General features: G+C 71.1%; 184 protein-coding genes and 1 pseudogene (2 of these 185 cut by a window edge). 115 read left to right on the forward strand and 70 right to left on the reverse strand.

Translation table 11 applies throughout. The annotated features are described in order from the left end of the window. Window positions 1-874, forward strand: partial view of a zinc-binding dehydrogenase gene (locus ABH926_RS17920; protein WP_370366785.1) — the 3' portion only. It extends 179 nt beyond the left edge of the window; the window shows 874 of its 1053 coding nt (coding positions 180-1053); its start codon lies off the left edge, out of view; its stop codon occupies window positions 872-874. Here the strand turns inward: ABH926_RS17920 and ABH926_RS17925 are convergent. From ABH926_RS17925 to ABH926_RS17935, 3 genes are all read right to left on the reverse strand, one after another. Continuing rightward, a complete protein-coding gene (locus ABH926_RS17925) occupies window positions 849-1469 on the reverse strand; it encodes a histidine phosphatase family protein (RefSeq protein WP_370366786.1) in 621 nt (206 codons plus the stop codon). The genes ABH926_RS17920 and ABH926_RS17925 overlap by 26 nt on opposite strands. 82 nt (window positions 1470-1551) lie before the next feature. Further along, window positions 1552-2535, reverse strand: coding sequence for a Gfo/Idh/MocA family protein (locus tag ABH926_RS17930; RefSeq protein WP_370366787.1), 984 nt, complete (start codon window positions 2533-2535; stop codon window positions 1552-1554). A 107-nt stretch (window positions 2536-2642) separates the two neighbouring features. Then, a complete protein-coding gene (locus ABH926_RS17935) occupies window positions 2643-4907 on the reverse strand; it encodes a discoidin domain-containing protein (protein WP_370366788.1) in 2265 nt (754 codons plus the stop codon). 243 nt (window positions 4908-5150) lie between these two features. On the opposite strand from ABH926_RS17935, the gene ABH926_RS17940 reads away from it, so the two are divergent. Then, window positions 5151-8165, forward strand: coding sequence for a discoidin domain-containing protein (locus ABH926_RS17940; protein WP_370366789.1), 3015 nt, complete (start codon window positions 5151-5153; stop codon window positions 8163-8165). A 79-nt stretch (window positions 8166-8244) separates the two neighbouring features. On the opposite strand, the gene ABH926_RS17945 is transcribed toward ABH926_RS17940, so the two are convergent. The 3 genes from ABH926_RS17945 to ABH926_RS17955 all read right to left on the reverse strand — a co-directional run bounded on the left by ABH926_RS17945 (window position 8245) and on the right by ABH926_RS17955 (window position 11506). Next, window positions 8245-9267: a CapA family protein gene (locus tag ABH926_RS17945; RefSeq protein ID WP_370366790.1), complete on the reverse strand. Its 1023-nt coding sequence runs from the start codon at window positions 9265-9267 to the stop codon at window positions 8245-8247. A 92-nt stretch (window positions 9268-9359) separates the two neighbouring features. Then, window positions 9360-9884, reverse strand: coding sequence for a TrmH family RNA methyltransferase (locus tag ABH926_RS17950; protein ID WP_370366791.1), 525 nt, complete (start codon window positions 9882-9884; stop codon window positions 9360-9362). A gap of 161 nt (window positions 9885-10045) precedes the next feature. After that, window positions 10046-11506, reverse strand: a complete 1461-nt coding sequence (locus ABH926_RS17955; protein ID WP_370366792.1) for a glycosyl hydrolase family 79 C-terminal domain-containing protein — start codon at window positions 11504-11506, stop codon at window positions 10046-10048. 167 nt (window positions 11507-11673) lie between these two features. On the opposite strand from ABH926_RS17955, the gene ABH926_RS17960 reads away from it, so the two are divergent. Continuing rightward, the gene (locus tag ABH926_RS17960; protein ID WP_370366793.1) at window positions 11674-12831 is read left to right on the forward strand and encodes a serine hydrolase domain-containing protein; all 1158 of its coding nucleotides are present in this window, start codon (window positions 11674-11676) and stop codon (window positions 12829-12831) included. An 80-nt stretch (window positions 12832-12911) separates the two neighbouring features. Here the strand turns inward: ABH926_RS17960 and ABH926_RS17965 are convergent, their stop codons facing one another. The 5 genes from ABH926_RS17965 to ABH926_RS17985 are packed head-to-tail and all read right to left on the reverse strand — an operon-like array spanning window position 12912 to window position 20400. Next, window positions 12912-15677 (reverse strand): arabinofuranosidase catalytic domain-containing protein, encoded by a 2766-nt coding sequence (locus tag ABH926_RS17965; RefSeq protein ID WP_370366794.1) that lies wholly within the window; start codon window positions 15675-15677, stop codon window positions 12912-12914. Window positions 15678-15729: 52 nt separating this feature from the next. Continuing rightward, window positions 15730-17244 (reverse strand): alpha-N-arabinofuranosidase, encoded by a 1515-nt coding sequence (locus ABH926_RS17970; RefSeq protein ID WP_370366795.1) that lies wholly within the window; start codon window positions 17242-17244, stop codon window positions 15730-15732. A 13-nt stretch (window positions 17245-17257) separates the two neighbouring features. Continuing rightward, window positions 17258-18151, reverse strand: a complete 894-nt coding sequence (locus ABH926_RS17975) for a carbohydrate ABC transporter permease (RefSeq protein ID WP_370366796.1) — start codon at window positions 18149-18151, stop codon at window positions 17258-17260. After that, window positions 18141-19079 (reverse strand): carbohydrate ABC transporter permease, encoded by a 939-nt coding sequence (locus ABH926_RS17980; protein WP_370366797.1) that lies wholly within the window; start codon window positions 19077-19079, stop codon window positions 18141-18143. Before ABH926_RS17980 ends, ABH926_RS17975 begins: the two co-directional genes overlap by 11 nt. 52 nt (window positions 19080-19131) lie before the next feature. Then, complete coding sequence (locus ABH926_RS17985) at window positions 19132-20400, reverse strand: ABC transporter substrate-binding protein (protein ID WP_370366798.1); 1269 nt, start codon at window positions 20398-20400, stop codon at window positions 19132-19134. Window positions 20401-20603: 203 nt separating this feature from the next. On the opposite strand from ABH926_RS17985, the gene ABH926_RS17990 reads away from it, so the two are divergent. Further along, complete coding sequence (locus tag ABH926_RS17990; RefSeq protein ID WP_370366799.1) at window positions 20604-21638, forward strand: LacI family DNA-binding transcriptional regulator; 1035 nt, start codon at window positions 20604-20606, stop codon at window positions 21636-21638. A 1-nt stretch (window position 21639) separates the two neighbouring features. Here the strand turns inward: ABH926_RS17990 and ABH926_RS17995 are convergent, their stop codons facing one another. After that, window positions 21640-22479 carry a M55 family metallopeptidase gene (locus tag ABH926_RS17995; protein ID WP_370366800.1) on the reverse strand — a complete coding sequence of 280 codons (840 nt, stop codon included), beginning with the start codon at window positions 22477-22479 and terminating at the stop codon, window positions 21640-21642. Beyond that, window positions 22476-23213 carry an alpha/beta fold hydrolase gene (locus ABH926_RS18000; protein WP_370366801.1) on the reverse strand — a complete coding sequence of 246 codons (738 nt, stop codon included), beginning with the start codon at window positions 23211-23213 and terminating at the stop codon, window positions 22476-22478. Before ABH926_RS18000 ends, ABH926_RS17995 begins: the two co-directional genes overlap by 4 nt. Before the next feature lie 221 nt (window positions 23214-23434). Here ABH926_RS18000 and ABH926_RS18005 point away from each other — a divergent pair, with 221 nt between their 5' ends. The 4 genes from ABH926_RS18005 to ABH926_RS18020 all read left to right on the forward strand — a co-directional run bounded on the left by ABH926_RS18005 (window position 23435) and on the right by ABH926_RS18020 (window position 30532). Then, window positions 23435-27472: a glycoside hydrolase family 3 C-terminal domain-containing protein gene (locus ABH926_RS18005; protein WP_370366802.1), complete on the forward strand. Its 4038-nt coding sequence runs from the start codon at window positions 23435-23437 to the stop codon at window positions 27470-27472. Continuing rightward, complete coding sequence (locus tag ABH926_RS18010; RefSeq protein ID WP_370366803.1) at window positions 27394-28656, forward strand: Gfo/Idh/MocA family protein; 1263 nt, start codon at window positions 27394-27396, stop codon at window positions 28654-28656. Before ABH926_RS18005 ends, ABH926_RS18010 begins: the two co-directional genes overlap by 79 nt. Beyond that, window positions 28653-29666, forward strand: coding sequence for a sugar phosphate isomerase/epimerase family protein (locus ABH926_RS18015; protein WP_370366804.1), 1014 nt, complete (start codon window positions 28653-28655; stop codon window positions 29664-29666). Before ABH926_RS18010 ends, ABH926_RS18015 begins: the two co-directional genes overlap by 4 nt. 128 nt (window positions 29667-29794) lie before the next feature. Next, a complete protein-coding gene (locus ABH926_RS18020) occupies window positions 29795-30532 on the forward strand; it encodes a hypothetical protein (protein ID WP_370366805.1) in 738 nt (245 codons plus the stop codon). 106 nt (window positions 30533-30638) lie between these two features. Here the strand turns inward: ABH926_RS18020 and ABH926_RS18025 are convergent, their stop codons facing one another. Together ABH926_RS18025 and ABH926_RS18030 are read right to left on the reverse strand one after the other, a co-directional pair. After that, a complete protein-coding gene (locus tag ABH926_RS18025) occupies window positions 30639-31412 on the reverse strand; it encodes a maleylpyruvate isomerase family mycothiol-dependent enzyme (protein WP_370366806.1) in 774 nt (257 codons plus the stop codon). 90 nt (window positions 31413-31502) lie between these two features. After that, window positions 31503-31958, reverse strand: coding sequence for a DUF948 domain-containing protein (locus ABH926_RS18030; RefSeq protein WP_370366807.1), 456 nt, complete (start codon window positions 31956-31958; stop codon window positions 31503-31505). A gap of 350 nt (window positions 31959-32308) precedes the next feature. Between ABH926_RS18030 and ABH926_RS18035 the strand changes: the two genes are divergently transcribed. Next, the gene (locus ABH926_RS18035) at window positions 32309-33331 is read left to right on the forward strand and encodes an ABC transporter ATP-binding protein (RefSeq protein ID WP_370366808.1); all 1023 of its coding nucleotides are present in this window, start codon (window positions 32309-32311) and stop codon (window positions 33329-33331) included. Here ABH926_RS18035 and ABH926_RS18040 read toward each other — a convergent pair. Next, entirely contained in the window at window positions 33228-33515 is a 288-nt protein-coding gene (locus tag ABH926_RS18040; RefSeq protein WP_370367064.1) for a PT domain-containing protein, read from the reverse strand. The two genes, ABH926_RS18035 and ABH926_RS18040, sit on opposite strands and share 104 nt — an antisense overlap. On the opposite strand from ABH926_RS18040, the gene ABH926_RS18045 reads away from it, so the two are divergent. Both ABH926_RS18045 and ABH926_RS18050 read left to right on the forward strand, forming a co-directional pair. Next, window positions 33403-34692, forward strand: a complete 1290-nt coding sequence (locus ABH926_RS18045; protein WP_370367065.1) for an ABC transporter permease — start codon at window positions 33403-33405, stop codon at window positions 34690-34692. The genes ABH926_RS18040 and ABH926_RS18045 overlap by 113 nt on opposite strands. Window positions 34693-34704: 12 nt before the next feature. Then, window positions 34705-37470 carry an alkaline phosphatase family protein gene (locus tag ABH926_RS18050; protein ID WP_370366809.1) on the forward strand — a complete coding sequence of 922 codons (2766 nt, stop codon included), beginning with the start codon at window positions 34705-34707 and terminating at the stop codon, window positions 37468-37470. Window positions 37471-37534: 64 nt separating this feature from the next. Here ABH926_RS18050 and ABH926_RS18055 read toward each other — a convergent pair whose 3' ends face one another. After that, entirely contained in the window at window positions 37535-38800 is a 1266-nt protein-coding gene (locus ABH926_RS18055; RefSeq protein ID WP_370366810.1) for an MFS transporter, read from the reverse strand. A 103-nt stretch (window positions 38801-38903) separates the two neighbouring features. Between ABH926_RS18055 and ABH926_RS18060 the strand changes: the two genes are divergently transcribed. From ABH926_RS18060 to ABH926_RS18075, 4 genes are read left to right on the forward strand one after another with little or no spacing between them, the layout of a single operon-like run. After that, the gene (locus tag ABH926_RS18060) at window positions 38904-41693 is read left to right on the forward strand and encodes a discoidin domain-containing protein (RefSeq protein ID WP_370366811.1); all 2790 of its coding nucleotides are present in this window, start codon (window positions 38904-38906) and stop codon (window positions 41691-41693) included. Window positions 41694-41702: 9 nt separating this feature from the next. Then, window positions 41703-42404 (forward strand): 3-oxoacid CoA-transferase subunit A, encoded by a 702-nt coding sequence (locus ABH926_RS18065; protein WP_370366812.1) that lies wholly within the window; start codon window positions 41703-41705, stop codon window positions 42402-42404. 50 nt (window positions 42405-42454) lie between these two features. Then, window positions 42455-43060 carry a 3-oxoacid CoA-transferase subunit B gene (locus ABH926_RS18070; RefSeq protein WP_370367066.1) on the forward strand — a complete coding sequence of 202 codons (606 nt, stop codon included), beginning with the start codon at window positions 42455-42457 and terminating at the stop codon, window positions 43058-43060. Further along, window positions 43057-43923 (forward strand): intradiol ring-cleavage dioxygenase, encoded by an 867-nt coding sequence (locus ABH926_RS18075; RefSeq protein WP_370366813.1) that lies wholly within the window; start codon window positions 43057-43059, stop codon window positions 43921-43923. Before ABH926_RS18070 ends, ABH926_RS18075 begins: the two co-directional genes overlap by 4 nt. Window positions 43924-43950: 27 nt before the next feature. Here ABH926_RS18075 and ABH926_RS18080 read toward each other — a convergent pair whose 3' ends face one another. Further along, a complete protein-coding gene (locus tag ABH926_RS18080; protein WP_370366814.1) occupies window positions 43951-44616 on the reverse strand; it encodes a GntR family transcriptional regulator in 666 nt (221 codons plus the stop codon). A gap of 223 nt (window positions 44617-44839) precedes the next feature. Here ABH926_RS18080 and ABH926_RS18085 point away from each other — a divergent pair, with 223 nt between their 5' ends. The 4 genes from ABH926_RS18085 to ABH926_RS18100 all read left to right on the forward strand — a co-directional run bounded on the left by ABH926_RS18085 (window position 44840) and on the right by ABH926_RS18100 (window position 49368). Further along, window positions 44840-46372 (forward strand): multicopper oxidase family protein, encoded by a 1533-nt coding sequence (locus tag ABH926_RS18085; RefSeq protein WP_370366815.1) that lies wholly within the window; start codon window positions 44840-44842, stop codon window positions 46370-46372. Between the two features lie 274 nt (window positions 46373-46646). Then, window positions 46647-47024, forward strand: coding sequence for a YciI family protein (locus ABH926_RS18090; protein WP_370366816.1), 378 nt, complete (start codon window positions 46647-46649; stop codon window positions 47022-47024). A gap of 174 nt (window positions 47025-47198) precedes the next feature. Then, window positions 47199-48359, forward strand: a complete 1161-nt coding sequence (locus ABH926_RS18095; RefSeq protein WP_370366817.1) for an epoxide hydrolase family protein — start codon at window positions 47199-47201, stop codon at window positions 48357-48359. Between the two features lie 13 nt (window positions 48360-48372). Then, entirely contained in the window at window positions 48373-49368 is a 996-nt protein-coding gene (locus ABH926_RS18100; RefSeq protein ID WP_370366818.1) for a cyclase family protein, read from the forward strand. Window positions 49369-49464: 96 nt separating this feature from the next. Here ABH926_RS18100 and ABH926_RS18105 read toward each other — a convergent pair whose 3' ends face one another. Further along, window positions 49465-50223: a DUF2306 domain-containing protein gene (locus ABH926_RS18105; protein ID WP_370366819.1), complete on the reverse strand. Its 759-nt coding sequence runs from the start codon at window positions 50221-50223 to the stop codon at window positions 49465-49467. 248 nt (window positions 50224-50471) lie between these two features. Between ABH926_RS18105 and ABH926_RS18110 the strand changes: the two genes are divergently transcribed. The 7 genes from ABH926_RS18110 to ABH926_RS18140 all read left to right on the forward strand — a co-directional run bounded on the left by ABH926_RS18110 (window position 50472) and on the right by ABH926_RS18140 (window position 61043). Then, window positions 50472-51986, forward strand: a complete 1515-nt coding sequence (locus ABH926_RS18110) for an MFS transporter (protein ID WP_370366820.1) — start codon at window positions 50472-50474, stop codon at window positions 51984-51986. A gap of 198 nt (window positions 51987-52184) precedes the next feature. Next, the gene (locus ABH926_RS18115; RefSeq protein WP_370366821.1) at window positions 52185-52598 is read left to right on the forward strand and encodes an SgcJ/EcaC family oxidoreductase; all 414 of its coding nucleotides are present in this window, start codon (window positions 52185-52187) and stop codon (window positions 52596-52598) included. A 271-nt stretch (window positions 52599-52869) separates the two neighbouring features. Next, on the forward strand, window positions 52870-55902 hold the full coding sequence (locus ABH926_RS18120; protein WP_370366822.1) for an AMP-binding protein: 3033 nt from the start codon (window positions 52870-52872) through the stop codon (window positions 55900-55902). 11 nt (window positions 55903-55913) lie between these two features. Further along, window positions 55914-57545, forward strand: a complete 1632-nt coding sequence (cmdF, locus tag ABH926_RS18125) for a tyrosine 2,3-aminomutase (protein WP_370366823.1) — start codon at window positions 55914-55916, stop codon at window positions 57543-57545. Window positions 57546-57626: 81 nt separating this feature from the next. After that, window positions 57627-59156: a 4-hydroxyphenylacetate 3-hydroxylase family protein gene (locus ABH926_RS18130; protein WP_370366824.1), complete on the forward strand. Its 1530-nt coding sequence runs from the start codon at window positions 57627-57629 to the stop codon at window positions 59154-59156. A gap of 30 nt (window positions 59157-59186) precedes the next feature. Then, entirely contained in the window at window positions 59187-60368 is a 1182-nt protein-coding gene (locus ABH926_RS18135) for an acyl-CoA dehydrogenase family protein (protein ID WP_370366825.1), read from the forward strand. Between the two features lie 93 nt (window positions 60369-60461). Further along, window positions 60462-61043, forward strand: coding sequence for a hypothetical protein (locus ABH926_RS18140; RefSeq protein WP_370366826.1), 582 nt, complete (start codon window positions 60462-60464; stop codon window positions 61041-61043). Between the two features lie 18 nt (window positions 61044-61061). Here ABH926_RS18140 and ABH926_RS18145 read toward each other — a convergent pair whose 3' ends face one another. The 3 genes from ABH926_RS18145 to ABH926_RS18155 form a co-directional block, all read right to left on the reverse strand. Further along, the gene (locus ABH926_RS18145) at window positions 61062-61868 is read right to left on the reverse strand and encodes a helix-turn-helix transcriptional regulator (protein ID WP_370366827.1); all 807 of its coding nucleotides are present in this window, start codon (window positions 61866-61868) and stop codon (window positions 61062-61064) included. A gap of 175 nt (window positions 61869-62043) precedes the next feature. Next, window positions 62044-63714, reverse strand: coding sequence for a GMC family oxidoreductase N-terminal domain-containing protein (locus tag ABH926_RS18150; RefSeq protein ID WP_370366828.1), 1671 nt, complete (start codon window positions 63712-63714; stop codon window positions 62044-62046). After that, window positions 63711-64265 carry a DUF5987 family protein gene (locus ABH926_RS18155; RefSeq protein WP_370366829.1) on the reverse strand — a complete coding sequence of 185 codons (555 nt, stop codon included), beginning with the start codon at window positions 64263-64265 and terminating at the stop codon, window positions 63711-63713. Before ABH926_RS18155 ends, ABH926_RS18150 begins: the two co-directional genes overlap by 4 nt. 316 nt (window positions 64266-64581) lie before the next feature. Here ABH926_RS18155 and ABH926_RS18160 point away from each other — a divergent pair, with 316 nt between their 5' ends. Further along, a complete protein-coding gene (locus ABH926_RS18160; protein ID WP_370366830.1) occupies window positions 64582-65409 on the forward strand; it encodes a helix-turn-helix domain-containing protein in 828 nt (275 codons plus the stop codon). A gap of 62 nt (window positions 65410-65471) precedes the next feature. On the opposite strand, the gene ABH926_RS18165 is transcribed toward ABH926_RS18160, so the two are convergent. After that, the gene (locus ABH926_RS18165; protein ID WP_370366831.1) at window positions 65472-67139 is read right to left on the reverse strand and encodes an MFS transporter; all 1668 of its coding nucleotides are present in this window, start codon (window positions 67137-67139) and stop codon (window positions 65472-65474) included. 211 nt (window positions 67140-67350) lie between these two features. On the opposite strand from ABH926_RS18165, the gene ABH926_RS18170 reads away from it, so the two are divergent. Continuing rightward, the gene (locus tag ABH926_RS18170) at window positions 67351-68661 is read left to right on the forward strand and encodes an extracellular solute-binding protein (RefSeq protein WP_370366832.1); all 1311 of its coding nucleotides are present in this window, start codon (window positions 67351-67353) and stop codon (window positions 68659-68661) included. A 147-nt stretch (window positions 68662-68808) separates the two neighbouring features. On the opposite strand, the gene ABH926_RS18175 is transcribed toward ABH926_RS18170, so the two are convergent. Continuing rightward, the gene (locus tag ABH926_RS18175; RefSeq protein ID WP_370366833.1) at window positions 68809-70347 is read right to left on the reverse strand and encodes an FAD-binding protein; all 1539 of its coding nucleotides are present in this window, start codon (window positions 70345-70347) and stop codon (window positions 68809-68811) included. 176 nt (window positions 70348-70523) lie between these two features. Here ABH926_RS18175 and ABH926_RS18180 point away from each other — a divergent pair, with 176 nt between their 5' ends. Genes ABH926_RS18180 through ABH926_RS18200 form a run of 5 tightly spaced genes read left to right on the forward strand, consistent with a single transcriptional unit; the run spans window position 70524 to window position 75489 of the window. Beyond that, a complete protein-coding gene (locus ABH926_RS18180) occupies window positions 70524-71792 on the forward strand; it encodes an RNA polymerase sigma factor (RefSeq protein WP_370366834.1) in 1269 nt (422 codons plus the stop codon). Window positions 71793-71812: 20 nt separating this feature from the next. Next, window positions 71813-72538: a hypothetical protein gene (locus ABH926_RS18185; RefSeq protein WP_370366835.1), complete on the forward strand. Its 726-nt coding sequence runs from the start codon at window positions 71813-71815 to the stop codon at window positions 72536-72538. A gap of 55 nt (window positions 72539-72593) precedes the next feature. Further along, on the forward strand, window positions 72594-74060 hold the full coding sequence (locus tag ABH926_RS18190) for an FAD-dependent oxidoreductase (RefSeq protein ID WP_370366836.1): 1467 nt from the start codon (window positions 72594-72596) through the stop codon (window positions 74058-74060). Then, entirely contained in the window at window positions 74057-74686 is a 630-nt protein-coding gene (locus tag ABH926_RS18195; RefSeq protein WP_370366837.1) for a dihydrofolate reductase family protein, read from the forward strand. The genes ABH926_RS18190 and ABH926_RS18195 overlap by 4 nt, the downstream gene beginning before the upstream one ends. Window positions 74687-74715: 29 nt before the next feature. Further along, complete coding sequence (locus ABH926_RS18200) at window positions 74716-75489, forward strand: SDR family oxidoreductase (protein WP_370367067.1); 774 nt, start codon at window positions 74716-74718, stop codon at window positions 75487-75489. A 3-nt stretch (window positions 75490-75492) separates the two neighbouring features. On the opposite strand, the gene ABH926_RS18205 is transcribed toward ABH926_RS18200, so the two are convergent. Next, window positions 75493-75702, reverse strand: a complete 210-nt coding sequence (locus tag ABH926_RS18205) for a hypothetical protein (RefSeq protein WP_370366838.1) — start codon at window positions 75700-75702, stop codon at window positions 75493-75495. Between the two features lie 99 nt (window positions 75703-75801). Next, window positions 75802-76128: an FAD-dependent oxidoreductase gene (locus ABH926_RS18210; RefSeq protein ID WP_370366839.1), complete on the reverse strand. Its 327-nt coding sequence runs from the start codon at window positions 76126-76128 to the stop codon at window positions 75802-75804. A 107-nt stretch (window positions 76129-76235) separates the two neighbouring features. Here ABH926_RS18210 and ABH926_RS18215 point away from each other — a divergent pair, with 107 nt between their 5' ends. From ABH926_RS18215 to ABH926_RS18225, 3 genes are all read left to right on the forward strand, one after another. Next, window positions 76236-77510, forward strand: coding sequence for an NAD(P)/FAD-dependent oxidoreductase (locus ABH926_RS18215; protein ID WP_370366840.1), 1275 nt, complete (start codon window positions 76236-76238; stop codon window positions 77508-77510). A gap of 179 nt (window positions 77511-77689) precedes the next feature. Continuing rightward, on the forward strand, window positions 77690-78793 hold the full coding sequence (locus ABH926_RS18220) for a Glu/Leu/Phe/Val dehydrogenase dimerization domain-containing protein (RefSeq protein WP_370366841.1): 1104 nt from the start codon (window positions 77690-77692) through the stop codon (window positions 78791-78793). 32 nt (window positions 78794-78825) lie between these two features. Beyond that, window positions 78826-79284, forward strand: a complete 459-nt coding sequence (locus ABH926_RS18225; RefSeq protein WP_370366842.1) for an Lrp/AsnC family transcriptional regulator — start codon at window positions 78826-78828, stop codon at window positions 79282-79284. Window positions 79285-79315: 31 nt separating this feature from the next. Here the strand turns inward: ABH926_RS18225 and ABH926_RS18230 are convergent, their stop codons facing one another. Beyond that, on the reverse strand, window positions 79316-79447 hold the full coding sequence (locus tag ABH926_RS18230) for a hypothetical protein (protein WP_370366843.1): 132 nt from the start codon (window positions 79445-79447) through the stop codon (window positions 79316-79318). A 96-nt stretch (window positions 79448-79543) separates the two neighbouring features. Further along, a complete protein-coding gene (locus tag ABH926_RS18235; RefSeq protein WP_370366844.1) occupies window positions 79544-79924 on the reverse strand; it encodes a cupin domain-containing protein in 381 nt (126 codons plus the stop codon). A 40-nt stretch (window positions 79925-79964) separates the two neighbouring features. Between ABH926_RS18235 and ABH926_RS18240 the strand changes: the two genes are divergently transcribed. Next, window positions 79965-80183, forward strand: coding sequence for a hypothetical protein (locus tag ABH926_RS18240; RefSeq protein ID WP_370366845.1), 219 nt, complete (start codon window positions 79965-79967; stop codon window positions 80181-80183). 209 nt (window positions 80184-80392) lie between these two features. Next, window positions 80393-81658, forward strand: a complete 1266-nt coding sequence (locus ABH926_RS18245; protein ID WP_370366846.1) for a flavin-dependent oxidoreductase — start codon at window positions 80393-80395, stop codon at window positions 81656-81658. Window positions 81659-81713: 55 nt separating this feature from the next. Here the strand turns inward: ABH926_RS18245 and ABH926_RS18250 are convergent, their stop codons facing one another. Next, window positions 81714-82970, reverse strand: a complete 1257-nt coding sequence (locus ABH926_RS18250; RefSeq protein ID WP_370367068.1) for an MFS transporter — start codon at window positions 82968-82970, stop codon at window positions 81714-81716. A 146-nt stretch (window positions 82971-83116) separates the two neighbouring features. Next, a complete protein-coding gene (locus tag ABH926_RS18255; protein ID WP_370366847.1) occupies window positions 83117-83641 on the reverse strand; it encodes a MarR family winged helix-turn-helix transcriptional regulator in 525 nt (174 codons plus the stop codon). Window positions 83642-83761: 120 nt separating this feature from the next. On the opposite strand from ABH926_RS18255, the gene ABH926_RS18260 reads away from it, so the two are divergent. Beyond that, window positions 83762-85483, forward strand: a complete 1722-nt coding sequence (locus ABH926_RS18260; RefSeq protein WP_370366848.1) for an MFS transporter — start codon at window positions 83762-83764, stop codon at window positions 85481-85483. A gap of 9 nt (window positions 85484-85492) precedes the next feature. On the opposite strand, the gene ABH926_RS18265 is transcribed toward ABH926_RS18260, so the two are convergent. After that, a complete protein-coding gene (locus tag ABH926_RS18265) occupies window positions 85493-86089 on the reverse strand; it encodes a TetR/AcrR family transcriptional regulator C-terminal ligand-binding domain-containing protein (RefSeq protein ID WP_370366849.1) in 597 nt (198 codons plus the stop codon). Window positions 86090-86188: 99 nt separating this feature from the next. Between ABH926_RS18265 and ABH926_RS18270 the strand changes: the two genes are divergently transcribed. Then, window positions 86189-86866 carry an O-methyltransferase gene (locus tag ABH926_RS18270; RefSeq protein WP_370366850.1) on the forward strand — a complete coding sequence of 226 codons (678 nt, stop codon included), beginning with the start codon at window positions 86189-86191 and terminating at the stop codon, window positions 86864-86866. Here ABH926_RS18270 and ABH926_RS18275 read toward each other — a convergent pair whose 3' ends face one another. Beyond that, complete coding sequence (locus tag ABH926_RS18275) at window positions 86867-87664, reverse strand: helix-turn-helix domain-containing protein (protein ID WP_370366851.1); 798 nt, start codon at window positions 87662-87664, stop codon at window positions 86867-86869. Between the two features lie 62 nt (window positions 87665-87726). On the opposite strand from ABH926_RS18275, the gene ABH926_RS18280 reads away from it, so the two are divergent. Beyond that, a complete protein-coding gene (locus ABH926_RS18280; protein WP_370366852.1) occupies window positions 87727-88539 on the forward strand; it encodes an SDR family oxidoreductase in 813 nt (270 codons plus the stop codon). Window positions 88540-88552: 13 nt separating this feature from the next. Here ABH926_RS18280 and ABH926_RS18285 read toward each other — a convergent pair whose 3' ends face one another. Next, window positions 88553-91429 (reverse strand): RICIN domain-containing protein, encoded by a 2877-nt coding sequence (locus ABH926_RS18285; RefSeq protein WP_370366853.1) that lies wholly within the window; start codon window positions 91427-91429, stop codon window positions 88553-88555. 337 nt (window positions 91430-91766) lie between these two features. On the opposite strand from ABH926_RS18285, the gene ABH926_RS18290 reads away from it, so the two are divergent. The 4 genes from ABH926_RS18290 to ABH926_RS18305 all read left to right on the forward strand — a co-directional run bounded on the left by ABH926_RS18290 (window position 91767) and on the right by ABH926_RS18305 (window position 96728). Then, complete coding sequence (locus tag ABH926_RS18290) at window positions 91767-92873, forward strand: ABC transporter substrate-binding protein (RefSeq protein WP_370366854.1); 1107 nt, start codon at window positions 91767-91769, stop codon at window positions 92871-92873. 104 nt (window positions 92874-92977) lie between these two features. Next, entirely contained in the window at window positions 92978-94735 is a 1758-nt protein-coding gene (locus ABH926_RS18295) for a sugar ABC transporter ATP-binding protein (protein ID WP_370367069.1), read from the forward strand. Next, window positions 94732-95709 carry an ABC transporter permease gene (locus ABH926_RS18300; RefSeq protein WP_370366855.1) on the forward strand — a complete coding sequence of 326 codons (978 nt, stop codon included), beginning with the start codon at window positions 94732-94734 and terminating at the stop codon, window positions 95707-95709. The genes ABH926_RS18295 and ABH926_RS18300 overlap by 4 nt, the downstream gene beginning before the upstream one ends. Then, window positions 95706-96728: an ABC transporter permease gene (locus ABH926_RS18305; protein WP_370366856.1), complete on the forward strand. Its 1023-nt coding sequence runs from the start codon at window positions 95706-95708 to the stop codon at window positions 96726-96728. Before ABH926_RS18300 ends, ABH926_RS18305 begins: the two co-directional genes overlap by 4 nt. A gap of 185 nt (window positions 96729-96913) precedes the next feature. On the opposite strand, the gene ABH926_RS18310 is transcribed toward ABH926_RS18305, so the two are convergent. Further along, window positions 96914-97966 carry a LacI family DNA-binding transcriptional regulator gene (locus tag ABH926_RS18310; RefSeq protein WP_370366857.1) on the reverse strand — a complete coding sequence of 351 codons (1053 nt, stop codon included), beginning with the start codon at window positions 97964-97966 and terminating at the stop codon, window positions 96914-96916. Window positions 97967-98091: 125 nt separating this feature from the next. Here ABH926_RS18310 and ABH926_RS18315 point away from each other — a divergent pair, with 125 nt between their 5' ends. The 5 genes from ABH926_RS18315 to ABH926_RS18335 all read left to right on the forward strand — a co-directional run bounded on the left by ABH926_RS18315 (window position 98092) and on the right by ABH926_RS18335 (window position 102333). Beyond that, window positions 98092-99207 carry an aldose epimerase family protein gene (locus tag ABH926_RS18315; protein WP_370366858.1) on the forward strand — a complete coding sequence of 372 codons (1116 nt, stop codon included), beginning with the start codon at window positions 98092-98094 and terminating at the stop codon, window positions 99205-99207. A gap of 82 nt (window positions 99208-99289) precedes the next feature. Continuing rightward, entirely contained in the window at window positions 99290-99547 is a 258-nt protein-coding gene (locus tag ABH926_RS18320; RefSeq protein ID WP_370366859.1) for a type B 50S ribosomal protein L31, read from the forward strand. A 137-nt stretch (window positions 99548-99684) separates the two neighbouring features. Further along, on the forward strand, window positions 99685-100452 hold the full coding sequence (locus ABH926_RS18325) for a hypothetical protein (protein ID WP_370366860.1): 768 nt from the start codon (window positions 99685-99687) through the stop codon (window positions 100450-100452). 73 nt (window positions 100453-100525) lie between these two features. Further along, window positions 100526-101152, forward strand: a complete 627-nt coding sequence (locus tag ABH926_RS18330) for a GNAT family N-acetyltransferase (protein ID WP_370366861.1) — start codon at window positions 100526-100528, stop codon at window positions 101150-101152. Window positions 101153-101250: 98 nt separating this feature from the next. After that, on the forward strand, window positions 101251-102333 hold the full coding sequence (locus ABH926_RS18335) for a cation diffusion facilitator family transporter (protein WP_370366862.1): 1083 nt from the start codon (window positions 101251-101253) through the stop codon (window positions 102331-102333). 35 nt (window positions 102334-102368) lie between these two features. On the opposite strand, the gene ABH926_RS18340 is transcribed toward ABH926_RS18335, so the two are convergent. Next, on the reverse strand, window positions 102369-102815 hold the full coding sequence (locus ABH926_RS18340) for a thioredoxin family protein (protein ID WP_370366863.1): 447 nt from the start codon (window positions 102813-102815) through the stop codon (window positions 102369-102371). 97 nt (window positions 102816-102912) lie between these two features. Between ABH926_RS18340 and ABH926_RS18345 the strand changes: the two genes are divergently transcribed. Together ABH926_RS18345 and ABH926_RS18350 are read left to right on the forward strand one after the other, a co-directional pair. After that, window positions 102913-103359 carry a DUF4395 domain-containing protein gene (locus tag ABH926_RS18345; RefSeq protein ID WP_370366864.1) on the forward strand — a complete coding sequence of 149 codons (447 nt, stop codon included), beginning with the start codon at window positions 102913-102915 and terminating at the stop codon, window positions 103357-103359. 145 nt (window positions 103360-103504) lie between these two features. Beyond that, window positions 103505-103960: a hypothetical protein gene (locus tag ABH926_RS18350; protein ID WP_370366865.1), complete on the forward strand. Its 456-nt coding sequence runs from the start codon at window positions 103505-103507 to the stop codon at window positions 103958-103960. A gap of 226 nt (window positions 103961-104186) precedes the next feature. Here ABH926_RS18350 and ABH926_RS18355 read toward each other — a convergent pair whose 3' ends face one another. Further along, on the reverse strand, window positions 104187-104789 hold the full coding sequence (locus tag ABH926_RS18355; RefSeq protein WP_370366866.1) for a TetR/AcrR family transcriptional regulator: 603 nt from the start codon (window positions 104787-104789) through the stop codon (window positions 104187-104189). A gap of 112 nt (window positions 104790-104901) precedes the next feature. On the opposite strand from ABH926_RS18355, the gene ABH926_RS18360 reads away from it, so the two are divergent. Together ABH926_RS18360 and ABH926_RS18365 are read left to right on the forward strand one after the other, a co-directional pair. Next, window positions 104902-106422: a long-chain fatty acid--CoA ligase gene (locus ABH926_RS18360; protein ID WP_370366867.1), complete on the forward strand. Its 1521-nt coding sequence runs from the start codon at window positions 104902-104904 to the stop codon at window positions 106420-106422. Continuing rightward, window positions 106419-108098 (forward strand): MFS transporter, encoded by a 1680-nt coding sequence (locus ABH926_RS18365; protein ID WP_370366868.1) that lies wholly within the window; start codon window positions 106419-106421, stop codon window positions 108096-108098. Before ABH926_RS18360 ends, ABH926_RS18365 begins: the two co-directional genes overlap by 4 nt. A 76-nt stretch (window positions 108099-108174) precedes the next feature. On the opposite strand, the gene ABH926_RS18370 is transcribed toward ABH926_RS18365, so the two are convergent. Further along, window positions 108175-109611 (reverse strand): hypothetical protein, encoded by a 1437-nt coding sequence (locus tag ABH926_RS18370; RefSeq protein ID WP_370366869.1) that lies wholly within the window; start codon window positions 109609-109611, stop codon window positions 108175-108177. A 280-nt stretch (window positions 109612-109891) separates the two neighbouring features. Between ABH926_RS18370 and ABH926_RS18375 the strand changes: the two genes are divergently transcribed. The 18 genes from ABH926_RS18375 to ABH926_RS18460 all read left to right on the forward strand — a co-directional run bounded on the left by ABH926_RS18375 (window position 109892) and on the right by ABH926_RS18460 (window position 130642). After that, window positions 109892-111526, forward strand: a complete 1635-nt coding sequence (locus ABH926_RS18375) for a phage tail sheath family protein (RefSeq protein WP_370366870.1) — start codon at window positions 109892-109894, stop codon at window positions 111524-111526. 117 nt (window positions 111527-111643) lie between these two features. Beyond that, window positions 111644-112087, forward strand: coding sequence for a phage tail protein (locus ABH926_RS18380; RefSeq protein ID WP_370366871.1), 444 nt, complete (start codon window positions 111644-111646; stop codon window positions 112085-112087). After that, window positions 112087-112626, forward strand: a complete 540-nt coding sequence (locus ABH926_RS18385) for a hypothetical protein (RefSeq protein ID WP_370366872.1) — start codon at window positions 112087-112089, stop codon at window positions 112624-112626. Before ABH926_RS18380 ends, ABH926_RS18385 begins: the two co-directional genes overlap by 1 nt. Beyond that, a complete protein-coding gene (locus ABH926_RS18390; RefSeq protein WP_370334800.1) occupies window positions 112623-112778 on the forward strand; it encodes a DUF6760 family protein in 156 nt (51 codons plus the stop codon). The genes ABH926_RS18385 and ABH926_RS18390 overlap by 4 nt, the downstream gene beginning before the upstream one ends. Before the next feature lie 2661 nt (window positions 112779-115439). Continuing rightward, window positions 115440-116252 (forward strand): hypothetical protein, encoded by an 813-nt coding sequence (locus ABH926_RS18395; RefSeq protein ID WP_370366873.1) that lies wholly within the window; start codon window positions 115440-115442, stop codon window positions 116250-116252. Between the two features lie 63 nt (window positions 116253-116315). Then, a complete protein-coding gene (locus ABH926_RS18400) occupies window positions 116316-116753 on the forward strand; it encodes a phage tail protein (RefSeq protein ID WP_370366874.1) in 438 nt (145 codons plus the stop codon). Between the two features lie 6 nt (window positions 116754-116759). Then, window positions 116760-117473: a LysM peptidoglycan-binding domain-containing protein gene (locus tag ABH926_RS18405; protein ID WP_370366875.1), complete on the forward strand. Its 714-nt coding sequence runs from the start codon at window positions 116760-116762 to the stop codon at window positions 117471-117473. 5 nt (window positions 117474-117478) lie between these two features. After that, a complete protein-coding gene (locus tag ABH926_RS18410) occupies window positions 117479-119428 on the forward strand; it encodes a VgrG-related protein (protein ID WP_370366876.1) in 1950 nt (649 codons plus the stop codon). A 20-nt stretch (window positions 119429-119448) separates the two neighbouring features. Continuing rightward, complete coding sequence (locus tag ABH926_RS18415) at window positions 119449-119886, forward strand: GPW/gp25 family protein (RefSeq protein WP_370366877.1); 438 nt, start codon at window positions 119449-119451, stop codon at window positions 119884-119886. Between the two features lies 1 nt (window position 119887). Next, window positions 119888-121858 carry a putative baseplate assembly protein gene (locus ABH926_RS18420; protein ID WP_370366878.1) on the forward strand — a complete coding sequence of 657 codons (1971 nt, stop codon included), beginning with the start codon at window positions 119888-119890 and terminating at the stop codon, window positions 121856-121858. After that, a complete protein-coding gene (locus tag ABH926_RS18425) occupies window positions 121855-122394 on the forward strand; it encodes a phage tail protein (protein ID WP_370366879.1) in 540 nt (179 codons plus the stop codon). The genes ABH926_RS18420 and ABH926_RS18425 overlap by 4 nt, the downstream gene beginning before the upstream one ends. Before the next feature lie 19 nt (window positions 122395-122413). Further along, complete coding sequence (locus tag ABH926_RS18430) at window positions 122414-123790, forward strand: hypothetical protein (protein ID WP_370366880.1); 1377 nt, start codon at window positions 122414-122416, stop codon at window positions 123788-123790. A 328-nt stretch (window positions 123791-124118) separates the two neighbouring features. Continuing rightward, window positions 124119-124745 (forward strand): LuxR C-terminal-related transcriptional regulator, encoded by a 627-nt coding sequence (locus ABH926_RS18435; RefSeq protein WP_370366881.1) that lies wholly within the window; start codon window positions 124119-124121, stop codon window positions 124743-124745. Between the two features lie 138 nt (window positions 124746-124883). Continuing rightward, window positions 124884-125510: a DUF4255 domain-containing protein gene (locus tag ABH926_RS18440; RefSeq protein WP_370366882.1), complete on the forward strand. Its 627-nt coding sequence runs from the start codon at window positions 124884-124886 to the stop codon at window positions 125508-125510. After that, window positions 125507-127579 carry an ATP-binding protein gene (locus ABH926_RS18445; RefSeq protein ID WP_370366883.1) on the forward strand — a complete coding sequence of 691 codons (2073 nt, stop codon included), beginning with the start codon at window positions 125507-125509 and terminating at the stop codon, window positions 127577-127579. Before ABH926_RS18440 ends, ABH926_RS18445 begins: the two co-directional genes overlap by 4 nt. Window positions 127580-128115: 536 nt before the next feature. Beyond that, window positions 128116-129660 (forward strand): FAD-dependent oxidoreductase, encoded by a 1545-nt coding sequence (locus tag ABH926_RS18450; RefSeq protein ID WP_370366884.1) that lies wholly within the window; start codon window positions 128116-128118, stop codon window positions 129658-129660. A gap of 85 nt (window positions 129661-129745) precedes the next feature. Beyond that, window positions 129746-130075: an adhesin gene (locus ABH926_RS18455; RefSeq protein ID WP_370366885.1), complete on the forward strand. Its 330-nt coding sequence runs from the start codon at window positions 129746-129748 to the stop codon at window positions 130073-130075. 21 nt (window positions 130076-130096) lie between these two features. Then, a complete protein-coding gene (locus ABH926_RS18460; protein ID WP_370366886.1) occupies window positions 130097-130642 on the forward strand; it encodes a CGNR zinc finger domain-containing protein in 546 nt (181 codons plus the stop codon). A gap of 11 nt (window positions 130643-130653) precedes the next feature. Here the strand turns inward: ABH926_RS18460 and ABH926_RS18465 are convergent, their stop codons facing one another. Continuing rightward, complete coding sequence (locus ABH926_RS18465; RefSeq protein WP_370366887.1) at window positions 130654-132147, reverse strand: NAD-dependent succinate-semialdehyde dehydrogenase; 1494 nt, start codon at window positions 132145-132147, stop codon at window positions 130654-130656. Window positions 132148-132249: 102 nt separating this feature from the next. Between ABH926_RS18465 and ABH926_RS18470 the strand changes: the two genes are divergently transcribed. Further along, on the forward strand, window positions 132250-133944 hold the full coding sequence (locus ABH926_RS18470; protein WP_370366888.1) for an NAD-dependent malic enzyme: 1695 nt from the start codon (window positions 132250-132252) through the stop codon (window positions 133942-133944). 7 nt (window positions 133945-133951) lie between these two features. Here ABH926_RS18470 and ABH926_RS18475 read toward each other — a convergent pair whose 3' ends face one another. Then, on the reverse strand, window positions 133952-135067 hold the full coding sequence (locus ABH926_RS18475; RefSeq protein WP_370366889.1) for an AI-2E family transporter: 1116 nt from the start codon (window positions 135065-135067) through the stop codon (window positions 133952-133954). Between the two features lie 49 nt (window positions 135068-135116). Between ABH926_RS18475 and ABH926_RS18480 the strand changes: the two genes are divergently transcribed. Continuing rightward, window positions 135117-135638: a hypothetical protein gene (locus tag ABH926_RS18480; protein ID WP_370366890.1), complete on the forward strand. Its 522-nt coding sequence runs from the start codon at window positions 135117-135119 to the stop codon at window positions 135636-135638. 11 nt (window positions 135639-135649) lie between these two features. Then, the gene (locus ABH926_RS18485) at window positions 135650-136048 is read left to right on the forward strand and encodes a VOC family protein (RefSeq protein ID WP_370366891.1); all 399 of its coding nucleotides are present in this window, start codon (window positions 135650-135652) and stop codon (window positions 136046-136048) included. 68 nt (window positions 136049-136116) lie between these two features. Here ABH926_RS18485 and ABH926_RS18490 read toward each other — a convergent pair whose 3' ends face one another. After that, window positions 136117-136377 carry a hypothetical protein gene (locus tag ABH926_RS18490; RefSeq protein ID WP_370366892.1) on the reverse strand — a complete coding sequence of 87 codons (261 nt, stop codon included), beginning with the start codon at window positions 136375-136377 and terminating at the stop codon, window positions 136117-136119. A gap of 343 nt (window positions 136378-136720) precedes the next feature. Beyond that, window positions 136721-137467, reverse strand: a complete 747-nt coding sequence (locus tag ABH926_RS18495; RefSeq protein WP_370366893.1) for a helix-turn-helix domain-containing protein — start codon at window positions 137465-137467, stop codon at window positions 136721-136723. Window positions 137468-137616: 149 nt separating this feature from the next. Between ABH926_RS18495 and ABH926_RS18500 the strand changes: the two genes are divergently transcribed. From ABH926_RS18500 to ABH926_RS18510, 3 genes are all read left to right on the forward strand, one after another. After that, window positions 137617-138579, forward strand: coding sequence for an ATP-binding cassette domain-containing protein (locus ABH926_RS18500; protein WP_370366894.1), 963 nt, complete (start codon window positions 137617-137619; stop codon window positions 138577-138579). Next, window positions 138576-139343: an ABC transporter permease gene (locus tag ABH926_RS18505; protein WP_370366895.1), complete on the forward strand. Its 768-nt coding sequence runs from the start codon at window positions 138576-138578 to the stop codon at window positions 139341-139343. Before ABH926_RS18500 ends, ABH926_RS18505 begins: the two co-directional genes overlap by 4 nt. A gap of 66 nt (window positions 139344-139409) precedes the next feature. Beyond that, window positions 139410-139658, forward strand: coding sequence for a hypothetical protein (locus ABH926_RS18510; RefSeq protein WP_370366896.1), 249 nt, complete (start codon window positions 139410-139412; stop codon window positions 139656-139658). Between the two features lie 291 nt (window positions 139659-139949). On the opposite strand, the gene ABH926_RS18515 is transcribed toward ABH926_RS18510, so the two are convergent. Further along, on the reverse strand, window positions 139950-141026 hold the full coding sequence (locus ABH926_RS18515) for a LuxR C-terminal-related transcriptional regulator (RefSeq protein ID WP_370366897.1): 1077 nt from the start codon (window positions 141024-141026) through the stop codon (window positions 139950-139952). Window positions 141027-141327: 301 nt separating this feature from the next. On the opposite strand from ABH926_RS18515, the gene ABH926_RS18520 reads away from it, so the two are divergent. Genes ABH926_RS18520 through ABH926_RS18535 form a run of 4 tightly spaced genes read left to right on the forward strand, consistent with a single transcriptional unit; the run spans window position 141328 to window position 146706 of the window. Further along, window positions 141328-142698, forward strand: coding sequence for a hypothetical protein (locus tag ABH926_RS18520; RefSeq protein ID WP_370366898.1), 1371 nt, complete (start codon window positions 141328-141330; stop codon window positions 142696-142698). After that, window positions 142695-144059: a hypothetical protein gene (locus ABH926_RS18525; protein ID WP_370366899.1), complete on the forward strand. Its 1365-nt coding sequence runs from the start codon at window positions 142695-142697 to the stop codon at window positions 144057-144059. Before ABH926_RS18520 ends, ABH926_RS18525 begins: the two co-directional genes overlap by 4 nt. Next, window positions 144056-145417, forward strand: coding sequence for a hypothetical protein (locus ABH926_RS18530; RefSeq protein ID WP_370366900.1), 1362 nt, complete (start codon window positions 144056-144058; stop codon window positions 145415-145417). The genes ABH926_RS18525 and ABH926_RS18530 overlap by 4 nt, the downstream gene beginning before the upstream one ends. After that, window positions 145417-146706, forward strand: coding sequence for an MFS transporter (locus tag ABH926_RS18535; protein ID WP_370366901.1), 1290 nt, complete (start codon window positions 145417-145419; stop codon window positions 146704-146706). Before ABH926_RS18530 ends, ABH926_RS18535 begins: the two co-directional genes overlap by 1 nt. Here ABH926_RS18535 and ABH926_RS18540 read toward each other — a convergent pair. After that, on the reverse strand, window positions 146685-147356 hold the full coding sequence (locus ABH926_RS18540) for a TetR/AcrR family transcriptional regulator (RefSeq protein WP_370366902.1): 672 nt from the start codon (window positions 147354-147356) through the stop codon (window positions 146685-146687). The genes ABH926_RS18535 and ABH926_RS18540 overlap by 22 nt on opposite strands. A 106-nt stretch (window positions 147357-147462) precedes the next feature. Here ABH926_RS18540 and ABH926_RS18545 point away from each other — a divergent pair, with 106 nt between their 5' ends. The 3 genes from ABH926_RS18545 (at window position 147463) to ABH926_RS18555 (ending at window position 150485) form a co-directional block, all read left to right on the forward strand. Beyond that, window positions 147463-148395, forward strand: coding sequence for an SDR family NAD(P)-dependent oxidoreductase (locus ABH926_RS18545; RefSeq protein WP_370366903.1), 933 nt, complete (start codon window positions 147463-147465; stop codon window positions 148393-148395). Window positions 148396-148417: 22 nt separating this feature from the next. Continuing rightward, window positions 148418-149197 (forward strand): SDR family NAD(P)-dependent oxidoreductase, encoded by a 780-nt coding sequence (locus ABH926_RS18550; protein ID WP_370366904.1) that lies wholly within the window; start codon window positions 148418-148420, stop codon window positions 149195-149197. A gap of 121 nt (window positions 149198-149318) precedes the next feature. Beyond that, complete coding sequence (locus ABH926_RS18555) at window positions 149319-150485, forward strand: alpha-hydroxy-acid oxidizing protein (RefSeq protein WP_370366905.1); 1167 nt, start codon at window positions 149319-149321, stop codon at window positions 150483-150485. A 20-nt stretch (window positions 150486-150505) separates the two neighbouring features. Here ABH926_RS18555 and ABH926_RS18560 read toward each other — a convergent pair whose 3' ends face one another. Both ABH926_RS18560 and ABH926_RS18565 read right to left on the reverse strand, forming a co-directional pair. Then, entirely contained in the window at window positions 150506-151171 is a 666-nt protein-coding gene (locus tag ABH926_RS18560; protein ID WP_370366906.1) for a response regulator, read from the reverse strand. Between the two features lie 8 nt (window positions 151172-151179). Further along, window positions 151180-152682: a sensor histidine kinase gene (locus ABH926_RS18565; RefSeq protein WP_370366907.1), complete on the reverse strand. Its 1503-nt coding sequence runs from the start codon at window positions 152680-152682 to the stop codon at window positions 151180-151182. A 261-nt stretch (window positions 152683-152943) separates the two neighbouring features. Here ABH926_RS18565 and ABH926_RS18570 point away from each other — a divergent pair, with 261 nt between their 5' ends. After that, complete coding sequence (locus tag ABH926_RS18570) at window positions 152944-155154, forward strand: MMPL family transporter (RefSeq protein ID WP_370366908.1); 2211 nt, start codon at window positions 152944-152946, stop codon at window positions 155152-155154. A gap of 317 nt (window positions 155155-155471) precedes the next feature. Here the strand turns inward: ABH926_RS18570 and ABH926_RS18575 are convergent, their stop codons facing one another. Then, the gene (locus tag ABH926_RS18575; protein WP_370366909.1) at window positions 155472-156488 is read right to left on the reverse strand and encodes a LacI family DNA-binding transcriptional regulator; all 1017 of its coding nucleotides are present in this window, start codon (window positions 156486-156488) and stop codon (window positions 155472-155474) included. A 118-nt stretch (window positions 156489-156606) separates the two neighbouring features. On the opposite strand from ABH926_RS18575, the gene ABH926_RS18580 reads away from it, so the two are divergent. From ABH926_RS18580 to polX, 3 genes are read left to right on the forward strand one after another with little or no spacing between them, the layout of a single operon-like run. Further along, window positions 156607-157896 (forward strand): enolase C-terminal domain-like protein, encoded by a 1290-nt coding sequence (locus ABH926_RS18580; protein ID WP_370366910.1) that lies wholly within the window; start codon window positions 156607-156609, stop codon window positions 157894-157896. Next, on the forward strand, window positions 157893-158849 hold the full coding sequence (locus tag ABH926_RS18585; RefSeq protein ID WP_370366911.1) for an NAD-dependent epimerase/dehydratase family protein: 957 nt from the start codon (window positions 157893-157895) through the stop codon (window positions 158847-158849). The genes ABH926_RS18580 and ABH926_RS18585 overlap by 4 nt, the downstream gene beginning before the upstream one ends. Window positions 158850-158898: 49 nt before the next feature. Further along, window positions 158899-160656 (forward strand): DNA polymerase/3'-5' exonuclease PolX, encoded by a 1758-nt coding sequence (gene polX / locus ABH926_RS18590; protein WP_370366912.1) that lies wholly within the window; start codon window positions 158899-158901, stop codon window positions 160654-160656. Window positions 160657-160816: 160 nt separating this feature from the next. Here polX and ABH926_RS18595 read toward each other — a convergent pair whose 3' ends face one another. After that, window positions 160817-163750 carry a DUF4132 domain-containing protein gene (locus tag ABH926_RS18595; RefSeq protein WP_370366913.1) on the reverse strand — a complete coding sequence of 978 codons (2934 nt, stop codon included), beginning with the start codon at window positions 163748-163750 and terminating at the stop codon, window positions 160817-160819. A 28-nt stretch (window positions 163751-163778) separates the two neighbouring features. Continuing rightward, complete coding sequence (locus ABH926_RS18600) at window positions 163779-165254, reverse strand: endo-1,4-beta-xylanase (protein WP_370366914.1); 1476 nt, start codon at window positions 165252-165254, stop codon at window positions 163779-163781. Window positions 165255-165411: 157 nt separating this feature from the next. Here ABH926_RS18600 and ABH926_RS18605 point away from each other — a divergent pair, with 157 nt between their 5' ends. From ABH926_RS18605 to ABH926_RS18630, 6 genes are all read left to right on the forward strand, one after another. Further along, on the forward strand, window positions 165412-166434 hold the full coding sequence (locus ABH926_RS18605) for a LacI family DNA-binding transcriptional regulator (protein ID WP_370366915.1): 1023 nt from the start codon (window positions 165412-165414) through the stop codon (window positions 166432-166434). A gap of 157 nt (window positions 166435-166591) precedes the next feature. Continuing rightward, window positions 166592-167782 carry an ROK family protein gene (locus tag ABH926_RS18610; protein ID WP_370366916.1) on the forward strand — a complete coding sequence of 397 codons (1191 nt, stop codon included), beginning with the start codon at window positions 166592-166594 and terminating at the stop codon, window positions 167780-167782. 68 nt (window positions 167783-167850) lie between these two features. Next, window positions 167851-168768 (forward strand): carbohydrate ABC transporter permease, encoded by a 918-nt coding sequence (locus ABH926_RS18615; RefSeq protein WP_370366917.1) that lies wholly within the window; start codon window positions 167851-167853, stop codon window positions 168766-168768. 3 nt (window positions 168769-168771) lie between these two features. Beyond that, entirely contained in the window at window positions 168772-169710 is a 939-nt protein-coding gene (locus ABH926_RS18620) for a carbohydrate ABC transporter permease (RefSeq protein ID WP_370366918.1), read from the forward strand. A gap of 55 nt (window positions 169711-169765) precedes the next feature. Further along, the gene (locus ABH926_RS18625) at window positions 169766-171136 is read left to right on the forward strand and encodes a sugar ABC transporter substrate-binding protein (RefSeq protein ID WP_370366919.1); all 1371 of its coding nucleotides are present in this window, start codon (window positions 169766-169768) and stop codon (window positions 171134-171136) included. A gap of 120 nt (window positions 171137-171256) precedes the next feature. Next, on the forward strand, window positions 171257-173011 hold the full coding sequence (locus ABH926_RS18630; RefSeq protein WP_370366920.1) for a beta-galactosidase family protein: 1755 nt from the start codon (window positions 171257-171259) through the stop codon (window positions 173009-173011). A gap of 293 nt (window positions 173012-173304) precedes the next feature. On the opposite strand, the gene ABH926_RS18635 is transcribed toward ABH926_RS18630, so the two are convergent. Next, window positions 173305-174444 carry a TPM domain-containing protein gene (locus ABH926_RS18635; RefSeq protein WP_370366921.1) on the reverse strand — a complete coding sequence of 380 codons (1140 nt, stop codon included), beginning with the start codon at window positions 174442-174444 and terminating at the stop codon, window positions 173305-173307. A gap of 193 nt (window positions 174445-174637) precedes the next feature. On the opposite strand from ABH926_RS18635, the gene ABH926_RS18640 reads away from it, so the two are divergent. Next, window positions 174638-175174 (forward strand): hypothetical protein, encoded by a 537-nt coding sequence (locus tag ABH926_RS18640; protein ID WP_370366922.1) that lies wholly within the window; start codon window positions 174638-174640, stop codon window positions 175172-175174. 99 nt (window positions 175175-175273) lie between these two features. Here the strand turns inward: ABH926_RS18640 and ABH926_RS18645 are convergent, their stop codons facing one another. Then, window positions 175274-176077 carry an SPFH domain-containing protein gene (locus ABH926_RS18645; RefSeq protein WP_370366923.1) on the reverse strand — a complete coding sequence of 268 codons (804 nt, stop codon included), beginning with the start codon at window positions 176075-176077 and terminating at the stop codon, window positions 175274-175276. 246 nt (window positions 176078-176323) lie between these two features. Here ABH926_RS18645 and ABH926_RS18650 point away from each other — a divergent pair, with 246 nt between their 5' ends. Next, complete coding sequence (locus ABH926_RS18650; protein ID WP_370366924.1) at window positions 176324-177250, forward strand: endo-beta-N-acetylglucosaminidase H; 927 nt, start codon at window positions 176324-176326, stop codon at window positions 177248-177250. Window positions 177251-177322: 72 nt separating this feature from the next. On the opposite strand, the gene ABH926_RS18655 is transcribed toward ABH926_RS18650, so the two are convergent. Beyond that, window positions 177323-178027 (reverse strand): TetR/AcrR family transcriptional regulator, encoded by a 705-nt coding sequence (locus tag ABH926_RS18655; protein WP_370366925.1) that lies wholly within the window; start codon window positions 178025-178027, stop codon window positions 177323-177325. 110 nt (window positions 178028-178137) lie between these two features. On the opposite strand from ABH926_RS18655, the gene ABH926_RS18660 reads away from it, so the two are divergent. Then, the gene (locus ABH926_RS18660) at window positions 178138-179583 is read left to right on the forward strand and encodes an MFS transporter (RefSeq protein ID WP_370366926.1); all 1446 of its coding nucleotides are present in this window, start codon (window positions 178138-178140) and stop codon (window positions 179581-179583) included. Beyond that, window positions 179580-179948 carry a VOC family protein gene (locus ABH926_RS18665; RefSeq protein WP_370366927.1) on the forward strand — a complete coding sequence of 123 codons (369 nt, stop codon included), beginning with the start codon at window positions 179580-179582 and terminating at the stop codon, window positions 179946-179948. Before ABH926_RS18660 ends, ABH926_RS18665 begins: the two co-directional genes overlap by 4 nt. 13 nt (window positions 179949-179961) lie before the next feature. Here ABH926_RS18665 and ABH926_RS18670 read toward each other — a convergent pair whose 3' ends face one another. From ABH926_RS18670 to ABH926_RS18680, 3 genes and pseudogenes are all read right to left on the reverse strand, one after another. Next, the gene (locus ABH926_RS18670) at window positions 179962-180726 is read right to left on the reverse strand and encodes a putative hydro-lyase (protein ID WP_370366928.1); all 765 of its coding nucleotides are present in this window, start codon (window positions 180724-180726) and stop codon (window positions 179962-179964) included. A 303-nt stretch (window positions 180727-181029) separates the two neighbouring features. Beyond that, window positions 181030-181905, reverse strand: a complete 876-nt coding sequence (locus ABH926_RS18675; protein WP_370367070.1) for a collagen binding domain-containing protein — start codon at window positions 181903-181905, stop codon at window positions 181030-181032. Between the two features lie 108 nt (window positions 181906-182013). Continuing rightward, window positions 182014-183528, reverse strand: a pseudogene (locus ABH926_RS18680) (MFS transporter); the annotation flags it as partial. A gap of 867 nt (window positions 183529-184395) precedes the next feature. Here ABH926_RS18680 and ABH926_RS18685 point away from each other — a divergent pair. Together ABH926_RS18685 and ABH926_RS18690 are read left to right on the forward strand one after the other, a co-directional pair. Then, window positions 184396-187878 (forward strand): phosphodiester glycosidase family protein, encoded by a 3483-nt coding sequence (locus ABH926_RS18685; RefSeq protein WP_370366929.1) that lies wholly within the window; start codon window positions 184396-184398, stop codon window positions 187876-187878. Between the two features lie 58 nt (window positions 187879-187936). Beyond that, the gene (locus tag ABH926_RS18690; RefSeq protein ID WP_370366930.1) at window positions 187937-189559 is read left to right on the forward strand and encodes a glycoside hydrolase family 10 protein; all 1623 of its coding nucleotides are present in this window, start codon (window positions 187937-187939) and stop codon (window positions 189557-189559) included. Between the two features lie 50 nt (window positions 189560-189609). On the opposite strand, the gene ABH926_RS18695 is transcribed toward ABH926_RS18690, so the two are convergent. From ABH926_RS18695 to ABH926_RS18705, 3 genes are all read right to left on the reverse strand, one after another. After that, on the reverse strand, window positions 189610-189960 hold the full coding sequence (locus ABH926_RS18695) for a hypothetical protein (protein WP_370366931.1): 351 nt from the start codon (window positions 189958-189960) through the stop codon (window positions 189610-189612). Between the two features lie 105 nt (window positions 189961-190065). After that, window positions 190066-193764 (reverse strand): AAA domain-containing protein, encoded by a 3699-nt coding sequence (locus ABH926_RS18700; RefSeq protein ID WP_370366932.1) that lies wholly within the window; start codon window positions 193762-193764, stop codon window positions 190066-190068. Continuing rightward, window positions 193761-194132: a hypothetical protein gene (locus tag ABH926_RS18705; protein ID WP_370366933.1), complete on the reverse strand. Its 372-nt coding sequence runs from the start codon at window positions 194130-194132 to the stop codon at window positions 193761-193763. The genes ABH926_RS18700 and ABH926_RS18705 overlap by 4 nt, the downstream gene beginning before the upstream one ends. Before the next feature lie 114 nt (window positions 194133-194246). On the opposite strand from ABH926_RS18705, the gene ABH926_RS18710 reads away from it, so the two are divergent. Beyond that, on the forward strand, window positions 194247-194588 hold the full coding sequence (locus ABH926_RS18710; RefSeq protein ID WP_370366934.1) for a metallopeptidase family protein: 342 nt from the start codon (window positions 194247-194249) through the stop codon (window positions 194586-194588). Between the two features lie 10 nt (window positions 194589-194598). On the opposite strand, the gene ABH926_RS18715 is transcribed toward ABH926_RS18710, so the two are convergent. Next, window positions 194599-195738 carry a serine hydrolase domain-containing protein gene (locus ABH926_RS18715; protein ID WP_370366935.1) on the reverse strand — a complete coding sequence of 380 codons (1140 nt, stop codon included), beginning with the start codon at window positions 195736-195738 and terminating at the stop codon, window positions 194599-194601. A gap of 129 nt (window positions 195739-195867) precedes the next feature. On the opposite strand from ABH926_RS18715, the gene ABH926_RS18720 reads away from it, so the two are divergent. From ABH926_RS18720 to ABH926_RS18755, 8 genes are read left to right on the forward strand one after another with little or no spacing between them, the layout of a single operon-like run. Then, complete coding sequence (locus tag ABH926_RS18720; RefSeq protein WP_370366936.1) at window positions 195868-196662, forward strand: TIGR03084 family metal-binding protein; 795 nt, start codon at window positions 195868-195870, stop codon at window positions 196660-196662. Further along, window positions 196659-198407, forward strand: coding sequence for an acyclic terpene utilization AtuA family protein (locus tag ABH926_RS18725; protein WP_370366937.1), 1749 nt, complete (start codon window positions 196659-196661; stop codon window positions 198405-198407). Before ABH926_RS18720 ends, ABH926_RS18725 begins: the two co-directional genes overlap by 4 nt. Then, complete coding sequence (locus ABH926_RS18730; RefSeq protein WP_370366938.1) at window positions 198404-199567, forward strand: acyl-CoA dehydrogenase family protein; 1164 nt, start codon at window positions 198404-198406, stop codon at window positions 199565-199567. The genes ABH926_RS18725 and ABH926_RS18730 overlap by 4 nt, the downstream gene beginning before the upstream one ends. Further along, window positions 199564-201162, forward strand: coding sequence for an acyl-CoA carboxylase subunit beta (locus ABH926_RS18735; protein WP_370366939.1), 1599 nt, complete (start codon window positions 199564-199566; stop codon window positions 201160-201162). The genes ABH926_RS18730 and ABH926_RS18735 overlap by 4 nt, the downstream gene beginning before the upstream one ends. 21 nt (window positions 201163-201183) lie before the next feature. Further along, window positions 201184-203220 carry a biotin carboxylase N-terminal domain-containing protein gene (locus tag ABH926_RS18740; RefSeq protein ID WP_370366940.1) on the forward strand — a complete coding sequence of 679 codons (2037 nt, stop codon included), beginning with the start codon at window positions 201184-201186 and terminating at the stop codon, window positions 203218-203220. Next, window positions 203217-204017: an enoyl-CoA hydratase family protein gene (locus tag ABH926_RS18745; RefSeq protein WP_370366941.1), complete on the forward strand. Its 801-nt coding sequence runs from the start codon at window positions 203217-203219 to the stop codon at window positions 204015-204017. The genes ABH926_RS18740 and ABH926_RS18745 overlap by 4 nt, the downstream gene beginning before the upstream one ends. A 57-nt stretch (window positions 204018-204074) precedes the next feature. Continuing rightward, window positions 204075-204680, forward strand: a complete 606-nt coding sequence (locus ABH926_RS18750; RefSeq protein WP_370367071.1) for a TetR/AcrR family transcriptional regulator — start codon at window positions 204075-204077, stop codon at window positions 204678-204680. 59 nt (window positions 204681-204739) lie between these two features. After that, window positions 204740-206113: a DUF4190 domain-containing protein gene (locus tag ABH926_RS18755; RefSeq protein WP_370366942.1), complete on the forward strand. Its 1374-nt coding sequence runs from the start codon at window positions 204740-204742 to the stop codon at window positions 206111-206113. 13 nt (window positions 206114-206126) lie between these two features. On the opposite strand, the gene ABH926_RS18760 is transcribed toward ABH926_RS18755, so the two are convergent. From ABH926_RS18760 to ABH926_RS18775, 4 genes are all read right to left on the reverse strand, one after another. Continuing rightward, the gene (locus ABH926_RS18760; RefSeq protein WP_370366943.1) at window positions 206127-206843 is read right to left on the reverse strand and encodes an HAD family hydrolase; all 717 of its coding nucleotides are present in this window, start codon (window positions 206841-206843) and stop codon (window positions 206127-206129) included. Window positions 206844-206872: 29 nt separating this feature from the next. Next, complete coding sequence (locus ABH926_RS18765) at window positions 206873-207952, reverse strand: LacI family DNA-binding transcriptional regulator (protein ID WP_370366944.1); 1080 nt, start codon at window positions 207950-207952, stop codon at window positions 206873-206875. Window positions 207953-208057: 105 nt separating this feature from the next. Beyond that, complete coding sequence (locus ABH926_RS18770) at window positions 208058-208822, reverse strand: heparin lyase I family protein (RefSeq protein ID WP_370366945.1); 765 nt, start codon at window positions 208820-208822, stop codon at window positions 208058-208060. 108 nt (window positions 208823-208930) lie between these two features. After that, window positions 208931-211117 (reverse strand): NEW3 domain-containing protein, encoded by a 2187-nt coding sequence (locus ABH926_RS18775; RefSeq protein WP_370366946.1) that lies wholly within the window; start codon window positions 211115-211117, stop codon window positions 208931-208933. Between the two features lie 142 nt (window positions 211118-211259). Here ABH926_RS18775 and ABH926_RS18780 point away from each other — a divergent pair, with 142 nt between their 5' ends. Continuing rightward, window positions 211260-213359, forward strand: coding sequence for an ABC transporter ATP-binding protein (locus tag ABH926_RS18780; protein ID WP_370366947.1), 2100 nt, complete (start codon window positions 211260-211262; stop codon window positions 213357-213359). On the opposite strand, the gene ABH926_RS18785 is transcribed toward ABH926_RS18780, so the two are convergent. Together ABH926_RS18785 and ABH926_RS18790 are read right to left on the reverse strand one after the other, a co-directional pair. Next, a complete protein-coding gene (locus tag ABH926_RS18785) occupies window positions 213293-216172 on the reverse strand; it encodes a type 2 lanthipeptide synthetase LanM family protein (RefSeq protein WP_370366948.1) in 2880 nt (959 codons plus the stop codon). The two genes, ABH926_RS18780 and ABH926_RS18785, sit on opposite strands and share 67 nt — an antisense overlap. Before the next feature lie 7 nt (window positions 216173-216179). Then, window positions 216180-216374 (reverse strand): DUF6229 family protein, encoded by a 195-nt coding sequence (locus tag ABH926_RS18790; RefSeq protein ID WP_370366949.1) that lies wholly within the window; start codon window positions 216372-216374, stop codon window positions 216180-216182. Between the two features lie 183 nt (window positions 216375-216557). On the opposite strand from ABH926_RS18790, the gene ABH926_RS18795 reads away from it, so the two are divergent. Next, window positions 216558-217451: a hypothetical protein gene (locus tag ABH926_RS18795; RefSeq protein ID WP_370366950.1), complete on the forward strand. Its 894-nt coding sequence runs from the start codon at window positions 216558-216560 to the stop codon at window positions 217449-217451. A 61-nt stretch (window positions 217452-217512) separates the two neighbouring features. After that, window positions 217513-219873, forward strand: coding sequence for an SGNH/GDSL hydrolase family protein (locus tag ABH926_RS18800; protein ID WP_370366951.1), 2361 nt, complete (start codon window positions 217513-217515; stop codon window positions 219871-219873). Window positions 219874-219882: 9 nt separating this feature from the next. On the opposite strand, the gene ABH926_RS18805 is transcribed toward ABH926_RS18800, so the two are convergent. The 3 genes from ABH926_RS18805 to ABH926_RS18815 form a co-directional block, all read right to left on the reverse strand. After that, window positions 219883-220656: an alpha/beta hydrolase family protein gene (locus tag ABH926_RS18805; protein ID WP_370366952.1), complete on the reverse strand. Its 774-nt coding sequence runs from the start codon at window positions 220654-220656 to the stop codon at window positions 219883-219885. After that, complete coding sequence (locus tag ABH926_RS18810) at window positions 220653-221744, reverse strand: phosphotransferase family protein (protein ID WP_370366953.1); 1092 nt, start codon at window positions 221742-221744, stop codon at window positions 220653-220655. The genes ABH926_RS18805 and ABH926_RS18810 overlap by 4 nt, the downstream gene beginning before the upstream one ends. Before the next feature lie 89 nt (window positions 221745-221833). Then, window positions 221834-227350 (reverse strand): carboxyl transferase domain-containing protein, encoded by a 5517-nt coding sequence (locus tag ABH926_RS18815; RefSeq protein ID WP_370366954.1) that lies wholly within the window; start codon window positions 227348-227350, stop codon window positions 221834-221836. 502 nt (window positions 227351-227852) lie between these two features. Between ABH926_RS18815 and ABH926_RS18820 the strand changes: the two genes are divergently transcribed. After that, window positions 227853-228755 (forward strand): GNAT family N-acetyltransferase, encoded by a 903-nt coding sequence (locus tag ABH926_RS18820; RefSeq protein ID WP_370366955.1) that lies wholly within the window; start codon window positions 227853-227855, stop codon window positions 228753-228755. A gap of 10 nt (window positions 228756-228765) precedes the next feature. Here ABH926_RS18820 and ABH926_RS18825 read toward each other — a convergent pair whose 3' ends face one another. The 3 genes from ABH926_RS18825 to ABH926_RS18835 form a co-directional block, all read right to left on the reverse strand. Next, a complete protein-coding gene (locus ABH926_RS18825) occupies window positions 228766-229041 on the reverse strand; it encodes an Ada metal-binding domain-containing protein (RefSeq protein WP_370366956.1) in 276 nt (91 codons plus the stop codon). Beyond that, window positions 229038-229781: a 2OG-Fe(II) oxygenase gene (locus tag ABH926_RS18830; RefSeq protein ID WP_370366957.1), complete on the reverse strand. Its 744-nt coding sequence runs from the start codon at window positions 229779-229781 to the stop codon at window positions 229038-229040. Before ABH926_RS18830 ends, ABH926_RS18825 begins: the two co-directional genes overlap by 4 nt. Before the next feature lie 90 nt (window positions 229782-229871). Then, window positions 229872-230378, reverse strand: coding sequence for a methylated-DNA--[protein]-cysteine S-methyltransferase (locus tag ABH926_RS18835; RefSeq protein WP_370367072.1), 507 nt, complete (start codon window positions 230376-230378; stop codon window positions 229872-229874). A gap of 126 nt (window positions 230379-230504) precedes the next feature. Here ABH926_RS18835 and ABH926_RS18840 point away from each other — a divergent pair, with 126 nt between their 5' ends. Beyond that, window positions 230505-230686: the beginning of an NAD-dependent epimerase/dehydratase family protein gene (locus tag ABH926_RS18840; RefSeq protein WP_370366958.1), read on the forward strand. Its footprint extends 565 nt past the window's final position; 182 of the gene's 747 nt are visible here — the first part of the coding sequence; it begins with the start codon at window positions 230505-230507; the stop codon falls past the right edge of the window.

Raw genomic sequence — 230686 nt, forward strand, 5'->3', positions numbered from 1 at the left:
GGCCTGCATCGGGCGGGTCATCGACGTCGCGCCCGACGTCTTCCACCTCGCGCCGGGCGACATCGTGGTGGACACGGCGCTGCTCGACGCGGGCGACGGCGACGAGATCCTGGTGGGCTGGGTCGGCCTCGGCGGCTCCGGGGCCGGCAGCGGGCGCACCGACCGGATGCGGGAGGTGTGGCACGACGGCGTCTTCGCCGAGCAGGCGCTGTGCGCCAAGGAGACGCTGGTCAAGCTGCCCGGGGCGCAGGATCATCCGGACCCGGCCCGCCTGTCCTTCCTGCCGTGGCTGAGCATCGCCGCCGGCGGACTGCGCGCCGCGGGCCCGCTGACCGGCCGCGACGTCGCGGTGGTCGGCGCCACCGGCCAACTCGGCGGCGCGGCGGTGCTGGTGGCGCTGGCTCAGGGCGCGGCGACGGTGACGGCAGTGGGCCGCAACCAGGAGGCGCTGGAGCGGCTGGCCGGGCTCGGTCCGCGGGTGCGCGTCCACCGGCTGACCGGCGACCGGGCGAAGGACGCGGCGGGGATCGGTCCGGTGGACGTGGCCCTGGACGCCCTTGGCGCCACGCCGACGGCGGATGCGACCATGGCGGCCTATGACAGCCTGCGCGTGCGCGGCACCATGGTGTTGATCGGCGGGGTGCGCCAGAACCTCACCATCCCGTACGGGGACCTGATGCATCGCCGGATCACGCTGCGCGGCTCGTGGATGGCCGACGACGAGACGGTGGCCACGGTCTGGAACCTGATCCGCTCCGGGCTGCTGGACCTGTCCGTGCTCGAGCCGTTGACGGTCGGCCTGGACGATCCGGCAGCGGCCCTGGACCTGGCCGAGCGCACGTCAGGGCTCAGCTTTGTGACGCTGGTCCCGTAGGAACGACGCCAGTCAGGTGCTCGACCGACGCCACTGACTCGGCCGTCGTGCCGTTGAGCGTGGTGATCGCGCAGGACGGTACTCCCGTCGTGAGAAGGCTGCCGCTGATCGCCGCGTCGCCCAGCAGGGTGCGCAGCAGGTCCACGGTCACGCCGCCATGGGTGACGATGGCGGCGGGGCCGTCGGCGCCGAGGCTCTCGGCGGGGGCGCCGGCCTCGCCGACCTCGCCGACCTCGCGGACCAGCGCGAGCAACCGGTCGGCTGCGGCGTGCGAGGAGTCGCCGATGGAGGGGACGTATGCGCGGTCCTCGACCGTCCTGGCCCATTCGGCGCCGAAGTCCGCGAACGGCATCGTGCCGTCCCAGTTCATGCGTTCGATGGCGCGTCGGTCCTGGATCGGCTGAACGGCGACGGCGTCGGCGATGAGCTGTGCGGTCTGGCGCGAGCGTCGCAGCGGGCTGCAATAGACCCGGCGTATGCCGGTCCGCCGCGCCCACACTCCGGTGAGCGCGGCATGGGCACGTCCGAGCTCTGTGATTCCGGGGTCGCCCGGCTCCCGTAGCTTCTCGGCGTGCTGGATGAGGTAGACGTACATGCCGGCGACTGTTCCGCGTACGAGCAGCGCTCGTCCACGGCTTTTCCGGCCACGTACGACAACTGGAGCACTAACCGGCGCACTAGGCCGGGTAGCTGACGCCGATCTGAGCCCGCACCGCGTCCATCGTCCGCATCACCGCGAGCGTCTCCGACCACGGGGCCAGCGGGCTCTCCCGGAGCCCGGCGCGCAGGCAGCGCTGGGCTTCGATCGCCTCATGGACCATGCCCCGAGCTAGATACGGCTCCTGGATCCGTTGTGAGAGCTCGTTTCCGCGGTACACCGAGAACCCGGTCGGGGAGGTGAACCCGCGTCCGAACTCGATGCGGCCCTCGGTGCCGGCGATGGTCGCGCTCCAGGTGCCGTCGGCCGAGATCGAGCAGGTCAGGGCCGCGATGCCGCCGCCGGGGTGGACCAGCGTGACGGCGGTCGTGTCGTCGACGCCCTCCGGGGTCAGCGTGCCGACGGCCTGCACGGCGCTCGGGGCGCCGAAGACCAGCTGGGCGATCGCCAGCGGGTAGACGCCGAGGTCCAGCAGCGCGCCGCCGCCGAGTTCGGGGTTGCGCATGCGGTGCTCGGGGCCGCCGGTGAAGCTGACCGAGAAGTCGGAGGTGACCAGGCGCGGCTCGCCGATGGCGCCGGCGCGGACCATCTCGACCATGCGCAGGACGGCCGGGACGGTGCGCGTCCACATCGCCTCCATGAAGAAGACGCCCGCGGCCTCGGCGCGGCGGCACAGGTCCTCGGCCTGCGCGGCGTCCAGGGTGAGCGGCTTCTCGCACAGCACGGCCTTGCCGGCGTCCAGGCACAGGGCGGCCGCCGCGTGGTGCGCCGAGTGCGGGGTGGCGACGTAGACGATGTCGACCTCGGGGTCCGCGGCCAGCTCGGCCCAGGAGCCGTGGGCGCGGGGGATGCCGTGGCGGTCGGCGAAGGCTTGCGCCGCGCCAAGCGTCCGCGACCCGACTGCCACGACTTCGGCGTCGTCGAGAGTCTGCAGGTCGGCGGTGAAGGTGGCGGCGATACCGCCGGTCGCCAGGATGCCCCAACGGATCTTGTTCTGCGTCACCGCGTCAGCATAGCCGCGTGCCGGAGCCGGCCCCCGAGACGATCAGATCTCGGAAAGCCGGCTCCGGACTCACTGCCCGTCGAAGGACGTCACGGACGTCACGGACGTCACGGGTAGCTGACGATGTCCGAAGGGCCGCCGAACGCCGAGCTCACCGCCTTCCCGGTCCCGTTGACGACCGAGTCGATGCCGCCGGAGCCGTTCAGGAACACGCTCAGCAGGTCGTGCAGCTGCACCCCGGAGGTCTGCGGCACCTGGAACGCCATCGCGTTGTGGATGTCCACCCCCTGGTCGAAGTAGCTGTAGCTGCCCAAGCCGTAGCCCTGGAAGGAGGACACCGAGTTCGGGATGTACAGCGCCGGGTACCCCTTCTGCGACGCGGAGGCCATCCACGAGGCCTGGTTGGGCACCTCGTAGGGGTTCTCGTTCTGGAAGAAGATCACGGTGCCGTTCTGGCCGTTCCAGTCGACCTCGTTCTGCTGGAAGTGCTCGACCGCCAGGCCGTAGGACGTGACGTTGTTCCCGTTCACGATCAGGCCGGTCGGGCTCTGGTCGCCGGTCCACGTGCCGGCACCCGCGCCGTGGTCCGCGCGCCAGATCCAGACGTCGTCCAGCAGCGAGTCGTTGCTGTCGTCGATCAACGGTGTGGTGACCGAGCCCGCGGTCGCCCCGCCGACGCGGAAGAACACGTCGTCCAGGGTCACCGGGTCGGTGTTGTGGCGCGTCGTGGAGCCCGCGGTGCCGACCTGCAGGAGCGCCGGCGAGGTGGTCGTCCCGGCGTCGAAGATCAGGCCGCTGACGGTCACGCCGCTCACGTCCGCGATGCTCAGCGTCGTGTTACCTCCGGACGGGACCAGCGTGGCGAAGCCCAGGCCGACGATCTGGGTGTCCGGGTGGGTCACGGTGATGGTCGACGGGATGCTGTAGACACCCGGCGTGAACAGCAGGTTGTCGCCGGCGCCCAGGGCCGCGTTGATCTGGGCCGCGGTGGCCGAGGGCTGCACTACGAAGAACGTGTTCAGTGACAGCGACTTGCCCGGGGTCTGGCCGCTGGTCCAGGTGGGGCCGTTGGAGTTCGTCGCCAGCGAGGGCACGAACACGTTGTAGTTCCCGCCGGAGTCCTGGTACAAGTACGGCGCCTCGCGCGTGACCGGGCAGGACCCGAGCGTGGTGTACGGGTTCGGACCGCCGGACAGGCCGGAGTTGGACGCGAAGCTCTGCGCCGGCGCGCCCGGGTCGCCGCAGAACACCTGGTTCCAGACCCCGTTGCTCCAGCCGTCCAGGGCGGAGTTCCGGGTGATGTACTGCTGCTGGGAGCCGTTGGTGACGGTGCCGCCGGTGAACTGCGAGTCGGCGATGAAGCCGCCGCTGGCGTAGCCGGGGCCGCCCACGCAGTAGTCCATCAGGCTCACGTTGCCGTTGATGTGCACCCGGCGCATCGGAGCGGCCTGCGACACCGCCCAGAAGTCGTCACCGTTCTGGCACCCGGACATGCCCATGACGTTGATCGTCAGGTTGGTCAGCGACCGCCAGAAGTTCGTGGTGGCGTTGCAGGTGCTGCCGGAGCACTGGTTGTAGGAGTCGACGGTGCCGTTGATGACGACGTCGCCGGGGTTCTGCCCGAGCCCGGCGACGGCCTCGTAGAAGCCGACCGTGAAGATCAGCGGGCTGGCCGCCGAACCGTACGTCCCGGGCTGGAACAGCAGTTCGTACCGGCCGGTCCCGAACTCGCTGGGGACCTGCTGGTTGGAGATCGCGTTCAGCTGGGACTGGATCGAGGACTGGGACATCGACGGGTTGAACACGATCACGTTGGAGCCCAGGGAGCCGCCGGTCGGGGGCGGGGGAGTGCCGCCTCCTCCGTTGCTACCACCGTAGACGTCGAACTCCCACAGGGAGTAGCCGTAGCCCGTGTTACGTGCGGTGCCGTACATCCGGATGTAACGACCGGAGCCGGACACGGTGAGCGTTTCGTTACCGCCCGGACCCGACGTCGTGGAGTAGATCGTGGTCCAGTTCGTCGCGTCGTTCGAGGTCTGGATCTGGTAGGCCTTGCCCGAGGCGGTCTCCCAGTTCAGGACGACTTCACAGATGTTCTGGGTGCCGCCCAGGTCCACCTGGAGCCACTGGGGGTCGGAGAACTGCGACGACCAGCGCGTGCCGGTGTTGCCGTCCACGGCGGCGGAAGTGGGGAAGGCCCCACTTTCCACCGACGACGCTGTCGCGGTCTTGTTCAAGGCCAGATTCGTGCCGGTGTCGCAACTGGACGCCGCCGCCGGCCGTGCGCCGAACGACGGCACGGACAACGCCGCCAGCAGCAGCGCGAGTACAACGAACAATGCGGCCCGTGGCCGGGCCTGAGTGCTACTCAATGTGCTCTCCAAGGCGTGGGGTTTGCGAACCGAAGAGAGCGCCCTCGGGTCCTAAAAGTGGCGCACGCGTTACCTACTGTCAATACGGAGCCGGTTCCGGAACTGGTTTCGGAACCGCTACCGAAACCAGTTCCGGAACCGGTTCCCCCTTGACACCCACCAGCAGAGGGCTGACGATTCAGGACCGAAGGGGCGCCCTCCCCGCACGGTTCACCGCACCGCAGCCACCCGCGTAGGAGGGTCATGATCCCCGCACGAAGATTTTCACGGAGATACAGATCGTCGGCATTATTGCTGGTCCTGGCCATGATGCTGGCCGTCCTGTCCGTACCGTCGCTGGGGGCGGGGCGGGCCCGGGCGGCCGGCTGCGACACCGGCACGAATCTGGCCTTGAACAAGACCGCGACAGCGTCGTCGGTGGAAAGTGGGGCCTTCCCCACTTCCGCCGCCGTGGACGGCAACACCGGCACGCGCTGGTCGTCGCAGTTCTCCGACCCCCAGTGGCTCCAGGTGGACCTGGGCGGCACCCAGAACATCTGTGAAGTCGTCCTGAACTGGGAGACCGCCTCGGGCAAGGCCTACCAGATCCAGACCTCGAACGACGCCACGAACTGGACCACGATCTACTCCACGACCACCGGCCCCGGCGGCACCGAGACGTTGAACGTGTCCGGCTCTGGTCGTTACATCCGTATGTACGGCACGGCGCGCAATACCGGCTACGGCTACTCGCTGTGGGAGTTCAGCGTCTACGGCGGTGGTGGCGGCACCCCGCCGCCGCCGAACTGGAACCTGGTCTGGCAGGACACCTTCGGTGGTACCTCCGGCACGGCCCCTTCCTCGGCCAACTGGATCGAGGACACCGGCCACAACTCCGCGGGCGGTCCGGCGGACTGGGGCACCGGTGAGGTGGAGTCGGCGTCGTCGTCGACCGCAAACGTTTCCGTGGACGGCAACGGCCACCTGAACATCACCGCCCTCGAAGACGGCTCCGGGAACTGGACCTCGGGACGCATCGAGACCCAGCGCTCGGACTTCGCCGCACCGGCCGGCGGCATGTTGGAGGTCACCGCGAGCATCAAGCAGCCGAACGTCGCCAACCCGGCCGGCTACTGGCCCGCGTTCTGGGCACTGGGCAGCGGTTCGCGGACCGGGGCGGGCACGTGGCCGGCCATCGGCGAGACCGACATCATGGAGAACGTCAACGGCCATGCGACCACGTCCTCGGGCCTGCACTGCGGCGTCGCGCCGAACGGTCCGTGCAACGAGTACAGCGGCCGTGGCAGTGGTCTGCGCACCTGCACCGGCTGCCTGAGCGGGTACCACACCTACACCGAGGTCATCGACCGGACGCAGTCCGACGAGCAGATCCGCTTCTCGGTGGACGGCCAGGTCACCTGGACCGTCAGCGAAAGCCAGGTGGGTGTCACGACGTGGCAGAACGCGGTGGACCACGGTTTCTTCCTGATCCTGGACCTGGCGATCGGCGGCTCCTGGCCGAACGCCGACTGCGGCTGCACGTCCCCGACCGCGGCGACCACCTCCGGCGGCCAGCTGAGCGTCGGACCGGTCGCCGTCTACACCACCACCGGCCCGGCCCCGACTCCGCTGCAGCCGCCACCCGCAGCGACCGGGTCCAACGTCGTGAAGGTCACCGGCAGCCAGGGGAACTGGGCTCTGACCGTGAACGGTGCGCCGTACCAGGTCAAGGGTGTGACCTGGGGCCCGGGCAACCAGGCCGGCGACGGCTACCTCGCCGACGCTGCCTCGATGGGTGTCAACACCATCCGGACCTGGGGCACGGACGCCACCTCCCAACCGCTGCTGGACGCGGCGGCGGCCCGGGGCATCAGGGTCGTCAACGGCTTCTGGTTGAATCAGGGAGCTGACTATCTCAACGACACGACCTACAAGACCAACACCCTGAACACCATCAAACAGTTCGTCACACAGTACAAGGACCATCCAGCCACGCTGATGTGGGACGTGGGGAACGAGGTCATCCTCACCTCGCAGAACTACACCTATCCCAACGGCGCCACGGTCGAACAGGAGCGCGTCGCCTACGCGCAGTACGTGGAGCAGGTCACCGAGGCGATCCACGCCATCGACCCCAACCACCCGGTCACCTCGACGGACGCCTGGACCGGCGCCTGGCCGTACTACAAGCAGTACACGCCGAGCCTGGACCTGCTGGCCGTGAACTCCTACGGCTCGGTGTGCAACGTGAACACCGACTGGGTCAACGGCGGGTACACGAAGCCGTACATCGTCACCGAGTCCGGCGACCCCGGCGAGTGGGAGGTGCCCAACGACGCCAACGGTGTGCCGAACGAGCCCACCGACCAGCAGCAGCGCGACGGCTACACCAGCGCGTGGAACTGCATCGCCGGGCATCCCGGGGTCTCCTTCGGCGGCACGCTGTTCAACTACGGCGTGGAGAACGACTTCGGCGGCGTCTGGTTCAACCTGCTCACCGGCGGCTGGCGGCGGCTGTCGTACTACGCGGTCAAACAAGCGTTCACCGGACAGGCGCAGACGAACACGCCGCCCGAGATCACGTCGATGACGCTGAGCAACACCGCGAGCGTGCCGGCCGGCGGCCAGTTCACCGTGAACGTCGCGGCGAACAACCCGACCGGGGACGCCCTGAGCTACAACGTGGCGCTGTCGAGCAAGTACGTGAACAGCGCCACTGCGTTGCAGTCCCCGTCCAGCTACACCCAGACCGGTCCCGGCGCGTTCACCATCACCGCCCCGCAGACGCTCGGTGTGTGGAAGGTGTACGTGTACGTCTACGACCAGCACGGCGGGGTCGGCATCCAGTCCGAGTCGTTCCGCGTGGTCGCGCCACCGGTGGCCGGCACCAACGTGGCGCTCGGCAAGCCGACCACGGCGTCCTCGTTCCAGGCCGCGGCCAATGGCCAGACCTACGTCGCGGGCAACGCCACCGACGGCAACTGGACCACGCGCTGGGCCAGTGACTGGAGCGATCCGCAGTGGATCCAGGTCGACCTCGGCCAGAGCACCGCGATCAAGCACATCCAGCTGGGGTGGGAGTCGGCGTACGCCAAGGCCTACCAGATCCAGGTGTCGAACGACGGGACGAACTGGACCACGGTCTACAGCACCACGACCGGCGCGGGCGGCGTCGAGACGTTCGACGTCTCGGGGACCGGCCGCTACGTGCGCATGTACGGCACGGCGCGCGGGACTACGTACGGCTATTCGCTCTACGAGTTCGGCGTCTACGCCTGATCTAGTCCGCCATGGATTCACGGAGTATGAGGTGCCTGGCCGCGGGTGGTTGCCTGCGGCCAGGCACTTGTCGTCTGTCTCAGCCGATGGTCACGAGTCCGTCGGCGAGTGCGGAGGAGCCGAACGGCGCCGACAGCGCGGCGACTCGAGCCAGGACGGCTGTGGCCTCGTCACCGGTGAGCGGCCGCACGTCGTTGTCCTGGCCGCGGCGGACCGGATGGAGCTCGACGCCTCGCAGACGGCGGTCATCGACATGGCAGCGCAGGACGAGGCCGTCGAGATGGCGGCCGGCCATCGCGGGCCAGTCGAAGACGAAGTTCCCGAGGCTGTAGAAGATCGGCCGGCCGCGGTACAGCTCGACGCCCTGAAGGGTGTGAGGACCGTGGCCCATGACCAGGTCCGCACCCGCGTCGACGGCAGCGCGGCCGATCGCCTGCTGATAGTCGCACACGGCGTCGCCGGCCACGCCCCAGTGGCAGGACAGGACCAGGACGTCGCATCGAGCCCGCAGCGCCTCCACGTCCCGCACCATGGTGGCCAGCTCGTGGGGGATCGGTTCGGTCAGGACGCGGGGCGCCCGGCCGGGAACCTCGGCCGACCGCAGGTCGGGCACGTAGGACGTCGAGGCGCGCAGGCTCGCCACGCCGGCGGTGTGGATCCCGGCGGCCATCCCGAACGGCCAGCAGATGGAGGTGTAGGCCAGGAACCCGAACCGGGTGCCGTCGCGTTCGAGCACGACGGGCTTGTGCGCGTCGTGGAGGTCGGTGCCGGCACCGCAGTGCGCGATGCCGGCGCTGTCGAGCGTGGCGAGGCCTTCCAGCATCGCCGGCGGCGGGAAGGTGACGTTGTTGGCCACGCTGACCGCGTCGATACCGGCTGCGACCAGACCTTTGACCATCTCCGGCGCGGAGTGGCGCCAGTTCGGCTTGTGCGCGATGTCAGGGGCCTGCGGGTCGCTTCCGGGGCCGCACAACACGCCTTCGAGGTTGACGAACCGCACATCGGCGGGTGCCAACAGGTCCAGCACGTGTGTGAAGGCGGACGCGGGATCGGCGCGTTCCTGCAGGTTGACGTCACCGGCCAGCATCAAGATCTGCGACATGACATGACGCTATCGCAGGGGTGCTCGGCCAGCTCTCGAACTCGTGATCGGCGATTCCTCGGACGAACCGCGCCGACCAGGGCCGCCTCACGTCACAGCAGCCCCGCCAGCCGATACAGCACCAGCGAACCGGCCACCGCGACGTTGAGGCTGGCCCCGGTCCCGATCATCGGGATCTCGACCGCCACGTCCAGCAGCTCCACGGCCTCCGGCGGGATGCCGTCGCGCTCGTGCCCGAGTACAAGGACGGTGCGGTTGCGTGCGGCCGGCAGGTCGGCGAGGCGGACCGCCTCGTCGGCGAGTTCGGCGCCGACGACGCTGGTGTCCTCGCGCGCCTGCTGCCGGGTCAGCCAGGTGAGCTGGTCGCCGGTCCAGTGCACGCACGCGGGTTTTCGCAGGGTGTTGCCGCGCGCCAGGGCCTCGGGCACCCACCGCAGCCTCGGCACGGCCAGGCACGCCCCGACCGCGTCGCAGGTGCGCAGCAGGGTGCCGAGGTTGGCCTCGTGCATGGGCCACAGGGGTGCGGCGATGAGGTGGTCCCAGCAGCTGTGGGAGCGGCGGCGGCGTTCGGTGCGCAGATCGCGGGGGGACTTCACCCGCACGGCGGACGCGGTCACCAGGTGGGCTTCTGCGGCTCCGGCAGAGAGATCATCGGGGTCATCGAGGTCTTCATTTCGCTGGTGGCGCTTCGCGGCGCGCCCGGGCCATCGACGGGGAATGACGCCACCCCGCCTGGCGGGGCGGCGTTCGTGTCGCATCCAGGATAGCGCGGCGGAGCTCAGCTGAACCGGATGATCACCGCGCTCCCGGCCTGCACCGTCACGCTCGTGCTCCCGTGGTGCACCGTGACCGGCGTGTGCTGCGGTGCCGGGAAGGCCCCGTGCGCTCCGACCTGCTGTCCGCCCAGGGTGATGGCGGTGGTGGCCGCGAGGCCGGCCGGCGAGGTGGTGGCCAGCGTCGTGGCGCTGCCGTGGTTCAGGCCCGGCAGGCCCAGGGCCAGGTTCACGGTCGTCGCCGCGTGGCTCGCCGGGTCCTGCACATCGTCGAGCACGACCGTCAGGTGCCCGCCTTCCCGCACCGCGTAGGCGCGCACGTCGGCGGCATCCGGGTTGTCCAGCGTCACGAACTCGCCGCCGCCGACCAGCGAGGTCGCGAGCATGCCGTAGTACAACGGGCGCGGGGTCAGGTCGCCGGTCGTCGGGCACAGCGGGGTGTACGGGTCGCAGCCCGCTGCGTTGGTGCCGTCCATGAACTCGGCGCTGGTGATGCCGTCCTGGGCGAGCAGCAGGTTGTAGTCCAGGGCCCACAGCGCCGAGGCGAAGGTGTCGCTGACCCCTGTCGTGCCCGCGCAGACGGTCGAGTTGGTCTCGGTCATCGCCGCCGGGACGTGCAGTTGGTGCGCCGCGCTCAGCGCCGCCTGCGCGTTCGCGTTCTCGTACTGCGTCGAGGCCGTGCTCAGCAGCTGCGCGATGGTGGCGACCTGACCGCCGCAGGCGCTCGTCGGATACGTGTGGTCGGTGACCAGCGAGACGTCCGGGTGCGCGGCGTCGGCGGCGGCGAAGCCGGCGAGCCAGGAGCTGTGGTTCGTCTCGGCGTCCGGACCGGTCAGGCGGATGCCCGGGACGGCGGCGCGGATAGCCGAGGCGTACGTCTCGAAGTCGGCGTAATAGGCCGCCGCGTCGGTCTCGTAGAAGTTGGGCTCGTTGCCCACCTCGATCGCCAGCAGCGAGCGCCCGAAGATCCGCTGCGCGTACGTCGCCTCGTCGGCGGCGCGCGCCGGGTCGCGGTGCTTGAGGTTCACCGCCAGGATCACCTTCCAGCCGGTCGCGTGCGCGATCGCGGCCAGCGGCGCCAGCTTGTCCGGCGTGATGGTGCCGGACGTCGCCCAGCTCGGGGCGGTCTCGCCGGTGGAGGTCCAGAACGTGCCGTCGCCGGAGTTGCCCCCGACCCGGATGACGCCGCCGGGACCGAGGGTCCTGAGAAACCCGGCGAGATCGGTGCTGGAGTAGTCGTCGGCGGCGATCGTCGCGGCGCCGAATGAGAGCCCGACGAAGCCGGGACGAAGCTGGCGGCCGGTCTGGTCGGGGTGGACGGTGATGGCCAGGCCGCCTGCCGGTGCGGGCTGCGCCTGGGCTTGGGCCTGGGCTTGGGCCTGGGCTTGGGCTGTCCCGGCGGCACAGAGTGCGGCGGCGGCGAGTGCGGCGGCGGCCGTGACGGCGCGCGCGGAAGCAAAGCTCATGGTTGCTGGCTCCTGCATCGGGGTGGGGACTCACAATTTCGTACGCGTATACGGGCCCGCACAAGGAGTTGGCGAGTAAAACTTCAGATAAGTGATTGGTGTTCACGCATGTGAACATCCTCAGAACTTTAGTGACCACTGGTCGCAAAATTGGTTACCCTGGCTGTATGAAGCATCAGAACCAGATCCACGGCACGGTCGCGGACGGCTTCGAGCCGGTCCGCGAGGAGTTCGGCGCGGTCGCCGCCGGACAGGGCGACGACTACGCCGCGCAGGTCGCGGTGTACCGGCACGGGCAGCAGGTCGTCGACCTGTGGACCGGCCCGGAGATCGACGGCGACGCGCTGTTCGGCGCGTACTCGGCCTCCAAGGGCGCCACACACCTGGTCGTCGCCTCGCTCGTGCAGGACGGCGTGCTGGACTACGAGCAGAAGGTCAGTCACTACTGGCCGGAGTTCGCGGTCGCCGGTAAGGGGGAGCTGACGCTGCGCGAACTGACCGCGCACCGGTCCGGGCTGGTCGGTGCCGACGGCGGGTTCAGCCTGGAGGAACTCGCCGACGACCGGGTGGTGGCCGAGCGGTTGGGCGCGCAGCGTCCGTACTGGCGGCCGGGCACTGCGTTCGGCTACCACGCGCTGGTCGCCGGTGCGCTCAGCGCCGAGGTAGTACGGAGGGCGACCGGGCGCAGTGTGCAGGAGTGGTTCGCCGAGCGGGTCACCAAGGCCCACGCGGTCGATTTCCATCTCGGTCTGCCCGCCGACCTCGAACCGCGCTACCGCCCGACGCTGCCGATGCTGGAGACGCCCGAGCGTCTGGCCGAACTCGCCCGCGACGCCGCGGCACCGAACAGCCTCAACGGCATAGCCTTCAACCGACACCGGCCGGGAGGCCCGCAAGTGTGGGAGCTGCCGAACCATCAGGTGGTGCGCACGCTGGGAACCGCGTCCTTCGGCGGCGTCGCCTCGGCGCGCGGCCTGGCGCGGATGTACACCGCCGCGATCAGCGGCGTCGATGGCGTCGCGCCGCTGCTGACACCCGACACTCTCGGCGTGGTCGGGCAGATCCAGTCCATCGGGACCGATGTGGTGCTCGGCATGCCGAAGGCCTTTACTGTCGGATTCCACGCGGTCGCCGAGTACTACCCGCAGCTCGGCCAGGGTTCGTTCGGGCACAGCGGTGCCGGCGGCCAGCAGGCGTTCGCCGATCCGCGCAACGGCATCGCCTATGGGTACACGCGGCGGCGGATGCCGTTCCCCGCGGCGCCGGGGCCGGAGAACGATCGGCTCATCGCGGCGGTCTACAGGGCTTCCGGTTCCCTCCGGTGAGTCGAGACAGAAGCGCCGGTCCTGGAAACATAAGCGTTTCCAGGACCGGCGCTCGCTAACAGGGCCGAGCTACCGCTGCATCACGGCGCCCAAGCCACTGTCGGGATAAAGCTGCTGTCATCAGCCCACGACGTCGTGGCGTCCCAAGAATCAGGACCGCCATTGCTCGCGATGTACACCTGCCCGTTGTAGTGCCGCAGGAACAGCGACGGGTTCGCCACCGAGTACAGCGACACCCCCTGATCGTTGTGCCCGGGGGTCGGGCAGAACGTGGCGTCCGAGGCGAACTGTGAGCTGCCGTCGTTCTGCTGCTGGTACACCGCGCCGCTGTTCTGGCGCAGGTAGCCGTTGGGGAAGTCCTTCGACTCGAAGGACAGGCACGAGCTGTTGCTCAGGCCCTGGTGGACGATCCAGGTGGCGTCCTGCTTGTCCAGGGTCGGGTTGCCTCCGTTGATCGCGGAGATCTTCGCCACTCCGTTCTGGTGGCGGATGTAGTCCGAGGTGCAGCACGGGGTCGTGGCGCGGAAGGAGACCTCCGTGCCGGGGGTGAGTGCCGACGTGCTCTGGTAGGTGAACACCTGGTTCGCCGCTCCGACGCAGGCCTCGATGTCCAGGACCGTGCCGTTCGTCGTGTTGGCACCGGGGTCGGTCAGGCACAGGCCGGACTGCGGGTTCAGCAGCGTCCCGTCAGCCTGCTGGACCCACTGCTGGCCGCCGATGCCGTTGCAGTTCCACAGTTCCACCTTGGCGCCGACGGCTGTGGAGTCGCCGTCGATGTCCAGGCAGCGGGTCAGCGTCTCCAGCGTGTTCGACGCGGTGTGGACCCAGTGCTGGTCCACCGCCGTCGGGATGCAGTCCCACATCTGGACCGCGAAGCCGAAGCCGCCGTAGGGGTCGTTGCCCGCGACGTCCATGCACTTGCCGCCGGGTGCGTTGACGGCCGCGCCGCCGGCGACGGCGAACTTCTGCGTGGCGGCGCCGGTGCAGGCCTCGATGTCCAGCACGGTGCCGTTCGTCGAGTTGCCACCGGGGTCGGTCAGGCACAGGCCGGACTGCGGGTTCAGCAGCGACCCGTCGGCCTGCTGCACCCACTTCTGGCCGCCGACCTGGTTGCAGTCCCACAGCTCGACCTGCGTGCCGGGGGTGGTGACGTTGCCCTTGATGTCCAGGCACAGGCCGAGCGTGGTGATCGACCCGTCAGAGTTCTTCCACCAGGCCTGGCCGTTCGCCTCGCGGGCACAGCCGGTGATGACGACGTTCGAGCCGTCCGCGCCGGAGGTCCCGTTTGAGTTGTCGACGCACTTGCCGGCCGGGGCGTTGATCGGCGTGCTCTCGAACACCGGTCCCGGGGAGATGAGGAAGCGCTGGCCGGCGCTGCCGGCGCAGGCCTCGATGTCGAGCACGACGCCGTTGGCGGTGCTGCCGCCCGGGCTGGTGAGACAGAGTCCTGATTGCGGGTTCAGCAGGGTGCCGTTCGATTGCGGGACCCACTGTTGTCCGCCGACGCCGTTGCAGTCCCACAGTTCGACCTGGGTTCCGGACGCCGTGCCGTTGCCCTTGATGTCCAGGCAGCGGCCCAGGGTCTTCAGGTCGTACTGGTATTCGGGAGTGCCGCCTGTGATGTAGACCAGCGGTGTGTTGCGCATGTACTCCCAGTGCTGGTCGACCGCGTCGTGCTTGCAGTCCCACAGGTCGACGTTGGTGCCGTCGCCGCCGTTGTCATCGCCGTAGACGTCCAGGCACTTGCCGCCGGGGCCGGTGACCCCGACGCCGGGGCCGCCGCCGGAGGTGCCGGTGTAGGACGCCGAGGAGATGTTGGTCTGCAGCGAGGCGACGGTCGCGTTCGAGGCGTAGCCCGAGGTGATCGCGCCCTCGAAGAAGGCGCCCGGCGCGGCGTTGCTGTTGTCGCCGCCGGTGCCCAGGGCGATGCCGCCCTCCTTCTTCATCGGCGAGTACCCCGATGGCAGGCCGCCGCTGTACAGCGATGGCACCGTTGGCTGCGTCGCATCACCTCCGTCCAAGGCGAAGTTCGACGTCCCGTCGTTGCGTAGGACGGCGGTGACGAAAGGACTGTGCAGCGTCGTGTTGGAGGGGTTGCTGGACCCGTTGCCCATGAACACGCCGTTCTCCAGGTCGGCCTGGATCCACGGCCCCGGCCCCGAACACGGCGAGGCGCTGCAGTAGGACGAGATGATCAGCGCGTCCATGTGCGCCGCGCCGGTGTCCTTCGAGGCGTTCTCGACGTTGCCGAAGTCCGAGCAGCAGCCGTTGGTGGCGTTGGTGCCGCTGGCGACCTCGTAGACCGACTCCGGCTGGCTGCCGGTGGCGACGCCCGTCCCCACCGAGCGCCGGTAGCCGGTGCGGGGGAACGTGGCGATGCCGTAGGCCTTGTGGCCGCCGACGGTGACCGGCAGCGCGTCGGCGCGTGCTCCGACGTCGCTGGACCCGGCGTCGCCGACCGGGGCGACGGTCAGGTCGTTGTGGTTCGGCGACTGGTCGTAGATCTTCGTGATGGTGCAGACCGTGCCGGCGCAGAACGCGTCCTGCGCGGCGGCGTCGGCATAGTCGCCGGCCGCCAGCAGGCCGATGTCGGACGCCGCGCCGTCGGAGGCGCGCGTCACCTGGTAGAGCGGGCCGTTGTAGGTCGCGTACATCGCACGGACCGAGCTGTACGCGGCGACGCACGGGGTGCCGCCGTTGCCGAAGGTGTCGCAGGGCAGGGTCGAGGAGCCGGCGGCCGCGGCCCTCGACGGGGGACTGAGGACCAGCATGGCGGCCACTGCGAGCAGCGCGCCCAGTACGGAGAGCAATCGGCGTGGAGCAGCCGAGATGGAGCGATTGAACATCTGGTTCCAATCACTTGCTCGATGGTGTGTTGGCAGGAGCGCCGAGCGGCGCTTACCGGCTTGAGGGAACGAGCCGGATCATGTTCCAGGACACGGGCGGCAGCGGTGCCGTGAGTCGGCGCCCTTCGGTGCTCGTGCCCTCGACGCCGGTCGGCGCGATCGCCCTCGGCGTCTCGATCGAGTTGACGGCATTGAGATCTTGTTCGCCGCCGAGGTGCAGGTGTTCGGCCACCACCAGGTCACCGAATGCCCGCAGGTCGATCTCCAGGCGGGCCGGTTCCTCGGTGTGCCGGTTCACCGCGAACACCGTGACCTGCCCGCTTTCGCGGTCGTGCGTGGCCACCACGTCGACCAGCGGCACGTCGCCGTGCTCGGCCGTGTCGTACTGGTCGGTTGCCGTAGGAACCCGTAGCACGTCGCCGGCCGCGTGGCGGGCGGTGAGCGCGAAGGGGTGGAAGATGGTCTGCGCCCAGGCCGGGCGGTCCGGCTCGGCGCGGATCGGGCCGATCACGTTCACCAGCTGGGCCAGGCACGCGATGGTGACCCGGTCGGCGTGGCGCAGCAGGGACATCAGCAGGCTGCCGAAGACGACCGCGTCCTGCACGGTGTAGGTGTCCTCGATCAGCCGCGGCGCCTGCTCCCAGTCCAGGTTGGTGTGGCCGGCGAAACGGCTCTCCTGCCACAGGTTCCACTCGTCGAAGGACAGGTTCAGCTTCTTGCGGGACTTCTTCTTGGCCGAGACGTGGTCCGCGGTGGCCACCACGCCGTCGATGAAGCGGTCCATCCCGACCGCGGCGCCCAGGAAGCTGGCGCTGTCCTGGCCGTGCTGCTCGTAGTAGGCGTGCAGGGAGATGTAGTCCACGTAGTCGAAGGTGTGCTCCAGGACCGTGGACTCCCAGGAGCCGAAGGTCGGCATCTGCGCGTTGGAGCTGCCGCAGGCCACCAGCTCGATGCTCGGGTCCACCTGGCGCATCGCCTTGGCGGTCTCGGCGGCCAGCCGGCCGTACTCCTCGGCGGTCTTGTGGCCGGTCTGCCAGGGGCCGTCCATCTCGTTGCCCAGGCACCACAGCCTGATGTCGTGCGGCTGCTCGACGCCGTGCTTGCGGCGCAGGTCGGAGAAGTGGGTGCCGCCCGGGTGGTTGGCGTACTCCAGCAGGTCGCAGGCCTCCTGGAGGCCGCGGGTACCCAGGTTCACCGCCATCATCGGCTCGACGTTCGCCAGCTTGGTCCAGGCCATGAACTCGTTCAGGCCGAACTCGTTGGTCTCGATGGAGCGCCAGGCCTGGTCCAGGCGCCGGGGCCGCTCGGAGACCGGGCCGACGCCGTCCTCCCAGCGGTATCCGGACACGAAGTTCCCGCCGGGGTAGCGGATGACGCTGATCCCGAGCTCGCGGGTCAGCTCCAGGACGTCGCGGCGGTTGCCGTCGGCGTCGGACTCGGCGTGTCCGGGCTCGTAGATGCCGCCGTAGACGCAGCGGCCCATGTGTTCCACAAAGGAGCCGAACAGGCGGCGGTCGACCGGCGCGATCCGGAAAGCCGGGTCGAGGGTGGCTTGTGCAGTGAGCAAGGGAGGTTCCTTTTTACTTGATACCTGTTGCGGCGATGCCCTCGGTGAAGAACCGCTGGGCGAGCAGGAAGGCGATGGCCAGCGGCGCCAGGGAGATCGCGGCGCCGGCCATGAGCGCGGCGTGGTCCACGCCGGAGGTGCTGGAGAACAAAGTCAGGGCCGACGGCAGGGTCCGCATGTCGGTGTCGCTGCTGATGACCAGCGGCCACAGGAAGTCGTTCCACAGCGCCATGAACTGGATGACGAACAGCGAGGCCAGGGCCGGCCGGGCCAGCGGCAGGATGATCTGCCAGTAGATGCGCAGCGGCCCGGCTCCGTCCATCTTCGCGGCCTCGTCCAGCTCCCGCGGGATCTTGATGAAGAACTGGCGGAGCATGAAGATGCCCAGCGCGCTCACCGAACGCGGGATGATCAGGCCCTGGAAGGTGTTCAGCCAGCCCAGGTGGAACACGGTGAGGAACAGCGGGATCAGCATCACCTGGAAGGGCACCATCAGGGTGAGCAGGATGACCCAGAACACGAAGTTCTGCCCGCGGAACCGCAGCCGGGCCAGCGCGTAGGCGCACAGCGAGTCGATGAGCAGTAGCAGCACCGTGGTGCCGCCGGCGAACACGACGCTGTTCACGGCCAGCCGGAAGAACGGCAGCTGGGTGAACACGGCGTGGAACCCGGAGACCGACCAGTGGTCCGGCCACAGCCGGGACGGATCGGCGTACAGGTCCGCCGGGGTGCGGAAGGCCACCCCGAGCATCCACAGGAACGGCACGATCGTGGCCAGCGCCGCGATCGAGAGGACCGCCCAGGCCAGAACCCTGGCGGAGGATCTGGCCGTGCGCAGCACCGGGACGGCCCAGGCCGGGGTGCCGGCCGGCAGCGACGAGGCCTGCGTGGTGAGCTCAGTCGTCATCGCGGTACCTCAGCATTCGGAGTTGCACGACGGACACGGCGATGATGATCAGGAACAGCACCCAGGCGATCGCACTGGCGTAGCCGAGCCGGAAGTCGACGAATCCGCGCTGGTAGAGGTACATGACGATGGACTCGGTGTGGAACAGCGGCCCGCCGTCGGTCATCACGTACGTCAGGTCGAACAGCTGCAGCGCGTTGACCGTGCCGATCACGACCGTGAACAGGATCGCCGGGCGCAGCGCCGGCAGCGTGACGTGCCGGAACCGGGCGATCGGCCCGGCGCCGTCCAGGGTCGCGGCCTCCAGGAGCTCCTTGCGGACCCCCTGGACCCCGGCGAGCAGGACGATCATCGAGAACCCGAAGTTCTTCCAGATCCCGACCGCGATCAGCGCCGGCAGTGCCAGATGCGTGTCCTGCAGCCAGGCCTGCGAGGAGACCCCGATCTTGCCAAGCAAGCCGTCGACCAGGCCGACCTGCGGGTCCAGCAGGAACTTGAAGATGATGCCGGTGACGGCCAGCGAGGCGATCGTCGGGAAGAAGAACGCCGAGCGCAGCAGCATCGTGTACCAGGTGGTACGGCGCAGCCACTGGGCCAGTGCCAGGCCGATCGCCACCTGGCCGATGACGACGAAGACGGCGTACACGAGCGTGACCTTCAGCGCGTTCCAGAACCGCGAGTCGTGGAAGAGCTCGGTGTAGTTGCCGAAGCCCAGCCACTTGTGGGAGTCCTCGCCGATGGTCCAGTCGTGCAGGCTCATCCAGCCCGACTGGACGATCGGCCAGATGATGAACACCGCGGCCAGCAGGAACGCGGGCGCCACGAACAGGTACGCGGGGTTGACCCGGGCCAGCCGGCTCCTGCCTCGGCGCTCCGGTCCGGGCGGCCGTGCCGGGGCGTCGGCCGCTGGTTCAGCGAGATGTGCCATCGATTGCCTTCTTCGTCGTCTCCGTCGTCTCCGTCGTCGCCTCGCGGCGCCGTCAGCTCTTGCAGCCGGTGAGCTGGTTGATGGACTTGGCCGCGGCGTCCGCCGACTTCTGGGCGTCCGCGCCCCGGGTCAGCTGGCCGATCATCGGGGTGTAGACGTCGCTGTCGATCTGCGAGGACGTCGGGAGCCCGGCCAGGTACAGCCGCGCGTTGGGCAGCCCCTGCGCGAACACCGCGACGTTGGGGTCGTCGACGGTGACGTCGCTGCGCGCCGGCGGGTACCCGGATCCCTTGGAGAACGAGGCCTGGGCGGTCTTGCCGGTCCACCAGCTCAGGAACTCCAAAGCCTGTTCCTTGTGCTTGGTGTTCTTGGCGATCATCATCGGCACCGTCGAGGCCAGGGTGACCGGGCCCGCCGAGCCCACCGGGACCGGCGCGATGCCCAGGTCGATGCCGGCCTTGCGGAAGCCGTCGGCGGCCCAGGGGCCGTTGAGCTCCATCGCCGCCTTCTTCGCCGAGAACAGCGTGTCGGCGTCGGCACCGGTCTGGCCGACCGGGCTGACGTGGTCGTTCTGGACCAGGCCGGCCCAGGTCCGCAGGGCCTGGACGCTGGCCGCGGAGTTGATCGTGGCGCAGCCGTCGGGGCCGACGATGTCGCCGCCGTTCATCCACTGCAGGATCGGCCACATCTCGATGGTCTGGTGGTCGGCCAGGGAGATGCCGTACTGGCTCGGGCCGGCCCCGCCGAGCGTCAGCTTCTTGACGTCCGCGACGAACTCGTCGGAGGTCTTCGGCGGGTCGGTGATGCCGGCCGCGGTGAACATCGTCTTGTTGTAGTAGAGCGCGACGGTGGCCAGGTTCGCCGGGACCGCGTACAGGTGCCCGTTGACCGTGAACGCCTTGGTCACCGCGGACGGGAACGCCGCGGAGTCGATCTGGCTGTCGCCGGTGCCGACCGAGGAGTCCAGCGGCAGCACCGAGTTCGTCTTGATGTAGTTGAAGATCACGCCCGGGTCGAAGTTCGGCGTGGCCAGGTCCGGACCCTGCCCGGTCGCCCACTCCGCGGGGAGCTTCTGTCCTATGGCGTCCCACGGCTGGATGTCCATGGTGACCTTGATGTTCGGGTGCGAGGCGTTGAACTGCGAGACCAGAGCTTGGTAGGAGGGTCCGTCCGGGCCGGTGAAGCCGGTCAGCACGGACAGCTTCACCACGCCGCCGCCGCCGGACCCGGAGCCGGCCGAGGAGGAGCTGCTGCAACCCGCGGCGGCGAGCAAGCCGGCGGCGGCCACGGCCGCTGCGGCGATTTTCGCGTGCGTCTTCATGGGTCCTCGATGTCTGTGAGGGATGTCTCGTTCTTGACTTGATCTTGTCTATGACGTGTCCGCGAGGTACCGGAACGCCCCCGGCGTGTGACTCCGGTCACGCGGCTGAAATCGGGGTGGGGTCTGTTCTACATCGTTGTCTACAACGTTGTAAAGGCGTAGGCTGAGCCGCACGGAACTCACGGGAAGGGCGGACCCGACAGGTGCCCCCAACACTGAAGGACGTGGCCGAACGGGCCGGCGTCTCGATCAAGACGGTCTCGAACGTGGTGAACGGCTACGCCTTCATCACGCCGGCCACGCGCGAACGGGTGGAGCGCGCGATCGCCGAGACCGGCTACCGCCCCAACCTCGGCGCACGGAGCCTGCGCAAGGGCCGGACCGGCTTCATCGTGCTGGCCGTCCCCGAGCTGGACAACCCGTACTTCGCCGAGCTCACCGGGCTGGTGATCACCGCCGCGCACCGACGGCAGTGGACGGTGCTGGTCGAGCAGACGCAGGGCTCCCGCGAGCGCGAGCAGGCGGTGATCACCTCCATGGGCCCGCAGCGCATCGACGCCGCGATCCTGAGCCCGCTGGCGATGGAGCCCGCCGACCTGTTGAGCGCCGACCCCGCGACCCCGCTGGTGCTGCTGGGGGAACGGGACATCCCGGGCCCGGCCGACCACGTCGCGATCGACAACGTCGCCGCCGCGCGGACCGTCGTCGAGCACCTCATCGGCATCGGCCGCCGCCGCATCGCGGTCATCGGCGACCAGCCGGGCAAGAACGGCGGCACCTCCGCGCTGCGCACCGCCGGCCACCGCCAGGCCCTGGACGCCGCGGGCCTGCCGTACGACCCGGGCCTGGTCATCCCGGTCGAGAACTACCAGCGCGCCGACGGCGCCGCGGCCATGGCGCACCTGCTCGCGCTGCCCGAACCGCCCGATGCCGTCTTCTGCTGCAACGACCTGCTGGCCATCGGCGCGATGCGGGCCGGTGCCGAGCGTGGCGTCTCGGTGCCGGACCAGGTCGCCATCGCCGGCTTCGACGACATCGCCGAGGGCAGCTACAGCCTGCCGTCGCTGACCACCATCGCCCCGGACAAGGCGGCGATCGCCGAGGCCGCCGTGAACCTGGCCGACCGGCGGGTGGACCCGATCCGCGGCGGGCGCGGCGAGAAGGGCGCCGAGCCGCAGGACGTGCGGGCGCCGTTCGCGTTGAAGGTGCGGGAGAGCACGGCGGGGATCGGGCGCTGACCTACTCGGCGATGCCCCGGGTGAGGATGACCAGGGTGATGAAGGTGCGGTAGAGCCGGATGAGGTCGTCGTCGTGCAGGTGCACGACGGTGGGATCGGCGCGGTCCGGCTCGACGCGCTCCAGCCAGGTGGCCATCTCGGCCAGATCCGGATTGCGCAGGCGCACGGTGAGGGTGACGGGTCGGTCGATGAACGATCGTGGAGCTCTGCCGGCGCGCATGCTCTCGATCGCTTCCTGCGCCTTTTCGGAGATCAGCCGGTTGGCGCGCGCCGGATGCAGGCTCTCGGCGGCGAACCGGGAGATCGACTGCTTGACGACGGCGGCGCGCGCCTCGGGCCAGAACGGCTTCAGCTCGCGCGCCGTGGTCTGGTCGCCGGTGACCAGCACGACCGGCACGCCGAGGGCGATCGCGACCAACGAGTTGATCCCGGACTCCCCGGCGATCTCGCCGTTGAGCCTGACCTCGGCGATCGCCGCCGGGTTGTAGGTGTGCGACAGCGTCGCCGGTCCGGCCGAGGCCGAGCCGTGGTAGGACACGAAGAAGACGGCATCGAAGGACTCGTCCAGGCCCTGCATCATGTACAGCGGCTTGTGACGGCCCGACAAGGAGGAGGCTTCCCCGCTCAGCTGCTCCGGCCGCAGGTTCGCCATCCGGCCGTGCGAGTCGTTGACGAGGAACTCGTGCGGCCCGCCGGCCCGGTTCGCACCGTCGATCGCGGCGTTCACCTCGGCCTGGAGCAGGGCGCGGTAGTGCTCGTAGTCGTGCTGGCCGGGGCGGCACTGGTCCCAGTCGACCACTCCGGCGGTGCCCTCCATGTCGGAGGAGATGAAGATCTTCATGAGCCGCTGATCCGCCCCAGCAGCACCGCCAGATCCTCCGGCCGCGAGAACTGTGGCCAGTGCCCGGTCGGCAGGTGGTGCAGCTCGAGCTTCGTCATCAGTGCGAAGACCGGGCTCATGCCGGCCAGCTGCGCGACCTGGTCGGGGCTGAAGGTGCAGCAGACGGCCGAGGCCGGGACGGGCATCGGGTCGCCGGGGCGGTCCAGGGCGTCGGTCACGGTGCGGAACGGTTGCGGGCTGCCGAGGGTGCGCATCCGCTCCAGGTCCGCGTCGCTGATGCCGGCCAGGTTCACCGGGTCCTCGGCCGCGTCGAAGGCGGGGACCGGCAGCAGCCAGCCGTCGCCCTGCTCGGCGACCTGCTCGCGCTGGGCTTCCTGGGCGTCCGGCGGGTTGAAGTCGATGACGCCCAGGCCGGAGGGCATCGGGCCGGAGTCGACGTAGACGACCCGCGCGATCAGCTCCGGCACTTCGTCCACGACGCCGGTGACCGGCATGTTCGCGCCGCTGTGGCCGACCAGGACCACATCGCGCAGGTCGTGGCCGCGCAGATAGCCGACGATGTCCGCGATCTCGGTCCGCAGGCCGGTGTCCGGCTTGGCCTCCGCGGCGCGCTCGGCGATGCCGGGCATGGTCAGCGCGTGCACCTCGTGGCCGTCGGACCGCAGGCGGTCAGCGACCGCGTCCCAGGCCCAGGCGCCGAGCCAGAAGCCTGGGACCAGTACGAACGTTGCCATGTTCCACACACCTTTCGGACCTGCCGTCGATGCCGTTCTGGTTCCGACGATAACCCGGGGCACTGACAGGCGTCGTGGCGAACGGGTAAGCCATTTAATTGACAGTCTGCGCGATCATATGCTTTATCCATCGGTGTATCGGGTGGCGTTCCAGCAGATCAGCGGCCTGCGAAGGAAATGTTCACCGGCAGCCTTGCCGCCCATAACATCTCGGGTTTTATATGCATCCCATGATGCGCCCCGTCCGCACGCTGCTCTGTACCGCCATCGCCCTCACCCTCGCGCCGGCCGCCGCGTACGCGAGTTCGCCGACCGCCGCGCCGCCGGGCGTCGCACAGTTCGCGGGGCCGGCGGGGTCCGCGCAGCCGATCTACCTCGACACGCACTACTCGTTCGCCGAGCGTGCGGCGGATCTGGTGTCGCGGATGACGCTGCCGGAGAAGGTCGCGCAGTTGCAGACGAACAGCGCGCCGGCGATCCCGCGCCTGGGCGTGCAGGAGTACACGTACTGGAGCGAGGGCCAGCACGGGGTCAACACCCTGGGCGCCGACTCCAACCGCGGCGGCGTCACCGGCGGAGTGCACGCGACCAGCTTCCCGGTGAACTTCGCCGCGACGATGAGCTGGGACCCGGCGCTGACCTACCAGGAGACCACCGCGATATCCGACGAGGTGCGCGGGTTCCTGGACAAGTCGCTGTGGGGGACCGGGCAGAACAACCTGGGTCCCTCCGCGAGTGACTACGGCGCGCTGACGTTCTGGGCGCCGAACGTCAACATGGACCGCGATCCGTTGTGGGGACGCACGAACGAGTCGTTCGGCGAGGACCCCTACCTCACCTCCACAATGGCCGGCGCCTTCGTCGACGGCTATCAGGGCGAGAGCATGACCGGGCAGCAGCAGACCCCTTATCTCAAGGTCGCCGCCACCGCGAAGCACTACGCGCTGAACAACGTCGAGGACAGCCGGCACACCGGCAGCTCGGACACCACCGACGCCAACATCCGGGACTACTACACCAAGCAGTTCGCCAGCCTGGTGCAGAACGCCCACGTGTCCGGCATCATGACCTCCTACAACGCGGTGAACGGCACGCCGTCCCCGGCCGACACCTACACCGTCGACGAGCTCCTGCAGGCCACCTACGGCTTCGCCGGCTACACCACCTCCGACTGCGGCGCGATCGGCGACGTCTACGGCGCGGCCTCCCACGGCTGGGCTCCGCCGGGCTGGACCAGCAACGGCACCAGCTGGACGAACACCGCGACCGGCCAGCAGATCTCGGCCGCGGCCGGTGGCCAGGCCTTCGCGATCCGTGCCGGCACCCAGCTGAACTGCGCCGGCGGGGAGATGACCGCGCAGAACATCAGCGCGGCCATCGACCTCGGCCTGCTCTCGACCGGGGTCGTCGACGCCACGCTGACCCGGTTGTTCACCGTGCGGATGGAGACCGGCGAGTTCGACCCGGCGAGCAAGGTGGCCTATACGAAGATCACCAAAACGCAGGTCGAGTCCCCGGCGCACCAGGCGCTGGCCGAACAGGTCGCGGCCAACGACATCGTGCTGTTGCAGAACCGTGCGCTGGCCGGGACCTCAGCCAAGCTGCTACCGGTGGACCCGGCCAAGACCGACAACATCGTGATCGTCGGCGACCTGGCGAACAAGGTGACGCTCGGTGGTTACTCCGGCGAGCCGACGCTCCAGGTGAACGCCGTGCAGGGGATCACCGCGGCGGTCAAGGCGGCGAACCCGTCGGCCACCGTCACGTTCGACGCCTGCGGAACCGGCACCCAGGTCACCACGCCGGCCGCGTGCTCGGCGGCGACGCAGGCCGCGATCAAGAGCGCCGACCTGGTGCTGGTGGTCGCCGGCTCGGACCTGAGCGTGGCCGACGAGGCCAACGACCGCAGCACCCTGGCGCTGCCGGGGAACGACGACTCGCTGATCAGCCAGGTCGCGGCCATCGGCAACCCGCGTACCGCGCTGGTGATGCAGGCCGACGGCCCATACGACATCCAGGACGCGCAGAAGGACTTCCCGGCGATCGTCTTCAGCGGCTACAACGGCGAAAGCCAGGGCACCGCGCTGGCCCAGGTGCTGTTCGGGCAGCAGAACCCGGCCGGGCACCTGGACTTCACGTGGTACGCCGGCGACTCGCAGCTCGCGCCGATGGACAACTACGGCCTGACCCCGTCGCAGACCGGCGGCCTCGGCCGGACCTACCAGTACTTCACCGGCACGCCGACCTACCCGTTCGGCTACGGCCTGTCCTACAGCGACTTCACGTACTCCCACGTGCAGGTCGGACCGCAAAGCACTGACGCCGACGGGACCGTGCACGTCGGCTTCGACGTCACCAACACCGGATCCGTCGCCGGCACCACCGTCGCCCAGCTCTACGCGGCGCCTCCCGGTGCCGGTTCCGGGGACACCTCCCGCGAGCAGCTCGCCGGATTCCAGAAGACGAAGACGCTCCAGCCGGGCCAGAGCCAGCACATCACCTTGGCGGTGAAGGTCTCCAGCCTCAGTACGTGGGACGAGAGCAGCCTGAAGCAGGTCGTCGCCGACGGCGCCTGGCAGTTCCGGGTCGGCCCGGACTCCGCGACCATGGCCGGCTCGGGCACCGTGACCGTGCACGGCACGACGACCGCGCACGTGCAGACCGTCGCCGTCCAGCCCGACCAGGTGGTCTTCACCGCCGGCCAGACCCTGGACCTCACCGGCGCCAACCCCTGGATCGCGCCCGACACGAACGCGGCGCTGGAGCAGAACCACGCCCCGGCGGCGAACATCGTCGAGGCCTCGAACGACGACCAGTCCTTCGTCGACCTGACCCACGCCCACGTCCGGTACGCCACCAGCGACCCGCGGGTGGCCACGGTCAGCGACTTCGGCGTGGTCACCATGCACGCGCCGGGCGCGGCGACGATCAAGGTGACGGTGAACGGTGTGACCGGCACCGCCCCGATCGTGGTGCGGGACGCGTTCGCGGTGCAGGCCCCGGCGATCGTGAAGCCGGCCACCACGATCACCGCGACCGAGACCTTCACCAACAGCGGCGACAAGGCCGTGCGGGACGTGAAGTTCGCGCTGACCACGCCGTCCGGCTGGACCGCGATTGCCACCTCGCCGGTGTCGGTGAAGAGTGTGGCCCCCGGCCAGAAGGTGACGGCCAGTTGGAACGTCGCGATCCCGGCGACCGCCAGTCCCGGCACGCAGACCGAACTGGACGCCAGTACAACGCTGACCGGCGCGGCAGGGCCCTACAAGGAGGACTCGGTCAGTGCGGTCACCGTGACCTCCGGAGCCACCCCGCAGCAGGCCACACCGGTCATTACCGGCACCAGCCCGGCGGCCGGCGCGCTCCAGGTGGTGCTCAACAACCCCTCGGACACCCCCACCGCGGTGACGGCGGTCAAATGGCAGCTCGGCAGCCTCTCCGGCACCGCTCCGGTCAGTGCGACCATCGCCGCCGGATCGTCGACCACGGTCACGGTGCCGGTGACCGGCATCAGCTTCGCCACGATCTACCCCCTGACCGTCAGCAGCGTCATCTCCGGCGGCCTGTCCTCGGAGGCACTTGGCGGGCATGTCACCTTCCTGCCCGTGGTCAATAAGAGCCTGGGCAGCTCCTGGACCGTCGCCGACGTCCAGGACGGTCCTTCCGTGAACTTCTCGACCAGTGCGGATGGCACCTGGGGGTCGCTGGACGGCTCCCTGCCCTACGGCGGCGACTCCTACCTGTCGGGCAAGATGTGGTTCGACTGGGACGCTCAGAACCTTTACGTCACCGCGGACATGACCGAAGCCGCGTTCTCCCAGACCAGCACCGGCGGGGACATCTGGAAGGGCGACAGCCTCCAGGTGTCGGCGACCTCCGGGGTGCCGGGCTCGTCGACCACGACGAGCGAGGCGTCCTCGGAAGGCCACTACGAATACGGAGCCGCACTCACCCCGGCCGGCTCGCAGCTCTACCGCTGGATCAGCCCGTCGCAGGGCGCCGGACTGGTGACCGACGCGACGGTCCACGTCACCCGGGACGACGCGGCGCACACCACGCTGTACGAGCTCGCGATCCCCTGGAGCGACCTGACCTCGGTGCAGCCGACCGCGAACAGCGTGTTCTCCATCTCGGCGATGTTCAACAACGTCGACACCGGGGTCCGCAACGGTTACCTGCAATGGGGCGGCGGCATCGGCGACAACAAGAACGTCGCCGAGTTCAACATGGCGCAGCTGATGCCGGCGGCCGGATCGTGAGCGGCGCGCCTGCCACCCTGCGGATCGGCCTGGTCGGACCCGGCTTCATGGGCCGGATGCACTCGCTGGCCTGGCAGACCGTCGGACGCGCCGTCGAGGTGCCGCTGGTCCCGGAGCTGACCGCGATCGCCGGCCGGGACGCCGGATCGGTCGCGCGCGCGGCGCGCGCCTGGGGCTGGCAGTCCTGGACCGACGACTGGCGCACCCTGGTCGACCGGGACGACATCGACGTCGTCGACATCACCACGCCCGGCGCGCTGCACGCCGAGATCGCGCTGGCGGCGCTGGCCGCGGGCAAGCACGTGCTGTGCGAGAAGCCGTTGGCGAACACGCTGGCCGAGGCGCGACAGATGACGGCGGCGGCCGAGGAGGCGGCCACGCGCGGCGTGCTGTCCATGGTCGGGTTCAACTACCGGCGCACGCCGGCGCTCGCGCTGGCGCGCGATCTGGTGGCGCAGGGGCGGCTCGGCGAGCTCCGGCACGTGCGGGCCGTCTACTTGCAGGACTGGATCAACGATCCGGAGTTCCCGCTGGTGTGGCGGCTGCGCAAGGAGGAGGCCGGATCCGGGGCGCTCGGCGACCTCGGCGCGCATCTGGTGGACCTCGCCTATTTCCTGACCGGCCGCCGGCTGACCGGAGTCAGCGCCCTGACCCGCACCTTCGTGGAGGAGCGGCCGCTGGCCGCGTCCGCGTCGGGGCTGAGCGGGGCGGCGGGTTCCGAGCGGGGCCGGGTCACGGTCGACGACGCGGCGGTGTTCTTCGCCGACTGCGAGGGCGGGGCGGTGGCCACGTTCGAGGCCACGCGCTTCGCCCCGGGGCGCAAGAACGCGATGCGGATCGAGCTGAACGGCTCGCAGGGCAGCGTCGAGTTCGACTTCGAGGCGATGAACGAGCTGCGGTTCCACGACGCGTCGCGGGACGCCGCGCAGGGCGGCTTCACCCGCATTCTGGCCACCGAACCGCAGCACCCTTATCTGGACGCGTGGTGGCCGCCGGGCCACGGGCTGGGCTACGACCACACGTTCGTCAACCAGAAGCGCGACCTGATCGAGGCGATCGCCGCCGGGAAGCTGCCGGTACCGTCGTTCGGCGATGGGCTGTACGTGCAAAGCGTGCTCAGCGCCGTCCAGGACAGTGCCCGCAACAGGTCCGCATGGACTGCCGTAACCCAGGAGGCGCTATGACGCGGCCCATCACCTTGTTCACCGGCCAGTGGGCCGACCTGCCTTTCGAGGAGGTCTGCCGGCTGGCCTCGGAGTGGGGCTACGACGGCTTGGAGATCGCCTGCTGGGGCGACCACTTCGAGGTGGACCGGGCGTTGAAGGAACCCGGCTATGTCGCCGGCCGCAAGGAACTGCTGGCCGAGTACGGCCTCCAGGTGCACGCGATCTCCACGCACCTGGTCGGGCAGGCGGTGTGCGACGCGATCATCGACGGCCGGCATCAGGACATCCTCCCGGCCCGGATCTGGGGCGACGGCGACGCCGAGGGCGTGCGGACGCGCGCCGCCGCCGAGCTGGCCGACACCGCGCGGGCCGCGGCCGAGCTCGGGGTGCGCACCGTCATCGGGTTCACCGGGTCGCCGATCTGGCACCTGCTGGCGATGTTCCCGCCGGTCTCCGCCGACGTCGTCGAGGCCGGATACGCCGAGTTCGCGCGGCGCTTCCACCCGGTCCTGGACGTGTTCGACTCGGTCGGGGTGCGGTTCGCGCACGAGGTACATCCCAGCGAGATCGCGTACGACTACTGGTCGACGGCGGGCGCGCTGGAGGCGGTCGACCACCGGCCGGCGTTCGGGCTGAACTTCGATCCGAGTCACTTCGTATGGCAGGACCTTGACGCGCCCGGGTTCCTGTACGACTTCCGGGAGCGGATCTACCACGTGGACTGCAAGGACGCGGTCCGGCGGCTGAACGGCCGCAACGGCCGGCTCGGGTCGCACCTGCCGTGGGGCGATCCGCGGCGCGGGTGGGACTTCGTGTCGACGGGGCACGGGGACGTGCCGTGGGAGGCCGTGTTCCGGATGCTCAACGCGATCGGCTACGAGGGGCCGATCAGCGTCGAGTGGGAGGACGCGGGGATGGACCGGCTGGTCGGGGCGCCCGAGGCGCTGGGGTTCGTGCGCGCGCTGGCCGCGATCGAGCCGCCGCGGGCCTCCTTCGACGCGGCGTTCAGTCAGGGGGCGGCGGGCTGAGGCGGCCGCGGTGACCTGGCCGACACGTCGGCGGTGACCGGCACGGCATGACACCGTGGGGTGGCGAACGCGGCGTGCTGGCCGTGTGGGCCACCCCGCCCCAGGACGCTGGGCTATGGTCGCGTGCTGTGTCGCAGCAAACGAGGAACAGCGGAGCAGGGCCTTACGGCGCCGGGGTCACACCGCGCCTGACGATCGCGACGACGCCGAGCCCGGCGCCGATCACCACCCCGGACACCAAGCTCGGCGGCCAGCCGGTCTGGCTCGCCGAGCCGGCCTGGCCGCTGGACCGCGAGTCCGGCGAGCCGATGCGCTTCATCGGCCAGTTCCGCATCCCCGGCGACACGGTGCGCCTGGCGTACCTGTTCATCACCGACGAGGACGGCGACGCCGCCACCGCCGAGCCCTTCGGCGGCCACAACGCCCTGCTCGTCCAGCCGGGCGGACGCCTGCCGGCCGGGCTGAAGGTGACGGCGGCCGCGACCGGCCCGAGCCTGTGCACCCGCGGCCGGAGCTGGGACGAGTACGTGCCGGTCGAGCTGGCCGGGGAGCAGGCCGCGATCGTGCCGGCGCAGGAGGCCGCGCTGGACGCGGACATCGCCTACGACGACGCGTTCCGCCGCGGCGAGCCCGGGCAGCTGCCGGAGAGCAGCCGGTACCCGTGCAGCTTCGTCGGGGGCCGCGCGCGCTATCCGCAGGCGCACCTGCCGCTGCCGCTGGACGGGAGCTGGGACTTCTTCGTGCAGCTCGAGGACGGCGAGGGGTGGGACGGCGAGCCGTACGCGCTGAACTTCGGCGGCGGGTACGGGTTCTTGTTCCTGTCGGCCGACGATCTCGAGGGCGCGTTCTTCTGGGATTGCAGTTGAGTGCGGCTGCGATCCGCGCGCGATCTCCGCGACCCCGGTCCCGGTGGCGCCCGCAGAAGCGCGGGCACCACCGGCAGTTGAGTCACAAGTACGCGTTCTACTCGTTTTACGCGGTCGGGTCCCACTCTGCGAGCTGCTCCATCGGCTCGGAGGTGCCGGTGATCTCCAGGCTGTCGAGCGGGGTGCGGTCGTTGAGGTAGAGGACCAGTTCGTTCGCCGTGCCTCGCACCACCATGTCGCCGGGCTCCGCGTCGGCGGCGAGGCCGTCGGCGCGGACGCCGTCGGCGTTCAGGGTCAGGCGCCAGGAGCCGCCCTCGGCCGCGTGCAGGTCGATCGTCGCCGGCTTGAACGGCCAGGGGACGGAGGTCGCCGCGACGGTCACCAGGAACTCGTCGACGCCCTCGACCGCGACGTCCGTCGGCAGCGGCTGTGCGGCGCCCTGGGTGAGCTGGGCGTCGTAGGTGTGGACGGCGATCTCCTGGATCTGGTGCCGGGCGATGGCCCCGCTGGTCTGCGGGGCCTGCGACTGGCCCCACCAGGTCCAGCAGCCGCGGTCCGGGCCGGCCTGGCGCAGCGCGTCGAGCATGAGCTCGGTCGCCTCGGCGAGCCAGGCGTCCAGGGCTTCGCGGTCGCGCGGCGCGGTCGGGGCGCCCTTCGGGTCCGTCTTGGCCGGGGGCTCGGCGCCCGGGCCCGCCGTGACGATGGCGGCCTGGCGGCGGCGGCCGTCGCCGAGGTGCTGCGCCAGGTCGCGCAGCGTCCAGTCCGGACAGGTCGGGACTTGGACGTCGAGGTCGTCGGCGGACGCGATCGCGGCGCGGAACGCGGCCGAGCGGTCTTCGATCAGCCGCAGGACCTCGGGGAATTCCAAGATATTTTGCACGTCGGATTGTTTATCACGGCGCTTCGGGCGCTGGGTAGCGAGTATGTCGGACGAACGCGCCGAGGGCCCGGGCGGCTCAGTCCCTGCCGATCAGCCCTTGTCGCCCCGGGCCGCTGAGTTCTTGTCGCCCCGGGCGCCCCGGCGCAGCTCCCGGCGTTCCGCGGCCAGGTCGGCCCGGAGCCGCTTGGCGAGGTCGGTGTGGCGGCGCGAGGTGATGACGCGCCGGACGGCCAGGCTGTAGGAGGCGGTCTTCACCACCGGGCTGCCGGCCGCCGCGCTCGCGGTGGCGGTGACGGCCGAGACGTTGTCGGTCACCGCCTGGATGTTCTCGGAGATGGCCGCGACCTTCGCCATGCCGGCGTTGCCGGTCTTCGTGGCCTGCTCGGCCTCCTCGAGCAGGGGGAGCGCGGCCGAGGCGAGGGTGGCCATGGTGCTCTTCACCGTGAGCAGGAGCTCCGTGACGTGCATCAGCATGTACCCCAGGAAGCAGGCGCCGAGCACCACGAAGATGGCGAAGATCAGGCCGACGACCTGGAGGCCGGTCATCTCGAAACTCCCGTCGCCGGATGCGGCCGCAAGGCTTGGTTGCGGCGGCTTGGTTGCAGCGTAGACGTTAGCGGGCCCCGGGGCGGCGGGCGTGCCAATCGCGGGGCGGTCGGCGTGTCGGGCGCGCGCTGATCGTCGTACGAATGCTGCGGCGGTCCGGGCTTGAGGCGTGTGCTGCGAGCTCGGGGGTGTCGAAGTATGGTCGAGAACGTGACTCAGGGTGCGAACACCGTTACGTGGTCCGCCGGTCCTCTTCCGTTCTTCAGCCATTCAACCGTTCCCGGACTGGGCGTCATGCGGCGGGCCTAGTTTCCTGAGCGCCGGCTGAGTGCCGGCTGAAAGAGGAGCGTATGGAAAACACCGTCGCGGTACGAGGTCTGGGGATCACCAAGGTCTTCGGCGACGTCGTCGCACTCGATCATGTCGATCTCAACGTGGCGCGGGGGCAGATCCACGGTCTGGTCGGGCCGAACGGGGCCGGCAAGACGACGCTGCTCGGGCTGTTGCTGGGCCTGGCCGTCGCCGACGAGGGGCGGCTGGAGATTCTCGGGGCCGCAGTGGGACGGTCCCTGGCGGCGCCCGGCACCGTGTCCGGGTTCGTGGACGGACCGGGCCTGTATCCGACGCTCACGGCGAAGCAGAACCTTGCGGTGCTCGCCAAGCTGCGGCACCGGGACGCGCCGGGTGCCGGGATCGGCGAGGTGCTGGAGCAGGTCGGCTTGAGCGCGGTCGCCGACGACAAGGTGCGCGGCTTTTCGTTGGGAATGCGGCAGCGGCTCGGTCTGGCCGCCGCGTTGCTGACCAAGCCGCGGCTGCTGGTGTTGGACGAGCCGGCCAACGGGCTGGACCCGGCGGGCAAGAGGCATGTGCACGGGGTGCTGAACCGACTTGTGGCCGACGGCGCCACGGTCATCCTGTCCAGCCACCGCATGGACGACCTGGAAGCCCTGTGCTCCGAGGTCACGATCCTGTCCACCGGACGCGTGGTGTTCTCCGGTCCGCTGCACAAGCTCTCCGATGAGAACCGGGAGCTGGAATACCGGCTGCGTACCTCTGATCCGTCGATCGCGCGCACAGTCGCGCAGGAGACGCCGGGTGTCGCCGTCGTGGAAGGTTCCGACGCCGTGCCGCGCGGCGACACCGACGTGATCGTGCTGCGGGCGCGGACGGCGGCGCTGGACGAGTTCGTGGCCCGGATCGTGGGTGCGGACGTCGCCTTGCGGGAGCTGGCCCCGGTCGTTTCGCCGCTGGAGGCTGCGTTCCTGGCGCTTACTGAGCAGTCGGTCGAGCAGTCGGCTGAGCAGTCGGCTGAGCAGTCGGTCGAGCAGTCGGTCGAGCAGTCGGTCGAGCAGGAGCAAGAGGCCGGCCGATGACCGCGACCCTCCTCGACGTCTCGCCGGCCGAGGCGGACGTGCCGGTCGCGCGGCCGGTTCCGCTGGTCCGCGTGCTCCGGATGGAACTGACCAAGCAGTTCTCGGCCTGGCGTATCCGTCTGCTGATTCTGGTGTGCTGGCTGGGCCCGGGCTTGTTGGTCTTCGCGATCGACCAGCAGAGCACCCTGCCCTCCGACACCCTGTTCGGCCGCTGGATGCACGCCACCGGCTGGGCCGGCTCCCTCGTAGCCCTGGGCTTCTGCGGAACGTGGGGACTGCCGCTGATCACCTCCGTGGTCGCCGGTGACGTCTTCGCCTGCGAGGACCGCCTGGGCACCTGGCGCCACTTGCTCATCGCCATCCGCTCCCACCGCCGCATCTTCGCGGCCAAAGCCGTCGCCAGCCTCGCCGTGATCGTGGTGCTCCTGCTGGGTTTGGTCGCCTCCAGTTCGATCGGCGGCCTGATCGCGGTCGGGAACAAGGCTCTGGTCGGCCTCGACGGCCATTCGCTCAGCCCTGGTGAGGCCGCGGGCAAGGTCTTGCTGGCGTGGGCTTGTGTCCTGGCCCCGACCCTCGCGCTGGCCGCGATCGGCCTGCTCGGCTCGATCGCGCTGGGCCGCTCGCCGATGGGCCTGCTGCTGCCGATGATCGTCGCCCTGGGCATGCAGGCCGCGCAGATGCTGCCGCTGCCGGTCGCCGTCCGCCTGGCCCTGCCCGGCTACGCCTTCATCTCCTGGAACGGCCTGTTCACCGATCCGGAGCAACTCAAGCCCCTGATGATCGGCGTAGCCGTCAGCCTGGTCTGGGCCGTCGTCGCCACCGTCCTGGCCTACCTGCTCTTCCTGCGCCGCGACTTCACCAACCTCACCAACGACGGCGCCGGACGCAGGGCCCTGACTCTCGGCGTCATCCCGCTGGCCGGCGTCCTGGCGGCGTCGGTCGGCGTGGTGGCCGCCGCCACCGGCGCCGGCGGTTCGGGCATCAACCAGGACAAGGTCCAGAAGTCGGTCGCCACCGCCTTCGGGCACCTCTACGTGCTGCAGGAGGCCGAGATGCACCGGCCGCCGCTCACCGAGGTGCAATTGCAAGCTTCCGCGATCTGTGCCAAGAGCGAGGGCCACGGCGCTCAGGAGGGGTCGGGGAACGACTGGCGGTGCACGGTCTCCTGGCATGTGCCCGGGTCCGCGCTCACCGGCCAGTCGATCTATCAGCTCGATGTCACCGCGAACGGCAGGTACATCGCCGACGGTGACGGTCCCCAGGAAGTGAACGGCTACTTCCTGGTCCGCACCGCCGACGGCGATGTGCCGAACCCGCTGTGGCAGTTCGACGGCAATGTCGACCTGCTTCCTACTCACTGAAGGAATCATCCGATGCAAGTGACGCGCCGCAAGGTGCAGAAGGGGAGCGCCTTCCAGCGCTCCGCCGCCGGTCTGAGCCGGCACCGCCTGTCCAAGGCGGCCGTGGTGGCCGTCGGCCTGGTCGTGACCGGCGCCGGCGTCGGTGCGGCCTCGACGCAGCAGCTGGGCCACCAGCAGGTCGGCCAGCTGACCAACAAGGGCGAGGTCATCGCCAGCGACCAGTACATCAACCCGATCGGCACCCGCCTGGTGATCAACCAGGGCAAGATCATGGGCGCCACCGTCAGCCCGGACGGCACGCACGTGGCCGCCACCGTCGCCGACGGCACCGGCTCGATGGTCATCGTCGACCTGCGCAGCTACCAGGTCGAGCAGGTGATCGGCAAGGCCGGCACCGGCGTCAACCTGGCGATCAGCGGCAACGACGTGGGCCAGACCTCGCCGACGTACTCGCCCGACGGCAAGTCGCTGTGGCTGGGCCGGGCCAACGGCTACACCAAGTTCACGGTGAACCCCGACGGCACCCTGGCCAACCCGGTCGACGTCGCCATCCCGGCGGCGGGCTCGCAGCAGGCGCTGTCGGCCAAGGCGGTCTTCTCCGCCGACGGCTCGACCGTGTACGCGGCGGTCAACGGCCAGAACAAGGTCGTGGCGATCAACGCCGCCACCGGCGCCATCACGCAGAGCTGGAACACCGGCATCGCCCCGCGCGGCATGGTGCTGGTCGGCGGGAAGCTGTACGTGAGCAACGAGGGCGGCCGCACCGCCGTCGCCGGCGACACCACGATCAACTCCTACGGCACCCAGGTCCCGGCGAACCCGAAGACCGGCGCCTCGTCCACCGGCACGGTCAGCGTCATCGACACCGCGAACGCCTCGGCGGCCGTGGGCAGCATCGACGTCGGCACGCACCCGACCGCCGTGTACGCCTCCGGCACCACGGTCTTCGTGGCGAACACCACCGCGAACACGGTCTCGGTCATCGACGCCAAGAAGAACAAGGTCGTGCAGACGATCGCCACCCAGCCGTGGCCCGAGGCCTCGGTCGGCTACGAGCCGGACGCGATCTCCCTGACCCCCGACGGCCACCTGCTGGTGAGCCTGGGCCGGGCCAACGCGGTCGCGGTCTACCACTTCAAGTCCGCCGACCAGCCGGCCAGCTACGTCGGCCTGCTGCCGACCGACTACTTCCCGGCCGAGGTGGCCACGGTCGGCAACCAGATCGTGGTGGCCAACACCCGCGGCATCGACTCCCTGCGCCCGACCGTCGCGGCCGGCCACAACACCCACGACACCACCAGCAGCCTGACCCGCTTCAAGCTGCCCAGCGACCAGCAGATCCGGTCCTACACCGGCAAGGTCTTCCAGTACAACGGCTGGACCCCCGGCTCGGTGAAGACCGCGGCGAAGGACGACAGCAAGAAGACCCCGGTCCCGGTCCCGGCGAAGATCGGCGACCCCTCGACGATCAAGCACGTGTTCCTCATCGTCAAGGAGAACCGGACCTACGACCAGGTCTTCGGCGACCTGCCGCAGGGCAACGGGGACTCCACCCTGACCCAGTACGGCGAGACTGTCACGCCGAACGAGCACGCGCTGGCCCAGCAGTTCGGCCTGTACGACAACTTCTACGACGTCGGCACGAACTCCGCCGAGGGTCACAACTGGCTGATGCAGTCGGACGACCCGGAGTACACCGAGTCCTCGGCCGGCGAGTACACCCGCAGCTACGACACCGAGGACGACGTCCTGGGCCACCAGGAGTCGGGCTTCATCTGGAGCGGCGCCCAGGCGGCGGGCAAGTCCGTGAAGGACTACGGCGAGTTCCAGGCGACCGACCCCAAGCCGGCCGGCGCGACGTGGCAGGACTACTACTGCGACACCCAGAACATGGCCGCCACCGGTGCCCCGAGCCAGTACCCGATCCAGACCGGCTCGCCGATCCCGTCCCTGAACCAGGTGGCCGTCCCCGGCTACCCGCGGTTCGACCTGGACGTGCCGGACGTGTACCGGGCCCAGATCTGGAAGCAGGACTTCGAGAAGAACGGCCCGGCCAACCTGAACATGTTCTGGCTGTCCAGCGACCACACCGGCGGCCCGGTCAGCCCGGCCGCCGGCGTGGCCGACAACGACCTGGCGGTCGGCCAGATCGTGGACACCATCACGCACAGCCAGTACTGGAAGGACTCGGCCATCTTCGTGGTCGAGGACGACTCCCAGGCCGGCCTGGACCACGTGGACGGGCACCGCGCCCCGGTCGAGGTCATCAGCCCCTACGCCAACCACGGCACCGTGGACAGCCACTACTACTCGCAGATCACGATGGTCCGCACCATCGAGCAGATCCTCGGCATCCAGCCGATGAACCAGCTCGACTCCGCGGCCACCCCGATGACCACGGCGTTCACCGCGAAGCCGAACTTCACACCGTACACCGCGGTGCCGAACCAGACCTCGCTGACGCTGGGCCTGAAGACCCCGCCGGCGTGCGGCGCGAACGTGCCGTCCGGGCAGACCACGGCCTCGGTCGCCAAGGCCGGCGACGCCTCCACGGCGGTCCCGGCCGCCCAGAGCGCCGTGGCCGCGCAGTGGAAGTCCTGGGCTTCGCTGCAGCACCTGACCGGCCCGGGTTCGATGCCGGACTTCGCGAACCCGGAGCAGATGAACCGGTACACGTACTACCAGAGCACCGGGTGGACCAAGCCCTACCCGGGCGACAGCAAGATCCTCGCGCCGAACGACGTGCCCGGGGCCTTCATGCCGGGTTCGGACGACTGACCTGTTCGATGGATCGACTGTTCGATCTGTGAGGCGCCCGGCCGGTTCTTCCGGCCGGGCGCCTTCATCGTTCGCGAACGCGGGCCGCATCCATGCCACGCCATGCCGGATGGGCGGCGGGCACGAGCGTCACCAGCAGGTAGAGCGCGCCGACGGCCAGCAGCGTCGCATCGAGCCCGGCGGCGCCGACGGCATAACCGGTGGCGAGCCCGCCGAGCGGGGTGACCAGCAACGCCGCCGAGGTCATGGCCCCGAGGGCGCGGCTGCGCAGGCGCGGCGGGACGGTGTCGTAGACCGTCGCGCTGACGATCGGATTGAGGCAGCCGCAGGCCAAGCCCTCGACCGCCATCATGAGCGCCAGCGGCAGCAGGCTGTGCGTGGTGGCGGCGATGAGGAAGCGCGGCGCGCCGACGACGAGGAACGAGACGGCGTAGAGCCGTCGCCTTCTGACACGGTGACCGTAGGCGCTGAACAGCAACGCGCCGACGAAGGCGAACAGCCCGAAGAGGGTTTCCAGCAGGCCGAGCGCGAGAGCCGAGCCGAGCTTGGTCCGCACGTCATCCGGCAGCAGGACAGTGCTCCACCCCTGGTCGAGGCCCTGCGCCGCCAGGCTCGTGGTGCATATGCCGATGAGCAGCGGTGTGCGCAGGACTATGCGGATCCCCTCGGCGAGATCGGCGCGGTAGGTGCGGTACGTGTGGTGGGCGCGGTAGACGCCCGGCGGTGCCTGCGTTTCCGGGCTGCCGCAGGTTTCTGCGATGCCGCGCAGTCCGAGCGCGATCGCGCCGGCCGAGACGGCGAACGTACCGGCGTCGACGAACAGGACCCGGCTCGGCCCGAACGACGTGATCAGCACACCGCCGAGCGCCGCCCCGAGCATGCCCGCACAGCGCGCGGCGCCGTCGTAGAGCCCGGCCGCGCGGCCGAGCGGCATCACCGATCGGGCCGCCAGATCCGGGACGAGCGCGGCGCGCGCGGTGTCACCGGGGGCGTGACAGAAGCCTGCGAGCCCCATGAGCAGGCACAGCGTCCAGAACCGCAGCTCGCCCGCGGCTTGGAGCAGCGGGACCGCGCAGGTGAACGCCCCGCTGGAGAGATCGGAGACCACGGCGACACGGCGCCGGCCGGCCCGGTCGACCACCGGCCCGAGCAGCGCGGACGAGGCGACCACCGGCGCCATCGCGCAGAAGGCGACGGTTCCGGCCCGCGCCGCGCTCCCGGTCGTCACCAGCACGAACCACGGCACGCCCAGCTCGGTCAGCGCGTTCCCCGTGGTCGAGACGATGGTCGCGGCCAGCAGGGCGGCGAAGGGCCGCCTGGTGGTGGGCATCCATTTTTGCGGACCGCGTATCAGTTTTTTGCGCAACTTCATCTGAGTATTGCGACACCTTCTCGAAATCTATACGGTGACCCACGCATGGAGAGGAGTTGCGATGAGACCACATCGCCCCACCGTGCGCGGCCTGCTGCCGCGCCTGCTCCCGCTCGCCCTCGTGGCGGCCCCGCTGACCGTGCTCGCGGTGCCCCACGATGTCACGCTCACCCCCGTCAAAGCCGCCGCGGCGGTCGGTGCGAGCCAGGGCTTCACGAGCCTGGAGGCCGAGACCGGCACGCTGGTCGGCGGGGCCTCGACCGTCAGCCTGACCGCACCGCCGACCACCGAGTACTCCAGCGCTGCGCTGGAGGCGTCCGGGCACGCCTACGTGCACCTGGCCTCCACCGGGCAGGGGGTGCAGTGGACGAACACCACGGGCCAGCCGATCAGCTTCCTGAACGTCCGGGCCTCGATCCCCGATGCGCCCTCCGGCGGCGGCATCACCTCGACGCTCGACCTGTACGTGAACGGCGTCTTCCGGCAGGCGCTGAACCTGAACTCCAAGCAGACGTACATCTACGAGGGCACCAACTACAACAACAGCGACGACAAGAACCCCGCCGACGGGGATCCCCGGGTGTTCTGGGACGAGTCGCACACCTTCCTCACCGGCGCCGCGATCGCGCCGGGCAGCACCTTCTCGCTGGTGAAGGACTCCGCGAACAGCGCCTGGTACTACGACGTGGACGTCGTGGACGCCGAGAACCCGCCGGCGCCGATCGCGCAGCCGGCGAACTCGATCTCCATCACCGACTGCGGTGCCGTGGCGGACAACGCCCCGACCAACGGCAGCGCGGACCCGGCGGCTCAGGACAGCACCGCGGCCATCCAGAACTGCGTCAACCAGGCCCAGTCGCAGAACAAGACCCTGTGGATCCCGCAGGGCACGTTCTACCTCAAGGGTACGACCGGCCTGCAGGCCACCGGGATCACGATCGCCGGCGCCGGGATGTGGTACAGCACGATCTACCGCGACGTTCCGCTGCCCAACAGCCAGCCGCTGGCCGCGGTGTTCTCCGTGACCTCCTGCACGGTGCAGGACTTCCACATCGACTCCGACGCCACCAGCCGGGGCACCGTCGGCGGCGACGGCGGCGCGATGGACACCACCGGCACGAACTGGGTCGCCGACGGGATGTGGAACCAGCACACCGAATCAGGGTTCTGGGCCTCGGGGACCGGTGGGACGGTGAAGAACAGCCGGGTCACCAGCGAGTGGGCCGACGGGATCAACCTGAACAACGTCTCGCTGACCGGGACCGTCGGGAACAACCTGACCGCGACCGACAACTTCGTCCGGGGCACCGGCGACGACGCGATGGCGATCAACTCCGTCGCCTATAACGGCTCGACCACCTACACCCCGATGTCGAACGTGACCCTGACCAACAACACTCTGACAGCGCCGTGGGGCGGCAAGGGCATCGGCATCTACGGCGGCAGCGGCCACCACGTCCAGAACAACTACATCAGCGACACGGCTCGCTACATCGGCCTGGGCGCCGGGCGGTTCGGCGTCAACGGCAGCGACCTGCACGGCGCGACGGTGTCCGGCAACGTGGTCGTCCGCTCCGGCGGCGACGCCTACAACCAGGGCCAGCCGGCGTTCCACATCGGCAACGGCGGGGACGGGCAGAACACCGGCGTGGTGGACGGCGTCGACGCCACCGGCAACACGATCACCAACTCGTTGTACGACGGGGTCGGGTTCTCGCAGTCCACGAACAGCACCTTCGCGAACAACACCGTCACCTCGCCGTGGCGCAACGGCATCGTGGTGCAGCCGCCGTTCTATCCGGCGCCGTCCGGTTCGGCGTCGATCACCGGCAACACGGTGACCGGGCTCGGCAGCGGGTTCCAGCCCTACATCAACAACTCCAGCGGCTTCACCGCGACCGTCAGCGGCAACAGCTGGCAGAGCGGCGGCGGCACGCCGGAGGGGCCGTACGGGGGCAGCCCGGCTGCCGTCCCGGGCGCCGTCCAGGCCGAGAACTACGACACCGGCGGCGAGGGCGCCGGCTACCACGTGACCTCGACCAACGGGACCGGGAACTCCTACCGGTCCGACGGGGTGGACCTGGAGGCGACCTCGGACAGCGGCGGCGGCTCAGACTTGGGCTGGACGTCCGGCGGCCAGTGGTTCCGGTACACGGTCAGCGTTGCCACGGCAGGTACATACACGGCGAGTTTCCGTGTAGCCGCACCGTCCTCGGTCACCGGCGCCCTGCATCTGTCGGATGCCTCCGGCGCCAACCTGTCCGGCGCGGTGAACATCCCGCAGACCGGCGGCTGGCAGACCTGGACCACGGTGACGGCGAACGTCACGCTGCCGGCCGGGCAGCAGGTGCTGACACTGAACGAGGACACCGGCGGGTGGAACCTCAACTACCTCACGCTGGCGGCGGCCGGCGGCGGGAACCCTCCGCCGAACCCGAACCTGGCGCTGAACCAGCCGGCCACGGCCAGCGGCTCCACCCAGGGCTACGTGCCGGCGAACGCGGTGGACGGGAACACCTCGACGTACTGGGAGAGCACGGACAACGCCTTCCCGCAGTGGTTCCAGGTGGATCTGGGCTCGGCGCACAGCGTCGGGCGGGTGGTCATGGACCTGCCGCCGTCCTCGGCGTGGGGCGCGCGGACGCAGACGATCCTGATCCAGGGCAGTACGGACGGGAGCAACTACACGACGCTGGCGCCGTCGCAGGGCTACACCTTCGACCCCGCTTCGGGGAACACGGTGACGGCGACGTTCTCGGCCGCGAGCGTCCGGTATGTGAAGCTCACGGTCACGGCGAACACCGGCTGGCCTGCGGGGCAGCTCTCGGAATTGGAGGTTTTCGCGAGCTAGGGTGAGGGGGTGACTGTACACCTGTGTACCGATCCCGATGAAGCAGTCGCCGGGATCGCCGACGGTTCCACCATCCTCGTCGGCGGTTTCGGCCTGGCCGGGATGCCGGTCACCCTGATCGACGCGCTGATCAGGCAGGGCGCGGCGGACCTGACAGTCGTCTCGAACAACGCCGGCAACGGGGACACCGGGCTCGCGGCGCTGCTGGCGAAGCGCCGGGTCCGGAAGGTGATCTGCTCCTTCCCCCGCCAGCCCGACTCCTACGTCTTCGACGAGTTGTACCGGGCCGGCCGGATCGAGCTGGAACTGGTGCCGCAGGGGACGCTGGCCGAGCGGATGCGCGCGGCCGGGGCCGGGATCGGCGCCTTCTTCTGCCCGACGGGCGCCGGCACGCTGCTGGCCGAGGGCAAGGAGACCCGGGTCATCGACGGCCGCGAACACGTGCTCGAATACCCGATCCGCGGCGACGTGGCGCTGATCGGCGCACACCGCGCCGACCGCATGGGCAACCTGGTGTACCGCAAGACGGCGCGGAACTTCGGCCCGGTCATGGCCACGGCCGCGACGCTGGTGGTCGCGCAGGTCGGGGAGGTCGTGGAGACCGGGGCGATCGATCCCGAGACGGTGGTGACGCCGAGCATTTATGTCGACCGGGTGTTGGTTGATACTGCGTCGGCGCCGGCGCCGGCGCTGGGCGGGGCGGGCGCGTGACCGGCGGCGGCGTTGGCGGACGCGAGCGCGGCCCGCTCTCCGCCCCCGAAATGGCGGCCCTGGTGGCGCGCGACATCCCCGCCGGCGCCTTCGTGAACCTCGGCATCGGGCTGCCGACCCTGGTCGCCGACCACCTGGCCGCCGACTCCGGCGTCGTGCTGCACACCGAGAACGGCATGCTCAACATGGGCCCGGCGGCCCGCGGCGCGGCCGTCGACCCCGACCTCACCAATGCCGGCAAGGCGCCGGTGACCGAGCTGCCGGGCGCGTCCTACTTCCACCACGCCGACTCCTTCGCGATGATGCGCGGCGGTCATCTGGACATCTGCGTGCTCGGCGGCTTCCAGGTCTCGGCATCCGGCGACCTCGCCAACTGGCACACCGGTGAGCCCGACGCGATTCCGGCCGTCGGCGGGGCGATGGATCTGGCGATCGGCGCGCGGCGGGTGTTCGTCATGATGACGCTGCTCACCAAGGGCGGCGAGCCCAAGGTGGTGCCGCGGTGTACGTATCCGTTGACCGGCTTGGGGTGTGTCGACCGTGTCTACACCGACCGCGCGGTCCTGGACATCACCGAGTCCGGTGTCGTCGTCCGCGAGCTGTTCGGCGTCACCTTCGACGAACTGGCGGATCTTCTGGAGGTGCCGATCCGATGAGCGAGCGGGAGCAGGCCGTCACCGACGAGGTGCTGGCGAGCTTCGCCGGGACCGCCGATCCGCGGCTGCGCGAGATCATGCTGGCCCTGGTGCGCCACCTGCACGGGTTCGCCCGCGAGGTGCGGCTCGGCCAGGGGGAGTGGGAGGCGGCGATCGACTTCCTCACCCGGGCCGGGCACATCACCGACGAGCGGCGGCAGGAGTTCATCCTGCTCTCCGACGTGCTCGGGCTGTCGATGCTGACCGTCGCCGTCAACGAGCCGGACACGCCGGGCGCGACCGAGGCGACGGTGTTCGGGCCCTTCTTCGTCGACGGGGCGCCTGAGGTGCCGCCGGGCGGGGACCTGGCGCGCGGCGCGGTCGGGACGCCGTGCCACGTGTCAGGGCACGTACGCTCCGCCGACGGCGGCCCGCTGGCCGGCGTGCGGGTGGACGTCTGGGGCGCCGACGAGGACGGCTTCTACGACGTCCAGTACCCCGGCGAGCGCTCGGCCGGGCGCGGATGGCAGCGCACGGACTCCGGCGGCGGCTTCCGCTTCTGGACCGTCCTGCCGACGCCCTACCCGATCCCGCACGACGGGCCCGTCGGCGAGCTGCTCGCCGCCGCCGGCCGCGGCCCGATGCGGCCCGCGCACCTGCACTTCAAGGTCACCGCGCCCGGCCACCGCACCCTGATCACGCACATCTTCGTCGCCGGCGACCCGTATCTGGGATCCGACGCGGTCTTCGGGGTGAAGGACAGTTTGATCGTGCGGGCCGAGCATCATCGGGGCGGCGAGGCGCCGGACGGGTCCCGCCGCGCGGGGGAGTGGACGAGCATGGCCTATGACCTGGTGCTGGTCCCGGAGGCCGACGAGGATTGAGCAGGTTGAGCAGGTTGAGCGGATCGATCAGACGTCCTCCGGGAACGTGCGCGCCACGAAGGAGCTGATGTGGCTGCGCATCAGATCCCTGACCTCCTCGGTGTCCCCGCGTTCGGCCGCGGTCAGGATCGCCCGGTGCTCGGCCGCCTCCCGCTCCCACGACGGCCGCTGCGCCCAGGCCGCCGCGGACACCAGCGCGGTCTGGTCGCGCAGGTCGTCCAGGGTGCGGACGAGCAGCGGGTTCCCGCAGGCCAGGTACATGTGGCGGTGGAACGCGCGGTTGGCCAGCGAGCGCCCGGCGGCGTCCTCGGACCGGTCGGCCGCCTCCAGGGCGGCGCGCGCCGGGGCCCAGTCGCGGTGGCCGGCGACGCTGCGTCCGGCGGCGGTCGGCTCCAGCAGCAGGCGCATGTCGTAGATGGCGCGCGCGTGGGCCCGGTCGATCTCGCGGACGGTGGCGCCCTTGTACGGGCTCATGGTCACCAGGCCGGTGCCGGCCAGGGTCTTCAGGGCTTCGCGGACCGGGGTCTTGGACACCCCGAGTTCGGCGGCCAGGTCGGTCTCGACCAGCGGCCGGCCCGGTTTGAGCTCGCCGGTCAGGATCGCGTGCTTGATCGCCTCCAGGACGGCCTCGGTGCGCGATGGCAGGGCGCCGGGGCTGGACGACCCGGCGGGGGAGAAGAGAGCTTCCGGCATGCTGGCTCCTACTGGCTCCTGGGACGCGCCGCAGCGCCGGTGCACGACAATCAGATATCGGATATTAGATATGATCCGAGGGTAGGGGTGGCGCCGGGGCCGCGTCAATGACAGCGCAATCTGAGAGATGCCCGCGAACCCCGGATGCCGCTTGCATCGCAGTTGTCATGCGTTCGCCGGCGGGAAACGGGTGTCCGCCTCGTGCTGTGAGGAAGTTCGGGCTTTGAAGAGACGCAACGTGCTGAAGATGGCCGCCGCCGCGAGCACCTCCGCCGGCGCGGGACTGCTGGTCGTGGGCCGGGGCGCTGGGGCATCAGGGGCATCGGGGGCTGCCGGTGCCACCACTGCCGGCGCCGCCGTCGGCCCCGCGGCGGCCGGCGAGGGACCGGACTCCGGCGACCTGATGCCGGGCATGAAGGGCATGGCCAAACCCGGTGACGCGCCGGCCCCGGCCCAGCTGACCCCCTTCGTCGACGCGATGCCGCGCCTGGTCGACGCCGTCCCGGTCTCCGCGACCGCCGACACCGACTACTACGCCACGAGCATCAAGAGCGGCTACGCGCAGCTCGCGCCCGGCAAGCCGACCGCCGTCATCGGCTACGGCGGGTCCTTCATCGGCCCGCTGATCCGGGCCCAGCGGGGTCGGCAGGTCGCGATCACCTACACCAACGACACGACCGCGGGCGCCGTGGTGCACCTGCACGGCGGGCACGTCCCCTCGCCCAGCGACGGCTTCCCGACCGACGAGCTCGCCGCCGGGGCCACGCGCACCTACACGTACCCGAACCAGCAACGCGGCGCGACCCTGTGGTACCACGACCACCTGCACATGATGGAGTCGGTCAACGTCTACAACGGCATGCACGCCATGTACATCCTGCACGACCCGGCCGAGGACTGGCTGAACCTGCCCAGCGGCCGCTACGACGTCCCGGTCCTGCTGCGTGACGCGTATCTGGACGCGGACAACGCGCTCTACTACGACCCGACGCTGGACTGGACGGTCCTGCTGGCCAACGGCAAGAACCGCCCCTACTTCCCGGTCGGGCGGCGCAAGTACCGGTTCCGCTTCCTCAACGCCTCCAACCACCGGTTCCTCACCCTGTCGCTGAGCGACGGCTCGTCGTTGGTACAGATCGCCGGCGACGGCGGGCTGCTGCCGGCGCCGGCGGTGTCGCCGACGCTGGCGCTGAGCTCGGCCGAACGCGGCGAGGTCATCATGGACTTCTCCAAGTACCCGATGGGGACCCAGCTGTACCTGCTGGACTCGGTGCTGGGACAGATCCTGCGCTTCGACGTGACCGAGACGTGCGCGCCCGAGCCCCACCCGGGGCCCCAGCCGGCCGCCCTGAGCACTCTGCCCACGCTGAAGCAGGCCACGAACACACGCGACATCACCCTGTCGCTGTCGGCGGACGGCAACTACTTCTACATCAACGGCCAGACCTTCGACCCGAACGTGGTCATGGCCTCGATCCCGGTCGGCACGACCGAGATCTGGCAGGTCACGGACGTCTCCGGCTGGGAGCACAACTTCCACATCCACCTGGTGCAGTTCCGGGTCCTGGACATCAACGGCGCCGCGCCGGGGCCGTCGATGCAGGGGCTCAAGGACACCGTGCCGATCCCGGCCAACGGGTCGGTGCGGCTGCAGGCGACGTTCGCGGACTACCCGGGCAAGTACGTGTTCCACTGCCACCTGCTGGAGCACGCCTCCTACACCGGGATGATGGCGCGGATGGACATCACGGCTTAAGCCTGTCCGGAGTTGTGTTCGGCCGTCACCCGGTAGCTGTGAGGACGTCCAGGAACCGCGCCTGGTCGACCGAGACCGAGAGCGCGCCCCCGGATGGGTCGCGAGGGCGCACAAGGAACGTACCCAACGGAATATCGGCGAGACCGGCACGCTCGGGTCGCCCCAGGCTGCCGGCGCGGGTGAACCCTTGGCGTGTGTACCGTGCGTCGGCCTGGAGATCTCGTAGAGTTGCCTTCTGTAAGGTACGCGAGACCCGAGGAGGCCGACGGCTGCCATGAAGTACCTGCTCCTGATCTACGGCAACGAGGAGAAGTGGGCTTCGATCCCGGAAGAGGTCCTGGAGGTGGAGCGCGCCAAGCAGGACGCGTGGAATTCCCACTACCGGGACACCGGCGAGCTGCTCGCGGCCTACGGCCTCGGCGGCGAGAGCGAGGCCTCGCTGGTGCGGAACAAGGACGGTGATCCGTTCACCACCGACGGCCCCTACCTGGAGGCCAAGGAGTTCGTCTGCAGCCTGTACCTGCTGGACGTGCCGTCGGCCGAGCGGGCCCGCGAGATCGCGGCGTCGATGCCGTGGGCGAGCGAGAACCCGGTCGAGATGTGGCCGGTCCTGCACGACGGCTTCGCGCCGAAGCCTGACGGTGGCGCCTGAGAGTAGTGCTCCGCGCCCCGGCTCCCACACCAGGGATCCGGGGCGCTGTGCTGTCGCTGGTCCGCACAGCGCTGTCGCTGGTCCGCACAGCCGGAGATGCCCGTTTTGGGCACCGGCGCGGACGATATCCGGTGGCGCCGTGTGGCGCCCGCAGCATGTGGACGGGAGCCGGATATGCAGCCTTTCCGTGTCGAGATACCCCAGGCGGACCTGGACGACCTGCAGCGGCGGCTGGCCGCTGTGCGCTGGCCGGCCGGGCTGCCGGAAGCCGGCTGGGACCGCGGTGTCCCGCCGGACTACCTCCAGGACCTGGTCCGCTACTGGCAGAGCGAATTCGACTGGCGCGCCGCCGAGGAGCGGATGAACCGGTTCCCGCAGTTCCTGGACGAGATCGACGGTGTCGGCGTGCACTTCCTGCACGTCCGCTCGCCCGAGCCGGACGCCACCCCGATGATCGTCACCCACGGCTGGCCCGGGGCGTTCCTGGAGTTCGAGCAGATCATCGGCCCGCTGACCGATCCGCGCGCCCACGGCGGCGACCCGGCCGATGCCTTCCACCTGGTCATCCCCGCCATCCCGGGCTTCGCGTTCTCCGGTCCGCACGGCCTGCCGGGCTGGAGCGTGCCGCGCACCGCCGCGGTGTGGGCCGAGCTGATGGCGCGCCTGGGGTACGACGAGTACGTGGTGCAGGGCGCCGACTTCGGGGCGGCGGTCTCGATGGTGCTCGCCTACACCCACCCCGAGCAGGCCCGCGCGCTGCATCTCAACATGCTGGTGATGCGGCCCAGCGGCGAGCCGGGGGAGCTGGACGGGCTCTCCGAGGAGGACCGGTACCGGATGACGATGGTGGACCGGTTCGTCGCCGAGTTCTCCGGCTCGATGAAGATCCAGTCGACCCGGCCGCACACCGTGGCCTACCCGCTGGCCGACTCCCCGGTGGGGCAGCTGGCGTGGGTGGTGGAGAAGTTCAAGGACTGGGCCCAGGCGCCGAACGTCCCCGAGGACGCGGTCGACCGGGACGTCCTGCTGACCATCGCGTCGATCTACTGGTTCACCAATACCGCCGGCTCCTCGGCGCAGTTCTACTACGACAACCTGGACTACCTGCCCAGGGCCGACGCGATCGGGCGCTTCGCACCGCTGTCCCAGCCGCTGGGCATCGCCGTCTACCCCGGCGCGCTGTTCAAGCCGGTGCGCCGCCTGGTCGAGCGCGACTTCCCCACGCTCGTGCAGTGGAACGAGTACGACCGCGGCGGTCACTTCGCGGCCCTGGAGGAGCCCGACCTGTTCGTCGAGGACCTGCAGGCGTTCGGCCGGCTGCTGAGGAAGCAGTGAGGGGGCCGGGGCGATGACGACGACCACCGAGGCCTCCGAGGCCGCTGAGGGCTCCAAGGCCACTGAGGCCCCTAAAGCCTCTGAGAACCACCAGCGGGAGACCTTCCGCGAACTCGGCGCGCGCCTGAGCAACTGGGGCCGCTGGGGCGTGGAGGACGAGCGGGGGACCGCCAACCTGATCACCGCCGAGCGGCTGGTCGCCGCCGGACGCCTGATCCGCCGGGGCAAGGTGTTCGACCTGGGCATCCCGGTCGGCGCGGACGGCCCGCAGGGCACCTTCCGGCAGAACCCGCTGCACGTGATGGTCGAGACCGGCCAGGGCCAGCAGATCCCGTGCGGGACGCGCTACTCCGACGACTACATCGTCATGCCGCTGCAGAGCTCGACGCAGTGGGACGCGCTGGCCCACGTGTACTACGACGACCGGTTGTACAACGGCTTCGCCGCATCCTCGATCACGGTCAAGGGTGCGGGACGGTGCTCGATCGACAAGCAGGCCAAGGGCATCGCCGGCCGGGGTGTGCTGCTGGACGTGGCGGCGCTGCACGGCGTCGAGTGGCTGCCGGCCGGCACGGTGATCACGCCGGAGGACCTGGAGGCGGCCGCCGAGCGCCAGGGCGGGGTGCCGGTCGGGCCCGGCGACATCCTGCTGGTGCGCACCGGGTGGCGGCGCAAGTTCCTGACCGAGCACGACCCCGCGGCGTTCCTGGCCGGCGAGCCGGGCCTGGGCCTGGCGTGCTGCGCGTGGCTGAAGGAACGCGACGTCGCCGCCGTCGCCTGTGACAACTGGGCGGTCGAGGTGCTGCCCGGGGAGGTCCCGGGGGAGTTCCTGACCGTGCACCTGGTCCTCATCCGCGACATGGGCATGACCCTCGGGGAGCTGCTGGACCTGGAGGAGCTGGCCGCGGACTGCGAAGCAGACGGGGTGTGGGAGTTCTTCTTCACCGCGCCGCCGCTGAAGGTCACCGGCGGGGTGGGGACGCCGATCAATCCGTTGGCGCTCAAGTGAATCCGTGACCGTGACCGTGACCAGCTCCGGCCGCCGGTCCCTTCAAGGGACCGGCGGCCGGAACTGTGTGGCGCGGCGGCGGCGCCGGCAGGGTCCTTACTGGCGGATGGCCCCGGTCGCCGGGTTGAACCGGCCGGCGGGCAGGTTCTTGCCGCGCCGGCGGGCCGAGAACTCCAGATACCACTGCGCGGCCAGCAGGTTGACGATCCACGCGCCCCAGCTGGTGCCCTCGACGAGGATCTCGGTGTTCACCCGCAGGCCCCAGTGCAGGATCATCATGAAGACGATGCGGCCGTAGGTCGTGAACAGCGCGAGCGAGAAGCTGTAGATCATCCAGCGGCGGTGCTCGGCGTAGCGGCGCAGGCGGGCCTTGCGCCAGGCGTACAGCGTCGTGCCCAGCCACAGCACCGCGCCGCAGCCCAGGCCGGTGCTGCCCTCGTTGGCCCGGTGCGGGATCAGCACGAACAGCACGATGAGCGTCGTCGGGATCACCGCGCCGAACACGTACACCCGGCCGACCCAGCGGTGGACCCGGGGGTGGGTGCGCCGCAGGTGCGGCCAGACCTGGAGCATCATCGTCACCAGCGCCAGGTTGCCGGTGACCACGTGCGCGATCAGGAACGCCAGGTGCGGGTGGAAGCCCGGGTCGAGCTGGACGCGGGCGTCGTTGGGGTTCGTCGTGAAGTAGTGCGGAAACGCATACAGCAGGTTGAACAGCACCGTCCCACCCAGGACGGCGTACCAGGGGTAGTACTTCTTCCACCAAGGTCGTTCCCCGCGTGCCGCGGGCTGGTCGGCGTCAGGGTCCTCCGGGGGGATCATCTGGAGGCCGGTTTGTTGCGTGTTCTGAGACATGCCTGTCCTCGGCTCTCTCACGGCTGGGGTGAAAACGCAGGTTGAGCATCGGGCTTGGGAGCCTGGACGGGCATCTTCGTATGTGCCGTGTGGCGGGCCCGGCGGCGTGGCGGTCCGTATACGTCAGCGCCGAGGCGAATGCGGGCCCTGATGTTCTTTCAGAATGCTCATCCTGGGCAAGAAACCGGCCTTCGCAAGCAAGTGCTGGTTGACTCTCCCCCGCCTGTCGACGACGGAAGGTGGGATCCATGTCCTCAACCCCAAGGCGCGGCCCCGGTCTGTGCATGGTGAGTCTCGGCACGGTGACCACGTTCCTGGCGGCGTGGAACAGCTTGGCCGTGCTGGTGGTCCTCGGGCCGCGGCCGCACGTCTCGGTGGCGGTGCTGGTCGGGATCGCCGCCGCGTTCGACGCCGCCGCCGCGGTGGCCGTGGGCGCCGGAACCGTGTGGAGCGGGCGCGTCGGCAGCCGGACGGCGCTCGCGTCCGGATCCGCGGTGTTCGCCCTGGCCTGCGCCGGCTGCGCACTGGCCTCCGGTCCGCTGCTGGTGGCGGCCCGGACGGTGCAGGGGATCGCGGCGGCGCTGATGGTGGCCGCGGCCCTGGAGGCGCTGTCCGGTCCGACCGGGCGCGGCGAGCCCTGTGGCGGCGACGGGTTCCAGACCGCGGGCGTGGGCGCGACGCTGGTGTGCGGGCCGTTGGTGGCCGGAGCCGTCGCGGCCGTCCACGGCTGGCGCTGGGTGTTCTGGGCGGAGGCGATCGTGGGGGCCGGGATCTGCTGCGTGGTCCTGGTCCTGGTCCGGGGCGGTCGCGGTGCGTCGGCCGCGGCGGCGCGTGACGACGACGGCGGCGCTGCTATCACCGCCGCCGTCTCCGTCTCCGTCTCCGCCGCCGATCGGACGCCCCGGCCCCGGGACCGTTTCGACCTGCCCGCGCTGGCCTTCGCCACGGTCGCCGTCGCGGGGCCGATCGGGGCGCTGACCGAAGCGGCGGCCTCGGGCTGGGGGGATGTCAGGACCCTGGCATTATTGGCGGCCGGGCTGGTGGCGCTGGTACCGATCCTGGTCTGGCATACGCCGCCAGGCGCCTTGTACAGCCGGGCGTTCGTCGCGGCGCAGGTCGCCGATCTGTGCCTGTTCGCGGCCACCGCGGGCACCTTGTTCCTGCTCGCCCAGTACTTCCATGCGGTCGCCGGCTCCGGGTCGTTGGGGGTGGGGCTGCGTATCGTGCCGTGGTCGGCGGCCGTGGCGGTGGCGCTGTCGGCCTCGGCGTCGGCGCAGGCCCGGGCGCGCGGTATGCGCAGGCTGATGGCCGCGGGGCTCGCGCTGGACGCGGTTGGGCTGCTCGGGCTGGCCGCCGCCGTGCGCGGGCGCCAGACCGGGTGGTGGCTGGCGGTGTCGCTGGTGCTCAGCGGCGCCGGGGTGGGGCTGGCGATGCCGGCCGCGCGGCGGGCCGCGGTCACCGTGGCCGGGCTGCGGCAGCCCGAGGGGGCCGTCGGCGGCCTCGGGGCGGTGCGCTGGGCCGGTGCGGGCCTGGGGATCGCGCTGCTCGGCGCGGTGCTGGCCGCGCGCGGCGGGATCGGGTCGGCGGCGGCCGATCGCGGCGCGGGCCCGGCGGTCGCGGCGGCGGCGCTGGTGGCGGCGCTGGTGGCGGCGGCCGGGGCGGCTGCGGCGCTGACGCTGCCGACCCGGGAACGGCCGCCGATGGTGCCGGTGTTCTCCCGGACTCAGCACGACGGCCCCGGGCCTTCGAGCCGGCGGACGTGACGCGGGCGGCGCCGGGCGGGTGTGCTGTATGCGAACACTGATTTTATCGTCGTGGCCTGATTCCGTGTGCGCATATCCGAGATTGCGGCGCGGACCGGCCCGGACCGGCCGCCGGCACATTCGAAGATGCCGCCCCCGCGGGCTCGGCGTGAGGCTGGGCGCCGACCCGTGAACGCGGCCGCTTCCCAGGAGGACACCATGACCACCCAGACTCTCACCGAGCAGGACCGGGCCGCCGCGGCCGCGGTGCCGGCCCGCATCATCGAAGCCTGGTCCCGCAACGACGCCGGGGCCTTCGCCGAGATCTTCACCGAGGACGGGACGATGATCCTGCCCGGCGTGTTCCGGCAGGGGCGCGAGGAGATCAGCGCGTTCATGGGCCAGGCCTTCACCACCTTCCTGAAGGGCACCCGGGTGACCGGCGCGCCGATCGCGATCAAGCCGCTCGGCGCGGACACCGTGCTGCTGATCACCGCCGGCGGCGTGCTGCACCCGGGGGAGAAGGAGGTGGCCGCCGAGCGGGCCATCCGCGCGTCGTGGCTGCTGGCCCGGCAGGACGGCGAGTGGCTGCTGACGGCCTATCAGAACAGCCCGGCGAACCAGGCCGGCTGACCGGATCGGCGGGGACGGCCCGCGGTCGCCGGCGCTGAATCGGGCGCCGGTGACAGCGGGCTGTTTCGCATGCGCCAAGGCTCTGTTCCGCATGGGCCGAGGCTCTGTTCCGCATGTGCTGAGGCCGCCCTGAGGCCGCCCTGAGGCCGCCCCGATCGCCGCCGCACTCCAAGAGATGCCGGGTCCCGGCCCGCGCCGTCATTGTGCAGGTAGGGCACCGCGCTCGCCGTGTCCGATCCCCGTGAATCGCGCCGCCTGATGGAGGCTGTTCATGACCGATCCCGCCTACCGGGACGCGCCGGCGACCGAGGTACAGCAAGGGCTGTGGCTGTTGCGTGCGCTCGGACAGGAGCCGGCACCGCGCCGGCGCTCCTACCGGGTGGTCGGCGGCCTGGACGCGGGGGCGCTGGCGGCGGCGTGGCGCACGCTCGTGGACCGGTATGAGGCCCTGCGGTCGACGCTGGTGCTCAGGGACGGGGTCCCGGTCCGCAGCGTCTGGGCGCCCGGCGGCCAGCCGGATCCGGCGTGCGCGCAGCTGACGGTCATCCGGCGCGGCCCCGAGGAGTACCACGTCCGGGTCACGGTCCCCGTGGCCTTCGCCGACGAGAACTTCCTGGACAGGCTGGTCGAAGAGCTGTCCGAGCTGTGCGCCGGTCGCGAGCCGAGGGGCGTCATCGGCGCGGCCGGTACCGCTGTCCAGGACACCGAAGATCCCGAGGCTCTGGCCTGGTGGGTCAATGCCCTGACCCCGCTGCCGAGCGAACTCCCGCTGCCCGCGGACCGCCCGCGCCCGGAACGGGCCTCGGGACGCTGGGGATCGGTCAGCGTCCCGGCCGACCCGGACCTCGGCCGCACCATCGCGCACTGTGCCGAAGCCGGCCGCAGCAGCCCGTCTGTCGTGATGCTCACCGCGTTCCAGGTGCTCCTGCACCGCTACACCGGCGGCGACCGCGTCGCCGTCGCGATGCCGGTATCGCAGGGCGGCGCGGGCACGCCGGCGAACGTCCTGGTCCTGCCCGCCGACATCGCCCCCGGGCAGAGCTTCAAAGACGTCCTCGAACGCGGCACGACGCTGGCCGCCGAGGCCATGGCCCGGCGCTCCGTCCCGCTGGCCCGGGTGCTCGGGGCCCTTCCGGTGGCGCGCGAGCTGCGGCGGGTCCCGTTGGGCGACGTCGTGTTCGACTACCGGGGGCGGCCGCAGTCGGTACTCGCGGTTCCCGGCGCGGTCGTCGAGCCCTCCCCGCAGCACAGCGGGCCGGCGCCGGCGGACCTGGTGCTGCGGGTCGACGACGGCCCGAGCGGCCCGGCCGTCACCGTGCTCTACGACGCCGACCAGTTCGAACCCGCCACCGCGGCGATGATGCTGCGGCAGTTCCGCATGCTGCTGCGGCACGCCGGCCGGGCCCCGGACACCGCCGTCGGCGAGCTCGTGCTCGACGGCCCGGCCGAGGCGGCGCGCGCCGCCGTCGAGGCGGATCGGCGGGCCGAGGACGGCGCGCCCGGATTCACCCTCGTGGAGGCGGTGCGCAGGCGAGCGGAGCAGGATCCGGACGCGGTCGCTATCGACGGCCACGACGGGACGCTGACCTACCGTGCGCTGCACGCCGCGGCGATCCGGGTCGCCGAGGACCTGTACGCGGTCGGGGTGCGGGCCGGCGACGCGGTCGTGGTGCGGCTGAAGGTGGGGGTGCGTCAGTATGCCGCGCTGCTCGGCGTCCTGTCCGCCGGCGCGCATCTGAGCTGGTTCGGGGTCGCCGACAGCGGGGAGCGCGGCCGGGCCGTCGTCGAGGCGCTGAAGCCCGCGGCGATGCTGGTGGCCTCCGCGGATGGCTCCGATGGGTTCGTCGACTGGTATCGCGAGAGCATCGGCGGCCGGGTCGTCGCGGTGGAGGTGCTCGAACCGGCACCGGAAGTAAGCGCCCTGCCATCACCACTTCCTGAACCGGGCCTCGCCGACCGCGCCTATGTCGCCTTCACCTCCGGCACCACCGGTGTCCCGAAGGGCATCGCCCACAGCCACGCCGCCCTCGCGCAGTTCGCCGCCTGGATGGCCGCCGAGTTCGAGATCGGGCCGGGGGTGCGCGTCGCGCAGTGGGTGGCCGCCGAACACGACCCCGCGTTGGCCGAGACGTTCGCCGCGCTCGGATCGGGCGCCACGCTGTGCCCGGTGCCGGAGAAGATCCGCGCCAACCCCGAGCGCCTCTTGGACTGGCTGGCCGCCGAGCGGATCGGCGTGCTCCAGACGGTGCCGAGCTTCGGGCGCGAACTGCTGCGCGTCCTCACCGAGCGCCGTCGCGCCGAACGCCTGGGCGCGCTCAGGGTCCTGCTTCTCATGGGCGAAGCGCTGCCCGGGGAGCTCGCCGGCGGGCTGCTGACCGCGCTGCCGCTGGTCCGGGTGGCCAATCTCTACGGCCCGACCGAGACCGTCGCGGCGACCTGGCACCCGGTTCAGGGGCGGGCCGCCGGCCCTGTCCCGATCGGCCGCCCCATCCCCGGCCGCGGTGTGCTCGTGGTCGACGAGGCAGACCGGGTCTGCCCGGCCGGCGTCACCGGGGAGCTGGTGGTCACCGGCCCCTACGTCGCCGACGGCTACCTCGCGGCCGCCTACGACCTCCAGACAGCCCACGCCGCCTTCAGGCCCCTGTCCGGCGTCGACGCCCCCTGCTACCGCACCGGCGACCTCGCCCGCCGCCGTCCCGACGGCGCGCTGGAATACCGCGGCCGCAAGGACAGCCAGGTCAAGCTCTACGGCAACCGCCTGGAGCTCACCGATGTCGAGGCGGCCCTGGCCGCGCACCCCACCGTCGCCGAGTGCGCGGTGGTCGCCGGCGCCGACCGCGACGGCCTGGCCGTCCGCCTGGTGGTCTGCGTCGTCCCGCGCCGCGGACCCGACGGCGAGCCGTTGGGTGCCCCGGACCAGTGGCGCACCCACCTGCGGCGCCGCTTCGGCCGAGCGCTGCTGCCCGCGCTCTACCGCGCCCTGGACCAGCTGCCGCGCACCGTCACCGGCAAGGTGGACCGGCCGCGGCTGGCGCGCACCCTGGCCGCCGCCGAACGCGACGCCGCGGCCCGGCGGCCGGCGGCCGGCACCGAGGCCGAGCTCGCCGCCGTCTGGGCCGCGTTGCTCGGCGCGCCGCCGGAGCACGCCGACCAGAGCTTCTTCGCCCTCGGCGGCACCTCCCTGCTGGTCCCGCGGCTGCTGCACGAGGTGCGGCAGCGGCTGGCCGCCGAGGTGACCGCCGCCCAGTTCTACGCCCACCAGACCCTGGCCGCGCTGGCGGCTCTGGTCGACCGAAGCAGATGAGATCGAACCAGATGAAGGAGAACGCCGTGTCTTCGCCCATCAGCGCCCCAGCCGTCGCCACCCCCGTGGTCCTGGACGGCGAGAGCCTGGACATCCCGGCCGTGCGGCGCGTGGCCGAGCAGCGGGCCGAGGTCTCGCTGAGCCCGCAGTCGCTGGCCAAGGCCGGCAAGAGCCGGGCCGTCTTCGAGGACGTGGTCCGGGCCGGGATCCCGGTCTACGGGGTCACCACCGGCTACGGCGAGATGATCTACATGCTCGTCGACCCCTCGCGCGAGACCGAGCTGCAGACCAACCTGGTGCGCAGCCACAGCGCCGGGGTGGGCCCGCACTTCCCCGAGGACCAGGCCCGCGCGATCGTCGCCACCCGGCTCAACGCCCTGGCCAAGGGCTACTCGGCGGTGCGTCCGGAGATCCTGGAGCGCCTGGCCCTGTACCTGAACACCGGCCTGATCCCGGCCATCCCGGAGATCGGCTCGCTCGGCGCCAGCGGCGACCTGGCTCCGCTGTCGCACGTGGCCGCCACGGTCATCGGCGAGGGCTACTTCCTGGGCCCGGACGGCCCCCGGCCGGTCGCTCCGGTGCTGCGCTCGCTGGGGATCACGCCGCTGGAGCTGAAGTTCAAGGAGGGCCTGGCGCTGATCAACGGCACCTCGGCGATGACCGGGCTCGGCGCGCTGGTCGCCGGTCGGGCGCTGGAGCAGGTGCGCAACGCCGAGATCGTCTCGGCGCTGCTGGTGGAGGCGGTGCGCGGGTCGATGGGGCCGTTCCAGCCCGAGGGCCACGACATCGCCCGGCCGCACCCCGGCCAGATCGACACCGCGGCGAACATGCGGGCCCTGCTGCGCGGCAGCGGGCTCACCGTGGAGCACGCGGACCTGCGCCGCCAGGTGGCCGCGGCCAAGGGTTCCGGGGACGTCACCCGCACTGAGATCTACCTGCAGAAGGCGTACTCGCTGCGGGCTATGCCGCAGGTGCTCGGCAGCGTCCGGGACACCCTGGCGCACGTCACGGCCAGGGTGCAGACCGAACTGAACTCCGCGAACGACAACCCGCTGTTCTTCGAGGACCACGAGGTCTTCCACGGCGCGAACTTCCACGGCCAGCCCGTGGCCTTCGTCATGGACTTCACCACCATCGCCCTGACCCAGCTCGGCGTGCTGGCCGAGCGGCAGCTCAACCGGGTGCTGAACCGGCACCTGAGCTACGGCCTGCCGGAGTTCCTGGTGGCCGGCGACCCGGGCCTGAGCAGCGGCTACGCCGGCGCGCAGTACCCGGCCACGGCGCTGGTCGCCGAGAACCGGACGATCGGCCCGGCCAGCACCCAGAGCGTGCCGTCCAACGGCGACAACCAGGACATCGTCAGCATGGGCCTGATCGCGGCCCGCAACGCGCGGCGGGTGCTGGCCAACAACCAGTACATCCTGGCCGTGGAGTTCCTGGCCGCGGCCTCGGCGGTGGACGTCTCCGGGCGCTACGACGGACTGGGCCCGGCCGGCCGCGCCGCCTACGACGCGGTGCGCTCGCTGGTGCCGCCGCTGAACCAGGACCGGTACATGGCCGACGACATCGAGACCGTCGCCGCCGCCCTGACCCGCGGGGAGTTCATCGCCGCCGTCGAGAACTGCGGCGTCGAGCTGCGCTGACACCCGAGCTGCGCTGACACCCGAGCTGGCGCCGACACCCGAACCGCGCTGAGAGGCGCCGAGCAGGAGGGCAGGAGAGCAATGGCCACTCGGCCGATGACCGGCGAGGAGTACGTGGACAGCCTGCGCGACGGTCGCGAGGTCTACGTCTACGGCGAGCGCGTCAAGGACGTCACCGCGCACCCGGCGTTCCACAACCCGGTGCGCATGACCGCCCGGCTCTACGACGCGCTGCACGACGAGCGCCACCGCGACGTCCTGACCTGTCCGGTCGACGGCGGCGGCGAGGGCTACACCCACCGCTTCTTCACCACGCCGCGCAGCGCCGAGGACCTGGTCGCGGCCCAGGGCGCGATCGCGGCGTGGGCCCGCCTGAGCTACGGCTGGATGGGCCGCAGCCCGGACTACAAGGCCTCCTTCCTCGGCACGCTCGGCGCGAACGCCGACTTCTACGCCCCCTTCGCCGACAACGCGCGGCGCTGGTACCGGGAGTCGCAGGAGAAGGTCCTGTACTGGAACCACGCGATCGTGCACCCGCCGGTGGACCGCGACCGGCCGCCGGACGAGGTCGCCGACGTGTTCGTGCACGCCGAGAAGGAGACCGACGCCGGGCTGGTGGTCAGCGGCGCCAAGGTGGTGGCCACCGGCTCGGCGCTGACGCACTACAACTTCATCGCGCACTACGGGCTGCCGATCCGCAAGCGCCAGTACGCGCTGGTGGCCACGGTGCCGATGGACGCCCCCGGCCTGAAGCTCATCTGCCGGCCGTCCTACAGCGCCACCGCGGCCGTGGCCGGCAGCCCCTTCGACTATCCGCTGTCCTCGCGCCTGGACGAGAACGACACCATCCTGGTCATGGACAAGGTGTTGATCCCCTGGGAGAACGTGTTCATCTACGGGGACCTGGGCAAGGTGCAGATGTTCACGGCCCGCTCCGGCTTCCCGGAGCGGTTCACCTTCCACGGCTGCATCCGCCTGGCGGTGAAGCTGGAGTTCCTGGCCGGGCTGCTGTCCAAGGCGCTGGCGGTCACCGGGACCCGGGACTTCCGGGGCGTGCAGAGCCGGATGGGGGAGGTGCTGGCCTGGCGGAACCTGTTCTGGGGCCTGGCCGACGCCGCGGCGCGCAACCCGGTGCCGTGGAAGGACGGCGCGGTGCTGCCGAACCAGGACTACGGGATGGCGTACCGGTGGTTCATGCAGGTGGGCTATCCGCGGATCCGCGAGATCATCCTGCAGGACGTGGCCAGCGGGCTGATCTACGTGCCCTCCAGCGCCGAGGACTTCCGCAACCCGCAGACCCGGCCGTACCTGGACAAGTACGTTCGCGGCTCCGGCGGGGCCACGGCGGTGGAGCGGGTCAAGCTCATGAAGCTGCTGTGGGACGCGGTCGGCAGCGAGTTCGGCGGCCGGCACGAGCTGTACGAGCGCAACTACTCGGGGAACCACGAGAACACCCGGGTCGAGCTGTACACGGCGCAGCTGGCATCCGGCCAGCTGCGCGGCTACGAGGCGTTCGTGGAGCAGTGCCTGGCCGAGTACGACCTGGACGGGTGGACGGTGCCGGACCTGGAGTCCTTCTCCGATCTCAGATCCCTGATCAACCGACCCTGATTCGCTTTCTCACGAGAGGTGGGCCCTTTCATGCCCGAAACGAACGCCCCGTCGCGGCAGGAGCTGCTCGGCCGCGCCACCGACCTGGTACCGCTGCTGGCCAAGAACGCGCCGTGGATCGAGGAGAACCGCCGGCTGCCCGAGGACGTGGTGGGCGCGCTCACCGACTCCGGGCTGCTGAGGATGCGGGTGCCCAAGCACTTCGGCGGCTACGAGTCGCCGATGCGCACCGTCGCCGACGTCGTCTCCGAGCTGTCCCGCGGCGACGGCTCCACCGGCTGGACCGCCGCGGTGTGGGCGATCAGCGCCTGGATGGCCGGGATGTTCCCCGACGAGGTCCAGGAGGAGGTGTTCGCCGACCCCGAGGTGCGCATCAGCGGCATCCTGAGCCCCAGCGCGGTCGGCGTCCCGGTGGACGGCGGCATCGTGCTCAACGGCAAGTGGGCCTTCAACACCGGCAGCCGCCAGAGCGCGTGGAACACCAACGCGGCCGTCCGGGCGCACCCGGACGGCTCGTACGAGCCCATCATGGTCCTGATCCCGCTGGCGGACCTGACGGTCGTCGACGACTGGCACACCGCCGGCATGCGCGGCTCGGGCAGCGTGAGCACGGTGGCCCAGGACCTGTTCGTGCCCGAGGCGCGGATCCTGTCGATGCCCCCGATCCTGGCCGGCGTGCACCAACCGGGCCGCAACGCCGCCAGCCCGGTGTACCAGGCCCCGTTCATGCCCACCGCGTGCACCACGGTCGCCTCCGTCGCCCTGGGCCTGGCCCGCGCCGCCCGCGAGGCGTTCTTCGAACGCCTGCCCGGCCGCAAGATCACCTACACCGCCTACGAGAACCAGGCCGAGGCCCCCATCACCCACCTGACCACCGCCGACGCCGTGACCCGCATCGACGAGGCGGAGTTCCACGTCATGCGCGCCGCCGGCATGCTCGACGACAAGGCGGCCGCCGGCCAGACCTGGACGCTGGAAGAGCGCGCGAAGGCCCGCCTGGACCTGGGCGCGGCGACGCAGCGCTCGAAGGAGGCGGTGGACCTGCTGAACTCCGAGAGCGGCGGGTCGTCGGTGTACTCCACGGTGCCGATCCAGCGGATCCAGCGCGATGTGCAGACGCTGTCGCTGCACGCGATCATGCACCCGGCGACGAACCTGGAGTTGTACGGGCGGGTGTTGTGCGGGCTGGAGCCGAATACGCACTACATCTGAGGTGAGCGGGAGTGCCGCCGCACCGGCTGGGGAGCTGGTGCGGCGGCCTTCGCGTGGCTTCTAATCAGGGTTCTGTGACGGTTTACTGGCGAGATGACGTTCAACGATGCGATCTCCGTGGTCAGTGCCGTCGCCGCTGTCGGGGCCGTGATCTACGCCGCACGTCAAGCGCGGGTGCAGCATCGCCGTGAGGACTTCGAGCTCGCGCGATCGCTTCATGCCGATCTGACCAGCGGCCTCGTCGCTGAGGCGCGCAACATCCTGAGCGCGGTGCCGGAGAAGCGGAGGGGCTTCGATCGGCAGCTTGACATCGTTCAGATAGCCAATGCCTACTTCACCCTCTTGTGGTGCTTCGAGCGGGTCTACAGCGGGCGACAGAGCATCGCCCGGCGTGATCGTACGCCCGATGCCGTGGTGTTCCTCGACAGCCTGGTCACGTGGCATGTCGCACGCTGGTGGGGGGCGTTCGCGGACGTGCGCCGTGAGATCGGCGACCAGACAAAGGGCGCGATCAACGACCAGTACGCGCGCGTCGGCTATGAGCGGCTCTTCCTCGTGTTGTTCTCCGACGACGCCGAAAGCAAGTTCAAGCGCCTCGACTTGACGCCGCCGGAGCCGGACGAGGTTCAAGGCCTGCGTGAGAAGTATGCGGATCTAACCGGCCCAGGGGTGTGAGGGCGCGCACTTGCTCCCTCAGGCCGTCCAAACCCCCGCCGGCCCCGGCTGGAAACCCAACCCCAACCGCGGCACCGGATGCGCCCCGCCCCGGTCGAACTCCGGCAGGGCCAGCAGGATCGGCAGGTCCATCACCTCGGCGGGCCGCATCTCGATGTCCACGTCGGCGCAGTCCCCGCTGCGGCGCACCACGGCGCGCGCCGTGCCCACCGCCAGGCGTTGGGGGGCGAGCGGGACCGCGGCGGCGCGGATGTGCCAGTCGCCGGCGGGGATCGCGGTGAGGCGGTAGCGGCCGGGGGCGTCCAGGACGTCGCGGGCGACCGGGCCGCCGCGGACCACGGGGCCGGTGAAGGCTCCCACGTAGATGCGCATGCCGGGGGTCTCGACCGGGACTCGGACCAGCCCCTGCATCCCTCCGGGACGGGCTGCGGGGCGCTGGGTGTGGTTCGGGGATCGGGGTGCGCCGTGCAGGGCTAGGCGCCGGTAGCGTTCCGGTGGCGCGCCCACGCGGGCGGTGAAGCGGCGGCTGAAGGTGCGCGGGCTGCGATGGCCGGTCTCGAAGGCCACGTCCGCCACGCTCATCGAGGTCTCCGACAGCAGTCGCTTGGCCTGGTACATCCGGATCGCGGCCAGGAAGCGGAACGGCGAGGTGCCGGTCTGGGCCCGGAACGCCCGGGACAGGCGCAGCGGGCTCAGGTCCGCGGATTGTGCGACCCCTGACAGGGAAAGCGGTTCACGGTGGTGTTCCCACAGTGTCACGATCGCGCGTTCGACGGCTGCCCGGACGGCGGGGTCGGAGGGAAAAGTGGTCTCGGCGCTGTGCATCCCGTCTCCGGTCGATGGTGCCGACGGTGCTGCGTGCACGGTGTCCGCGCCCGGGCGCCGACTGGTTCCCCCAGATCCTCAGCCGGCGCCGGAGTCGCGCTTTATCGGGGCAAATCACATGAGGTGGAGCGTAGTCACCTGACACATCTTTGGCAACGTGTCGCCCCCGGGCATATCAGGCCCCTGCGGCACCTGCCAGCCGTACCGCCTGCTTCCAGGACGCCTCGCGCGCCGCCGTCGCCCCGTCGGGGCTCGGCGCCCCGTAGCGCACGTCGACGCCCCGCTCGCGCGCCGCGCGCACGATGCCGGGCATCGCCCGCTCGGCCAGCGCCGCGATCGTGAACGCCGGGTTGACCAGCAGTGCGCCGGGGACCGCGGAGCCGTCGGTGACGAAGATGCCCGGATGCCCGCGCAGTTCGTGCGTGTCGTCCAGGGCCGAGGTGGCCGGGTCGTCGCCGATCCGGCAGGAGGCCAGCGGGTGCACGGTGTAGGCGCCGACCACGTCGTTGGTCCAGGGCCGCACCTTCGCCAGGCCGTCCTTCTCCAGCACCCGCTTGATCTCCGCGTCCGAGAGCTCCCAGCCGTGCAGCGTGTTCGCCGTCGGCCGGTAGGTCAGCGGGCCGAAGCCGAGCATCTGCTGGGAGAAGCGGGTGGCGTTGCCGGTCGGCGGCGGCGGGCCGAAGACGCCCTCGTTGTCGTCCTCGCTGGTGGTGAAGATGGTCAGCCAGGACTGCCAGCGCTCGACGATCTCCTTCTTGCGCGGTCCGAACCAGGCCGGCACGGCCGCGTCCGCGTCAGGGGTCTGAGCCAGGATGGTGCCGAGACCCGGCGGGAAGTACAGCTGCTCCAGGGAGAAGCGCTCGAACTCCGGCTTGTCCGGGTCCAGGTCGTCCCAGGAGGCCACGGTGGGCCCCTTGCCGATCTGGTTGGCCGCGTACGCCCGGCCGTTGCCGCGGTCCAGCCCCAGCACCTCGCGGGCCTTGTCCTCGTCGATGATCGCGGTGTTCAGCCGCTCGCCGTTGCCGGAGAAGTAGCGCCCCACCGCGTAGGGCATCGGGCCCAGCGCGGGCTCCGAGCGCTGCAGGATCACCGGTGTCGCCCCGGCCCCGGCGGCCAGCACCACGATCTTGGCCTGGATGGTCCCGCTGCCGGTGACCACGCGGTAGTCCACGTCGTGCACGGTGTTGTACGCGACCTGGTACGAGCCGTCGCCGGTCCGCGAGATCTGCTGCACCTCGTGCAGCGGCCGGATCTGCGCGCCGTGCGACACCGCCGCCGGCAGGTAGTTCAGCAGCATGGACCGCTTGGCGTCGAACCGGCAGCCGGCCAGCATCCAGTTGCAGTTGGTGCACAGCTCCCGGTCGATCGCCGCCGGCACCGGGTTGGCGGTACGGCCGGCGTGCGCGCACGCCGCGGCCCACAGCCCGCCGGAGTAGGTGGCGTCGTTCCAGCCCAGCTGGCTGATCGGCAGCGCCTCGGCGACCCGGTCGTACCACGGCTCCAGCGTGTCCCGGCTCAGCGCCGCCGGCCACATCCGCCGCCCGATCGACCCGCGCCGCTCGAAGACGAAGCGCGGCGCGCGCGGCATCGCGGCGAAGTACACGACGCTGCCCCCGCCGACGCAGTTGCCGCCCAGCAGGCTCATCCCGTTGCCGATGACGAAGTCGAAGATCCGGGTCCCGGAGGCGCCGAACCGGAAGTCCTGGTCGAAGTCCTCGCCGGTGAGCCACGGACCGCGCTCCAGCACCATCACCCGCGCCCCGCCGGCGGCCAGGTGGTAGGCGGCGATGGCGCCGCCGAAGCCGCTGCCGACGACCAGGACGTCGGTCTGCTCCACGGTGCTCATGCCGGGCTCCCGGTGGCGGTGGTGTGCGGATGCAGCGGGGCCAGCGGCCGCCGGTAGGAGAAGTCCGGGAAGCGCCACAGCCCGTCGGCGTCGGGGCGGCTGTAGCCCAGCGCCGTCAGGCCGGGGTGGCCGTCGGCCAGGGCCTGCACGGTGCTCAGGTGCGCCCCGGTGTCGAAGGCCATGTTGCTGAAGATCGCCAGGCCCACCCACAGGAACCGCTCCGGGTTCCCGGGCCGCACCAGGTCGGCGACCAGCATCGCGCGGTGCCCGGCCGGCAGCGCCACGAACGCCGGGACGTCGGGGTCGGCCGGCAGGCGCAGCTGCTCGCGGTAGGCCTCGGCGTGCTTGTTGAGCTCCCGGACCAGGTCCGGCAGCGCCTCGGCCAGCCCGCCGGCGTCGGTGCGCATGAGGTCCACGGCGCCGGCCGCCACGGCCCCGCCGCCGCCGGCGCTCCCGGCGATCGCCCGGTCCCCGGGGAATCGCTTCTCACCAGGCACGATCGTGTCGGCGAACGCCTCCAGGGTCATCGTCTGGCCCGGTTCGTCTGCCATCGGTGGTTTCACGGGGAATCCTCCTCCTCGTCACGGTCGTGTTCATTGTCGAAGGGCGTGTTCGCACCCGGCCTCTTCGCCCGTGCGCACAGCCGGGCCCACCGGGGCGCACCGGACGAATACCGCACGGACCGAGAAGGCGGGCAAATCAGATGTCGAGCATGCTGGAACACGTGCCACGGCAGCGCGGGGGCGCCCGGTGCGGGGCATGGTTGGGCGCGCGCCGGGGATGACAAATAGATATCAGAGCTCAGATTCACTGTCCGCCGTGCGTGGACGCCGTCGAACACCACCGGTCTACCTATTGGGGCACGCGATGAACGACGCCATCACCCGGGCCGCCGAGCGGGCCATCACCACGATGCACGAACGACTCAGCGAGCCGGTCACCGTCGATGACATGGCCCGCGCCGCGATGTTCAGCAAGTTCCACTTCACCCGCATGTTCCAGCGCGCCACCGGGGTCTCCCCGGCCCGGTTCCTGTCGGCGCTGCGGCTCCAGCGGGCCAAACACCTGCTCACCTCCACCACCATGACAGTGGTCGATATCAGCGTCCTGGTGGGCTACAACAGCGTGGGCACCTTCAGTTCCCGCTTCAGCCGCAGCGTCGGGCTCTCCCCGACCGAGTACCGGCGCCTGGGCGGGCACACTGACCGCATCCGGGTCTCGGAGCCGCGCGGCACCAACCCCGACGTCGCCACGGTCAGCGGCGTGATCGAGGGGCACGACGAGCGCGGCGGGCGGGTGTTCGCCGGCCTGTTCCCGGAGTGTGTGCCCGAGGGCCGTCCGGTCTGCTGCACGATCCTGGACGGACCGGGCCCGTACCGCTTCGACAACGTCCCCACGGGCCGCTGGTACCTGCTGGCGCAGTCCGCGATGGAGGACGACGGCGCGGTCCGCGCGGGCCGGGCACGCCTGGGCACGGAGCCGCCGCGCGCCGGGGACGCGCCGGTGTGGGTCGGCACCCTCGGCCCCATCGTCATCCGCCGCGGCGTCGAGCAGCACGTTGTCGACCTGCCGCTGAAGCCGGCCGGCATGCTCGACCCGCCGGTGCTGCTGGCGCTGCAGGCGGCACGGCAGGAGGCCGTCGAGCGGGTCGCGGAGCGGGTCGCGGAGCGGGTCGCGGCGGGCGTGGGCAGCTAGCAGGGCGCGGGATTGCGGCCGGGTGTCCGAGTCTTCGGGCGCCCGGCCGTTTTCGCTGCCACTCAGCCCGATGCGACGTCTTTGCTCAACGGCACGGCGGCGGCCGGAGAGTCCTGCTCCGAATTCACCGAATTCACCGAATTCACCGGAGCCGCCGAATTCTCCGGAGCCTCTGGAACCGCCGGAACCGGCCCGAGGTCGCGGATCAGGAGCTTGACGATCAGGGCCGCGCCGACGCAGACCACCGCGCAGGCCAGCGCGACCACCGTCATCGCCGTGGTGAACGCCGTCCCGGCCGTGTGCCGCAGCGCCTCGGCCGCGTCGTGCGGCAGGCCGGCGGCGATGCCGTCGGCCACGGCCACGTTCTTGCGCGCCCGGCCGGCGTCCACGCCGGGGATCGCGTGCAGCGCCGCGGCGGAGACCCGGTGCCGGTACACCGCCGCGCCGAGGCTGCCCAGCAGCGCCAGGCCCAGGGTCGAGCCGAAGACCGTCGAGGTCTCCGACAGCGATGCCGCCGAGCCGGCCTTCTCCGGCGGCACCGATCCGACGACGATGCCGGTGCCCTGCGCATAGGTCGGGCCGACGCCGAGTGCGGCGAGCGTGTAGCACAGGACCACCGCGGCCAGCCAGCCGGTCGCCGTGGCCTGCGTGATCACCAGGTAGGCGGCCGCCGACAGCGAGGCGCCGATGATCATCGTGGTCCTCGGGCGGAACCACTTCAACAGCACGGCCGACAGCGCGGTGCCGACCGCGAACCCGAATCCGGTCGGCGCCTGGAGCAGGCCCGCGGCGCCCGGCGAGACGTCCGCGACGCTCTGGATCCACTGGCTGCTCATGATGCCCATGCCGGCCAGCGCCAGCGAGCCCAGGGACATCACCAGCAGGACGCCGGTGAACTCCCGCCGCCGGAACAAGCCCACGTCGATCATCGGATGATCCAGCGCGCCCTGCCGGCGGACGAAGAGCACCCCCGGCGCCAGGCCCGCCACGATCGCCGCGACGGCCGGCACCGGGTCCGCCGCGCCGCCGGCGGCGAACTCCTTGACGCCCCACACGACCGGCAGGACGGCGCCCAGTGACAGCAGGACGCTGAGGTAGTCGAGCCGGCCGGCCTCGGGGTTGCGGAACTCCGGCAGCGCCTTCGGGCCCACCGCCAGCAGCAGCACCATCACCGGCACGCCGAGCAGGAACACCGAGCCCCACCAGAAGTACTCCAGCATGACGCCGCCGATGACCGGGCCCAGCGCGGTCCCGCCGAACAGGCACGTCGACCAGATCCCGATGGCCTGCTTCTGCTGTTTGGGGTCCTGGAACATGGTGCTGATCAGCGCCAGCGTCGACGGCGACAGCGAAGCGCCGGCCACGCCCAGCAGGGCCCGCGCCACGATCAGCTCGGCACCGCTGGTGGAGTAGGCGGCGAGCAGGGACGTGAGGGTGAAGAAGGTCGCGCCGATCAGCAGCAGCCGGCGCCGCCCGACCCGGTCCCCGAGCGTCCCCATCGTGGGCAGGAACCCGGCGAGCATGAACCCGTAGATGTCGGTCACCCACAGCTGCTGGGCGCCGGTGATCCCCAAGTCCGCACTCAGATGCGGCAGGGCCAGGAACAAGGCGCCGATGTCCATGGCGACCAGCAGCGCGGGCAGCGCCAGGACCGCCAGGCCCACCCACTCCTTGCGTCCGGCCCGTGTGACGGCTGCCTGTGCCGGGGCTCCCGAAGTCGCGTCTTGCATGAGTCGTCCTCTCTCGGGCGCCGGGGCTGCGTGCTTGGCAGCACCCGCATGAGCATCGTCGGTCCGCGGTGGGCGGCGGCCTTCTCCGAAGGTGCGGATCCCGGCCGGTCCGGCAATCGAGGAGGTGCCGGCCTGCGGGCCCGATGGCGAGGCTGGGGCTGCGAGGCTGGGGCAGCGAGGCTGGGGACAGCAGACCTGTGAGGAGTGCGGCATGACGAGGACCGCTCGGGCGGCCGATGTGGCGGTCGAGGTGTGGCTGCCGCGCCATTCCTCGGTCCCGTCCTACGCCGACGGGATCCGGAAGCTCGCGGCGTCGTTCCACGAGCTGCACCCGGAGTACGTGATCGACGTCCGGGAGCCCGCTTCCGGCAGAGGCCGCACGCCCGCGTTGGTCCAGTATTCGCACTCTGCGACCCAAACGGCACTGGACATGCGTTCGAAGTCCGGCGCCCCGCTCTTCGTCTCCCCGCACGATGCGATCGCGGGCCGCCGGGAGATCCTGGGGCATCCCGTGGTCATCGGCGATGTCCTGGCTGCCGCGCGTGCCTCGTACTCCTACGACGGGGTGCTGCTGGCCGTCCCGTCGCTGATCTCGACGACGCTGCTCTACGCCAACACCGGGCTTCTGGAGGCTGCCGGGGTGACGCGGCTGCCGCAGACCTGGAACGAGGTCGAGGGCGCGTGCGAGGCGGTGCGCGGCCTGCCCGGCGTCGGCCACGCCATCACCTGGCCGAACCAGGGCTGGATTTTTCAGCAGGCGGTCTCACAAGCCGGCGGTCTGCTCGCCGACCACGGGAACGGGCGCCGGGGCCGCGCGGAGAAGATGCTTCTGGACTCCCCGGAGATGCTGGCCTTCGTCGGCTGGTGGCGCCGCATGCACCGTCAGGGGCGCTACCTGTACCCCGGTCGCTCGACGCATGGCGAGGACACCATCGCAGCCTTCGCCGAGCAGAAGGTCGCCTTCATCCTCGCCTCCTCGGCCGAGTCCGACCGCCTGTCGCGGGCCGGACGCGAGCACGGCTTCGAGGTCACGGCCGGCCGCATGCCGTACAGCGGGAGATTCCCCTTCGCCGGCAACAGCGCCGGCGGGGAGGCGATCTGGCTGACGGCCGGTCTGGAGCCGGCCGTCCGTGACGGCGCGCTGGCGTTCCTGCAGTACCTGATGGCGCCCGAGCACGCGGCGCAGCGTCATCTCGACACCGGATTCCTGCCGGCCACCGGGGCGGCGGTGAAGCTGCTGACCGCCCAGGGCCGGTTCGAGCACCGGCGCACGCCGCCGGCGGTCGCCTTGGACCAGCTGGCCGTCTCCGACCGGTCCCCGGCCGCGCTCGGGGCGCTGATCGGGGAGTCCGCCCGGATCCAGGCCGCCATGACGCACGCCATGCACGATGTGCTGCTCGGCGAGGAGGACCCGGCCTGGCGCTTCGCGGCGGCGAACGTCGAGGCCCAGCGGCTGTTGGACGAGTACAACGCCCGGTGCCGCCGGGACGTGCTGGAGGCGCGGAGGGCCGGACTGCGGTGAACGACCCCCCGCTCGACTAGTGGTCGGAGCCGGGGACGGGATAGCGACACGCGTCGGCGTAGGGGGATGCCCTATGTCTTGCGTCGAGGCGGGTGGTTGCCGTTCGGGAGGCGGCGAGGACCCGCTGAATATCGGCCTGACCCACCGTCAGGGCAGGCGGACCGACAGCCCGTGCCGGAAAACATCCAGCGGGTCATAAGCCTGCTTCGCGCGCTGCAACCGCGGATAGTTGTCCTTGAAATACAGCGCCGACCAGTCCGACCCGGAGTGGTTCCACTCCGGGTCGGCCAGGTCGGTGTCGGGGTAGCCGATGTAGGAGCCGTCGTTGATCGCGTCCGGCACCGGCACGCCGCCGGAGTGCGCGTAGACGTCGCGGTAGTACGCGCGGACCCAGGCCAGGTGGCGCTCGTCGTCGGCCGGGTCGGTCCAGCAGCCGGTGCTGTAGGAGGCCTTGAGGATGCAGTCGCGCTGCGCCACCGCGGTGGCGTCCGGGGCCACGGCGCCCACCTGGCCGCCGAATCCGGTCACGACCAGGCAGCCCATCGGGTTGTCGTAGTCCGTGGAGGACAGGTGCCGGTAGATGGCGGCGATCTGCGCGTCGGAGAAGCCGCGGCGCAAATAGCCCGCCTTGTTCTTGTAGCGGCCGGCCGGGTCGCTGGGCCAGCTGTAGGACGGCAGCCAGGTGTCCAGCCACGGCACGGTCTCGGCGGTCTCGGCGTTCTCAGCGGTCTCGGTTGTCTCGGTTGTCGCCGACATCGGCGCGGCCTGAATACCGCTGGTGACGGCCTCGGTGTGGGCCCGCAGGATCTCGGCGGCGTCCGGGGCGTCGTCGGGGATCACCGAGGTCAGGATGAACATCGTGCCCGAGCGGTGGGTGATGATCAGGTTGCTCCACAGCGCGGTCGCCGGCGCGCCGGGCTTGCTGTTCTCCTCATACCAGGTGCAGTAGTTGCGCAGCAGGGTGCGGAAGTCGGCCTCGGAGACCGCGTCCCAGGACCACATGGTGTCGCGGCGCAGCACGGCGCGCGGCGCGCGGGGGAGCTGGCGGGCCGGGTCCGCGTCCGGCGTCCCCGGGGTGCGCAGCCAGTACTTGGTGACGACGCCGAAGCTGCCGCCTCCGCCGCCGGTGTGCGCCCACCACAGGTCGTGGTGCGGATCGTCGGGGTCGCGGGTGCCCACCACGACGCGCGCCTGGCCGTCCGCGCCGACCACGACCGCCTCGACGGCCGCGAGGTGGTCCACGACCAGGCCGTCGCGGCGGGACAGCGGGCCGTAGCCGCCCGCGGCGATGTGCCCGCCGGCCGCGACCTCGAAGCAGGTGCCGGCCGGGATGGTCACGCCCCAGCCGTCGTGCAGGGTGCGGTAGACGTGGTCCAGCTGGGCGCCGGGCTCCACCACGAACGCGTCGCGGCCGGGGTCGTGGCCGACGTGGTCCAGCGCCGACAGGTCGATGAGGACCCTGACGTCCGGGTGCGCGGTGAAGTCCTCGAAGCAGTGGCCGCCGCTGCGCACGGCGACCCGCCGGCCGGAGTCCACCGCCTCCTGGACCGCGGCCCGGACGTCGGCGGCGTCCCGGGCCAGCCGGATCTGCTCGGGGCGGCCGACGAAACGGTGGTTGTAGCCCTCGACGAGGGCGGGGTAGCGGGGGTCGTCGCGGGTGACGACGGCGGCGCTCGTGTCCGTCATGGCGGCCTTCCTCAGCGGTTCGCAACGGCTCGCGGTCCGGTCCCGCGGTCCGGTCCGCGGTCCCTGCCCCGACCGTGCCACCGGCGCGCGGCCGGCGGCATCTCGCCGTGTGCGCTGCCGCGGACGTCCCGGGTGTCCCGGCGGCCCGTGCGGTCCCGCGCATATACAATGAGCTGGTGCGTTCCGACCAACGCCTGGAAAGTCTGCTCGCGGAGCTCAGGCCCTCGGTCCTCGGCGCGCTGGTCCGGCGCCACGGGCAGTTCGACGGCTGTGAGGACGCGGTGCAGGAGGCGCTCGTCTCGGCCGCCACGCAGTGGCCCGCCGACGGCGTCCCGGACAACCCGCGGGCCTGGCTGCTCACCGTGGCCGGCCGCCGGCTCACCGACTACTGGCGCAGCGACCAGGCGCGCCGCACCCGCGAGGTGACGGTCGCGACGATGGCGCCGGCGGAGTCCGCGCTGGCCCCGGCCCCGGACGACGACGAGCGGGTCTCCGCCGACGACGACACCCTGATGCTGCTGTTCCTGTGCTGCCACCCGGCGCTGACCCCGTCCTCGCAGGTGGCGCTGACCCTGCGCGCGGTGGGCGGCCTGACCACCGAGGAGATCGCCCAGGCCTTCCTGGTCCCGCAGACCTCGATGACCCGCCGGATCTCCCGCGCCAAGCAGCAGATCAAGGACGCGGGCATGACGTTCCGCATGCCGCCGGAGGACGAGCGCGCCGAGCGCACCCGCGCGGTCCTGCACGTCCTGTACCTCATCTTCAACGAGGGCTACGCCGCCACCGCGGGAGAGGACCTGCTGCGCCCGGACCTCACCGCCGAGGCCATCCGCCTGACCCGCCAGGCGCACCGCGTCCTGCCGGGCAACGGCGAGGTCGCCGGGCTGCTGGCGCTGATGCTGCTCACCGAGGCCCGCCGCCCGGCCCGCACCCTGGCCGACGGCACCCTGGTCCCGATCGCCGAGCAGGACCGCTCCCAGTGGAACGCCGACCTGGCCGAGGAGGGCCTGGCCCTGGTGGTCGAGGCACTGGCCCGCCCGGGCGTGGGGCCCTACCGGCTGCAGGCCGCCATCGCCGCGGTGCACGTCGAGACCCCCGAGGGCGGCCAGACCGACTGGCCGCAGATTCTGGCCCTGTACGACCTGCTCGAGCAGATGGCCCCGAACTCGGTGGTGCGCCTGAACCGCGCGGTGGCGATGGCCATGGTCAAGGGCCCGCGCGAAGGGCTCGGCCTGCTGGAGCCGCTGGAGCAGGACCGCTGGATGGCCGGCAGCCACCGCCTCAGCGCGGTGCGCGCGTACCTGCTGGAGATGGACGGCGACCTGCCCGGCGCGCAGGAGGCGTACCGGACCGCGTCGAGCCAGGCGGCCAGCGGGCCCGAGCGGCGGTATCTGGCCGAGCAGGCGGAGCGGGTGGCCGCCGCGTTGGAAGACGGATTGGGGTAGGGGGCTGACATCATGGCGGCGTGTTCACCGACCATGCTTTACTCAGCGACCTGAATCGCCTGCTGATGGTGAAGGGTGCCTCGGCCGAGGACGCCGATCGCATCGTGAAAACCGTTGCCGCGACCAGGAATCCCGGTGCTGTACGTACCCTGCTTCTGGCCAGCGCACGCGGGCGCGCGTGGGTCGCGGCCGGCGACGGGTACGCCCACTACTGGAAGAAAGGCGTGCTGCTGACCGAGGATCCGGCCCAGCCCAGGTGGTTCCGGGCCGAATTCTTGAGGCAGGACCTCGGCGGTGCGCAGTACGTCTCGATCCACACCTACAGATACACACGGCCCGGTGGACGCACGGTGCTCGTCGCCGACGGCGCGCCGGTGAAGGTCGGGGACGTTTTGACCAGCGGCCCGTTCTACCTCGGCGACACATTGTGGATCTGGGGCAAGACGGCCGCCATCACCGCCGCCACCGGTCGTCTGATGCAGGCGACCAGCCTGGACACGTCCGAGGCGGAGCAGGTGGTGCGGCCGTTGTTCGACGGCGTCGAGGTCATCGAGGCCGGTCCCGACCTGCCGCCCGGGGCCCGACTGACAGCGGGGGCCGTTGTCGCGTACGAGACCTTCATGGATGAAAACCGTGCCGCCTACGAGCGGGGCAAGCGTGACGGCGGGAACTACATATCCATGGGCCGGCGCGTCTTCCTCAGTGTTGCGAAGGCGCTTGCTGTAGCCGAGCACGTTCGCGGATGATTCGGCCGGTCCCGACCCCCACCCTGACAAGTGAGCAGGAAGGGGCCGAGCCATCATGTCAGAAGCCGTACACGCATCCGCGCCGGCGACAGCACTGCCGGCGACAGCGCCGCCGCCCGCGACCGTCGCCTTCCCCGGCGACCCCGCCTACGACGAGGCGACCCGCGTCTACAACCTCGCCGGACCGGCCCGCCCGGCCGCGGCGGTCACCGCCACCAGCGCCGCCGAGGTGCAGGCCGCGATCGGCTACGCGGCGGCGCGGGGGCAGGGGGTGCGCGTGCACACCACCGGCCATTCGGCCGGTGCCGCGCCCGAGATGACCGGTGCCGTGCTGATCCGGCCGGTTCTGCGCGGCGGGGTGGAGATCGACGTCGGGCGGCGCCGGGCCCACATTCCCGCCGGCACGCCGTGGAACGAGGTCGTCCACGCCGCCGCGCCGCACGGCCTCGCGGCCCCGCACGGGACCTCCGGCACCGTCGGCGCCGTGGGCTACCTGCTGCACGGCGGCGTCAGTCTCTACGGCCGCAAGGTCGGCCTGGCCGCCAACCACGTCACGGCGATCGAGCTGGTCACCGCGGAGGGCCGGCTGCGGCGGGTCAGCCTGACGCAGGACCCTGAGCTGTTCTGGGCCCTGCGCGGCGGGGGCGGCGGGCTCGGTGTCGTGACCGCCGTCGAGCTCGCGCTGTTCCCGGCCGCGGATCTGGTCACCGGTGCCGCCTTCTGGTCGTGGACGCACGCCGCGGCCGTCGTCGAGGCCTGGTACGACTGGACGCTGCGCGCCCCTGAGGAGGTCTCGACCTCCCTGCGCGTGATGAACCTCCCGGACCTGCCGATGATCCCGCCGATGCTCAAGGGCGGGCCGGTGGTGTGCGTCGCGGGCGTCGCGCTCGGCGCCGCGCACGCCCGGGAACTTCTGGCCCCGCTGCGGGCGGTCGGCGAACCGGTCCTGGACACCTGGCAGGACGCCGGCCCGGAAACCGTCCCCGAGGTCCACATGGACCCCGACGAGCCCGGCACCTTCATCGGCGACCACTTCCTGCTCTCCGAGTTGGGCCGCGACGGCATCGCCGCCTTCCTGCGCACGACCGGCACCGGCTCTGGCACTGGCACCAGCACTGGCACCGGCACCGGCACCGGCTCTGACTCCCCGCTGATCGTCGCGGAGCTGCGGCAGCTCGGCGGCCGGATGGCCGTCGCGGACCCCTCCGGCGGGGCGCTGAACCACTTCGAGGAGCGCTTCGCCTACATGGGTGCCGGCGTCCCGGAACTGCGCGGCACCCCTGCCGAGATCATCGAGCACTGCGACCGGATGCGCGCCGCCCTGGCTCCCTGGGACACCGGCCGGACCGCGCCGGGCTTCGTCAAAGGCCTCGACCGGCCGCGCGGCCACCTGTCCGAGGCCGACATCCTCGCGGTCGAGCGTGTCCGGGCCCGCGTCGACCCCGAGGGCCTGTTCCGTGGCGACGCCATGCCGGAGACCGTGGCCTCGGCGCTCGCGGCTCACTCCCAGGAGCAGTCATGACCCAGGTGATAGCGGACATCTCGGTGTCCCTCGACGGCTTCGTCGCCGGCCCCGACGACGGGCCCGACCGCCACCCGCTGGGCATCGGCGGCGAGCGTCTGCACCGCTGGCTCTTCGACCTCGAATCCTGGCGGGCCCAGGCCGACCGTGTGAGCGGCGAACACGTGGAGCACCGCACCCCCGCCGACATCATGGGCGAGTTCTTCGCCCGCACCGGCGCCGCGGTGATCGGCCGCCGCATGTTCGACCACGGCGAGAAGGCCTGGGGCGACGAGCCCCCGTTCCACATCCCGGTGTTCGTCGTGACGCACCGGCCGCTGCCGCCGCGCCGGATGTCCGGCGGCACCGACTTCGAGTTCGTCGACGAGGGCGTCGCCGTGGCCGTCCGCCGGGCGGTCGCCGCGGCGGGCTCGAAAGACGTGGCGGTCATGGGCGGCGGACGCGTGATCTCCTCGTGCCTGGCCGCCGGGCTGCTGGACGAGCTGCGCCTGCACATCGTGCCGGTGCTCCTCGGCGGCGGCGTCCCGTTGTTCGCCCGGCCCACGGATCCCTCGACCATGCTCGCCACGGCGCGGGTGGAGCTGTCGTCCGGCGTGACCCATGTCTTCCATCGCGTCATCAAGTGAAGAAGAGGACGAAGATGCTCCAGGACAAGATGCTCCACGACACAGTGATGCTGGTCTCCGGGGTCGGCCCGGGCCTGGGCCGGGAGATCGCGGTCCGCGGCGCCGCGGCCGGAGCCGACGTCGTGCTGGCCGCCCGCACCGAGCCGGTCCTGAAGGCGGTGGCCGCCGAGGTCGAGGCACACGGCCGGCGCGCGCTGACGGTCCCCACCGACATCCTCGACCCCGACTCCTGCCGGGCCCTGACCGACCGCGCGCTGGACGCCTTCGGCCGCGTCGACGTGTTCGTCAGCAACGCCTTCGCGCCCCCGACGATGGGCGACCTGGCCACGATGGACCTGGACGCCGTGCGGGCCTCCCTGGAGACCGACGCGCTGGCCGCACTGCGCCTGGTGCAGCTGCTGGGCCCGACCCTGGCCGCGCACGCGGGCTCGATCGTGCTGGTCAGCTCGGCGGTCGTGCACCACTCCCGCCCGAACTTCGGCGCGTACAAGGCGTCCAAGTCGGCGCTGCGCTCCCTGGGCAGCAGCCTGGCCACCGAACTCGGGCCCTCCGGCGTCCGGGTCAACACCGTGGTGCCGAACTACATCTGGACCGAGGGCCTGAAGAGCTGGTTCGCGTATCAGGCCGCTGAGCGCGGAGTGAGCGTGGAGGACGTCTACGCCGAGACGGCCGCCGCGTTCGACCTGCGGCGGCTGCCCGACCCCGGCGACGTGGCCAACGCGGTGCTGTTCCTGGCTTCGGATCTGGCCAGGGCGATCACCGGGCAGAGCCTGAACGTGGATGCGGGGGAGTTCCACTCCTAGCCGCTACTCGTTCTCCTCACGGGGGAAGAACGGTAGATCGATGTAGACGTTGTCGGCGGCGGCGAGGATCTTCCCGGCGTCGTCGACCGGCGGGTGGATGGCGGCGTTGATCTGCCGCTTGATGTCCGCGCCCTGTGCACCGACCGCCAGCACCCTGCGATCCCAGCCCCGGGTGAAGATCCCGCCGGCCGCACCCAGATCCAGGCACGTCACATACGGACCCGGTGCGAATTCGCGAAGCGGCAGGCCGAGCAGATCGGCCGCGGCGTTGTGGCCGGCGGTCTTGCCCAGCGGGGTCGCGTGCTGGCAGGCCTACATGACGGTGTGCTCGGCGTCGAACGCGGCGGCGGCCTCCAGGCCGGTGAAGCCGGCGCCGACCACGACCGCGTGGAAGCCGTCGCGGCCACGCAGGTGCTCGGTGAGGCGGCGTGCGCCGTCCAGGCTTTCGATGTCGAAGAGACGTTCGGCGCCGGGCAGGTCGCGCGGCCGGGGCAGGCTGCTGCCGGCGGCGAGGACCAGGCGGTCGTAGCCGATCTCGCGGCCGTCGGCGACGGAGCCGAGGATCCGGTAGGCGGCGCCGAAGACTGCGGGGCGGTGCGTCTGCCAGACGGTGTCCGGGAGTGCGCCCGTGGCCGTCATGGTGCCCACGATAGAGCGGAGGGCCGGACTGGGGATCAGTCGCCGAAGCAGCGGGCCGGCGACCAGCTGCGATGCGTCCTGCGGCAACCCGTTCTACTGTCGATGGCATGCCTGCTGCGGAGGACGAGGCACGGCCGGCCGTGACCCTCGTCGGCGATCAGTGGTCGCCGGAATGCTCGGTGCTGCGGACCTTCCTGACGCGCAGCGAGGTCCCCTACACCTGGCTGCGGCCAGGCGACCCGCGTGGCGCACAGGTGCTGGCCGACCATGGCGTGGCCGCCGCCGACACCCCGGTGCTGATCGACGAGGCGGGGCGGGTGCTGCACGTGTCGCGGCCGCGCGGGCTCGAACCGGTCGCCGAGTGGCTGGGCCTGCACACCGATCCCGGCGGCGGCGCGTACGACCTGGTGGTCGTCGGCGCCGGCCCGGCCGGGATGGCGGCGGCCGTCTACGGGGCCTCGGAGGGGCTGCGCACCGTGGTGGTGGAACGGTGGGCGATCGGCGGGCAGTCGGGGCTCACTTCGCGGATCGAGAACTACCTCGGCTTCCCCGACGGCATCTCCGGCGCGGACCTCGCCGATCGCGCGCGCCGGCAGGCGACCAAGTTCGGGGCCGAGCTCGTCCTGACGCGGCAGGCCAGCGCTCTTGCCGCGCGGGACGGCGGCGGCTTCACTGTCGGCTTCGCCGACGGCGGCAGCGTCGCGGGCCGCGCGGTGCTCGTGGCGACCGGCGCGAACACCCGCACGCTGCACGCTCCCGGCGTGGCCGACTTCGTCGGACGCGGCGTCTACTACTTCTCCGCGCTCACCGAAGCGCCACTGTGCACCGGCCAGGACGTGTACATCGTCGGCGGCGCCAACTCGGCGGGCCAGGCCGCGATCTACTTCTCCCAGTGCGCCCGCAAGGTGGTCCTGCTGGTCCGCGGGGACTCCCTGGAACGCGAGATGTCGACCTACCTGATCAAGCAGATCGAGGCCATCCCCACCATCGAGGTCCGCACCCGCACCGAGGTCGCCGGCGCCTCCGGCGACACCCACTTGGAGCGCCTGACGCTGCGCGACACCCGCACCGGCGCCACCGAGAACGCCAACGCCACCTGGCTGTTCGCCTTCATCGGCGCCGCCCCCGACACCGCCTGGCTGGGCCCGCGCTTCCTGCGCGACGCCGACGGCTGCCTGGTCACCGGCAACGACATCGCGGCCGCCGGCGCCGCCGAACCGGCCTGGCCCCTGCCGCGCGCGCCGTACCACCTGGAGACCACGGTGCCCGGGGTCTTCGCCGCCGGCGATGTGCGCGCGTGGTCCGCACGGCGGGTCGCCGGCGCGGTGGGGGAGGGGTCGATGGCGGTGATGTTGGTGCACGCGTATTTGGCGGACCGCTAGACAAGCCGGTCGCGCCCGCCCGTTTGACCGGCCGCCACCCCGCCCCGCCGAACCACGTTCGCTCCCGGACGGCCGCCGACAGCTATTCCGGCCATCTGTTCGGCCGGCGACCGCGGAGGCTCACGGATGCCCGATCGTGGGTCGTCGAAGCGGTCGTTCGTCCGAGAGGCGGTAGTCCCATGCCCGGTTTCCCTCAGTGGCCTGATCACGAGTCGGTGCTCATCCGTACCGGAGTGCGGTCCGGGTTGCCGATCGTCGTGGCGATGCATTCCTCGGCGCTCGGGCCCGCTGCTGGCGGGTGCCGGATCTGGCGGTATCCGCGCTGGCAGGACGGGTTGGAGGACGCGCTGCGGCTGTCGGCGGCGATGACCGCCAAGTTCGCGGCGGCCGGGTTGGCCCGCGGTGGTGGCAAGACGGTGGTGGCGATGCCCGAGGGGTACGTGCTCACGCCGGCCGGCAAGCGCGACATCCTGTACGACGTCGCCGACGCCATCGAGGCGCTGGACGGCCGGTACGCGACCGGGCCGGATGTCGGCACCTCGCCGCAGGACATGGTGGTGATCGGGGAGCTGACGCGGCACGTGTTCTGCAAGCCGGCCGAGGACGGCGGCAGCGGGGATTCCTCACCGGCGACGGCGGCCGGGACCGTCGCGGCGCTGCGGGCGGTCGGGGCGCGGCTTGGCGGCGGTAACCGGCCCGGCGGCGACAGCCAGCCCGCCAGCGCCGCCAACCCCCTTCGCGGCCTGCGCCTCGCCGTCGTCGGCCTGGGCAGCGTCGGCGCGCGCATCGCGGCGCTGCTGTCCGAGGCCGGCGCCGACCTCGTGCTCAGCGATATCGACCCGGCCAAGAAGGAGCTCGCCGATCGCCTCGGCGCGACCTGGTGCGCCGATCCGCACCGGGCGCTGACCGCCGACGTCGACATCGTCGTCCCGGCCGCGCTCGGCGGGGTGCTGACCGAGGAGATCGTGCCGGGGCTGCGGTGTCGGGCCGTCGTCGGGCCGGCCAACAACCAGCTCGCGGTCCCGCATGTCGCCGATGCGCTGCACGAGCGCGGGATCGCCTGGGTCCCGGACTACGTCGCCAGTGCCGGGGGCGTGATCAACGCGATCACCATCGAGTTGGACAAGGGCTCCGAAGACCAGGCGCGGCAACGGGTTCTCGCCATCCAGGACACCGTGGCCGGGTTGCTGGAGAGTGCTGTAAGCCGGGGCGTGACACTCGCGGCCGTCGCCGAGGAGCTGGTGCGTGCCCGGCTCGGCGGGGCCGAATCCGGGACAGCCTGAGCCGGAACGAGAGCGGATGCCAGGATCGGAGAATGGATCACCTCGACGCGGAGATCGTCCGCCTCCTGCAAGCCGACGCCCGGCAGTCGAACCGCGAGCTCGCCCGCACCCTCGGCGTCGCGCCCTCGACGTGCCTGGAGCGGGTCAGGTCCCTGACCCGGCGCGGCGTGATCCGCGGCTACCACGCCGAGATCGACACCGCGGCCCTCAACCGCGGGGTGCAGGCGCTGGTCGCGGTGCAGATCAGGCCGCTGAGCCGGAGCGTGATCGACGCGTTCTCGGACTTCGCCTCGGGGCTGCCGGAGGTGCTCAGCACGTTCGTGCTCTCCGGCGGCGACGACTTCGTGCTGCACGTCGGCGTGCCCGACCTGGACCGGCTGCACGTGTTCCTCACCGACCGGATCGCCAAGCGGCGGGAGGTCACCGGGTTCCGGACCTCGGTGATCTTCAAGCAGGTGCACCAGGCGGCGCCGGAGCGGCTGCCGGACTGAGCCGGCCGGCGAACCCGGCGCGCGTCGGTTCTCAGCCCAGCAGTGCGACGCTCGCCGCGGTACCGGCCAGCACGATCATCGCCAGGACGATCAGGAAGATCTCCTTGCCGCTGACGGTGCTGATGTTGACGCTCTGCTGAGCCGGACGCTTCTGGGCCGCCATTTGCCGAATGCCTTTCGCAGGTCGATATCGCGGCAACAGTAGCCTGGAAAGTTATGGGGCTCGCAGTCGGGGGCGGCCCGCGGCCTCGGCCCGGGCTCAGCGCTTCCCGCGAGTCCGCGCCCGCTCCCGCTCCCAAACCCCGCTGTCGACAAAGAACGTGTCGAACCGCTCCTGCGTCCCGCGCAGCGTCTCCGGCGGCTCCAGCCCGGAGCGCGTCCGCTCGACCAGGCGGAAGTACTCGAAGCGCCGCACCCCCGGTGTGATCACGATCAGCGCCTCGGCCGTCGAGCCCGCGTGGGCGCCGAAGGCGTGGTTCAGGCCCGGCGGGACGATCAGCAGGTCGCCGGCGTCCGCGGTCCGCACCTCCGCTCCGACCAGGACGTCCAGCCGGCCGTCCAGGACGTAGAACAGCTCCGAGGATCCGCGGTGGTAGTGCGGGACCGCGCTGTCCGCGCCGGTGGCGAGAAGCGAATACATCTGTTGGACTGATGATGCGGGCCGGATCGAGGCTGGAGACATGACGAACCACGAACCCGGCCTCTACCCGCCGGTCCTGATCCGCGCCGACGAGGCCGAGCACATCCAGCAGGAACGGGAGCCAGCCGCTGATGTTCCAGGCGGCGCGCTCGGTGATCGGTGGCGCGGCGGCGGCCAGGCCCGGGACTTCGGGCGCAGGCGCAGGCGCAGGCGCGGGCGCGGTCGGTGGCTGTGGCTGCGGCTGCGGCTGCGGCTGTGACGGTGGCTGTGGTCGCGACGGCGGTGTGACGGGATTGCTGGACATGGCGGCGTCTCCTCGGGCCCTGTGCCTCGCCTCGGTGTTCTGAAGAAAACTCTAGCAAAGTGATATCACTTTATGCGCTCGCCCAAAGCAGCCTCGATCCGGTGTCTGACGCCGTAGACAGCAGTGGTCTGCGATGATCGTCAGTCGCGACGGAGGGAGCAATTGTGAGGGTACTGATCGTCGGCGCCGGGATCGGCGGGCTCAGCGCGGCGCTGAGCCTGCACGCGGCGTGGGTGGGCACCGAGATCCGGGTGATCGACTCGGTGTCCGAGCTGCGACCGCTCGGCGTCGGTATCAACCTGCTGCCGCACGCCACGCGCGAGCTGATCGAGCTGGGCCTGGGGCCGGAGCTGGCGGCGCTGGCGGTGCCGACGGCCGAGGTGGTCGTGATGGACAGGTTCGGGAACCGGATCTGGTCCGAGGCGCGCGGCGAGGCGGCCGGCTACAACTGGCCGCAGTACTCGGTGCACCGCGGCGAGTTGCAGGCGATCCTGCTGGCGGCGGTGCGCGACCGGCTCGGGCCGGACAGCGTGCAGACCTCCACGGCGCTGGCCGAGGTGCGGCAGGAGGGCGACAGGGTGCTGAGCCGGCTGGTCGGGCGGGCCGGGGAGGACCTGGGGACCGTCGAGTCCGATCTGGTCATCGGCGCCGATGGGCTGCACTCCACGGTGCGTGCGCAGCTGCATCCGGACGAGGGCGCGCCGCGATGGAGCGGTATCAAGATGTGGCGCGGCTGCGCGGAGGGGGAGGCGTTCCTCACCGGCCGGAGCATGATGTGGGCGGGGAGCAACCGGGCGGCGAAGTTCGTCGTGTATCCCATCTCCGCGCCGCGTGGCGAGGATGGACGGGTCCTGATCAACTGGGTCGCCGAGGTGCGTGTCGACTCCGACGCCGCGCAGGTGCCGGACTGGGACCGGGCCGGCGATCTGGCCGAGGCGCTGCCGCATTATCAGGGGTGGACGATGGCGGGCGTCGACATCTGCGAGCTGATGGCGTCGAGTCCGAAGGTGTTGGAGTACCCGATGGTGGACCGGGATCCGCTGCCGTTCTGGGGACGCGGGCGGATCACGCTGCTCGGGGACGCGGCGCATCCGATGTATCCGATCGGGTCCAACGGCGGGTCGCAGGCGATCCTCGACGCGCGGCATCTGGCGCATGCGCTGGCCTCGCACGAGGACGACCCGGCCGCCGGGCTGGCCGCGTACGAGGCGCTGCGGCTTCCGGCGACGGCGGCGGTGGTGGCGGCGAACCGGACGTTCCCGATGGACCGGATCCTGAACCTGGTGGCCGACCGGGCGCCGGAGGGGTTCGGCGCCATCGAGGAGGTGCTCAGCGCAGCGGAGATCACAGCGATCGACGAGGCGTTCCGGAGTACGACGGGGTTCGACGCCGACGCGCTGAACGCGCGGGCTTCGCTGTCGGTGCGGTAGGTGTCGGTAGGTATCGCTAGGTATCGCTAGGCATCGGTAGGTATCAGCGCGGTTCTCAGGCCACGCTGAGGGGTTGCGGGGGTTCGACGGCCGTCGGCCGGGTGAACTCCCGCAGCTGCGGCGTCTTCACGACGATCAGCGCGAGCGCGGCCAGGCACAGCACGCCGCCGCTCACCAGCGCCACCGTCCCGGAGGTCGCGGCGGCGGTCAGGCCGGCGCGCAGGTTGCCCAGCTCCGGCCCGGCCTGCCCGGCGATCTGCTCGGCGGCGGAGACCCGCCCGAGCATCTCGTTGGGGGTGTTCAGCTGGACGACCGTGCTGCGCGAGACCACCGCCAGGGTGTCCGCGGCCCCGGCGACCGCCAGGCAGGCCAGGCCCAGCCAGGCGTTGGAAACCAGGCCGAGGGTCAGCAGCGCGGCGCCCCACACCGTCGAGCCGAGCAGCATGACGGCGCCGGGCCGCGGCAGCCTGGTGAACGTCCCGGAGAACACCGAGGCGGTGACCCCGCCGACCGCGATCGCGGCCAGGAACAGACCCAGGGTGCGCGGGTTGCCGCCGAAGCGCTCGGCGTTGAGCAGCGGGAACAGCGCGACCGGCATGGTGAGCACGGTCGTGGCCAGGTCGGTGAGCAGGGCACCGCGCACCGGCGCGGTGTGCATCAGGTAGCTGAGACCGTCGGCCACACCCCGCATCCCGGCCCGCGGCGCCGCCTCCGAGCGCAGTGACATGGCCATTCGCGGCAGCCGGAACGCGCCGTAGAACGCGACGGCGAAGGACAGCGCGTCGATCAGATAACAGCCGCCGATCCCGACCCCGGCCACCACCAGCCCCCCGACCGCCGGCCCGACCATCATCGAGGCCTGGAACGCGATCCGGTTCAGCGCCAGCGCCGCCCCGAGGTGCTCGGTCCGGACCAGCTGCGGCAGGAACGTCCGCGCGGTCGGACCACTCCCCGCCCCGAACAACGACTGCGCCGCCACAACGAGAAGCACGACGAGCACCGGGAACGTCCCCAGCAGCGCCTGCGTCGCGAGCAGGGCCGAGCACGCCCCCTGCCCGACGGTGCACACCAGGTAGAAGCGACGCCGGTCGAGCCGATCGGCCAGCGCGCCGGCGAACAGGCCGAACGCGATCAACGGCACCGCCTGCGCCAGGCCGATGGCGCCGGTCCACGCCGCGCTGCCGGTGCTGCGCCAGACCTGGAAGAGCACGGCGACGGTGGTCATCTGTCCGCCGAAGCTGGAGCACAGCTGGCTGATCCACAGGCGGCGGAATGCGGGGGACTCGCGGAGCGGGGCGGTGTCGGCGAGCATGGCGGTGAGGCGGCGGGGCTTGGGCTTCGGGCTGGCGGTGGCGGTGGCGGTCGCGGTGCGGGGCGCTTTGGTGTGGGGAGCTTGGCGCGAATCCGGCGGCTGTGAGTCTGGCTGCCCCGAACCTCTCGCCCGCAGCCGCCCCGCCCCTACTCGCCGCGCCATGCGGGGTCCTCCCTCAGCCGCTCACTGATCCGCTCGTGAAAGCTCTTGCGCGCCAGCGCCCGCTCGACGTCGGCCACCGCCTTGCTCACCGGGTACGGGATCTCCGCCTCCAGCTCCGCCAGCGCGGCCTCGGTCGCGCGCCATTCCGCGGCCAGGCGGGGGGCCAGGAGGCGGGCCCTCGGGGTCAGCTCGACCCGCTTGGTGCGGGCGTCGGGGCCGCGGGTGGTGTGGACCAGGCCGGCGGTCTTCATCGCGGCGACCTTCTGGCTCAGGGCCGAGTGGGTGCGCCCGATCGCCTCGGCGAGTTCGGTGATGGTCATCGGGCCCTCGCGGTACAGGCGCAGCAGTTCGCGCACCCAGTTGGGCTTCACGCCCGCTATCGCGGCGTCGGCGTAGACCTGCGCGATGTCGGCGTCGACGGCGGCCACCAGCTGATACAGGGGGCGCCACAGGCTGGCGTCGGACGGGTCGTCGAAGGGCTGGTCGGCGGGCTGGTCGGGGGCGGTCATCCGGCAATCGTAACAGCACTTCTATAAGTGCTGTTGTAATTTGGAACTGCGTGTCGTCACAGTGCGTGGTTAGGTGATCACTATGTTGGGCTGCAACCAGTAAGAAGGGTGGCCTGCCGCGTGTCTGTCGCCGGAGGAGATGCGGATGCGGATGCCGGGCCCGCCGGACCGGCCCCCGGTGTCCCGCGCCTGCTGCGCGACAGGTCGACGATCTGGGCGGCGACCGCGCTCGCGCTCGTCCTGACCCTGATCTGGGCCCGCTTCCTGGCCGGCGTCGGGGGCGACCTGGCCGCGCAGTGGTCCTGGGCCGACTTCGCCGCCAAGTACCCCGGCTCGGCCTACGACCTGGCCTGGTACGGCGGCATCCACCCGGCCTCCTACAGCCTGCTCGCGCCGTTCCTGATGGCCGCTGTCGGGGTCCGCGCCGCCGGTGTGCTGTCCGTGGTGGTCTCGGCGGTCCTGCTCGCGCACATCCTGACCCGCGCCGGGCTGCGCTGGCCGCTGCCGGTGGCGCTGTGGGGGACGTTCGCGCTGTGGTGCGACCTGGCCGCCGGCCGGGTCACCTTCGCCATCGGGCTCATGTTCGGCCTGGCCGCCGGCGCGGCCGCCGGGACCGAGCGCACGCCCGGCTGGGGCCGTACCGCGCTGGCCGCGGCGCTGGCGTTCCTGGCTGTGTGCGCCAGTCCGCTGGCCGGGCTGTTCGTCGAGGTCGCGGCCGCGGCCCTGCTGTTGACCGGACGCCGCCGCAGCGGCGTGGCCCTGGGCGTCCCGGGCCCGGTGGTGGTGCTGCTGACCAGCGTCCTGTTCCCGTTCTCCGGCGTGGACCCGGTCGGCGCCACGACGATCATCAGCACCGCCGGCTGCGCCCTGGCGGTGGCCCTGCTGGTCCCGAGCGGCCCGGCCGCCGCGCCGGTGTGGCGCGTGGTGCGCGTCGGCGCCCTGCTCTACGCCGCCGGCGCCGGCCTCACGCTGCTGATCGACACCCCGCTCGGCAGCAACGTCGAACGCCTCGCGCTGATCTTCGGCAGCGTGGTGTTCCTGGCCGCGCTGTGCGCCCGCGCCGACCTGCCGTCGCTGCGCGCGCTGCGGCAGCACCTGCCGGGCGTTCCCCGCCGGCCGGGGCTGCGCAGCATGGCCCTGCTGTTGGCGTTCCTGTTCGCCGGCTACTGGACGGTGACCAGCGACATCGTCGGCATCCCGACCCCGTCCGGCCGCGCGCAGGGCGCCGGGCTCGTCGCCGAACTGCGCAGCCTGCACGTGGAGGCAACCGGCGCGCGCGTCGAAGCCGTCCCGATGCTGAACCACTGGGAATCCTGGGGACTGGTCGACGTCGCCCAACTGGCCCGCGGCTGGAACCGCCAGGCCGACGTGCAGCGCAACCCCCTGTTCTACGAAGGCGGCCTCACCTCCGCCGCCTACCACGACTGGCTGCAGAAGTGGGCCGTCGGATACGTCGCGGTCCCGACCGCCACCGCCGCGGGCCTGGACTACTCGGCGCGCGACGAGGCCGCGGTGCTGGCGACCGATCCGCCGTGGTTGCACCAGATCTGGCAGGACCCGTCGTGGCGCCTGCTGAAGTTCACCGACGCCGTGGCGCTGGCCTCGCCGCCGGCGACGGTCGTGGCCACCGACCCCGCGCACATCGTGCTCGACGTCGCCGGCGGCACCACACCGGTGACCGTTCGCGTGCAGTGGTCGCCCTGGCTGCGGGTCGACGGGCAGAGCGGCGCCTGCCTGGCCAAGGACGGCGACTGGACGCGGCTTGTAGTGCAGAGCCCGGGCCGGTACACGATCGACAGCGACTATCGGCTGCCGCGCGGATCGGGATGCCCGGGGTCGTGACGAGCGGACTCAGCTCAGGCCGTAGCCCTTGACGAAGTGCGCGACCAGCCCGCCGATGAACCGCTCGTCCACCGGATCCCCGGTCATCAGGACCCGGTGATAGATCGGCCCCACGAGCAGGTCCACCGCGGCGAGCACGTCCACATCCCCCGGCAGCTCGCCGCGCGCGATCGCCCGGTCCAGCGGCGCACGGTCGCGCTGCCGCTGTTCGTCGAGGTAGTGCGTGCGCAGCTTCTCGGCGAAGGCGGGATCGTGCTGGGCGTGGCCGATCAGGGCCTTGAAGACCGCGCCGGCGTCGTTGCCGCTCAGGAAGCCGGCCAGCCGCGTCAGGTGCGCGCGCAGGTCCTCGGCCAGGGGCTCGTGCTCCTGCGGGGCCAGGTCGCGGGCGGCGTCCTCCAGGAACGTGTCCAGCAGGATGTCCGTCTTCGAGCCCCACCAGCGGTAGATCGTCTGCTTGGCGACGCCGGCGGCGGCCGCGACGCCCTCGATCGTCACGCCCGCGAAGCCCTTCTCCACCAGCAGGTCGTCGGCCGCTTGCAGCACGGCCTGCCGCGCGTCCTCGCTGCGGCCGTGCCGGTTTCCGTGGTGGCGCTGCTGTGCGGGCAAAGTGATTCATCTCCTTGACGTGCCGTGCCCTGATCGTGGGGGTCAGGATAAGGCCGGCCGCTGTAGACAAGACGCAACGTTGCGTCTACTCTAGCGCACATGACTTCTTCCAGCACCCCCAGCACCCTGCGCGACCCGCGCGTCGCCGAAGCCCTCCAGCGGATGTTCGCCTCCGCGGATCAAGACGACGCCGCCTACGAGCGGGCCCTGGCCCAGCGTCCGCAAGGCTTCGCCGACACCGACTCCCAACAGCGCGCCGACGCCTGGTCGGAGATCTACATGCCGATCTCCGCCGACGCCGGACGCCTGCTCTACACCCTCGTGCGCGCCGTGAAGCCGGCGACGGTCGTCGAGTTCGGTATGTCCTACGGCATCTCCACGCTCCACCTGGCCGCCGCGGTCCGGGACAACGGCGTCGGGCGCGTGGTGACCACCGAGATGGCGGCGGCCAAGATCGCCGCCGCGCGCGCCACGTTCGAGGAGACCGGCCTGCAGGACGTCGTCACCGTTCTGGAAGGCGACGCGTTGGAGACGCTGCCGGAGTACCTCGGCAGATCCCACATCGACTTCCTGCTGCTCGACGGATGGAAGGACCTGTACACCTCGGTCCTGCGCGTGCTCGAACCGCGGCTGGTCCCCGGCGCGCTGGTCGTCGCGGACGACACCAGCTTCGAGTCGGTCAAGCCGTACCTGGAGTACGTGCGCGATCCGGCCAACGGCTACGAGGGCGTCACGTTCCCCGTCGAGGACGGCATGGAGATCAGCTGCCGTCTGTGATCAGTTGCCGTCTGTGATCAGCCGGGCCAGGGCGTCCGCCGAAGGACTCCCGGGCGCCGCCTGATAGACGATGATCACCTGTTGCTCGGCCCCGCCGACGGTGAGCGCCTGGCGCCGCAGCGACAGCTCCCCGACGATCAGGTGCGCGAAGCGCTTGAGTTCGTCGCGGGATGGGCGCGCGTCGTGTTTTTCCCACAGGCAAAGGAAATCCGCGCTCGTATTTAACTCGGTGAGGAGAACCGCGGTGGCGGGATCGCGGAGGTCTGCCTCGGCGCGCAGGGCCGCGACCGTCTGCTCGGCGATCTGCGGCCAATCGGGCAGAAGCTCGCGCACCTCGGGGGAGAGGAACACCTCGCGGGCCAGGTTCCGCCCCGGTTCGTACATCGGGGCCAGCGCTCGGGCGGCTTTGTTCGCGGCGAGCACGTCGAAGCGTCGGTTGCGGACGTACGCGGGGCTCCCGGCCCAGGAGTCGAGCAGCTGGTGCACATCCTCGCTGACATCAGGCGCGGGAGCGGCGTCCGGAACCGGCGCCGCGAGCGAGTGGAAGTACGCGGTCGTGTCCGCGTCCAGCTCCAACACCCGCGCCAACGCCCGCACCACCTGCGGCGAGGGATTCCGGTCGACGCCCTGCTCCAGCCGCGTCAGATACGGCTCGCTGATCCCCGCCTGCCGGGCCAGCTCGTCACGCCGCAGGCCTGCGACCCGGCGTCGTCCGGACAGCGCGAGGTCCCGGTCCGTGGGCGAGATCTGAGCGCGGCGGGCCTTCAGGAACTCTCCCAACAGGTTGTCGGTCGCCATGGCCCGAGGGTAACCCCGGCGGGGTGCTGGTTGCGGATCGGCGACCGTTCGAAGATCGAACCATGAAGACGAAGACATGGTTCATCACCGGAGCATCCCGCGGCTTCGGCCGGATCTGGGCCGAGGCGGCCCTTTCCCGCGGCGACCGTGTGGTTGCCACGGCCCGTCGTCCCGAAACCCTGCACGACCTTGTCGACGCGTATGGCGACGCGGTCTTGCCGCTCGGCCTCGACGTCGCCGACCGCGCCGCCGCCTCTGCCGCGGTCGGAAGTGCTGTCGAGAAGTTCGGGCGGCTGGACATCGTGGTCAACAACGCCGGCTACGGCCTGCTCGGCACCGTCGAGGAGGTCACCGAACAGCAGGCCCGCGCGCAGCTCGACACCAATCTGCTCGGCCCGCTGTGGGTGACGCAGGCCGCGCTGCCGCACCTGCGCGAGCAGGGCAGCGGTCACATCCTGCAGGTCTCCAGCCTCGGCGGGCTCGCCGCGTTCCCCACCCTCGGCTTGTACAACGCCTCCAAGTGGGGCCTGGAGGGGATGAGCGAGGCGCTGGCGCAGGAGGTCGCCCCGCTCGGTATCCACGTCACGATCGTCGAGCCCGGTCCTTACGGCACCGACTGGTCGGCCGGCTCGGCGGTGCACACCGAGCCGATGGCCGCCTACGAGCCGGTCCGCGAGGCCCGGCGCGCCGGCGCCACGGCCCGCGCGCCGCGGGACCCGAAGGTGACGGCGGATGTCATCCTGGAACTGGTCGACGCCGAGGAACCGCCTCTTCGGCTGTTCCTCGGCGTCTATCCCTATCCGGTCGTCACGGCCGCCTACCAGAAGCGGTTGGAGACCTGGGAGGCCTGGCGGACCCTCTCCACCAAGGCCTGACCCGGGCGTCCGGCTAGAGAATCCTCCACAGGTGGTCCGCGGTTCCGTTGTCGTCGTACTGCACCACGTTCGCCGAATCGGCCGTGGACATGTTCGCCACGCCGAGGACCAGACCGCTGTTCGAGTTCTGGATCCGGAACCAGGGGCCGCCGCCGGGGCGCAGCCGCCACAGGTGGTCGGCGGTGCCGTTGTCGTCGAACTGCACGACGTTCGCCGAGTTTGCGGTCGACATGTTCGACACGCCCATGACCTTGCCGGAGTTCAGGTTCTGGATCTTCCACCAGCCACTGGGATCGCTCAGGAAGGTCCACAGGTGGTCGGCGGTTCCGTTGTCGTCGTACTGCACGACGTCCACCGAATCGGCCGTGGACATGTCGGCCACGCCGAGGACCAGACCGCTGTTCTTGTTGATGATCCGCACCGGGCCGTCCGGTATCAGGGTCCAGAGGTGGTCGGCGGTGCCGTTGTCGTCGTACTGGACCACGTTCACCGAATCGGCGGTGGACATGTTCGCGACGCCGGCCACCTTGTTGCTGTTGACGTTGCGGATGCGCATGCGGCCGTCGCCGTTGTCGATCAGGGTCCAGACATGGTCCAGGGTGTTCGTGTTCTCGAACTGCACGATGTTCGCCGAGTTCGCGGTGGACATGCCGTCCACGCCCAGGACCAGGCCGCTGCACGCGTTGCGGACGCGGACGTTTCCGTCGCCGTTGTCGATCAGCTGCCACAGGTGGTCGGCGGTGCCGTTGTCGTCGAACTGGACCACCTGGGCGCTGTCGTCCCAGGACATGTTCGACACGCCCATGACCTTGCCGCTGTTGGCGTTCAGCAGCCTGAAGTAGCCGCTCGGCTGGACGAAGGCGCTGCCGCTCGCCGCCGCGTTGGGGAACGCCGTGATGCGCAGCCGGGCTGCTCCCATGGGGATGAGGGTGACGTCGGTCGTGCCGGAGGCCTGGAAGGGCCCGGTTGGCAGCTCGGTGGCGACGTTCTGGTCGTCGGCGGTCCAGTGCGCGAGCTGCGCGGCTGGGGCGGTGATGCTGACCGGCACGCTTTGCTGGGTGAACGGGTTCGCCGGGACCGAGCCGGTGGCGCCGTGGAAGGACAGCGCGCCGGCCGGGTTCGAGGCCGGCAGGTCCAGGCCGTAGTTCCAGGGCGTGGTGGCGTGCACCTCGTACTCGGGGAACTCCGAGTCGCCGGCGAACTGGACGTAGTTCTCGCCGATCCGCAGCGAGTAGTCCAGGGCCCCGTTCGACACCGACAGGGCGCCGCCGATCGTGCTCCACGAGGAGACGACCGGGGTGGACGGCAGGTGGATCGTCACCGTGTCGCCGTTGTGCCAGGTGCGCGAGATCGAGGTGTACGCCGGACCCGCCGGTGCGCTGACGGCCTTGCCGTTGACCGCGACCGCCGGGGACGAGCACCAGCCCGGGACCCGCAGGTACAGCGGAAACGTTGCCGGTGTGGACAGCGACAGAGTCAGGGTGACGGTGTCGGTGAACGGATAGCCGGTGCTCTCGGTGATGGTGACCGAGCGGCCGCCGGACACGTTTGCGGTGACCGAGCAGGGGGCGTACATCGCCGCGCACAGCCCGTCGTCCGGGGTGGCGGCCCACAGCTCCTCGGTGAAGTAAGGCCAGCCCTGGCCGTAGTTGTGCGGGCAGCAGCGGTACTGGTCCACGCCGGGCATGTACGCCTGCATCGCCCGGACGTTGCTGAACTGGCCTTGGGTCTTCACCGTGTTCGAAAGGTCCACGCTGTTCATCGAGGTGATGTAGTGCGTGCCCTTGCCCTGCGGGTCCAGGGCCGCCGGCAGCATGTTGAACGCCAACTGCTCGCAGCGGTCGGCCCACACCGGGTCGCCGGTGAGCCGGTTCAGCAGCTCGTGGCTGGCCATCAGCTCCACGACGCCGCAGGTCTCGAAGCCCTGGCGCGGGTCGCGGTAGCCCAGGCGGCCGTTCTCGTCGCCGGCGAAGCCGCCGCCGGGGAACTGGCCCCAGCGGCCCATGATCGAGGCGTAGTTCTGATACGCGTTCTGCGTCATGCCGGACTGGCCGGAGCGCAGCGCGTACACCGCCGGTTCGCGGAAGCCCTGGGCCAGGTTGACGTTGTGCGGCGTGGGCAGGTTGTTCAGCCAGTTCGCACTGTTGGTGTGCATCGTGTCGGCCAGGTCGAGCAGGAACGACTCGCCGGTGCGGTTGTAGAGCCAGTAAATGACGTCCAGGCCGTCCGCGACGCGGAAGGAGAGCCAGTAGGCCGAGAACACCGATCCGGGCTGGGCGTTCATGAACTGGAAGAACGCGGTCATGGCGGTCAGGATGCTCTGGTCGCCGGTGTACTCCTGGCGGCTGCGCAGAGCCTGGAGTAACGGCAGGTACGGCCAGAAGTCCGCCTGGCCGCCCTGGTTGGTGCGCAGGTAGGTCGGGCCGAAGAAGCCGTCGGAGGCCTGCGTGGCCAGGATGCCGTCGATCCAGGAGGCGGTGTCGGCCAGGGCCGTGGCGTCGCCGGTGAGATAGGCCAGGTCGCCGTAGCCGCGCAGCCAGTAGGGCACCTCCTCCCAGCCGTTCTGGGACGGGTTGAGCCAGCCGGTTGTGGACTTGTCCAGGAAGTGGGAGGTGTCCTGGTACCTGCCGCACAGGCCGTTCAGCTGGAGCTGGAGTTGGCCGGCCAGCCAGCCGGAGGGGCGGACGGCGCCCGGGGGAAGCCGCAGCAGCGCGGTCGGCGCCAGGGGAGCGGCGTTCGGCGTGTACAGGCCGCCGCCGGCCGGCGCCAGGCGCGCGCTCGCCGCTGAGGCCTGGGACACGAGGTACGGACGGGTGGTCACCGCGGCGGCCGCGAGGGCGCCGGTGCGCAGCAGAGCGCGGCGCGACAGTGGCACGTGGGGCAGGGACATGATGAGGCTCCGGTGGGTAGAGCAGCCCTGATTCAACGATGTAATGCCTCATTCAGGCACCGGTGCCGGGGTGCGTCAAGACCCTGTGTTGAGGCGGGTGATCCCTCGGATGCCGATCCACTCGCCGAAACCGCTGCTCCAGGCGCTTATCGAGGCCTGATAGGCGTTTTGCTCCCGGCAGCAAGAGGGTTGACACACATCCCTCGGAGGTGCATGACTAGCGTTACATCGTTGGAAACACCGCACCACGGAACCGTCGAAGAACCGATGCGCGCGCCGGGAGCCGCGTGTCGGCGCGTACCCGAATCCGCCCGTGACGAGGATGTGACGATTTTCCATGCGCTCGCGTGTAAAGACCCTGACCAGGCCGGCGATGGCCGCGACCGTCGTCGTGGCCTGCCTGGCCGGCACCGCCGCCTGCGCCAAGTCGGCGGCCAAACCCGCCGCCTCCGGCGCGTCCTCGACCGGGACCGCGGCCCAGCAGGTGGTCGCCACCTCCGCCTCCGGCCCGGCGTGCACGTACCAGAGCTACGCCGGCGGCGTGCCCCAGCTGAACCTCACCGATCCCGCCACGATCGTCGGGTTCTCCCAGTCGGAGTCCACCAGCAACCCCTTCCGCTCCACCGAGACCGACTCGATCACCAACCAGGCCAAGTCGCTGGGGGTCAAGCTGATCCAGCGCAACGCCAACGCCGACGTGAACGCGCAGAACTCGCAGATCGAGGACATGATCGCGCAGGGCGCCAAGGTCCTGATCGTGGCCCCGGAGAACTCCGACGGCCTGGGCCCGGCGCTGGCCGAGGCCAAGGCCAAGAAGATCCCGGTGCTGACCATCGACCGGACCGTCACCGGCACCGCGTGCGGCGACTTCATCGCCTTCATCGGCTCGAACTTCTACGGCCAGGCCCAGATCGCCGCCGACGACCTGGCCGCGGCCACCAACAGCACGGCCAAGGTCGCGATCCTGTCCGGCACCCCGGGCAACAACGTGAGCACCGACCGGACCAACGGGTTCCAGGACGAGCTCAAGGCCAAGTACCCGAACATGACCGTGGTCACCTCGCAGACCGGCAAGTTCGACCAGACCGACGGCCAGTCGGTGATGGCCCAGATGCTCCAGGCCAACCCCGGCATCAACGCCGTCTACGCCGAGAACGACGAGATGGCCCTGGGCGCGATCCAGGCGATCAAGGCGGCCGGCAAGACCCCGGGCAAGGACATCAAGATCGTCTCGATCGACGGGACCCAGCAGGCCGTGCAGGACGTCGCCGGCGGCTCGATCTACGCCGACGTCGAGACGAACCCGCGCTTCGGCCCGCTGGCCTTCTCCTCGCTGCAGGCCTTCTTCGGCACCTCCGGGGTCTCCAGCAAGGTGATCATCAAGGACAACCACTTCACCCAGGCCGACGCGCAGCAGGCGCTGACCGGCGGCCAGGTCTACTGAGCTGGCGGGACGGGGATCTGCGACATCTGAATTCCCGGGTCCACGATTCCTGGGTCCACTGAGGAGGAACCGTGCCGACGAGGCCGGATGAACCAGACCCCTCCGTGCCGCCGGAGGCAGGGGCGCCCCAGGGCGCTCCTGCCTCGTTGGAGGCCCGGCAGGTGGTCAAGAGCTTCGGCGGCGTCCACGCCCTGCGCGGCGCGGACCTGCTGGTGCGCCCCGGCGAGGTGCACGCCCTGATGGGGGAGAACGGCGCCGGGAAGTCCACCCTGATCAAACTGCTCACCGGCGTGTACCGTCCCGACGACGGGGTGGTCGCGCTGCACGGGACCGAACGGACCTTCCGCACGCCGCTGGAGGCGCAGGCCGCCGGCATCTCGACGATCTACCAGGAAGTGAACCTGGTGCCGATGATGTCGGTGGCCCGGAACCTGTTCCTGGGCCGCGAGCCGCGCAGGTTCGGCCTGGTCGACGTGCGCGCGATGAACCGCATGGCCACCGAGATCCTGGTGCGCTACGGGGTACGCGTCGACGTCACCGCACCGGTGCACACCCTGGGCCTGGGCGCCCGGCAGATGGTCGCGCTGGCCCGGGCGGTCCGCACCGACGCCCGCGTGGTGATCATGGACGAGCCGACCTCCAGCCTGGAGCCCCGCGAGGTCCAGACCCTGTTCGGGGTCATCAGGACCCTGCGGGAGCAGGGCGCGGCGGTGGTGTTCGTCAGCCACCGGCTGGACGAGCTGTACGAGATCTGCGACCGGGTCACGGTGCTGCGCGACGGCCGGACCGTGCACAGCGGCGCGATGGCCGGGCTGCCGCGCACCGAGCTGGTCGCGCTCATGCTCGGCCGCGCGCTGCTGGCCGCGCACGACGGCCGGGTCACGGCGTTCGCTCCGGACAAGGCACAGCGGCGGCCGGCGCCGGACGACGCGGCCCTGAAGGATCTGCTTCCGCTTCCGGCGGCGCGCCGGGACCGTCAGGCGGGCGGCCCCGGCGGTGCGGGAATGAACGCCGGATCGGGCGCCGGATTCAGTTCCGGATCCGAGGCGGGACCACTCGCCGCGGCAGCAGCCGCCGACCGCCCCGCACTGAGCATCAGCGGCCTGACCGACCGCCACCGCCTGCGCGACGTCAGCCTCGACGTCGCCGCCGGCGAAGTGGTCGGCCTGGCCGGCCTGCTCGGCGCCGGCCGCAGCGAGACCGCGCAGGCGGTGATCGGCGCGCATCCGGCCGCCGGCACGGTCTCCGTGGGCGGCCGGCGGATCCGCCGCCGCAGCCCAAAGGCCGCGGTGCGCGCCGGGATCGCGATGCTGGCCGAGGACCGCAAGGCCGAGGGCGTCATCCCGGGCCTGTCGGTCCGGGAGAACATCGTGCTGGCCGCGCTGCCGCGGCTGTCCCGGGCCGGCATCGTCTCCACCGCCCGGCAGGACCGGATCGTCGAGTTCTTCATGACCCGGCTGCGGATCAAGGCCTCCAGTCCCGAGCAGAAGGTGCAGGACCTGTCCGGCGGCAACCAGCAGAAGGTGCTGCTGGCCCGCTGGATGTGCCTGAACCCCAAGGTGCTGCTGCTGGACGAGCCCACGCGCGGCATCGACGTCGGGGCCAAGGCCGAGGTGCAGACCATCATCGACCAGCTCGCCGCCGAAGGGGTCGGGGTGCTGCTGATCTCCTCCGAGCTCGACGAGCTGATCGAGGGCTCGGACCGGGTGGTGGTGCTGCACACCGGATCGGTGGCGGCGCGCCTGGACCGCGCCGAGGTCACCGCCCCGAACCTGATGCGGGCCCTGGCCGGTGAGGGAGCCGAGTCCATCGCTCCGGGGCACCCGGAGCCCGAACACCCCCGCGAGGAGGACCCGGCATGACCGCGGCCGTCATCGAACCCGTCGACGGCGCGGGCGCCGGCACCCGCGACCGCGTCCTGGACCTGGCGCAGCGTTACGGCGTCTACGCGGCCCTGGCGGTGCTGATCGCCGTCGCGACCGCGATGAACACCGACTTCATGTCGGCGTCGAACTGGCGCGTGCAGCTGTTCCAGGCCGCCCCGACCGTGCTCGTCGCCCTGGGCATGGCGCTGGTGATCGGCACCGAGGGCGTGGACCTGTCGGTCGGCGCGACCATCGCGCTGGCCGCCTCGATCATCCCGCTGTACATCGGCTACGGTCCGGCCCCGGCGATCGTGCTGGCCCTGCTGCTCGGCGCGGCCGCCGGCGCGGTCGGCGGCTCGATGGTGGCCTTCGCCGGGGTGCAGCCGATCGTGGCCACGCTGTCGTTGATGATCGGCCTGCGCGGCCTGGCCGAACTGCTCAACGGCGCCGCCGCCAAGCCGGTCGCGGACACCACGATCCTGAACCTCGGCGAGCAGAACGTGGCCGGGGTGCCGCTGATGGCGTGGATCGCGCTGGCGGCCACCGGCGCCGTGGCCTACACCGTGCGCCGCACCACCTTCGGCCGCCAGCTGGTCGCGATCGGCGACAACAAGCGCGCCAGCCTGCTGGCCGGGCTGCCGGTGCGCCGCGTGCTGGTCACCGTCTACGTGCTCTCCGGGGTGCTCTCCGCGCTGGCCGGCGTGCTCATCGTCGGCCACGGCGCCGAGGCCGACCCGGCCAACCAGGGACTGAACATGGAACTGAGCGCGATCACCGCGGTGGTGGTCGGCGGCACCCCGCTGGCCGGCGGCCGGGTCCGGGTGCTGGGCACCGTGGCCGGGGCGATGTTCATGCAGCTGGCCTCGGCGGTGCTGATCCAGCACAACGTGCCGACCTCCACCACGCAGATCGTCGAGGCCGTGCTGATCTGCCTGGCCGTCTACGTGTCCAGGGAACGGGGGACGCGATGAGCGTGCGCACACCGCGGACGTTGGCCCCGGTCCCGGCGCCGCCGCCGCGCGAGGGCGCCGAAGGACTGCTGGAGACGCCGCGCGAGCGCTGGATCCGGCGCGCGGAGCGGCGCGGGCCGCTGGTGGTGCTGGTGGCGGTGTGCGCGGCCGCGACGGCCGCCTCGCCGTCGGACGCGTCGTGGTCGGACGTGAGCACCATCCTGGGCAACAACGCCTTCGTGTGGCTGCTCGCCCTCGGGATGACGTTCGTCATCACCACCGGCGGCATCGACCTGTCGGTCGGCTCGCTGTACGCGCTCGGGGGAGTGCTGGCGGCGCGCGGCTCGGCGCACGGGCCGTGGCTGGCGATCGTGCTGCCGCTGGCGGTGTGCGCGGCCTGGGGCGCGGTGCAGGGGCTGCTGGTCGCCTACGGGGGGATGGCGCCGTTCATCGTCACGCTGGCCGGACTGCTCGGCGCGCGCGGACTGCTGCAGGCGCTGACGAATCAGGGGTCGACGACGTACCTGGTGCCGGCCGGCTCCTGGTTCCGGCACCTGGGCGCCGGGACGTGGGTACCGGTGGGCATCGTGGCGGTCTTGTTCGCGGCCGGCTGGGTCCTGATGGAGCGCACCGGCTACGGCGCGACCCTGACCGCCATCGGCGGCAACCAGGACTCCGCAGTCCTGCTCGGCCTGCCGGTGGCGCGGGCGAAAGTGCTGGTCTACCTGCTGTCCGGCACCCTGGCCGGCGCCGCGGGGGCGTTGGGCGGCGCACGGCTGGGCTCCGGCGTGACCACGATCGGCGTCGGCTACGAGCTGACCGCCATCGCCGCGGTGGTGATCGGCGGCACGCTGCTGACCGGCGGCTACGGCACCATCGGCGGAACCGTCTGCGGCGTGCTGCTGCTGGCGGTGATCCACCACCTGATCGACCGGTACCTGTCCCAGTACGGATCGGCGATGACGGACGCGGTGAACGGCGCGTTCCTGGCCGTGGTGGTGCTGGCGCAGGCGCTGCTCGAGCGTTCGCGGCGGCGATGACCGCTGCGGACGGCCGCGGCGCCGGGCCGTCGGGCGGGGCGTGCCCGGCGGCCTCGGCGTGCGTGGCGTGCGTGGCGTGCGTGGCGCAGGAGGCGCCGGCTGCGGGTCCGCGCTGCCCGGCGCCGGCTGAAGCATCGCAGAACCCGCAACCGCCGCCCCGGCCCCCGCGCGCCGCGGCGCCTCCGCTACTCCCGCAGCTCCCCGCTGCTCTCCCGAACCACCAACCGGTGCCCCGGCTGAATCAGCCGCCCGGGCTCGCCGTACCCGTCCGCGATCCGCTGCAGCAGCGCGTCCACCGCGGCCTCGGCGATGCCGGTCTTGTCCGGCGCCACCGTCGTCAGCGACGGGATCGCGTACTCGGCCTCCTCGACATCGTCGAAGCCGACCAGCGCGATGTCGTGCGGCACCCGCAGCCCGGCCTCGTGGATCGCGCGCAGCGCCCCCAGGGCCATCAGGTCGTTGAAGCAGAACACCGCGTCGGGCCGCTCGGGCAGCTTCAGCAGCCGGCGCATGGCGGCCGCGCCGTCGGGCCGGAAGTAGGCGCGCACCGGCGGGCACAGCGCCGGTTCGGCCGGCAGGCCGGCCTCGGCCAGGGCCTGGCGGTAGCCGGCCATGCGCTGCTGGGCGGTGGCGCGCGGGCTCGGGTCCTGCCAGCCGATCGCGGCGACGCGGCGCCGCCCGGCGGCTATCAGATGCGCCACCGCCTCGCGCGCGGCGGCCACGTTGTCGATGTGCACGTGGTCGCAGACCAGGCCCAGGTCGGCCTCGCCGAGCAGGACCAGCGGGATCTGGCGCTCGCGCGCGGCCAGTTCGTGCTGGTCCAGGCCCAGCGGGCTGAGGATCACGCCGTCGATCATCGGGTCGCCCAGGCCGCTGGCGATGCGCAGCTCGGCGCGCGGGTCGCCGGCGGTGTCGTCCATCAGGACCGTGACGCCGTGCCGGCGGGCCGCGGCGATCACCTCGACCGCCAGCTCCGCGAAGTACGGGGAGGGCAGCTCGGGGAAGGCCAGCGCTATCACCCCGCTGCGGCCGGTGCGCAGTTTGCGGGCCGCCACGTTGGGGTGGTAGCCCAGCGCGTCGATCGCGGCCTGCACCTTCTCCCGGGTCGCGGCGGCCACGTGCACCGTGCCGTTGACCACGTTGGACACCGTCTTCACCGAGACGCCGGCGGCCTCGGCGACGTCCTTCAGCCGCGGCGCGGGTCCGGCGCCGTTCGGGACACTCCTCGCCCCATCCATCGTCGCCTCAGCGCTCCGTCCAGCCGATGTGATCTGATGTCAGTGTTCCAACGTTAGAATAGCTCATTTCCTGACAATCTTCACAAGCTTCTGATTCACCCCCACCGGCACCGAGGAGCAGCCCCTTGCGATCTTCAGCCCTCCGACCTTTCGGCACCCTGCCCGACGGCACCGCGGTCGACAGCTGGCATCTGACCGACTCCTCCGGACTCCAGGCCACGATCCTGTCCTACGGCGCCACCCTGCAGGAACTCACGACGCCGGATCGTGACGGCGAACCGGCGAACGTCGTCCTCGGCTTCGACGACATCTCCGACTATCTGGAACGCGCCGCCTACTTCGGCTGTGTCGTCGGACGCTACGCCAACCGCATCGCCGGCGGCACGTTCACCCTCGACGGCCGCGAGATCCGCCTCCCGCTCAACGACGGCCCGCGCCCCAACACCCTGCACGGCGGCACCCCCGGCTTCGGCGCGCGCCAGTGGAGCGCGCCCGACGGCGTCACCGAGACGGACGGCGGCACCGCGCTCACCCTCACCCGTGTGAGCCCCGACGGGGAGGAGGGCTTCCCCGGCGAGGTGACCGTCAGCGTCCGCTACACCCTGGCGGCCGGCCGCCTCACCCTGGACTACCGCGCCGAGACGACCGCCCCCACCGTCCTGAACCTGTCCAACCACGCCCGCTTCAACCTCGCCGGCGAAGGCGTCGGACACGTCCTGGACCACGAACTCACCGTCGCCGCCGACGGCTTCCTGCCGGTCGACGAGGCCCTGATCCCGCTCGACGGAGCCGCCCCGGTCGCCGGCACGCCCTTCGACTTCCGCACCCCGGCGCCGGTCGGCGCGCGCCTGGCCGACCCGCACCCGCAACTCCAGGCCGCCGGCGGATACGACCACTGCTTCGTGCTGCGCGGCGGACGCACGACCCGGCCGCGTCCGGTCGCCACCCTGCACGATCCCGCCAGCGGCCGCGTCATGCGCATCGCGACGACCGAGCCGGGCCTTCAGCTCTACCTCTCCGGCGAACTCGACGGCAGCCTGACCGGGTTGGGCGGGCGGCCCTATGAGCAGTACGGCGGCATCGTGCTGGAGACGCAGCACTTCCCCGACTCGCCGCACCGTCCCGACTACCCCTCGACCGTGTTGCTGCCGGGGCGGGTGTTCACCTCGACGACGGTGTACGAGTTGGGCTGTCTGCCGCCTCGCGGCGCGGACTCACGGGCGGACTCACGCGCGGAATAACTCAGCCCGTATCGCGTTGAGCACGGTGGGCCCGATCGTTCATCGCACTGTCAACCCACGCGAAGAGCGCAGGAGGAACACCATGAAGCCCGGAATCCACCCCGAATACCGCCCGGTCGTCTTCCGCGACCAGGCTGCCGGTTACGCCTTCCTGTCCCGGTCCACCGCTGAGAGCGCGCAGACCGTCCAGTGGGAGGACGGCCGCACCTACCCGGTCATCGACGTCGAGGTCTCCTCGGCCAGCCACCCCTTCTACACCGGCAACAGCCGCGTCGTGGACACCGCCGGACGCGTCGAGCGTTTCAACCGGCGCTACCAGCGGCGGAGCAGCGCGGACTGAGGTCCCGGTGCTCGTCATGCGAGCCACCCCAGCTATACCTAGAATCCCGTTGAGGATTCGGAGTGCACCCGAAGTCGGGGTCGCGTATAACGATCCTGGTTTGTGTCCCGCTTCGGCGGGTCGGGTGAAGGGGTGCGATGGAGGAGAAGAAGACGATCCCGCTGCCGGCTGATCCGTCGGCGGCGGGGCGCAAGCGCACGATCGCCATCGCCGCGGGGGCAGTGGTCGCGGTGGCCGTGGGGGTCGTGTCGGTGGTGGCGGTGGCCGGCGGCCCCTCGAAGCCCCGCAAGAGCACGGTCGGCGCGGCGGCGGCGACCAGCACCCCCGGGGGCTACGTCACCGGCTCTGACGGCGGGTACTCGCAGCAACCGCCGCAGTTGACCTGGTCGCCGCGACCCGGAGCCCCCTCGCCGACCACGCCCACCACGGCCACGACGGCCTCGACGTCGTCGTCCGCGCCGGTGGCGGCACCGCCGCCGTCGGGATCGGCGGGCAACCCCTCGCCGCCGGCATCGGCGCCGCCGTCGACGAAGGCCGTGCCGAAACCGCCGGCCTCGACCGTCACCGCGGCGCCTCCGCCGGCGTCGACCACGAAGGCTCCCAGCCAGCTGCAGATCAGCGGCACCATCTCGTGTGTGTCGGGGCATTCAGTTGAGGGCGTCTGGGTGCAGGCGTCCCAGGGCTCCGGCTACTCGCCGTGGCAGGGCATCGGCAACGGATCCACCTCGCGGTACTGGTACACCTTGCCGACCACCGAGTCGTTCTCGCTGCACGTCGGCTGCGGAGGTACGACGGCGTCGTGGGGCGTTGCGCTCACCACGCCGCAGACGCCGGGACCGGTCGCCAACTTCACCTGCCACGACGACGCCGGATCGTCGGAGTACGGGAAGTGCGACCTGCAGTAGCCGTCTGATTCCGGCTGTCGGTTCTTCTCGGTAAGGTTCAATAATCCAGAGCGATTATTACCGGGAGGGCTGTATGACCGCCGAGCTGACGCATCGCTGGTCCGAGGGCTGGAGCGTGTCGCGGGGCACCGCGGCTCCGGTCGTCACGCCGTGGGGGCTGCGGATCGAGGTGGGTGCGGCGAACCAACTGCGCCGCCATGTGCTGCTGGATCCGAGCCAGGACGCGGTGCGGGAGCTGGCGGCGACCATCGACGAGCCGCTGACCTGGATCAAGAGCCATGTGGAGCCCTCCGAACTGGCGCCGTGGCTGCCCCCGGGCTGGACCGAGGACGACCCGGGCTGGCTGATGGCGGCCGACGTGGCGCCGGCGGCCGTCGTGCTGCCAGATGGGTACACGCTGAGCTCGGAGGCCAAGGAGGGCGTGACCTACGTGCGGATCCACACCTTCGACGGCGACCTCGCCGCGCGCGGCCAGTACGGCTACGTCGGGGACCACGGGACCGTGGACCAGATCGTGACCGAGCCCGCGCACCGGCGCCGCGGGCTGGGCTCGGTGGTGATGAACGCGCTGGCCAACGCGGCGGACGAGCTGGGCGCCTCGACGAGCGTGCTCGGCGCGACCGTCGAGGGCCGGGCGCTGTACGAGTCGCTGGGGTGGAAGGTGCACGCGCCGTTGGCGGGGTTCATCTACCGGCGGTAGACAATGGAAACCGATGTCGTTGCCATCTTTGCCCTGGTACGCAACAGTGCGATTCACTTCGGGTGTCACCTTCGACATCCCGACCCGGGCGGAGTTCAGTGTCTGAGCATCTCCACGATCACGACCACGACGGCGGCCACGCCGGCGGCCGGGGCACGGTCGAGCACGGTGCGGTCGAGCACGGCCACTCCGGCCACGGCCACGCCGGGCACAGCCACGGCGTGGCCGTGGACGCCGACCGCCGCTGGCTGCTGACCGGCCTGGGCCTGATCCTCGGCTTCATGGCGGTCGAGATCGTGATCGGGCTGGTCGCGCACTCGCTGGCGCTGATCTCCGACGCCGCGCACATGCTCACCGACGCCGGCTCGATCCTGCTGGCGCTGTTCGCGATGCGCCTGGCGGCCCGTCCGGCGCGCGGGGGCTACACGTTCGGCCTGAAGCGTGCCGAGATCCTATCGGCGCAGGCCAACGGCGTGACACTCCTGGTGCTCTCGGCGGTGCTGGCCTTCGAGGCGGTCCGCCGGCTGCTCAACCCGCCGGAGGTGACCGGCGGCCTGGTCCTGGCCACGGCACTGGTCGGGGTGGTGGTGAACATCGCCGCGGCCTGGTCGATCTCCAAGGCGAACCGCACGTCGCTGAACGTCGAGGGCGCCTTCCAGCACATCCTGACCGACCTGTACGGCTTCATCGCCACCGCGATCGCCGGCCTGGTGGTGGTCCTGACCGGCTACGGCCGCGCCGACGCGATCGCCACCCTGGTGGTCGTGGCGCTGATGCTCAAGGCCGGCCTGGGCCTGGTGACCGCCGCGGGCCGCATCTTCCTGGAAGCGGCGCCGGCCGGCATCGACCCGGACGCCGTCGGCGACCAGCTGGCTGCCGTCGAGCAGGTGATAGAGGTCCACGACCTGCACATCTGGGAGATCACCTCGGGCCAGGCGGCGCTGAGCGCGCACGTGTTGGTCGTCCCCGGCGGCGACTGCCACAAGGTGCGGCGCGTGATGCAGCGGAAGCTGCTCGCCGAGCACGGCATCAGCCACGCGACCTTGCAGGTCGACCACCTCGGCGAGGACGAGGGCGAGGCCGAGGTGCTGCAGATCTCGCACACGGTGCCGGAGAAGGATTCGGGACACTGCGAGGACAGTCACGGGCCGGTACATCGGACCGGGCCGCACGATCACTGAGTCCTGCAAAGGGAACCGCCAGTCGCGCCGCCGGCCTACCCGGGCGCCCCATCACCGGCGTCGACCAGCTCCCCGACCGCCGTCGCGAGCTCGCCCCGCCGAGGCGGCCCGGACACCCGGTGCGTTATGCGCCCGGCCCCGTCGAGCAGCAGCACCGTCGGCGTGCGCAGCACCGTCAGCCGCCGTGCCAGGTCGAGGCGTTCCTCGGCGTCGATGTCCAGGTACGCCACGCTGTGGTGTTCGGCGAGTTCGCTGAGGATGCGGCGGGTCGGGCCGCAGTACTGGCAGACCTTCGAGGAGAACTGGACCAGGGTGGCCCGCGGGTCGAGGTCGATGCCCAGATCGGCGGCCGTCAGGTGCTCCGCGGTCGGCTGTTCGGCCGCGAGGGTGCGCACCGTGCCGTCCGTGCGCTTGCGCCACAGTCCGAAGGCCGAGGCGGCGGCCAGCGCGCCGGCTGCCGCGAGCACTCCCGTGGGATCCATGCAGCACACAGTGCCGCCGTCTCGCGGGTTATTCCTGCCTTGTCCGGTGCATGAGACGCACGTTCCCGGGCCGCGGCCGCCGACCTACCGTGGCCGGATGACGAACTCGCAGGTCACCTCGCCCGCGGCGGCCCGGGGCATCGACGTGCGCGCGCCGCGTTTCGGCGCGACGCTGACCACCGTCGTGCTCCTGGTGGTGCTCGCGACCGGCAGCGGCTGGCTGCTGGCGGCCCAGGCGCTCGTCTTCGCGATCGGGGCGTTCGCCGGGCTGCGGCGTGCCCCCTACGGCCTGCTGTTCGCGCGGGTGGTCCGGCCGCGTCTCGGGCCGCCGACGGCGTTCGAGGACGAGGCGCCGCCCCGGTTCGCGCAGGGCGTGGGCCTGGTGTTCGCGGCGGTCGGGGCGGTCGGCTACCTGGCCGGGGTGCCGGTGCTGGGTGTGACGGCCACCGCGCTGGCGTTGGCCGCGGCGTTCCTCAACGCGGCGTTCGGGTTCTGCCTCGGCTGCGAGATGTACCTGGTGCTGGCCCGGGTGCGCCGCGCCTGAGCCCTGAAGGTTATTGCTCGACGTTTGCAATACCGAGCCCGCTTCCCTAGGGTCCTGACCAAAGTCAGCTGCCCGCTCATTCATACGGCTTCTGACAACCGGCGTTTACGATGACCGAGCTGTATGAGCAAAGGGGGGTTGATTCATGTCCACTCGTCCCGGCATTCCCGCGCTGGTCGCAGTCGCGTGCGCCGCGGTGCTGCTGGCCGGATGCTCGAGCTCTGGCACCATCAGCGCAGGCTCGGCGTCGGACACCACCGGCGGCCAGGCCGCCGGCAGCACGGGGGGCTCGGGCGGCACCGGCGGAACCTCCGGCGGCGGCAGCGACAACGGCTGCACCCAGGCGATGCTCGCGATCCAGAACGCTGAGAAGGCCCAGAACTCCGCCGACCCGCAGACCGCGCTCAAGGGCGTCAACACCTCGATAAGCCAGCTGCGCGCCGCCGCCCTCACCACGCAGAAGCCCGGCGGCAAGGACGCGATGAACAAGGTCGCCGACGACCTGCAGAACATCATGAACGCCGCGGAGGCCGGCCAGCAGCCCGACACGCAGCAGGCCCTGACCGACGCCCAGGTGGTCGCGACGGTCTGCGGGACCTGAGCTGCGAGGTCGGTCCGCCGCCCTCAAGCCGGCCCGTCGCCGCCGCGCCGCCAAGCCGCCAAGCCGCCGCGCCGCGGGTTCGCCGGTTGGCCACCCCTGCTCGCCGGTGACGCACGCCCCGGCCGTTTCCCGACGCAGCACGCGCGCCAGCATCCGGTCACCCCAGCTGTTGATCTTCCTGGTCGTCGATCCTCCATGGTGTCGAGCGGATACGGACCTGTGCGCCCTACCCGACCCGCACCCCGTCCAGGAACAGCGACACCATCTGCGTCCCCAGCTCCCGCCGCGTCAGCGGCCCCTCGGCCCGGAACCACCGGTGGATCTGCACCACGCTGCTCAAGAACGTGTTCGTGATGACGCTGGCCCCCACGTCCGCGCGGAACACCCCGGTCTTCTGCCCCTCCTCGACCAGGTCCTGGAACAGGTGCTGGTACCGGCGCCGCTCGGCGCGCACCGCGGCGGCGTGCTCGCCGGCCACCAGGTGCATCGAGCGCGCCCACACCGTCAGCGCCTCGGCGTGGTCGTCCATGTGCGCGAACAGGTCGGTCACCGCGCGGTGCAGCCGGACGTCGGCCGGGCTCTCACCTGCGGCGATGGTCTCCAGGCGGGTGGTCTGTTCAGCGAGCAGTTCGCGGTAGATGCTGGTGAGCAGTTCCTCCTTGGAACTGAACCAGTGGTACAGCGCGCCCTTGGTGACCTGCGCGGCCTCCACGATCTGGCGCGTGGTCGTGGCCTCGTATCCCTGCCGGGCGAACAAGTCCGTGGCCGCGGCGACGATCCGGTCCCTGGCCTCGCCGCGGGGCACCCTCGTCCGATCCTGCTCCGCCATGTCACTCCTCGTCAGGGCTCTGATCGCACCCATTGACACCGGGGATTTCAAGACGATACTAAGCGCCAAACATACCGGGCGGTCGGTCTGTGACCGGGAAGTGGGAACCTCGATGAGCTTCAACCTCGCGACGATCCTCCGCGAGTCGCGGTACGCCTCTCCGGGCAAGCCGCTGTGCCACAGCCAGGACCGGACACTCAGCTACGAACAGGTCGACGAGGCCTCGGGACGGGTGGCCGCCGCGCTGCTCGCCCTCGGCCTTCAGCGCGGCGACCGGGTCGCGGTGCAGCTGCCGAACCTGCCGGAGTTCCTGCTCTGCTACTTCGGGATCCTCAAGGCCGGGCTGATCATGGTCCCGCTGAACCCGCTGCTGAAGGGCCGCGAGATCGCCTATCACCTGGAGGATTCCGGCTCCAGGATCCTGGTGGCCTTCAGCCTGCTGGCCGCCGAGGCGGTCGCGGGCGCCGAGCAGGCCGGCGGGACCGAGGTCTACGTCGTGACGCTGCCCGGGTACGACCAGGTCCCGGAGGGCACCAAGCCCTTCACCGACCTGCTGGCCGCCGACGACACCGGCGACATCGTCCCGACCAACGCCGACGACACCGCCGTGGTCCTGTACACCAGCGGCACCACCGGCAAGCCCAAGGGCGCCGAGCTGACCCACTTCCAGCTCTACATGAACTGCTCGGTCTCCGGCGACCTGTTCGGCATCCGGCCGGACGACACGATCGTGGCGGTCCTGCCGCTGTTCCACGTGTTCGGGCTCTCCAGCGTCCTGAACGTCGTGGTCCGCTTCGCCGGCACGATGGCGCTGGTGCCGCGCTTCGAGATCGAACCGGTGCTGGACGCGATGGAGAAGCACCGTTGCACGATCTTCTCCGGCGTCCCGACGATGTACTTCGCGCTGCTGCACGCCGACACCTCCGGCCGGGACCTGTCCGCGCTGCGCGTCGGCTGCTCCGGCGGCGCCGCGATCCCGGGCGAGGTGATCCGGGCCTTCGAGGAGAAGTTCCCCGGCGTGGTGATCCTGGAGGGCTACGGCCTGTCGGAGTCGGCGAGCACCACGACCTTCAACATCAGCGCCGAGCAGCGCAAGGTCGGCTCCATCGGCAAGCCGGTGTGGGGCGTGCAGACCCGGGTGGTCGACGACGCGGACCGGACGCTGCCGCCCGGGCCCGGCAACGTCGGCGAGATCGTCATCCGCGGCCACAACATGATGAAGGGCTACTGGAACAACCCCGAGGCCACGGCCGAGGTGTTCCGCGACGGCTGGTTCCACACCGGCGACCTCGGCTACGCCGACGAGGACGGCTACCTCTACATCGTGGACCGCAAGAAGGACCTGGTCATCCGCGGCGGGTTCAACGTCTACCCGCGGGAGGTCGAGGAGGTCCTCTACGCCCATCCGGCGATCGCCGAGGCCGCGGTGATCGGGCGCGCCGACGAGCGGCTGGGGGAGGAGGTGGTGGCGTACGTCGCGCTCAAGGCCGGAGCGCACGCCGACGAGCAGGAAGTCATCTCGTTCTGCCGAGAGCGGATGGCGCCGTACAAGTACCCGCGTGAAGTGAAGTTTCTCAGTGCCCTGCCAGTGGGGCCGACCGGCAAGATCCTCAAGAAGGAGTTGCGGACGTGAGTTCTTCGAGCATCGCAGTGGACGCCGGTCCCGGCGTCCTGACCCGCTTCTGGCGCCGAGATCTGGCCGCCTACCCGGAGTCCGCACGCCGCTACGCCTATCTGGCGATCGTCGTGCTGACCACGATCGTGCTGTACTACCTGCTCTACATCCAGTACGCGGTGGCCACGTCGATCATCACCCGCTACCACATGACGTTCACGTACTTCGTCTGGATGTCGGTGATCGGCAACGCCGTCGGCGCCGGCTCCTCGCTGCTGGCGGGCCTGGCCGACCGCTGGGGCCGGGCCAACCTGGTGGTCTACGGGCTGCTGCTGGCCGGCGTCCTGGTGCTGATCCTGCCCAGCACGTCCACCAAGGGCGCGTTCCTGGCGCTGTTCGCCGTGCTGTTCTTCGTCGAGGGCATCATCCTGGTCGCCACCCCGGCGCTGATCCGCGACTTCTCCCCGCAGCTGGGCCGGGCCACGGCGATGGGGTTCTGGGCGATCGGGCCGGTGGTCGGCTCCCTGGTGGTGACCACGGTCACCAGTCACACGCTGAACAGTTCGACCTGGCAGGACGAGCTGCACTACTCCGGGATCAGCTCCCTGATCGTCTTCGTCGTCGCGCTGTTCGCGCTGCGCGAGCTCTCGCCGCGGCTGCGGGACCAGATCATGGTCAGCATGCGCGACCGGGCGCTGGTCGAGGCGCGGGCCCGCGGCATCGACCCGGAGCAGGAACTGGCCGGGCACTGGCGGCAGATGCTGCGGCCGGGTATCGCCGGGCCGGCCTTCGCGGTCAGCGTGTACCTGCTGCTGTACTACGCGCTGGTCGGCAACCTGGTCATCTACTTCTCCGCGGTCTACGGCTACAGCGAGCAGCGGGCCAACGCGGTGGCGAACTGGTACTGGGCCGCCAACGCGGTCTCCCTGGTGGTGGCCGGGCTGATCTCGGACCGGCTCAAGGTCCGCAAACCCCTGATGATGGTCGGCTGCGCCGGCACCATCACCACCACCGCGGTCTTCGCCACGCTGGCCACCCACGCCCACACCGGCTACTACACCTTCGCGGTGCTGTTCCTGATCGGCGGCGCGCTGGCCGGCGTGACCTACGCGCCGTGGATGGCCGCGTTCACCGAGACCGTCGAGGACCGCAACCCGGCGGCCACCGCGACCGGGCTGGCGGTGTGGGGCTGGATCCTGCGCATCGTGGTCGCGGTCTCGGCGGCGTTCGTCCCGGTGGTGGTGACCTCGGTGACCCCGGTCGTGGACCACGGCGCCGAGGTGGCCGCCGCGCAGGCCGAGGCCGGGCCGGCGCTGGCGATCATCGCCCAGCACCCCGCGGTCTTCGCCGAGCTGGCCAAGTACCCGCCGAACCCGGCCGCGATCCCGCCGAGCGTGCTGGCCCAGGCCGTGACGCAGGTCGGCATGGCGGATCTGCAGACGGTCCAGCAGGCGCAGCCGGAGATCGCAATCCTTCAGGCGCACGGCACCGAGGTCGCCAAGGCGGTCAAGGACGGGCCGCACCAATGGCAGACCTGGTGGTGGGTGGCCCTGGCCGGACAGATCGTGTTCCTGCCGTTCGCGGCGGCCATGCGCGGCCGGTGGAGTCCGCGCAAGGCCCGTGAGGACGCCGAGGCGCACGAGCAGGCGGTCGCGCGGGAGCTGGCCAAGTTGCAGGAGGCCCCGGCGCAGTAGGCATGGCACATAAAAACCACTGACCCGCCGTCGCAAGGTTCTGCGACGGCGGGTCGGATGTTCGTCAGGGCTCAGATCAAACGCCGAACAGCCAGAACCACTGGCTCTGGTCCCCGGTGTTGCACGGGGCCATCGTGAGCCACTGCTTGACGCCGGGGCTGGACAGGCAGGTCCCGGTCTTCTTGTTCTTCAGCACTCCGTAGTTCGTGTTGCCCGGGATGCTGGTCAGCGTCCACTGCTGGAAGTCGACCGTCAGGTGCGCCTGCAGACCCGCGACGAAGTTCCAGTCGTCGGAGATGTCGACGTCGGTGTTGTTCGGGTCGTTGTTCTGGTCCACCTGCAGGACCTTCGTGCCGGCGCTCTCCGGCTGGTCGTTGGACTGGATGACGATGCTGCCGTCGGCGTACTGCCAGATCGTCCAGGTCTGGGCCGGGGTGTGGTTGGTGGGCCAGATGTCCACCTGCTGGCCGTCGTTGAACTTGTCCATGTTCAGGTCGACGGAGGCGTTGGCCGCGTAGTTGAGGATGTTCGTCGTCTTGGTATGGACCGGCGGCGGCGGGGGAGCGGGCTTGGAGGTGGACGCCGGCGGCGGGGGAGCGGGCTTGGACGTGGACGCCGGCGGCGGGGCGGCGCTGGACGGCGGCGGCGGAGCCTGGCTCGTCGTCGGCTTCGGCGGCGGGCTGCTGGACGACGACGACGGCGGCGGTGTCGGCTGCATGACGATGACCGTCGGCGCGGTGGCGGCGACCGGCTGCGGCGAGGCTTGGGCGCTGGTGGCGAAGGAGGGGTGGATGCCGAACCACAGGGCCAGGATCGCCACGGCCGCTGCCGACAGGAACATCAGCAGGCGCTGAAGCCAGCGGGGCAGCAGTGCCGACTGCATATACGTGCCCTGCAAGCTGATCGGCTGCCCCAGCCCGGAGGGTGTCACCGTCAGGTTGTACTGGTGCTTCGCCTTGACGCCGAACCACAGCAGCCGCCCCGGCCGCACGGTGAATTTGGTGAATTGCGCGCGTCCGGGTTGCAGGCGCAGCGCCGGGGTGCGGATGTCGACCTGCAGGTTGGAGTTGGTCGACGTCGAGGCGACCGCGGCGCTGGTGACGACATTGCTGTAGTTGTCGACGGCGAGTTTGACGCGGCCGCGGTGCCAGCCTCGGGTTTGGGTTGGGAGGAGTTCGGCGCGCAGGTCTGCGAATTCTGCGACGCGCAGGGTGCCTTCGATGGCGTGGGTGTTTTCCCGGTCTTCGCGGGGGGTGACTTTCACCGCGTAGGGCTGCGGGCCGGCTTGGGCTTCGGCGCTGCGGGGCGGGGTGAAGGTGAGCTGCGCGGTGCCGGTGGTGCCGGGATACAGGCGCAGAGTCTGCGGTTCGATGGCGGCCCATTGTCCGGGGTCGCCGGTGGCCTGCAGGTGGTATTCCTCGACGATGTCGCCGGTGTTGCGCACGGTGATGGTCACCGCGGCCTCGGCGCCCGGTTCGACGTCCGCCGTCACCGGGTTCAGGTCAACCCACACGAATCGCTGCTCCCTGACAAAGCCCTGCCGCCCGCACGGGATCGTTGCGGGCGGTCCTGCCGGAACACCATACGGGCCGGTCAGGAGCCGTAGACGCCGCTGCCGGGATTCCTGGACCCGAGGTCCTGCCACCGCCGCCCGTAGGGGCAGCGGGCAGTGCCCTCGCGTCCGTCCCTGTGGACCTTCCGGCGGGAGCGCGGCATCGGTCAGTGTGGCGGCTGAACTTTTTTGCCCGAGTACGGGTTCCGGCCCGAGTACGGTTTTCGAGGAGACATCGACCATGCCGACATATCTGTCGCCGGGCGTCTACGTGGAAGAGGTCGCCAGCGGCTCGCGGCCCATCGAGGGCGTGGGCACCTCGGTCGCGGCCTTTGTCGGCCTCGCGCCGCGGGGTGCCCTGAACGCGCCGACGCTGGTCACCAACTGGTCCCAGTACGTCGCCGAGTTCGGCGAGTTCACCGAGGGCTACTACCTGGCGCACTCGGTGTACGGGTTCTTCAACAACGGCGGGACCGTCTGCTACGTGGTCCGGGTCGGCGGCACCGAGGGCGGGCTGGCCGGCCCCGGCGGCGGCGACGGCGCCAACGGCAGGGCGGTCAGCGCCGGGCACCGCGGCGTGGTCTCCGGCTCCGAGCGCGCGGCCCTGACCGCCGGCGAGCCGGTCGCCCTGGGCGGCTTCAAGGTCGGCACCGTCCCCGGCACCACCGGCCGGGTCTCGGTCGAGGTCACCGACGTCCCGGCCGGCGAGGGCGACAAGGGCGGCGAGGCGGCGGACCGCTTCCGGCTGGTCGTCTCGGTCGACGACAAGGTCACCGAGACCTTCGACGTCTCGGCCAACAAGAAGGCCGGCCGCTCCTACGTCACCACCCAGGTGCGCGAGCGCTCCAAGTTCATCACTGTGGAGGAGGCCGGCACCGGCACGCTGGCCCGCCCGGACAACCAGACCGTGCAGGTGCCCGCCGGCGCCCCGGCCGGCGGCGCCCCGGCCGCCGAGCCCGCCGCCCCGGTGTCCACCGGCTCCTACATCGGCGACTCCGCCGACCGCACCGGCTTCGGCGGCCTGGAGGCGATCGACGAGATCACCATGGTCGCGGTCCCGGACCTGATGTCGGCCTACCTGCAGGGCACCATCTCCGAGGAGGAGGTCAAGGCGGTCCAGACCGCCCTGATCGGGCACTGCGAGCTGATGGGCGACCGGGTCGCGATCATCGACCCGCTGCCGAACCTCAACGCCCAGCAGATCCGCGCCTGGCGTCAGACCGGCGCCGGCTACGACTCGCACTACGCGGCCATGTACTACCCCTGGATCCGGGTCTTCGACCCGGCGGTCGGCAAGTCGATCGCGGTCCCGCCGTCCGGCCACATGGCCGGCGTCTGGGCCCGCAACGACGCCGAGCGCGGCGTCCACAAGGCCCCGGCCAACGAGGTCGTGCGCGGCGCGGTGGACCTGGAACTGCAGATCACCAAGGGCGAGCAGGACCTGCTCAACCCGATCGGCGTGAACTGCATCCGCGCCTTCCCCGGCCGCGGCATCCGGGTCTGGGGCGCGCGCACCCTGTCCTCGGACCCGGCGTGGCGCTACCTGAACGTGCGCCGCTACTTCAACTACCTGGAGGAGTCGATCCTCACCGGGACCCAGTGGGTGGTGTTCGAGCCGAACGACCAGGCGCTGTGGGCCCGGGTGCGCCGCAACATCTCGGCGTTCCTGACCAACGAGTGGCGCGGCGGCGCGCTGTTCGGCTCCCGCGCCGACGACTCCTTCTTCGTCAAATGCGACGAGGAGACCAACCCGCCGGAGTCGGTGGACGTCGGCCGGGTGATCTGCGAGATCGGCATCGCCCCGGTCAAGCCCGCGGAGTTCGTGGTCTTCCGGCTGGCGCAGATCTCCGGCGGCGGCAGCGAACTGGAGGAGTGACCCAAGCCCCGCGCGTCCCGGCCGCCCTTTCTCGCATGCGGCCGGGGCGCGCGGCCCCCTCCCGCGAACTGTGACCACTCATCCACCGCAGCAGTGCACTGAAGGAATCGGATTACCATGGCTTTCTCACAGGGCGACTCCGCCGCCGCGCACAACTTCGCCCTCCAGATCGACGGCGTGCAGGTCGAGTACCTGGCCGAGGTCGGCTCGCTCCAGCTGGAGCAGGACGTGATCTCGCACGTGCAGAACAACGCCCAGGGCCAGCCGAAGGTCAGCATGATGCCCGGCATCTCCAAGGGCGGCACGGTCTCGGTGACCCGCGGCCAGACCCAGAGCTCGTCGTTCACCGACTGGATCAACGAGTCGCTGGCCGGCAACATGGGCTCGGCGCGCAAGAACGCGACGATCATCTACATGGACTACCAGAACAACCCGATCAAGCGGTACGACCTGCGCAACGCGTGGTGCTGCAAGGTCGAGACCGGCGGCACCAAGGCCGGCGAGGCCCAGGTGCTCAACGAGCAGGTGACCATCACCTTCGAAGAACTGAAGATCGGCTGATGAAGCGCTCCCTGCCCGGGGCCGCGCCGCCGGTCCAGGCGCCGGCGGAGGGGTCCGGGGCGGCGTCCGGGGTGGCGGCCGCGGCTCTGGGCGCTGCCGCCCCGGCGGCCTTGGCCGCCCCGGCTGCTGCTCCCGCTCCCGCCCCGGCGCCGGTGACCACGGTGGACACCCTCCGCACGGAATTCGACTTCGAACTCCCGCGCGGCTACGTCGACGACACCGGCGTGGTCCACCGCCGCGGCGCGATGCGCCTGTCCACGGCCCGCGACGAACTCGTGCCGCTGCGGGACGTCCGTGTCCGCGAGAACCCGGCGTACCTGTCGGTGGTCCTGCTCGGCCGCGTGATCACCCGCCTGGGCACCCTGCCGATGGTCCACGACGGCATCGTCGAGAACATGTTCGCCTCGGACCTGGCGTTCCTGCAGGACTTCTACGAGCAGATCAACGCCGAGGGCCACACCCTGGCCTCGGTGACCTGCCCGAACTGCGCGGAGGACTTCGAGATCGACCTCGGCGGGAGCCGCCTGGGGGAATCGTGACGTACGCGGCCGACCAGCTCCGCGACGAGGTCGCGTACGTCGCCTACCACTTCCACTGGGGCCTGGACCAGATCCTCGACCTGGAGCACGGTGACCGGCGCGGCTTCGTGACCGGCATCGCCGGCCTGAACGCACGCGCTGCGGAGGGGTGAGCTGAGCGGATGGGGATCTTCTCGCGGCGGGGGCGGGGTGACTCGGGGCTCGGGGCCGGGGTCGGGGCCATAGCCGGGGCGGTAGCCGAGGCCGGGGCCGGGACCGGTGGTGAGGGCTTGGGTGATGTGGCGGTGGCTGGCATGAGTTCTGCTGATGTGGGCTCGGGTGTTGGCGCTGGTACTGGTACTGGCTCGGGCGGGGTGTCGGCTGAGCCTGGCCCGTCCGGCGTCGTCACGGTGCAGCGGCGCGAATGGGCCGCGGTACCGAGGATGCGGGGAGTCAGCCGCTCGAGCGCGGGCGGCGTGTCGGCGTCGGACTTCGGCGCGCGCCTGGCGACGTGGCAGAACCCTTCGTTCCAGCGTGAGCCGCGCCGCCAGGTCCGTACCGAGGCGCCGGCCGGCCGCCTGGTCGCGCGGGCGATCTCCCGGACCGGCACACCGGCCTCGCTCGCGCTCCCGGCGCTGAATCTGCCGCTCACGGCGCCGGTTCCGCCGAGCGTGCAGACGGCTGAGGCGGCGGCGGTCGCTGAGGTGCCGGTCGTGCGCCAGTCGACGATTCGCACGCCGAAGCCCGCCGCGCGTCCCAACCCGGCGCGTACGGCTCGGCCGCGCTTGACCGAGGCGGCGGTGACGCCTCGGGTGCGGCCGGTGGCGCCGGTTCAGCGTGCGGTGTCGGGTCGGGCTTCGGTTCCGGTGTCGGCTCCGGTTCCGGCTCCGGCTCCGGCCCAGAGTGCTGCCGCCTCGCAGACTGCGAACTCGCCGAGTGGGTCTGGCGATTCGGCGTCGGCGGAGGTATCGGGCCGCTCGGGGACTCAAGTCTCCGGCGGCATGCGTGCGGGCTTGGGCGAGCCGTTGGTGCGGGGCTCGGAATCGGGATCTGCATCGGTTTCGGCCTCGGCATCGGCCTCAGCGGCGGTTTCGAAGCCTTCCTCGGGCTTGGCACCTGAGTCAGCGTCTTCCGGCGATGCGTTCAGCCTGCCGAGGGTTCAGCGCTCTGTTCCGTCCACGCCTCAGGCCATGCCCATCCGCGCGGTCCAGCGGCGTGGCGGCGCGTCGCCTGCGGCCGACCCTGCGCGTGAGATGCCTGCTGCGCCGCAGCCGCCGGCCACCCCGCCTGCGGCTGCGGCTGCGGCTACGCCGGCCACGCCGCCTGCTGCCAGTTCGCCCACTGTGCAGCGCAAGCCCGTGTCCAGCACACCGTCGAAGCGCCAGACCGCGCCCGTCCGGCTGAACACGCCGCGACCCTCGGCCCCGAAGCCTCCGACCCCGACCTCGACCAGGCCCCTGCTCGGTGCACGGCAGCTGTCGCGCCCCGGGCTCGGCGACGTGGGGGAAGCGTCGGCGCAGCGTGCGAGCCGCCCCGAGCCGGTGCGGCCCGTCTTCAACCACGAGGCGAGGACCGCGGCGAGCCCGACGCAGCCCGCGCAAACCGCCCCGATCCAGCGTTCGGTGACACCTCCGCCGACGGAACGCCCGGTCCAGCGCTCAGCGGCAACCTCGCCGAGCACCAGCCCGGCACAGCACACGCCGGCCGCCGGTTCGGCTCATCGAGCGCCGACTGGCGGCCCGGCCCAGCAGCCGGCAGGCTTCCAACCCACGGCTGGGAGCGCCGGCGCGATCGAGCGTGCACCGATTCAGCGCTCGACTGGCGCGCGGGCCGCCGTCCCGGTCCGACGTTCAGTGAACGCAGCCGCTGCCCCGAGTCAGCGCTCGACGGCCAGCCCGAACAAAGGCCTGAGCAAGGGCATTTCGGGCGCGCCGACAGTCGCTCCGATTCAGCGCTCGGCGGACGCTGGGGTTACGGGTGCGAACCGGCCGTCAGCCGTCGACTCGATCCAGCGCGGTGTAGCTTCGCCTGCTGACTCGATTCAGCGCTCGGCAGCCACTCCTGCCGCCGGCTCGAGTCAGCTGTCAGCGGCCGACTCGGTTCAGCGTTCGGCGACTTCGCCGTCGGCTGACTCGATGCAGCGCTCGGCAACGACTCCTGCTGTTGGCCCGGGCCCGCAGCAGGGCATCGACTCGGTTCAGGGTTCGGCAGCCAGTCTTGCCACCGGCTCAAGTCAGTTGCCAGCCGCCGGCTCGGTTCAGCAGACGGCAGCGACTCCTGCCACCGGCCCGAGTCATCCGCCACTTGCCGCTCCGATCCAGCGCTCGACCGCCACTCCTGCTACCGGTTCGAGTCAGTTGCCAGCCGCCGACTCGGTTCAACGCTCGGCGCCCACCCCTGCCACCGGCCCGAGTCACTCGCCACTCGCCGCTCCGATCCAGCGTTCGGCAGCCGGTCCTGCCACCGGCTCGAGTCAGCTGCCGGCCGCCGGCTCGGTTCAGCACTCGGCCGCGACTCCTGCCACCGGCCCGAGTCATCCGCCACTTGCCGCTCCGATCCAGCACTCGGCCACGACCCCTGCCCCCGGCTCGGGTCAGCTGCCGGCCGCCGGCTCGGTTCAGCACTCTGCGGCCACTCCTGCCACTCCTGCCACCGGCCCGAGTCACCCGCCGCTCGCCGGTCCGATCCAGCGTTCGGCGACGCCGGCCACCCCGATCCAGCGCTCGGTCACTACTCCTGCCACCGGCTCGATTCAGCTGCCGGCCGCCGGCTCGATTCAGCGCTCTGCGGGCACTCCTGCCACCGGCTCGAGTCACCTGTCAGCGGCCGACTCGATGCAGCGCTCGGTCACCACTCCTGCCACCGGCTCGAGTCAGCTGCCAGCCACCGACTCGATGCAGCGCTCGGCCGCCACTCCAGCCACCGCTGCGAATCACCCGTCGGCGGCCGACTCGGTTCAGCGCTCGGCGACTTCCCCGTCAGCCACCCCGATCCAGCGCTCGACCGCCACCCCTGCCACCGCCCCGAATCACCCGCCGGCGGCCGCACCGATCCAGCGTTCCGCGACCATCCCGCCAGTCACCACATCGGCAACCTGGTCGCCCCGCGTCCAGCGCGCCGTCCCCATCCACCGCCCCACCCCCGCCTCCGCCGCGCCGCTGCCGTTGCCGATGGCCTTCCGGCCGCCGGCCGCGCCACCGCTGCTGCCGCCGATCCAGCGGGCCGGCGGTGTGGGCTCGTTTCTCGCCGATGCCGTGAGTGCGCAGGCCCGTGATACGCGGCAGCGGTTCAATGACACCGTCGATGACCAGGTCGGCAGCTTCACCGACAAGATCGCCGACCTTCGGGACGCCGCCGCGCTCGTCCGGGATCCGTCGCAGTTCAAGCAGGTGGTCAAGCAGCGGGGGCTGGACATGTTCGCCGAGCACAATCCGATTGCCGGGACGCTGCTGGGCTACCGCCGTGGCGAATCCGAGCAGGGGTCCGGTGGGGCGCGGGGCGGGTCCGGGCGGGGCCGCGGGCGGGGTGAGCATCAGGAGATGGAGCAGCTCGCCGAGAAGCTCGTCGCGCCCTTGGCCCGGTTGTTGCGGACCGAGTTGCGCATGGACCGTGAACGGATGGGGCGTTTGCGCGATTCAGGACGCTGAGCCCGCCCCGCCGCCTTCGCCCCGGCCTGATCACCCGCACCACGAAGAGGACTGACGAACGACATGAGTACTTCCACCCTGGATCCCGGGTCCAGCCTGTTCTTCAAGCTGACCATCGACGGGCAGGACCTCGGCCTGTTCAACCAGTGCGAGGGCCTGTCCGCCGAGGTGGAGGTCTACCAGCACAAGGAGGGCGGGAACAACGGCTACACCACCTTCCTGCCCGGGCGGGTCAGCCACGGCAACATCACGCTCACCCGCCCCCTGACGCCGGACAGCAGCAAGATCGCCGCGTGGATCTCCTCGATCGCGACCGGGATCCAGCGGCCCACCGCGCAGATCGCCGCGCTGCGGGCGGACGGGTCGCAGGTCGTGCAGTGGGGCCTGCTGGACGTGCTGCCGGTCAGCTGGAGCGGGCCGACGCTGGACCCGGCCAGCAACACCGTGGCCACCGAGCGGCTGGTCATCGCCCACCACGGCTTCACCGCGTCGGGAGCGTGATCGGCCATGTCCTCACAGCCCGGAACCAGCCTGGTCAAGGCCTCGCTCACGATCAAGGAACCGCCCATCGGGCCGGCGCTGGAGCCCGGCGGGACCATGCGGGAGATCAACTTCCAGTTCAACCCCGAGACGCTGACCCTGGCCAAGAGCGCCAACTGGAGCAACACCCCGCTGCCGCTGTTCAAGTACGTCAGCATCCCCAGCTTCGGCGGCGCCGACCCCTACACCCTGACCTTCCAGCTCTTCCTGGACTCCTCGATGACCCCGGCCGGGACGAAGGTGCAGGACGACGTCGAAGCCCTGCTCAAGTGCTGTGAGGTGACCGACCAGTCGATCGCCGCCTTCCAGCCCTCCACCCCGTGGGTCTTCTTCCAGTGGGGCAGCTTCTCCACGGTCAGCTTCAACGCCTACGTCCAGAACATCTCCGCCAACTACACGTACTTCGACCCCTCCGGGGTCCCCCTGCGCGCCACCTGCGACCTGACGATCACTCAGATCCCGGGCCTCACCCTGGGCCAGAACCCCACCTCCGGCGCCCTGTCCGCGCACCGCTCGCACCGGGTCCGCTCCGGCGACACCCTGCAGTCCATGGCCTGGTCCGAGTACGGCGACGCCACCGCCTGGCGCACCATCGCCGAGGCCAACGAGATCGACGACCCGATGCGGCTCACGCCCGGCGCCGAACTGCTCATCCCCGCCCCCGACCAGGTCCGGAGGTAACCGGCGTGACGTTCGGCTCCTTCTCCTCGGTCCCCAAGGTCCAGATCGGCGGCGCGCTGTCCCCGCTGCTGAAGGCCTCCCTGCATTCCTGCTGGGTCGAGGCCAGCCTCAACGTGCCCTCCACGTTCCACGTCGTGTTCAAGGACAAGACGCGCCTGCTGACGTCCACCAACGCGCAGCTGGAGATCGGCCTGCCGATCACCATCTTCGCCGTGGCCGGGCTGATCGGCGAGGACCAGCCGCTGATCACCGGGCACATCACTGGGATCGAGGCGGACTACTCCGGCGGTGAGTTCTACACCGTCATCCGCGGCATGGACCACGCCTTCAAACTGCTGCGCAAGCGGCGCGTGAAGACGTACCCGAACATGTCCGCCTCCGACATCGTGCGCATTGTGGCCGCCGAGCACGGGGTGGCGTTCGGCAAGATCGAGTCCACGCCGCCCCCGCCGCCGGACTCCCAGACCTCCCAGCCCAACATCGACGACTGGTCCTTCATCCAGGGCCTGGCCGAGCGCGCGGGCAAGGTCGTGTACTTCGACAACATGGGCCTGCTGCACTTCCGCACTCCGACCAAGGCCGTGCCGCTGACCGGCGTCAGCGCCGACAAGAGCCCGTACGTGCTCGAGTTCGGTGCCAACACCCTGCGCTGCCGTTCCGGGTTCACCGCCGCCGACCAGGTCACCGAGGTGACCTCGCGGGGCTGGAACATGGTGGCCAAGCAGACCCTGATCGGGCGCGCCCCGAGCGTGGAGAACCCCGAGGTGGAGGCCGGCCTGACCCCGTCGGGTGTGGCGGCGCGGTTCGGCGGCGGCTCCCTGGTGGAGACCGGCACCCCGTACGTCAGCGACACCGAGGCCAACACCGCCGCCACGTCCCTGGCCGCCGACGTGACCTCCTCCTTCGCCGAGCTCGAAGTCGCCGTCCGCGGCACCCCGCAGCTGCTGCCGGACAAGTCGGTCACCCTGAGCAAGGCCGGCAAGCCCTTCGACGGCGCCTACACCATCACCGGCGTCAAGCACGTGTTCGAGCACGGCACCTACGAGACCTGGGTGTCGATGACCGGCCGCCAGTTCCGTTCCCTGTACGGCCTGGCCTCCGGCGGCACCGGCGGCACCGGGCACCGGATGAGCGGCGTGGTCAGCGCGATCGTCACCGACATCCACGACCCGCTGCGCATGGGCCGGGTCAAGCTGCGCTACCCCTGGCTCGACGACAAGTACACCAGCGACTGGGCCCGCACCGTCCAGCACGGCGGCGTGAGCGTCCTCGGCGGCCTGGAGCACACCGCCGGCGCCGACCACATCCCGGCCGGCGCCCCGGGCTCCGGCGGCTTCATCGGCTACGCCGTCAACGACGAGGTCCTGGTCACCTTCGACCGCGGCGACTTCGACCAGCCCTACGTCATCGGCGGCCTGTACAACGGCGTGAACAAGCCGACCAAGCTCACCGTCGACAACCTGGTCTCCAAGGACGGCATCCCGAACGTGCTGGCCATGTCCTCCCGGCGCGGCAACCGGATCGAGCTGCTGGACGACGAACTGACCATGAAGGCCGGGGTCAAGGTGCTGACCAGCGACGAGACCCAGACCGTCGAGCTGAACAAGATGGACAAGAAGACCACCGTCAAGAACACCGCCGGCCCGATCACCGTCGAGAGCCTGTCCCCGGCCGGCGGCGTCACCATCCGCAGCGCCGACGCCACCATCACCGTCACGCCCGAGGGCTCGGTGAGCATCAACGGCGCCACCAACGTCAGCGTCGAGGCCGGGGTGCTGCTCTCGCTCAAGGCCTCGGTCCTGAACCTGGCGGCCGCGGTCACCTCGGTGGAGTCCGAAGAGGTCAACTTCAGCGGGGCCTCGGTGTCCATCGAGGCAGCGCAGATCACGCTGATCGGGGACGTCTCGATCGAGGGCGAAGGCACGTTGGACGACCAGCAGATCGTGGTGATCTGAGATGAGGAGCCTGATCGGCCATGGGTGAGCGTTTCGTCGGCTCCGGCTGGGGCTTCCCGATGCGGGTGGACGCCGGCGGCCGCATCGGCCTGGTCTCCCACGACCAGGAGATCGAGGAGGCCATGCGCCTGGTGCTGGCCACCGCGCCGGGGGAGCGGCCGATGCGCCCGGAGTTCGGCTGCGCCGTGCACGACCTGGTGTTCGCCCCGGTCAACGACAAGACCGTGGGCCGCATCCAGCACGAGGTGCGCACCAGCCTGGACCGCTGGGAGCCGCGCATCGCGGTCACCGGCGTCGAGGTCAGCGTGGACCCCGACCGCCCCACCGTCCTCTACATCGACGTGCACTACCAGCTGCGCGGCACCAACAACCCGCGGTCCCTGGTCTTCCCCTTCTACGTCATCCCCGACCACGAAGGCCCGCTGGACCCGGCCGCGACAGATACGGAAGCAGCCTGACATGGCTTTGCCCTCGCCGAACCTCGACGACCGCCGGTTCCAGCAGTTCGTGGACGACGCGAAGCGCTACGTCCAACAGCGCTGCCCGGAATGGACCGACCACAACGTCTCCGACCCCGGCGTGACGCTCATCGAGGCCGTGGCCTACATGGCCGACCAGCTGGTCTACCGGCTCAACCGGGTCCCGGACAAGAACTACCTGGCGTTCCTGGACCTGCTGGGCATCAACCGGTTCCCGCCGGCGCCGGCGCGCGCCGACGTGACCTTCCGGCTGTCCGCGCCGCAGCCGAACACCGTGCTGGTGCCGGCCGGCTCGCAGATCGCGACGCTGCGCACCGAGTCCGAGGACGCGGTGGTCTTCAGCTCGGCCGAGCCGCTGCGCATCGTGCCGTGCGAGTTGACGGCGGTGGTGGTGCAGAACAACGGCGCGAGCCCGACCGACCGCACCGTGGACGTGCTCGACGGCAAGGACGTGCCGGCCTTCTCCGCCGCGCCCCAGCCCGGCGACGCGCTGTACTTCGGCCTGTCCTCGCCGGTGCCCTCGTGCCTGGCGGTGCTGCGGCTGAGCAGCCAGGTCGACGGTGTCGGCGTGGACCCGCGCCAGCCGCCGCTGGTCTGGGAGGCCTGGTCGGCGGACGGCTGGACGGCCTGCGAGGTGGACGCCGACGAGACCGGCGGCCTGAACCGGCCCGGGGACGTGGCGCTGCACGTGCCCTCCCGGCACATCGTCTCCCGGCTGGCCGGGGTCGAGGCGGCGTGGCTGCGCTGCCGGGTGCTGGAGCCGCGCGCGGCGCAGCCGTTCTACGCCGTCAGCCCCAGCCTGCGGGGCGCCTCGGCGCGGACCATGGGCGGCACGGTACGCGCTCTGCACTCCGAGGCCGTCCGCGACGAGGACCTGGGGGAGTCCTCCGGGGTCGCCGGCCAGCGCTTCCGCGTGTCGCGCACGCCGGTCGCGGTCGACGACCCGATGCTCCAGCTGGACACCTCCGACGGCGAGGGCTGGAAGCGCTGGGAGCTGGTCGACACCTTCGCCGGCTCCGGCCCGGACGACCGGCACTTCCAGCTCGACCCGGTCAGCGGGGAGATCGCCTTCGGCCCGGCGCTGCGCCAGCCGGACGGCAGCGTGCGGCAGTACGGGGCGGTCCCGCTCAAGGGCGTGCGGATCCGGGCCACCGCCTACCGGATCGGCGGCGGCCGGGCCGGCAACGTCGCGCGCGGATCTCTCAGTGTCCTGCGAACGTCGATCCCCTACGTCTCCCGGGTGGAGAACCGCGAGGCCGCGCGCGGCGGCGTGGACGGCGAATCGGTGGCCGAGGCCAAGGTGCGCGCCCCGATCTCGCTGCGGGCCCAGGACCGCGCGGTGACGGTCCGGGACTACGAGGAGCTGACCCGCCGCGCCGCCCCGGAGGCCGCGCGCATCCACTGCCTGCCGGTCGACGAGCACAGCGAGGCCGACGGCAAGCAGGCCGGCGTCGGCGGGGTCCGGCTGCTGGTGGTGCCGCAGGCGGTCCCGGACGTCGGCGGCTTCCTGCGCTTCGAGCAGCTGGTCCCGGGCGACGAGCTGCTCAGCCGGATCGCCGCCTATCTGGACGACCGGCGCCCGATCGGCACCCGGCTGGCCGTCGGCCCCCCGTTCTACCAGGGCGTCACCGCGGCGGTGACGCTGCACGCGTTCCGCGGCGCCGAGACCGATCTGGTCCGCACCGGGGCGGTCAACGCCCTGTACTCCTACCTCGACCCGCTGACCGGCGGTCCGACCGGCAAGGGCTGGCCGTTCGGCCGGGCGGTGCACTCCGGCGAGCTGTACGCGGTGCTGCAGCGGGTCCCGGGCGTGGAGATGGTCGACGAGGTGCGCCTGCACCCGGCCGACCCGCTGACCGGCAAGCGCGGCGACTCCGCCGACCGCATCGAGCTGGACCCCTCGGCGCTGGTGTTCTCCTACGACCACCGCGTGAAGGTGGTCGGCGGATGAGGGGCGCGGCCGACGGCCTGGGCACCCCGTTCCCGTTGGGCGAGCAGCTGCCGAGCGTCTACGCCGACGACGACTTCGCGCAGCGGTTCGTCACGGGCCTGGACGACCTGTTCGCGCCGATGTTCTCGGTCCTGGACAACCTCGCGGACTACCTGCGGCCCGAGCTCGCGCCCCCGGACTTCGTCGGCTGGCTCGGCGGCTGGGTCGGCGCCGAGCTGTCCGGGGACGAGTCCGACCCCGACCTGCGCGCGGCCGTGTCCGGCGCGGCCGGGCTGCACCGGTACCGGGGCACCGTGCACGGCCTGGCCGAGGCGGTCCGTCTGGGGTTCGGCATCCAGCCGGAGATCCACGAGAGCGGCGGCATGGCCTGGTCCGGGCGTCCGCTGGGGCCGCTGCCGGGGGAGCCCGAGCCGGCCCTGGTGGTGCGGCTCACCAAGGAGCAGGCCCGCGCGGTCGATCTGGACCGGTTGCGGGCGCTGGTCGCCGCGATCCGGCCGGCGCACGTCCCGTATTCCATCGTCGTCGAGAAATCCTGAAAGGGAGCGTTGCGCCCCGATGTCCACCGATCTCAGTGAGCTGATCTGCCCCGACTGCGGCGCGCGCGACCAGCGGGAGGCCTTCTGCGACAGCTGCGGCGCGGCGCTGAGCCGGCCCAGGCCCGCGGCGGTCGGCGCCGGTACGGCGGCGGCGTTCGAGGAACCGCCGTCCGCTGACGAGGTTCTGCCGGCCGGGCTGGCGGAGCGGGCCGTCGCCGCCGGGCCCGGGTCCGAGCCGAAGCTCGCTTCCATCCCCAAGCAGGCCTCTGACTCCCGGCGCGACTCCGGGTCCCAGCGCGGCTCCGAGCCGCGGCCGGCCGCCAGCGAGTCGGACACCGTGCCGATCACCGAGCCGGCCCGGGCCGAGGCGGACAAGGCAGAGGCGGACAAGGCAGAGCACGAGCATGCCGCCGCCGGTGAGGCTGCTGCACAGAAGGCTGCTGCCGACAGGGCCGCGGCGCTGAAGGCCGAGGCCGAACGGGCCGAACGGGCCGCGCAGGCAGAACGGGCCCGCGCCCTGCTCGTGCCGGTGGCCGATCCGACGGCCCAGGCCCGGATCGCGCCGGTGCTGCCGGGCGTGCCCGAACCGATCGCCCCGCAGCGCAAGAACGCCGAAGGGCTCGAAGCCCTCGACGCGGGCATCGAATGTCAGTGGTGCGCCACCCGCAACCCGCCCGAGCGGCACTTCTGCCGCAAGTGCGGCCAGCGCCTGGCGTACGCGCCGGTGGAGGCCAGGCGCCCGTCGTGGTGGCGTCGGCTGATCTTCTTCTGGCGCAACCGGCCGCTGCCGTTCGCCGGCCAGCGTCCGCGGCTGCGGCGCGGGCCGGGGCAGGCGATCCGGCCGGTGGTGTGGGTCGTCGTGGTGGTCGTGGTGGTGGTCGTCGTGGTCAAGGAGTACCCGCCGGCGTCCACGAACGTCCGGGACCACTTCGCCAAGCCGAACGAGGTCTCCAACTGGACTGTCACGGCCTCGCATCAGGACCCGAACCACCAGGCCAAGCTGCTGCACGACACCTACTCCGACACCTGGTGGGGCAGCGGTTTCTCGCCGCAGAACACCAACGGCACCAGCCTGACCGTGACCTTCTCCCAGCCGGCGAACCTGTTGGACGTGGGCATCACGCCGGGCGCCGGCGCCGCGGCCGACACCTTCGGGGCGCAGGGCTCGCCGGAGACCATCGACGCCGAGCTGATCCCGATCCCGGGCAAGGGTGCTCCCATCAAGAAGACGTTCACCCTGGACGACCAGCCCGGATTCCAGAAGTTCGAGCTGCGCGGCGACGACATCCGCCAGGTGGTGCTCACCATCACCTCCTCCTACCCGCCCACCGCCGCCGATCCGGCCAAGGCCGTGGAGACGGCGCTGACGGAGTTGGAGTTCTATACCCGCCACTGATCCATGAGCGGTACGGATCCGCACTGTGGTAGGGCCTTGATCGAAGAGCCCTGGCATTCGTGGCCTCCGGCGCCCGGCGAACCGGCTCCGGAGGCGTCAACCTCATCATTCTCAGCGTCCGGCGGCCATCCGCCCGCGCCCCTTCCCGCCTGGTCGTTTTCGATCAATGCGCGGATGCGGGCGTGGGCGCTGGCGTGTTTTTCCGTTGAGGTCCGTTGGTTTCGTGCCCGATGCCGTGATGTTCTTTTGTCGGCGGCGCCGCCGCCCCGGCCCTTGAGAAGACAGATACAGACCACCCGGGCTGGCGAGGCTGAGGGGGGACGGTCCTGTGCGCCGTGTCCAGACCGTGGTGATGGCCGCCGATCCGGTGCTGCGCGCCGGCATCGTGAACCTGCTCGAGCACCGCAGCGAGATCGAGCTGCTGGCCGAGGACGGCCCCGGCCGCGACCCGCTGATCGTGATGTGCGCCGACGACGCCGGCGAGCTGCTGGACGCCGGACCCCAGGGCGCGCCCAAGCCCGCGTACACCGTGCTGGTGGTGAGCCGGATGAACAAGGCCCAGCTGCTGGAGGTGGTCGAGCTCGGGGTGACCGCGGTGGTCTGGCGACGCGAGGCCACGGCCGACCGTCTGGTGCGCGCCGTGCAGCTGGTCGACCGCGGTGCCGGGGACCTGCCGGCGGACCTGCTCGGCGGGCTGCTCGGCGAGGTCGGCCGGGCCCGGCGGGCGCGCGGGGCCGGCACCGAGGCGTTGCCGATGGGCCTGTCCAGCCGCGAGGTGGACGTCATCCGCCTGGTGTCCGAGGGCATGGAGACCAAGGAGATCGCGGCCAAGCTCTGCTATTCCGAGCGCACGATCAAGGGCGTGCTGCACGACGTGATGACGCGCCTGGAGCTCCGCAACCGGGCCCATGTGGTCGCACACGCCGCCCGCGAGGGCTACCTGCGCTGGACCTGAGGGCGCCGGGCGTTGCCCGGGCGGACATCGGGCCGTGCCCGCCACGCGGTACCGGCGCACCTGGCAGGGGCGGGGACACGGGCACCACGATGAGGTGGCTATGTGTAGGCGTGCCGGCGGAGTGGAAGAGAACAGAGTTTGATCCCCGAAATCGACGAGGCGCTGCGCAGTCTGCTGCGCTCCTCCCTGCCCGACAAGGGAGTGGAGATCGCCTTCGACGCGCCCACCCGGGACTGGGCCGCGCGCCGGAACAGCCCCACGGTCGACGCGTACCTCTACGACATCCGCGAGGACCTCACCCGTCGGGAACGCGGTGTGGTCGCGGTCCGGAACGAGCAGGGCATCGTCGTGCGCCGCCGCCACCCCCCGCGCCACTTCCGCCTGTCCTATCTGGTGACCGCCTGGACGAAGCGGGCCGAGGACGAACACCGGCTGCTGGCCGTGGTCCTGGGCTGTCTGATCGGGCAGGACACGCTGCCCATCCCGCCGGGCTCGGGCCAACTCGCGGCCCTGGGTATGCAGATCCCGATGACGGCGGCCGTCCCGCCGACGGAGACCCGCTCCATCGCCGACATCTGGTCGGCGCTCGGCGGCGACCTCAAGCCGTCCCTGGACGTGGTGGTCACCGCGCCGTACCCGGTGGGACCGGAGCTCCCGGTGGGACCGGCGGTCACCGAGGGCGCCGGGATTCGCAGCCACCGCCTGGACGAGCCGGAGGCCGAGGCGCCGCTGCGGCTGCGCCGTTACGGGAAGATCGAGCAGTGAACGGCGACGCCGTCGCGGCCAGGCATTGTCTTGATCGGCTCGCCGAGCAGATAAGAGCTCTGATCGACGAGCGGTCCGCGACCGATCCCAGCGCCGGCGATCCCTTTCGTGGCCTGCGGTTGTCGCAGGACCACGTCGGCTGGCTGTTGGACGCCGGAAGCCTGGATGCCGGAAGCCCGGGCGCCGGAAGCCTGGATGCCGCGCCCGCCCCCGGGCAGGTGGCGATCGCGGTGCGGGAGTGGCCGCGGCTGGCCGAGCTCGCCGAGGTCTTCGCGCTGTCCGAGTTCGACGCGGCGGTCCTGGTCCTGGCCCTGGCACCGGATCTGGACCGGGTCTTCGAGTCCTGCTACGGCTACCTGAACGACGACGTGACCCGGCGCCGCGCCACCGTCGGCCTGGCGCTGGACCTGTGCGGCCACAACGCCTGGGACCCGGCGGCGCGAGCCCGGTTCGGACGCGGGGCGCCGCTGGTCGAGGGCGGCCTGCTGGAGTTGGAAGACACCGAGCGGCCGCTGTTGTCGCGGACGCTGCGGGTCCCCGATCGCGTGGTGGCGCACTTGTTGGGCGACGACACGCCCGACGATGTCCTGCACGGATTGCTCCAGACGGCCGACGGCCTCGGCGTGCGCGGCGGCGCGGCCGAACCGGACGCCGCCACCCGCGCCGAGATCGAGCGCCGTCCCGGCCTGGTGGATCTGCTGCGCACCGGTCCGACCCTGATCCAGCTGCGCGAGCAGCGCAAAGGCAGCGCCGACGCGGTCGCGCTGGCGCTGTTCGCCGCGGCCGGCCGTCCGGCGCTGCGGATCACGCTGACCGAACAGGTCCTGGCCCGCGCCGAGCAGTTCGTGCCCGCGCTGGTCCGCGAGGCCCGGCTGCGCGGCGCCGGCCTGGTGGTGGTCCTGCCCGAACCGGCCGACCCCGGGCCGCTGTGCACCGACCGGATCCCGGTCGTGCTGGTCGGCGAGGTGCGGCGGGAATCCGGCGGCTGGCCGGTGCGTCCGCTGGTGGTGGACGTGCAGTCCCCGCCCGGCGGCTCCCCGGAGTGGGTCGCGCGCTGGCGTGCCGAGCTCGGGCCGATCGCGCCGGACACCGACCTGGAGGCCACGGTCGCCCCGTTCCGGCTGACCGCCACCGGGATCGCCCGCGCGGCCGGGACGGCCCGGGCGCTGGCCGCACTGGAGGACCGGCAGCCGGACGAGACGCACATCCGACGCGCGGCCAGACAGGAGAACGCCCGCGGCATGGGACCGGGGGTGCGGCACGTCGAGCCCGCCGTCGGCTGGCCGGACCTGGTCCTGCCCGAGACCGAGGGCGCGCGCCTGCGCGAGCTGGTGGACCGGGTCCGCAACCGCGACCGGGTCCTGGGCACCTGGGGCCTGCGCACCGGCGGCGGCCGCGGCCGCGGGGTCGCGGCGCTGTTCGCCGGGGAGTCCGGGACCGGCAAGACCCTCGCGGCCGAGGTCGTCGCCGGCGAGCTGGGCCTGGACCTGTACGTGGTCGAACTCAGCGCCCTGGTGGACAAGTACGTCGGGGAGACCGAGAAGAACCTGGAGCGGCTGTTCGCCGAGGCCGACCGGGTCGACGCGGTCATCCTGTTCGACGAGGCCGACGCGGTGTTCGGCAAGCGCTCGGAGACCAAGGACGCGCACGACCGCTACGCCAACATGGAAAGCGCCTATCTGTTGCAGCGCCTGGAATCCTTCAACGGCGTCGCCCTGCTGACCACCAACCTGCGCGCCAACATCGACGACGCCTTCACCCGCCGCTTCGACCTGATCGTCGACTTCCCCTTCCCGGACGCCGCGCTGCGCAAGGCCCTGTGGCAGCGCTGCCTGTCCGGTCCGGTCCCGCTGGACCCCGACGTCGCCGACGGCACCGCCCTGGACCCGGTCGCCGACCGCTTCGAGCTGGCCGGCGGCGCGATCCGGGCCGCCGCCACCACCGCGGCCTACCTGGCCGCGGCCGGCGCCCGCGCGGTGGGCGCCGAGGACCTGCTCACCGGGGCGCGGCGGGAGTACCGGAAGATGGGCCGGCTGTCGGAGGAGGACCTGGTCGGCCTCGAATTCTGACGGACCGGAGCTTGATCAGGGCCCTGACTTTTTGATCAGGGCCCTGGCTTCGTCGGGCGCCGGCAGCGCGGCATCGGGAACCCGGTCGTGGCAGCTAAGGGCAGCCTTGCCTCAAGCTGAGCAGGGGTGCGTCCGGGCCGGCGCGCGTACGAACAGTGGTTCGGCCGCCACGCGGTTAGGGTCGTACTCGACAGGATGTCCACCTGTCGGTCTCGACCGGAAGGAGGCCGCCGTGGCAGCGTCAAGAGGACGACCCTCGGGCCTCATGCTAATGGTTTTCATCGCCGGTGGACTGCTCATGGTAGGGGCCATCCAGGCCGGCAGCGCCATGCTCGTGATCATCACCCTCCTGCTCATGGTGGTGAGCGTGGACGCTCTGCGCCGCCGCTGAACCTCCGACCCACCGCCTTCTCACCGGGTGGCCGCCGATCGCAGTCGGCGGCCACCCGCCGCTGTCCGGGGACCCCGCGCCGGACCGGTTAGCGCTATGTGGGTGAACGGCGTTTCAAGCTCTTCATGTCGGTTACCCGGCGTCAATGACCGAAAAGGCGTACTGGACGACGAACGGCGGCACCACCGGCTACCCGAGCCTGGAGGGCCGAGGCCGGGCCGCCGTGGCGGTCATCGGCGGCGGGGCCGCCGGGTTGTGGACGGCCTGGGAGTTGGCGCGCACCGGCCGCCGGGTGGCCCTGCTGGAAGCCGGCCGGGTCGCCGAGGCGGCCAAGGGCGCCGGCGCCGGCCGCGCCTCGGTCGTGCAGACGCCGGCCCACAGCCGGATCGCCCGCGTCGCCGGCGCCGAAGCCGCGCGCTCCTACGCCGAGGCGCAGGCACAAGCCGTGGAACACATCGCCGAGGTCGCCGGCCTGCTCGACGTCGAGTGCGACCTGGAGCGCAGCACGGCCTACCTGTACGCCGCCGACGAACACGGTCTGCCGGCGCTGCACGAGGAACTGGCCGCCGCACACGGTGCCGGCGTGCCGGCCGTGTACGGCACCGGTGTCGGCACCGGCGCGCGGCTGCCGTTCGCCGTGGCCGGCGCGCTGTACGTCGACGAGCAGATCCAGTTCCACCCCTGCCGACTGCTCGCGGGCATCGCCCGAGACCTGGTCCGGCGCGGTTCGGCGGTGTACGAGCACAGCCGGGTCGTGACCGTCGACGTGGGAGAACCCTGCGTCGTCATGACCGAGAGCGGCGCCTCGGTCGCCGCCGAGCACGTGGTGGTCGCCACCGGATACCCGATCACCGCGACCGACGGGGCGCGGCGCGCGCTGCGGCCCCGGCGTGAGCTGCTGGTGGCCGGGGCGGTGCCGGCCGAGCGGGCGCCGCGGGGGATGTACGCGGCGGTGGGGGAGTCCGGGGTGTCGGTCCGCAGCGCGCCGCTGGACGACGGGCGCCGGCTGGTGGTCGTGGCGGGGGAGCGGTACGAGCCCGGGTCCGGCGGTGTCGAGGAGCGCTACGCGCGGCTGGCGGCGTGGGCGGCGGCGAACGTGGGCCTCAGCGATGTGCGGTACCGCTGGTCGGCCCAGGACTACCAGACCGATGACCGCCTGCCGCTGATAGGGCGGGCCTCGGCGGTCCCGGGGCGGCAGTGCCAGTGGGTCGCGACCGGCTCGGCCGGCTGGGACGCGACGGCCGCTGTGCTGGCCGGGCGGCTCATCACCGCCGGGATCCGCGGCACCCGGCCCGCGCCGTGGACGGCCGCGTTCGCGCTGGAGCGGGTGGACAAAGAGCCGTGTTCGGCGCAGGACTGGAGCGGGCCGGCGCGCTCGGTGGTGCGGCACCGGATCGAGCCGGACGAGCGGGACGCGCTGGACGCCATCCGGCCCGGCGACGGCGCGGTGGTGGACGTCGGCGGCGAGCACTGCGCCGCGTTCCGGGACGACAGCGGCCTGCTGCACCTGGTGTCGGCGCTGTGTCCGCACCGGGGGTGCACGGTCGGGTTCAACGACGCGGAGAAGACGTGGGAGTGTCCCTGCCACGGTTCCCGGTTCGGCACCGACGGGGCCCTGTTGCAGGGGCCGGCGGCCGAGCCGCTGGCGCCGGCCCGGGCGTATCTGGCCATGGCCGCGGCGGCGGAGTAGTGGTCGCAGCGCGTACGCAACACCTTGCGTGGACGTTTGGGCGCCTGTGAGCGGGTAACCAAGGGGAAACCCATGGATCCATGGAATGTTCCACGTTCAGCACCTGGAGGATGTCGTGTTGTCTCTCACCGATCGGGCCGCGGCGGCCATTCAGGTCCTGACCTCGAATTCCGAGCTGCCATCGGAGACCGCCGGGCTGCGCATCGTCGCGGCCGACCCGAGTATGAACGGCAACCAGGACCAGTTCTCGGCGGTGCTGGCCACCGGGCCCGACGCCGGGGACCAGGTCGTGGAGTCCGGGCCGGCGCGCATCTTCCTGGAGAGCACGGCCGCCACCGTGCTCGACGGGCGTGAGCTCGACGCGACGGTGGACGTGGACGGGAGCGTGAAGTTCGTGGTGGGGCCGGGGATCTAGGCGAACCTGGGGGATATCGGCATGAAGCTCCTCGCCTACGCCGACCGGGCAGTCGCCCTGGTGAACACCGACGACCACGGGACCGGCCACGACCGCCTCCAGTGCGGCGACGACGTCTGCCGCCTGCTGCCGCAGGGCTGGCGCGTATCCCCCACCGCGGCCCAGGCGGGCCTGGACGAACTACGCGAGGTCCGGCCGCGGCTGCGGCGCGTGTTCGAACTCGCGGCCACCGGCCGCCCCGAGCGCGCCACCGAGGCCCTGAACAAGCTGTTGTGCGACTTCCCCGTCTCGGCCGCCATCAGCGACCACGCCGACGGTGACTGGCACCTGCACCTCACCGACGAGCCGTACGGCCCGGCACGCTCGTACGTGACCGGGGCGACGTTCGGGCTGGCGTACACCATCGCCGAGCGGGGGCCGGAGCGGCTGGGGCTGTGCGAGGCGCTGCCGTGCCGGGCGGTGTTCGTGGACACCACGACGAACAGCTCGCGGCGGTATTGCTCGGACCGGTGCGCGACGAGGGCGAATGTCGCCGCCTATCGGGCTCGGCGGCGCGGGGACGGGTAGGGCTCGGCTCGCTAAGCCCCCTCGGCGAACGGATCGGCGATCCCCACGTACCGCGTCTCCAAATACTCCTCGATCCCCTCCAGCCCGCCCTCGCGGCCGATCCCGGACTGCTTCACCCCGCCGAAGGGCGCCGCCGGGTTCGACACGATGCCGGTGTTCAGTCCGATCATGCCGGCGTCGAGGCGTTCCACCAGGCGCAGGCCCCGGTTCAGGTCCTTCGTGAACGCGTACGCGACCAGCCCGTACTCCGTCGCGTTCGCCAGCTCGACGGCCTCGTCCTCGCTGTCGAAGGTGACGATCGGGGCGACCGGGCCGAAGATCTCCTCGCGCAGGATCTCGGCGTCGGCGGGGATGCCGGTCAGGACGGTCGGCTCGTAGAAGTAGCCCGCCCCGGGGACTCTGCGGCCGCCGGTGAGGACCTTGGCGCCGCTGTCCACCGCCGCGTCGACCAGGTGCTCCACCTTGCTGCGGGTGTCCTCGTCGACCAGCGGGCCGATCTTGACGTCCGGCAGGGTGCCGCGGCCGAGGGTGTGCTCGCGGAAGCGGGCGGTGAGGCGGTCGGCGAAGGTGTCGGCGATGGAGCTCTCGACCAGCAGGCGGTTGGCCGCCGTGCACGCCTCGCCGCCGTTGCGCAGCTTGGCGAGCATCGCGCCGTCCACGGCCCGGTCCAGGTCGGCGTCGGCGAAGACGATCAGGGGCGCGTTGCCGCCCAGCTCCATCGACACGCGCAGCACCTGCTCGGCGGAGTCCGCGATCAGGCGGCGGCCCACCTCGGTCGAGCCGGTGAAGGACAGCTTGCGCAGGCGCGGATCGCGGATCAGCGGGCCGGTGACCGCGCCGGCGTGGCGGGTCGGGATCACGTTGACCACGCCGTCGGGGACGCCGGCCTCGATCAGGGTCTGGGCCAGCAGCAGCGTTGTCAGGGGCGTGAGAGTGGCCGGTTTGAACACGACCGTGCAACCGGCGGCCAGCGCCGGGCCGAGCTTGCGGGTGCCCATGGCCAGCGGGAAGTTCCACGGGGTGATCAGCAGGCTCGGGCCCACCGGGCGCTTGGCGACCAGCAGGCGCGACTTGCCGTCCGGCGCCGTCTGGTAGCGGCCGGCCACCCGGTTGGTCTGCTCGGAGAACCAGCGCAGGAACTCCGCGCCGTAGGCGACCTCGGCGCGGGAGTCGGTCAGCGGCTTGCCCATCTCCAGCGTCATCAGCAGCGCGAAGTCCTCGGAGCGGGCGATGACGAGGTCGAACGCCTTGCGCAGGATCTCCGCCCGCTCGCGCGGCGCCGTCCGCGCCCACGAGGCCTGGGCGGCGTGCGCCGCGCCGAGCGCCTCCTGTCCGTCGGCGGCCGACGCGCTGGCGATCGTCAGCAGCAACTCGCCGGTCGAGGGGTCGTGGACGTCCAGGGTCGCGCCGTCGGAGGCCGGGCGCCAGCGGCCGTCGATGAGCAGTCCGGTGGGCACGGAGTCCAGAAGCCGGCGTTCCTGGTCCGGGGAGATCGTCGCAGTCACCCCTCCAGCCGACCACGCTTGCCCGCGCCCCACAACCCCCGCGGGACCGAACGGCGTCTCAGGACGTTGCACTGTCCACGGTGCCGGGCCGATCCTGGGACGGTGCCGAAACAGACTGTCCCGACCGTCCGCACCACCGCTCGCGGTCGTGCGGTCCTGACCGACCCGCGCCTGAACCGCGGTACCGCCTTCACCACCGCCGAGCGCCAGGCCCTGGGCCTGATCGGGCTGCTGCCGCAGGCGGTCGTGACCCAGGACCAGCAGGCGGCCCGCGTCTACGAACAGTTCCGGTCCTCGGCGACGAATCTGGAGAAGTACGTCTCCCTGAGCAGTCTGCGCGACCGCAACGAAGTCCTGTTCTACCGGCTGGTCACCGAGCACCTGGCCGAGATCCTGCCGATCGTCTACACCCCGACCGTCGGCACCGCGATCGAGCACTACAACGCCGAGTACCGGCGCCCGCACGGCGTCTACCTGAACGTGAACGCCCCGCAGGACATCGAACGCTCGCTGTCCGCCGCCGGTCTGGGCCCGCAGGACGTGGACCTGATCGTGGCCACCGACGGGGAGGCGATCCTGGGCATCGGCGACTGGGGCGTGGGCGGCGTCGACATCGCCGTCGGCAAGCTGGTCGTCTACACCGCGGCCGCCGGTATCGACCCGGCGCGCGTGCTGCCGGTCATGCTCGACGTCGGCACCAACCGCCAGGAGCTGCTGGACGACCCCGGCTACCTGGGCAACCGGCACCCGCGCGTGGACCGCGAGACCTACGACGCCTTCATCGACGCCTACGTCCAGACCGCCGGCCGGCTCTTCCCGCACGCGCTGCTCCACTGGGAGGACTTCGGCACCACCAACGCCCACCGCATCCTGGACCGCTACCGCGAGAAGGTCTTCACCTTCAACGACGACATCCAGGGCACCGGGGCGGTCACCCTGGCGGCGGTCCTGGCCGGGGTGAAGGCCGGCGGCCGGCCGCTGGGCGAGCACCGCATCGTGGTCTTCGGCGCGGGCAGCGCGGGGATCGGCATCGCCGACGACCTGCGCGACGCGCTGTGCTCCGAGGGGCTGTCGAAGGAGGACGCGACGGCGCGCATCTGGTGCGTGGACCGCTATGGCCTGCTCACCGACGACCAGGACTCGCTGCGCGACTTCCAGACCCGCTACGCCCGGCCCGCCGCCGAGAGCGCCGACTGGGCCCACGACGCCGACCGGGGCGGCGTGAGCCTCGCCGAGGTCGTGGACCGGGTCCGCCCCACCATCCTGATCGGCACCTCCGGCCGCGGCGGGGCCTTCACCGAGCAGATCGTGCGCGCCATGGCCGAGCACACCGACCGGCCGCTCATCCTGCCCATGTCGAACCCGACCGACCTGGCCGAGGCCACCCCGGCCGACCTGCTGGCCTGGACCGGGGGGCGCGCGCTGATCGCCACCGGCAGCCCCTTCGACCCGGTCGAGTACGAAGGCACCACGTACCAGATCGCGCAGGCGAACAACGCCCTGGTCTTCCCCGGTCTGGGCCTGGGCGCCATCGTCGCGCGGGCCACCCGCGTCACCGACGCCATGCTCGCGGCCGCGGCCGCCGCGGTGGCCGGGCGCGTGGACACCGACACGCCCGGATCGCCGATCCTGCCCCCGGTGCCGCGGCTGCGCCAGACCTCGGTCGCGGTCGCCGTCGCGGTGGCGCGGGCGGCCGCCGAGGGCGGCGTGGCCGGGACCGAGGTCGGCGAGGACATCGAGGCGCGGGTGCGGGACGCGATGTGGGAGCCGGTGTATCCGGACATCGTGGCGGTCTGAGCCGCGCTCACACCCGATCCCGCGCCGGGAACACCACCTCGTCCAGCACCAGCCCCACCGCGGCCGCCGCGGGGACCGCCACCAGGGCTCCCACGATCCCCAGCAGCGTCCCGCCGATCAGCACCGCGATCAGCGTCGCGACCGGGTGCAGCCGCACCACGTACTTCATGGTCAGCGGCGTGGTCAGGTGGTCCTCCAGGAACCGGAACCCGGTGTAGAACAGCGCCGTGGCGATCGCCGCCGGCAGCGACACGCTCAACGCCACCAGCGACACCACCACCCCGCCGATCGTCGAGCCGATGATCGGGATCAGGTCCATGATCGCCACGAAGAAGCCCAGCAGCGCCCCGTAGGGGATGCCCAGCGCCCAGCACCACGCCGAGGTGGCGAGCCCGGCGATCGCCGAGGTCGCCAGGTTCGCCAGCATGAAGCGCCCGACCTGGCGCATGATCTGCTCGGTCAGGTCCCGGGTCCGCGCGCGCCCGCTGGCGGCCACCAGGCGCAGCGCGAAGTCCTCGATCGAGGGCAGCCCGATCATGAAGTAGATGGTCAGCGTGATCACGATCAGCGCGCCGGTGAGCAGGCCGAGCAGGATCTTGCCGGCGCCGAGCACGCCGGAGGCGAGCTTGGCGCCCAGGCCGCCGGAGGCCAGCTGCTGCTTGACCTTCTCCACCACGTGGTAGCGGTCCTCGATCTTGCCCAGGGCGGAGTTGTGGTTGTGCAGGTCCTGCAGCCAGATCGGGATCTGTTTGGTGAGCTGGTCGACCTCCTTGCCCACCGGGGGGATCACCAGCGCCACGAACAGCGCGGCCAGCGCCGCCACGCCCAGCACGACCACCACCACGGCCAGCCCGCGCGGCACCCGGACCCGCTGGAGCGCCCCGACCACCGGATCCAGGCTGACCGCGGCGAACAGCGCCAGCAGCACCAGCGTCAGGATCTGCGCGGACTGCAGCAGCGCCTGCCCCAGCGCGTAGGCCATCAGGAGCCCCACGCCCAGCCCGAAGCCCATGCGCACCCAGGACCGGGACGCGTTCGCGTCCCGCCGTCCCCTCGGGCCGCGCGAGCCGTCCACGGCCCGGGATCGGACCGTGGCGGCCTGCGTCGGCCGAATGCGTTTCACCAAGGTCCACCGGCCCGTATATTCGGATGTGGGGCTAGGAGTGCCCGAAATGAGCGTAACTGCGAGCTACGAATTCGGCAGCAAGGTCTACTGCTCCGACGCCGATTGCGGAGAGTTGCTGCAATTCGTCGTCGAGCCGGAGCTCCCGCGCCTGACCAGCCTGGTCGTGTGCTCCCTGGTCGACGGCGCCGCCCGCCTGGTCCCGCCGGAGCTGGCCGGCACCACGTCCTACGGCAACATCGTGCTGGACTGCGACAAGGCGGCCTTCGACCATCTGCCCGCCACACCGGTGCGCGGTTCGGCCGGCCCGGCGGTGATGCGCGCCGTCCCCGACGCCCAGACCAGGATCCGGCGCGGCGACCACATCTCCGCGCTGGACGGGGACGCCGGCCGCGTCCTGGGGCTGGTGGTGCGGACCGAGGACGAGGCGGTCACGCACGTCCTGCTGGCCGCCGGCCACTTCTGGCACCGCAAGCACGTCGCGGTGCCGGTGGACTACGTCGCGGGCCTGGGCTTCGCGGGCCTGGACGTGTTGCTGACCAAGGAGTACGTCACGGACTTCGTCCTGTGAGAAGCTGATTCATGCCTTTGAGTGCCTACGAGCTCAGAACGTCGATCGCCGTCGCGGACATCCGCCGGGCCGCGGCGTTCTACGAAGGCAAGCTGGGTCTGCCGCTCATCCAGTCCGCGCCGAGCGCGCACATCGCCGAGGGCAGCCGCATCTACGGCTCCGCGGGCGGGCCGGCGCTGAACGTCTACCAGTCCTCCACGGCCGGGACGACGGCGGCGACGCTGGCCGTGTGGTACGTGGACGACCTGGACGCGATCGTCGACGAGCTCACCGCATCCGGGGTCGAGTTCACCCGCTACGAGCAGTTCGAGCACGACGCCAGGGGCATCACCCCGCGGGCCGGCGGCGGACGGATCGCCTGGTTCCAGGATCCCGACGGCAACACCTTCGCGCTGGAGTCCGACGTCTGAGCACTGGGGAGTCTGACGTCTGAGCAATGCGGAGTCCGACGTCTGATGATCGGCGGCTGAAGCCTCACTCACCCTGCGGACCGGTCACCCTGCGGACCGGTCCCGGTCAGCTGGACCATCTCCGCGGTGGCCGCCGCCATCCGCCGCTGGTCCTTGTCCGCCTCGGCCGCGCGCCGGCGCGTGGCGCGCACGAAGGCGGCCCGCTCCCGCTCCAGGATCAGGCGCACTGTCGGGTCGGCGTGCTCGGCCCGGTCCAGCCCCTCGATCCACACCGTCTCCACGAGGTCTTCGGCTTCGCGGACCAGTGCCCGACCGCACAACTCCTGCATGACGCGCTCACACGCGGCCTTCTGCCTCGCCGCGCGATGACGGCGCCAGGTTGCCGGGCCGAACATCATCCACCACCGCCTCGTCACACTCGGGCCATGGGCGATTCACATCGGAAATCTGGTCGCGACCGGATGCCCCGGATTCTGCGACGTAAACGCCCCAGCCGCCACCGGAAGAACGTCCGGTGACAACGACGACACAGGGGCGACCTGTGAGAACGCGGGGGCGGCGCGGCGGTCCCCGCGTGATCTCGGGCTGGCAGCGCCGACACCCGGCACGCGGCGCCCGTCCCACGCCCCGGCCCGATCCCGCAGCGGCCGCCGCGGTCTGCTGTACGCCCATTCAGGCGACACTCGCCAACAGCCCGCGCCACCGTTCCGCCGACTCCAAAGCATCCAGGCTGGTCCGCTCCAGGAACGCGCCGCCCTTGGCGAGCCGGATCCCTACCGGCGTGTCGAGCCCGAGCCGCTCGGCGGACTCCTTCGCGACCCGTGCCGCGTGCAGCGTCTGCTCCGCACCGGCCACGGTGGAGCGGTACCAGGCGTCGGCGTCGACCACGTACACGTCCCGGCGTCCCTGGGTCTCCCGCCTGATCAGGCTCTGGGCAGTCAGATATCTGACCGCCGCCGAGACCGACGCGGGGCTGACCGCCAACTCGCGGGTCAGCTCGGCGGCGGTGAGCCGGCCGTCCGCGCTGAGCCACAGCGCGATCAGCACCTTGGCCATCATCTTCGGCAGGCCCATGCCGACCGCCATCTCCACGCCGCCGGCCTGGGCGGCCTGGGCGGTCTGGGCATCGGCGTCGCCGAGTCGGGCTCCGGAAGCGGCCCCGGCACCGGCACCAGCACCAGGCGCACCGCCACTGCCACCGCCACGGCCGCTCGGCGTCCGGCGCCGCGCCCGCCGCTCGGTGGCACGGTGCGCGAGCTCGGCCCGATACCCGGCGGGCCCGCCATTGCGGCCGATCTCCCGGCTGACGGTCGACGTGGTCCGCCCCAGGCGCCGCGCGATCTCGGCGTAGGAGAGCCCTTCGAGGAGGCCGGCCGCGATGCGCTGGCGGTCCTGCTGGCTCAGTCTTCCTCCGGGCATGGCGGCAGTATTGCATTCGGCGGCACCCTGATGCAACGCGGTCGGTGCATTCGGCTCCAGCGTCGTTGCATCAAAATATAAATCTCTACCTGCACATACGATGTGGGCTCCGTAGACATATTCTCTGAACGCAACGTAGCTTTCAGGCCGTGCTGAACATAGAACCGGCCATTTCCGTCACCGGGCTGCGCAAGTCCTACGGCGACCACCTCGTCCTGGACGGCATCGACCTCACCGTCGCGCAAGGCACCGTCTTCGCGCTGCTCGGCCCCAACGGCGCCGGCAAGACCACCGCCGTCCAGATCCTGTCCACCCTGATCAAGGCCGACGCCGGACGGATCCGGGTCGCCGGGCACGACCTGTCCGAAGCCCCCGACGCCGTGCGCGCCGCGATCGGCGTCACCGGCCAGTTCTCCGCCGTGGACGATCTGCTCACCGGCGAGGAGAACCTGCGCCTGATGGCCGACCTGCTGCACGTCGGCCGAGGACGCCGCCGCCAGATCGTGCACGCGCTGCTTGACCGCTTCGACCTGGCCGACGTCGCGCGCAAGCCGGCCGCCGCCTACTCCGGGAGACTGCGGCGCCGCCTGGACCTGGCCATGACCATGGCCGGCGCACCCCGCCTCATCTTCCTGGACGAACCCACCACCGGCCTGGACCCGCGCAGCCGCCGCGATTTGTGGCAGACGGTGAGGGACCTCGTCGCGAATGACGGCGTCACCGTCTTCCTGACCACGCAGTATCTGGAGGACGCCGACCAACTCGCCGACCGCGTCGCGCTGCTGAGCCGGGGCACGCTGGTCGCCGAGGGCACCCCGGAGGAACTCAAGCGCCTGATCCCCGGCGGGCACATCACCGTGAGCCTCGCCGGCCAGGACGCGCTGACCGTCCAGATCTCCGAGGCCGGAGTCGTCCCGACACTCAGAAGCCTGCTGGACCGGCTCGACGCGCAGGGGGCTGATGTCGCCGGGCTCACGGTGCACACCCCCGACCTCGACGACGTCTTCCTCGCCCTGACCGCCGCCTCCGCGACTGCTCCCGCCGCCGCCACGACCGCCGCCGCCACGACCGCCACCACCGCCACCACCGCCATGAAGGAATCCGCGCGATGAGCGCCACGAGAGCCGTCGCCGACTCCGCGACCATGCTGCGCCGCCAGCTCAAGCACATCCGCCGCTACCCGACCCCGCTGATCACCTACACCGCCGTCCCGGTCGTCTTCCTGCTGCTGTTCGTCTACGTCCTCGGCGGCACCATAAGCGCCGGCGTCGGCGGCAGCCGCGCCGCCTACGTCGCCTACCTCACCCCCGGCATCCTGGCCACCACCATCGCCGGCGCCGCCCAGGGCACCGCCATCGCCGTCGCCATGGACGTCACCGGCGGCATCGTCGCCCGCTTCAAGACCATGGCCATCGCCCGGGTCTCGGTGCTCACCGGACACGTGCTCGGCGCGCTGGTGCAGAACTTCCTGGCCCTGGCCGCGACCATCGCCGCCGCCCTGGCCATGGGCTTGCGGCCGGCGGCCGGCGCGCTGGACTGGCTCGGCGTGGTGGCCGTCCTGGCCATGTTCACCTTCGCCATCACCTGGCTGTCCGTGGCGCTGGCCATGACGGCCGGGAACGTCGGCACCGCCAGCAACCTGCCGATGCCGCTGCTGATCCTGCCGTTCCTGGGCGGCGGCGTCGTCCCGGCCGCCTCGATGCCGCCGCCGCTGCGCTGGTTCGCCGACCACCAGCCCTTCACCCCGGTCATCGAGACGCTGCGCGCGCTGCTCGCCGGCCGGGCCCCCGGCTCGAACCTGGCCGAAGCCGTCGGATGGAGCGCGGCGATCACCCTGTGCGGGTATCTGTGGGCCCGCAGGCGCTACAACGGCTGAGCCCGGAGCGCGCGACCCGTGTAGCCTCATATCAGAGGTGATATTCACCGAGGACGGGGGTTCCTTATGAATGCCGATCAAGAGCACGGCGACAACGTCGAGCAGCCGGACCCGAGTGAGACGTCGGGTGCCGTCGAGCAGCCCGACCCGACCGAGACGTCGGGTGCCGTCGAGCAGCCCGACCCGACCGAGATCTCGGGTGTCGTCAAGCAGCCTGACCCGAGCGAGACGTCGATTGCCGTCAAGCAGCCCGACGCGGCGAGCGAGACGTCGGGTGCCATCACACAGCCGGACCCGGACTGGTCCGGCGGCTGATCGCACGGCCGCCAACCAGTAGCGAACAGCGGCAGGGTGCAGATCCCTCGGGGGATCTGCACCCGTCTCATTAGCCTGACAACCGTACCGAAATGCCGGACTGCTAGCAGCTGAGGCAACCGGGGACCGGGGAATCGTCGGGCTGTGCGTCTTCTGCCCGGGCGGGCTGTGGCGCCACGCCGGCCGTCGCCGCCCGGTGGCTGCCGGCAGTTCCGACGGTCGATTCCGCGTAAGGACCAGCCAGCAAACCGGCGACGGCTAGCAGCGCCGCTGCGGCGGAGATGCAGGTCTTCATGAGTCTTCCTTGTCCTTGTGCTTGTGCATGGGCTTGAGTTCGGGCTCGGGTTCGGTGAGCGGATCGAGGTCGGCGTCTGCGGTACCCGCGTTGAGGTCGGACAGGTAGAGGCCGAGTTGGAAGCGGTTGCGGGCGCCGTAGCGTTCCATCAGCTCGGCGACGGTGTAGGCGATGGTGCGGCGGCTCAGGCCCAGGTGGGCGGCCACCGTGTCGTCGGTGAAGCCCTCGGCCAGCAGGGACAGGACGGCGCGTTCGCGGGGAGTGAGTGTCATCGGGGGTGTCCATCGTTTTCGCGGTGCGATGCCCTGCCGCCATCGCCGCATGTAGAGGTCGAGAAGTCGATGCACCACCTCCGGCGTCGTGATCTCCCAGAAGCCCTGGCGGGGGTCGCCGGGATTGATCGGGGTGAGCGCGGTCGCGCGGTCGATGATGACCAGCTTGGCGGGGAGCTCGGGCAGTTCGCGGTACTGCATCCCCAGGGTGATCAGCTCCTGGGTGAGACCGCCTGACCGGTCCTCCACTGTCGGCGGCACGCCCAGGGAGAACGCCTGGCCGCGCTCGCACAGCAGGCGATCGAGCGGGGCGGCGGTTTTCACCGCCTGGTGGTCGAACGCCGGCTCCGGATTCATGGCCAGGTATTCGCAGCGTTCGGCGACGACCAGTTCTTTGAGCCTGGTGCGGCGGGTGTCGCCGAACAGCGGGCGGATCGTGGTTCCCAGTGCCGCGGACAGATCACCCTCCTCGACGGCGAAGCCTTCCAGGCGGGTCAGCTGCCGCCGCAGGGCATGGCCGGCCACGGCGAGCCGGTGATGCCGCCGGCGCAGGGCGTCCGCGACCACCCCCGGCTCGGCCGCCTTCCACCGGCGGACCGGCCCGCGAGCGGGGTGGCAGCCGCCCACATCGTGAAGCTCCTCGAGTGCCTCCCGAACGTCGCGCACCGGCCACTCCAACGAAACGGCCAGCTGTTCCAGGGTCGGCCCGCCCAAAGCGTTCAACGACCGGTAGACGAGATCCGCTGAGGGCGACAGGCCCCAGCGCATCAGAGATGGTGTCGCGGAACCGCGTGCGACCACGCGTGTATTACCAGGCATGTCGTGCCCCCCGTTGGCTCGGCTCCCAGGACCGCGGGCCAGTGGTGATGACCCGCGGCATAAAGATCATGCCTATCGGTGACCGGGGCGGCAAGGCACACGACCGGCGTTGCAGGAATGTGCAAACCGGCGGCGGTCACCGGATCACCGCGCTCGCATTGCGGGTTTGTGCAACCCGGCCGCCGTCGCGTGACCGCCCCCACGACCTGGTGCCAGTTTTCCCCGGGCCGACGGAACAACGCCCACACCACTTGATCGTCGCTCAGCTCATCCAGGGGGAGCCATGGAATCAGGAACCACGATGGACCACGGGGACAGGCCGGTCTTCGACGCGCGCAGCGTGGTGTTCGACGCCGCGTTCGACGAGAAGGCCGACCCGGACCTCCGTGCCTTCAGACACGCCTACCGCTGGGTGATCGACCAGGTCGAGAAGAACGGGCTCGTCACAACCAGCACCGGCGTGGGCCCCGTGCCGTATCCGATCGCACCCGCCGTGGCCGTCCTGGACCCCGTCGCGGAGCCGGAGATCCAGCGCCGGGTGCTCAGCGTGGTGTCCGCCCTGCACCGCATCCTGCAGGGGTACTCGGAGGACGCCGGACTCCGGGAGTACCTCCAGATCCCTGAGCACCTGGCCAGGTGGGTGGACCGCGATCTCGAACGCGGCCCGGCACGGGTGGACCTGTGCCGGTTCGACCTGGTCGGCGCCTCGCTCGGCAGCCTGCGGGTGCTGGAGTTCAACTGCAACTGCCCCGGCGGACTGCTGTACTCCGGCATGGTCGACACCTACTGGCGTGCCGCACCCGGCATGGACGCCGTCATCTCCGCCTGGGGCGCGCCGCCGAGCCGGATCGAGCACGAGACCTGGTTCGCCGACTGGCTGCTGGGACTGGGCCGGCGGAACGGCGGCGGCCGGGAGCCCGCGGACGTCACGTTGTTCCGCCCCGACCACGGGAACCAGCTCGAACTCGAGCAGATGGCCGCTCAGTTGAGCAGGCTCGGAGTCACCGCGAAGGTGTGCGACGCGACCCGGTACGGCGCGGGCCACGGGCCGGGCGTGGGCTACCTGAAGCATTCGGTCCCGGTCGACGCGGATCCGTCCGCCTGGACGGAATTCTGTGAGGCCGTCGTCACCGGCCGTTTGACCATCCCCTCCGGACTGGCCGGCCGGTGGATCGCCGACAACAAGCTGTGTCTGGCCGTCATGTCCGATCCGAGGTTCGACTCCCTGTTCAAGCCGGAGGAGCGGCAGGCCATCAACGCGCTCGTGCCGTTCAGCCGCAGGTTCGGCGACGGAATCAGCAAGACCGAGGTGCTGGCGAGTCGCGGCGAGCTTGTGGCCAAGCGCGCCTACGGAACGCAGGGGCGGTATGTGGTCGTGGGCCGGGAAGTGACGGCGGAGCGCTGGCAGGACCTGATCCGGAACGAGGCGGGAGGCGACTGGCTCTTCCAGGAGTACGTGCCCACCGGGTCCGTCGGATCGAGTACCGGCGAGCGGTACCGAGACCTCTCGCCCTGCGTCGTCGACGGGGAGATCTGGGGATACGCCTCGCGGATCAGCGGCAATGCCTTGATGAACGTGGCTCAGGGAGGTGCCCGCCAGCCCGTCTTCACGGTCGTACAAGCGGAGGACACTGGCGCTGGGGGCGAGTCGTGAACCCCGCGCTGACCGAGACGGAAGCCGCAAGTCCGTTCACGGCGGCTCATCTGTCCCTCGTCGATCCCGACCATGAGGTGAGCGCCCTGCGGCGGTCCCTCGGCGAGGTTCCGTTCACCTGGGACTCGCATATCCCGCTGGCGCCGATCGTCCTGCGCCGTGAGCTGTACCGCGCCATGACGGACTCGGCGGTGCGCATCCTGGACCTGCTGGACGACGCGGCCCGACGGTTGGGACGCACACCGGCCGAGCGGCTGCGCGCGCTCGGCGTCGATCCCGAGCCGTATCTGGCGGAGAACCCGTTCTTCCTGGACGACCGCGGCGAATCGGACCTGGCTGCCTGCCTCGCCCGCCCCGACGTGCTGATCACCGAGCAGGGGCCCAAGTTCATCGAGTTCAATGTCAGTGCCTCGATCGGCGGCATGGTGCAGACGCATCTGCTGACCGGGCTGTGGGGAGCCGGCGCCTCTGCCGCAGCTGCCGCAGCTGCCGCAGCTTACCCTGAGCCGCTGTCGGCAGTGGCGGCTCTGCTGGTGCGGCTCTCGCGAGATCTCGGCACCGATCCCACCGTCGCGGTGCTGGGCATCACCGAGCACTACGCCCGGCCGAGCCGTGCGGCCTTCCAGATCGAAGCCGCCCACCTGCGCCGCAACGGCGTCGACGCGCGCGTCTTCGACCCGGACGAGCTGGCCACGGAGCTGGCGCGGCGCCGCGGCTTCGGGTGGCGGACGGCCCTGCGGCGCAACGGTGCCTTCCGCTGGCGATCGTCTCCGTTCGGCACCCGGCCTCTGACTGAGCTGATCAGCCGTGGCTGCCTCCTGCTGGCCCCGCAGTCCTCGTACATCCTCGCCGACAAGCGACTGCTCGCCGACCTCTCCGCGGGACCGGAGTGGATGTCGCAGGCTTCCCAGGAGCTCGTTGCCGCCCGGGTGCCCTGGACCCGCAGGGTGGCGGCAGGACCGGTCACCTACCAGGACCACGATGAGGACCTGCCGAACCTGCTGGCCAAAGCAAGGACGCGGTTCGTCCTCAAGCGCGCGACGGGCCGAGCAGGAACAGAGGTCTGCGTGGGCCGGGCCACGGCGCCCGCCGCCTGGGAAGCCGCGATCGGCCAGGCCGTGCGGGCCGGGGACTGGGTGGTCCAGGAATACCTCCAGTCCTGCGCCGCGAAGGTGCCCCTGGCCGACATGCGCAGCGGCGAGGTCGATGTGGTTTCCGTGACGCCCGTACTCGGCCCGTTCATCATCGACGGAAGCCCGGCAGGGTGCTACGTGCGGCACACCGGTGGTCACGACACGCACGTGATCAGCGCGAGCACCTCCCAGGCGCTGCGCAACATCGCTTTGGAGGGCCGGGCATGAGTTCCGGGCAGCGCGATCCGCGCACGATCCGCGATCCGCGCACGATCGTGGCAGTCATGCGGGAGGAGCTGGCCGGCCTTCCCTACTCCTTCGCCCCGTACTGCCCCTTGGAACCGGTGCTCCTGCCGCCCGAAACCCTGAGCGAGCTCGCCCTGGTGTCCGGACAGTTGATGGACCTGCTGATCCGGGTCGCGCTGCACACCGTCCGAACGAGTCCGTCCGTTGCCGTCGGCGGCTACGAAGGCCTGCGGGAACTGTTGCAGAGCCAGGAGATCGAGGAGCGGCACACCGGTCTGATGGCCAGGCCGGACGCGTTGATCACCGAGGACGGTTCGAAGTTCGTGGAGTTCAACATCACCTCGACGATCGGGGGGATGTTCCACACGCGGGCGCTGACTCGGGCGTGGCGCATGACCGCACCGGATTCCTGGCACTTCCCCGGGGCGGACACGGTCACCGCGTTCGCCGAAGCCGTCCTGAAGGCGTGCGCGCTCCGCGGAGCCGAGCGGCTGGTGATCCTCGGCAACCCGAAGCAGGGCCTCGATCCGAACTCGCGCCTCTACTCGGAGCAGGTGAGCGCGCTCACCCGCCACGGGCTCGAGACCAGGTACCTGACGTTCCACGAGTTCGCACGATGCGGCCACCGTTTCGGAGCGCGCACAGCGGTGCTCGTCCGATCCGGCCCGGAGACCTGGCGGAAGGCCGGCTTCGACGCCCGACTGCTCCGAGAGGTCATCGAGGCGGGAGGCCTGCTCATCTCCCCGGTGATCTCACGGCAGGCGGCATCGAAGACGACCCTCGCCCTGCTCTCGCAGGAGCCGCAGTGGCTGACCGGACAAGAACGTGCCCTGGTCCGGCGCCACGTGCCCTGGACCCGGCCGGTGGGTACCGGCCACATCACCTTCCGCGGCGACCGTGCCGCGACCGACGTCCTGTTGAAGCGCCACAAGGACCGGTTCGTGCTGAAGAAGGCCGGCGGACGGGCCGGCCAGGAAGTCCATGTCGGATTGCAGCGGCCCCCCGAGGCCTGGGCGCGGGACGTACGGCTGGCCCTGGCCGACGGTGACTGGGTGGTCCAGGAGTATGTCGCCTCCGCCACGGTTCGAACCAGGGTTCTGGACATGGCCGATGACGCCGTCTTGGACGTCGACGTCGCACCGGTCGTCGGCCACTACCTGTTCGACGGCGAGGCCACTGGCTGCATGGCGCGCTACAACGTCCACGACCCGGTGGGGAAGATCGGTGTCGCGGTCAGCGGTGCGATACGCAACGTCGCGGCCGGCGCGGCGGCAGGGCCGGTCGGGCCGGTCGGGCCGGTCGGCCGCCGCACGGCCGCGACCGCCGATGGGCCGCTCTGATGTCGAGCAGGCCCGTCTCCCTGTGGCGTCAGCGTGACTTCCGGCTGCTGTGGGGCGGGTCGCTGGTCAGCGAGATCGGATCCTCGGTCACCACCATCGCCCTGCCGTTGGCCGCGGTCGAAGTGCTCCGGGCGAGCACCTTCCAGGTGGCCATGCTGTCCGCCGCGACCTCTGCGGCATTCCTGTTGGTGGCCCTGCCCGCCGGTGTGCTGGTGGACCGGGCAGCGAAACGTCCGCTGATGCTCGCCTCCGACCTGCTGCGCGCCGTATTGCTGGCAGCCGTTCCCATCACTGCGGCACTGGGGGTGCTGAGCCTGCCCATCCTGTATGCCGACGCCGTTCTCACCGGAGTCCTCACGGTCGTCTTCGACGTCGCCTATCAGAGTTTCCTGCCGACGCTGGTCGGCCGAGACCGCCTGGTCGAGGCGAACAGCAAGTTCGGCCTACCCTCGTCACTGTCCAACGTCATCGGCCCCAGCCTCGGTGGTTCACTTGTGGCCGCGGTCGGTGCGGCGCAGGCCGTGGTGGTGGATGCGGCGTCCTATGTGGTCAGCGTGTGCACGCTGGCCATGATGCGGACACGCGAGCCGACGAAGCGGACGACCCCCACGCGGACCACATCATCGGTCCGCCAGGACATCGCGGCCGGGTTGTCCTTCGTGGCCCGCCACACGCTGCTGCGTCGTGTGGTCGCCTGCACCGCGTCCTCGAACCTGTTCAATTCCATGCGGACCGCGATCACCGTGGTCTTCCTGGTCCGGGTGCTGCACGCGGCTCCGGGCACCATCGGGCTCGTCTACATGCTCGGCAGCGCGGGCGGAGTGGCGGGCGGCTTCCTGGCCGGCCCGTCGGCCCGCGTCCTGGGCTCGGCGAGGGCGCTCTGGCTGGGAAAGCTGGCCCTGGGCTGGATGGTGCTCGCGATTCCCCTGGCACGGCCCGGGCACGGAGTGTTCCTGGTGTCCTTCGGGGCATTCGTCTCCAGCTTCTCGGTCGTGGTCTTCAACGTGTCCTCGGTCAGCTACCGCCAAGCCGTCTGCCCGCCGGAGCTTCTCGGACGGATGAACGCGAGTATCCGCTGGATCATCTGGGGGACGATGCCGCTGGGCGCGGTTCTCGGCGGGACGCTGGCGACCGCGTTCGGGATCCGGGCCACGTTGACCGTCGCCGTGCTGGGCTCCTGGCTCTCCGTCCTGTGGATCGTGGCATCGCCCCTGCGGGGAATGCGGACCATTCCTGTTCACAGCGCGTACAGCCCTGTGGCCGATTCTCAGGCCGACTCGACGGCGTAGCCCGTGATCAGTGCGCTGATGATGTCCGTCAGCCGTGGCTCGACGTCCACGACCGCGTGGGACAGGGCGGGGTCGGACTCGTAGAACGCGCGGAGCGTCGTGGTCGGCGCGGCCATCTGCCACAGCGCCCCGGCCATCGCCGTCGCGACCGTCACCACGCTGCGCGCCTGGTCCAGCCGCAGCGGTGTGAGGGTGCACAGGAGGACGCCGACCTGCGTGGTCGCGCCGGTGGCGACGGTCTTGAACTCGCGGATCCGCTCCGTGGAGACGTTGCGTTCCAGGTTGAGCGGGGTGTGCGCGAGCAGGTCGCAGAACAGCGGCCGGTCCGTGAGCGAGCGGGCGAGGGTGGCGGCGATCTCCTGCGCGCTCCACTGCCCGCCGCCGGCGGCGGGCTTGTCGAACAGCTTGGGCACCGCGGCCAGCCACTCGGTCCAGGCGTCGGCGGCGAGTTGGAGGAACACGTCCTCGCGCGTCTCGAAGTACCGCAGGATCGCCGACTTGTGCATGCCGACGGCGTCGGCGATGGCGCTCATCGTGACCTCCCGCACGCCCTGTTCGGCGGCGAGCCGGGCGGCGGTGTCCATGATCGCCTGCTGCCGCGCGCGCTTGGCCTCGGGGGTCCGGGCCCGTTCGAACTCGAAATCGGTCACCGCTCCACCTTACGCCTTGCGCAACCGGGTAGTGCAGTCGGGCGGTCGGGGTCATCTTTAGCACAACTAGGTTGCGCTAATAACGAAACCGTGTTGTAGTAGAGCCATGAACACGCAGACGAACCCCAGCACCTGGCTCATCACCGGCTCCTCCCGCGGCTTCGGCCGCGCCCTGGCCGCCGCCGCCCTCCGGGCCGGCGACCGCGTCGTGGCCACCGCCCGCAAGCCCGAACAGCTCGCCGACCTGGCGGCCGAGTACGGCGACCGGATCCTGGCGGTGGCGCTCGACGTCACCGACCCGGCCGCCGCCGAGGCCGCGCTGGCCGCCGGCGTCGAGCGGTTCGGACGGATCGACGTCGTCGTCAACAACGCCGGATACGCCGACCTCTCGCCGGTCCAGACCACCGCCGAAGCCGACTTCCGGCGCCAGTTCGACACCAACTTCTGGGGCGTCTACAACGTCTCGAAGGCCGCGCTCCCGCTGCTGAAGAAGCAGGGCGCGGGCCTGGTGATCCAGTTCTCCTCGGTCGGCGGCCGGGTCGGCGGCACCCCCGGGCTCGGCTCGTACCAGGCGGCCAAGTTCGCCGTCGACGGCCTCACCCGGGTCCTGGCCGCCGAGACCGCGCCGTTCGGCATCCGCTACCTGACGGTCGAGCCCGGCGGGTTCGCGACCGACTGGGCCGGATCCTCGATGGGCGGCGCCGAGATCCCCGAGGAGTACCTCGACACCGTCGGGAAGATGTCGGACCGGCTGCGCGGCGGCACCACGCAGGTCGGCGACCCGGAGCGCGCCGCCGAGATCCTCGTGCGCATCGTGCACGCCGGCACCGTGCCCACCCACCTCGTGCTGGGGGCCGGTGCGGTGCGGCTGGCCCTGGACTACTCCCGGGCCCAGATCGCCGAGGCCGCAGCGTGGCAGGCGGTGTCGAGCTCGGCGGACGCCGGCGCCGAGTACCCGGTGGACCTGCCCGACCTGCCCGACCTGCCCGACCTGCCCGACTTGCCCGACTTGCCCGACCTGCTCGAGGCGAGGCAGTAGCGGCGATCTACGAACAGAACCGATGGAGAAGATCGGCAGGATCGAGGAGAAGGACATGCAACAGCAGTTCACCGACAAGGTCGCCCTCGTCACCGGCGCGGGCTCGGGCATGGGGCGCGCCACCGCGATCCTGCTCGCCGAACGGGGCGCCGCCGTCACCGTCGTGGGGCGCCGCGAGACCAAGCTCGACGAGGTCGTCGCCGAGATCACCGCCGCCGGCGGCCGGGCCCTGGCTGTCCCCGGCGACGTCAGCCGCCCCGAGGACGTCGAGCGCGCGGTGGCCCGCACTGTGGCGGAGTTCGGCGCACTGCACTACGCCGTGAACAACGCCGGGGTGTCCGGCCACTTCGTCCCCCTGCCCGAGATGACCGTCGAGCAGTGGCACCGTACCATCGACATCGACCTCAACAGCCTGTTCTACGGCCTCAAGTACGAGACCCCGGCGATCCTGGAGGCCGGCGGCGGCGCCGTCGTCAACATATCCAGCGTCTTCGCCGACCGCGGCGGACCCACTCCCGAGTACTCCAGCGCCAAGCACGGGATCCGCGGCCTGACCCGTTCGGCCGCGATCGAGTTCGGCCCGCGCGGCATCCGGGTCAACGAACTCCAGCCCGGTGTCATCGACACCGAGATGACGCAGGGGAACCCCGAGGGCGCCCAGAAAGTCGCGGACACCGGCATCCCGCTGCGGCGGACGGGTACCGGCCGCGAGATCGCCACCGCTGTCGCGTTCCTGCTCTCCGATGATGCTTCCTACATCAACGGCAGCCATCTGGCCGTCGACGGCGGGTTCCTGGCCTAAGTCGTCATTCCGACCCTCACCTCCGCGCGCTGTCAGGCCTACGGTCGTAGGATGCCTGCCGAATTCACCGGCGGGCATACCTGCGTAGGACACGGACAACCAGGAAGAAGGCTGACAGCGGATGCCGGACTTCGGCGCGTACCAGTACGAGATCTACTTCGACGGGCTCCGAGGGGTGGTGCCCCGCTTCCCGATGGCCTACGAGGGCTGGGAAGCCGGCGCACAAGCCGCGATGACCCCGTCGGTGTGGTCCTACGTGGCCGGCGGCGCCGGGGACGAGCACACCCAGCGGGCCAACGTCGCCGCCTTCCTGCGCCACGCGCTGATCCCGCGGATGTTCGTCGGCGCCGCCCAGCGCGACCTGTCGGTCTCGATGTTCGGCCTGACCCTGCCCTCGCCGCTCATGATGGCGCCGGTCGGCGTGCTCGGCCTGTGCTGCCAGGACGGACACGGCGACCTCGCGGCGGCGCGCGCCGCCGCGCAGACCGGCGTGCCGATGATCGCCTCGACGCTGTCCGTGGACCCGATGGAGCAGGTCGCCGCCGAGTTCGGACAGACCCCCGGCTTCTACCAGCTCTACACGCCCACCGACCGCGATCTGGCCGCGAGCCTGGTGAGCCGGGCCGAGGCCGCCGGGTTCAAGGGCATCGTGGTCACCCTGGACACCTGGGTCACCGGCTGGCGGCCCCGGGACCTGTCCACCTCCAACTTCCCGCAGCTGCGCGGGCACTGCCTGGCCAACTACACCAGCGACCCGGTCTTCCGCGCCGCGCTGGCCAAGACGCCTGAGGAGGATCCGGGCGGGGCCGTGCTGCACTGGGCCGGGGTCTTCGGCAACCCCCTGACGTGGGACGACCTGCCCTGGCTGCGTTCGCTCAGCTCGCTGCCGCTGATCGTCAAGGGCCTGTGCCACCCGGAGGACGTGCGCCGGGCGCGCGACGGGGGAGTGGACGGCATCTACTGCTCCAACCACGGAGGCCGCCAGGCCAACGGCGGTCTGGCCGCCCTGGACGCGCTGCCTGAGGTGGTCGAGGCCGCCGACGGACTGCCGGTGATCTTCGACTCCGGGGTGCGCAGCGGCGCGGACGTCGTCAAGGCCCTGGCCCTGGGCGCCAGCGCGGTCGCGGTCGGCCGCCCGTACCTGTACGGGCTGGCCCTCGGCGGCCTCGACGGCCTGGTGCACGTCCTGCGTGCCCTGCTGGCCGAGACGGACCTGCTGATGGCCGTCGACGGCTACCCGAGCCTGGCCGATCTCACGCCCGATGCGCTGCGCGGCGTCGCCGGGTAGCCGGGTAGCCGATCCTCTGCTCAGCCGCGCGGATCCACCAGTCCGACGTCATAGGCGATGATCACCGCCTGCACCCGGTCGCGGGCGCCGATCTTCGCCATGGCGCGGCTGACATGCGTCTTCACCGTGGACTCCGAGAGGTGCAGGCGCTGCGCGATCTCGGTGTTGGTCAGCCCGGCCGCCACCACGCGCAGCACCTCCAGCTCCCGCTCGGTCAGCGCGCTCAGCCGCGGATCCTCGGCCGCGCGCCGTTCGCCGCCGGGCATCGCCTTGGCGAACGCGTGCAGCAGCCGCCGGGTCAGCGCCGGGGCGACCACCGCGTCGCCCACGGCCACCGCCCGGATCCCGGCCAGCAGCTCGTCCGGGCGGGCGTCCTTCAGCAGGAACCCGCTGGCCCCGGCCTGCAACGCGGCGTACACGTACTCGTCGAGGTCGAACGTGGTCAGCACCAGGACCCGCGAGCGGCCGCCGGAGGCCGTGATCCGCCGGGTCGCCTCGATCCCGTCCATCCCCGGCATGCGGATGTCCATCAGCACCACGTCCGGGGTCAGCTCCGCGGTCCGGCGCACCGCCTCGATCCCGTTCTCGGCCTCGCCGGCCACGCTCACGCCGGGCTCGGTCTCCAGCACCATGCGGAAACCCATCCGCTGCAAGGGCTGATCGTCGACGATCAGGACACTGGTCATCGCCCCGGTCACGCCTGCCCGGCCGGAACCAGCGGGAACTGGGCGGCGACCGTCCAGCCCCCGGCCTCGTTCGGCCCGGCCTCGGCCCGGCCGCCGGCCAGCGCCGCCCGCTCGCGCACCCCGGCCAGGCCCTGCCCGCCGGCCCGCGCCGAGGCGGGCACACTCCGGGCCGCCCCCGCCGGGCCGCTGTCGGCCACGCTCATCCGCAACGACTCCGCATCCGCCTCGATCACCACGTCGACGCTGGTGTCGGGCCCGGCGTGCTTGAGACTGTTGGTCAGTGACTCCTGCACGATCCGGTAGATCGCCGACTGCAGGCTGCGCGGCAGCGCCGCGGTCTCGCCGCTGGCCCGGCACGACACCCGCGGCCCTGCCGAGCGCGTGCGCTCCAGCAGGTCCGAGATGTCGGCGACACCGGGCTGCGGAGCGAACGCTTCCGGGCCGAGGCCGCCGAAGCCGCCCGCACCGCCGAAGCCGCCCGCACCGCCGAGGCTGCCCACGCCCCCGATGCCGCCCAAGCCGCCCAAGCTCCCCGCGCCCCCGATGCCCTCGATGTCCCCGGGCCCGTCACGGCTCTCCTCGACCCGGTCCTCGCGCAGCGCGCCCAGCGTGCGCCGCAGATCGGCCAGCGACTGCCGGCTGGTCTCGGCGATCAGCTCGAACACCTCCCGGCCCCGATCCGGATGCGCCTGGACCTGGCGCGCGCCGCCGTCGGACAGCCCGATGATCACCGCCAGGCTGTGCCCGACGATGTCGTGCGTCTCCCGGGAGAACCGGGCCCGCTCGGCCAGCACCGCCAGCCGGGCCCGCTGCTCGCGCTCCTGCTCGGCGTGGTCCGCGCGCTCGGCCAGCGCCGCCAGCTGGGCCTGCCGCTCGCGGGCCATCAGACCCAGCGCCGCGCTGGCCACGATCCCGGTGGCCAGGAAGAACAGCGAGACCAGGATCGGGCCCTGCACCGGCGCCATCCGGTACACCAGCACGACCAGGCTCGGCACGATCGCGGCCAGCGCCACCCGCAGCGTGGTCATCGAGCGGTATCCGGCCACCGTGTACAGGCAGACCATCCAGCTGATGTCGCTGGCCGAGCTCAGGGCAGCGGCCCACTCCACGGTGCAGGACACGAGCACCACCGAGTACACGGCCACCGGCGCCGCACGCCGCCAGATCAGCGTCGCGGACGACACCACGGAGGTGACCGCCAGCAGCGGGGAGGCGTGCAGCAGTTCCGAGCCCTGGCCGGCCTGCGCGGGCAGCAGCGTGAGCAGGAAGACTGACAGGGCCAGGACCACGTCCTGCCGGTAGGGATGCCCGCGGAACGCCGCCTGGACCCGGCGTGCCGCCCTCGGCCATTCGAAGCCGGGCGTGACGGGTCTGGGTGCTGCCGAGGGGTCCGGCGCCGGATCGGCCGCTGGGGCCGCCGCCGTCGTAGCAGCTGTCGCGGTCGTCGCGCCCGCGGCCGTCGCAGATCCCGCAGTCGTAGCGCTGCCGTGCCTCACCAGGAGGTCCACCATGGTTCTCCGTCACCTCCGGATGGCCGATGAGCTGGCCCGAAGCACGACGATAGTCGAAGGCGCGAGTACCCGTCGTCCGCCTTGAGGATGGGCCGGGCCCGGTACCGCGGTGCCACACGTCCGGGCGAATCCGGCACCCGGGGACGGCGATCGGCCGTTCGCTCGTCCCTAGGCTCGAATCCCGGGCCCGGCCGCAGCGTCGGCTCCGAGCGGCTATATGGAGCCGCGTCCCGGCGCCTGGCGTGGAGAGGAACAAGGACGATGAAGCAAGCTGTGCTGGAGGGCGGCGGCACCGCCGAGCGGGGCTTCTTCCCCGCTCTGGGCCGCTGGGTCGCGCACCACCCGTGGCGGGTCATCGCGGCGTGGGTGGTGGCCGCGGTGGCGGTCGTCGGCTTCGCGCCGAAACTGGCCACCACCACCGACGAGGCCAGCTTCCTGCCCAGCCACTACGAGTCGGTCCAGGCGCTGAACCTGCAGGAATCGGCGTTCCCGCAGGCCGCCGCCCCGGCCGCGATGATCGTGCTGGAGCGCGCCGACGGCGCCCCGCTCACCGCCGCGGACTCGGCTGCGGTGAGCGCGCTGTCCGCCAAGCTCCAGGCCGCGCACATCCCGGACGTCACCGCGCTCCAGGTCGGCCAGCCCGCGCCGAACAAGACGCTGCAGACCATCGGCGTGCAGATGCCCACCGACAACGACCCGCAGCTCAAGGCGCAGACCGACGCCGTGAAGGCGCTGCGCACGCAGGTGCAGTCCGACCTTTCCGGCACCGGCCTGAAGGGCGGCATCACCGGCACCGCCGCGCAGACCCTGGACTCCCAGTCCTCCGGCAACAAGGCCGAGGCGCTGATCGGCGTGGCGACCATCGGCCTGATCCTGGTCCTGCTGCTGATCATCTTCCGCAGCCCGGTGGTCGCGCTGCTGCCGATCATCACCATCGGCGTGGTCTCGCAGATCGCCGACGGCCTGATCGCCTGGGCCAGCAAGGCCTTCGACCTGAAGACCGACAGCTCGGTCACCTCGATGCTGATCGTGGTGCTGTTCGGCGTCGGCACCGACTACATCCTGTTCTTCATGTTCCGCTACCGGGAACGCCTGCGTGCCGGGGACACTCCGAAGGAAGCCGTGGCCGGCGCCGTCACCCGGGCCGGCGAGGCGATCGTCTCGGCGGGCGGCGCGGTGATCGTCTCCTTCATGGCCCTCACCCTGTCCACCCTCGGCCTGTTCCGCTCCCTGGGCCCGGCCCTGGCCATCGCCGTCGCGGTCACCCTGGTCGCCGGGCTGACCCTGATCCCGTCGGTGGTCTCACTGCTGGGCACCCGCGTGTTCTGGCCGTCCAAGGCCTGGCGCGTCGAGCCGCGCGGCGCGCGCTTCGCGGCGATCGGCCGCGGCATGGGACGCCACCCCGCCCGCTTCGCCGCGGTCTCCGGCGTCCTCATGGCCGCCCTGGCGATCGCCGCCTTCAGCTTCCGCCCGACCTTCGACCTGTCCAGCGGCTCCACCGCCAAGAGCTCGGAGTCCACGGTCTGGCAGAAGAACCTGCAGGATGCCTCCTCGGCCGGCGCCACCATGCCCAGCCAGGTGATGCTGCGGTCCACCAGCGGAGCGAAGCTCACCGAGGACGAGTTGGCCTCCTACGGCGGGACCCTGGCCAAGATCCCGGGCGTGGCCCAGGTGTCCACGCCGTACCCGAACGGCACCGGCACCGTGGCGCTGTACTCGGTGACCCTGGACCACGACCCGTCCTCCTCGGCCGCGATCGCCACGGTCAAGGGCCCCCTGCGCACCACCGCGCACCAGGCCGCCCCGGCCGGCACCACGGCCCTGGTCGGCGGCACCACAGCGGTCTTCGTGGACATCAACAAGGCGGTGAACCACGACTACGCGGTGGTCTTCCCGGTTGCCGCGATCATCATCACCCTGATTCTCGGCCTGGTCCTGCGCGCGGTGGTGGCGCCGCTGTACCTGATGGCCTCGGTGGGCCTGGGCTTCGGCGCCACCCTCGGCGCCACGGTGCTGCTGTTCCAGAACTCCGGCGGCAACAACGGCCTGATCTTCATGCTCCCGGTGATCATGTACATGTTCGTGGTGGCCCTCGGCACGGACTACAACATCCTGATGATCACCCGCCTGCGCGAAGAAGCCCGCGCCGGCCGCGACCCCCGGGCGGCGGCCGCCGAAGCGGTGCGCCACGCCGGCCCGACCATCGGCGCGGCCGGCCTGATCCTGGCCGGCTCGTTCGCCTCGCTGATGCTGGCCGGCCAGTCGACCCTGACCCAGATGGGCTTCGCGATCTCGGCGGGCATCGCGATCGCCGCGTTCGTGATGTCGATGTTCTTCACCCCGGCCATCACCGCCCTGGTCGGCCACGCCGCCTGGTGGCCCGGCCGCGCCGACGCGGCCCGCACCCCGGCGACGCGCGGCGAAGCCGGGGAGCCGGAGTACGGAGCGGCGGGGGCTTCGTCGCGGCGGTAGAACTCGCCGCCCTCGCAAGCGAATCGCCGTCTGCGCGCCATCTTCGAACACTGCTACTATCGAGCATAGGTTGACGGCACACACCCCCCGAGTGCTGGATCAGCCGATGTGGAGAGTCCCGTGGCGGCTGTGTACCGCCACGGGACTCGTTCCTTCCGGCCCGCCGAAAACTGTCGCCGGTAGTAGACGCGACGACGGTCGCAGAGCCCTGGCTTTGTTCTGGGTGCCGGCATTCGGGCTGTTCGGGACCGTCCACCGTTTCTCCTGAGCCGGCGCCCCGGCTGCCCGGCTCACGCCGACTGCGCCGACTACCCCGACTACCCCGACTCCCGCCGCACCACCGCCGGATCGAACAGGATCCGCTGCGCCCCGCGCGGCACCGTCCCGTCCAGCCGGCCCAGCAGCAGCCGCCCGATCGCCTCGCCCTGCTCCCGCGGGCGGATCGACACCGTGGTCAGCGGCGGCGTGGTCAGCGCGGCGATCTCGATGTCGTCGAAGCCCATCACGGCCACGTCCCGCGGCACCCGCGCCCCGTGCGCCTTCGCGCCGTCCAGCGCGCCGAGGGCGACCACGTCGTTCGTGCACAGCACCGCGTCCGGCGCCTGCGGCAGCGCCAGCAGCCGCCGCATCGCCCGGGCGCCGCCGTCGCGGCTGATCTGCTCACGCACCACCAGCGACGGCGTGAACGCCATGCCCGCCTCGCGCAGCGCGCGCCGGTAGCCCTGGACCCGGTTGGCGGGGGCGCCGACGCGCTCGGCGCCGGTGATGAAGGCGATGCGGGTGTAGCCGCGCCCGAGGAGGTACTCGGCGGCCATCGCGCCGCCGGCCACGTCGTCGGAGCTGACCACGTCGATGCCGGGGCGTGCGGTGCGCCCGCCCAGCAGGACCACCGGGATGCCGGCCTCGGCCGCGGCGGCGACCCGGCGGTGGTCGGTCTGGTAGCCGGCGAAGGCCAGGCCGTCGACGCGGCGGGTGATCATCTGCTGGACCGCCGCGTCCTCGGCCGCCGGGTCGGCGTCGGTGCTGGTGACCAGGACCTGCGAGCCCGCCGGGCCCAGGACGTCCTGCAGCCCGCGCGCGATCTGCGGGTAGAACGGGTTCGTGATGTCCGGGATCACCAGCGCCACGGTGTCGGTGCGCTGCAGGCGCAGGCCGCGGGCCAGCCGGTTGGGCTCGTAGCCGAGCTCTGCGATCACCGTCCGGACCTTCGCCGTGGTCGCCGCCGACACCGGCCGCTGACCGGACAGCACGTGCGAGACCGTCGTGATGCTGACCCCCGCCCGGGCGGCGACGTCGGTGATGCCGACGTGCCGCCGGCGGCCCTGCTGCGCCACTGGGCTCTCCGCTCTCTTCCTCGTCTATTCCTCGTTGACACCTTCGCAGACCTCGTGCGACGCTACCGGCGCCACGATACAAAACGTTTTGCATCGCTTCAAGCCCGGGGAGAGGCCAGTGACCGACCCGAACCGCCTGCTCGACGCCTCCGGCGCCCTCCCGCAGGCCCAGCCCCCGTGGCCGGCCCGCGATGCCCTGCGCATCACCGGCGTCCGCGCCATCGTCACCGCGCCGGAGGGCCAGCCGCTGGTGGTGGTGCGCGTCGACACCTCCGAGGACGGCCTGTACGGCCTGGGCTGCGCCACCTTCACCCAGCGCTACGCCGCGGTGGCCGCCGCCGTCGACGAGCACGTCGGACCGCTGGCCGTGGGCCGGCACCCGGCCGACATCGAGGACATCACCCGCCTGATCCACTACTCCGCCTACTGGCGCAACGGACCGGTGCTCAACAACGCCCTGTCCGGCCTGGACCAGGCACTGTGGGACATCGCCGGCAAGCGCGCCGGCATGCCGGTGTACGAACTGCTCGGCGGACGCAGCCGCGCGGCCGTCGAGGTCTACTCGCACGCCGCCGGCGGCAGCATCCAGGACACCCTCGACGAGGCCGAGCAGCTGCTGTCCGAGGGCTACCGCAACATGCGCCTCCAGGTCGGCGGCCCGGGCCTGGGCACCTACGGAGCGCCGGGCACCCCCGGCGGCTACCCGCGGTCGCCGCATCCGGACGGCTGGGCCGTCGAGCAGTACCTGCGCGACGCCCCGCGGCTGTTCGCCGCCGCCCGCGACCGGCTCGGCGACGGCGTGAACCTGATGCACGACGTCCACAGCCGCCTCACCCCCAAGCAGGCCGTGGTCCTGGCCCGCGCCCTGGAGCCCTACCGGCTGTCGTTCCTGGAGGACGTCATCGCCCCCGAGCTCTACGACCGCCTGCCCGAGGTCCGTGCCGCCTCCCCGGTCCCGATCGCGGTGGGCGAACAGCTCGGCTCGGTACCCGACGCGGTCCGGATGGTCCGCGACGGCGGCGTCGACCTGCTGCGCCTGCACACCTCCGCGGTCGGCGGCCTCACCCCGACCCGCAAGATCGTCGCCCTGTGCGAACTGCTCGGCGTGCGCACCGCCTTCCACTCCCCGGCCGACGTCTCCCCGGTCGGCGTCGCGGCGAACCTCGCCGTGGATATCAGCACCCCGGCCTTCGGCTACCAGGAGTCGCACACCTACAACGACGCCACCCACGAGGTCTTCCCGGGCACGCCGGTCGTGCGCGAGGGGCACCTGTACCCGTCGGAGGCGCCGGGGTGGGGCGTCGAGATCGACGAGCGTGCGGCCGCGAAGTTCCCGCCGGTGAAGTTCCTGCACGAGCGGTGGTCGGCCGGTGTGCGGCGGCCTGACGGCGGGCTGGAGGCTCCGTGAGCGTCGAGGTACCTGCGCCAGCTCCTCAGCGGGTCCTGGTGACAGGTGCCGCGGGCCTGGTCGGCCGGGTCGTCACCCGCGCCTTCGCCGACCACGGTGTGGCAGTGACCGCCCTGGTCTTGTCGGACCCCGGCGACCTGGCGGAGCTCGGCGCCGACCGGGTCGCGGTCGGCGACGCGGCCGACCCGGCCCTGGTCCGGCACGCCCTGGCCGACGTGGACGCGGTCATGCACCTGGCCGCCCTGCCCACCCCCAACCACGGCACCGCGCTGGAGGTGTTCGGCGGCAACACCCGCGCCACGTTCACCGTCCTGGAGGAGGCCGGCAACCTGGGCGTACGGCGCGCGGCGATCGCCAGCAGCCTGTCGATCCTCGGCCTGCCCTGGGCCCGCCGCACGCTGCACCCGATGTACGTACCCGTCGACGAGGACGCGCCACTGCAGATCGAGGACCCGTACGGCCTGTCCAAGCAGGTGGACGAGGCCACCGCGGCGATGATGGCCCGCCGCCACGGCATGGACGTGGTCGCCCTGCGCTTCCCCTTCATCAGCGACGCCGAACGCGCCGCCTACCGACTCCCGCTGCTCACCGACGACCCGGCGATCGGCGCGGCCGAGCTGTGGACGTATCTGGACGTGCGCGACGCGGCGGAGGCGGCGTGGCTGGCGCTGACTGTGCCGTTGCAGGGGTTCCACAAGGTGTTCGTAGCGGCGCCGGAAACCCTCGCGCCGTATCCGACTGCTGATCTGCTCGCGGAGTACCACCCCGACGCCGAGGTGCGCGCGCCGATGCCCGGGCGCGCCGCGCCGTTGGACCTGAGCGCGGCGAAGCGGCTGCTGGGGTTCGAGGCGCAGCACCTGGTCGCTGTCGAGCCGGAGCCGGAGCCGGAGCCGGAGCCGGAGCCGGAGCCGGAGCCTGAGTCCGAGTCCGAGCCCCGCCCCGAGCCCCGCTGAGGCGCGCGTAGCGAGTTGCCGGTCTGCGGCTGCTTCCTAGACTGGCCCCATGGCGCGGCTCAACGACGAAGTCGGCGCGCTGCTGCGCGAGTACGCCGACCTCATCCTGCTCAACGGCGGCAACGCTTTCCGAGCACGTTCCTACGAGAAGGCGGCGCGCTCGGTCGGGGGCTATCCGGGGGACCTCGCCCACCTGGACGAGGCAGGCCTGCGGGAGATCCCCGGCGTCGGCGACTCGACCGCCGACAAGATCAGCGAGTACCTGGCCACCGGCCGCATCGAGGCGCTGGAGGCCCTGCGCGCCAAGATCCCGCCCGGGGTCCGCGAGATCACGAACATCCCCGGCGTGGGACCGAAGACGGCTGTGCTGCTGTACCGCAAGCTCGGCATCAAGTCCGTCGACGAGCTGCGCGAGGCCGCCGACGCGGGCAAGCTCAAGGGGCTGCCCGGGCTCGGGGCGAAGACCGTCGAGAACATCCGGCAGGGCATCGACCAGCTGAGCCAGACCTCCGGCCGTACCCTGCTCAACACGGCCCTGGACCTGGCCGAGGACCTGGTCGCCGAGCTCGCCGGCGTCCCCGGCTGCAAGAAGTGCGACTACGCCGGCTCCCTGCGCCGGATGCGCGAGACGGTCGGTGACATCGACATCCTCGCCACCGCGACCGACTCCGCGCCGTTGATGGCGGCGCTCCTGGCACGCCCGGAAGTCGCGCAGGTGATCGGCAGCGGTACCACCAAGACCTCCATCCGGACGGATAAAGGCCTCCAGGTGGATCTCCGGGTCGTCCCACCTGCCGACTGGGGCGCCGCCCTGATCTATTTCACCGGATCGCGGGCGCACAACATCAAGCTGCGGGGACGTGCGGTGAAGGAGGGCCTGAAGCTCTCCGAGTACGGGCTCTTCGACGTGGAATCCGGCAAGAAGCTGGCCTCACGCACCGAGAAAGAGGTCTACAAGGCCCTGGACCTGCCCTGGATCCCGCCGACGCTGCGCGAGGACCGCGGCGAGATCGAGGCCGCCGCCACCGGCGACCTCCCCGATCTGGTCCAGCTCAAGGACCTCCGCGGCGACCTGCACACCCACACCAACCTCACCGACGGCCTGGCTCCTCTGGAACAGATGCTCGAAACCGCCGCGAACCTCGGCTACGCGTACTACGCCGTCACCGATCACGCGCCCGACCTGGTGATGCAGCGCATGACCGACGAAAAGATGCTCACCCAGCGCACCCAAGCCCGCGACCTGGACCGTACGTACAACGGCATGCGCATCCTCCACGGCACCGAACTCAACATCGACGCCAAGGGCGACGTCGACTGGCCCGCCGAGTTCTTGGCCGGCTTCGACCTGTGCGTGGCCTCGATCCATTCATCGTTCGGCCTGGACCGGGCCGCCCAGACCAAGCGCCTGATCCGAGCCTGCGAGAACCCGTACGTGAACATCATCGGCCATCCCACAACACGCCTCCTGGACCGCCGCCAACCCATCGACGTCGACTTGGACGCCGTCTTCGAGGTGGCTGCCCGTACTGGCACGGCGATGGAGATCAATGCTTCACCGCAGCGCTTGGATTTGAACGACGAGCAGGTCATGGCGGCCAAGCGCCACGGAGTGAAGTTCGCGATCAACAGCGACGCGCACTCGACGCTGGCGCTGGGGAACCAGCGGTTTGGCATCGCCACTGCGCAGCGGGGGTGGCTGACGAAGGATGATGTGATCAACACGTGGAGTTTGACGCGGCTGCGGGGGTTCTTGCGGAAGGCGGCGGCCGGCGGTTCGCGTGTTCACGATCGCGCGCCGGGCTGAGTCGCTGCGCGTGCGTCCGAGTCACTGCGGCTTGTGGTCGCCGTGTTCCGGGTCCCCCGAACAAAGTCCCCTCTATGGGATGCGGGATCCACCTGTCACACCGTGCTCGCCCACTGCCGACCGGCTCCCGTCCCACCCGCCGCCGCCCGCTCCGTCCCCCTCAACCCCCCACCGCCGCCGCCAAGTCGGCGATGATCTCGCTCGCCGCCACCGCCTCGATCCCGCCCAGCGGCAGTGCCTCGCTGCGGGCACCGCGCCGGCCGTGGCTGTCGGTGGGGCTGAGCCAGATGTCGGTGATGGTCTGCTGCGGGGTGTCGGCGAGGCGTCCTTCGCGGTAGCCGGGGCTGACGCGCACGATCAGGATCCGGTGTCCCGGCAGGCGGCGGCCGGTCGCGACCGTGCTGCCGGAGTCCCACAGGGCCGCGCCGCCCCAGCCGGGGGTGCGGTGCAGGGCCAGGAAGCGGTCGGTCGGGAGCCGGGTGTCGCAGAAGCGGTCCAGGCGGGTCGCCTCGCACTCGGACGGGGTCAGGGCGAAGGTGGGGCGGCCCACCTGCGGGAAGGGTTGGATGATCTCGTAGTCGTGGCAGATCTCGGCCCAGTGGCTGAGTTCGGCGGCCAGATGGACCGGGTGCACCACGCCGATCGTGCCGGTGCCGTCGTGGTGGTCCGGGCTCAGGGTGTGGCGTTCGTCGGCGACGTTGGCGAAGGTGCCGTCCTCGGCGATGCGGAAGGCCGCGTTCAGGGCTCCGTCGGTGTCGAATTCGCCCCAGACGATGCGCCGTCCCAGCAGGCGCAGCAGCGGGTGCTCGACGAACGCCGACCGGAACTCGCCTGCCGACCAGCGGCGGCCGGTCACCATCGCCTGCTCCAGGCGGGCGGCCTGGCGGACGGCGAACGTCTTCGCGTCCTTCTTCAGTGCGGTGAAGCGCCGCTGTGCCTCGGCTGCGAGTGCGGCGTCGTCCTTGGCGGACGGCTTCGGCAGCGTGGCGCGGCGTTTGCCGGTCTCGGCGCTGATGTACGGCGCCAGGTATTCGTCGAACGCGACGGTGAAGTGGCGGGCCCCGTAGTCCAGGGTGAGTGTGCCGTCCGGGCCGGCGCCCAGGTTCAGGACCAGTCGGTCCTCCAACTGGTCCGCGCTCAGCCCTCGTGCTGTGGCGGCCTTCGCCACACGCCGGGAGGCTTCGGCGCGCAGGGCGGTGAACGACGAGCGCTGCGATATGTCGTAGACCTCGCGCAGCCCCGCCTCGCCGCCCACGGCGATGAGCACGTCCAGCCCCGCCGCCGCGCGGGCCGAGCCGCCCTCGCCGGGCCAGGCGCGCACCAGCGGGGCGAGGCGCTGCGCGGTCTCCTCGTCGCCGAACCACAGCAGCGTGTCGAAGGCCCAGCCCAGCTTCTTGGTCGGATACCCCGCGCCGGCCCAGTTCTCGAACAGGCCCCAGGCGAACTCCGCCAGTGACGCGGTGTCGCAGGCCTCTTGCACGATCTCGATCCCGCCGTACGGGCCGACGTCCCGGTGCGAGGAGATGGTCAGCATCTGGACCACGAACCGCACCGCCGACGTCGGTAACGCCGCCTTGCGACCGGCCAGCAGAATCCTCGGCAGCGACGCCGGGTCGGCCCACAGGGGCACCGTCGGCATGGACTTGGGGAAGGTGTCCAGGCCGCGGCGGTCCAGCACCGCCTGCGTCGCGGCCGCCGCCTCCGGGCCGGTCTCGCCGGCGAGTGCCACGACGTCCGCCAAGCCCTCGCGGGCCACGAACCGCACCACGGCCTCGGCCGTCCGGCGCTCGGGGCCGGCCGTGCCGAGGGCGCAGACCAGCAGTTGGCGCACCGCCTCCTCGGGGTATCGCCGGAAGAAGACGTCGGCGGCCTCCGAGTACGGCGCGTACTCCGAGTGCAGCCACTCTGCCATGGTCTGCACAATCTTGCTCTGGTTCCCCGCCTCGGCCGGGGAAGGAGCCGGCTCGGGGATGGCGGCCGGGCCGGAAGTCTCCTGGGACGGCCAGCGGAAGAAGGGGGCCGGGGCCGGCAGGTTCTTCAGCGCGATCGGTTTGCCCGCCTTGCGATCCGTCCACGGTGGGACCACCAGGACGTGCGGCAGGTCGGCCGCTGCGGCGATGGGGATCGAGTCCTCGCTGCCCGTGGCGCTGTCGGATCCCAGCAGGCTGCGTACACGCTGCCGTGCTACCTCCGAGAGTCGCGGCAACTCCTCGCGCGCCACCTGGGGTCCGGCCGCGACATGCAGCCGCAGTACGTAGTCCACCTGCGTCGCCGGCTCGGCTTCGGCCAGCAGACGCAGCACCCGTCGGGGGAAGCGCTTGGCGGCCTCGAGCAGTGCCGCCTGTGCGTCCTTCGGGCCCAGCTCGCCGATCAGGGTATTGACAGCCAGGTCGCTCGGCAGCTTCGGCAGCAGGTTGAGCGCGTGCCAGCGATCGTGGGCCAGGCAGCCGATGAGGAACTCGTCGGCGCCGGCGTCGATCGCGGCCAGGAAGGTGCCCTCGGCGCGGCGGTCGTCGTTGACCCAGTTCCAGTCGCGGATCCGCCGGCCCAGCTCGCGGGCCTGGTCCCGGGTCGTGGAGGCGACCATCAGGAGCCTGGCGACGTAGTTGTCGAAGTCGCTGTCCGCGGTGTAGGCGGCGATGTCCGCCGTGCACCACTGCGGCCGCTCCAGTGCGAGCACCGCCATCGCGGCGCGGGACGCCGGGACCGGGTACTCGTCGCGCATCTTCTCCGCCACCGCGATGGCCTCGGCGTACTCCTCGTCGGTGGCCGAGCGGACCAGATCGAGCAGCCGCAGCATCAAGGGCCAGCGGCGGTCGGACAGATGGCTGTCGTAGAAGCTCTTGCGGCCCCAGTTGTGGCTGGCGAAGTTCTTGTCCTCGGCGCTGGTCGCGGCGAACGAGCGCACCGCCGCGGCCGGACCGTCCGCCGCGACGATGCGATCGATGCTGCGCCACGTCGCAAAGCCCTGAGGATCCACGGAGCCGGCCTTCGAGAACGGCTCGATGCCGGCCCGGTCGCAACGGTTCCGCCGGATGACTCCGTGCTGGAACTTGCGGGGCAGTTCGAACCGGTCTTCGGGATCCACGCTCATGCCCCGAGCCTAACGAGTGCGGCGCCGCTCAGCCGGTGGCGCAAGCCTGACTGTTGAGGCTGAACGAGGACGGCGCGGCCGTGTTCCCGGTGTGGGTGGCCTGGAAGCCGAAGCTGACTGAGGACCCTGGTGCGATCGCCCCGTTGTAGCTCATGTTCGTGGCGTTCACCGCGCCGGAGGACGGGCTTGTCGTCGCGTTCCAGCCGTTGGTGATGATCTGCCCCGGTGCCAGGGTGAATGCCAGGTTCCAGCCGTTGACCGCCGCCGATCCGGTGTTGGTGATGGTGATGTTCTCCGTCAGGCCGGTGTTCCAGGCGTCCACGGCGTCGCTCACCTTGCAGGCGGCGCCGCCGCCCGGCGACGGACTCGAGGACGTCGGCGAGGTCGGCGAGGTGGGTGAGGTCGGCGTGGACGAACTTGAGGTCACGCTCCCGCCCAGCGCACTGACCGCCGCGTTGTAGGCCGGCTTCGGCTGGTAGTTCTGGTCGTACATCGTCGCGGCGCCGTAGCCGGAGAAGGTGCCGGGGATCCAGGAGTCCGCATCGCCCACGCCCCACTGCGACACCCCGACGCACCGCGTGACCGCCAGGCAGTCCGACACGACCGTCGAGTAGTCGCTCGCCTGCTGCGCCAGGTTGGCGCTGGAGGCCGGCAGCTGGATCCGGTCGTCGAGCTCTGTCACCGCCACGTCCAGCCCGAGCGCGGCGAACCTGGCCATGTTCGCCTGCATCGTGGAGGGGACCTGGCCCAGGATGAAGTGGCTCTCCAGGCCGACCCCGTTGATCGGCACGCCTTGGGACAGCAGCGACTGTACCAACGAGTACATCGCGTTGCTCTTGGCGTTCTCGCCCTCGATGTTGTAGTCGTTCAGGTAGAGCTTGGCGTTCGGGTCGGCGGCGTGGGCCGTGCGCAGCGCGTCGGCGATGTACCCGGTGCCCATGGCGTTGTAGAAGGCGTCCTGGCGCAGCGTGCCGTCGTCGTTGAAGGGTTCGTTGACCACGTCCCAGGAGTAGACCTCGCCCTTGTAGTGCGTGGCCTCGGTGGCGATGTGGGTCTCCATCGCCGCCTGCACCTGGTTGCTCGGCAGGCTGGACACCCACGAGGGCAGCTGGCTGTGCCAGACGAGGTTGTGACCGCGTACTCGCATCGAGTGTGCCTGCGCGAAGGCGACCAGCGCGTCACCGGGGCCGAAGTTGAACGTTCCGTTCGAGGGCTCGGTGGTGTCCCACTTCATCTCGTTGCCGGGAGTCATCATGTCGAACTGCGACGTGGCGACCCCGACCAGCGTGGAGTTGTTCAGGTTCGACTGGACCAGCGCGGTGCCGAAGTACTTGCTCTTGGCTTCGGCCAGCTGCTTCAGCGAGGTGTCCGCGGACGCCGGTCTCACCAGGGCCAGGCTGCCGGCCAGTGCGGCACTGGCGACGACCGCCAGCGCGGCGGCCAGTCTGCGGTTGTACGTGCGGCTTTTGTGCGTGCGGTGGTGGTACGTGAGGCGGTTGTGCATGGGGCGTGCTCCTTCCAATCAATTCCTGGACAACGCCTGGTGATGGGGGAGTCCTCAGGTCCGGGACGAGGCTCGAACGGGTCAGAGTCTGCGTCCGCCGTTACGGGGTGTCAATCGTTATCGATATCGTTTTCGAGGGTTCGCTATCCTGGGCCGCGTGCAGACCGACCCGATCCCCTCGCGCGTGACCATCCGCGATGTCGCCCGGCATGCCGGCGTCTCGGTCGCGACGGTCTCCAAGGTCATCAACGACCGCTACGGCGTGTCCGCGGACACCACGGCCCGTGTCAAGGCCGTTATAGACGAGCTCGGATACGAGGCGAGCCTGGTGGCGCAGAGCCTGCGCAACCACCAGACCAACGTCATCGGGATCCTGGTGGCCGACCTTGAACCTTTCAGCGCCGAGTTGCTCAAAGGGGCCGGCGACGCGATCCGCGGATCGGGGTTCGAGCTCGTCGTCTACTCGGCCGGCGGCCGGGCCCGGGACCAGGTGGGCTGGGAGCGCCGCTACCTGTCGCGGCTGTCCGGCACGCTCGTGGACGGCGCCGTCCTGGTCACCCCGACCGTGGTGGACCTGCAGTACGGCGCCCCGGTCGTTGCTGTCGATCCGCACGCCGGCCCGGGCGGGCGCCCCACTGTCGACTCGGACAACCTGCGCGGCGCGCACGCCGCGGCCGAGCACCTGCTGGGCCTGGGCCACCGCCGGATCGCGATGATGACCGGCCGGCCCGACCTGCTCTCGGCGCAGCTGCGCGAGCAGGGCTTCCGGCAGGCGATGGCCGCCGCGGGCGTCCCGGTCGAGGAGGACCTGGTCCGGCTCGGCTCCTACGACCCGGACACCGCCGCCGAGCAGGCGGCCCGGTTGCTGGCCGGCCCCGACCGGCCGACCGCGGTGTTCGCCGCCAACGACCTGTCGGCGATCGCCACGATTGAGGTGGCGACGCGGATGGGGCTGCGGGTGCCGCAGGACCTGTCGGTGGTCGGATTCGACGACATCCCCGAGGCCACGCGCTGCACCCCGATGCTCACCACGGTCGAGCAGCCGATCCGGGAGATGGGGCGGCGCGCGGTGGAGCTGCTGATCGGTCTGATTCGCGGGGAATCCACACCGGAGGGCACCCACATCATGCTCCCGACCCGGCTGGTGGTCAGGGCTTCGACGGCGGAGCTTCGACGGTAGGGCGCGACCCGGCATCGCGCGCCTCGATTTGATAACCCTTTTAATAACGGTTTCGCTAAGGGGTTTACGAAGGGGAAACGTCTGCGTAATCTCAAGCCTCACCGAGCCCCGGCGGCCCGGTGAGAACGCCCTTGAGAATCGCTAGGAGCTTACCGAGATGCGACCCCGCCTGTCCGGCGACCTGCGCCGTGCCAACCGCGTGGAAGTGATGCGGAGCTTTTACGGCGGCCGGACGCTGACCCGAGGCGACGTCGCCGCACAGCTCGGCGTGTCGGTCGCGACGGCCGGGACGATCATCGGCGAGCTGACCGCGGCCGGGCTGCTGGAGGAGACGCAGAGCACGCGCTCCGGCGGCGGACGTCCGGCCAGCCAGCTGAAGATGCGGGCCTCGGCTCCGTACCTGGTCGGCGTGGACCTCGCCGAGACCTATGTGATCGCCGAGATCTTCGACCAGGCGATGACGCGGGTCGGGCACTTCCAGACGCCGGTCGCGCCGACCGACAACGACCCCGACTCCGTGGTCGGACACGTCGTGGACTCCGTCCAGGGCGTCATCGCCGCCCTGGACGGAGTCAGCGCCGCCGACGTCGCCGGGGTCGGCGTCAGCCTGCCCGGCCAGGTGGACCGCGAGGGCGGCGTCTCCGTCCACGCCCCCAACTGGGGCTGGCACGGCGTCCCGTTCACCTCCCTGTTCCAGAAGCGCTGCGATCTGCCGGTGCTGCTGGACAACCCGCTGAAGGCGATAACGCTGGCCGAGATGATGTTCGGCGAGGCCGGGGACCACGACGACGCCGTGGTGGTGAACCTCGGCACCGGCGTCGGTCTCGGCGTGGTGGCCGAGGGCCGGCTGCTGCGCGGCCGTACTAACACGGCGGGGGAGTGGGGCCACACCGTACTGGTCGCCGACGGCCTGCCGTGCCACTGCGGCAGCCGCGGATGCGTCGAGGCCTACGTCGGCGCCGCCGCGCTGCTGGATCTCCTCACGGAGGTGGAACCGGACAGTCCGCTGCTGGTCCCCGGCGATCAGGCCGCGACCGTGGCCCGGCTGGCCGAGGCCGCCGGCCGCGCCGACCCGGTCGCCGTGGCCACGCTGGAGCGCTTCGCGCGGCCGCTGGGCATGGCGCTGGCCAACGCCGTCAACATGCTCAACCCCGAACTGCTGGTCGTCGGCGGCTGGGTCAGCGCCGCCTTCGGCGAGCCGCTGCTGGCGGCGGTCGAGCCGGTGGTGAAGCAGTACTCGCTGGCCGTCCCCTACGACGCGGTCACCCTGGCCGCCTCGCGCATCGCCGACAACCCGGTGTCCCTGGGCATGGCGGTGCTGGCCTTCGAGACGTTCGTCCTGCCGTAGCACGTCCCCGTACTACCTCCGGTACTACCTCCAGCAGTACACAGCGAAGCAAGGAGCGAAGACAGACCATGGCGTCCCCACCCCTGGACCTCGCCCGCCCGGGCCCGCGCCGACCCGCGCGGCGCCGGCGGTCCCTGGTCGGCTGGCGGTTCGTCAGCCCCTTCATGGCCTTGTTCGCGCTGGTCTTCCTAGCCCCGATCGGCTACTCGATCTACCTGAGCCTGTACAAGACCAAGCTGATCGGCGGAACGCAGTACGTCGGCCTGCAGAACTACAGCGACGCCCTGCACGACTCCCAGTTCTGGACCTCGTTCGCCCGCGTCGCGCTGTTCCTGGTCGTCCAGGTGCCGATCATGCTCGGGCTGGCGCTGCTGCTGGCCCTGGCCATCGACAGCGGCCGGCTGTACGGGGCGGCGTTCTTCCGGATATCGGTCTTCCTGCCCTACGCCGTCCCCGCCGTGGTCGCCACGCTCATGTGGAGCTTCATGTACGGCACCCAGTTCGGCCTGGTCCGCGACATCGACAAGCACTTCGGCGTCACGCTGCCCGACCCGCTGTCCCCGCACCTGATCCTGGCGTCCATCGGCAACATCGTGACCTGGGAGTGGGTCGGCTACAACATGCTGATCCTGTACTCGGCGCTGCGGGTGGTGAACCCCTCGTTGTACGAAGCGGCGGCGATCGAGGGCGCCGGCCAGTTCCGGATCATCTGGTCGATCAAGCTCCCGGCCCTGCGCCCGGCGCTGGTCATCGCCACCATCTTCTCGATCATCGGCAGCTTCCAGCTGTTCAACGAGCCCAGCATCCTCAAGCACCTGGCGCCGAACGCCATCACCACGTTCTACACCCCGAACTACTACGCGTACTCGCTGTCCTTCGACGGCCAGCAGTTCAACTACTCCGCGACCATCGCCATCGTCATGGGCGTGGCCACGATGATCGTCGCCTACGCCGTCCAGCTGCGCGGCATGCGAAAGGCGGTCTGAGCCGTGACCACAGAGCATTTGGAAACGGCACGCCCGGCTAAGTGGGGACGTCCCCACAACGCCCCGCCGCCGCTGCGGGCCAAGGCCCGGCGCGCGCCGCACCTGCGCCGCAAGAGCGTCACGCTGACGGTGCTGTGCGCGGTGATGGCCGCGTACACCCTGCTGCCGCTGGCCTGGCTGGCGATCAACGCGACCAAGACCCAGCAGAACCTGTTCAACTCCTTCGGGCTGTGGTTCAAGGGGTTCGGCTTCTTCTCCAACGTCGGCGACACGTTCAGCTACCAGCACGACATCTTCGGCCGCTGGCTGCTCAACACGCTGCTGTACGTCGTGGTCGGCGCCGGCGGGGCGACGCTGCTGGCCACGCTGGCCGGCTACGGCCTGGCCAAGTTCGACTTCGTGGGCAAGAAGGCGGTGTTCGCGGTGGTGATCGGCGCGGTCGCGGTGCCCGCGACGGCGCTGGCCGTCCCGACCTTCCTGATGTTCTCCAAGATGGGGATCACCGACACCCCGTGGGCGATCATCATTCCCTCGCTGATCTCGCCGTTCGGCCTGTACCTGATGTGGACGTTCAGCTCCGAGGCGGTGCCCCCGGAGATCATGGAGTCGGCGCGGATGGACGGCGCGGGGGAGTTCCGCACGTTCTTCTCCGTCAGCCTGCCGCTGCTGGCCCCCGGCATCGTGACGGTGCTGCTGTTCAACGTGGTCACGACCTGGAACAACTACTTCCTGCCGCTGATCATGCTGAAGAACCAGGACTGGTACCCCCTGACGCTGGGCCTGAGCACCTGGAACGACCAGGCCCACACCGCCGGCGGAGACGTGGTGTTCAACCTCGTCATCACCGGCTCGCTCATCACGATCATCCCGCTGATCGCGGCGTTCCTGCTGCTCCAGCGGTACTGGCAGTCGGGCCTGAGCGCCGGAAGCGTGAAAGGTTGACGGCGCCCCGGCCCGACCGCGGAACCCTCCGATTGATGAAGAGAAGGGAACAGCAATGACGATAACCCGTCGACGCGGCGTCCTGCTGGGCGCGACCGCGCTGGCCGTGGCGCTGGCCGCGACCGCCTGCGGATCCTCGTCCAGCAGCGGCGGCAGCGGCAAGACCTCGTCCGGCTCCTCGCAGCCCGCCACGGTCACCGACGCGGACCTGCAGGCGGCGCTGACCGCCGGCGGGAACCTGACGGTCTGGGCCTGGGAGCCGACCCTGAAGAAGGTCGTCGCCGACTTCCAGACCAAGTACCCGAACGTGCACATCAACCTGGTCAACGCCGGCACCGGCAACGACGAGTACAAGGCGCTGCAGAACGCGGTGCAGGCCGGCAAGGGCGTCCCGGACGTCGCGCACATCGAGTACTACGCCCTGCCGCAGTTCGAGCTGACCAAGTCGGTGGCGAACCTGGACCAGTTCGGCGCGGCCTCGCTGAACGGCACGTTCACCCCCGGGCCGTGGAACTCGGTCCAGGCCGACGGCGGCGTCTACGGCCTGCCGATGGACTCCGGCCCGATGGCCCTGTTCTACAACCAGACGGTCTTCGCCAAGTACGGCATCACCACGCCCCCGGCCACGTGGGACGAGTACATCGCCGACGCCAAGAAGATCCACACCGCCGACCCGACCGCCTACATCACGAACGACACCGGCGACGCGGGCTTCACCACCAGCATGATCTGGCAGGCCGGCGGAAAGCCCTACTCCGTCAGCGGAACCACGGTCGGTGTCAACTTCGGGACGGACGCCGGGACGCAGAAGTACGCGACCGCCTGGCAGCAGCTCATCGACGGCCACGACCTGGCCCCGATCAGCTCCTGGAGCGACGCCTGGTACCAGGGCATGGCCTCCGGCAAGATCGCCTCCCTGGTCATCGGCGCCTGGATGCCCGCCTCCCTGGAGTCCGGCGTGAAGTCCGGCTCGGGCCAGTGGCGCGTGGCGCCGCTGCCGCAGTGGAACGCCGGCGACAAGGTCACCTCCGAGAACGGCGGCAGCTCCCTGGCCGTCATGAAGGCCAGCACCAACCAGAAGCTGGCCTACGCGTTCCTGAAGTACGCGACCGTCGACGAGGGCGCGCAGTCCCGGGTCGACAACGGCGCCTTCCCGGCCACGGTGAAGCAGCTGAACTCGCCGGACTTCCTGAACAAGACCGACCCCTACTTCGGCGACGAGAAGATCAACCAGGTGCTCGCCCAGAGCGCGGCCGAGGTCGCCCCGGGCTGGTCCTACCTGCCCTTCCAGGTCTACGCCAACAGCGTCTTCAACGACACCGCCGGCAAGGCCTACATCGGCGGCTCGTCCCTGGCCGACGGCCTGAAGGCCTGGCAGGACGCCTCGACCAAGTACGCCAAGGACCAGGGCTTCACCGTCAAGTAGCGCCGGCGGCCCGACCCGCGGACCCGGGCCCTGTGCGGCCGTGCCCTCCCGGCCGGCCGCACAGGCAGCCCTGCCGCGAACCGACCCTGCCGTGGAAGAACCACAGGGAGCAACACGAACGTGGCAGTACTCGACATCACCGACGACGGCTTCGCCCTCGACGGTCGGCCCTTCCGGATCGTCTCCGGCGGCCTGCACTATTTCCGAGTCCACCCCGCGCAGTGGCCCGACCGGCTGCGCAAGGCCCGCCTGATGGGCCTGAACACCATCGACACCTACGTGCCGTGGAACCTGCACGAGCGGCACCCCGGTTCCCTGGACTTCGCCGGGATCCTGGACCTGGCCCGCTTCCTGGACCTCGCCGCCGCCGAGGGCCTGCACGTGCTGCTGCGTCCCGGGCCGTACATCTGCGGGGAGTGGGAGGGCGGCGGGCTGCCGTCGTGGCTGCTCGCCGACCCCGATCTGAAGCTGCGCAGCACCGACCCGGCGTTCCTGCAGGCAGTCGAACGGTACCTCGACGCGCTGATGCCGATCGTGCTACCACGGCTGGGGACCCGCGGCGGACCGATCATCGCCGTACAGGTGGAGAACGAGTACGGGGCCTACGGCTCGGACACCGCCTATATGGAACGGCTGTACGAGGCGCTGGCGTCGCGGGGCATCGACGTGCCCTTGTTCACCTCCGACCAACCCGGTGACCTGGCCGACGGCGCGCTACCCGGCGTCCTGGCCACCGCCAACTTCGGCGGCAAGGTGACCGCCTCGCTGGCCGCACTGCGGGCGCAGCAGCCGACCGGACCACTGATGTGCGCGGAGTTCTGGAACGGCTGGTTCGACCGCTGGGGCGGCATCCATGCACGACGCCCGGCCGAGGACGCCGGCGCCGCGCTGGACGAGCTGCTGCAGGCCGGCGCGTCGGTGAACTTCTACATGTTCCACGGCGGCACGAACTTCGGGTTCACGAACGGCGCCAACGACAAGGGCACCTACCGGGCCACGGTCACGTCCTACGACTACGACTCACCGCTGGACGAGGCCGGCGACCCGACCGAGAAGTACCGGCGGTTCCGGTCCATCATCGGCAAGTACGAGACGGTGCCGGACGAGGAGGTACCGGAGGCTTCCGCGAAGCTGGCCCCGGTCCCGGTGGAGCTGACCGGGCGCGCGCCGCTGTTCGACCCGGCCGCACTGGCCGTCCTCGGCCAGGCCCAGGACTCCGCGGCACCGTTGACGATGGAGCAGCTCGGGCAGGACTTCGGGTTCGTGCTCTACGAGACACAGCTCCCGGCGGCCGGACCGGCGAACCTGTTCTTCGAGCAGATCGGCGACCGCGCACAGGTGTTCGTCGACGGACAGCCGGTCGCCGTACTAGAACGGGAGCAGCACGAGCACGTGGCGGCGTTCACAGTGCCGCGCGCCGGCGCCGAGCTGCGGGTGCTGGTGGAGAACCAGGGTCGTGTGAACTACGGCCCGAAGCTTGCTGACCGCAAAGGCCTGATAGGCGCGGTCCACCTCAACGGCGTGCCGCTCACCGGCTGGAGCTCACGCCCGCTGACCCAGGACGACCTGTCGGGCCTGACCTTCATCGAGGGCGACGGCGCGGCCGTCGGCCCGTGCTACCACCGGGGCGAGTTCCCCGTCGACGAGCCCGCCGACACCTTCCTGCACCTGGACGGCTGGACGAAGGGCGTGGCCTGGGTCAACGGCTTCAACCTGGGCCGCTACTGGTCCCGCGGGCCGCAGGGCTCGCTGTACGTCCCGGGACCGGTGCTGCGCGCCGGGGCGAACGAGCTGGTGGTGCTCGAACTGCACGGCGCGCGCACGATGCGTGCCGAGCTGCGGCCGGTGCCGGACCTGGGGCCGACCGAGGAGTGAGGTCGGCACCGGAGTAAGGACGACAGGAGTAAGGCCGGCGGGGGAGCGAAGCCGGTGGGGGAGCGAAGCCGGTGGGGCCGCCGCTTGAGGGAGCGGCGGCCTTGCCATGTGCGGCGGCAGCTCGCTCGGCCGCAGATCCCACCGCAGCCCGAGCCCCGCCGCCATCGTGTCCCGGCCTCCTCACCCGGCCTTCAGTGCCGCCAACCGCTTCGCGACCTCGGCCTTGTCGGCCAGCCCCTCCAAGTCGTTGAACTGAGCGTCCAGGCTCGAGGCCGCCAGCTCCTGCCGCCCCTTCACCTTCGGGTGCGCAGCCGCTCGAACAGTGCCGTCACCTTTGCCACCCGCGCCTGTTGGGCGCCGGTGGCCTGGGACGCGGACGCCAGCGCGGTCGGCGCGTGCTCGACCAGGGCCCGCAGCCGGTCGAAGGCCTTGGCCTCGGCGTCCAGCCGGGCGTTGGCCCGGTCGCAGCGCTCGATGATCTCCGCGAGCATCCGGCGCTGTGTCGGTTCGTCCTCCGGGATGTCGTCGTCCAGCGCCTGCCGGATCCGGAACGCGGCCATCAGCTCGCCCTTGGCCTCGGCCAGCGAGTCGGCGAACGGGGCCGCCGCCTCGTCGCCGAACTCCGCACTCGCGAAACCGAGCTCCTCCCCGCTGGTGCGCACCGCGTCGTCGGTGGCGACCAGCGCGTGCTTGGCCGAGGCGTCCAGCTCCTTGATCGGCACCAGCCCCGCCGGTCCTCGGGACTGGGACGAGGACCGGGGACGCCGCGACCGCGAGTACGCATAGAAACCCACCGCGCCGATCGCACCCACAACCACCACGGACCCCGCGATCCACCCTGCGGCCTCCGACGAGGACGACGCCGCCGGGTCGGCGTGCCCCGGTGTGACATCGACGGTCGGCACCGGCAGCCCGGCCACCACCGCCCCGATGCCGTTCGCCGCGCCGATCGCCGCCCCGGCCCAGTCGTTCTGCCGCAGCGCGGGCTCGATCGCGGCGGAGGCGACCGTCGCGAGCTGCGCGGGGGTGACGCCGGAGTCGGTGTCGGTGGAGTACCCGTACTGGCGCGCGTGGGTGGCGATCGCGAGGAGGACGTCGTGCAGCCCCAGCCCGTTCTTCGTCGCGGTCTCGTTCGCCCAGTCACCCGGGGCTTTGCCGGAGAAGTCACGGACGTAGGCGACGAACAGCTGGATCCCGCGCTGCGCGTCGAGCTGGGTCAACGCCGCCGCGACCTCGTCGCGCCGGTTGCCCAGGGCGCCGACCGTGTCGGTGACCTGCCCGATCCGGTCCAGCTGGATCGGCGTGTCGGCGGGCAGCGCCGCCCGCGCCGTCTGCGGCACCCCCACGGTCCAACCGGCCGAGACCCCGAACAGCAGCAACACCAAGACCGCCGAGCGACAGACGAACACCCGCACCCGCGTCGCCCTCGCCATCGCCGATCTCTCCCGTGCTCGGACATGCCCGATGATCCGTTGATCGACCGTAGGCGGCGCCCGCGACGGCCCGCGACCGCGCCGAACCCGTTCGGAGCAAACCCGGCACGAACGGAGCAACCGAACTTGATCTCGGAAGAAGGCTGTTGCAAGCCTGAGCGCTCCGTCTATCGAGGGAAGGGCTCTTTACCCCATGGCCGATCTCCGTCCCCGTACTCGACGCGCCGCCGCCGTCGCCCTCGCGGCTACCGGCATCCTCGCCCCCGCCGCCTTCGCCTCGGCCGCGACCGTGACGCACAAGAGCACGAACAACAGCCGGCACCTGCCGGTCCAGAGCGACAACGGCTACGACGCCGCCTGCGGCCCGGCCGCCGACATCCAGGCCATGACCATGGCCCTGGGCATGGTCGGCCTCGGCAACGTCGCGCTGTACACCGGTCCCGGCCGCACCGGCACCGGCTGCGACGTGATCACCGGCAACGGCCTGCCGATCGGCACCGACTTCCAGGTCCGGGGCATGACCGCGGCCAACGTCGAGAACAACACCGACGAGCCGGTGGCCGTCTACTCCGACCAGTCGGACGACCTCGACGCCGTCGTGCCGGCCGGCACGGACAGCGACATCGCCCCGGTCGACGTGAACTTCGCCGCCTACCCGGAAGGCAGCCCCCCGCCGCCGGATGACAGGGGCCTGATTCCCGCCGCGGTCTTCAAGTTCCCCGGGTCCTGAGGCCGGGCGCTTGCCCGCCGGGCCGCTGACGGCTCAGCCCATGCGCGGGTTCAGCGGGTACTGATTCAGTGCGGAACTCGGCACTGAATCAGTACCCGGTCACTCTGCTCCGGACCCGGTGTTCAGCACCGGCTGCACATGCTGCTCGCTGCACAACACCACCAGCAGGTTCGACACCAGCTTCGCCTTGTGGTCGTCGTCCAACGCCACGCCGCCCCGCTCGCCGAGGTGGTCCAGCGCGGAGTCGATCATGCCGAGCGCGCCCTGCACGATCTTCGCCCGGGCCCCGACGACCGCGTCGGCCTGCTGCCGCCGCAGCATGTTCCCGGCGACCTCGGGGGCGTAGGCGATGCGGCGCAGCCGCACGTCGGTGACCACGATCCCGGCCGGGACGAGCCGTTCCCCCAACTCCGTGCGCAGCGCCTCGGCCACCGCCCCGGGGTCGCCGCTGAGCGAGAGCCGCTGCTGGCCGTGGCTGTCGTACGGGAAGCGGCTGGCCGTGTGGTGCAGCGCGGCCTGGGTCTGCAGGGCGACGAAGTCGTCGTAGTCCAGGACGTCGAACACCGCCTTGGCGGTGTCCTGGACCTGCCACACGACCATCGCCGACACCTCGACCGGGTTGCCGTCCATGTCGTTGACCTTCTGGTACTCGCTGTCGTTCGTCCGGATCTTCAGCGAGACCCGGTTCTTGTGCGCCAGCGGGTTGACCGCGTACCAGCCGGGCTTGCGCAGCGTCCCGGAGTATTTGCCCAGCCGGGTCAGCACGATCGCCTCGTTCGGCCGTACGACGACCGGCGAGCGGAACAGGAACAGTCCCAACGGCGGGAACACCAGACAGATCAAGGCCGGCAGGAACCCGAATATCCCCGGTGCATGCCACGCCCGCTTCTCCAACGACCCCATAGCACTTCCTCCCCATAGGTCGCGCAGGACACTGCGGTCCTGATCGAACCGCGCCACTATAGCCCCGCCGTCCGCGCCGGGGATCAGAGCCCGGATCACGAATCCCTAAAACGCTTCAGGAAAGCGGCACCTGATGCCCGCCTCTTGACACGCCTTCCAGGCAGGAGCATATTCACCTCACTGAATCGGTTTATCTACCGAGCGCCCCACCTGTCACCCTCACCCAGCAAGGGAGCTTGATCGACGATGCACGGATCCAGATCGAGGTGGAAGGTCCTGCTCACCGCCGGCGCGCTGACGCTGGCGTTCGCCGGCATGGCGGGCGTCGCGCAGGCGGCCCCGGCGACGGCGAAGGCCACGGCCAAGCCCGGGGCCACCAAGAGCGGCCCGATCTCCGTGGCGTACGTGGAGGTCAACAGCAACAGCATGCTGAACGTGGGCAAGTACAAGCTGGCCACCGGCGGTGCGAACGTCTTCGACATAGCCGTCATCTTCGCCGCCAACATCAACTACGACGGCACCAACGCCTACCTGTACTTCAACCCGCAGGTGCAAAGCGTCCTGGACAACGCCGCGACCCAGATCCGGCCGCTGCAGGCCAAGGGCATCAAGGTCGAGCTGTCGATCCTGGGCAACCACCAGGGCGCCGGCTTCGCCAACTTCCCGTCGCGGTCGGCCGCTGCGGCCTTCGCCAAGCAGCTGTCCAACGCGGTCGCCAAGTACGGCCTGGACGGCATCGACTTCGACGACGAGTACGCCGACTACGGCACCAACGGCACCGGCCAGCCCAACGCCAGCTCGTTCGTGTACCTGGTCCAGGCGCTGCGCGCCGACATGCCGAACAAGCTGATCACGATGTACGACATCGGCCCGGCGGCCTCCAGCCTGAGCTACAACGGTACCGACGTCGGCCCGCTGTTCAACTACGCGTGGAACCCGTACTACGACTCGTGGAGCGTCCCGGACGTCAACCTGCCGAAGAGCCACCTGTCCCCGGCGGCCATCGACGTCACCTCGACCCCGTCCAGTGACGCGGCCAGCCTGGCCCAGCAGACCGTGAACGGCGGATACGGCGTCTTCATGACGTACAACCTGGGTGCCACCGACATCCACACGTACATCTCGAGCTTCACCAAGGTCCTGTACGGCAGCAAGGCTGTGTACACCGGCTGAGAAGGCCGGCGTAGCAGAACCCTCATCTCGCGGCGCGGGCTCCCAGGCGGGAGAGCCCGCGCCGCGGCTTTTTCACGAGCCGCCGTCCTGCCGGACTTCTTGCTCGTCCTCCTGCCTGTCCTGCTGCGCGCCCTCCTGCTCGTCCTCCTGGTGTTGCTCCCCGGGCAACAGGTGCCGCAGATCGGCCAGATTCAGCGCCGGCCCGCTCAGCGGCGGCGCCGACGGGTCGGCCCGCAGGCCCGCGATGAGCAGGTCGGCGTGCCGGTGGGCCAGAGCCTGCTGGGCCTGGGCGGTGAACGGCCCCGGAAGCCGCTGCGAGAAGCGCACGACGAGCAGGCCGATGTCGGCGAACGCCGCGTCCTCGCGCAGCCGGCCGGCCTTGCGCGCGGTCTCCATCATCGCCTCGATGAGGCGCGCCGAGGTCGTGCGTGCTTCTTTGATGTGGGGTTCGTCCATATCGATCGCGCCCATCAAGGCCGGGATCACCGCGGAGGTCCGCAGGTCGATGACGGCGTGGATGTAGGCCGCCAGGACGTCCAGCGGGTCCTCGTTCTCCCGCTGCGCCTGGTGCACCGCCTCGATTGTCGAGGTCAGCGCGTGCAGCACTACGGCGTGCATCAAAGTGCTGCGATCGGCGAAGTGCCGGTAGAGCGTGGCGATGCCGACGTCGGCACGCCGGGCGATCTCCTCCAGCGACGCCTCCGGGCCGCGTTCCACGAACACGTCCCGGGCCTCGGTCATCAGCCGCTCTCGATTGCGGCGGGCGTCGGCTCGCATGCGGTGTCCCTTCCGGCCGTTCCGGTCGAGGCCAAGCCTACCAGTAGACGGAGGGGACCCCTTCGCTTAGTATCGGAGGGAACCCCTTCGTTTATCCGGAGGTGCCGAAGATGACCGCGACCACGGCGGACCGGGACGTCGCCGCACGCCCCGACCGCAGCCGACTGATCCTGGGCGTCATCGCGTCCGCCCAGCTCATGACCGCCCTCGACGCGACGATCGTGAACATCGCGCTGCCCTCGGCCCAGCACGCGCTGGGCTTCGGCGACGCCCAGCGCCAGTGGGTGGTCACCGCCTACACCGTGTGCTTCGCCGGCCTGCTGCTGTTCGGCGGCCGGGCCGCGGACCTGTTCGGGCGGCGTCGCACCTTCCAACTCGGGCTGGCCGGGTTCGGACTGTCCTCGCTGCTGGCCGGCCTGGCCCCCTCGCTGCCGGTGCTCGCCGCCGGCCGCGCGCTGCAAGGCGCATTCGCCGCGCTGATCACGCCGAGCGTGCTGTCATTGCTGGCGGTCACGTTTACCGAGACCCGGCAGCGGGCCCGAGCGTTCGCCGTCTACGGCGCTGTGGCCAGCAGCGGCGCAGCGCTGGGTCTGCTGCTCGGCGGAATCCTCACCGAGTACCTGGGATGGCGTTGGTGCTTGTTCGTCAACGTGGTCCTCGCCGTCGTTGTACTAGCGGTGGGACGTGCCGTGCTGCCCGACCAGCCGGGGTCGGCAACCGGCGGGCTTGACGCCGTCTCGGCCGTCCTGGCCACCGGGGGACTGGCCGCCGTGGTGCTGGGATGCGGTCAGGCAGCCCGGGACGGCTGGTCCTCGCCGATCGTGATCAGTGCCCTGATCGGCGGCGTGGCTTTGCTCGGGGCGTTCGCCGCACGGCAGAGGCGGGTGCCGGATCCCATGCTGCCGCTGCGGATTCTCGCCGACCGCGACCGGGTCGCCGCCTGTGTGGCGGTCGGTACTGGGGTCGTCGGGGCCTTCGGGATGTTCCTGATGCTGACGTACTACCTCCAGGAGGTGCTGCACTATTCGCCGGCGCGCGCCGGGGCCGCGGTGTTGCCGCTGGCGCTGGCCAACGCGGTCAGCGGCTACCAGTTGGGGAACCGGCTGATGCTGCGCGTCGCGCCGCGCTTTCTGATCGCCGGCGGGCTGCTCGTCGCCGCCACGGGGCTGTTCCTGATGACCCGCCTGACCTCCGGCAGCGGCTACCTGCTGCCGATCCTGCCGGCCGAGATCCTGGTCGGGACCGGCATGGGGATGCTGTTCCCGCCCTCCTTCCAACTCGCCATCCGCGGGGTGACCCATCACGACGCGGGTATAACCTCCGCTGTCGTCAACACCGCGACCCAGGTCGGCAGTTCGGTCGGCACCGCGGTCCTGAACTCGCTGGCGGTCGGCGCGACCGCCGCGTACCTCCTCTCCCATCCGCCCACCGCACCGGGCCGTCAGGCCGCGCTCGTCCACGGCTACGCCACGGCGATCGCGTGGGCCGCCGGGCTGCTCGCCGCCATGGCCGCGGCGATGCTGGTAATGATCCGTTCGACCCAGGAGAAGAAATGAGTATCCAGCTGAACCACACGATCGTCCGGGCCCGCGACAAGCGCGCCTCGGCCGCGTTCCTGGCGTCCATCCTCGGGCTGGAGGTCAGCCCCGACTTCGGCCGGTTCACGCCGGTCGCCGTCGCCAACGGCGTGACGCTGGACTACATGACCGCCGCCGATCCGCAACCGCAGCACTACGCCTTCCTGGTCGACGACGCGGAGTTCGACGCCGCCTTCGCCCGCATCAAGGAGCGGGGGCTGGACTACTACGCCGAGCCCGGCGGCGACGGACACGGGGAGATCAACACGCGCTGGGGCGGTCGCGGGGTGTACTTCGACGACCCGGACGGGCATGCTATGGAAATCCTCACGCGGGCGCCGTGATCGATCCTGTGCTTCATGGGGCGATCTGCGGCTCGGGCACATCGGTGATGAACATGTGCCCCGGCGCGTGGGTGATGGCGAACGGGATGCGCGAGGCGACCACGGCCGCCTGCAACGTCACCCCGCAGGCCCAGAAAATGGGGACGTCCCCGGTTAGCATCTGCGGCGGATCACCGAAGTCGGGCCGCTCCAGATCCCTGATGCCGAGCTTGCCCGGGTCCCCGATCTGCACCGGGGCCCCGTGGGAGGCAGGTATCAGGGCCGTGATCCGCGAGGCGGTCTCGACCAGGGCCGCCGGCACCGGACGCATCGAGACCACCAGGCGGCTGTGCACGCGGCTAGCCGCCCGGCACTCGCGGTTGGTGCGGTACATCGCGACGTTCCGGCCCGGGTAGCGCCACGGCAGCCCGGCCCTGGTCAGGGCACTGTCGAAGGTGAAGCTGCACCCGGTGAGGAACGCCACCGAGTCCTCACGCCACACGTGCGTCACATCAGTGGGCTCCTCGACCAGCAAACCGTCGCGCCACACGCGGTAGAGCGGCAGGTCGGTACGCAGGTCCGAACCGACCCCCAACGGCGTGCGGCGCGACCCGGTGTCCGTGACATCGAGCACCGGACACGGATCGGGGTTGCGGTGCACGAACAACAGCACGTCGTAGGCCCAGTCGGCGGGCACGATCAGCAGGTTCGCCTGCCGGAAGCCGGGGGCCAGCCCGGACGTCGGCCCGCCGGCCCCCGCGCGGAATCCAGCGCGCAGCTCGGCCGGTGTTTCGGGCATAACGGCACGCTAAGCCGATCCGGGGCGGTCGACAACAGGGCGCTTGATGTGGTCGACGGCTTGGTACTACCTCCGGTCACCGCCACGGCACCAGGACCGGTGGCACGGTGTCAGCTCCGGTGGCAGTAGCGGTGCTCAACTTGGTTGGCGACACGGTGCCCACCTCATTTCGCGACCTGGCGCTCGCTCCGATCTTGCCCACCGTGTTAACTCCGGTCGTGGCCACGGTTCTCACTCCGGTTCGCGCCTCGCTGCGCGCCTCGATCTACGACCCGGTGCCGACTCCGGCCGCCGCCACCGTGCTCACTCCGGATACCCCAGCTGCACGTCGTGCCGACTGTCGATCCGTCCGTCCACCCGCACCGCGCTGGCCACCGGCGGATAGCCGCTGGCGATGAGCGTGTACTCGCCGGCGTCGAGGTCGGCGAAGGCGTACGAGCCCTCCGGGTCGCTGTCGGCGGTGGCTACGACGTTGCCCGCGCCGTCCATCAGCATCACGCGGGCGTCGGCCAGCGGGGAGTCGGTCGACCAGGCGCGGACTGTGCCGACCAGGCGTACCGCCGGGTGCAGTTCGATCTCGGCGCGGGTGGTGCCGTGACCGTCGATGGTGATCGACTGCGCGCCGGGCCGGTGGCCGAGCGCGTTCACCGCCAGGGTGATGGTGCCGACCGGGAGGTCGCGGAAGGTGTGGGTGCCGTCCTCGCCGGTGCGGCGGCTGGTGAGCAGGTCGCCGGTGGTGTCGGTGAGCATCAGGGTGGCGCCGCCGATGCGGGAGCCGTCGGTGGCGCGGACCGTGACCGCCAGGCGGCCGCGCTCGGCCAGCGCGATGTCGTGCCGGACGCTGCGTTCGCGGGCGGTGATGGTCGAGGCCTCCGGTTCGCGGCCGTCGGCGGCGACGATCAGCACGTAGGCGCCGACCCGAGGCACGCCGAGCTGGTACCCGCCGTCGGCGCCGCTGCGGGCCCGGCCCACCTGCCGACCCTGGGGCGACACCGCGGTGATCACGGCCATCGGCATCGGGGCGCCGTCGCGGTCCCGGACCCGGCCGTGGATGAGCACGCCGTCGCCGTTGTACGTACCAGGCATGGGGCCCTGGCCCTGGTGGCCGATGGTGGAGTGGCCGTAGGCGATGCCTGACATCTGCGGTTGGGGGCTCATGTCTGGGACGGCGTCGTGCATGGGGAGCTGGAACTCCGCGGGTTCGGTGGTGATGGCGTCGGGGGAGAGCGGCGCGGTGGAGAGGGCCGCGGCGGAGGCGGCGATGGCGTCGTGGACAGCCGTGATCGGCTCGGCATTTGAGGCCTGGCCTACGGATTCGGCCCCGTATGTAGCAACTACCGGAACGCCGACATGGAAGCTGATCAAGACGAATGACACCACCGCCGAGGCGAACATCAGAGCGGCGGCCCACCAGAACGCCGTGATGTACCCGTGCACCTGGGCCTGCGTGTGCAGTAGAGCGGCCTGGTGCGACGTCTGGTCGGCGACGGTGTGCGCCTCGGTGTAGGTACGGGTGGCGCTCAGGGCCAGGGTGCTCAGCAAAGCGGTGCCGATCGCGCCGCCGACCTGCTGGGAGGTGTTGACCATGGCCGAGGCGACGCCGGCGTCGCGCGGGTGCACGCCGCCGGTGGCGACGTTCATCGCGGGCATGAACGCGCAGCCCATGCCCAGGCCCAGTGCGATGATCCCGGGCAGGATCCAGGTGTGGTACGAGCCGCCGACCGTGATCCGGGTCAGCGCGAGCATGCCGGCCGAGCCGAGCAGGAAGCCCGGCGGCATCAGATAGCGCGGCCGTACCCGGGTCATCAGGCGCGCGCTGATCTGCGTCGCGCCGATCAGCATGCCGCCGACCATCGGCAGGAATGCCGCGCCGCTGCGGATCGGCGACATCCCCTGCACCGCCTGCAGGTAGTACGTCAGGAACAGGAACGCCCCGAACATGCCGACGATCGCCAGCCCGAGTGAGAGGTACGCACCGCCCCGGTCGCGGTTCCATACCACGCGCAATGGCAGCAGCGGAGCCTTGGACACCGCCTCGACGACGACGAACAGCACGAGCGCGACCCCGGCAGCGATCAGCAGGCTGACGGTGATGCGCGCGCTCCATCCGTCGGACTCGGCGCGGGAGAGCCCGTAGACCAGGCAGCCGAGCCCGCCGGTCACCAGGAAGATGCCCAGAAAGTCCAACCGTCCGTGGTCGCGGTGGCGCGTCGGCTCGCGCACCGTGATCGCCGCCCCGGAGAACGCGATGACGGCGAACACGACGTTCACGAACATCGTCCAACGCCAACTCAGGTACTGCGTCAGCAGCCCGCCGAGCATCAGACCGACCGCGGCCCCGCCGCCCGCAATCGACCCCCAGATGCCGAACGCCTTGGCCCGCTCGGCCGGAGCCGTGAACATTACCGTCACCAGCGACAGCGCGGACGGCGCGAGCATCGCCCCGAAGCACCCCTGCAACGCCCGCGCACCGAGCAGCATCCCGGTGTCGGCGGCGGCCCCGCCGAGCGCCGAGGCCAGCGCGAACCCGATCACGCCGACCTGGAACGTCCGCTTGCGCCCGAGCCGGTCGGCCAGCCGCCCGCCGAACAACAACAGGGCGCCGAACGGCAGCGCGTAGGCGGTGACCACCCACTGCCGGTCGGCGTCGGTGAAGCCCAGATCGCGCTGCGCCGAAGGCAGCGCGATGTTCACCACGGTGCCGTCGAGCACCACCATGAGCTGCGCCAGGCCGACGAAGGCCAGCGCCTTCCAGCGGCGGGGGTCCGCGAGCGACGCGGCGGCGGGGTTGGTTGAGGACATGGGGAGTTACACCTAACGGAACAACTGCTGGGAAATGTCGAGGATGCGTGCACGAGGGGGCGCCACATGGAAATTCGCAATGGCAATGCGAGGAGGAGGAGGCGGCCGCGTTTCAGCGGCTTATTCGCGCATTGTCGTGCCGCTGACGTGTGGCGCGGGACTTGATGACGTACATCCGCACCACCTTCTCCAATACGAAACGGCTCCGTACCACAATAGTGGATAGGGGGTCTATTGACGAACTCTGAGATAGTGGCGCGCAGCGGGCCCGTAGGACATGTGTTCGTTGGACTCACTGAATTAGAACCGTGACTTCTGGCGCGACTAGTCCGCCGGCGCCCTCGGAACTCGGCACGGCGCTGTCCCTGATCGCGTTCCCGCATCTGGTACTGGCGCTCGGTGGCGACCCGGACTCAGGCCGGCGCGGTGGACACGTGTGGACACGTGCTCGCTCGTCACCCGCTTGGAAGAAGCATCTGGCCTGGGCGATGAGCCGGACCCAGGCCACGGAGGGCGTCATAGCCATGGCTGGCCGGGCCCTTGGCGGTGCGCTCTATACCGTCGACAGGATTCTCCCCTTCACGCTCCCCGCTGTCGCGGCTCACCGAGTTGGTCGCCGCGCCCGCTGGATGAGGGGCTTGATCGCTCTGCGTCGACCCCTGCTGTACCGATCCGGCACGTGACTCGCCGGTAGCCCCGGCTCGCCTCCCGCCCGTTACCGAAGCGTTGGATTCTCGTGGATTAAACGCCTTGAATCCTGCCTACGGTCGCGTAGAATCCACAAAATACCAAGCGGTGCCTCGCGTGCCGGCCAGGGAGGGCATGGTGTCGACCCCAGTAGGTTTCCGGAGACGCGGGCGCGGGCGGGTGGTCGTCGCGCTCGTCGTCGCCGTGGCGGGGTGTGCGGCGGTCGCGGCGCCCGCGCATTCGGCGCCGGCGCCGATCAAGGCTGCGAGCAGCGACGTTCGGGCCACGTCGTGGCTGCCCACGACGCCGGACCAGTGGCCGCTGGTCGTGGACGAGGCGGTCTCGCCCAGCGTCACCCTCGCCCACGGCGTGCAGCAGCACTCCGATCTGCTCAAGACCGTCGGCGGAGCGCAGCGTGCGCAGGTGATGGACGTCGACCTCGCCGACCCCAATGTGCGGTTGGGTGTTGTGGAGTCCCACGACCACCTCACCGACACCGCAGACGAGGTCCCGTCGTCCATGGCGCACCGCACCGGGGCGGTCGCCGGGGTCAACGGCGACTTCTTCGAGATCTACGGCAGCGGCCGGCCGCTGGGCATGGTCGTCATCGACGGCCGCCTGGTCAAGAGTCCGGATCCGAGCTGGAACGCAGATCTGTGGGTGCGCCACGACGGCAGCATCGGCATCGGTACCGAGACCTACACCGGCACGCTGACTGACACGGCCAACGCGGCCAACGCGGCGATCACCTCGGTCAACGCCGTGAACAGCCTGTCCGGCGACGCCATCGTGCGCGTCACCCCCGACCTGGGCACCCCGTCGCCGATCCCGGCCTCGACCGTCGTCGCCGGCCACCTGGACGCAGACGGCACCACGCTGATCGTGGACAGTGTTACCTCCGGTGTCACCTCCCTGCCGCAACTCGCCAAGGGCACCGAGGATCTCGTCGGCTCCGGCAGCCGCGCGCCGTGGCTGTCGCAGAACCTGCACGCCGGCGACCGGGTCGCGGTCAGCGAGAAGATCGGCCCCGACGCCGACGTCGAGCAGGGCCTGTCCGGCGGCGCCATCCTGGTCCAGAACGGCCGGCGCGCCGTGCCGCTCCAGGGCCCCGGCGAGAACAACGTCGACAACCCGGTCACCGCGGTCGGCGTCACCAGCGACGGCAAGCACGCGGTCTTCGCCGCCTTCGACGGCCACCAGAGCGAGGACGTCGCCCAGGGCCTGACCCGCCCGCAGATCGCAGGCTGGATGATGCAGCACGGCGCCTACAACGCGATCCTGTTCGACAGCGGCGGCTCCACCCAGATGGTCGGCCGCCTGCCCGGTCAGACTCAGGCCTCTGTCCTGAACGTCCCCTCCGACGGCCACGAGCGCCCGGTCGCCAACGGCCTGTTCATCTACAGCACCGAGAAGGCGCCCGGCGCCGCGGTGAAGGCGGTCGTCAACGACGGCAAGCCGCTGACCGCGCTGGCCGGCACGACCGTCCCGGTCTCCGCCTACGCCCTGGACGCCGCCGACAACCCGGCGCGCGACGCCGCCTCGCTCAAGGTCTCACCCGGCAAGGCCGCCACCGTCGATGGCAATACCCTGACGTTCCCCAGCACCGGTCACGGCGTCCTGCACATCAGTGCTGGTCACGCGCACTCCGACGTCCCGCTCAACGTCGTGGACCGCCTCGGCTCCCTGAGTGTCACCCCTGGCCAGGTCGATCTGGACAGCGGCGGGACCCAGCTGATCACGGCCTCGGCCACCGCACCGGACGGCAGTCAGGTCGATCTGCCCGCCTCGGCGGTGAAGTGGAGCGTCGACCAGCCCGCCCTCGGCTCCATCACCGCCGACGGCACCTTCACCGCCGGGGCCTCCGGCTCCGGCATGGTCACCGTCACCGCCGGTGCCGGCCGCCGCACTGCCACGGTCAGCATCGCCGTCGGTCGTTCGACCACGAACGTCGACCCGCTCACCGACACCTCGAAGTGGTCGATCACCGACGCGTACATGAACGTCTACCCGCGCAAGGTGCCCAGCCCAGGCTCGAGCAGCACCTCCGACGGCTCGATGGCCTTCGACGCGGCCACCAAGGCCCAGCCCGGTGACGCAGGGTCCTTCGACATCCACTACAACTATCCGAATGTCAGCAAGACCTTCGACCTGAGCGTCTACCTCAACAACCCCGACAGCGAGCAGATCCCGCTGCTGAACGGGACCCAAGCCCCGATCGGGATCGGCGTGTGGGTCAAGGGCAACTCCGACCTGGCCTCGCGCCCCGGAGCCGGGCTCGCGCCGGGTATCGTCACGCTGAACGTCGGCATCTGGCAGTCCACGAACCAGCCGACCAGCTTCTATCCGACCGGTATCACCTTCGACGGCTGGCAGTACGTCGTGGCGCAGCTGCCGCCGGGCTTGCAGTACCCGCTGCGGATCAACTATCTGGGCCTGGTCGTCATCAAGCCCGGCCCGAACCTCAGCGGCGACGTGCACCTGGCCGACCTGCAGGCCGTCTACTCCCCGCGCCCGCCGGTCCCGCCGACGTACACGGCGATCCCGAAGAACCCGTCGTGGCTGAAGTTCGCCGACGTCGGCTCCTTCAAGGCCGGCGGCTCGACCATCGCAGCCTTCGACGACGCCCACACCACGGCCGCCGGAACGACGGCCACCGGCACCGTGGCGATGCAGGCGATGCCGGGCTTGCTGGCGAATCTGCCGACGGCCGCGAAGCCTTCGATCGTGCAGGCGCTCGGCGACATGTCCGACGACGGCCAGCTGCCGGACCTGACCAATCTCAAGACCCTGCTCGACGGCCTCGGGGTGCCCTACCACGACGCGGTCGGCAACCACGAGATCACCCAGGGCGCGACCCCGGAGAACGGCAACTTCGCCAGCGTGTTCGGGGCCACGCACTACGCCTACGACCAGGGCGCGGCGCGGGTCATCGTCACCGACAGCGGCCACATCGGCATCAGCGCCTCGGACCCGTATCAGAACGTGGACACCGGCGAGTCGCAGTATCTGTGGCTGGCGCAGCAGCTGACGCAGAACACGCAGAAGGTCGCGATCGTCACCACTCACGTCCCGGCCTACGACCCGCATCCGCGCGACGACAGCCAGTTCTCCGACCGCTTCGAGGCCGAGATGTACGAGCGGCTCGTGCAGCGGTATCAGCAGACGCATCCGGGCGTCCACGTGATGATGCTGTTCGGCCACGCCCGCGGCTGGGCCGAGGACGTGCGGCTGCCGGACGGCACCGAGTCGCCGGACGGGATCCCGAACTTCGTCGTCGCCGACCTCGGCGCCCCGCCGTACGCACCGCAGGACCAGGGCGGGTTCTACAACTACGGGCTGTTCAACGTCCTGCCCGACGGCACCGTGCAGTTCGCGGTGCAGCCGCTGCTGGCCTCGGTCGCGGTCACGGCGCCCTCGGCGCAGCTGCCGCGCGGCGCGAAGGAGCAGCTCAGCGCGGTGGGGACGTCGCTGACCGGCACGGACGCGCCGGCGTTGCAGGTGCCGATCGCCGACCCGGTGTCGAGGCACTGGACGTCCTCGGATCCGCGCGTGGCCTCCGTCGACCCCGCCAGCGGCGTGGTGACGGCGCACTGCGCGGGGACCGTCACGGTCGCCGTGACCGCCGGCGGTATTTCAGGCACCGCTTCCATCACTGTGAAGTAAGTGAAGTAAGTGAAGTAAGCGAAGTAAGCGAAGTAGCAGACGAATAGGCGAGGTAGCGATGACGAGGGTTCCCAGCCGCAGGGGTTTCCTGGCGACGTCCGCGGGGCTCACGGCCGCGTTGGCCGGCGGCGGAGTGCTGATCGGCAGTTCGCCGGCAGCGGCCGCCGCGCCTGCTGGGAACCCGTCGCCGCCGTCGTGCGCCGGCGATCCCGCACACCCCAAGAGGCAGCTGCGGGGTGTGTGGATCGCCAGCGTGTCGAACATCAACTGGCCCTCGGCCCCGGGGCTGAGCGTCGAGCAGCAGCAGGCTGAGTTGACCGGTCTGCTGGACGCGGCCGTTCGGATGCGGATGAACGCTGTGTACTTGCAGATCCGGCCGGCTGCCGACGCGCTGTACGCCTCGTCCTACGAGCCCTGGTCGCAATACCTGACCGGCACGCAGGGCCAGGACCCGGGGTACGACCCGCTGGCGTTCGCCGTCGCCGAGGCGCACAAGCGGAACCTGGAACTGCACGCCTGGATGAACCCCTACCGAGTGTCCACACAACCGGATCCGAGCCAGTTGGTACCTACACACCCGGCGCGGGTGCATCCGGACTGGTGTGTGGAGTACGGCGGGCAGTTGTACTACAACCCGGGCGTCCCGGCGGTCCTGGACTTCGACGTCCAGGTGATCACCGATGTCGCGACCCGCTACGACATCGACGGCATCCACTTCGACGACTACTTCTACCCCTACCCGGTGGGCACGGCCGACTTCCCCGACGACGCCACCTTCGCCGCCTACGGCGCGGGGTTCCCCGACAAGGCGACGTGGCGCCGGGCCAACGTCGACAAGCTCGTCAGCACCCTGCAACGCGAGCTGCGTGCGGCCAAGCCCTGGGTGAAGTGGGGGATCAGCCCCTTCGGCATCTGGCGCAACGCGGCCACCGACCCCTCGGGTTCGGCGACGAACGGGCTCCAGTCCTACGACGCGCTGTCCTCGGATACCCGCGGCTGGGTCCAGAAGGGCTGGCTGGACTACATCGCGCCGCAGCTGTACTGGAACATCGGCTTCCCGCCGGCCGCCTACGACGTCCTGGTCGACTGGTGGTCCAAGGTCGTGGACGGCACCGGTACGCAGCTGCTGATCGGGCAGACCGTCTCCAAGATCGGCACCTCCAGCCCGCCGGCCTGGCTGAATCCGGACGAGATGCCGAACCACCTGATTCTCAACCGGCAGTACCCGCAGGTCGCCGGGGACATCTTCTTCAACGTCACCAAGCTGCTCACCGACCCGCTCGGGTTCCAGACGCGGCTGATCGATGACTTGTACGAGTACCCGGCCCTGGTCCCGGAGATGGCACGGCACTCCGGCCCGGCACCCGACCGCACGGCACTGACCGAGGCGAAGCCGACCAGCGCCGGCACGCAGCTCCAGTGGCTGCACCTCGACCGCCCGCACGGCGTCGAGGCCGCGTACTACGCCGTGTACCGCTTCGACGGCCACCCGCCGCAGAGCACCTGCGACTTCGCCGACGCCAAGAACCTGCTCGGCACGGTGCGCGCGGTCCCACAGCTGTTCAACGGCTGGACGGACACCGGCGCGGTGGCCGGGAAGCAGTACTCGTACTACGTCACGGCGGTGGACCGGCTGCACCACGAGAGTGAGCCGAGCAATCCTCAGGTGGTGGGCTGGTAGTGCCCGGCGCCTGGGAGTAGCCAGGGGAACAGGGCGGGAGTCGCAGGCGGTCAGTCGTCGTCGAAGTCGCCGTAGTCGCCGAGCACCGCGGCCAGGTGCCTGCTCTGCTCCTCGCTCGGCTCACCGGCGATGACGACGTCGAAGTCCATGCCCTGGCGCACCGTGATCCTGGCCTTCGGATGCCGGACAGCGACCGCGATGACCGCCGCCGCGATCGGCTTGGTCGGGGTGTGGAGGACGAAGTGCACCAACAGGCTCGAGTCCTTCGCATCGTAGGCGGGCTCGACAGAGGCTTTCGTGTCCCGGGTCAGTGCGCCGCCCAGTTCCTGCGCCACCGCCTTGGCCCGCCCCGGCCACCAGCTCGACACGTCGATGCGGACCGTCACCACCTGGGCAACCATGACACACCCTCCCCGAGTCAGTTCTCTGTTCCGCCTGTCGCGAGACTAGCGTGCGACTTCGACGGCCACCCGCCGCAGAGCATCTGCGACTTCGCCGACGCGAAGTCACTCGTCGTAGAGCCGCCATGCCGGGATTCGCTGCGCGTGGCGGCTTTTCTCCTCTGATGCCAGCAGGTCGGTCCGCTTGAGCTGGAGAAGCAGGTGCCGGGCGGGGTCGGCGCCGTGGGCGGTTCCGGTGTCCAGGATGATCGCCGTCTCCGATCCGTCCCTGGCCGTCACCACGGCGTCGGCCACGTACCCGTCCCGCACCTCGGACAGGCCCACCTTCCCCTCGGAGCCGGCCAGCCGGTCTGCCAGCAGGTTCATGTACTCACCGCTATGCGGCCACGGGGGGCTCTGCTGACCGGCTTCGATCTGCTGCAACAGCCTCAGACCCAATCCGCCACGGCGGATCCAGAAATCTCGGTCGCTGATAACGAACAGATGCGCCCGGGCCCGGGTGATCGCCACATTCCATAGATTCGCCTGCTCGTCCAGGAACCTCAGTGCGCCGGCGCTGATGCCGTCGGCGGCGACCAGGCTGTAGATGATGACGTCGCACTCGCCGCCCTGGAAGGAATGGGCGGTGCCGACCCGCACCCGATCCTGGTCGGCCCACCGGGCCCGGATGGCCGAGGCCTGGGCCCGGAACGGGGTGACCACGCCGATGGTGGCCTGCGGCGGCAGCTTGGCCAGGAAGTAGTCGATGCCGCGACCGACCCGGTTGATCTCGCTCTCGTTGATCCAGGACCCGCGGTGGTGCCGTATCGCTTCGCCCTGCTGGTTGATCCAGTTCACATTCGGTTGGCCGTCGATGCCGCGAAGGTTGCGCGTCGGGGTCAGGATCGTCAGGGGCTTGCCCCGGGGCGCGTAGAACAGGCTGTCGGACAGGCGTGCGATGTCCGGGTGGCAGCGGTAGTGCTCGTTGAGCGTGAGGCTGCCGCCGGCGGCGTGTTCCAGGCCGTGGAACGCAGAGTCCTGTCGATAGGCCAGATGCGCCTCCAGGAGCTGCTGCGGGCCGAAGCCGTGCTTCTCCCGGATGGTCGCCTCCTCGGGCGCCTTCAACGTGGCGACGTGTGGGAGCTGGAGCGGGTCGCCGATGACGACAGCCCGCTTGGCCCGGAACAGGACCGGCAGTACCGCCGGGATGGAACACTGGCTGGCCTCGTCGATGATGACCAGATCGAAGAGTGCTGGATTCGGTGGGAAACGGCGTGCCGACAGACAGGTGACGGCCCAGGCCGGAGCTGCGGGCAACGCCGTGCGCAGCTTGCCCCAGTCCGAACCGCTCGAAGCGTTGTGGTCGGCCAGGGTTTGCAACGCGGTGCGGCCGCTGATCCGAAGATGGTGGGCCACCGACGCCGCGAGGTCCAGAGCCCGCGACTGGCGCTTTGCATCGGCGGCGGACAGGGCAGCCGTGAGTCCCTCGTCCTCGGAGTGGATCCGCGTGCGCAGCCCGCGCCACGCAATTTCGGCGTCGGCGTACGCGCCGACCGCCAGGCACAGCGTGGCAGCGCTCTGCGACGTCGAGCCGATGCCGAGGCGGCCCAGGAATCTCATGTGGCGTCGGGCGGCGAACCAGCGGGCGCGATGGAGCTTGTCGGCGCGGGCACGCAGGCGAGCGAGCTCCTGGTCGGAGGCTTCGGACAGCCGCCCGGCGATCCGGCCGTCGGCGTCCGGGCCGTCGTCGTCCGCCCGGATCGCCTCCAGCGCCTGCGCGCGTTGCTGACCGGCGGCCAGCAGCGCTGCTTCGGTCGCGGCCTTATCGGCGGCGGCCTGTCGGTGCAGGTCATATTCGCGAGTGGCGCTGGAGTAGGCGGCTTGTGCGGTCGGCAGGGTTCGATCCGGGGCGGTGGACGCCGAGGCCAGAGCTCTGCGAAGGGTGTCGCGTTCGGCGTCCTGGTAATTGGTGGACTCACCGTTGCCCCGGCTGCCGGTGCGGACGATCAGCCCTTCGACCAGACGTTCGCAGCGGTTCCAGACTTCGTCGACGGCCGTGTTGTTGGTCGAGGCGACCAGCACGCTTTGCCCGGCCGCGACCGCGGTGGCGACCAGGTTGACGATCAAGGCGCTCTTGCCGGTTCCGGGCGGTCCGGTCGCCACGGTCAGCCTCCGGGTCAAGGCAGCGTCCAGGACGTCGCTCTGCGCGTCGTTGAGGGAGCCCAGGACCACGTGGTCGACGCGGTTGGCCGTCGAGGTGTTCGCGCGGCCGTCCAGCAAGGCACCCAGTGCGGTCCTGGCGATGTCCGACTCGTGCTCTGCGACCTCCTTCAGATCCTTCAGCAGCTTCCGGACCGTCGCGCCGGAGTCCAGGGCGACGAGGACCGCGGTGTTCCGTGCGCCGCTTTGGGGGACGTTGGCCTCCAGGCCGCCGGCCATGCGAGCTGGGCGGATCTCGTCGATCCATGCGAGTTCGAACTCGTCGCGCAGAAGATGGTTGATTTCGCGCGCCAGGCCCACATGGTCGCCGGCCCCCCAGGTGGGACTGTAGTTGCGCAGCAGGTTCTCGGCTCCGTCCTCGCCGAGCCAGTACTTGCTCAGAACGGGGTTCGGTTCGGGCTCTCCGTAGGGATGGAGCAAGACCGATCCGTCGTCGCCCTGGACGATCTCCAGGCGGCGGATGAGCAGGGGAGCGCACTGCGGGACTCTGAGGTTCGTGCCTTGGGTATCTTGCAGGAGCACCACGACGGGATAGCCGTAGAGGAGATCAGAACCCTTCTTCTGCGCCTCGTCGATGTGGTCGGCGAACTCCGAGGGGACGGGGAACGTACCGGCGGGGTCTGCCCCGGCGCCGCTGAGCAGCTGTTCTGATCCGCCGACGTAGACGACGCCGGGCTCGTTCGGAGTGAACTTCAAGAGCTTGTCTTCGGCGTTCTCGGCGCGGATGCAGTGGGAGTAGTACTCCAGCAGCGGCTGCCAGCCGATAGAGCCGCCTGCCTGCTGGGCTCCCTTCTCACTGAGTTCCGAGCGCCCCGCCTTGGCTTTGCCGCCGCGCGGATCGGTCCGCCGCACCGGAGCCTTCGCCAGGTAGATGCCGCCGCCGCTCACTCCGATCGACGAGGATACCGGGGTCTGGCGCGTCTCTTTGGGACGGGCTTTGAGGACGGCACTGACGTGCTCGTACAGCTCGGCTACACCTACCCGGCCGTCCCGGTCCCGGTCGCCGGCGCCGCTGCGCAGCGCCTCCACGATCGTGTCAGTGAACAGCGATGGGGAGTCGTCGTCCCCGCCGACCCAAGATGCTTCGCGTGCTTGGGAGGAGGAGAGAATGTAGACACCCTTGGTCTGAATCGGCGCCCCGGCGGGCTCGGAGCTCTTTGGCGTGCGGATCGTGGTGAATCCGGCGGTGAATCCGCCGCTTTCGCAGCAGTCGAGGATGAGTACCTTCTGCCGCGCCAGGCAGTTCTCCAAGTGCTCGTTGAGATACCCGGCCGGGATAGCGGTCTGGGGCAGGTCGCTGTGGTCGGTGTCTCGGGCCACGACGTGGAACTCGCCGGTGGCTGCGCTGCGCAGGCCATGGCCGCTGATGTAGACGACCGCCAGTTCGTCGCTCTCGCTGCGTTCCAGGAAATCGGCGACACGCTGGCGCAGGGTCGCCGCGTCCGGATCGGGAACCCGCTCGATGACGTCGAAACCGCCGACGGCCGAGTCGCCCAGCACCTCGGCCATGACCGCGAGGTCGACCGCGACGCTGGGCAGGCCCGGAAAGTTCTGATAATCGGTGACGCCGACCAGCAGGGCGCGCCGCCGTGTCGGAGCCGTCACCGCTGCAGCTCGCCGAGCACTTCCGAGAGCAGTTTGGCCTGCTCTTCGCTGGGGTCTCCGGAGATCTCGACGTAGTTCGGGCCGATGCTCACGCGCACCCGCTCACGCTTGTGGCGCGAGCACAGCTTTTTCACGGCCTCGGCGACCAGCGGCGCGGCGGCGGGCCAGGCGTAGTCGACGACGGCGTGCAGAACCTCCGCGCCGGGGCCCTTGGCCCCCGCCCGCGGAGTGCCGCCGGCGTATTCGAGACGGACGGTGACGTCCTGGACGGCGGCCAGGTCGGCGCTGAGCGCGCGTGTCGCGTCCTCGCTGCGTAGCGCGTCGTCGCCGGAGACCTCGATCACGGCCGTGGCCGTCCTGGAGCCCATCGGTGCATCCCCCGATCGTTGTCAGACATCTGATTTGTGAAGCGATTGAGCATGTTAGCGGACGGGTAGCGACGGCGGCACGTTGCGTAGCGTGGCGCGTGCGACAATGAAACGGTGATCACCGTCGCGCCCGAGCAGTTCGAGGAGCTGGTCGGCGAAGCGCTGGACTCCATCCCGGAGGAGCTGGGGCGGCACATCCGCAACGTCGCGGTCGTCGTCGAGCCGCAGGCGCCGTACCCGGGCCTGTTGGGCCTGTACGAAGGCGTGCCGCTGACCGGGCGCGGGGAGTGGTACTCCGGGGTGCTGCCGGACCGGATCAGTATCTACCGGGACGAGATCCTGAAGATCTGCGACAGCTACGAGGACGTCGTGCGGGAGGTACGGACGACGGTGATTCACGAGGTGGGGCACCATTTCGGCATCGACGACGAGCGGTTGCACGAGCTCGGCTGGTGAGGCTTGAGCCCTACCGGCGCGCCGCGTACGTCCAGAAGGCGCGTTGCAGCGGGACCGGCGTCGGGCCCGTCATGGCCACCTGGGTCATGAGGATCGCGACGGTGCCGGTGGCCGGGATGACGTGGGCCGTCGTGCCGGTGCCGCCGGTCCAGCCGTAGCGGCCGACGACGTTCCACGGCTCGAGCGGCGCGATGTCCACCGCACCGCCCGAACCCCAGCCCTGGCCCTCCAGGAACAGGCGCGAGGCCGCGCGCTGCTCCGCGGTGAGGTGGTCCGTGGTCATCTCCCGGACCGACCGCTCGGACAGCAGTCCGCCCGCGCCGGGCAGCAGCGTGCGGGCGAACGCGTGGTAGTCGTCGACCGTCGACACCAGGCCGCCGGCACCCGAGGGGAACGCAGACAAGCTGCTCCATTGCCCGTCCCGGGGGTCGACCAGCGTCAGGCCGTCTTCGTCGGGGCTGTAAGCGGATGTGAACCGGTCGAGGCGGTCGGCGGGGACCGCGAAACCGGTGTCCGTCATGCCCAGCGGCTCGAAGACGTGCTCGGCCATCAGCTGCGGCAGGGGCGTGTCGGTGGCGCGCGCCAGGAGGGTGCCGAGGATGTCGCTGCACGTGTTGTACAGCCAGCGCTCGCCCGGTTGGAACACCAGCGGGACTTCGGCGAGGTTCTTCAGCCACTCGCCCGGTGCCGGGACCAGCTGTGGGTCGCGGCCGTGGCGCTGGGAGCCCTGCGCGAACAGGGCGCCGATGGCTGGCCAGGAGAAGTCGTCGGGGAAGCCCCAGCCGGCGCGCGATGTCAGCAGGTCCGCCACCGTGATCGCGCGAGACGCCGGGACCACGTCGTCGAGCGGGGCGTCGGGGGTGCGCATCACCTTCGGGTGCGCCAACTCCGGCAGCCAGGTGGCGATGGGGTCGTCGTGGCCGATGCGTCCCTGCTCGATCAGCAGCAGGGCCAGGGCCGAGGTGACCGGTTTGGTGAGGGAGGCGATGCGGAAGATCGAGTCGCGGGCCATCGGGGTCCGGCCGCCGAGTTCGGCGGTGCCGGCGGTCGCGACCTCCACGGCGTCGCCCCGTGCGACGAGGGCGACGGCGCCGGGGGCCGAGCCGTCCTCGACCGCGGACTGGAGGAGGTCTCGCAGGTCGCTCGCCATGCCGGCCACGGTAGCCGCCGCGTCCGACAGACGCTCGCCGAAGAAATCAAGCGTGCATGATTGATTTTTTCTCGCCCGCCTGAAAGGCTCGCCGAGGACGCCCGCAGCGAACGCCCACCGGGAGGCGCGATGACAGTGCTCGACGATCTGCTCGAAGACCTGGCCGCCGAGAGCGGCGCGCTGGACGCCGTACTGGCCCCGCTCGACGCGGCCGGATGGCGGACCCCGACCCCGGCCACCGGCTGGACGGTCGCGCACCAGATCGCCCACCTGGCCTGGACCGACCGCGTCGCGGCGCTGGCCGCCCGCGATCCGGACGGGTTCACCGCGATGCTGACCCGTGCGTTGCAAGAGGACGGGGCCACGTTCGTCGATCGGGAAGCCGAACGCGGCGCACGGTTGGAACCGGCCGAGTTGCTGGCCGCCTGGCGCTCCGACCGGGCCGACCTGGCCGCGGCGCTCAGCGAGGTCCCGGCCGGCGGCAAGCTGCCCTGGTTCGGCCCGCCGATGGGCGCCGCGACCATGGCCACCGCCCGCCTCATGGAGACCTGGGCCCATGGGCAGGACGTCTTCGACGCGCTCGGGGTGAAGCGTGAGCCGACCGCCCGGTTGAAGAACGTCGCGCACCTCGGCGTGCGGACCCGCGACTTCGCGTTCGTCCAACGCGGGCTGCCGGTCCCGGACAGCGAGTTCCGCATCGAGCTCACCGCCCCCGACGGCAGCCTGTGGACCTGGGGTCCGGAGACGGCGGACGAGCGCGTGAGCGGCCCGGCGCTGGACTTCTGCCTGCTGGTCGCGCAGCGCCGGCATCGCGACGACCTCGCCGTGGCGGCCGTCGGCAGCCAGGCGGACCAGTGGCTGGACATCGCGCAGGTGTTCGCCGGGCCGAGCGGGCCCGGCCGGAGCAAAGGACAGTTCGCATGACCGCCGGCAGCGGCACCACCCCCAGCCTGTCGCAGAACCCGGACATCCTCCGGATCGGCAACGCCTCCGGCTTCTACGGCGACCGCTTCAGCGCGGTCCGCGAAATGCTCGAAGGCGGCGAGCTCGACGTCTTGACCGGCGACTACCTCGCCGAGCTGACCATGCTCATCCTGGGCCGCGACCGGATGAAGCACCCTGATCTCGGCTACGCCAAGACCTTCCTGCGCCAGATGGAGGACGCGCTCGGGCTGGCGCTGGAGCGCGGCGTCAAGATCGTCGCGAACGCCGGCGGGCTGAACCCGGCGGGGCTGGCCGCCAAGCTGCGCGAGGTCGCGCAGAAGCTGGGTCTGGACGCCGCGATTGCGCACGTCGAGGGCGACGACCTGCTGCCGCGCGCCTCAGAGCTCGGATTCGCCGGGGCGCTGACGGCCAACGCCTACCTCGGCGGCTTCGGCATCGCCGCGTGTCTGCGCGCCGGGGCCGACGTCGTGGTCACCGGACGCGTCACCGACGCCTCGCTGGTCCTCGGACCGGCCGTGGTGCACTTCGGCTGGCAGCACTCCGACCACGACCGCCTGGCCGGCGCCGTCGCCGCCGGGCACGTCATCGAGTGCGGCGCGCAGGCCACCGGCGGCAACTACGCCTTCTTCACCGAGATCGCCGACCTGCGCCGGCCCGGCTTCCCGATCGCCGAGATCCACGCCGACGGCTCCAGCGTCATCACCAAGCACCCCGGGACCGGCGGCGCGGTCAGCGTCGGGACGGTCACCGCGCAGCTGCTGTACGAGATCACCGGCCACCGGTATGCGAACCCTGACGTCACCACGCGTCTGGACAGCGTGACCCTGGCCCAGGACGGCCCCGACCGGGTCCGCATCAGCGGCGTCGTCGGCGAGGCCCCGCCGCCGCGGTTGAAGGTGGCGCTGAACAAGCTCGGCGGCTTCCGCAACGAGGTCGAGTTCGTCCTGACCGGCCTGTCGATCGAGGCCAAGGCGGACCTGGCCAAGGAACAGCTGCTGGCCGGGCTGACGAGCACGCCGGAGTCGCTGGAGTGGACCCTGGTCCGTTCCGACCAGCCCGACGCCGACACCGAGGAGACGGCCAGCGCCCTGCTGCGCTGCGTCGTCCGGGACCAGAACGCCGACACCATCGGCCGCGCGTTCACCGGCGCCGCCGTGGAGCTGGCGCTGTCCGGGTATCCCGGCTTCCACGTGACGGCCCCGCCCGGCGCGGCCTCGCCGTACGGCGTCTACACCGCCGCCTACGTTGACGCCTCCGAGGTCACTCACGTCGCGGTGCTGCCGGACGGGGAGCGGGTCACCGTTCCTCACCCGGTACTCACACTGGAGCTAGAACCAAGCCCGGATTCCCTTCTCCCAGAACAAATCCCCGCGGAGGAGACCCATCTGGCCCCGCTCGGACTGGTCTTCGGCGCGCGCAGTGGCGACAAGGGGGGCGACGCGAACGTCGGGGTCTGGGCCCGCGGTGACGAGGCCTGGCGCTGGCTCGCGCACAACCTCACGGTCGAGCGTTTCAAGGTCCTGCTGCCCGAGACCGCCGAGCTGGCCGTTACCCGCCACGTCTTCCCGAACCTGCGCGCGGTGAACTTCGTCGTCGAGGGCGTCCTGGGCGCCGGCGTCGCCTCCCAGGCCCGCTTCGACCCGCAGGCCAAGGGCCTGGGCGAGTGGCTGCGGGCCCGCAACGTCGATCTCCCCGCGTCCCTGCTGAAAGGAAGCGAGCAGTGAACCGCCTGTCCGGTCCGGCGTGGTCGACCGAGGAACGCAAAGCCCTGAGGGCCACGGTGCGCAGGTTCACCGAGCAGGAAGTCCTGCCGAACCTGGACGGGTGGGAGCGTGCCGGTGAGCTGCCGCGCGAGCTGTCGAAGAAGGCCGGTGCGCTGGGCCTGCTCGGCGTCGCACATCCGGTCGAGGCCGGTGGCGGAGGCGGCGACCTGATCGACGCCATCACCGTCAACGAGGAGATGCACTACGCCGGCGGATCGGGCGGCTTGTTCGCATCCTTGTTCACCTGCGGCATATCCACGCCGCACCTGGTGGCCGCCAACGACGTGAAGCACATCGAGCGCTGGGTCAAGCCGACCCTGGCCGGGGAGATGATCGGGGCGCTGGCCGTCACCGAACCCGGCGGCGGCAGCGACGTGGCCCGCATCCAGACCACGGCCCGCCGCGACGGCGATCACTTCGTGGTGAACGGGGCCAAGACCTTCATCACCTCCGGCGTGCGGGCCGACTACGTGGTCGCCGCGGTGCGCACCGGCGATCCGGGGGCCGGCGGGATCTCGCTGCTGGTCATCGAGAAGGGCACGCCGGGATTCACCGTCAGCCGCAAGCTGGAGAAGCTGGGATGGCTGTGCTCCGACACCGCCGAACTGGCGTTCCAGGACGCGCGAGTCCCGGTCGAGAACCTGGTCGGCGCCGAGAACAGCGGCTTCTTCCAGCTCGCCGAGCACTTCCTGTCCGAGCGCGTCGCCCTGGCCGCGCAGGCCTACTCCCACGCTCAGCGCTGCCTGGACCTGGCCGTCGACTGGACGCGGAACCGGGAGACGTTCGGCAAGCCGTTGATCGACCGACAGCTCGTCCAGAACACGCTGACCGAGATGGCGCGAAAGATCGACGTGGCGCGCACCTACACCCACGCCCTGATCGATCGGTCCCTTGCCGGAGAAACCAACCTGATCGCAGAAGTCTGCTTTGCCAAGAACACGGCCGTGGAGACCGCCGAGTGGGTGGCGACGCAGGCGCTCCAACTGTTCGGAGGCCTGGGCTACATGCGCGAATCAGAGGTCGAACGCCACTACCGCGACGTCCGCATCCTGGGCATCGGCGGCGGCGCGACCGAGGTGATGAACGGCCTGGCGGCCCGCGTGCTGGGCTTCCGCTCGTGACCGCGCTTCGCACGGCGCTGGACGCCGCCGGCCCGGAGCACCTGGCCAACACCGAGGCGATGCGCGCCAAGCTCGCCGAGATCGAGACCGAGCATGCCAAAGCCCTGATCGGCGGCGGCGAGAAGTACGTCGCGCGCCACCACGACCGCGGCAAGCTGCTCGCCCGCGAGCGTATCGAGCTGCTGCTCGACCCCGACTCCCCGTTCCTGGAGTTGTGCCCGCTGGCCGGCTGGGGCAGCGAGTTCACCGTCGGCGCGGCGCTGGTCACCGGCATCGGCGTGGTGGAAGGCGTGGAGTGCCTGATCGTCGCCAACGACCCGACCGTGCGCGGCGGGGCGACGAACCCCTGGACGCTGCGCAAGTCCTTCCGGGCGCACGAGGTCGCCGAGCAGAACCGGCTGCCGGTGATCGCGCTGGTCGAGTCCGGCGGCGCCGACCTGCCGACCCAGAAAGAGGTCTTCATCCCCGGCGGGCGCACCTTCCGCGACATCACCCGGGCCTCGGCGGCCGGCATCCCGACCATCGCCATCGTGTTCGGCAACTCCACCGCCGGCGGCGCGTACATCCCCGGCATGTCCGACCACGTGGTGATGATCAAGGAGCGGTCCAAGGTCTTCCTCGGCGGTCCGCCGCTGGTGAAGATGGCCACCGGCGAGGAGTCCGACGACGAGTCGCTCGGCGGCGCCGAGATGCACGCCCGCACCTCCGGCCTGGCCGACTACCTCGCCGCCGACGAGCACGACGCGATCCGCATCGGGCGCCGCATCGTCAGCAGGCTGAACTGGCGCAAGCAGGGCCCCGAGCCGCGCGGTGCGGTGCTCCCGCCGCTGTTCGCCGAGGAGGACCTGCTCGGGATCGTGCCGCCGGACCTGAAGACCCCGTTCGACCCGCGCGAGGTCATCGCCCGCGTCGTCGACGGCTCGGACTTCGACGAGTTCAAGCCCCTGTACGGCTCCTCGCTGGCCACCGGCTGGGCCGAGATCCACGGCTACCCGGTCGGCATCCTGGCCAACACGCGCGGCGTGCTGTTCAGCGAGGAGGCCCAGAAGGCCACGCAGTTCATCCAGCTGGCCAACCGCTACGACACCCCGCTGCTGTTCCTGCACAACACGACCGGCTACATGGTCGGCAAGGAGTACGAACAGAAGGGGATCATCAAGCACGGCGCGCAGATGATCAACGCGGTCTCGAACTCCACCGTCCCGCACATCTCGATCCTGATGGGCGCCTCCTACGGCGCCGGGCACTACGGCATGTGCGGCCGGGCCTACGACCCGCGCTTCCTGTTCGCCTGGCCCAGCGCGAAGTCCGCGGTCATGGGGCCGGCGCAGCTGGCCGGCGTGATCTCGCTGGTGATGCGCGGCTCGGCGGCGGCCAAGGGCCAGCCGTTCGACGAGGCCGCGGACGCCCAGATGCGCGAACTCGTCGAGGCGCAGATCGAGGCCGAGTCGCTGCCGCTGTTCCTGTCCGGGCGGGTCTACGACGACGGCGTCATCGACCCGCGTGACACCCGCACCATCGTCGGGTTCTGTCTGTCCGTCATCGCCAACGCCCCGGTGCAAGGCACCGACAAGTTCGGCGTGTTCCGTCTTTAGAAGGGCTGGAAGGACTCTGCTATGGCTGACTTCACGACGGGCCCGCTGAACTCCGTCCTGGTCGCGAACCGCGGCGAGATCGCGCGGCGGGTGTTCGCGACGTGCCGCCGCCTCGGGTACGGCACCGTCGCGGTGTTCTCCGACGCTGATGCCGACGCGCCGCACACGCGCGAGGCCGACGTCGCGGTCCGGCTGCCCGGCGCCACCTCCGCCGAGACGTATCTGCGCTCTGATCTGCTGATCGCCGCGGCGTTGGCGGCCGGGGCCGACGCGGTCCATCCCGGCTACGGATTCCTGTCCGAGAAGGAGGACTTCGCCCAGGCGGTCGTGGACGCCGGACTGCGCTGGCTGGGCCCGCCGCCGTCGGCGATCGCCGCGATGGGCTCGAAGGTCGCGGCCAAGAAGATGATGGCCGCCGCCGGCGTCCCGGTGCTTCGCGAGCTCGGCGCCGAGGAGGCCACCGCGGCGGACCTGCCGGTGCTGATCAAGGCCTCGGCCGGCGGCGGCGGACGCGGGATGCGCGTCGTGCGCACCCTGGCCGAGCTGCCGGGGCAGTGGCAGGCCGCGCAAGCCGAGGCCTCCTCGGCGTTCGGCGACGGGACGGTGTTCTGCGAGCAGTACATCGAGACCGGCCGGCACATCGAGGTGCAGATCCTGGCCGACGCGCACGGCGCGGTGTGGGCGGTGGGGGAGCGGGAGTGCTCGATCCAACGGCGGCACCAGAAGGTGGTGGAGGAGGCGCCCTCGCCGTTCGTACAGGCGCGTCCGGAGCTGCGCGAGAAGCTGTTCGCGGCGGCGCGGGAGGCGGCCGCGGTGATCGGGTACGTCGGCGCCGGGACCGTGGAGTTCCTGGTGGCGCCGGACGGGTCGTTCGCGTTCCTGGAGATGAACACGCGGCTGCAGGTCGAGCACCCCGTCACCGAGCTCACTACAGGGCTGGATCTCGTTGCCTGGCAACTGCGGATCGCCACCGGGGAGGCGCTGCCGGCCTCCGGGGCACCCGGTGAATCCGGCGAGCCCGGCACGCGCGGGTCGGCGATCGAGGTCCGGCTGTACGCCGAGGACCCGGCCAAGGACTGGCAGCCGGCCTCGGGCACGTTGCACGCGTTCGGCGTGCCGGGCGTCGTCTGTGAGTTCGAGGCCCCGACCGGGCGCGATGAGCCGTTCCTGCGGCTGGATTCGGGCGTGGAATCGGGGTCGGTCGTCGGTGTGTACTACGACCCGATGCTGGCCAAGGTGATCGCCTGGGCACCGCGGCGTGACGAGGCGGCGCGGCTGCTGGCCTCGGCGCTCGCGGCGTCCCGGATACACGGGGTCGTGACCAATCGCGACTTGCTGGTCAATGTGCTGCGACACCCCGCATTCCTTGCTGGAGACACCGATACAGCTTTCTTCGCTACCCATGGTCTGGACACACTGGCCGCGCCCCTGGCCTCGCCCGAGACCGAGCGGATTTCGGCGCTCGCCGGGGCGCTGGCGCTGGCCGCGGCCAACCGGGCTGAGGCGACGGTGCTGGGCGGGCTGCCGAGCGGCTGGCGGAACGTGCCGTCGCAGTCGCAGCGGCGGGTGCTCACGGCCGGCTCGTCGGAGTACGAGGTGCGATATCGCTTCGGGCGCGACGGTTTGCATGCCGAGGGGTACGAAGGAGTGGGCCTGGTGCGGGCGACGCTCGGCGAGGTCGTGCTCGATATCAGAGGCCTGCGGCGGGTGTTCCGAGTGGGCCGGCACGCGACTATGGCGGCGCAGACAGTGGTCGTCGACTCGGCGATGGGTTCGGTGACGTTCACGGTCGCCCCGACGTTCACGGACCCCGCCGACGCGGTCGCCGCCGGATCGTTGCTGGCGCCGATGCCGGGATCGGTGGTGCGGCTGGGGCCGGCCGGAGTCGGCGACGTGGTCGAAGCCGGGCAGCCGATCCTGTGGCTGGAGGCGATGAAGATGGAGCATCAGGTGTCGGCGCCGGTCGCCGGGGTGCTGAGCGCGCTGCCGGTGTCGGTCGGCAGCCAGGTCGATGTGGGGACTGTGTTGGCGGTTGTGGAAGAAGGCGGAGCGGCATGAGTGAGACCAGCCAGACCAGCCAGACCCCGGTTCTGGTGCGTTACGAGGCCGCAGGCGGCGTGGCGACGCTGACTCTCGACTCGCCGGCCAACCGCAACGCGCTGTCCTCGACCCTGGTGGCGCAGCTGCACGCCGGTCTGCGCGAGGCGGCGGCTGATCCGGGCGTGCGGGTGGTCGTGCTCGGGCACACCGGCAATACCTTCTGCGCCGGGGCCGACTTGTCGGAGGCGACCTCCGAGCCGGTGGATCCCGAGGGGCCGGTGGCGGGGCGCGCGCGGGCGCTGGCCGGGCTGCTGCGGGCGATCGTGGAGCTGCCGAAGCCGGTGATCGCGGCCGTCGACGGACACGTGCGGGCCGGCGGGATGGGGCTGGTCGCGGCGTGCGATCTGGCCGTGGCCGGGGAGGCGGCGACGTTCGCGCTGACCGAGGCGCGGCTGGGCGTCGCGCCGTCGATCATCTCCCTGACGGTGCTGCCCCGGCTGACATCGCGCGCCGCTTCGCGCTACTTCCTCACCGGCGAGAAGTTCGACGCCGCCCAGGCCGAGGCGCTGGGGCTGGTCACGCTGGCCGCCGCCGACCTGCCGGCGGCGGTCGCCGAGCTGGTCGCAGTGCTGCGGCAGGGCTCCCCGCAGGGGCTGGCCGAGTCGAAGAAGCTGGTCACCGCCCCGGTCCTGGCCGCGTTCGACGCGCAGGCGGACGCCCTGGCCTCAGCCTCGGCGCGGCTGTTCGCCTCGGACGAAGCACGGGAGGGCATGACCGCGTTCTTGCAGCGCCGGCCCCCGACCTGGGCAGAATAAGCGTCCCCACCATCTGCCGACCGAACCATCTGCCGACCGACCGGACAGCGAGCACCCCTGATGCGCGAACCTCAGCAGGACCGAAGCCGGGCCACCCGCCGCCGACTGCTGGAGGCGTGCGTGGACTGCCTGGCCGAGGTGGGGTGGAGCGCCACGACCGTGGCGGTGGTCGCCGAACGCGCGGGCGTCTCCCGGGGCGCGGCCCAGCACCACTTCCCGACCCGCGAGGATCTGATCACCGCCGCGCTGGAGCACATGTTCGACGAGCGGATCGATTCGGCGCGCGCGGAGCTGGCCGCCCCGGGCACGTCGCCCACCACCGAGGCGGTGGTCGCGCGGGTGGTGGAGCACTTCACCGGCACGCTGTTCAAGGCGGCGCTCCAGGTGTGGACGGCGGCCGCCGCCGACGAGGCGCTGCGCGAGCGCGTGGTGCCGCTGGAGCAGAAGTTCGGCCGCGTCGCCTATCGGATGGCGATCGAGGCGCTCGGCGTCGGCGACGAGGACGAGACCGGCCACCGGCTGGTCCAGGCCACGCTCGACCTGGCGCGCGGGCTCGGGCTCGCGGATGTCCTGACCGACGACTCGGCACGGCGCGCGGAGGTGGTGCGGGCTTGGGCGGCGCACCTGGACGCGGTGTTGGGGGAGCGGCGATCACGTGACTGAGCTGGCCGGTATGCTCCCTGAGCCGACCCGCGGGTGGCCGGCCAGGGGAGGAACCGGGGATGGAATCTGAGATGGGTCCCGAGGCGGGCGAGGGTTCGCGCTCGGAGGAGCCCGGCGCTGAGAGCGCGCCGTTCGCGGTGGTCGATTCGGGGCCGGAGCCCGGTGCGCCCGGTGCGCCGCTTTCTGGGCTGCCGCCGTATCCCACGCAGACGGGGGCTGGTTACGGGCCCGGCTACGGACCTGGCTATGGACCTGCCTATGGACCTGGCTACGGTCCCGGTCAAGGAGCCGGCTACGGTCCCGGTCAAGCTCCCGGCTACGGGCAGATGCCGCCGGGGGCGCCGTATGGCTACCCGCCGCACGGCTACCCGCCCTACGGCTACGGATACCCACCGCCGCGGCCGACCGGCACCAACGGCCTGGCGGTCGCCTCGCTCGTGCTGGGCATCTGCGGGTTCTTCTTCATCACGCCGATCATCGGGCTGGTCCTGGGGCTGGTGGGGCTGTCGACGGTGCGCAGGACCGGGCAGAAGGGCAAGGGGATGGCGATCAGCGGGATCGTGCTGTCGAGCCTGTGGATCGCCCTGTTCGCCACGTTCATCACGGTCGCCGTCATCATCACCCCGGATCCGGCGCAGCGCGACGCCGACGGGAACGTCGTCAAGGCCGGTGCGGTCCCGGTCTTCCAACTGCACCTGAACGACTGCTTCACGCTGCCGGCCGGGGCGTTCAGCACGGACACCAGCACCCGGACCCTGAAGGTCGTGCCATGTTCGACGCCGCACGACAGCGAGGTGTTCGGTCTGTTCGACGCCACCGAGAGCTCCTTCCCCGGGAAGGACGCGCTGTGGAACGACGGCACTTCGCAATGCGTGGAGAAGTTGGCCGCGTATGTTCCGGACGCCGTCACCCTGCCGACGGGCAGTCAGGTGCAGTTCATCTACCCGGACGAGCAGGCCTGGAGCCGGGGCGAGCGCCGGCTGACCTGCTTCCTGCAGTCCAAGGCCGCCACGATGACCCAGTCGTTGCACCGGGACCTGTCGAGCTACACCGCCGACCAGGCGCGCTTCCTGAACGCGCTCAACCCCTATCTCACCGCGGTGAACCGGATGAAGGGGCTCCCGGATTCGGCGGACCTGCCGACCCTGGAGCAGAGCGCGGGCGCCGTCTCGAACGCCGCGCAGGGCGAGGTCTCGGCGCTGAGGGCGAAGCCGTGGCCGGCTGACGTGCAGCCGGCGGTGGACGCGATGGTGCTCAAGCAGCTCCAGGTGGCGAGTCTGTGGGCGCGGGCCGCCGGCGAGAGTGACCAGGGCGCGTTCCAGGACGATGTGCGGCAAGCCAATGCGGTCTTCGACAAGGAGGACATGGGGGAGATCCGGTCCGCGCTCGGATTCGCGGCGGTATCGGGCGGAGGCACTCAGGCGACGGTCTGACGATGGGATCGCCCTAGGCCGAAAGGCGTGTGGGGATGGACAGGAGGTCAGAGCAGATCTCGACTCCGTCAAGGCGAACGAGAACGTCCTCCGGAAGGGTGGAGAGCCGGTCTGTGCGGTCCAGCCATATCGACCGCAGGCCGGCCTCATGTGCCGCAGCCGCGTCGGTGATCGGTTCGTCGCCGACGTAGAGCGCCTCATGGGGCTCGACGCCTACCGCTGTGCACGCGGTGAGGAACGCGTCGGGGTGCGGTTTCGCGGCCGGAAGCTCCTCCAGGCCCAGCAGGCACGCGAAGCGGTCCCGGTCGATGTGGCACCGCTTCAGCTTCTCCAGTTGGAACGCGGAGATCATGTTGGTGACGATGCCCAGCGTGACCCCTATTCCGGCAAGCGCGTCGAGGGTCGGTTGGACGTCGGCGAAGGCTTTCAGGGCACCGGTCATGCGGGAGTAGAAGCCGTTGAACCAGAGGTCTGCGTCAGCATCGGAGAGGTCTGCGATGCGGCTCATCGCGCGGGCCCGGGATCGGCGCTGCTCGTGGAATCCGAGCTCGCCCGCCATGTACTGGCCGATGTAGAGGTCCTCGTATTCCTTCCAGCGCAGGTATTCGTCCTCGCCTGCGGGAAGGCCGAGCGCGCCGAGGTGGCCCAGGATCCCGTGCCGGGTGGCACCTTCGAGATCCACCAGGGTGCGGTCGAGATCGAAGAGGACGGCACGGATCGGTGTGTGCATGATCCAAGCCTAGCCAGCGGCGGGCGCCGTTAGTTCTGGACTGCTCGCCCCGCCGCCTGCCCCGCCGCCTGCTCCACCGCCCGGCTCTGGCCGCCGCAAGACCCCCGCACCACCAGCCGCGTCGCCACGTGCAGCGGCGCGTGCGCCGTCCCGTCGTCCGCGTCCAGCGCGTCGACCAGCGCCTCGACCGCGCCGGCGCCGAGGGCCACGCGGTCCTGGGCGATCGTGGTGAGGGTCGGGCGCAGCAGGGCCGCGGCCTCGATGTCGTCGAAGCCGACCACGGCCATGTCGTGCGGGACGCGCAGGCCCGCGTCGGCCAGGGCGTGCAGCGCGCCGATGGCCATCTCGTCGCCGGCGGCGAAGATCGCGGTGGGCGGCTGCGGCAGGTCGAGCAGGCGGCGGGCCGCCTCGTAGCCGCTGTCCAGGAAGAAGTCGCCCTCGATGATGTGCCGGGGGTCCGGGGTCAGGCCCAGGCCGGCCATCTCGGCGTGGTAGCCGGCCAGGCGCTCGGCGGCCGGCATCAGGGCGTGCGGGCCGGTGATGGTGGCGATCGCGGTGTGGCCGAGTCCGTGCAGGTGGCGGACCGCGGTCGCGGCGCCGGCGCGGTTGTCGGAGGTGACGTAGGTGGTGCGGTTGCGGTGCAGCGGCAGGTCGATGCCCACGCACGGGGTGCCCGCGTCGACCAGTGCCGTGATCGCCGGGTGGTCGGCGTCCACGCCCATCATGATGACGCCCGCCAGGCTGTGCTGCTGGGCCGCGCGCAGGTACAGCGTGACGTCGGCGGGGCTCGCCGCGCCGGCCGTGGACAGCACCATCAGGTGGTACCCGGACTCCGCGAGCGTCTGCTTGATCCCGACGAACAGGTCCAGCAGGAACGGATGCCGCCGGTCCTGGTTGGTGTAGCCGGTGTCCCAGATCAGCCCGATCATGTCCGAGCGCCGCCGGACCAGCGTGCGCGCCGGCTGGTTCGGCGAGTAGCCGAGCCGGTCGGCCATCTCCAGGATCCGCCGCCGGGTCTGCGGACTCACCTCGGCCCGGTCGTTGAGCGCGCGCGAGACCGTGGCGGGGGAGACGCCGCTGAGGCGTGCCAGCTCGCGGATGTCCACCATGGAGTGACCATAGCGGAAGACAGTCTGCTGCGATAGATCGTTACGCAGGTGGTCGGAAACGTATCCGCGCAGTACACGGGCCACCGGCAGGCGCCGCGCGGCGCCTCAGGACCCGGCGGTCGCCAGCTGGAGCGTCGTGGCCATCGTCGGGCTGGTGAAGGTGGTGGCGGCGTCGCCGGGGGAGGGGTGGTACGAGCCCCACTTCAGGTAGTCGCTGGTGCCGTCGTACGTGGTTCCGGTGAAGGTCCCGGAGCCGGTGGTGAATGTCTGCTTCGTCCCGTCGTACCAGAAGTCGATGGTGCCTCCGGTGCGTGCCAGATGGATCTTCAGCGCGTAGGAATGCCACTGGTCGTTGACGATCGGCGCGGTCCACAGCGGGTGTGCCACGTGGTGGATGTCCCACTCCTGCAGCCGCACGCGGCCGTTGGTGGCGTCGATCTCGATCGGGTGGTTGGCGGTGCCGGTGCTGGGGTCGCACTTGAGCTGGAAGATGTACCGGTCGTCACTGTCGGCGATGTCGACCTTCGCCGCCCAGCCGACATAGAACGTCTGGCCGGCGGTCAGCGTCGGGCCCAGCGCCTCGCAGCGCTCCTGCCCGGCGGCCTGCACCGCCTGCCACACCTTGCCCTTCGCGCCGCTGGAGACGACCTTGAAGTCGCCGGGGGCGCACTGCACCGAGGCGAACGTCGAAGGTCCCACCGCCGTGTTCGGCTTCCAGATCACCTTCCCGGCGGCGCTCGGCGCGCTGCCGGGCTTGTCGCCGGTCGCCGATGCCTGTGTGGCGATGGCGACGGCACCGCCGGTCAACGCCAGCGCGGCGGCGCCCGCGGCCCAGAAAGTGAGCCTTCTGCGATGCAAAGCAGTCGTCATGGGCTGAAGACTAAACGCGGCGCGGGCTCAGGTGTGAGGAATCCTCAACATCTGTTGCGCAACAAGAACAAGCGCCGCCGGGCCCGCAGTAGCCCGGCGGCACTCACCCTATGGCTGAACCGTCATCGCGAAGATGTGGATGGCCGGATCGCTGGGCACGGTCACCGTCTTCACCGTCTTCGTCGCGTCGATCCCGATCGAGTTGTAGAACACGTCGTAGTCGACCCCGAAGTTCGCCGGGCCGCTGGGCGTGTTCCGGTGCGTGGTGACGATGGCCGGCGTGGCGCCGTACCCGGTCGGCGAGGAGCAGCACCAGTTCGGGAATCCGAGGCTGCCGCTGCTGGTCGTGCCGTCCGTGTAGGTCACCGTCACCGTGTCGGTGTCGAAGCCGGCCTCCGAACCGAGGAAGCCGAGCTTGGACCCCTGCCCGCTGAGGTTCACCATCACGCCGCTGCCCGCCACGTTGTCGTTCGTCCCGGTCGCCGCGGACGGCCAGGTGAACGTCGTGCCGCCGGCCGTGATCGTGGCACCCGCAGTGGCGCCCGCGGCGGCGAGCGCCTGCGCGGAGTAGCTGTCGCCGTCTCCGTCGAAGTTGCCGGGGCCGGGGTTGGACTCGTCGCTGATCGCGGTGTTGTTGAACGCGCCGGCCAGCGTCGGGAAGGGGGTGTTCGTGACGTTGGACAGGTCGGCGCTGTCGGTGGCCGGCGTTCCGCGATCGCGGTAGGCGACGGACGCCGTCAGCGTCGTCGTCACCTTGCCCGGTGGCGGCGTACTGGCCGTGACGACGAACGTGGCCGTCGCCGACGTCCCGGGCTTGACGTTCTTCAGCTTCACGGAGGAGGGCGTCGCGGTCCACCCGGCCGGCAGCTTGAGCGTGACAGAGGGCTGCTGCGCGTCGAAGTACCCGTAGTCGCCGAAGGAAACGGTGACCGGCGTGGGAACCCCGGCCGCCAGCGGCGCGCCGCTGATCGTCGCCGCGGTGTGGATCGGCAGGTGCTTGTCGCCTCCGGGGTGCACGCGGTAGATGGCCGTCGCGTGCGGCGCGAGCGAGGCCGATATCGTGCCGTCGCTGGCGCTGACCGCCTTGCTGACCAGATCGGTCAGCTGGAACGGCGCGCCGCTGCTGTGCAGCCCGATCGCGGCCGCGTTGGTCGTGACGGTCTGCGCGGTGTCGCCCTTGTTGAACAACACGACCGACACGTCGCCGTTCGCCAGCGGCTTGGCGAGCACGTCGTATCCGGCGCCGGACTGCACGATCGTGCCCTGTGCCCCGAGCTTGTCCTGGTCCACCGCCACCACGTCGGGGTTGGAGACGATCCCCACCTCGGTCGGTGTCAGCTTGGACAGGTCGGTGGACAGCAGGATCGGCGAGGCCATCTCGGCCCACAGCGTCATCTGGGTCTGCTCCTCGGTCGGGGTGAGCCCGCCGTTGCCGACTTCCAGCATGTCCGCGTCGTTCCAGTGTCCGGGGCCGGCCCACTGTGCCAGGCCCGGGGTGTTGTCCTCGTTGTAGTTCTCCAGCACGCTCGGCCAGGCGTCGTAGATGTCCGAGCCGAAGCGCCACAGGTTGCCGTGCTGGTAGAGCCAGGTGAGCTCGTTGGTGAAGTCAGAGCCCGAACAGCAGACGTAGGCCGGGGCCGACTCCGAGAACTGCATGGGACGGCCGGTGTTCAGCAGCGCCTGGCTGGCCTCGGTGTAGACGATCTGCGCGACCTGGCTCTCGGACTTGCCGGGGAAGGCGTCCATCGGCTCGTAGCAGTAGTCGAGCTTGAGGTAGTCCACGCCCCAGGACGCGTACTGGTCGGCGTCCTGCTGGAAGTGCCCGTAGCTGCCTGCCGCGCCCTGGCAGGTGTAGTAGCCGGCGTCCTCGTAGATGCCGAACTTCAGGCCCTTGCTGTGGATGTAGTCGCCGAGCCACTTCAGGCCGTGCGGGAAGCGGGTGGCGTCGACCTGCAGGTTGCCGTTGGCGTCGCGGGTCTTCTGCATCCAGCAGTCGTCGATGTTGACGTAGTCGTAGCCGAGCTTGTTCAGGCCCAGCGAGACGATCTCGTCGGCGGTCTTGGTGAACAGCGTCTCGTTCATGTCGCTGTTGCATTCGAAGCCGGCCCAGTCGTTGAAGCCCATCGGCGGGGTCAGCGACAGGCTGTTGTAGGACGGGTGGGTGTTGATCGCGGGCGCGGCTGCGGTGCCGGCGGCGGCCGAGACCGCTGGTGCGGCGGCCGTCACGGCGCCGAACACCATCACGGCCGCGGCGACGGCGCCGAACAGCCGCCGGCGTGGGGCGGTGCGGGACATATCACCTCCGAGGGAGAGGACTGATCTCGCCGAGTCACCGTAAGAAGCGCGAGCGCCGTGCGCAAGTGTTTGGGAAGGGTCAGTTTCAATCAGTTCCGCGCAGGGTTCGTGCAGGAGTGCCCGCGGGCGATATCAGGCCCCGATGACTCTCGACGACTCCCGCCGGGTCGGCGAGACTGATCTGATGACGCGGTGGGCTCGCCTGTGGCGGCGGATGACCCGGATGTTCGACGTGGACGCGGTGCCCGTGACCGTCGTCGACGACCTGGCCCCGGACCCGCACGCCTGGAGCGCCGGCTACGCCGACACCGCCGGGACCGGGTTCGGCACCGTGGCGCGCCGGCTGCCGCTGCTGATCGGGACCTCGCTGCGGCTGGCCGCCGAGGCCTCCAGACCGCGCACGGCCGCGCTGCTGGCCGTGCAGACGGCCTCCTCGCTGGCCGGCGCCTTCAGCCTCTATGCCACCACCGACGTGCTGGCCCCGCTGTTCGGCGCCGGCGCCACCCCGGACCGGATCCGTGCGGCGCTGCCGTCGATGCTCGTGGTGCTGGTGCTCACCGCCACGCGGTCGTTGTGCGACTCGGTGGCCAAAGCGTTCGCGCAGCAGCTGGGCCCGATGATGGACGCCAAGGCGATGATCCGGCTGCAGGAGCTGTGTACGCGCGCCGAACTCGTCGCGTTCGACAAGGCCGACTGGGTCGACGCCTCGCAGCGGGCCGAGCGCGGATCCATCTCGGCGCGCAGCATGCTGGCCATCACGCAGCAGGTGTTGCAGAGCCTTGCCACGCTCATCGGCGTCGCCGGGGTGCTGACGGTGCTGCATCCGGTGCTGGTGCCGCTGCTCCTGCTGTCGGTGGTGCCGCGCTGGTGGGCCGCGGTGCGGGTGGCCCGGCTGGACTACAAGGTGTTCGTCCGCTGGGTGGAGGGGCGGCGCAGGCAGACCCTGCTGACCCAGCTGTCGGTGACGACCACCTCGGCCGCGGCGGTTCGTGCGCTGTCGCTGTCCGGGTACCTCGTCGAGCGCTACCGCCGAATCACCGATGCCTACCTCACCGAGCGCTTGCAACTGGTCCGGGCGGAGACGTCGTCCATGGTCGTGGGCAACGCCATCGCGGGGCTGTTCACCGGGCTCGTCTACGCGGTGCTGGCCCTGCTGCTGTGGCGGCAGGCGATTCCGCTGGCCGTCGGAGGCACGGCGTACCTGGCCGTGAGCCGCGTCCAGCAGGCGCTGCTCAGCCTGGCCATGGACATCAACGAGCTGTACGCCGAGGGCTTGTATCTGGAGGACTACCGCTCGTTCTGCGACGACGCGGCCGGGCATCTTCCGTCAGCCGGGGACGAACCGACACCCGAGGACTTCCAGGAGATCGTCGCCGAGGACGTCGTGTTCGCCTATCAGGGGACGACGACACCGGCGGTCGCTGGCGTCTCGCTGCGGGTGAAACGCGGCCAGGTGGTCGCGTTCGTGGGGGAGAACGGCGCGGCGAAGACCACGATGGCCAAGCTCCTGGCCCGGCTGTACCTGCCCGATTCCGGACGGATCACCTGGGACGGCCACGACAGCGCGGCCATGGACATCGAGACGCTGCGCTCCCGGATCGCCTTCATCGACCAGGACCACACGCGCTTCCCGTTCACCGCCCGCGAGAACATCCGCATCGGCGACTGGACCGCGGACCCGGACCCGGCGCGGATCCAGGAGGCGGCCCAGCACGCCGGCGCGCACCGGTTCATCAGCGCCCTGCCACGCGGCTACGACACCCTGCTGGAGCGCAGCCTCAGCGGCGGCCTGTCGGTCTCCGGCGGCCAGTGGCAGCGCCTGGCCCTGGCCCGCGGCTTCTTCCGGCGCGCGTCGCTGGTGATCGCCGACGAACCGACGTCCAGCCTGGACGCCGCCGCCGAAGCCGCGTTCTACCGCCGGCTGCGCGAGTACGGCGGGACGATCGTGATGATCACCCACCGGCTGGGGAACGTCGCCGAATGCGCCGACTACATCTACGTCTTCGCCGACGGCCTGGTCGCCGAGCAGGGCACGCACACCGAGCTGATCGCGGCCGACGGCTGGTACGCGCGCTCCTACCGGCTGCAACGGCAGAGCTTTGAAAAGGGCGACAGCCTCGGCGAGCGGATCGAACCAGCCCAGTCGATCCGGCCCGCCGAGGCCGAACCCGCCCTTCAGAGTGGATCGTCGAGCACCATCACCGAAGGCAAGGCGCTTCCTTCCCCCATCCGCAGCAGCTGATACGCCACACCGCCGAGCCCGGACATCATCGCCGGCGAGAACGCCTCGCGGGCCATGCCGCTGATCGCGCCGTTCTCCTCCAGACTGGCCAGGATGCGGGCTTCGAAGCCCTCCCGGTCCACGCCCTCCGGGGCGAAGCCGGCGCGCAGGGCAGCGTCCATCAGCTCCCAGACGCCGAGTTCACCGTGGCACAGCGTGTGGTTCCAGCCCATGCCGTGGCCGTAGGCGGCGATCGCGGCGCGTCGCAGCACACTGTCGACGCCGTCGGCCGGCCAGCCGCGGCGTGCCAGGTCCAGCTGGGTCAGGGCGATCCCGACCGAGCCGTGGCACCAGGCGTTGGCGGTCAGGCCGGGTTCGATCTCGCGCAGGTCGGTCCAGCCGCCGGCGGCCTCGTCGTAGCAGGACTCCTCGAAGGCGAACGCGGCGCGCGCCGTCTCGGCGGCCCGGGCGTCGCCGGTGGCCAGCGCGAGCCGGGCCAGGGCCCAGCCGATACCCGAGGCTCCGTGCGCGCAGCCGCCCAGGCCCCCGGGCCAGCGCGTGGTCGGCCAGGCGACGCCGACGTCCCTGGTCAGCGCGGCGTCGCACAGCACGGTGCCGATGTGCCCAGCGATGTCAGTCCACTGCTGCTCGCCGGTCACCGCGCTCAGCTGGAGCAGCGGCACGATGGCCCCGGCCGGTCCGGAGACGATCTCGTACTCCTCGGCGTCGCCGATGGCCTCGGGGATCTGGGCGGCCAGCGCCCGGGCCCGGTCCAGGGCTTCGTCGCCGACCACGCCGAGGCGGGGCAAGGTGAGCCAGGTCCACATCTCCGACCCGAGGCCGACCCAGCCGCCGGGCTCGCGGGGCCGCATCGCCACGCCGTCGGCGCGCAGCTTCGCCGCGTGGTCGCCGGCCAGCCGGATGGTCTGGACCGTGGCGTCGAGCAGCGGCGGCAGTTCCGCGATCGGATCGGCGCGGCCGCACTGGGTCTCCTGCTGGTAGGCGGCCAGCAGCAGGGCCACGCCCGGCAGTCCGCTGTACAGGTCCGGGCTGAGCGGCTGGACCACCCAGCCGGTGAGGCTGAGCACCGGCGCGATCCAGGTCGCGGTGCCGTCCGCGCCGCGGGTCGCGCTGTCGCGGACCTCCCGGACCAGACCCGCTGCCAGGGTTCTGCGACGCTTGTCGACGTCCTGCGTGCTGATGACGGTCGGCGGCCGCAGTCCCTTGCTGGGCGTCCAGTCCGAGTTCAGATACGCGCTGACCAAGCTCGCGCGAATGATGCCGCGATCGAACTCCAGATCGGCGCCGCGCCAGCGGGTCAGCGCGTCGGCCACCAGGTCCCGCTCCGGCAGCCAGTGCGTGCCGTCGGGGCCGGTGAGCCGGCCGGTGTGGGGCGTGGTGCCGAAGTAGGGGATGTCGCCGGTGAGCAGATCGGCGATCTCGGCCGCGACGACGTCCGGGTCGCTGGGCGCCGCCGAGGATTGCTGTGCCATCTGGACGAATAGGCCGGTGGCGCGGTGCACGGCGGCCGGCTCGTCGTGCAGCGAGACCGGGTGCCAGAGCATGCGCGCGACTTCTTCGTAGACATCGGTGGCGCGCAGCACCATGCGGATCTGGCAGTCGCCGAAGGCCGCCATCGCCGCTTCCAGAATGTCGGCGTCATCGGCGGCGGCCAGCGCGGCCGAGCCTTCTTCGAACCCTGCCGCGACCGTCTCCCAGTGGTCGGCCAGGGCCGGCTTCGGGCTGGGCAGGCTGGCGCCGGGCTGCGGTGTGGCCTCGGCGTAGCCCAGATGCGCGTGGTCGGTGCCGGCGTCGATGATGACCGGGACCTGCCCCGCGGGCTGCTCGTCCGGCAGCGCGCCCACGGAGGAGGAGTCGACGCCGCGCCAGCCCAGGGCCGCGCCCCGGTTCGGGAGCATGCCGACGCGCAGCACGGTCTCGTCCACGAGCCTGGCCGCCGCGTCCACCGCCAGGCCCATGCCGGAGGGCGGGCCCTGCGGGATGGTGCTGAACAGGGTTTCGCAGTCCACGACGACCGGGACCGGGCCGTGCGCGATGACGTTCTCGGTGTGCAGGTCGCTGCCGCCGAGCAGGCGCATCACGGCCAGCCAGTGGCCGACGCCGCGGTAGAACGTGCTCAGCTCGGCCTCGGAGGCGCAGTAGCGGTGTTCGATGAACTCGCTCCAGCCGTAGCCGTCGCGGGTGATGACGTCGGGGACGCGGATGCGCGTGGCCGCCGGGACGTCGGGCAGGACCGTGTCCAGCAGGCTTCTCAGGGCTTTGTCGACGTCGACCGGGCGGGGCTTGTAGACGACTTTGGCCTGATCGAGTTCCAGGATCGCCACGGACTGTCCGCCGCGATGGCTGTCGCCGGCTCCGAAGTCGACATGGCGCAGCTCGCCGGGGTCGACTCGGGTGAGGGCGGTCAGAGTGCTGCGATCCGCGGCGAAACGGCGGGCCAGCGTCAGCGCGGCATCGGCACGGCGCTGCATGACGGTGTCCAGGCGCGCGCCCAGAGTCGGGTAGCGGCTGCCCAGGGAGTGCCAGAATCGGGGGTCGTCGGCGATCTTCAGGAACTCGGTCCAGCGGCCGGCCGAGTCCTGGGCGCTCAGCCGCCCGGTCACGCGCGCGGCGTTGAGTTCGAGAAGCAGGACCCTGCTGACCTTGCGGTGGACGGTTTCCAGGATGGCGCGCTCGGCGGCCTCGGCGATCGCGGCGCGCTCCGGGCCGGACAGCGGTTCGACGGCGGCGAGCCGGGCCGCCAGGCCGGCCGAGATCGGCGCGGCCAGGCAGCCCAGTGCTCCGGCGAACTCGCCGGAGAAGCGGGGGGTCACCTGAGCGTCAGCAGCACTCGCCGCCGCGCGAGGCGGTGCAGGAGCTGCACGTGCCCCGGGTGATGATGACCACGGCGCCGACGATGTCGGCCTCGGCGTACTTGCCGCCGGTGTACAGCGGGCCGGCCGGGCTTTCGTCGGCCGAGCTCAGCCAGCTGCTGATGACGTCGTCGACGCGGCCGAGGACTTCGGTTTTGGGCATGCGGGACCTCCGGAGGTGGAAGGAAGGTGGCGGGGTACGGACCGCGGATCACCGTCTGGTTCGTCCCCAATGTGTTCTGTATATATCTCACTGTGCGGACTGACAAGCAGGAAGATACGCGTATTTGTACTCATTCAGTGGCTGACAGGGTACTGACATCTATCGAGGCGCATGATGACTGATATGCCGGGTCCGGACCGGGATGCGATGCGGGCGGTGGCGGCGTCCCTCGGCGACCGGGCGAACGCGATGGCGGCCCGGGGACGGGTGGCCGAGGTGCCGGCGCTGTGGGAGGAGGCGATCGCCGCTCTGCCCGACGAGGCGTCGCGAGCATTGATCACCCTGGCCTACGCCTGGTACCAGGCGCTGCACGGGGAGGTCGAGCACGGGATACGGCTGGCGGCGGGTCTGCGGGATTGTCCGGTGCCGCCGGTGCCGGGGCAGGTCAGGGTTCTGGTACGGAACCGGACGCGGGTCGAGCCGGAGGTAGTGGAGCGCACCTGGCATGCCGTGACGGGGGAGGGGCTTGCCCCGTGGGCGTTCTTCGCCGACGAGGACATCGATGCTGTCGCGGCATGGATCTCGGCGCTGTCGTGGGAGGAGTCCAGGGCGCTGTATGACGCGCGAGTCAGCCGACTGGCTTCACAGGATGCTGACGAAGTGCTCGTGGAGATCGCCTCCGGTGATCCCCGGCTGCGCACCGCGATCGCGGTCCACCGGGCCGTTCTGGTGCTCGGCGCCGATGCCGGCTACCACGCGTTGAGCGGCCCGAAGGCGGCCTCCGACGTGGCCGGCGCCGCGATCACGGCCGGGGACTGGGGCGCGTTGCGGGCGTGCGGGACGATCGAGTTGACCGTGCACGGCAGGGCTTTCCTGGGCGGCGTGTACGGGGTGACCGCGGAGCTGATGGCAGCCGGTGACACCTCCGTGCCGCCGGCGATCGCCGATCGGGTCGCCGCCTTGGCGCTCGACGCGCAGCCCTGGGAGCGGGCGCGGGCCGCCGCGGATCTGGCGGCCATCGGCGACACCTCGATCACCGCGTTGCTGAGCGCGATCCCGGAATCCTCTGACAGGTAACGTTCCCACGTTCGGTAGCAGGCCATTGACAGCGTCACAGAGTACTTCGACACTCCGAGATGTGAACGTTCCCTTCGATCGGGCCCGATTGCGCCGGCCCGCAGTGCTCCTGTTCGCCCTCAGCCTGAGCTTCGCAGGCTTCATGCACGGCACCGCGCGTGCCGCGACCACGACCGCGAACGGATTGGCGGCCACCTTCGACAACGCGGGCATCAGCGACGACTCGGCGCCGACCGCGGCCGACCTGGACGGGGTCGGGTCGGCCTTCTCCGCGCAGGCGCTGGCCGCCGACGGCTGGTCGCCGGGGGCGGTGGTCACCCTGGCCGACGGGGCGCGGGTGAGCGTGCCGCAGATCGCGCCGGGCCAGAACGACGACACCGTCGCCGCCGGCCAGACGTTCGCCGACGCCGGCTCCGGCGGCGCCCTGGACCTGGTGGCGACCAGCACGAACGGCACCACGGCCGGAACCGGGACGGTGACCTACGCCGACGGGACGAAGCAGAGCTTTGCGATGTCCGTGCCGGACTGGTGGACCGGGACCGTCGCGATCGCCGCGGTGGCGCCCTACCGGAACTCCACCGGCGGGCGGCAGGTGCACCAGGTGAGCCTGTTCACGACCACCGTGCCGCTGATCGCCGGCAAGGCCGTGGCGTCGGTGACGCTGCCGAACGCTACAGGGGGCAGCGGTTCGGCGATGCACGTGTTCGCGGCGGCCTTCGCGCCGACGGCGCCGGCGGCGGGCCTGGCCTCGGCGTTCAACAATGTCGGCATCAGCGATGACAGCGACGTCACCGGCGCGAACCTGGACGGCTACGGCAACAGCTTCTCCCAGCAGGACCTGATGGCGGCCGGCTGGTCGCCGGGCGCGCGCGTGGTGGCCGGCGCCGCGTCCTTGGCGCTGCCGCAGGTCGCGGCGGGCCAGCCGGACAACGTGGTGGCCAACGGGCAGCGGATCGCCTACTCGGCCTCCGGCAGTGCCCTGAGTTTCCTGGCGACGAGTACGGACGGCGCCGCGTCGGGTTCGGGGACGCTGACGTACAGCGACGGCAGCACGCAGAACTACACGCTGGGCACGCCGGACTGGATCACCGGGGCGACGGACACGATGGCGGTGTCGCTGCCGCACTGGAACCAGGCGGGCGGCCAGGCGGCGGCCACGGCGAAGCTCTACGTGGAGTCGGTGCCGCTGGCGGCGGGCAAGACGCTGGCCTCGCTGACGCTGCCGACCCTGGTGTCCCCGCCGGCCGGCAACGAGCTGCACGTCTTCGCGCTCGGCGTGCGCGCCTCGGCCGGGGCGTTCAGCGGCAGCTGGGCCGCGGCGGCCGACGACGGGCTGGTGCCGGGGCCGTGGACGAACCGCACGCTGCGGATGGTGGAGCATTCGAGCGTCGGCGGCACGCAGGTCCGGGTGCGGCTGGACAACGCGTTCGTCGGCGTGCCGGTGAACGTCGGGCACGTCACGGTCGCGGTGCAGAGCAGCACCTCGGTCGCCACCGGCGCCCCGGCCACGCTGACCTTCACCGGGAATCAGGCCACGACGATTCCCGGCGGCGGCCAGGCGATCAGCGACGCGGTGCCGTTCACCGTCCCGGCCGACGCGAACCTGCTGGTGAGCGTGTACTTCCCGGGCACGGTGCAGCTGGAGTCGCAGCACAGCCTCGGCATGCAGGACATGTACTCCACGGCGGACAACGCCGGGGATCAGACCACTGATGTCGGCAACTACCCGGTGAACAACACCTTCGGCTTCTGGACGCTGCTGTCCGGCGTGGACGTGGTCCCCAGCGGCCCGGCCGTCGGCACCGTGGTCGCCCTCGGCGACTCGATCACCGACGGCGTCGGCTCGACCTACAACGGCAACGACCGCTGGCCCAACGATCTGTGGCGCCGCCTGTCCGCCAGCCAGTACCCGCACCGGGGCGTGATCGACGAGGGCATCAGCGCGAACCGGGTGGTGAGCGACGACTTCACCGGCGTGCAGGGCAGCGGCAACGGCGGAATCAGCGCCCTGAGCCGCCTGGACCGCGACGTGCTGAGCCAGAGCAATGTCAGGACCCTGCTCGTCCTGGAGGGGGTCAACGACATCAAGTCCGGCACCTCCGCCGACGCCGTCATCGCCGGCCTGAAGCAGATCGCCGCCGCGGCGCACGCCAAGGGCATCACGGTGATCGCCGCCACCGTCACCCCCTTCGAGGGCTACAGCGCCTGGACCAGCGCTTATGAGACGCAGCGGCAGGCGGTGAACAGCTTCGTGCGCAACAACGGCGGGGTGTTCGACAGCTACGTCGACTTCGACGCGACGGTGCGGGATCCGGCGAATCCGGCGGCGCTGCTGGCGGCTTACGACAGCGGCGATCACCTGCACCCGAGCTCGGCGGGGTATCAGGCGATGGCGAATGTGGTGGATCTGTCGAAGTTGTGAGGTGAGGGGTTAGACAGAGCTCGATGACGGGCTGATCGCGGCTTGCGCGATGAGCTGCGCCGTCTGGTTCCCAGCGCGCAGAACGCGGTCGGAATCGCTCGGGACACAGCGGCGCAGCTCGGGGTCGTACACGGTCATGACGACGCCGGCGTGGTCCGCGTCGAGCTCGGTGAGGGTGGTCGGCCAGCCTCGTCGGCGTAGGGCGGTGTGCAGGCGGCGGGGTTGGTCGACGTCGACGATGGTGTCGGCGGTGCCGTGGATCAGATGGATGGGGATGGGTGATGCGGCCAGCTCGACGGTCTCGGTCTCGGTGTCGCCGTCGCCGCCGCCGAGCCGGTCCATCGCCCCCTGGCCGGTGAGCGGATCCGCGGTGACGTAGCCCCCGGCGGCTGCGACGACGGCTCGCGGCCGCCAGCTGTCGAGCGCTGCGGCGTCCAGGGCGACGGCCACCGCGATCTTGGCGCCGCGCGACCAGCCGGCCAGCGTGCTCCGTGTCGCGTCGCCGCCGAAGTCGGCTGCGTACTGCTGAACGAATGCGGCGGACTCGCGCAGGTGGGTGCGTCCGGCGTCCTCGGCGTCGGGCCGCCAGTCCGGGACGAAGCACACCACGCCGAGGGAAGCCGTCGCCCTGGCCAGGGGAGCCAGGACGTCGCGTTCGTCGGGGCCGCTGCCGTGCCACAGCAGGACGACGGGGTGGGCCTGCTCGTCGGCGTCGGGGCCGTAGACATCCAGGCGCTGGCCGCTGTCTCCGAACGCGAGCCCGCTGATCACTGAGATGTTCACTCGGCTTCTCTTTCCTGTTCGGCGTCGGCGAGGTGGCGTAGCTGCCGCACCGGGTGAGCGAGCGGCAACTCGGCTTCGGGCGCGTAGTCCGGCCAGTGTATGAGCCCGCGCAGGGCGAAGCCGGTGCGGTGGAACCAGTGGCGCTCGGGCGTGGTCGCCAGGGCCGGGTAGGCCTCGGTGAGCCAGGGCACGATGGCCGGCCGGCCGTTGTCGGGGCGCTGGCCGTCGACCCAGGCCCAGAATGACGGCAGGGTGAGGTCGATGTCGCGCGGGCCGAGGCGGGACCATTCGAAGTCCAGGAGCGCGATGATGCGGCCGTCCTCGATGAGGACGTTGGCAGGGGTGCAGTCGGCGTGTAGGAGGACGTCGGCGGTGCGGTCGATCGGCAGGGCGATACCGGCCCCGGCCCCGGCTGCGGCGGTGGCGGTGGCCGACAGGCGGGCGGCGATCCGGTCGAGTATGGCCGCGTCCACATACGGCCGGTCGCGGGCGTGCTCGATGAGCCGGTGCAGGTGGGCGGCGGCCAACGGTGTCAGGGTACTGGCGGCGATGCGCACCGGGTCGGTTTCGGTGTCGGCGGCCTCGGCTGCGCGGTAGCGCTCCAGGATCGCCGCGGGCGGGTGCCATTCGTGCAGGCGCCGCATAATGTCCGCGAGCTGTGTGACGTAGTCGTGGAGCACCGGCGCGGGCTCGGATTGCCAGGCGTGCCATAACGACGTCGCGTGGTGGCGCTTGACCAGCATCCAGCTCAGGGCGCCGTCGCGTCCGCAGTCCAGGACCCGCGGCCCCGGGACGCCCTCCGGAAGCACCATCGCGAGTTCGGATTCGCGTACCAGCCGGTCGACGTCGCCGCGCCAGCACACCCGCAGGACGGCCTCCGGCAGCAGCCAGGCGTCGTTGGAGCCGCTCTCGACGAACACCTCGTCGCCGGTCAAGGACAGCCCGGCCGACCGCGCGATCCGTGCCAGCCGCTGCCGCGCGACCGCCTCGTCCCACGGCCAGTGCGGGGTGCCGTCGATGACCGGGACTTCGCCGTCGGGGAGGTTGTAGGGGCCGGTGAAGCGGGCGATGTCGGCGGCGGTCGTCATGGTCCGAGGCTACCGGGCAGCCGAAGCAGAAGGCTGAGACCGAAGAGGCGGCGGCGGCCGCCGAGACCGCCGCCGCCTCATCAGCCCCCTTACCCCAACCGGGCCTCGATCGAAGCGATGATCTTCGGTCGCAGTTCGGCGGCCTTGATCACCTCGTCCACCGAGCCGACCTGGACCGCGCGCTGGATGCTGTGGACGCGGTCGAACTCGGTGGCGACTTCGCCGACCTTCTCGGCGCGGACCGAGGTGCGGAGTTCGTCGAGTTCGGCGGCCAGGGCCGCGCGGTCGGTGCCGGTGGCGGCGGTGACGCGGGCTTCCAGGTCGCGGATGCGGGGGTCGTTGGCGGTGCGGGAGTTCACGTCGCCGGCGAACACCACCGCGGCCGCCGGGGCGCCGCCGAGCACCGAGGCGAAGGAGCCCTCCAGCGCCAGGACGGTCATGTTCGGGTTCAGGGCCTTGGAGAAGACCACGAACGCGCCGCCGTGGTAGCGCGAGATCACACAGAACACGATCGGGCCTTGGAAGTTCACGATCGCGCGCCCGATCTCGGCGCCGTATTCCAGCTGGAGCTTGCGCATCGACTCCGGGGAGCCGTCGAACCCTGACAGGTTCGCCAGCACCACCAGCGGACGGTTGCCGCTCGCCGAGTTGATCGCGCGCGCCACCTTCTTGGACGACTGCGGGAACAGCGTGCCGGCGGTGTACGTGTCCGGGCCGTCGGTGGGCGGGAAGCCGCGGCGCGGCACCGCCCGGGACTCGATACCGACCAGGCAGACCGGCAGCCCGCCCAGGTGCACGTCCTGCACCACCGAAGTCTCCGCGCCCGCCATGCCGGCCCAGCGCTCCAGGACCGGGTGGTCCTGGTCGGACAGCGCGCGCATCACGGTCCTGATGTCGAACGCCTTCTTGCGGTCCGGGTTGGCCGCCGCGCTGAAGATCTCGCCGACCGTGGTGAAGTCCGAGCCCGCGAAGGTGTGCGGGAAGCTCGAGATGTCGCGGTCGTACGGGTCGTCCGTGCCGGCGCGGCGCGGGGAGGACTCGCCGGGGGCGATGTACGTGTGGTCGTAGTGCGCCATCAGGACATCGCGCGCGGCGGTCAGGTTCGGGGCCCAGTACTGCGCCTGGCCGTTGGGCCCCATCACCCGGTCATAGCCGCCGATGCCGAAGTTGTCCTCGGCCGAGACGCCACCGGAGAAGTCCAGCGCCTGCTTACCGGTCAGCACCATCGCAGAGTCCGGAGTCATGACCAGGACACCGCGCGTGTGCATCAGCATCGTGGCCTCGGCGTTCCAATACGGCTGCGCGCCGACATTGATGCCGTTCACCACCACATTGATCTCGCCGCCATCCTGGGTGAACTCCACGATCCGCTTCAACGCGGCCGCGACCCAGTCCATGTTCTCCGTACCCGACTGCATCGAGATGCGGGCACCGGAGGACAGCGCGTACCACTCCACCGGGACCTTCATCTGCTCGGCGAGGTCCAGCGCGGCGATCACCCGGCGGCATTCGGGCTCTGACAAAGCACCCAGCGACTTCGTCGGGTCGCCCAGCAGCAGCACGCGCGTGACGCCCTGCCGGTGCCGCCGCGTCCTGGTGCTGATCACGCCGGCCACCATCGCCGCGGTGTTGCGGCCCTTGGGCCGCTCGACCGGCACCAGCTTGTGCTCGTCGTCCAGGTCGTGCTCGGTGAACTCGCCCAGAGAGTCGACGAGCTCGTAGGGGTACACCGTGCCGCGGCTGGCCGCGCGCAGGACCTTCAGGCGGTAGTCGTCCAGCGGCTCGATCGGGTCCAGGGTGGGCTCGCCGACGGACAGCGCCGGGTTGCCGTCGCCGTCGAAGCGGACGCGGACCGCGATCTTGATCAGCTCGCCGGTCTTCCAGGAGCGCTGGCGGCCGATCAGCTCGATCTCCTCCAGGCCCGCGCCGACGGTCGAGGGCAGGATGCGCTGCGCGATCAGGAACAGCTCCGAGCGCTTGATGTCGGAAACTGGCCACAGGTAGACCACGACGCGGTTGGTGCTGAACCGCTTGTTCGAGGGCTTGCGCAGCTGCGCGCGCCGGATGGAGTCCACGCACGCCGCGATCGCGTCCTCGGCCGTGGGCAGCGCCACCAGCCGGCCGTCGTGCTCGCGCAGCTCGGTCAGGTCGCGCACCTGCGTGAAGGCGACCAGGCGGTCGTCGGCCGGGTTCTCCCGCGCCACGCACTGGTACAGGTACACGTCCTCGTCCGAGGACGGCAGGCGCGTCAGGTCGAACTTGTTCAGCCGCTCCAGCTGCATCCGCTCGGCGATGTACGGGTGCAGGCCGCGGATCAGCCGCTCCTCGGTCATGCCGGTGGTGGAGCGCCGGAAGGTGAAGTGGTGGTGCATCACGGCGTTGCGCCGCCCGGCCACCGTCGCGGTCACCCGGCGCACCTGCTGCGGCAGCGGGTGCGCGCTGATCACGGCCTGCAGCTCGTTCGCGGCCTCGTCGGTGTCCGGCTGGTTCTCCCACAGCAGGTAGATGTCGGCGTCCAGGGCGCCGGGGGAGGCGGCCAGGTCGGCCAGGCCGTCCAGGGCGTCCCCGAGCCGGTCGAAGGGCACCGCCGCCGACACCAGCTGCGAGCCGTCGCGCTCGGCGACCACGAACGGGGTCCGGCCGACCTCGGCCGTCCGGATGCCGGTCAGGCCCTTGTTGCCGTAGTAGCGCCGGGTCAGGACCTCCAGCAGCGCCGAGTTGTCCAGGTCCGCGTGCACCAGGCGCTGCCCCAGCAGCCGCACCAGCGGCTCGGTGCTGCGCACCATCTCCGCGATGTGCTCGGCGCGGTCGGAGGCCTGCGGGTTCTCGTCCAGGTACCGCAGGTGCTTGCGGATGCCGGCGTAGACCCGGGCCCGGTTGCGGCGCAGCAGCGGCTGGCCGAACCAGGCGTAGACCACGCCGCGGGCCAGGTCCGCTACGTTCGGGAAGCGCACCTGCGTGGCCGCGATCAAATGCTCCAGCGCCAGGCCCGCGGGCTCGCGCAGCAGCTCGTCCGGCGGCAGCTCGCGCAGCCAGGCGCGCAGCAGCGCGGCGACCACGGCGGCGTCGGTGGCAGAGCGCTGACGGGCCAGGAAGATGCGGAACACCGCCGCTTCCAGCTCCGGCGAGCGCTCCAGGTCGGTGACCCCGTAGTGGGCCAGCGCCTTGCGCAGGGCCGCCTGGAAGGACTCCGGCAGGCCGGCGCGCTCCACGTCCAGGCTCTGAAGGTAGGTGTGGAAGTACTCGTGCGCGCTGTGCAGCTGGCTGTCGCCGTTGACTTCCTCGATGCCGATCGCGGCCGGGCGGTTCAGGCCCAGATCGGCCAGGTCGGCGAAGACCTCGATCAGGCTCAGCTCGCCGGCCAGCGGCCGCAGGTTCTCCTCCACGGCCGTGGTACGGGCCTGCAGGTAGCCGCTGAGGATGCGGCCCTCGTCGTGCGGGTCCACGTCGAAGCCCAGCAGCAGGCTGCGAAGGTCCTCCCGGCCCTGCGCCACCCGGGTGCGGACCGGGACGGAGGTGGGGGCTTCCGGCAGGTCCAGCTCGACGGCCTCGGCGGCGGAGGCGGCGGAGGCGGCGTCCGCGGCGTCCGCGGCGTCCTCCTGGACGATCTGCTCCAGCCGCAGCAGCGGGGCCCCGGTCTCCACCTGGCTGCCGACGCTGACCGCCAGCTCCTTCAGGCGGGCCTTGAACGGCGCGCGCAGCACCGTCTCCATCTTCATGCTCTCCAGCACGACCACCGGGGCGCCGGCCTCGACCTCCGCGCCGACCTCCAGCGGCGTGGCGATCACCAGCGCCGGGGCCGGGGAGCGGACCACGCCGCCCTCGTCGCGGCTGACCCGGTGCGTGACGCCGTCCACCTCGACCTGGTGCACCGAGCCGTGGGTGGCGGTCAGCAGCCGGAAGCGCTCGCCGTTGACCACGATCTGGCCGGTGTGCCGGTCGAAGCGGTCCAGCTCGACGTCGGCGGTCTGTGTCTGTGTCAAAGTCTGGGACTGCGCGCCGTGGCCGTCGCCGGCCTCTATCCCGACGCGGAACCGCTGCGCGCCCACGCGCGCCACCCGGACCCGGTAGCCCACGCCGCGCAGCTTCAGGTCCAGCGGCCGGCCGGAGTCGTGCTGCACCTGCGGACGCCCGCCGGAGGCGGTGGACAGCAGCCGGGCCCGCTCGACGAGCTCCTCGTCCTCGTAGGCGTCGATGGCCGCGGCGGCCAGCGCGACGGCGGCGTTGCGGTGCGAGACCAGGCGGCCCTCGGCGCGGACCCGGTCGATCCAGCCGGTGTCGGCCGAGGCGTCGATCACCTCGGGCTGGTCCAGCAGGTCCAGCACGAAGCTCTTGTTGGTGGTGCCGCCCTCGATGACCACGGAGGTCTCGGCCATCGCCCGGCGCAGCCGGCCCAGGGCCTCGTCGCGGTCCCGGCCGTAGGCGATGACCTTGGCGATCATCGAGTCGAAGTCGGCCGGGATGGTGTCGCCCTCGGAGACCCCGGTGTCCACCCGGATCCCGGGGCCGGCCGGCAGGTCCAGGCGCGCGATGCGGCCCGGGGAGGGGGCGAAGTCGCGGTCCGGGTCCTCGGCGTTCAGCCGGGCCTCGATCGCGTGGCCGCGCTCGGCCGGCGGACGCCCCTCCAGCTTGCCGCCGCCCGCCACGTGCAGCTGCGCCTTGACCAGGTCGAAGCCGGTGGTCAGCTCGGTGATCGGGTGCTCGACCTGAAGCCGGGTGTTGACCTCGAGGAACGCGAACTGCTTGTCGCCGGGGTGGTAGAGGAACTCCACGGTCGCGGCCCCGCGGTAGCCGACCCGGACCGCCAGGCGCTCGGCCGAGGACTTCAGCTCCGCGGCCTGCTCGGGTGCCAGGACCGGCGAGGCCGACTCCTCGATCACCTTCTGATTGCGGCGCTGCACTGAGCAGTCGCGCACGCCCAGGGCCCACGCGGTGCCCTGGCCGTCGGCGATCACCTGGACCTCGACGTGCCGGGCCCCGGTGACCAGGCGCTCCAGGAAGACGATGCCGGAGCCGAAGGCGCGCGCCGCCTCCTGGCTGGTGCGCTCGTAGGCGTCGACGAGCTCGGACTCGTCGGTGATGACGCGGATGCCGCGCCCGCCGCCGCCGGCAGTGGCCTTGAGCATCAGCGGGTAGCCGATCCGCCCGGCCGCCTCGACGGCGGCCTCCAGCGTCTCCACCGCGCCCCGGCTCCAGGGCGCCACCGGCACGCCGACCTCCTCGGCGATCAGCTTCGCGCCGATCTTGTCGCCGAGCTGGCGCATCGCCTCGGCGTCGGGGCCGATGAAGGTCACGCCGATCCGGTCGCAGAGCTCTGCGAACGCCGGGTCCTCGGCGACGAAGCCCCAGCCCACCCAGGCCGCGTCCGCCCCGGACTCCAGCAGCGCGCGCTCCAGCAGCTTCAGGTCCAGGTACGGGCGGTTCGCGGCCGGACCGAGGTCGTAGGCGATGTCGGCCTCGCGGACGAAGGTGGCGTCGCGGTCCACGTCGGTGTGCAGGGCGACGGTCTCGATCGGCGTCGCGCTCTGCGCGCTCAGCTCCCGGACCGCGTGGATGAGCCGCATCGCGGCCTCACCACGGTTGACGATGGCGACACGACTGAACACCGGTCGGAGCCCTTCCTCTATTCCCAGGCACCAGTCGTACGACCGGTTGTGGGCTGGCCGGTTTCCCCGCGCAGTCGTTGGTGTCGGCCGGACGAGCTGGTTGTGACTGGTCGGAGTGTAGTGCAACGGGAGCGGGGCTCCGCGGAGCATGAGGTGGGGGGAGGGCTACTGGTCAGTAGGGCGCCGGTCGGTGGCGCGGGGGTTACGGATCCGGCGGCATGTCGGGCGGGTGCGGCAGCCGGCGGGCGCGGGGATCGGTGACCGGTCATGTTTCGACGGTAACGCCGGTGGCGGGGTGGGCGCTCTATTGCTTATTGCTGTGCTTTCGCCGGCCACCTGTGGTGATGATGGTCGGATGACCGCGTTCTACCACGTCTGCTTTGTCGTACCAGATCTCGAAGAAGAAGCGGCATCGGCACGCGCGTCAAGCTCATCGACGAGTGCGGCGGAGCCTGACCGGAAACCAGGTGCGACCGCCGCCGCCCTGGTGTGTGATCGGGACATGGCGATCAAACTGGGCAAGCCGGATGCCGACGGCCTGGGTGCGGCGGTGGGTGCACTGCGCGAGTGGCAGCACGAAGGGGCCCCGATGCAGCTGCATCCGGGGGATCTGGGCTGGTTCTGGCGCTTCGGCGCGGACACCACGGCCGCGGCGGTGCGGACGTGGAGCCGGGACGGCCGGATCCTGGCCGTCGGGCTGTTGGACGGGCCCGGGTTGCTGCGGATGACGATCGCGCCGGACGCGCGGCAGGACGAGGAGCTGGCGCGGCAGGTGGTCGCGGACGTGGCCGATCCCGAGCGCGATGTGCTGACCCCCGGTGCGGCCAACATCGAGGCGCCGATGGATGCCGTGCTTCAGGCGGTTCTGGCCGAGCACGGATGGAGCGCCGACGAGCCGTGGACGCCGCTGCGCCGCGATCTGGCCGAGCCGGTGAAGGAGCCGGACCTGCGGATCGAGGTGGTCCGGGCCGAGCAGGCGCTAAAACAAGCACCCGAGCAGGCGCTCGAGCAGGTCTCGGAGCGGGTCGCGGTGCAGCGCGCGGCGTTCGACAACTCGACGTTCACCGAGGACTACTGGCACGTGATGGCGGCCGGGCCGATGTACGCCGACGCGCGCTGCCTGCTCGCCTACGACGACCAGGGCGAGGCGGTGGCGGCGGTGACGGTGTGGTCGGCCGGTCCCGGCCGGCCGGGGCTGCTGGAGCCGATGGGCGTGCATCGGGACCACCGCGGGCGCGGGTACGGGACGGCGATCACGGCGGCCGCGGCGGCGGCGTTGCGGGAACTGGGATCCTCCAGCGCGATCGTGGCCACGCCCAGTTCGAACGCCGGGGGTGTCGCGACGTACAAGGCCGCGGGATTCCAGGCACGGCCGGAGATCCGGGATATGCACCGGGACGCTTAGCCCCTGGTCGCTAGGCTCGACGTCGCGTTCGCTCCAGCTGCCAGGCGCGGTACCGCTCAGGCAGGCAGCGCGCGCAGGGCCGGTAGCCGGCGGCCCGGGCCGTGCTCTCGTCGGCGAAGAAGACGCGGTGCGGTGTGTAGTGGCCGGCGGCGATGTGGCGCAGGGCCGAGGGGCAGTCCAGGCGGCCGTAGATGCGTAGGCGTCGGTGGCCGCCGAGCGTGCCGGGCGCCGGGCTCTCGTACGGTCGGCCGTCCGCGCCGAGCAACGTCCAGGTGCGGCTGCTCACGCGGCGTCGTGGAACACCAGGCCCAGCGCGTGCCGCCGCCCGGAGCGCACGGTGCTGACACCGTGCCGCACCGGCCCGATCGACCACCCGCGCGCGGAGCGCACCGGCCGGTCGCGCGTGGTGAAGATCAGCGCGTGGCCCTGCGGGAGCGGGGTCGCGGTGCCGCGCGATTGGGCGCGCGGGCGCTGCTCGACGAGCAGGAACTCGCCGCCGGTGTAGTCGGCGCCGTGGGCGTCCAGGCCGATGACCGCCTGGAGCGGGAAGAGCATGTCCCCGAAGACGTCGCGGTGCAGCGCGTTCCAGTCGCCGGGACCGTAGCGCAGCAGGATCTGCGCCGAGCGGGCCTGGCCGGCGGCGTGGCAGCGCTCCAGCCACTCCTCCAGCTCGTCGGGCCAGGGCGCGGGCCGTCCCAGCCGCTCGGCCCAGTCGCGCGCGATCGGCAGCAGGTGCGGCCACAGCGCACGGCGCAGGGTGGCGACGATGTCGGGCAGGTCGTGCGTGAAGTAGCGGTACTGGCCGGAGCCGAAGCGGTGGCGCGCCATGTCCACGGTGGTGCGGAACAACTCGGGCCGGTCATAGAGGGCTGCGACGTCGCCGCACTGCTCGGGGGTGAGCAGGCGCGGCGTCGGGGCGCAGCCGTAGGCGTCGAGTTCGGCGGCGATCGAGGACCAGTCGGCGTCGGCGAGGGTGGCGTCGGCGTTGGTGGCGACGGCTCTGTCGGGGGCGGTGTGGGCGGGCATGGCAGGTTCCTTACTCGGTGCTCGGTGCTCGGTACTCGGTACTCGGTACTCGGTACTCGTTCTCGTGCGTGCGGCGTGGGGCGTCCGCCGTCAGACCAGCAGCGGCGCGATCGCCCCTTCGGCGGCCAGCAGCCACTGCTTGCGCTCCACGCCCCCGGCGTACCCGCGCATCGATCCGTCGGCGCCGACGACCCGGTGGCATGGCCGCACGATCAGCAGCGGATTCGCCCCGATCGCCGCGCCCAGCGCCTGCACCCGGTCGCGCGGCAGGCCGAGGGCGGCGGCCAGGGCCCCGTAGGTGGTGGTCGTGCCGTGCGGGATCGTGTCCAGGGCGTCCCACACCCGGCGCTGGAAGTCGCTGCCGGCGACGGCGTAGTCGAGTTCGAACTTGGTCCGGCTGCCGGCGAAGTACTCCCGCAGCTGCCGGATCACCTCGGCGAACGCCTCGGTGTCGGCACCCCAGCCGGCGCCGATCCTCGGCGCGGTGCGCTGGCCGGTCATGGACAACGACGCCAGGCGCAGGCCGCCGTCCCGGTCCTTCACGCCGACCAGCAGCAGCGGCCCGATGGGGCTTTCGATCTCGGTGTATACGGTGATCTCATCCATGGATCCAGTCTGTGCCGGATCGCCCGTTGACACTGGCGGGATTCGGACATGGCGTCGGTGAGCAGCCCGAACGCAAACCCGGTGAGCATCCGGTGCCTGCCTGCTACCGTACGGCGAATGCGTATTCTGCTGATCGGCGGCTCGGGGTATGTCGGCTCTCTGATGCTTCCGGGCCTGGCCGCGCACCACGAGGTTCGCGTCCTGGACCTGGTGCCGCCGCAGGGGGATTGTGACCACGTCGTCGGCAGCGCGACCGATCCGCGGCTTCTGGCCGCCGCGCTGGACGGCATGGACGCCGT

Origin of the sequence: Catenulispora sp. GP43 (genome assembly GCF_041260665.1) — a bacterium.
GTDB lineage: Bacteria > Actinomycetota > Actinomycetes > Streptomycetales > Catenulisporaceae > Catenulispora.

Excerpts from the sequence above, each read along its gene's own strand:
- ABH926_RS17925 (WP_370366786.1), bottom strand. The coding sequence starts at position 1,469 with ATGTACGTCTACCTCATCCAGCACGCCGAGAAGCTACGGGAGCCGGGC.
- ABH926_RS17940 (WP_370366789.1), top strand. The coding sequence starts at position 5,151 with ATGATCCCCGCACGAAGATTTTCACGGAGATACAGATCGTCGGCATTA.
- ABH926_RS17945 (WP_370366790.1), bottom strand. The coding sequence starts at position 9,267 with ATGTCGCAGATCTTGATGCTGGCCGGTGACGTCAACCTGCAGGAACGC.
- ABH926_RS17955 (WP_370366792.1), bottom strand. The coding sequence starts at position 11,506 with ATGAGCTTTGCTTCCGCGCGCGCCGTCACGGCCGCCGCCGCACTCGCC.
- ABH926_RS17960 (WP_370366793.1), top strand. The coding sequence starts at position 11,674 with ATGAAGCATCAGAACCAGATCCACGGCACGGTCGCGGACGGCTTCGAG.
- ABH926_RS17965 (WP_370366794.1), bottom strand. The coding sequence starts at position 15,677 with ATGTTCAATCGCTCCATCTCGGCTGCTCCACGCCGATTGCTCTCCGTA.
- ABH926_RS17975 (WP_370366796.1), bottom strand. The coding sequence starts at position 18,151 with ATGACGACTGAGCTCACCACGCAGGCCTCGTCGCTGCCGGCCGGCACC.
- ABH926_RS17980 (WP_370366797.1), bottom strand. The coding sequence starts at position 19,079 with ATGGCACATCTCGCTGAACCAGCGGCCGACGCCCCGGCACGGCCGCCC.
- ABH926_RS17985 (WP_370366798.1), bottom strand. The coding sequence starts at position 20,400 with ATGAAGACGCACGCGAAAATCGCCGCAGCGGCCGTGGCCGCCGCCGGC.
- ABH926_RS17995 (WP_370366800.1), bottom strand. The coding sequence starts at position 22,479 with ATGAAGATCTTCATCTCCTCCGACATGGAGGGCACCGCCGGAGTGGTC.
- ABH926_RS18000 (WP_370366801.1), bottom strand. The coding sequence starts at position 23,213 with ATGGCAACGTTCGTACTGGTCCCAGGCTTCTGGCTCGGCGCCTGGGCC.
- ABH926_RS18005 (WP_370366802.1), top strand. The coding sequence starts at position 23,435 with ATGCATCCCATGATGCGCCCCGTCCGCACGCTGCTCTGTACCGCCATC.
- ABH926_RS18010 (WP_370366803.1), top strand. The coding sequence starts at position 27,394 with ATGGGGCGGCGGCATCGGCGACAACAAGAACGTCGCCGAGTTCAACAT.
- ABH926_RS18015 (WP_370366804.1), top strand. The coding sequence starts at position 28,653 with ATGACGCGGCCCATCACCTTGTTCACCGGCCAGTGGGCCGACCTGCCT.
- ABH926_RS18030 (WP_370366807.1), bottom strand. The coding sequence starts at position 31,958 with ATGACCGGCCTCCAGGTCGTCGGCCTGATCTTCGCCATCTTCGTGGTG.
- ABH926_RS18035 (WP_370366808.1), top strand. The coding sequence starts at position 32,309 with ATGGAAAACACCGTCGCGGTACGAGGTCTGGGGATCACCAAGGTCTTC.
- ABH926_RS18050 (WP_370366809.1), top strand. The coding sequence starts at position 34,705 with ATGCAAGTGACGCGCCGCAAGGTGCAGAAGGGGAGCGCCTTCCAGCGC.
- ABH926_RS18055 (WP_370366810.1), bottom strand. The coding sequence starts at position 38,800 with ATGCCCACCACCAGGCGGCCCTTCGCCGCCCTGCTGGCCGCGACCATC.
- ABH926_RS18060 (WP_370366811.1), top strand. The coding sequence starts at position 38,904 with ATGAGACCACATCGCCCCACCGTGCGCGGCCTGCTGCCGCGCCTGCTC.
- ABH926_RS18070 (WP_370367066.1), top strand. The coding sequence starts at position 42,455 with ATGGCGGCCCTGGTGGCGCGCGACATCCCCGCCGGCGCCTTCGTGAAC.
- ABH926_RS18075 (WP_370366813.1), top strand. The coding sequence starts at position 43,057 with ATGAGCGAGCGGGAGCAGGCCGTCACCGACGAGGTGCTGGCGAGCTTC.
- ABH926_RS18080 (WP_370366814.1), bottom strand. The coding sequence starts at position 44,616 with ATGCCGGAAGCTCTCTTCTCCCCCGCCGGGTCGTCCAGCCCCGGCGCC.
- ABH926_RS18090 (WP_370366816.1), top strand. The coding sequence starts at position 46,647 with ATGAAGTACCTGCTCCTGATCTACGGCAACGAGGAGAAGTGGGCTTCG.
- ABH926_RS18095 (WP_370366817.1), top strand. The coding sequence starts at position 47,199 with ATGCAGCCTTTCCGTGTCGAGATACCCCAGGCGGACCTGGACGACCTG.
- ABH926_RS18100 (WP_370366818.1), top strand. The coding sequence starts at position 48,373 with ATGACGACGACCACCGAGGCCTCCGAGGCCGCTGAGGGCTCCAAGGCC.
- ABH926_RS18105 (WP_370366819.1), bottom strand. The coding sequence starts at position 50,223 with ATGTCTCAGAACACGCAACAAACCGGCCTCCAGATGATCCCCCCGGAG.
- ABH926_RS18110 (WP_370366820.1), top strand. The coding sequence starts at position 50,472 with ATGTCCTCAACCCCAAGGCGCGGCCCCGGTCTGTGCATGGTGAGTCTC.
- ABH926_RS18115 (WP_370366821.1), top strand. The coding sequence starts at position 52,185 with ATGACCACCCAGACTCTCACCGAGCAGGACCGGGCCGCCGCGGCCGCG.
- ABH926_RS18120 (WP_370366822.1), top strand. The coding sequence starts at position 52,870 with ATGACCGATCCCGCCTACCGGGACGCGCCGGCGACCGAGGTACAGCAA.
- cmdF (WP_370366823.1), top strand. The coding sequence starts at position 55,914 with ATGAAGGAGAACGCCGTGTCTTCGCCCATCAGCGCCCCAGCCGTCGCC.
- ABH926_RS18130 (WP_370366824.1), top strand. The coding sequence starts at position 57,627 with ATGGCCACTCGGCCGATGACCGGCGAGGAGTACGTGGACAGCCTGCGC.
- ABH926_RS18135 (WP_370366825.1), top strand. The coding sequence starts at position 59,187 with ATGCCCGAAACGAACGCCCCGTCGCGGCAGGAGCTGCTCGGCCGCGCC.
- ABH926_RS18140 (WP_370366826.1), top strand. The coding sequence starts at position 60,462 with ATGACGTTCAACGATGCGATCTCCGTGGTCAGTGCCGTCGCCGCTGTC.
- ABH926_RS18145 (WP_370366827.1), bottom strand. The coding sequence starts at position 61,868 with ATGCACAGCGCCGAGACCACTTTTCCCTCCGACCCCGCCGTCCGGGCA.
- ABH926_RS18150 (WP_370366828.1), bottom strand. The coding sequence starts at position 63,714 with ATGAGCACCGTGGAGCAGACCGACGTCCTGGTCGTCGGCAGCGGCTTC.
- ABH926_RS18155 (WP_370366829.1), bottom strand. The coding sequence starts at position 64,265 with ATGGCAGACGAACCGGGCCAGACGATGACCCTGGAGGCGTTCGCCGAC.
- ABH926_RS18160 (WP_370366830.1), top strand. The coding sequence starts at position 64,582 with ATGAACGACGCCATCACCCGGGCCGCCGAGCGGGCCATCACCACGATG.
- ABH926_RS18165 (WP_370366831.1), bottom strand. The coding sequence starts at position 67,139 with ATGCAAGACGCGACTTCGGGAGCCCCGGCACAGGCAGCCGTCACACGG.
- ABH926_RS18170 (WP_370366832.1), top strand. The coding sequence starts at position 67,351 with ATGACGAGGACCGCTCGGGCGGCCGATGTGGCGGTCGAGGTGTGGCTG.
- ABH926_RS18175 (WP_370366833.1), bottom strand. The coding sequence starts at position 70,347 with ATGACGGACACGAGCGCCGCCGTCGTCACCCGCGACGACCCCCGCTAC.
- ABH926_RS18190 (WP_370366836.1), top strand. The coding sequence starts at position 72,594 with ATGTCAGAAGCCGTACACGCATCCGCGCCGGCGACAGCACTGCCGGCG.
- ABH926_RS18195 (WP_370366837.1), top strand. The coding sequence starts at position 74,057 with ATGACCCAGGTGATAGCGGACATCTCGGTGTCCCTCGACGGCTTCGTC.
- ABH926_RS18200 (WP_370367067.1), top strand. The coding sequence starts at position 74,716 with ATGCTCCACGACACAGTGATGCTGGTCTCCGGGGTCGGCCCGGGCCTG.
- ABH926_RS18210 (WP_370366839.1), bottom strand. The coding sequence starts at position 76,128 with ATGACGGCCACGGGCGCACTCCCGGACACCGTCTGGCAGACGCACCGC.
- ABH926_RS18215 (WP_370366840.1), top strand. The coding sequence starts at position 76,236 with ATGCCTGCTGCGGAGGACGAGGCACGGCCGGCCGTGACCCTCGTCGGC.
- ABH926_RS18220 (WP_370366841.1), top strand. The coding sequence starts at position 77,690 with ATGCCCGGTTTCCCTCAGTGGCCTGATCACGAGTCGGTGCTCATCCGT.
- ABH926_RS18225 (WP_370366842.1), top strand. The coding sequence starts at position 78,826 with ATGGATCACCTCGACGCGGAGATCGTCCGCCTCCTGCAAGCCGACGCC.
- ABH926_RS18230 (WP_370366843.1), bottom strand. The coding sequence starts at position 79,447 with ATGGCGGCCCAGAAGCGTCCGGCTCAGCAGAGCGTCAACATCAGCACC.
- ABH926_RS18235 (WP_370366844.1), bottom strand. The coding sequence starts at position 79,924 with ATGTATTCGCTTCTCGCCACCGGCGCGGACAGCGCGGTCCCGCACTAC.
- ABH926_RS18240 (WP_370366845.1), top strand. The coding sequence starts at position 79,965 with ATGACGAACCACGAACCCGGCCTCTACCCGCCGGTCCTGATCCGCGCC.
- ABH926_RS18250 (WP_370367068.1), bottom strand. The coding sequence starts at position 82,970 with ATGCTCGCCGACACCGCCCCGCTCCGCGAGTCCCCCGCATTCCGCCGC.
- ABH926_RS18255 (WP_370366847.1), bottom strand. The coding sequence starts at position 83,641 with ATGACCGCCCCCGACCAGCCCGCCGACCAGCCCTTCGACGACCCGTCC.
- ABH926_RS18270 (WP_370366850.1), top strand. The coding sequence starts at position 86,189 with ATGACTTCTTCCAGCACCCCCAGCACCCTGCGCGACCCGCGCGTCGCC.
- ABH926_RS18275 (WP_370366851.1), bottom strand. The coding sequence starts at position 87,664 with ATGGCGACCGACAACCTGTTGGGAGAGTTCCTGAAGGCCCGCCGCGCT.
- ABH926_RS18280 (WP_370366852.1), top strand. The coding sequence starts at position 87,727 with ATGAAGACGAAGACATGGTTCATCACCGGAGCATCCCGCGGCTTCGGC.
- ABH926_RS18285 (WP_370366853.1), bottom strand. The coding sequence starts at position 91,429 with ATGTCCCTGCCCCACGTGCCACTGTCGCGCCGCGCTCTGCTGCGCACC.
- ABH926_RS18290 (WP_370366854.1), top strand. The coding sequence starts at position 91,767 with ATGCGCTCGCGTGTAAAGACCCTGACCAGGCCGGCGATGGCCGCGACC.
- ABH926_RS18300 (WP_370366855.1), top strand. The coding sequence starts at position 94,732 with ATGACCGCGGCCGTCATCGAACCCGTCGACGGCGCGGGCGCCGGCACC.
- ABH926_RS18305 (WP_370366856.1), top strand. The coding sequence starts at position 95,706 with ATGAGCGTGCGCACACCGCGGACGTTGGCCCCGGTCCCGGCGCCGCCG.
- ABH926_RS18310 (WP_370366857.1), bottom strand. The coding sequence starts at position 97,966 with ATGGATGGGGCGAGGAGTGTCCCGAACGGCGCCGGACCCGCGCCGCGG.
- ABH926_RS18320 (WP_370366859.1), top strand. The coding sequence starts at position 99,290 with ATGAAGCCCGGAATCCACCCCGAATACCGCCCGGTCGTCTTCCGCGAC.
- ABH926_RS18325 (WP_370366860.1), top strand. The coding sequence starts at position 99,685 with ATGGAGGAGAAGAAGACGATCCCGCTGCCGGCTGATCCGTCGGCGGCG.
- ABH926_RS18330 (WP_370366861.1), top strand. The coding sequence starts at position 100,526 with ATGACCGCCGAGCTGACGCATCGCTGGTCCGAGGGCTGGAGCGTGTCG.
- ABH926_RS18340 (WP_370366863.1), bottom strand. The coding sequence starts at position 102,815 with ATGGATCCCACGGGAGTGCTCGCGGCAGCCGGCGCGCTGGCCGCCGCC.
- ABH926_RS18345 (WP_370366864.1), top strand. The coding sequence starts at position 102,913 with ATGACGAACTCGCAGGTCACCTCGCCCGCGGCGGCCCGGGGCATCGAC.
- ABH926_RS18350 (WP_370366865.1), top strand. The coding sequence starts at position 103,505 with ATGTCCACTCGTCCCGGCATTCCCGCGCTGGTCGCAGTCGCGTGCGCC.
- ABH926_RS18355 (WP_370366866.1), bottom strand. The coding sequence starts at position 104,789 with ATGGCGGAGCAGGATCGGACGAGGGTGCCCCGCGGCGAGGCCAGGGAC.
- ABH926_RS18360 (WP_370366867.1), top strand. The coding sequence starts at position 104,902 with ATGAGCTTCAACCTCGCGACGATCCTCCGCGAGTCGCGGTACGCCTCT.
- ABH926_RS18375 (WP_370366870.1), top strand. The coding sequence starts at position 109,892 with ATGCCGACATATCTGTCGCCGGGCGTCTACGTGGAAGAGGTCGCCAGC.
- ABH926_RS18380 (WP_370366871.1), top strand. The coding sequence starts at position 111,644 with ATGGCTTTCTCACAGGGCGACTCCGCCGCCGCGCACAACTTCGCCCTC.
- ABH926_RS18385 (WP_370366872.1), top strand. The coding sequence starts at position 112,087 with ATGAAGCGCTCCCTGCCCGGGGCCGCGCCGCCGGTCCAGGCGCCGGCG.
- ABH926_RS18395 (WP_370366873.1), top strand. The coding sequence starts at position 115,440 with ATGCAGCGCTCGGTCACCACTCCTGCCACCGGCTCGAGTCAGCTGCCA.
- ABH926_RS18400 (WP_370366874.1), top strand. The coding sequence starts at position 116,316 with ATGAGTACTTCCACCCTGGATCCCGGGTCCAGCCTGTTCTTCAAGCTG.
- ABH926_RS18405 (WP_370366875.1), top strand. The coding sequence starts at position 116,760 with ATGTCCTCACAGCCCGGAACCAGCCTGGTCAAGGCCTCGCTCACGATC.
- ABH926_RS18415 (WP_370366877.1), top strand. The coding sequence starts at position 119,449 with ATGGGTGAGCGTTTCGTCGGCTCCGGCTGGGGCTTCCCGATGCGGGTG.
- ABH926_RS18420 (WP_370366878.1), top strand. The coding sequence starts at position 119,888 with ATGGCTTTGCCCTCGCCGAACCTCGACGACCGCCGGTTCCAGCAGTTC.
- ABH926_RS18425 (WP_370366879.1), top strand. The coding sequence starts at position 121,855 with ATGAGGGGCGCGGCCGACGGCCTGGGCACCCCGTTCCCGTTGGGCGAG.
- ABH926_RS18430 (WP_370366880.1), top strand. The coding sequence starts at position 122,414 with ATGTCCACCGATCTCAGTGAGCTGATCTGCCCCGACTGCGGCGCGCGC.
- ABH926_RS18450 (WP_370366884.1), top strand. The coding sequence starts at position 128,116 with ATGACCGAAAAGGCGTACTGGACGACGAACGGCGGCACCACCGGCTAC.
- ABH926_RS18455 (WP_370366885.1), top strand. The coding sequence starts at position 129,746 with ATGTTCCACGTTCAGCACCTGGAGGATGTCGTGTTGTCTCTCACCGAT.
- ABH926_RS18460 (WP_370366886.1), top strand. The coding sequence starts at position 130,097 with ATGAAGCTCCTCGCCTACGCCGACCGGGCAGTCGCCCTGGTGAACACC.
- ABH926_RS18480 (WP_370366890.1), top strand. The coding sequence starts at position 135,117 with ATGAGCGTAACTGCGAGCTACGAATTCGGCAGCAAGGTCTACTGCTCC.
- ABH926_RS18485 (WP_370366891.1), top strand. The coding sequence starts at position 135,650 with ATGCCTTTGAGTGCCTACGAGCTCAGAACGTCGATCGCCGTCGCGGAC.
- ABH926_RS18490 (WP_370366892.1), bottom strand. The coding sequence starts at position 136,377 with ATGCAGGAGTTGTGCGGTCGGGCACTGGTCCGCGAAGCCGAAGACCTC.
- ABH926_RS18495 (WP_370366893.1), bottom strand. The coding sequence starts at position 137,467 with ATGCCCGGAGGAAGACTGAGCCAGCAGGACCGCCAGCGCATCGCGGCC.
- ABH926_RS18505 (WP_370366895.1), top strand. The coding sequence starts at position 138,576 with ATGAGCGCCACGAGAGCCGTCGCCGACTCCGCGACCATGCTGCGCCGC.
- ABH926_RS18510 (WP_370366896.1), top strand. The coding sequence starts at position 139,410 with ATGAATGCCGATCAAGAGCACGGCGACAACGTCGAGCAGCCGGACCCG.
- ABH926_RS18520 (WP_370366898.1), top strand. The coding sequence starts at position 141,328 with ATGGAATCAGGAACCACGATGGACCACGGGGACAGGCCGGTCTTCGAC.
- ABH926_RS18530 (WP_370366900.1), top strand. The coding sequence starts at position 144,056 with ATGAGTTCCGGGCAGCGCGATCCGCGCACGATCCGCGATCCGCGCACG.
- ABH926_RS18535 (WP_370366901.1), top strand. The coding sequence starts at position 145,417 with ATGTCGAGCAGGCCCGTCTCCCTGTGGCGTCAGCGTGACTTCCGGCTG.
- ABH926_RS18545 (WP_370366903.1), top strand. The coding sequence starts at position 147,463 with ATGAACACGCAGACGAACCCCAGCACCTGGCTCATCACCGGCTCCTCC.
- ABH926_RS18550 (WP_370366904.1), top strand. The coding sequence starts at position 148,418 with ATGGAGAAGATCGGCAGGATCGAGGAGAAGGACATGCAACAGCAGTTC.
- ABH926_RS18555 (WP_370366905.1), top strand. The coding sequence starts at position 149,319 with ATGCCGGACTTCGGCGCGTACCAGTACGAGATCTACTTCGACGGGCTC.
- ABH926_RS18560 (WP_370366906.1), bottom strand. The coding sequence starts at position 151,171 with ATGACCAGTGTCCTGATCGTCGACGATCAGCCCTTGCAGCGGATGGGT.
- ABH926_RS18565 (WP_370366907.1), bottom strand. The coding sequence starts at position 152,682 with ATGGTGGACCTCCTGGTGAGGCACGGCAGCGCTACGACTGCGGGATCT.
- ABH926_RS18570 (WP_370366908.1), top strand. The coding sequence starts at position 152,944 with ATGAAGCAAGCTGTGCTGGAGGGCGGCGGCACCGCCGAGCGGGGCTTC.
- polX (WP_370366912.1), top strand. The coding sequence starts at position 158,899 with ATGGCGCGGCTCAACGACGAAGTCGGCGCGCTGCTGCGCGAGTACGCC.
- ABH926_RS18595 (WP_370366913.1), bottom strand. The coding sequence starts at position 163,750 with ATGAGCGTGGATCCCGAAGACCGGTTCGAACTGCCCCGCAAGTTCCAG.
- ABH926_RS18600 (WP_370366914.1), bottom strand. The coding sequence starts at position 165,254 with ATGCACAACCGCCTCACGTACCACCACCGCACGCACAAAAGCCGCACG.
- ABH926_RS18610 (WP_370366916.1), top strand. The coding sequence starts at position 166,592 with ATGCGACCCCGCCTGTCCGGCGACCTGCGCCGTGCCAACCGCGTGGAA.
- ABH926_RS18615 (WP_370366917.1), top strand. The coding sequence starts at position 167,851 with ATGGCGTCCCCACCCCTGGACCTCGCCCGCCCGGGCCCGCGCCGACCC.
- ABH926_RS18625 (WP_370366919.1), top strand. The coding sequence starts at position 169,766 with ATGACGATAACCCGTCGACGCGGCGTCCTGCTGGGCGCGACCGCGCTG.
- ABH926_RS18635 (WP_370366921.1), bottom strand. The coding sequence starts at position 174,444 with ATGGCGAGGGCGACGCGGGTGCGGGTGTTCGTCTGTCGCTCGGCGGTC.
- ABH926_RS18640 (WP_370366922.1), top strand. The coding sequence starts at position 174,638 with ATGGCCGATCTCCGTCCCCGTACTCGACGCGCCGCCGCCGTCGCCCTC.
- ABH926_RS18645 (WP_370366923.1), bottom strand. The coding sequence starts at position 176,077 with ATGGGGTCGTTGGAGAAGCGGGCGTGGCATGCACCGGGGATATTCGGG.
- ABH926_RS18650 (WP_370366924.1), top strand. The coding sequence starts at position 176,324 with ATGCACGGATCCAGATCGAGGTGGAAGGTCCTGCTCACCGCCGGCGCG.
- ABH926_RS18655 (WP_370366925.1), bottom strand. The coding sequence starts at position 178,027 with ATGCGAGCCGACGCCCGCCGCAATCGAGAGCGGCTGATGACCGAGGCC.
- ABH926_RS18660 (WP_370366926.1), top strand. The coding sequence starts at position 178,138 with ATGACCGCGACCACGGCGGACCGGGACGTCGCCGCACGCCCCGACCGC.
- ABH926_RS18665 (WP_370366927.1), top strand. The coding sequence starts at position 179,580 with ATGAGTATCCAGCTGAACCACACGATCGTCCGGGCCCGCGACAAGCGC.
- ABH926_RS18670 (WP_370366928.1), bottom strand. The coding sequence starts at position 180,726 with ATGCCCGAAACACCGGCCGAGCTGCGCGCTGGATTCCGCGCGGGGGCC.
- ABH926_RS18675 (WP_370367070.1), bottom strand. The coding sequence starts at position 181,905 with ATGCACGACGCCGTCCCAGACATGAGCCCCCAACCGCAGATGTCAGGC.
- ABH926_RS18690 (WP_370366930.1), top strand. The coding sequence starts at position 187,937 with ATGACGAGGGTTCCCAGCCGCAGGGGTTTCCTGGCGACGTCCGCGGGG.
- ABH926_RS18695 (WP_370366931.1), bottom strand. The coding sequence starts at position 189,960 with ATGGTTGCCCAGGTGGTGACGGTCCGCATCGACGTGTCGAGCTGGTGG.
- ABH926_RS18705 (WP_370366933.1), bottom strand. The coding sequence starts at position 194,132 with ATGGGCTCCAGGACGGCCACGGCCGTGATCGAGGTCTCCGGCGACGAC.
- ABH926_RS18715 (WP_370366935.1), bottom strand. The coding sequence starts at position 195,738 with ATGGCGAGCGACCTGCGAGACCTCCTCCAGTCCGCGGTCGAGGACGGC.
- ABH926_RS18720 (WP_370366936.1), top strand. The coding sequence starts at position 195,868 with ATGACAGTGCTCGACGATCTGCTCGAAGACCTGGCCGCCGAGAGCGGC.
- ABH926_RS18725 (WP_370366937.1), top strand. The coding sequence starts at position 196,659 with ATGACCGCCGGCAGCGGCACCACCCCCAGCCTGTCGCAGAACCCGGAC.
- ABH926_RS18740 (WP_370366940.1), top strand. The coding sequence starts at position 201,184 with ATGGCTGACTTCACGACGGGCCCGCTGAACTCCGTCCTGGTCGCGAAC.
- ABH926_RS18745 (WP_370366941.1), top strand. The coding sequence starts at position 203,217 with ATGAGTGAGACCAGCCAGACCAGCCAGACCCCGGTTCTGGTGCGTTAC.
- ABH926_RS18755 (WP_370366942.1), top strand. The coding sequence starts at position 204,740 with ATGGAATCTGAGATGGGTCCCGAGGCGGGCGAGGGTTCGCGCTCGGAG.
- ABH926_RS18760 (WP_370366943.1), bottom strand. The coding sequence starts at position 206,843 with ATGCACACACCGATCCGTGCCGTCCTCTTCGATCTCGACCGCACCCTG.
- ABH926_RS18765 (WP_370366944.1), bottom strand. The coding sequence starts at position 207,952 with ATGGTGGACATCCGCGAGCTGGCACGCCTCAGCGGCGTCTCCCCCGCC.
- ABH926_RS18770 (WP_370366945.1), bottom strand. The coding sequence starts at position 208,822 with ATGACGACTGCTTTGCATCGCAGAAGGCTCACTTTCTGGGCCGCGGGC.
- ABH926_RS18775 (WP_370366946.1), bottom strand. The coding sequence starts at position 211,117 with ATGTCCCGCACCGCCCCACGCCGGCGGCTGTTCGGCGCCGTCGCCGCG.
- ABH926_RS18780 (WP_370366947.1), top strand. The coding sequence starts at position 211,260 with ATGACTCTCGACGACTCCCGCCGGGTCGGCGAGACTGATCTGATGACG.
- ABH926_RS18790 (WP_370366949.1), bottom strand. The coding sequence starts at position 216,374 with ATGCCCAAAACCGAAGTCCTCGGCCGCGTCGACGACGTCATCAGCAGC.
- ABH926_RS18795 (WP_370366950.1), top strand. The coding sequence starts at position 216,558 with ATGCCGGGTCCGGACCGGGATGCGATGCGGGCGGTGGCGGCGTCCCTC.
- ABH926_RS18810 (WP_370366953.1), bottom strand. The coding sequence starts at position 221,744 with ATGACGACCGCCGCCGACATCGCCCGCTTCACCGGCCCCTACAACCTC.
- ABH926_RS18820 (WP_370366955.1), top strand. The coding sequence starts at position 227,853 with ATGGCGATCAAACTGGGCAAGCCGGATGCCGACGGCCTGGGTGCGGCG.
- ABH926_RS18830 (WP_370366957.1), bottom strand. The coding sequence starts at position 229,781 with ATGCCCGCCCACACCGCCCCCGACAGAGCCGTCGCCACCAACGCCGAC.